General features: G+C 63.0%; 193 protein-coding genes. 86 read left to right on the plus strand and 107 right to left on the minus strand.

Annotated elements, in window-relative coordinates:
- Positions 1-495: 495 nt before the first annotated feature.
- A complete protein-coding gene (locus tag PVW48_RS14645; protein ID WP_274581873.1) occupies positions 496-1890 on the minus strand; it encodes an ABC transporter substrate-binding protein in 1395 nt (464 codons plus the stop codon).
- Positions 1891-1954: 64 nt separating this feature from the next.
- Positions 1955-2941, minus strand: coding sequence for a prolyl aminopeptidase (gene pip, locus PVW48_RS14650; RefSeq protein WP_274581874.1), 987 nt, complete (start codon positions 2939-2941; stop codon positions 1955-1957).
- 64 nt (positions 2942-3005) lie between these two features.
- Between pip and ubiG (PVW48_RS14655) the strand changes: the two genes are divergently transcribed.
- Positions 3006-3752, plus strand: a complete 747-nt coding sequence (ubiG, locus tag PVW48_RS14655; RefSeq protein WP_274581875.1) for a bifunctional 2-polyprenyl-6-hydroxyphenol methylase/3-demethylubiquinol 3-O-methyltransferase UbiG — start codon at positions 3006-3008, stop codon at positions 3750-3752.
- A gap of 166 nt (positions 3753-3918) precedes the next feature.
- Here the strand turns inward: ubiG (PVW48_RS14655) and PVW48_RS14660 are convergent, their stop codons facing one another.
- The 17 genes from PVW48_RS14660 to bchF all read right to left on the minus strand — a co-directional run bounded on the left by PVW48_RS14660 (position 3919) and on the right by bchF (position 23359).
- On the minus strand, positions 3919-5133 hold the full coding sequence (locus PVW48_RS14660) for a glycerophosphodiester phosphodiesterase family protein (RefSeq protein WP_274581876.1): 1215 nt from the start codon (positions 5131-5133) through the stop codon (positions 3919-3921).
- 92 nt (positions 5134-5225) lie between these two features.
- Positions 5226-7031, minus strand: a complete 1806-nt coding sequence (locus PVW48_RS14665) for an ABC transporter ATP-binding protein (RefSeq protein WP_012180204.1) — start codon at positions 7029-7031, stop codon at positions 5226-5228.
- 141 nt (positions 7032-7172) lie between these two features.
- Positions 7173-7613, minus strand: coding sequence for a c-type cytochrome (locus PVW48_RS14670; RefSeq protein ID WP_274581877.1), 441 nt, complete (start codon positions 7611-7613; stop codon positions 7173-7175).
- Between the two features lie 95 nt (positions 7614-7708).
- Positions 7709-8923 (minus strand): 5-aminolevulinate synthase, encoded by a 1215-nt coding sequence (gene hemA / locus PVW48_RS14675; protein ID WP_274581878.1) that lies wholly within the window; start codon positions 8921-8923, stop codon positions 7709-7711.
- A 202-nt stretch (positions 8924-9125) separates the two neighbouring features.
- The gene (puhE, locus tag PVW48_RS14680; RefSeq protein ID WP_012180201.1) at positions 9126-9923 is read right to left on the minus strand and encodes a putative photosynthetic complex assembly protein PuhE; all 798 of its coding nucleotides are present in this window, start codon (positions 9921-9923) and stop codon (positions 9126-9128) included.
- The gene (gene acsF / locus PVW48_RS14685) at positions 9923-10969 is read right to left on the minus strand and encodes a magnesium-protoporphyrin IX monomethyl ester (oxidative) cyclase (RefSeq protein ID WP_274581988.1); all 1047 of its coding nucleotides are present in this window, start codon (positions 10967-10969) and stop codon (positions 9923-9925) included. The genes puhE and acsF overlap by 1 nt, the downstream gene beginning before the upstream one ends.
- A gap of 71 nt (positions 10970-11040) precedes the next feature.
- Positions 11041-11337, minus strand: coding sequence for a hypothetical protein (locus tag PVW48_RS14690; protein WP_274581879.1), 297 nt, complete (start codon positions 11335-11337; stop codon positions 11041-11043).
- Positions 11338-11340: 3 nt separating this feature from the next.
- On the minus strand, positions 11341-11820 hold the full coding sequence (gene puhC / locus PVW48_RS14695) for a photosynthetic complex assembly protein PuhC (RefSeq protein ID WP_012180198.1): 480 nt from the start codon (positions 11818-11820) through the stop codon (positions 11341-11343).
- A 13-nt stretch (positions 11821-11833) separates the two neighbouring features.
- Entirely contained in the window at positions 11834-12511 is a 678-nt protein-coding gene (gene puhB / locus PVW48_RS14700) for a photosynthetic complex putative assembly protein PuhB (protein WP_012180197.1), read from the minus strand.
- Between the two features lie 24 nt (positions 12512-12535).
- Positions 12536-13306 carry a photosynthetic reaction center subunit H gene (gene puhA, locus PVW48_RS14705; RefSeq protein ID WP_012180196.1) on the minus strand — a complete coding sequence of 257 codons (771 nt, stop codon included), beginning with the start codon at positions 13304-13306 and terminating at the stop codon, positions 12536-12538.
- 24 nt (positions 13307-13330) lie between these two features.
- Entirely contained in the window at positions 13331-14776 is a 1446-nt protein-coding gene (locus tag PVW48_RS14710; RefSeq protein ID WP_012180195.1) for a PucC family protein, read from the minus strand.
- Positions 14773-15456, minus strand: coding sequence for a magnesium protoporphyrin IX methyltransferase (gene bchM / locus PVW48_RS14715; RefSeq protein ID WP_274581880.1), 684 nt, complete (start codon positions 15454-15456; stop codon positions 14773-14775). Before bchM ends, PVW48_RS14710 begins: the two co-directional genes overlap by 4 nt.
- A gap of 46 nt (positions 15457-15502) precedes the next feature.
- Positions 15503-16402 (minus strand): ferredoxin:protochlorophyllide reductase (ATP-dependent) iron-sulfur ATP-binding protein, encoded by a 900-nt coding sequence (gene bchL, locus PVW48_RS14720; protein ID WP_012180193.1) that lies wholly within the window; start codon positions 16400-16402, stop codon positions 15503-15505.
- 31 nt (positions 16403-16433) lie between these two features.
- Positions 16434-20018 carry a magnesium chelatase subunit H gene (locus PVW48_RS14725; RefSeq protein WP_274581881.1) on the minus strand — a complete coding sequence of 1195 codons (3585 nt, stop codon included), beginning with the start codon at positions 20016-20018 and terminating at the stop codon, positions 16434-16436.
- A complete protein-coding gene (bchB, locus tag PVW48_RS14730; RefSeq protein WP_274581882.1) occupies positions 20008-21594 on the minus strand; it encodes a ferredoxin:protochlorophyllide reductase (ATP-dependent) subunit B in 1587 nt (528 codons plus the stop codon). The genes PVW48_RS14725 and bchB overlap by 11 nt, the downstream gene beginning before the upstream one ends.
- Positions 21591-22874, minus strand: a complete 1284-nt coding sequence (locus PVW48_RS14735) for a ferredoxin:protochlorophyllide reductase (ATP-dependent) subunit N (protein WP_274581883.1) — start codon at positions 22872-22874, stop codon at positions 21591-21593. The genes bchB and PVW48_RS14735 overlap by 4 nt, the downstream gene beginning before the upstream one ends.
- Positions 22871-23359: a 2-vinyl bacteriochlorophyllide hydratase gene (gene bchF / locus PVW48_RS14740; protein WP_012180189.1), complete on the minus strand. Its 489-nt coding sequence runs from the start codon at positions 23357-23359 to the stop codon at positions 22871-22873. The genes PVW48_RS14735 and bchF overlap by 4 nt, the downstream gene beginning before the upstream one ends.
- Before the next feature lie 125 nt (positions 23360-23484).
- Here bchF and PVW48_RS14745 point away from each other — a divergent pair, with 125 nt between their 5' ends.
- The 6 genes from PVW48_RS14745 to idi all read left to right on the plus strand — a co-directional run bounded on the left by PVW48_RS14745 (position 23485) and on the right by idi (position 29981).
- On the plus strand, positions 23485-24477 hold the full coding sequence (locus PVW48_RS14745; RefSeq protein WP_274581884.1) for a cobalamin B12-binding domain-containing protein: 993 nt from the start codon (positions 23485-23487) through the stop codon (positions 24475-24477).
- A 42-nt stretch (positions 24478-24519) separates the two neighbouring features.
- Positions 24520-25950 (plus strand): transcriptional regulator PpsR, encoded by a 1431-nt coding sequence (gene ppsR, locus PVW48_RS14750; RefSeq protein WP_274581885.1) that lies wholly within the window; start codon positions 24520-24522, stop codon positions 25948-25950.
- A 97-nt stretch (positions 25951-26047) separates the two neighbouring features.
- Positions 26048-26953, plus strand: a complete 906-nt coding sequence (gene chlG / locus PVW48_RS14755; RefSeq protein WP_274581886.1) for a chlorophyll synthase ChlG — start codon at positions 26048-26050, stop codon at positions 26951-26953.
- A gap of 1 nt (position 26954) precedes the next feature.
- Positions 26955-28256 (plus strand): BCD family MFS transporter, encoded by a 1302-nt coding sequence (locus PVW48_RS14760; protein ID WP_274581887.1) that lies wholly within the window; start codon positions 26955-26957, stop codon positions 28254-28256.
- A gap of 13 nt (positions 28257-28269) precedes the next feature.
- A complete protein-coding gene (locus PVW48_RS14765) occupies positions 28270-29454 on the plus strand; it encodes a geranylgeranyl diphosphate reductase (RefSeq protein ID WP_274581888.1) in 1185 nt (394 codons plus the stop codon).
- The gene (idi, locus tag PVW48_RS14770) at positions 29451-29981 is read left to right on the plus strand and encodes an isopentenyl-diphosphate Delta-isomerase (protein WP_012180183.1); all 531 of its coding nucleotides are present in this window, start codon (positions 29451-29453) and stop codon (positions 29979-29981) included. The genes PVW48_RS14765 and idi overlap by 4 nt, the downstream gene beginning before the upstream one ends.
- Positions 29982-30094: 113 nt before the next feature.
- On the opposite strand, the gene dxs is transcribed toward idi, so the two are convergent.
- From dxs to PVW48_RS14835, 13 genes are all read right to left on the minus strand, one after another.
- Positions 30095-32023 carry a 1-deoxy-D-xylulose-5-phosphate synthase gene (gene dxs, locus PVW48_RS14775; RefSeq protein WP_274581889.1) on the minus strand — a complete coding sequence of 643 codons (1929 nt, stop codon included), beginning with the start codon at positions 32021-32023 and terminating at the stop codon, positions 30095-30097.
- A 180-nt stretch (positions 32024-32203) separates the two neighbouring features.
- Positions 32204-33286, minus strand: a complete 1083-nt coding sequence (pufC, locus tag PVW48_RS14780; RefSeq protein WP_012180181.1) for a photosynthetic reaction center cytochrome PufC — start codon at positions 33284-33286, stop codon at positions 32204-32206.
- The gene (gene pufM / locus PVW48_RS14785; protein WP_012180180.1) at positions 33286-34278 is read right to left on the minus strand and encodes a photosynthetic reaction center subunit M; all 993 of its coding nucleotides are present in this window, start codon (positions 34276-34278) and stop codon (positions 33286-33288) included. The genes pufC and pufM overlap by 1 nt, the downstream gene beginning before the upstream one ends.
- Positions 34279-34281: 3 nt before the next feature.
- The gene (pufL, locus tag PVW48_RS14790) at positions 34282-35121 is read right to left on the minus strand and encodes a photosynthetic reaction center subunit L (RefSeq protein WP_012180179.1); all 840 of its coding nucleotides are present in this window, start codon (positions 35119-35121) and stop codon (positions 34282-34284) included.
- A gap of 148 nt (positions 35122-35269) precedes the next feature.
- Complete coding sequence (gene pufA / locus PVW48_RS14795; protein WP_012180178.1) at positions 35270-35431, minus strand: light-harvesting antenna LH1, alpha subunit; 162 nt, start codon at positions 35429-35431, stop codon at positions 35270-35272.
- A gap of 13 nt (positions 35432-35444) precedes the next feature.
- Positions 35445-35594, minus strand: a complete 150-nt coding sequence (gene pufB / locus PVW48_RS14800) for a light-harvesting antenna LH1, beta subunit (protein ID WP_012180177.1) — start codon at positions 35592-35594, stop codon at positions 35445-35447.
- 123 nt (positions 35595-35717) lie between these two features.
- On the minus strand, positions 35718-35942 hold the full coding sequence (gene pufQ, locus PVW48_RS14805; RefSeq protein ID WP_012180176.1) for a cytochrome PufQ: 225 nt from the start codon (positions 35940-35942) through the stop codon (positions 35718-35720).
- Between the two features lie 17 nt (positions 35943-35959).
- Positions 35960-37426, minus strand: coding sequence for a chlorophyllide a reductase subunit Z (bchZ, locus tag PVW48_RS14810; RefSeq protein ID WP_012180175.1), 1467 nt, complete (start codon positions 37424-37426; stop codon positions 35960-35962).
- 217 nt (positions 37427-37643) lie between these two features.
- Entirely contained in the window at positions 37644-39143 is a 1500-nt protein-coding gene (bchY, locus tag PVW48_RS14815) for a chlorophyllide a reductase subunit Y (RefSeq protein ID WP_044029148.1), read from the minus strand.
- 140 nt (positions 39144-39283) lie between these two features.
- On the minus strand, positions 39284-40291 hold the full coding sequence (locus PVW48_RS14820) for a chlorophyllide a reductase iron protein subunit X (RefSeq protein ID WP_012180173.1): 1008 nt from the start codon (positions 40289-40291) through the stop codon (positions 39284-39286).
- The gene (gene bchC, locus PVW48_RS14825) at positions 40288-41226 is read right to left on the minus strand and encodes a chlorophyll synthesis pathway protein BchC (RefSeq protein WP_274581890.1); all 939 of its coding nucleotides are present in this window, start codon (positions 41224-41226) and stop codon (positions 40288-40290) included. Before bchC ends, PVW48_RS14820 begins: the two co-directional genes overlap by 4 nt.
- Positions 41227-41349: 123 nt before the next feature.
- Complete coding sequence (locus PVW48_RS14830; protein ID WP_443112682.1) at positions 41350-42474, minus strand: methyltransferase; 1125 nt, start codon at positions 42472-42474, stop codon at positions 41350-41352.
- 9 nt (positions 42475-42483) lie between these two features.
- The gene (locus PVW48_RS14835) at positions 42484-43362 is read right to left on the minus strand and encodes a polyprenyl synthetase family protein (protein ID WP_012180170.1); all 879 of its coding nucleotides are present in this window, start codon (positions 43360-43362) and stop codon (positions 42484-42486) included.
- A gap of 113 nt (positions 43363-43475) precedes the next feature.
- Here PVW48_RS14835 and crtD point away from each other — a divergent pair, with 113 nt between their 5' ends.
- Genes crtD through PVW48_RS14850 form a run of 3 tightly spaced genes read left to right on the plus strand, consistent with a single transcriptional unit; the run spans position 43476 to position 46084 of the window.
- Positions 43476-45059, plus strand: coding sequence for a 1-hydroxycarotenoid 3,4-desaturase CrtD (gene crtD, locus PVW48_RS14840; RefSeq protein ID WP_274581892.1), 1584 nt, complete (start codon positions 43476-43478; stop codon positions 45057-45059).
- On the plus strand, positions 45014-45886 hold the full coding sequence (gene crtC / locus PVW48_RS14845) for a carotenoid 1,2-hydratase (protein ID WP_274581989.1): 873 nt from the start codon (positions 45014-45016) through the stop codon (positions 45884-45886). The genes crtD and crtC overlap by 46 nt, the downstream gene beginning before the upstream one ends.
- A 12-nt stretch (positions 45887-45898) precedes the next feature.
- A complete protein-coding gene (locus PVW48_RS14850) occupies positions 45899-46084 on the plus strand; it encodes a PLD nuclease N-terminal domain-containing protein (protein WP_274581893.1) in 186 nt (61 codons plus the stop codon).
- Here PVW48_RS14850 and tspO read toward each other — a convergent pair.
- The 3 genes from tspO to PVW48_RS14865 are packed head-to-tail and all read right to left on the minus strand — an operon-like array spanning position 46081 to position 49226.
- The gene (tspO, locus tag PVW48_RS14855) at positions 46081-46563 is read right to left on the minus strand and encodes a tryptophan-rich sensory protein TspO (RefSeq protein WP_274581894.1); all 483 of its coding nucleotides are present in this window, start codon (positions 46561-46563) and stop codon (positions 46081-46083) included. The genes PVW48_RS14850 and tspO overlap by 4 nt on opposite strands.
- Positions 46564-46569: 6 nt before the next feature.
- Positions 46570-47655 carry a 15-cis-phytoene synthase gene (gene crtB, locus PVW48_RS14860; protein WP_274581895.1) on the minus strand — a complete coding sequence of 362 codons (1086 nt, stop codon included), beginning with the start codon at positions 47653-47655 and terminating at the stop codon, positions 46570-46572.
- Positions 47652-49226 (minus strand): phytoene desaturase, encoded by a 1575-nt coding sequence (locus PVW48_RS14865; protein ID WP_012180164.1) that lies wholly within the window; start codon positions 49224-49226, stop codon positions 47652-47654. The genes crtB and PVW48_RS14865 overlap by 4 nt, the downstream gene beginning before the upstream one ends.
- 115 nt (positions 49227-49341) lie before the next feature.
- On the opposite strand from PVW48_RS14865, the gene grxC reads away from it, so the two are divergent.
- From grxC to PVW48_RS14880, 3 genes are read left to right on the plus strand one after another with little or no spacing between them, the layout of a single operon-like run.
- The gene (grxC, locus tag PVW48_RS14870) at positions 49342-49599 is read left to right on the plus strand and encodes a glutaredoxin 3 (RefSeq protein WP_012180163.1); all 258 of its coding nucleotides are present in this window, start codon (positions 49342-49344) and stop codon (positions 49597-49599) included.
- Entirely contained in the window at positions 49599-50432 is an 834-nt protein-coding gene (locus PVW48_RS14875; RefSeq protein WP_274581896.1) for a carbon-nitrogen hydrolase family protein, read from the plus strand. The genes grxC and PVW48_RS14875 overlap by 1 nt, the downstream gene beginning before the upstream one ends.
- Positions 50429-50881, plus strand: a complete 453-nt coding sequence (locus PVW48_RS14880) for a MarR family winged helix-turn-helix transcriptional regulator (RefSeq protein ID WP_012180161.1) — start codon at positions 50429-50431, stop codon at positions 50879-50881. Before PVW48_RS14875 ends, PVW48_RS14880 begins: the two co-directional genes overlap by 4 nt.
- On the opposite strand, the gene bchO is transcribed toward PVW48_RS14880, so the two are convergent.
- From bchO to PVW48_RS14905, 5 genes are read right to left on the minus strand one after another with little or no spacing between them, the layout of a single operon-like run.
- Positions 50878-51786, minus strand: coding sequence for an alpha/beta fold hydrolase BchO (bchO, locus tag PVW48_RS14885; protein ID WP_274581897.1), 909 nt, complete (start codon positions 51784-51786; stop codon positions 50878-50880). The two genes, PVW48_RS14880 and bchO, sit on opposite strands and share 4 nt — an antisense overlap.
- The gene (locus tag PVW48_RS14890; protein WP_274581990.1) at positions 51783-53486 is read right to left on the minus strand and encodes a magnesium chelatase subunit D; all 1704 of its coding nucleotides are present in this window, start codon (positions 53484-53486) and stop codon (positions 51783-51785) included. Before PVW48_RS14890 ends, bchO begins: the two co-directional genes overlap by 4 nt.
- Positions 53487-53512: 26 nt before the next feature.
- Positions 53513-54517, minus strand: coding sequence for a magnesium chelatase ATPase subunit I (gene bchI / locus PVW48_RS14895; RefSeq protein WP_274581898.1), 1005 nt, complete (start codon positions 54515-54517; stop codon positions 53513-53515).
- Complete coding sequence (crtA, locus tag PVW48_RS14900; RefSeq protein WP_274581899.1) at positions 54514-55260, minus strand: spheroidene monooxygenase; 747 nt, start codon at positions 55258-55260, stop codon at positions 54514-54516. Before crtA ends, bchI begins: the two co-directional genes overlap by 4 nt.
- 53 nt (positions 55261-55313) lie before the next feature.
- Complete coding sequence (locus tag PVW48_RS14905; protein WP_274581900.1) at positions 55314-56090, minus strand: double zinc ribbon domain-containing protein; 777 nt, start codon at positions 56088-56090, stop codon at positions 55314-55316.
- A 30-nt stretch (positions 56091-56120) separates the two neighbouring features.
- On the opposite strand from PVW48_RS14905, the gene PVW48_RS14910 reads away from it, so the two are divergent.
- The gene (locus tag PVW48_RS14910; RefSeq protein ID WP_274581901.1) at positions 56121-56990 is read left to right on the plus strand and encodes a methyltransferase domain-containing protein; all 870 of its coding nucleotides are present in this window, start codon (positions 56121-56123) and stop codon (positions 56988-56990) included.
- The gene (hemH, locus tag PVW48_RS14915) at positions 56983-58071 is read left to right on the plus strand and encodes a ferrochelatase (RefSeq protein ID WP_012180154.1); all 1089 of its coding nucleotides are present in this window, start codon (positions 56983-56985) and stop codon (positions 58069-58071) included. The genes PVW48_RS14910 and hemH overlap by 8 nt, the downstream gene beginning before the upstream one ends.
- Positions 58072-58184: 113 nt before the next feature.
- Here the strand turns inward: hemH and PVW48_RS14920 are convergent, their stop codons facing one another.
- Together PVW48_RS14920 and PVW48_RS14925 are read right to left on the minus strand one after the other, a co-directional pair.
- Positions 58185-58361: a hypothetical protein gene (locus PVW48_RS14920; RefSeq protein ID WP_044028134.1), complete on the minus strand. Its 177-nt coding sequence runs from the start codon at positions 58359-58361 to the stop codon at positions 58185-58187.
- Between the two features lie 379 nt (positions 58362-58740).
- Positions 58741-59343, minus strand: coding sequence for a L,D-transpeptidase (locus tag PVW48_RS14925; protein WP_012180153.1), 603 nt, complete (start codon positions 59341-59343; stop codon positions 58741-58743).
- A 168-nt stretch (positions 59344-59511) separates the two neighbouring features.
- Between PVW48_RS14925 and PVW48_RS14930 the strand changes: the two genes are divergently transcribed.
- Positions 59512-60042 (plus strand): CAP domain-containing protein, encoded by a 531-nt coding sequence (locus PVW48_RS14930; protein WP_274581902.1) that lies wholly within the window; start codon positions 59512-59514, stop codon positions 60040-60042.
- A 4-nt stretch (positions 60043-60046) separates the two neighbouring features.
- Here PVW48_RS14930 and PVW48_RS14935 read toward each other — a convergent pair whose 3' ends face one another.
- The 8 genes from PVW48_RS14935 to hslO all read right to left on the minus strand — a co-directional run bounded on the left by PVW48_RS14935 (position 60047) and on the right by hslO (position 69201).
- Positions 60047-60547, minus strand: a complete 501-nt coding sequence (locus tag PVW48_RS14935; protein WP_274581903.1) for a L,D-transpeptidase family protein — start codon at positions 60545-60547, stop codon at positions 60047-60049.
- 76 nt (positions 60548-60623) lie between these two features.
- Positions 60624-61412, minus strand: a complete 789-nt coding sequence (locus PVW48_RS14940; protein ID WP_012180150.1) for an ion transporter — start codon at positions 61410-61412, stop codon at positions 60624-60626.
- A gap of 16 nt (positions 61413-61428) precedes the next feature.
- Positions 61429-62673, minus strand: a complete 1245-nt coding sequence (locus PVW48_RS14945; protein WP_274581904.1) for a class I SAM-dependent RNA methyltransferase — start codon at positions 62671-62673, stop codon at positions 61429-61431.
- Between the two features lie 52 nt (positions 62674-62725).
- The gene (locus PVW48_RS14950; RefSeq protein ID WP_274581905.1) at positions 62726-64570 is read right to left on the minus strand and encodes an ABC transporter ATP-binding protein; all 1845 of its coding nucleotides are present in this window, start codon (positions 64568-64570) and stop codon (positions 62726-62728) included.
- Positions 64567-66411 (minus strand): ABC transporter ATP-binding protein, encoded by a 1845-nt coding sequence (locus PVW48_RS14955; RefSeq protein ID WP_274581906.1) that lies wholly within the window; start codon positions 66409-66411, stop codon positions 64567-64569. Before PVW48_RS14955 ends, PVW48_RS14950 begins: the two co-directional genes overlap by 4 nt.
- 60 nt (positions 66412-66471) lie before the next feature.
- A complete protein-coding gene (locus PVW48_RS14960) occupies positions 66472-67620 on the minus strand; it encodes a CCA tRNA nucleotidyltransferase (protein WP_274581907.1) in 1149 nt (382 codons plus the stop codon).
- A complete protein-coding gene (locus PVW48_RS14965; protein ID WP_012180145.1) occupies positions 67617-68216 on the minus strand; it encodes a CoA pyrophosphatase in 600 nt (199 codons plus the stop codon). Before PVW48_RS14965 ends, PVW48_RS14960 begins: the two co-directional genes overlap by 4 nt.
- Positions 68203-69201 carry an Hsp33 family molecular chaperone HslO gene (gene hslO / locus PVW48_RS14970; protein WP_274581908.1) on the minus strand — a complete coding sequence of 333 codons (999 nt, stop codon included), beginning with the start codon at positions 69199-69201 and terminating at the stop codon, positions 68203-68205. The genes PVW48_RS14965 and hslO overlap by 14 nt, the downstream gene beginning before the upstream one ends.
- Before the next feature lie 99 nt (positions 69202-69300).
- On the opposite strand from hslO, the gene PVW48_RS14975 reads away from it, so the two are divergent.
- On the plus strand, positions 69301-69753 hold the full coding sequence (locus PVW48_RS14975; protein ID WP_012180143.1) for an NUDIX hydrolase: 453 nt from the start codon (positions 69301-69303) through the stop codon (positions 69751-69753).
- 28 nt (positions 69754-69781) lie between these two features.
- Here the strand turns inward: PVW48_RS14975 and PVW48_RS14980 are convergent, their stop codons facing one another.
- Positions 69782-71050 (minus strand): PP2C family protein-serine/threonine phosphatase, encoded by a 1269-nt coding sequence (locus PVW48_RS14980; RefSeq protein ID WP_274581909.1) that lies wholly within the window; start codon positions 71048-71050, stop codon positions 69782-69784.
- Between the two features lie 155 nt (positions 71051-71205).
- On the opposite strand from PVW48_RS14980, the gene PVW48_RS14985 reads away from it, so the two are divergent.
- Positions 71206-71538: an Hpt domain-containing protein gene (locus PVW48_RS14985; RefSeq protein WP_274581910.1), complete on the plus strand. Its 333-nt coding sequence runs from the start codon at positions 71206-71208 to the stop codon at positions 71536-71538.
- A gap of 30 nt (positions 71539-71568) precedes the next feature.
- Here the strand turns inward: PVW48_RS14985 and modC are convergent, their stop codons facing one another.
- Genes modC through PVW48_RS15005 form a run of 4 tightly spaced genes read right to left on the minus strand, consistent with a single transcriptional unit; the run spans position 71569 to position 74437 of the window.
- Positions 71569-72651, minus strand: coding sequence for a molybdenum ABC transporter ATP-binding protein (gene modC, locus PVW48_RS14990; RefSeq protein WP_274581911.1), 1083 nt, complete (start codon positions 72649-72651; stop codon positions 71569-71571).
- A complete protein-coding gene (gene modB, locus PVW48_RS14995; RefSeq protein WP_274581912.1) occupies positions 72648-73346 on the minus strand; it encodes a molybdate ABC transporter permease subunit in 699 nt (232 codons plus the stop codon). Before modB ends, modC begins: the two co-directional genes overlap by 4 nt.
- Positions 73339-74091, minus strand: a complete 753-nt coding sequence (gene modA / locus PVW48_RS15000) for a molybdate ABC transporter substrate-binding protein (protein WP_274581913.1) — start codon at positions 74089-74091, stop codon at positions 73339-73341. Before modA ends, modB begins: the two co-directional genes overlap by 8 nt.
- Positions 74084-74437, minus strand: a complete 354-nt coding sequence (locus PVW48_RS15005; RefSeq protein ID WP_012180137.1) for a winged helix-turn-helix domain-containing protein — start codon at positions 74435-74437, stop codon at positions 74084-74086. The genes modA and PVW48_RS15005 overlap by 8 nt, the downstream gene beginning before the upstream one ends.
- A 157-nt stretch (positions 74438-74594) precedes the next feature.
- Between PVW48_RS15005 and pobA the strand changes: the two genes are divergently transcribed.
- Genes pobA through PVW48_RS15030 form a run of 5 tightly spaced genes read left to right on the plus strand, consistent with a single transcriptional unit; the run spans position 74595 to position 78360 of the window.
- On the plus strand, positions 74595-75764 hold the full coding sequence (gene pobA / locus PVW48_RS15010; protein WP_274581914.1) for a 4-hydroxybenzoate 3-monooxygenase: 1170 nt from the start codon (positions 74595-74597) through the stop codon (positions 75762-75764).
- Between the two features lie 9 nt (positions 75765-75773).
- On the plus strand, positions 75774-76160 hold the full coding sequence (gene pcaC / locus PVW48_RS15015; protein WP_274581915.1) for a 4-carboxymuconolactone decarboxylase: 387 nt from the start codon (positions 75774-75776) through the stop codon (positions 76158-76160).
- Complete coding sequence (gene pcaH / locus PVW48_RS15020) at positions 76157-76894, plus strand: protocatechuate 3,4-dioxygenase subunit beta (protein ID WP_274581916.1); 738 nt, start codon at positions 76157-76159, stop codon at positions 76892-76894. The genes pcaC and pcaH overlap by 4 nt, the downstream gene beginning before the upstream one ends.
- A gap of 2 nt (positions 76895-76896) precedes the next feature.
- A complete protein-coding gene (gene pcaG / locus PVW48_RS15025; protein ID WP_274581917.1) occupies positions 76897-77511 on the plus strand; it encodes a protocatechuate 3,4-dioxygenase subunit alpha in 615 nt (204 codons plus the stop codon).
- 9 nt (positions 77512-77520) lie between these two features.
- A complete protein-coding gene (locus PVW48_RS15030; protein WP_012180132.1) occupies positions 77521-78360 on the plus strand; it encodes a 3-keto-5-aminohexanoate cleavage protein in 840 nt (279 codons plus the stop codon).
- Here the strand turns inward: PVW48_RS15030 and PVW48_RS15035 are convergent.
- Together PVW48_RS15035 and ilvA are read right to left on the minus strand one after the other, a co-directional pair.
- The gene (locus PVW48_RS15035; protein ID WP_274581918.1) at positions 78357-79403 is read right to left on the minus strand and encodes a 3-carboxy-cis,cis-muconate cycloisomerase; all 1047 of its coding nucleotides are present in this window, start codon (positions 79401-79403) and stop codon (positions 78357-78359) included. The genes PVW48_RS15030 and PVW48_RS15035 overlap by 4 nt on opposite strands.
- The gene (gene ilvA / locus PVW48_RS15040) at positions 79403-80644 is read right to left on the minus strand and encodes a threonine ammonia-lyase IlvA (protein ID WP_012180130.1); all 1242 of its coding nucleotides are present in this window, start codon (positions 80642-80644) and stop codon (positions 79403-79405) included. Before ilvA ends, PVW48_RS15035 begins: the two co-directional genes overlap by 1 nt.
- 107 nt (positions 80645-80751) lie before the next feature.
- Between ilvA and PVW48_RS15045 the strand changes: the two genes are divergently transcribed.
- The 3 genes from PVW48_RS15045 (at position 80752) to PVW48_RS15055 (ending at position 84126) form a co-directional block, all read left to right on the plus strand.
- A complete protein-coding gene (locus PVW48_RS15045) occupies positions 80752-81972 on the plus strand; it encodes an argininosuccinate synthase (protein WP_012180129.1) in 1221 nt (406 codons plus the stop codon).
- Positions 81973-82050: 78 nt separating this feature from the next.
- Positions 82051-83088 carry a YjgN family protein gene (locus PVW48_RS15050; RefSeq protein ID WP_274581919.1) on the plus strand — a complete coding sequence of 346 codons (1038 nt, stop codon included), beginning with the start codon at positions 82051-82053 and terminating at the stop codon, positions 83086-83088.
- Positions 83089-83094: 6 nt separating this feature from the next.
- Complete coding sequence (locus PVW48_RS15055) at positions 83095-84126, plus strand: M48 family metallopeptidase (protein ID WP_012180127.1); 1032 nt, start codon at positions 83095-83097, stop codon at positions 84124-84126.
- Here the strand turns inward: PVW48_RS15055 and PVW48_RS15060 are convergent.
- On the minus strand, positions 84123-84836 hold the full coding sequence (locus PVW48_RS15060) for an HAD family hydrolase (RefSeq protein ID WP_274581920.1): 714 nt from the start codon (positions 84834-84836) through the stop codon (positions 84123-84125). The genes PVW48_RS15055 and PVW48_RS15060 overlap by 4 nt on opposite strands.
- Before the next feature lie 208 nt (positions 84837-85044).
- On the opposite strand from PVW48_RS15060, the gene msrA reads away from it, so the two are divergent.
- Positions 85045-85725, plus strand: a complete 681-nt coding sequence (gene msrA, locus PVW48_RS15065; RefSeq protein ID WP_012180125.1) for a peptide-methionine (S)-S-oxide reductase MsrA — start codon at positions 85045-85047, stop codon at positions 85723-85725.
- A 120-nt stretch (positions 85726-85845) separates the two neighbouring features.
- On the opposite strand, the gene PVW48_RS15070 is transcribed toward msrA, so the two are convergent.
- The gene (locus tag PVW48_RS15070) at positions 85846-88104 is read right to left on the minus strand and encodes an NADP-dependent malic enzyme (RefSeq protein WP_274581921.1); all 2259 of its coding nucleotides are present in this window, start codon (positions 88102-88104) and stop codon (positions 85846-85848) included.
- A 158-nt stretch (positions 88105-88262) separates the two neighbouring features.
- On the opposite strand from PVW48_RS15070, the gene mutS reads away from it, so the two are divergent.
- Positions 88263-90872, plus strand: a complete 2610-nt coding sequence (mutS, locus tag PVW48_RS15075; protein ID WP_274581991.1) for a DNA mismatch repair protein MutS — start codon at positions 88263-88265, stop codon at positions 90870-90872.
- Positions 90873-90905: 33 nt separating this feature from the next.
- Here mutS and PVW48_RS15080 read toward each other — a convergent pair whose 3' ends face one another.
- Positions 90906-91499, minus strand: a complete 594-nt coding sequence (locus tag PVW48_RS15080; RefSeq protein WP_012180122.1) for a nucleotide exchange factor GrpE — start codon at positions 91497-91499, stop codon at positions 90906-90908.
- A 12-nt stretch (positions 91500-91511) separates the two neighbouring features.
- Complete coding sequence (gene hrcA, locus PVW48_RS15085; RefSeq protein ID WP_274581922.1) at positions 91512-92576, minus strand: heat-inducible transcriptional repressor HrcA; 1065 nt, start codon at positions 92574-92576, stop codon at positions 91512-91514.
- Between the two features lie 135 nt (positions 92577-92711).
- On the opposite strand from hrcA, the gene rph reads away from it, so the two are divergent.
- From rph to PVW48_RS15110, 5 genes are read left to right on the plus strand one after another with little or no spacing between them, the layout of a single operon-like run.
- The gene (gene rph / locus PVW48_RS15090) at positions 92712-93425 is read left to right on the plus strand and encodes a ribonuclease PH (protein WP_012180120.1); all 714 of its coding nucleotides are present in this window, start codon (positions 92712-92714) and stop codon (positions 93423-93425) included.
- The gene (gene rdgB / locus PVW48_RS15095; protein ID WP_012180119.1) at positions 93425-94039 is read left to right on the plus strand and encodes an RdgB/HAM1 family non-canonical purine NTP pyrophosphatase; all 615 of its coding nucleotides are present in this window, start codon (positions 93425-93427) and stop codon (positions 94037-94039) included. The genes rph and rdgB overlap by 1 nt, the downstream gene beginning before the upstream one ends.
- The gene (locus tag PVW48_RS15100; RefSeq protein ID WP_274581923.1) at positions 94039-94416 is read left to right on the plus strand and encodes a RidA family protein; all 378 of its coding nucleotides are present in this window, start codon (positions 94039-94041) and stop codon (positions 94414-94416) included. Before rdgB ends, PVW48_RS15100 begins: the two co-directional genes overlap by 1 nt.
- Positions 94417-94418: 2 nt before the next feature.
- Positions 94419-95582, plus strand: coding sequence for a radical SAM family heme chaperone HemW (gene hemW, locus PVW48_RS15105; protein ID WP_274581924.1), 1164 nt, complete (start codon positions 94419-94421; stop codon positions 95580-95582).
- Positions 95579-95932 (plus strand): YbaN family protein, encoded by a 354-nt coding sequence (locus PVW48_RS15110; protein ID WP_274581925.1) that lies wholly within the window; start codon positions 95579-95581, stop codon positions 95930-95932. The genes hemW and PVW48_RS15110 overlap by 4 nt, the downstream gene beginning before the upstream one ends.
- Here the strand turns inward: PVW48_RS15110 and PVW48_RS15115 are convergent.
- The 7 genes from PVW48_RS15115 to hemJ form a co-directional block, all read right to left on the minus strand.
- Positions 95929-96828, minus strand: a complete 900-nt coding sequence (locus PVW48_RS15115; protein WP_274581926.1) for a ParB/RepB/Spo0J family partition protein — start codon at positions 96826-96828, stop codon at positions 95929-95931. The two genes, PVW48_RS15110 and PVW48_RS15115, sit on opposite strands and share 4 nt — an antisense overlap.
- Positions 96829-96845: 17 nt before the next feature.
- On the minus strand, positions 96846-97652 hold the full coding sequence (locus PVW48_RS15120) for a ParA family protein (protein WP_274581927.1): 807 nt from the start codon (positions 97650-97652) through the stop codon (positions 96846-96848).
- Positions 97645-98232, minus strand: coding sequence for a 16S rRNA (guanine(527)-N(7))-methyltransferase RsmG (rsmG, locus tag PVW48_RS15125; protein ID WP_274581928.1), 588 nt, complete (start codon positions 98230-98232; stop codon positions 97645-97647). Before rsmG ends, PVW48_RS15120 begins: the two co-directional genes overlap by 8 nt.
- A gap of 10 nt (positions 98233-98242) precedes the next feature.
- The gene (gene mnmG, locus PVW48_RS15130; RefSeq protein ID WP_274581929.1) at positions 98243-100102 is read right to left on the minus strand and encodes a tRNA uridine-5-carboxymethylaminomethyl(34) synthesis enzyme MnmG; all 1860 of its coding nucleotides are present in this window, start codon (positions 100100-100102) and stop codon (positions 98243-98245) included.
- Positions 100103-100114: 12 nt separating this feature from the next.
- Positions 100115-101404, minus strand: a complete 1290-nt coding sequence (mnmE, locus tag PVW48_RS15135) for a tRNA uridine-5-carboxymethylaminomethyl(34) synthesis GTPase MnmE (protein ID WP_274581930.1) — start codon at positions 101402-101404, stop codon at positions 100115-100117.
- 20 nt (positions 101405-101424) lie between these two features.
- On the minus strand, positions 101425-102696 hold the full coding sequence (gene rho, locus PVW48_RS15140) for a transcription termination factor Rho (protein ID WP_012180110.1): 1272 nt from the start codon (positions 102694-102696) through the stop codon (positions 101425-101427).
- Positions 102697-102812: 116 nt separating this feature from the next.
- Entirely contained in the window at positions 102813-103250 is a 438-nt protein-coding gene (gene hemJ / locus PVW48_RS15145; protein WP_274581931.1) for a protoporphyrinogen oxidase HemJ, read from the minus strand.
- Positions 103251-103632: 382 nt separating this feature from the next.
- On the opposite strand from hemJ, the gene PVW48_RS15150 reads away from it, so the two are divergent.
- Genes PVW48_RS15150 through dnaQ form a run of 4 tightly spaced genes read left to right on the plus strand, consistent with a single transcriptional unit; the run spans position 103633 to position 106340 of the window.
- The gene (locus tag PVW48_RS15150) at positions 103633-104229 is read left to right on the plus strand and encodes a Maf family protein (protein ID WP_274581932.1); all 597 of its coding nucleotides are present in this window, start codon (positions 103633-103635) and stop codon (positions 104227-104229) included.
- Positions 104226-105062 carry a shikimate dehydrogenase gene (locus PVW48_RS15155; protein WP_274581933.1) on the plus strand — a complete coding sequence of 279 codons (837 nt, stop codon included), beginning with the start codon at positions 104226-104228 and terminating at the stop codon, positions 105060-105062. Before PVW48_RS15150 ends, PVW48_RS15155 begins: the two co-directional genes overlap by 4 nt.
- Positions 105059-105655: a dephospho-CoA kinase gene (coaE, locus tag PVW48_RS15160; protein ID WP_274581934.1), complete on the plus strand. Its 597-nt coding sequence runs from the start codon at positions 105059-105061 to the stop codon at positions 105653-105655. The genes PVW48_RS15155 and coaE overlap by 4 nt, the downstream gene beginning before the upstream one ends.
- A complete protein-coding gene (gene dnaQ / locus PVW48_RS15165; protein ID WP_274581935.1) occupies positions 105648-106340 on the plus strand; it encodes a DNA polymerase III subunit epsilon in 693 nt (230 codons plus the stop codon). The genes coaE and dnaQ overlap by 8 nt, the downstream gene beginning before the upstream one ends.
- A 4-nt stretch (positions 106341-106344) precedes the next feature.
- Here dnaQ and secB read toward each other — a convergent pair whose 3' ends face one another.
- Positions 106345-106863 (minus strand): protein-export chaperone SecB, encoded by a 519-nt coding sequence (gene secB, locus PVW48_RS15170; protein ID WP_274581936.1) that lies wholly within the window; start codon positions 106861-106863, stop codon positions 106345-106347.
- A 57-nt stretch (positions 106864-106920) separates the two neighbouring features.
- Positions 106921-107412 (minus strand): FxsA family protein, encoded by a 492-nt coding sequence (locus tag PVW48_RS15175; protein ID WP_012180103.1) that lies wholly within the window; start codon positions 107410-107412, stop codon positions 106921-106923.
- A gap of 106 nt (positions 107413-107518) precedes the next feature.
- Here PVW48_RS15175 and PVW48_RS15180 point away from each other — a divergent pair, with 106 nt between their 5' ends.
- The 3 genes from PVW48_RS15180 to PVW48_RS15190 are packed head-to-tail and all read left to right on the plus strand — an operon-like array spanning position 107519 to position 109804.
- Positions 107519-108184, plus strand: coding sequence for a Tim44/TimA family putative adaptor protein (locus PVW48_RS15180; protein ID WP_012180102.1), 666 nt, complete (start codon positions 107519-107521; stop codon positions 108182-108184).
- Positions 108181-109209, plus strand: a complete 1029-nt coding sequence (gene mltA, locus PVW48_RS15185) for a murein transglycosylase A (RefSeq protein ID WP_274581937.1) — start codon at positions 108181-108183, stop codon at positions 109207-109209. The genes PVW48_RS15180 and mltA overlap by 4 nt, the downstream gene beginning before the upstream one ends.
- 1 nt (position 109210) lies before the next feature.
- Positions 109211-109804 carry a Smr/MutS family protein gene (locus PVW48_RS15190; RefSeq protein WP_012180100.1) on the plus strand — a complete coding sequence of 198 codons (594 nt, stop codon included), beginning with the start codon at positions 109211-109213 and terminating at the stop codon, positions 109802-109804.
- Here the strand turns inward: PVW48_RS15190 and PVW48_RS15195 are convergent.
- From PVW48_RS15195 to regB, 11 genes are all read right to left on the minus strand, one after another.
- Entirely contained in the window at positions 109801-111006 is a 1206-nt protein-coding gene (locus PVW48_RS15195) for an MFS transporter (RefSeq protein ID WP_274581938.1), read from the minus strand. The genes PVW48_RS15190 and PVW48_RS15195 overlap by 4 nt on opposite strands.
- A 37-nt stretch (positions 111007-111043) precedes the next feature.
- A complete protein-coding gene (gene hslU, locus PVW48_RS15200; RefSeq protein WP_274581939.1) occupies positions 111044-112357 on the minus strand; it encodes an ATP-dependent protease ATPase subunit HslU in 1314 nt (437 codons plus the stop codon).
- A gap of 68 nt (positions 112358-112425) precedes the next feature.
- A complete protein-coding gene (gene hslV / locus PVW48_RS15205; RefSeq protein WP_274581940.1) occupies positions 112426-112983 on the minus strand; it encodes an ATP-dependent protease subunit HslV in 558 nt (185 codons plus the stop codon).
- Between the two features lie 106 nt (positions 112984-113089).
- Positions 113090-113410, minus strand: coding sequence for a thioredoxin (trxA, locus tag PVW48_RS15210; protein WP_274581941.1), 321 nt, complete (start codon positions 113408-113410; stop codon positions 113090-113092).
- 65 nt (positions 113411-113475) lie between these two features.
- Entirely contained in the window at positions 113476-116853 is a 3378-nt protein-coding gene (addA, locus tag PVW48_RS15215; protein ID WP_274581942.1) for a double-strand break repair helicase AddA, read from the minus strand.
- Entirely contained in the window at positions 116850-119816 is a 2967-nt protein-coding gene (gene addB, locus PVW48_RS15220) for a double-strand break repair protein AddB (RefSeq protein WP_274581943.1), read from the minus strand. Before addB ends, addA begins: the two co-directional genes overlap by 4 nt.
- Entirely contained in the window at positions 119813-120496 is a 684-nt protein-coding gene (locus PVW48_RS15225; protein ID WP_274581944.1) for a nucleotidyltransferase family protein, read from the minus strand. The genes addB and PVW48_RS15225 overlap by 4 nt, the downstream gene beginning before the upstream one ends.
- The gene (locus tag PVW48_RS15230) at positions 120481-121479 is read right to left on the minus strand and encodes an aminoglycoside phosphotransferase family protein (protein ID WP_274581945.1); all 999 of its coding nucleotides are present in this window, start codon (positions 121477-121479) and stop codon (positions 120481-120483) included. Before PVW48_RS15230 ends, PVW48_RS15225 begins: the two co-directional genes overlap by 16 nt.
- On the minus strand, positions 121476-121973 hold the full coding sequence (tsaE, locus tag PVW48_RS15235; RefSeq protein WP_274581946.1) for a tRNA (adenosine(37)-N6)-threonylcarbamoyltransferase complex ATPase subunit type 1 TsaE: 498 nt from the start codon (positions 121971-121973) through the stop codon (positions 121476-121478). The genes PVW48_RS15230 and tsaE overlap by 4 nt, the downstream gene beginning before the upstream one ends.
- 59 nt (positions 121974-122032) lie before the next feature.
- Complete coding sequence (locus tag PVW48_RS15240; protein ID WP_274581947.1) at positions 122033-123328, minus strand: PAS-domain containing protein; 1296 nt, start codon at positions 123326-123328, stop codon at positions 122033-122035.
- A gap of 63 nt (positions 123329-123391) precedes the next feature.
- The gene (gene regB, locus PVW48_RS15245) at positions 123392-124783 is read right to left on the minus strand and encodes a sensor histidine kinase RegB (protein ID WP_012180089.1); all 1392 of its coding nucleotides are present in this window, start codon (positions 124781-124783) and stop codon (positions 123392-123394) included.
- 102 nt (positions 124784-124885) lie between these two features.
- Here regB and PVW48_RS15250 point away from each other — a divergent pair, with 102 nt between their 5' ends.
- Both PVW48_RS15250 and PVW48_RS15255 read left to right on the plus strand, forming a co-directional pair.
- Positions 124886-125506 (plus strand): SCO family protein, encoded by a 621-nt coding sequence (locus PVW48_RS15250; protein WP_274581948.1) that lies wholly within the window; start codon positions 124886-124888, stop codon positions 125504-125506.
- A gap of 83 nt (positions 125507-125589) precedes the next feature.
- Complete coding sequence (locus tag PVW48_RS15255) at positions 125590-126144, plus strand: ActR/PrrA/RegA family redox response regulator transcription factor (RefSeq protein WP_012180087.1); 555 nt, start codon at positions 125590-125592, stop codon at positions 126142-126144.
- 116 nt (positions 126145-126260) lie between these two features.
- On the opposite strand, the gene PVW48_RS15260 is transcribed toward PVW48_RS15255, so the two are convergent.
- Positions 126261-126869: an HD domain-containing protein gene (locus tag PVW48_RS15260; protein WP_012180086.1), complete on the minus strand. Its 609-nt coding sequence runs from the start codon at positions 126867-126869 to the stop codon at positions 126261-126263.
- A 308-nt stretch (positions 126870-127177) separates the two neighbouring features.
- Here PVW48_RS15260 and PVW48_RS15265 point away from each other — a divergent pair, with 308 nt between their 5' ends.
- On the plus strand, positions 127178-127399 hold the full coding sequence (locus PVW48_RS15265; protein WP_274581949.1) for an S-adenosyl-L-homocysteine hydrolase: 222 nt from the start codon (positions 127178-127180) through the stop codon (positions 127397-127399).
- A gap of 12 nt (positions 127400-127411) precedes the next feature.
- Here PVW48_RS15265 and PVW48_RS15270 read toward each other — a convergent pair whose 3' ends face one another.
- Positions 127412-128392, minus strand: a complete 981-nt coding sequence (locus tag PVW48_RS15270) for a glycosyltransferase family 8 protein (RefSeq protein ID WP_274581950.1) — start codon at positions 128390-128392, stop codon at positions 127412-127414.
- A 171-nt stretch (positions 128393-128563) separates the two neighbouring features.
- On the opposite strand from PVW48_RS15270, the gene ahcY reads away from it, so the two are divergent.
- The 6 genes from ahcY to PVW48_RS15300 all read left to right on the plus strand — a co-directional run bounded on the left by ahcY (position 128564) and on the right by PVW48_RS15300 (position 135495).
- Positions 128564-129952, plus strand: coding sequence for an adenosylhomocysteinase (ahcY, locus tag PVW48_RS15275; RefSeq protein ID WP_012180083.1), 1389 nt, complete (start codon positions 128564-128566; stop codon positions 129950-129952).
- A 212-nt stretch (positions 129953-130164) separates the two neighbouring features.
- Positions 130165-130506 carry a DUF2853 family protein gene (locus PVW48_RS15280; RefSeq protein ID WP_274581951.1) on the plus strand — a complete coding sequence of 114 codons (342 nt, stop codon included), beginning with the start codon at positions 130165-130167 and terminating at the stop codon, positions 130504-130506.
- 441 nt (positions 130507-130947) lie between these two features.
- Complete coding sequence (locus PVW48_RS15285) at positions 130948-132837, plus strand: hypothetical protein (RefSeq protein ID WP_274581952.1); 1890 nt, start codon at positions 130948-130950, stop codon at positions 132835-132837.
- Complete coding sequence (locus tag PVW48_RS15290; protein WP_012180080.1) at positions 132837-133412, plus strand: RNA polymerase sigma factor; 576 nt, start codon at positions 132837-132839, stop codon at positions 133410-133412. Before PVW48_RS15285 ends, PVW48_RS15290 begins: the two co-directional genes overlap by 1 nt.
- Positions 133412-134008, plus strand: a complete 597-nt coding sequence (locus PVW48_RS15295) for a hypothetical protein (RefSeq protein ID WP_012180079.1) — start codon at positions 133412-133414, stop codon at positions 134006-134008. The genes PVW48_RS15290 and PVW48_RS15295 overlap by 1 nt, the downstream gene beginning before the upstream one ends.
- Positions 134005-135495 (plus strand): S8 family serine peptidase, encoded by a 1491-nt coding sequence (locus PVW48_RS15300; protein ID WP_012180078.1) that lies wholly within the window; start codon positions 134005-134007, stop codon positions 135493-135495. The genes PVW48_RS15295 and PVW48_RS15300 overlap by 4 nt, the downstream gene beginning before the upstream one ends.
- A 588-nt stretch (positions 135496-136083) precedes the next feature.
- On the opposite strand, the gene glpK is transcribed toward PVW48_RS15300, so the two are convergent.
- Positions 136084-137574: a glycerol kinase GlpK gene (glpK, locus tag PVW48_RS15305; RefSeq protein ID WP_044028119.1), complete on the minus strand. Its 1491-nt coding sequence runs from the start codon at positions 137572-137574 to the stop codon at positions 136084-136086.
- Between the two features lie 126 nt (positions 137575-137700).
- Between glpK and PVW48_RS15310 the strand changes: the two genes are divergently transcribed.
- Positions 137701-139026: an amidase gene (locus PVW48_RS15310; protein WP_012180076.1), complete on the plus strand. Its 1326-nt coding sequence runs from the start codon at positions 137701-137703 to the stop codon at positions 139024-139026.
- 74 nt (positions 139027-139100) lie between these two features.
- Here PVW48_RS15310 and PVW48_RS15315 read toward each other — a convergent pair whose 3' ends face one another.
- The 3 genes from PVW48_RS15315 to PVW48_RS15325 form a co-directional block, all read right to left on the minus strand.
- On the minus strand, positions 139101-140609 hold the full coding sequence (locus PVW48_RS15315) for a heme biosynthesis protein HemY (protein WP_274581953.1): 1509 nt from the start codon (positions 140607-140609) through the stop codon (positions 139101-139103).
- A 10-nt stretch (positions 140610-140619) separates the two neighbouring features.
- Positions 140620-142047, minus strand: coding sequence for a hypothetical protein (locus PVW48_RS15320; protein WP_274581954.1), 1428 nt, complete (start codon positions 142045-142047; stop codon positions 140620-140622).
- 73 nt (positions 142048-142120) lie between these two features.
- Positions 142121-142837, minus strand: a complete 717-nt coding sequence (locus PVW48_RS15325) for a uroporphyrinogen-III synthase (RefSeq protein WP_274581955.1) — start codon at positions 142835-142837, stop codon at positions 142121-142123.
- A 51-nt stretch (positions 142838-142888) separates the two neighbouring features.
- Between PVW48_RS15325 and tsaD the strand changes: the two genes are divergently transcribed.
- The 8 genes from tsaD (at position 142889) to ccmI (ending at position 150047) form a co-directional block, all read left to right on the plus strand.
- Positions 142889-143959 carry a tRNA (adenosine(37)-N6)-threonylcarbamoyltransferase complex transferase subunit TsaD gene (tsaD, locus tag PVW48_RS15330; protein ID WP_274581956.1) on the plus strand — a complete coding sequence of 357 codons (1071 nt, stop codon included), beginning with the start codon at positions 142889-142891 and terminating at the stop codon, positions 143957-143959.
- A complete protein-coding gene (locus tag PVW48_RS15335) occupies positions 143956-144918 on the plus strand; it encodes an NAD(P)H-dependent glycerol-3-phosphate dehydrogenase (RefSeq protein WP_012180071.1) in 963 nt (320 codons plus the stop codon). The genes tsaD and PVW48_RS15335 overlap by 4 nt, the downstream gene beginning before the upstream one ends.
- A 1-nt stretch (position 144919) precedes the next feature.
- Positions 144920-145192 carry a YciI family protein gene (locus tag PVW48_RS15340; protein ID WP_012180070.1) on the plus strand — a complete coding sequence of 91 codons (273 nt, stop codon included), beginning with the start codon at positions 144920-144922 and terminating at the stop codon, positions 145190-145192.
- Entirely contained in the window at positions 145192-145611 is a 420-nt protein-coding gene (locus PVW48_RS15345) for an EVE domain-containing protein (RefSeq protein WP_274581957.1), read from the plus strand. The genes PVW48_RS15340 and PVW48_RS15345 overlap by 1 nt, the downstream gene beginning before the upstream one ends.
- 207 nt (positions 145612-145818) lie before the next feature.
- Positions 145819-147813: a heme lyase CcmF/NrfE family subunit gene (locus PVW48_RS15350; RefSeq protein ID WP_012180068.1), complete on the plus strand. Its 1995-nt coding sequence runs from the start codon at positions 145819-145821 to the stop codon at positions 147811-147813.
- 4 nt (positions 147814-147817) lie between these two features.
- The gene (locus PVW48_RS15355) at positions 147818-148387 is read left to right on the plus strand and encodes a DsbE family thiol:disulfide interchange protein (RefSeq protein WP_274581958.1); all 570 of its coding nucleotides are present in this window, start codon (positions 147818-147820) and stop codon (positions 148385-148387) included.
- Positions 148384-148869 carry a cytochrome c-type biogenesis protein gene (locus PVW48_RS15360; protein ID WP_274581959.1) on the plus strand — a complete coding sequence of 162 codons (486 nt, stop codon included), beginning with the start codon at positions 148384-148386 and terminating at the stop codon, positions 148867-148869. The genes PVW48_RS15355 and PVW48_RS15360 overlap by 4 nt, the downstream gene beginning before the upstream one ends.
- A complete protein-coding gene (gene ccmI / locus PVW48_RS15365; RefSeq protein ID WP_274581960.1) occupies positions 148866-150047 on the plus strand; it encodes a c-type cytochrome biogenesis protein CcmI in 1182 nt (393 codons plus the stop codon). Before PVW48_RS15360 ends, ccmI begins: the two co-directional genes overlap by 4 nt.
- 2 nt (positions 150048-150049) lie before the next feature.
- Here ccmI and PVW48_RS15370 read toward each other — a convergent pair whose 3' ends face one another.
- Positions 150050-152035 (minus strand): protein-disulfide reductase DsbD family protein, encoded by a 1986-nt coding sequence (locus PVW48_RS15370; RefSeq protein WP_274581961.1) that lies wholly within the window; start codon positions 152033-152035, stop codon positions 150050-150052.
- A 280-nt stretch (positions 152036-152315) separates the two neighbouring features.
- On the minus strand, positions 152316-152864 hold the full coding sequence (locus tag PVW48_RS15375; RefSeq protein WP_012180063.1) for a L,D-transpeptidase: 549 nt from the start codon (positions 152862-152864) through the stop codon (positions 152316-152318).
- 259 nt (positions 152865-153123) lie between these two features.
- On the opposite strand from PVW48_RS15375, the gene PVW48_RS15380 reads away from it, so the two are divergent.
- Positions 153124-153846, plus strand: a complete 723-nt coding sequence (locus PVW48_RS15380; protein WP_274581962.1) for a DsbA family protein — start codon at positions 153124-153126, stop codon at positions 153844-153846.
- Between the two features lie 4 nt (positions 153847-153850).
- Here PVW48_RS15380 and PVW48_RS15385 read toward each other — a convergent pair whose 3' ends face one another.
- A complete protein-coding gene (locus PVW48_RS15385) occupies positions 153851-154063 on the minus strand; it encodes a heavy-metal-associated domain-containing protein (RefSeq protein WP_044028117.1) in 213 nt (70 codons plus the stop codon).
- A 220-nt stretch (positions 154064-154283) separates the two neighbouring features.
- Here PVW48_RS15385 and PVW48_RS15390 point away from each other — a divergent pair, with 220 nt between their 5' ends.
- The 7 genes from PVW48_RS15390 (at position 154284) to PVW48_RS15420 (ending at position 162867) form a co-directional block, all read left to right on the plus strand.
- Positions 154284-156023, plus strand: a complete 1740-nt coding sequence (locus PVW48_RS15390) for an AMP-binding protein (RefSeq protein WP_274581963.1) — start codon at positions 154284-154286, stop codon at positions 156021-156023.
- A 158-nt stretch (positions 156024-156181) separates the two neighbouring features.
- Positions 156182-157636: a M10 family metallopeptidase gene (locus PVW48_RS15395; RefSeq protein WP_274581964.1), complete on the plus strand. Its 1455-nt coding sequence runs from the start codon at positions 156182-156184 to the stop codon at positions 157634-157636.
- Between the two features lie 94 nt (positions 157637-157730).
- The gene (locus PVW48_RS15400) at positions 157731-158498 is read left to right on the plus strand and encodes a methyltransferase family protein (protein ID WP_274581965.1); all 768 of its coding nucleotides are present in this window, start codon (positions 157731-157733) and stop codon (positions 158496-158498) included.
- Positions 158499-158511: 13 nt separating this feature from the next.
- On the plus strand, positions 158512-159210 hold the full coding sequence (gene ubiG / locus PVW48_RS15405) for a bifunctional 2-polyprenyl-6-hydroxyphenol methylase/3-demethylubiquinol 3-O-methyltransferase UbiG (RefSeq protein WP_274581992.1): 699 nt from the start codon (positions 158512-158514) through the stop codon (positions 159208-159210).
- A 266-nt stretch (positions 159211-159476) separates the two neighbouring features.
- Positions 159477-160523: a TRAP transporter substrate-binding protein gene (locus tag PVW48_RS15410; protein ID WP_012180056.1), complete on the plus strand. Its 1047-nt coding sequence runs from the start codon at positions 159477-159479 to the stop codon at positions 160521-160523.
- An 88-nt stretch (positions 160524-160611) separates the two neighbouring features.
- Positions 160612-161415 carry a TRAP transporter small permease subunit gene (locus tag PVW48_RS15415; RefSeq protein WP_274581966.1) on the plus strand — a complete coding sequence of 268 codons (804 nt, stop codon included), beginning with the start codon at positions 160612-160614 and terminating at the stop codon, positions 161413-161415.
- Between the two features lie 3 nt (positions 161416-161418).
- Positions 161419-162867 (plus strand): TRAP transporter large permease, encoded by a 1449-nt coding sequence (locus tag PVW48_RS15420; RefSeq protein WP_012180054.1) that lies wholly within the window; start codon positions 161419-161421, stop codon positions 162865-162867.
- Positions 162868-162919: 52 nt separating this feature from the next.
- On the opposite strand, the gene PVW48_RS15425 is transcribed toward PVW48_RS15420, so the two are convergent.
- Both PVW48_RS15425 and PVW48_RS15430 read right to left on the minus strand, forming a co-directional pair.
- Positions 162920-163930, minus strand: coding sequence for a Gfo/Idh/MocA family protein (locus PVW48_RS15425; RefSeq protein WP_274581967.1), 1011 nt, complete (start codon positions 163928-163930; stop codon positions 162920-162922).
- Positions 163927-165000 (minus strand): isocitrate/isopropylmalate dehydrogenase family protein, encoded by a 1074-nt coding sequence (locus PVW48_RS15430; RefSeq protein WP_274581968.1) that lies wholly within the window; start codon positions 164998-165000, stop codon positions 163927-163929. The genes PVW48_RS15425 and PVW48_RS15430 overlap by 4 nt, the downstream gene beginning before the upstream one ends.
- Before the next feature lie 114 nt (positions 165001-165114).
- On the opposite strand from PVW48_RS15430, the gene PVW48_RS15435 reads away from it, so the two are divergent.
- The 3 genes from PVW48_RS15435 to PVW48_RS15445 are packed head-to-tail and all read left to right on the plus strand — an operon-like array spanning position 165115 to position 166967.
- Positions 165115-165405, plus strand: a complete 291-nt coding sequence (locus PVW48_RS15435) for a putative quinol monooxygenase (protein ID WP_012180051.1) — start codon at positions 165115-165117, stop codon at positions 165403-165405.
- Positions 165402-166202, plus strand: a complete 801-nt coding sequence (locus PVW48_RS15440; protein ID WP_012180050.1) for an N-acyl homoserine lactonase family protein — start codon at positions 165402-165404, stop codon at positions 166200-166202. Before PVW48_RS15435 ends, PVW48_RS15440 begins: the two co-directional genes overlap by 4 nt.
- 57 nt (positions 166203-166259) lie before the next feature.
- Positions 166260-166967, plus strand: coding sequence for a metallophosphoesterase family protein (locus PVW48_RS15445; RefSeq protein WP_250019954.1), 708 nt, complete (start codon positions 166260-166262; stop codon positions 166965-166967).
- Here PVW48_RS15445 and PVW48_RS15450 read toward each other — a convergent pair.
- Genes PVW48_RS15450 through PVW48_RS15460 form a run of 3 tightly spaced genes read right to left on the minus strand, consistent with a single transcriptional unit; the run spans position 166964 to position 170216 of the window.
- Positions 166964-167794: a tyrosine-protein kinase family protein gene (locus PVW48_RS15450; protein ID WP_012180048.1), complete on the minus strand. Its 831-nt coding sequence runs from the start codon at positions 167792-167794 to the stop codon at positions 166964-166966. The genes PVW48_RS15445 and PVW48_RS15450 overlap by 4 nt on opposite strands.
- A 47-nt stretch (positions 167795-167841) precedes the next feature.
- Entirely contained in the window at positions 167842-169368 is a 1527-nt protein-coding gene (locus PVW48_RS15455; protein WP_012180047.1) for a GumC family protein, read from the minus strand.
- The gene (locus PVW48_RS15460; RefSeq protein ID WP_245533025.1) at positions 169368-170216 is read right to left on the minus strand and encodes an ExeA family protein; all 849 of its coding nucleotides are present in this window, start codon (positions 170214-170216) and stop codon (positions 169368-169370) included. The genes PVW48_RS15455 and PVW48_RS15460 overlap by 1 nt, the downstream gene beginning before the upstream one ends.
- 561 nt (positions 170217-170777) lie before the next feature.
- Between PVW48_RS15460 and PVW48_RS15465 the strand changes: the two genes are divergently transcribed.
- The 4 genes from PVW48_RS15465 (at position 170778) to PVW48_RS15480 (ending at position 176510) form a co-directional block, all read left to right on the plus strand.
- Entirely contained in the window at positions 170778-171464 is a 687-nt protein-coding gene (locus tag PVW48_RS15465; RefSeq protein ID WP_274581969.1) for a sugar transferase, read from the plus strand.
- A gap of 133 nt (positions 171465-171597) precedes the next feature.
- Entirely contained in the window at positions 171598-174033 is a 2436-nt protein-coding gene (locus tag PVW48_RS15470) for a tetratricopeptide repeat protein (protein ID WP_012180044.1), read from the plus strand.
- Positions 174034-174142: 109 nt separating this feature from the next.
- Positions 174143-175744: a VPLPA-CTERM-specific exosortase XrtD gene (gene xrtD, locus PVW48_RS15475; RefSeq protein ID WP_274581970.1), complete on the plus strand. Its 1602-nt coding sequence runs from the start codon at positions 174143-174145 to the stop codon at positions 175742-175744.
- Positions 175745-175805: 61 nt separating this feature from the next.
- On the plus strand, positions 175806-176510 hold the full coding sequence (locus PVW48_RS15480) for a rhomboid family intramembrane serine protease (protein ID WP_274581971.1): 705 nt from the start codon (positions 175806-175808) through the stop codon (positions 176508-176510).
- On the opposite strand, the gene PVW48_RS15485 is transcribed toward PVW48_RS15480, so the two are convergent.
- Both PVW48_RS15485 and PVW48_RS15490 read right to left on the minus strand, forming a co-directional pair.
- A complete protein-coding gene (locus tag PVW48_RS15485) occupies positions 176504-179758 on the minus strand; it encodes a translocation/assembly module TamB domain-containing protein (RefSeq protein WP_274581972.1) in 3255 nt (1084 codons plus the stop codon). The two genes, PVW48_RS15480 and PVW48_RS15485, sit on opposite strands and share 7 nt — an antisense overlap.
- Positions 179755-181539 (minus strand): autotransporter assembly complex protein TamA, encoded by a 1785-nt coding sequence (locus PVW48_RS15490; protein ID WP_274581973.1) that lies wholly within the window; start codon positions 181537-181539, stop codon positions 179755-179757. The genes PVW48_RS15485 and PVW48_RS15490 overlap by 4 nt, the downstream gene beginning before the upstream one ends.
- 185 nt (positions 181540-181724) lie before the next feature.
- Here PVW48_RS15490 and PVW48_RS15495 point away from each other — a divergent pair, with 185 nt between their 5' ends.
- From PVW48_RS15495 to PVW48_RS15515, 5 genes are all read left to right on the plus strand, one after another.
- Positions 181725-182543, plus strand: a complete 819-nt coding sequence (locus tag PVW48_RS15495) for an OmpA/MotB family protein (protein WP_274581974.1) — start codon at positions 181725-181727, stop codon at positions 182541-182543.
- Between the two features lie 84 nt (positions 182544-182627).
- A complete protein-coding gene (locus tag PVW48_RS15500; protein WP_012180038.1) occupies positions 182628-183932 on the plus strand; it encodes a flagellar hook protein FlgE in 1305 nt (434 codons plus the stop codon).
- 15 nt (positions 183933-183947) lie between these two features.
- Complete coding sequence (gene flgK / locus PVW48_RS15505; protein WP_274581975.1) at positions 183948-185405, plus strand: flagellar hook-associated protein FlgK; 1458 nt, start codon at positions 183948-183950, stop codon at positions 185403-185405.
- Between the two features lie 2 nt (positions 185406-185407).
- Complete coding sequence (locus PVW48_RS15510) at positions 185408-186418, plus strand: flagellin (RefSeq protein WP_274581976.1); 1011 nt, start codon at positions 185408-185410, stop codon at positions 186416-186418.
- Positions 186415-187518, plus strand: coding sequence for a flagellar basal body P-ring protein FlgI (locus PVW48_RS15515; protein ID WP_012180035.1), 1104 nt, complete (start codon positions 186415-186417; stop codon positions 187516-187518). The genes PVW48_RS15510 and PVW48_RS15515 overlap by 4 nt, the downstream gene beginning before the upstream one ends.
- Here the strand turns inward: PVW48_RS15515 and recF are convergent.
- The 7 genes from recF to mutM form a co-directional block, all read right to left on the minus strand.
- Positions 187515-188600 (minus strand): DNA replication/repair protein RecF, encoded by a 1086-nt coding sequence (recF, locus tag PVW48_RS15520; protein ID WP_274581977.1) that lies wholly within the window; start codon positions 188598-188600, stop codon positions 187515-187517. The two genes, PVW48_RS15515 and recF, sit on opposite strands and share 4 nt — an antisense overlap.
- 6 nt (positions 188601-188606) lie before the next feature.
- Positions 188607-189725 carry a DNA polymerase III subunit beta gene (gene dnaN / locus PVW48_RS15525; protein ID WP_274581978.1) on the minus strand — a complete coding sequence of 373 codons (1119 nt, stop codon included), beginning with the start codon at positions 189723-189725 and terminating at the stop codon, positions 188607-188609.
- A 136-nt stretch (positions 189726-189861) separates the two neighbouring features.
- Positions 189862-191244, minus strand: coding sequence for a chromosomal replication initiator protein DnaA (dnaA, locus tag PVW48_RS15530; protein WP_274581979.1), 1383 nt, complete (start codon positions 191242-191244; stop codon positions 189862-189864).
- A 21-nt stretch (positions 191245-191265) separates the two neighbouring features.
- Positions 191266-191715, minus strand: a complete 450-nt coding sequence (locus PVW48_RS15535) for a sulfurtransferase (RefSeq protein ID WP_012180031.1) — start codon at positions 191713-191715, stop codon at positions 191266-191268.
- Between the two features lie 227 nt (positions 191716-191942).
- A complete protein-coding gene (gene rpsT / locus PVW48_RS15540; RefSeq protein ID WP_012180030.1) occupies positions 191943-192209 on the minus strand; it encodes a 30S ribosomal protein S20 in 267 nt (88 codons plus the stop codon).
- A 92-nt stretch (positions 192210-192301) separates the two neighbouring features.
- Positions 192302-193078 (minus strand): enoyl-CoA hydratase, encoded by a 777-nt coding sequence (locus PVW48_RS15545; protein ID WP_012180029.1) that lies wholly within the window; start codon positions 193076-193078, stop codon positions 192302-192304.
- A 64-nt stretch (positions 193079-193142) separates the two neighbouring features.
- Positions 193143-193997: a bifunctional DNA-formamidopyrimidine glycosylase/DNA-(apurinic or apyrimidinic site) lyase gene (gene mutM, locus PVW48_RS15550; protein ID WP_274581980.1), complete on the minus strand. Its 855-nt coding sequence runs from the start codon at positions 193995-193997 to the stop codon at positions 193143-193145.
- An 84-nt stretch (positions 193998-194081) separates the two neighbouring features.
- Here mutM and ubiE point away from each other — a divergent pair, with 84 nt between their 5' ends.
- Both ubiE and ubiB read left to right on the plus strand, forming a co-directional pair.
- A complete protein-coding gene (ubiE, locus tag PVW48_RS15555) occupies positions 194082-194834 on the plus strand; it encodes a bifunctional demethylmenaquinone methyltransferase/2-methoxy-6-polyprenyl-1,4-benzoquinol methylase UbiE (protein WP_012180027.1) in 753 nt (250 codons plus the stop codon).
- Positions 194835-194836: 2 nt separating this feature from the next.
- Positions 194837-196366, plus strand: a complete 1530-nt coding sequence (gene ubiB, locus PVW48_RS15560; protein WP_012180026.1) for a 2-polyprenylphenol 6-hydroxylase — start codon at positions 194837-194839, stop codon at positions 196364-196366.
- On the opposite strand, the gene PVW48_RS15565 is transcribed toward ubiB, so the two are convergent.
- The 3 genes from PVW48_RS15565 to fliK are packed head-to-tail and all read right to left on the minus strand — an operon-like array spanning position 196334 to position 200344.
- Complete coding sequence (locus PVW48_RS15565; RefSeq protein ID WP_274581981.1) at positions 196334-197233, minus strand: phosphotransferase family protein; 900 nt, start codon at positions 197231-197233, stop codon at positions 196334-196336. The two genes, ubiB and PVW48_RS15565, sit on opposite strands and share 33 nt — an antisense overlap.
- Positions 197234-197273: 40 nt before the next feature.
- On the minus strand, positions 197274-197936 hold the full coding sequence (locus PVW48_RS15570) for a flagellar hook assembly protein FlgD (RefSeq protein WP_012180024.1): 663 nt from the start codon (positions 197934-197936) through the stop codon (positions 197274-197276).
- Positions 197937-197944: 8 nt separating this feature from the next.
- Positions 197945-200344, minus strand: coding sequence for a flagellar hook-length control protein FliK (gene fliK / locus PVW48_RS15575; RefSeq protein WP_274581982.1), 2400 nt, complete (start codon positions 200342-200344; stop codon positions 197945-197947).
- A 59-nt stretch (positions 200345-200403) separates the two neighbouring features.
- On the opposite strand from fliK, the gene PVW48_RS15580 reads away from it, so the two are divergent.
- The 6 genes from PVW48_RS15580 (at position 200404) to PVW48_RS15605 (ending at position 204401) form a co-directional block, all read left to right on the plus strand.
- Complete coding sequence (locus PVW48_RS15580) at positions 200404-200706, plus strand: rod-binding protein (RefSeq protein WP_274581983.1); 303 nt, start codon at positions 200404-200406, stop codon at positions 200704-200706.
- Positions 200690-201037: a hypothetical protein gene (locus tag PVW48_RS15585; RefSeq protein ID WP_274581984.1), complete on the plus strand. Its 348-nt coding sequence runs from the start codon at positions 200690-200692 to the stop codon at positions 201035-201037. The genes PVW48_RS15580 and PVW48_RS15585 overlap by 17 nt, the downstream gene beginning before the upstream one ends.
- 190 nt (positions 201038-201227) lie before the next feature.
- Positions 201228-202778 (plus strand): flagellin, encoded by a 1551-nt coding sequence (locus PVW48_RS15590; protein WP_274581985.1) that lies wholly within the window; start codon positions 201228-201230, stop codon positions 202776-202778.
- Positions 202779-202840: 62 nt separating this feature from the next.
- Complete coding sequence (flaF, locus tag PVW48_RS15595) at positions 202841-203212, plus strand: flagellar biosynthesis regulator FlaF (RefSeq protein ID WP_274581986.1); 372 nt, start codon at positions 202841-202843, stop codon at positions 203210-203212.
- Positions 203209-203610: a flagellar biosynthesis repressor FlbT gene (gene flbT / locus PVW48_RS15600; protein WP_012180018.1), complete on the plus strand. Its 402-nt coding sequence runs from the start codon at positions 203209-203211 to the stop codon at positions 203608-203610. The genes flaF and flbT overlap by 4 nt, the downstream gene beginning before the upstream one ends.
- A complete protein-coding gene (locus tag PVW48_RS15605) occupies positions 203610-204401 on the plus strand; it encodes a DUF1217 domain-containing protein (protein ID WP_274581987.1) in 792 nt (263 codons plus the stop codon). The genes flbT and PVW48_RS15605 overlap by 1 nt, the downstream gene beginning before the upstream one ends.
- Positions 204402-204735 lie beyond the last annotated feature (334 nt).

Genomic DNA, 204735 nt, shown 5'->3' on the forward strand with positions numbered 1-204735 from the left:
CGCATACATCTCAGAATACTTCGATGAATCGATATGGGCGTTCGCGGCGAACTCTTCCGATACCGCCTTGATGATCTCGCCCGATGCGATGGGTTTCTGTTCGGTCATCTGGATTTCCCCTCCTGAGACGTGACGTCAGACTTGCGCGGAAGGGGTAGCATGCTTTGTGAAGCTCACAACAACTTACTGTTTTCGGGGGATTTTTCTGTAAACAAATTCCTATTTTGCAAATAATGCTGTAAACTTATTAACCTCATGGTAATTTTTCCCGTAATTCAAGGGGTTTGGGCGAAATTGCGCTGGGGACCGGGATTTGCCGTCGGATTTCCAAATACGGCGCGTTGCCGCAGTTAGGGCTAACGCATCGGGCGCTTAAGTCGCACGTAACCATTACTGGGTAGTGGTCCGCGGGTCCGGCCACGCTGGTTCTCGATCAATTTGCCCTGCGACCAAAGTCTCAAGACCCGCGAATCTGTCAGCCTTGCGGACCTGTTTTCAGCTCCGCCACCAGCGGCGCGCAAGGCGCGCATGGGCGAGATCCCAGCCCTCCCCGGTGCGGTCCGGACGTCCGACGCGGTCGGAGACCACCAGGTTCGCATCCCCCACCGCAAGGATCAGCGCAGGCCCCGCCTCCACCGCCCGCGCCAGCAGCTCGGGCCGCTCGGCAGGCAGCGCCCAGCGCCCGGCGACGGGGGTCGTGCCCCCGGGACCGCGCAGGGCGATGCGGAGCGTCCAGTCCAGGGTGGCGCGCATCGGCCCGCGCCGCACCCGCAGATGGGCGGGCGTACCCGGACCCGCCAAAGCCGGGGCCAGGCCCAGACCGCGCAGCTGCCCGGCCAGGGCACCGACCACGCGCGCCCCTTCGGCGCCCAGATCCGGGTCCATGGCAAGATGCAGGGGGCGGCCCGCAAACCGGGCCAGCTCGGCCCGGGCGGCCTCGGGATCGCCCGTATGGGCCAGCGCCGGGCGCAGCCCCTCCGCACGGGCCAGCGCGCCGCGGTCGAGCCCGGCGCGCAGCCCGCGCAGCAGGGCGGTTTGCGCCATGGGGGATCCGGCCGGACCCGCGGTCAGCTCGATATACTCCGTCGCCGGCAGGGCCAGCACCTCCAGCCCCCTTGCCCGGGCGAGCCGCGCCAGCTGCGCCTGGGGCACCCGGTCGATCACGTCCACCCGCCCCTCCAGCAGCGCGCACGTACGGTGATCCGCGTCGGGCAGGGCCAGCACCTCCACCGTGTCGAACCAATTGCCCGCCCCCTCGCCGGACGGCGCGCCCACGCGCTCCGCCAGAAGGCGGTCGCCATCGAAGCTGACCAGCCGGTAAGGACCGGTGCCGACCCCCTGGGCGAAGGCGTCGGCCAGCCCCGCGGCAGGGCCGATCAGCAGCACGGGATCGCTCAGCAGGTAAGGGAAATCCGCGTTCGGCGCATGCAGCGCGAAGCGGATCCGATGGGGCGAGAGCGCCTCCATCCGCGCCACCAGCGCCCGCAGGCCGAAGCCCGGCGCGCCCGGCGCCAGATGCAGGTCGAGCGAGGCGATCACGTCCTCGGCCACCAGCCCCGGGCCGTGATGGAACCGCGCCTCCGGGTCCAGATCGACGGTCCAGACCGCCCCGCCGCGGCTGGGAACCCAGGCGGTGGCGAGACTGCCCTGCAGCAGGCCGTCCGGCGCGATCTCGGTCAGCGTATCGAAGAGCAGGCCCGCCCCGGTCAGGCTCTGGAACAGGCCGAAGCCCGCCTGCGGGGTCCACCGGTGCCCGCCCGGCCGCCCGCTCAGCCCCACGCGCAACCGCCCGCCGCTGCGCGCCCCCGCGGCCACCGGCATCCCGCCGGCGGCAAAAAGCGCCGCGGCAAGACCGGTTTTCAGCAGTTTGCGTCGGGTTGCGGTGTCCATAAGGGCTCGCGGCTCTGGCTGTGTCACTCCAAGGATATAGGGCATTTCTGCCCGGCGCGACAGGTCAGTTGGACGGGCGCCGTCCATAGCGCAGCCGGTCCATCACCCGCACCAGCTCTGCGCTGATCCCAGATTCCGACAAGGCGTGCCCGGCAAGCGGGATCATCCGCAGGTCGGTCTGCGGCAGCGCCTCGGCGATCTGCCAGGCGCCCGCGGGCGGGCAGATCATGTCGAAGCGCCCCTGCACGATGGTAATCGGCACATCCGCAAGCCGGGGCAGGTCGCGCAGGATCTGGCCATCCTCGTCGAGGAACCCCTTGTTGAGGAAATAATGGTTCTCCAGCCGGGCGAAGGCGCGGGCGTATTCCGCCGGGCTCTCGCCGGTCAGCCCCTCGGAATGGATCGAGGCCAGCGCGTTTTCCCAGGCCGACCAGGCGCGGGCATAGCGGGTCTCTTCCATCATGTTGCCGCTGAAAAGCCGTTTGTTATAGGCCGCGATCAGGTCGCCGCGCTCTTCCTCGGGGATCAGGTTGACGAAACGTTTCCACACATCGGGCCAGAACTGCGCCGCGCCGCCGCCGTAGAACCAGTCGAGCTCGGCGTCGGTCATCAGGAAAACGCCCCGCAAAATCAAGTGGGTAACGCGGTCGGGATGGGTCTGTCCGTAGATCAGCGCGAGGGTCGCGCCCCAGCTGCCGCCGAACACGTCCCAGGCGTCGATCTCCAGGGTGGTGCGGATCGCCTCGATGTCGTCCACAAGGTCCCAGGTGGTGTTGTGCTCCACCGAGGCATGGGGGCGGGAGCGGCCGCAGCCGCGCTGGTCGAAGAGCACGATCCGGTAGGTGTCGGGGTCGAAATAGCGCCGCATGGCCGGGCTGCAGCCGCCGCCGGGGCCGCCATGCAGGACCACCACGGGGATGCCTTGCGGATTGCCGCATTGCTCCACATAGATCCGGTGCCCGCCGGAGACCGGCAGCACGCGCTGGTCGTAGGGATCGAGCGGCGGGTAGAGATACTCCGCTGCGTGTTTTTGGCTCGCCGCTCGTGTCATCGCTGCTCTATATAGTGCTGAGATCCACCCGCCCCATCCTTCGCAAGTTGCATCAGAGAAGTCCATGACAACCAACACGCAGACCGTCGATACTTCGGAACTGGCCAAGTTCGAGGCCATGGCCGCCGAATGGTGGGACCCGATGGGCAAGTTTCGCCCACTGCACCTGATGAACCCGGTACGGCTGGACTACATCACCCGGCAGATCGCGGCGGAGTATGGGCGCGACCTGAAATCACCCAATCCTTTCAAGGGGTTGCGCATTCTCGACATCGGCTGCGGCGGGGGGCTTCTGGCCGAGCCCATGGCGCGGCTGGGGGCCACGGTGGTGGGCGCGGATGCGGCCGAGGGCAACCTGCCCGTCGCGCGGCTGCATGCGGAGAAATCCGGGCTGGAGATCGATTACCGCCACACCACGGCGGAGGCGCTGGTCGCCTCCGGGGAGCAGTTCGATTCGGTGCTGAACATGGAGGTGGTGGAGCATGTGGCCGACCCGCTGGCCTACCTGACCGCGTGCAAGGACCTGCTGAAGCCCGGCGGGATCATGCTGTGCTCGACCCTGAACCGGAACCCCAAGAGTTTCGCCATGGCGATCGTGGGGGCGGAATACGTGCTGAAATGGCTGCCCAAGGGGACCCATGACTGGCGCAAGTTCCTGACCCCCGACGAGCTGACGAAGCTCTTGGAACAGGCGGGGCTGGAGCCGGTGGACAAGAAGGGCATGGTGTTCAACCCGCTGTCGCAGCAATGGTCCCTGTCGGACCGGGACCTGAGCGTGAACTACGTCACCGCCTCGATCCGGCCCGCGTAACCCGCCGCAATTTCAGCGTAAATCCCGCGTCGGATCGGCGTCGGCCCCCTGTCGGACATGTGTCGGGCAAGTGTATGGCACCTCCGCACGGTGGTGCGGCGCCCGGCGCAACGGCAAGGGCAGCGACCCCGCCCGTGCGGGCGGGCGGGGTCTCGCGCGCCGGGGCTCAGTCGAGGCCCATGCAGGACGCGTAGAAGGTCGTGGTCGCGGGCCAGTCGGAGAAGATGCCCTTGACGCCCACATCCTGCGCCAGCACGTCGATCAGCTCGTAGACCACGCCGTCGCTGTCGGTCACGTCGGCGATGGACTGGTAGTACCAGCCGCCCCCGGTGGCCAGCGGGCCGGAGCGTTCAACCGTCCAGGTGATGATGTTCAGCCCCGCCGCCTGCGCCTGCACCGCCAGTTCGGAGGGCACGATGGCCCCGTCGCGGGTGGTCACCAGCATCCAGGTGGGCGGCGCGATGTAGTTCACGCCCATCGCCTTCAGCTCTGCCATGGTGTTGGGCCAGGTGGCCGGGTCCATGGGCGAGTAGCCATCGATATTGTACTCGTCCATCAGGTAGACGGCCTGCGCGCCGAACTCCGGCTCCGCCGAGATCCAGTAGAGCACGTCGTCGAGGTTGAAGCTCTGCAGCCAGACATCCGACGCCGGGATGCCGGCGGCCTTGTACTCGTCCACCAGCTTCTGGGCGTAGTCCTCTTGGGTGAAGCCGTTGAAGGGCATCTCGACCGAGGGGCTTTTCAGCTCGGGCGTGAATTTCGCGCCGAGGGATTTGAAGAGCGCAATCGACTCCGCATGGGTCATGATGCCCGTGGGCTCGCCCGCATAGAGATCCGTGCGCCAGCCCGCCGTGCCGTCGAGATAGTCCTCGACGCTGGTGGCGGCGCGGTTGGCGGCGTCCATTTTCGGCACCAGCGTACGGTACTCGGCCAGCGTGATCTCGGAGGTGCGGCATTCGGCAGTGGCGTTCTGGTCGCCGGAGGCGGGGGTGAACGGGGTCACGCAGGTCTCGGCCAGGGGTGTGGCGAGGATGTTGGTGGTGGTGTGCAGGTCGTTCTGGGCGTGGCGGCAGACCAGTTCCAGATCCTTTGTGAAGGTCACGTCGCATTCCAGGATGCCCGCCCCCATGCGCGCGGCGGCGAGGTTCGACGCCACCGTGTGTTCGGGGAATTGCAGGGGCGCGCCCCGATGGCCGATGGAAAAAAGCGTGCGCTTGGGTTCCTGCCCCATGCAGGACATGAGTTTTTCCTTGAGCGGGCCGTCCTCCATCCGGTCGACGAGGTAGAAGGGGCGCGGGCCCAGCTCGATCACGTCGGCGGTCTGGGCCAGGGCCGGTGCGGCGGCCAGGCCGGTGGCAAGCAGTGGCAGGATATGTCGCATGGTCTCCCCCATTTATGCGTCTCAGGCCCCCGTGTGCCCGGGGTTCCTTGACGACAGTATGAAGGTTTGTTGAACCTTAGGCGACAGTCGCGTTAGTTGCCGTAGCTTTGCTTCTGGCTGTCGAACAGCTGCGCATAGAGCCCGTTTTTGGCGAGCAGTTCCGCATGGGTGCCCTGTTCGACCAGCGCGCCGGTTTCCAGCACGTAGATCCGGTCGGCGTCGATCACCGACGACAGCCGATGCGCGACCATGATGGTGGTCTTGCCCCGGGCGAGCCGTCCGAGGGCGCGCTTGACCTTGTCCTCGGTTTTCTGGTCGAGGGCGGAGGTCGCCTCGTCCAGCAGGATGATCGGGGCGTCGCGCAGGAAGGCGCGGGCGATGGCGATGCGCTGCTTCTGGCCGCCGGAGAGCTGCGCGCCCTTGGGGCCGACCGGCAGGTCGCCGCGCTCGGCGATGACATCGGCAAGTTCGGCGGCCTCGGCGGCGGCGCGGACCTCGGCATCGGTGGCGTCGGGGTTCACGTAGCGGATGTTGTCGAGGATCGAGCTGTTGAAGATCACGATGTCCTGGGCGACCACGGAGAACGCCTGCCGCAGGTCGGAGATGCGGATCTTGTTCACGGGGATGTCGCCGATGCGAACCGTGCCGCCGATCGGGTCGTAGAGGCGGCCCAGCAGGCTGAGGATCGTGGTCTTGCCCGAGCCGGTGGGCCCGACGATGGCGGTGACCTGCCCGCCGCCGAAGGTGAGCGACAGGTCGCGGAAGAGCGGGCGGTCGGGCTCGTAGCCGAAGGTCACGTTGTCGAGGGTCAGGTCCGCGCCGGTGTCGAATTCGGACACCGCGTCGGGGGCATCCACGATGCCCGCGCGTTCGTCATAGAGCCCGCGCACGAGGCGCAGTTGCACCAATGCCCCCTGGAGCGAGACGACGAATTGCGCGATGCGGCGGCCCGGGTCGAAAATCAGCACCAGCCCGATCAGGAAGGCGATGATCGCGGCCCCGTCCACGTCGAAGGCGGGGCTGATCACCATGTAGCCGCCGCCGCCGATCACCAGCATGTAGACAAAGGCCGCGGCGAAGTCGATGCAGGGCAGGATCACCGCCTGGGCGGCGTTGCGGCGGATGGTCAGGCGGCGCAGGCGGCTGGTGGATTTGACCAGCCGGTCCTCTTCAACCTCTTCCTGGCCCGCGATCTTGACCGTGCGCATGCCGGACATGGTCTCGTCGATGGTCGAGATGTAGTCGCGCATGGCGTTCTCGGTCTGGGCCTGGACCAGTTTCACCTTTCGCGACACCAGCTGCATGGTCAGGATGATCACCGGGAAGACGATGGCCGCGCTCGCGAAGAGCAGGGGCTGCTGGTAGGCGAGATAGATCGACACGATCACCACGGTGGCGATGTCGCGCCCGGCCTTCACCGTGGTCTGGCCGACGAAATTGCCCAGACCTTCGACCTGGCCCACGAGTTTCTGGATCATGGCGGCGGGGGGCGTGTGTTCGAAAAAGGCGAGATCCAGTTCCATCAGGTGGTGGATCAGCTCCCGGCGGAGCTTGGCCACCGCATCGGCGGCGATCCAGACGCTGACCCGGGGGATCAGGTAGCTCATCACGCCGCGAAACGCGAAGACGCCGAACACCGCGGCACAGATCACCACCAGATCGCGCAGGGTGCCGCTGTCGAAGATGACGCGCAGGCCGCTTTCGGTCAGGCGGAGGAACTGCTGGTAGACGAAGCCCTGGGCGATGACCATCCCGAAGACCACGATCAGCCAGGGCAGCTTCTCGCGCAGGTAGCCGCGCCAGAACCAGGCGATGTTGGCCTTGTCCTCGGGGGTGAACATCGGCTCGCGCCGGGGCTTGTCCGCGGGGGCAGGAGACTGGGTGTCGGGCGCTGTCATGGCCTGTCGGCTATCGCGAAGGGGGGCGGGTCTGTCAAGGCGGCGGGGATCGGGGGCCGGGGGTCACCGGCTGCCGCGCGGGTCGCTGAAACGAGAACGCCCGGCAGTGCCGGGCGTTCGGTGATCAAGATATCGTGCCGATCACTCGGAGAGCGACTTGATATAGGCATACAGGTTCACGGCATCCTCTTCCTTGCGGACGCGGAAGCTCATCTTGCCGCGCTCACCAGTGCCGGTGACTTCCTGCATGTAGCCGGTCGGGTCCTGCAGATAGGCGACGAAGGTGGCCTCGTCATAGACCACGCCCTGCTCGTTCGCTGCGAGCAGCAGATCGCTGTAGCGGAAGTCTTCGACCGAGCCGGCGGTGCGGCCGGAAATGCCGTAAAGGTTCGGGCCGGTCTTGGCCGCGCGCCCGGCAAGGGTGTTACCGTCGGCATCCTGCACGACATGGCAGGACTGGCACTGGCGGAAAGCCTTCTCGCCCTCGGCGGCATCGCCAGTGGCCGCGAGGTCATCGGCGAGCACCGGTGCGGACATCGACGTCAGCATCAACGTGGCGGCGGCTACGATAGTCAGTTTCATGTTTCCCTCCCAGGGGGCTGGTTAAACCGTGTTGGGGTAATACGCCCGAAACGGGAGGAAAGTTCAACCGGACTTTGGACCTATAGGCGGCGGCGTTACGCCACCGCCTGGGAGATCGCGCATTGCTTCCACAAAACCTCCAGCGCGGAGACCAGGTGGCGCAGGTCGTCCACCGAATGATTCGGCGACGGCGTGAACCGCAGACGCTCGGTCCCCTTGGGCACGGTGGGGTAATTGATCGGCTGCACGTAGATGCCGAACTCGTCCATCAGGTAATCCGACAGCATCCGGCATTTCACCGGGTCCTTGATCATCACCGGGATGATGTGGCTCGGGTTGTCGATATGCGGGATGCCGGCGCGGTCGAGCATCTGGCGCAGCTGGGCGACGCGGACCTTTTGCAGGTCGCGCTCGGCGCTGCTTTCCTTCAGGTGCCGGATCGAGGTTTGCGCCGCGGCCGCGACCGCCGGGGGCAGGGCGGTGGTGAAGATGAAGCCCGACGCGAAGGAGCGGATGAAGTCGCAGAGTGTCTTGCTGCCGGTGATGTAGCCACCGACCACGCCGAAAGCCTTGCCCAGCGTGCCCTCGATCAGGGTGACGCGGTCCATCACGCCGTCCCGTTCGGCGATGCCCGCCCCGCGGGGGCCGTACATGCCCACGGCGTGCACCTCGTCGAGATAGGTCATGGCGCCGTATTTCTCGGCCACGTCGCAGATCTCGGCGATGGGCGCGATGTCGCCATCCATGGAATAGACGCTCTCGAACGCGACGATCTTGGGGCAGTTGGCGGGCAGGGCCGCGAGCTTGGCCTCCAGATCGGCGGGGTCGTTGTGTTTCCAGATGACGACCTTGGCGCGGGAGTGGCGCATGCCTTCGATCATCGAGGCGTGGTTGAGTTCATCGGAGAGAATCACGCAGTCGCGCAGCCGGGCGCCGAGGGTGCTGAGCGCGGCCCAGTTCGACACGTAGCCGGAGGTGAACAGCAGCGCGTCTTCCTTGCCGTGCAGATCCGCCAACTCGTCTTCGAGGAGCCGGTGATGGTGGTTCGTGCCGGAGATGTTGCGGGTGCCGCCCGCGCCCGCGCCGCACTGGCCGATCACCTCTTGCATGCGTTTCACCACCTTGGGGTGCTGGCCCATGCCGAGATAGTCGTTCGAGCACCAAACGGTGATCTGTCGCTTGCCGTCTTCGCCATGGCACTGCGCCTTGGGGTGTTGGCCGCATTCGCGCTCGAGCTCTGCGAAAATGCGATAATTGCCTTCCTCTTTCAGCTGGTTCAGCTGGGTGGCAAAAAGGGCGTCAAAGTCCATGGGCGTCCTCACTCCGTCTTATCCGAAAATCTTACAAGTTAGACAGTTTGAGTGTCAATTAAAACTTACACCTTCCTGAGCCCCATGGCGCACAGAAGGGGGGTGGGCAGCGCCGACGCGCCGCCCTGCCATATGCTGGCAGGAGGAGAGATCGGGATTCAGAGGGATCGATTCGAAAGGCAGGCCGCGGGGGCCCGCGGTGTCAGCCCTGCTTTTCCTTGGCGGGCATGTCCTTGGCGGGCATCAGCCAGCGCCAGAGCTTTTCATCCGGCAGGGGCACGACCATCAGCCAGTGTTCCAGGAGCGCCAGCGCGGTGAACACGGCCAGCAAGGTGAACCCGACGGTCGCGGCCGCGGTTTCGGCGGCATAGAGCCGCTCGAACCAGCAGGTCATGGCGAAGGTCAGCGCCGTGACGGAATAGGGAAAGAGCCAGTTGATCGGCCGGATGCGAAAATGGCTCGGCAGATGCGACAGGGGGGTGGGCAGAAACTCGGTATTGATCTTCCTGACGCCGAGGAAAAGGTTCAGCTTGGCGCTGATCCGGGCGATGAAGAGGACCGAGAAGGTCCAGAAGCCGAACTTGTTGTCGGCCCCCCAGGCCGTGATTCCCATCACGATGAGCACGGTCAGCAGCAGCATCTCGTGATAGGCGATGGTGCCCCAGGCGCGGAAGAAACGCTCGAACTCGGAACAGCCCTCGGGGCAGTCGTAGGAATTCGGACCGGTGATGATGCCGGCGAGGAAGGCATGCTCGATCCAGCCCCAGACCAGCAGCGCCGAGGCGAAGGCGATCCAGACGCCGGGCACGGTGGCCTCGGTCAGCGAGGCCGAGAAGCCGTAGACCCCGAGCAGGCCGAAAGGCGCGGTCAGGATCACCGACCGCAGGTGGGCGCGGGGCCCCCGGCGGTCGGCGTGTTTCACGATGCACAGGATCGCCCCGGTGGCGAACCACCAGATGAACATGGCGCAAAGCGCGATGATCCAGGGCGAGCTGAACATCAGTAGGCCGGCTCCAGCCGGGTGTCGGTCGGCACGTCATGCTTGTGCGCCGGGATCGTGTAGAGCGCGACGAAGGCCATCGCGGCCCGCGCCCCCGCGGAGGCCTTGCCGATCAGGCCGCCGAGGCCGCCCTTGGCCTTGGCCGCCGCCATGTCGCGGGAGGCTTTCTCCATCCGCTTGAGGTTCGGCATCCAGCGCGGATGGTCGATATCCAGCGTGATCGGGTAGATCTGCTTGGAGATCTCGGAGGTCTTCTTGAACACCTCCTGGCCGTACCAGTCGGTATCCACGCCCAGCGCCTTGTGGAAGGCGGGCCGCTGGTGGTCGCGCACATACATGGTCGAGTAGACCGCCGTGAGGAAGAACTTGATCCAGAGCACGTTGCGCCCGGTGGTCAGTTTCGGGTCGCTTTTCATCAGCAGGGCGAAGGCCTCGCCATGGCGGAACTCATCATTGCACCACTCTTCGAACCACTTGAAGATCGGGTGGAAGCGGTGCTCCGGATGCGCCTGGAGGTGGCGGAAGATCGTGATGTAGCGTGCATAGCCGATCTTCTCGCTGAGGTAGGTCGCATAGTAGATGAACTTCGGGCGGAAGTAGGTGTATTTCTTCTGCTGGGTCAGAAAGCCGAGGTTCACCGCGATGCCCGCCTCGCGCAGGGCGTCGTTGATGAAGCCCGCATGCCGCGCCTCGTCCCGGGCCATGAGCTGGAACAGCTGGGTGATGTCCTTGTTGGAGCCGCGGCGCTTCATTTCCTTGTAGAGCACGCAGCCCGAGAACTCGGCGGTGCAGGAGGAAATCAGGAAGTCGATGAATTCCTTGCGCAATTCCGGATCCATCCCGTCCCAATCGACATGGTCCCAGTCCTCGTTTTTCTTGAAATGGCCCTTGTTGGGGTCGGACTCCATCTCGGCGATGAGCGGATCCCACTCGTCGCGGATGCTCTCGACCGAGATGGCGTCCATCTCGTCGAAATCGGTGGTGTAGAAGCGCGGGGTCAGGAGCGTGTCCTGCATCGCCACTTCGGTCGCCTTCTCGGAGGTCATCCCCTCTTCGGCGACACCGTGATTGGAAACGGAAGACGTGGTGCCGTTCAGGGTTGCTGGGGTCTGGACGTTCATAGCGTGACCTCCTCGGAGAATGAAAATTCGCAAAGTTCGATGAATTCGAGATCGCCGGTCATCCGGGTCCAGAGACGCTCCAGGCCACTGGCGCGGGTGATGACGGCGACGCGGTCCTCGGAGACCACTTCACCGTAGGGGGCCATGATTTCGGCCCCTTGCACCAGCACCTCGTCGCCGGGATAGACAACGGCGCCGTTATTGAACTTCACGTGGGCGGACAGCTCTTCGAACCGGTGGCTGATGCTCACGGTGCACGGAGCGGTTTCGCGTGTCTTGGTGAAAAATCCCATGTCTCAGCCCTCCTGGATCGGGGTGTAGAGCAGCCGCTCGAACGCGGCGGTGTTGTCCATGCCGAAGCCGATCAGCTTGGCTTCCCAGCCGGTGGCCGGGTCGATCAGTGCGAGATGGCCGTCCTCGTAGCGCACGAGGCGCACGGGCGCGCTGTCGACGACGCCGACTTTCATGCGCTCGCGGGACAGGGCCCGGGTCATGCCGGCGATGAAGCCGCCTTCCTCGGGCGACAGGTCCGCCACCAGGCGGCCTTCGCCGTCCAGAACGCGGGCCGCGCCGTTCATCTCGCCGAAGATCTGGATCATGCGCTCTTCCACGATCGGCTGATCGGGGAACTTTGCCTCCAGGGGTCGGTCGGTGATGCGTGCATAGGCCACGAGGACCAGGCAGGCGACCACCAGAAAGAGCATGGCGCGCAGCAGGAGGGTCGGAATCATCTCCTTGTCGCGGCGCGCGAGCTCATGGGTTGCGGGGTCGTTCATCGGACAGGGATCCTTATTCTGCGGGCATGGGCACCGCGCCGGATGCGGTCTGCGCATCCACGGTGGCCTTGCCGGTTTCGGGCTGGGCTTGGGTCTTGGCGCGGAACACCGCGCTTTCGGCGGCCTCTGCGATGATCTCGGCCACCTTGGCCGCATCGGGGATGCAGCGCAGGGCAGGCTCGGGGTCGCGGATGTGCCAGGGGCGGATATGGGGCCAGCAGTTGAGGTAACTCATGCGCGTGTCGCCCGTGAGCTTGAGCGCGATGGTCCCCGTGCCGGACTTGCGCAGGTCGAGGTCGGCCGACCCGATCCAGCGGTAGGGGAAGTTGTAGGTGATCGTGAGCGCCGCCCCGATCCGCATGGCGATGCGGCGGTTGGTGACCGTGTAGATCGTGGTCACCGCCTGGGTCCAGGCGATCGCGGTCAGGATACCGCAGACGATCAGGCCGAGGATCAGGAAGGGGATCATCCCCTTCAGGCTGGTCAGGGTATCGTGCTGCGCCATCAGCGCCACCGAGCGCCAGGCCCCGAGGAACACGAAGTACCCCATGACCCATTTCAGCGCCAGGCTCTCCTTGGCGAGGGCCCACCAGTTCGGTTTGCCCTGCCACAGGATGGTTTCGCCCTCGGGGGGCAGTTCAGGGAGCCCTTCGACAGGCTCGAAATGGAAATCGTCGTGATGGTCTGACATCGCGAAAGGCTCCCGTGTTTGTCGTTACAATTGCGGCTCGAGGCGGGACTCGTCGGCATAGAGGGTGCCGCCCGCGTAGTAGGCCATGATCTTGTCTTCCTCGAGCAGGGTGACCTGGTTCGGGGACTTGGTTTTCGGCACGTTCTTGAAGTGCTTGCCGTAGATCGAGCGGACCTTCACCCGGTCGGACTTGATCCGCACCATTTCACGCTGCACGAGCCGCTTGCCGTCGCCCCATTCCGGGTCGAGCTCGATCTCGAGGTAGCGGACGAGCTGCTCGGCTTCGTCGATCCACATGTCGGAGACCAGGCCGACGATCTCGCCGTCCCCCGCCATGACCGGCAGGCCGCGCGGGTCGGTCCCGGCGGACACGCCGAAGCCTTCGGCGGCCGACATGGGCACGATCTTGGGATGGCCGTGGGCGTCCAGTTCCGGCACGTCGCGCCGCTTGGACCAGCTGGCCGGGCCCACCCCGTCGAGCATGGGATCGCCCGTGGGTTCCATCGGGAAGCCGTTGCCATGGGCCGTCTTGCGCAGGGCGAGATTGTCGCGCCGCTGCACGTCTTCGCCCGGCAGCGTCAGCTCGCCACGGCCATGTTGCAGCTTGAAGGTTTTCTCCTTCGGGAGCGGGAACGGCCCCTGGTTGGCGGCGGTGTTGCCGTCGTCATCCTCGAGGGGGTAGCCCTCGCGCATGTTTTCGGTCTGCAGATAGTAGATCAGCAGCGCGAAGAAGCCGTAGAACAGCCAGAGCGAGAGGCTGGCGAGGTCGAAATTGCCGAAGAATGTCTCTTCCATGGAGGTATCCTTTCGTATCCGGCGTCAGGTCGGGAAATCGGCGAGCCCGATCTTGCCGGTCTCCCCTGTTGCATGGTCGTTACGGGTCAGCGCATGGGCCCGCACGAGCGGCCCCAGGGCGATGAGGGTGATGAAGATCAGGGCGATCTCCAGGTGGTAGACCACGGAGTAGCCCGTGGAGGGATCGTTGAGCGCTTCGCCCCAGGCGCCGGTGGACACGGCGGCATTCACCACGTCGCGGATCGTGCCGCCCAGGGCCACGCCCACACCGACCGCGGTGGCCTGTGCAGCGCCCCAGGCGCCCAGCGCCAGGCCGCGCCCGGCCAGCCCATCCGCCGGCATGGTCATGGCCGCGGTCAGGGTCGCGACGGAGAAGAGCCCGCCGCCGAGGCCGATCAGGCCCGCCCCGACGAAGAACAGCTCGTTGGAGCCCATGGGGGCCGCGAAGATCACCGCCGAGAAGGCCGCCAGCCCGATCAGCAGCCCGCGCCCGCACATCCGGAACGGGTTGATGTCGTCCTTGAGCCAGCGCGCGGCCATGGCAAAGCCGATCAGCGCGCCCGCCGCCCACATCGCGGTCAGGAAGGTGGTGGCCGAGACCGACAGGCCGAGGATCTCGCCGCCGTACGGTTCCAGCAGGACGTCCTGCATGTTGAAGCCGAGCGTGCCGAGGAACACCACGACCAGCAAACGGCCCGCCTGCCCGCCCGCGGCGAAGTCGTCCCAGGCCGCGCGGAAGGAGGGGCGCGGTGCGGCGCGTTCCTCGGCGGTCGTCGGGAAGACGATCTCCTGTTTCCAGAGCGCGATCAGGTTCAGGATCAGGGTCGCGCCCGCGGTGGCCTGCACCACCTGGATCAGGCGAATGCCGCTGAAATCGCGCAGCAGCCAGCCGATGATCACGGCCGAGACGCCCATGCCCAGAAGGAACATCACGTAGAGCAGCGCCACCACCCGCGGCCGGGTTTCGTCCGTGGCCCGGTCCGAGGCGAGCGCGAGCCCCGCGGTCTGTGTCATGTGCAGCCCCAGCCCCGTCATCAGGAAGGCCAGCGCCGCCAGCACCTCGCCGGCGAAGGGGATGTCGATATAGACGTCCCCGCCCAGCACCAGCAAGCAGGACGGCATGATCGCCAGCCCGCCGAACTGCCACAGGGTGCCGAACCACATGTAGGGCACACGCTTCCACCCGATGGCGGATTTGTGGGTGTCGGAGCGGAACCCGAGGAGCGCCCGGAAGGGGGCGACGAGGACCGGGATGGCGATCATCAGCGCCACCAGCATGGCCGGCACGCTGAGTTCCACGATCATCACCCGGTTCAGGGTGCCCAGCAGCATGACCGTGGCCATGCCGACCGAGACCTGGAACAGGCTCAGGCGCAACAGCTGGCCCAGGGGCAGCTGGTCGCTGGCCGCGTCTGCAAAGGGCAGAAACTGGCTGGCGAGACGCTTGGTCTGGGCCTTGGTGAAGATCATGCCCGGTACTCCAGACAGGTGGAAATGTAGAAGCCGGAGGTCACACGCTCGACTTCGCGGATGGCCCCGCGGGCGCCCGTCTCGGCGGCGGCCTTCGACAGCCGCGCGGGCGCATGGGGGATCATGGTCGGGGACCGGTCGCCGCGCGGGAAGAGCTTGCCCACCCCCCAGAAGGTCATCAGGAACGGGGTGCGGGGGGCGACGGTGAAGATCACCGAGCCGCGCACCCGGGGGCAGAACTTCGCCAGCGAGGCACCGATATCCGGTGCTTCGTAGTAGATCAGACTGTCCATCGCCACGACATGATCGAAATCACCCAAGGAGGGATTGTGCATGTCGCCGGAGGTAAAGGTGACCTGGCCGCGATGGGCATCCGGCAGGCGCTTTTCGGCGATCTCCACCAGGCTCGGCGAGATGTCGATGGCGACGACTTCCGCCCCGCGGGCGGCCAGTTCGGCGGTCATCTGCCCCGCGCCGCAGCCCGCATCCAGCACGCGCTTGCCCGACAGGTCCGCGGGCATCTGCGCCAGCATGATGTCGCGCATCCGGTCGCGGCCCGCGCGCACGGTGGCGCGCACCTTCGACACGGGCGCGTCCGATGTCAGACGCTCCCATGTCTTGGTCGCGGTCCGGTCGAAATAGTCTTCGACGCGGGTCAGGGTCTGGTCGTAGGCGGGCATTACCGGGCTCTCCAAAGGGGGGGCCGAGGGGTCACGAGGGTGGTCATCAGTCGAATCCGAGCAGCTCGAAGATTTCACGGTCGGGCAGCGGCGCGGGCGCCAGGGGCTCCGTGCCGTTCCACAGGGTCTCGGCCAGGCGGATGTATTCCTTGCGGACCTGCACCACGTCCTCGGCATCTTCCATTTCGAACAGGGTCTTCTTCTTGAGCCGCGAGCGGCGGATCGCATCCAGGTCGGGCATGTGCGCGATCCGGTTGAAGCCCACGGTCTTGCAATACCGGTCGACCTCGTCGGTCTCGCGGGAGCGGTTGGCGACGCAGCCCGCCAGCCGCACGGAGTAGTTCTTGGACTTGGCCTGCACCGCGGCAATGATGCGGTTCATCGCATAGATGCTGTCGAAATCATTCGCAGTGACGATCAGTGCCCGGTCCGCATGTTGCAGGGGCGCCGCGAACCCGCCGCAGACCACGTCACCAAGCACGTCGAAGATCACCACATCGGTGTCTTCCAGCAGGTGGTGCTGCTTCAGCAGCTTCACCGTTTGCCCCACCACGTACCCGCCGCAGCCGGTGCCGGCGGGCGGCCCGCCGGCCTCGACGCATTTCACGCCGTTGAACCCTTCGAAGACGAAGTCTTCGGGGCGCAGTTCCTCTGCGTGGAAATCCACCTCCTTGAGGATGTCGATCACCGTGGGAACCAGGCTCCCTGTCAGGGTGAAGGTGCTGTCATGCTTGGGGTCGCAGCCGATCTGCAACACGCGCTTGCCCAGCTTGGAGAAGGCGGCCGACAGGTTCGAGCTGGTCGTGGACTTGCCGATCCCGCCCTTGCCGTAGACCGAGAACACTTTCGCGCCTTCGATCTTCATCGAGTCGTCCTGATGCACTTGCACCGATCCTTCGCCGTCCTCGCCCTTGAGAACCGGGGGGGCTGTATCCAGTGGGCTCATGTCATCATCCCTTTCAGTTGCGGCCTCATGGTCATTCCGCCGCGATTGTGATGCCTTCGAGGGCATCCTCGATTTCGTCTGCTGCGTCTTGAAGGGCGGCCAGCGTGTCTGCGTCCGGCTGCCAGTAGTCCCGTTCGAACGCCTCGATCAGGCGGTTCGCCATGCGCGCGCTGGCCTGGGGGTTCAGGTCCGCCAGCCGCTTGCGCATCTCGTCGTCCAGAACGAAGGTCTCGCTCAGGCGCTGGTAGACCCAGGGCTCGACCTGCCCGGTGGTGGCCGACCAGCCCATGGTGTTGGTCACCTGGGCCTCGATCTGGCGCACGCCTTCGTGGCCGTGCTTCAGCATGCTTTCGAACCATTTGGGGTTCAGGGACCGCGACCGGGTTTCCAGCGCGACCTGTTCCTTGAGGGTGCGCACCTTGGCGGAGCCGCGGGTCTGGTCGCCGATATAGACGGCCGCCTCCTGCCCGCCCTTGGCGCGCTTGACCGCGCGGGCGATGCCGCCGAGCGTGTCGAAATAGTGATCCACCGTGGTCACGCCCAGCTCGACCGACTCGAGGTTCTGGTAGGCGATGTCCACGTCGCGCAGGGTCTTTTGCAGCAGTTCGGGATTGGCCGAGGCCTTGCCCGAGCGGCCATAGGCGAAGCTCTTGCGCGCCTCGTAGGCATCCGCCAGCTCGTCCTCTTCGCCGAAGGAGGAGCTGTCCACCAGAGCGTTGACGTTGGAGCCATAGGCCCCTTCGGCGTTGGAAAAGACCCGCAGGGCGGCGGTTTCCATGTCGCAGCCCATCTCGGTGGCATAGGCGAGCGCATGGGCGCGGATGAAGTTCCGCTCCACCGGTTCGTCGGCCACGGCACAGAGATAGGCGGCTTCGGCCAGCATCTTGGTCTGCAGCGGCAGCAGATCGCGGAAGATGCCCGAGAGGGTCATGATCACGTCGATGCGCGGGCGGCCAAGTTCGGCCAGCGGGATCAGTTCGGCCCCGCAGAGCCGGCCGTAGCCGTCGAACCGGGGCCGCGCGCCCATGAGCGCCAGCGCCTGGGCGATCGGGCCGCCATCGGACTTGATGTTGTCCGAGCCCCAGAGCACCAGCGCGATGGAACGCGGCAGTGTGTCGTGGGTGTCCAGCAACACCTCGGCCTGGCGCGCGCCGTCCTGCATGGCAAAAGCGGTGGGCATGCGGAACGGGTCGAACGCGTGGATATTGCGGCCCGCGGGCAGCACCTCGGGGGAGCGGATCAGGTCGCCGCCGGGCACCGGCGAGACATAGCGCCCCGACAGTGCCTTCATCAGGCCCTGCAACTCGCCATCCTGCTTGAGCAGATCGGCGACCCGTGCCCGGGTCTCGGGCGACTGATCGGGCATCACGTCGAGATGGGCCTCGATTTCGGCCTCGGTGGGCGCGCGGCCCACGATATGCAGCCCGTCGGGGATCAGGGCATCCTCGGTCTCCAGCAGCTTGAGCCAGAGGCCATCGGGATTGCTGCCGTCCATATCCACCGCCTCGGCCTGCTGGGCGATCAGGGCGGCCAGCTCGGCGCGCTCGTCGGCATCGGGGGCGAGGCCCCGGTAGCGCGCCATGCTGTCCTTCAGCTCGGCCAGCCCCTTGTAGAGACCCGATGTGGCCAGCGGCGGGGTCACGTGGGTTACGGTCACGGCGTTGGACCGGCGCTTGGCCAGGGTCGCCTCAGACGGGTTGTTGGAAGCATAGAGATAGACATTCGGCATCTCGCCGATCAGCCGGTCGGGCCAGTCGCGCGCACCGAGGCCCGCCTGCTTGCCCGGCATGAATTCCAGCGCTCCGTGCATGCCGAAATGCAGCACCACGTCGGCGGCATAGGTGTTGCGCAGCCACATGTAGAACTGGGTGAAGGCGTGGGTGGGCGCGAAGCCGCGCTCGAACAGCAGGCGCATCGGGTCGCCCTCGTAGCCGAAGGTCGGCTGGACGCCCACGAAGACATTGCCGAAATGCTGGCCGAGGATGAACACGCCGCGCCCGTCGGACTGGATCTTGCCGGGGGCGGGGCCCCAGACGTCTTCGATCACCGCGAGCGGCGGGGTGTTGGCGACGATATGATCGGCGCTGACATGGGCGGCAACATTGGCCTCCTGCCCGTATTGCTTGGCGTTGCCTTGCAGCACGGCGGCGCGCAGGGCGTCGACGCTCTCGGGCACCTCGACCTCGTAGCCTTCGGCCTTCATCCGGGCGAGGGTGTTGTAGAGGCTCTCGAACACGCTGAGATAGGCCGCCGTTCCGACAGCGCCCGCATTGGGCGGGAAGCCGAACAGGACCACGGCGACCTTCTTGGCGGCGTTTTCCTTGCGGCGCAGGGAGGCGAGGCGCACGGCCTTCTCCGCCAGCACGTCGATCCGTTCGAGGCAGGGGGACATCGCCTTGGTATTGCCCGGGGACTGGCAGCGGTACTGGCAGCCGGTGCAGCGGTCCTCGCCGTGGCGGCCCGCGAAGACCGTGGGGTTGGTGGCCCCGTCGATCTCGGGCAGGGCGATGAGCATGGTGGTCTCGACCGGGCCGAGCCCGCCCGCGGCGGCGGCCCACTGGCCGAGCGTCTGGAATTCCAGCGGATGGGCAGCGATATAAGGGATGTCGAGATCTTCGAGCACCTCGACCGCGGCGGCGCTGTCGTTATAGGCCGGGCCGCCCACGAGGGAGAAGCCGGTGAGCGAGACCATGGCGTCCACGGTGGCCCCGCGCGCGTCGCGGAAATACCGCTCGATCGCCGGGCGACCGTCGAGCCCGCCCGCGAAGGCCGGGATGACACGCACGCCGCGGGCCTCGAAGGCGTCGATCACCGCCTCGTAATGGGCGCTGTCGCGGCTGAGGATGTAGCTGCGCATCATCAGCAGGCCGATGGTGGCGACCGGCTTGGCGGTGCCGGGCAGTTCCGCGAGGTCGGTGAAGACGCGGGCCGGATGCGACGGGTGGAAGAGCCCCACCTCGGGATATTCGATCGGCGGTTTGGCGGTGACCTCGGACCAGCCCGGGCGGCGGGCATAGGCCGAGATCAGCATACGCAGCATTTCCTCGGTGTTCTCATCCGAGCCGTCCAGCCAGTATTGCATGGTCAGGAAGTAGTTGCGCAGGTCCTGGGCCTTGCCCGGCAGGAACCGCAGGATCTTGGGCAGGCGGCGCAGGATCTTCATCTGCCCTTCGGAGGAGGAGGTCTTCTTGGTCTTGGGCTTGAGTTTCTTGAGGATCGCCATGGCGCCCGAAGCGGGCTTGGACAGGTCCACATCGCCCATCTTCGTGAGGTTGACGAGCATCTGGTCGGCGATGACGCAGACCATGGCATCGCAGGCCGCGCGGCGGGCGCGCAGGGCGGGCAGGATCGCCTGGATCTGGTCGTCGAGGAAGATCAGGTTGACGACGACGATATCGGCCTCGGCGATGGCGGCCTTGGTGGCCTCGAGCGCGGCGGGGTTTTCCGTCCATTCGCCTGTGGCGTGGACCGAGACCTGCAGGCCCGGGAAGTCCTTTTGCAGGGCCGCATTCACCCGCGCGGCGGGGCCGAGCACGTGACTGTCCAACGTGATAATCACGAACCGGTAGGGGGTCGGCGCGAGGCCGGTCCCGGGGAGGGTCGAGTTATCGAGCATAATGGGCCTTCGCCTCGTAAAGCGTGTCGACGCTGATCTCGGTGACGCCCTGTTCGAGGGCGTATTTCTCGGTGTTGCGCTTGGCCTTGCCGCGCACGAAGAAGGGGATCTTCTTCAATTCCTTTTCCGCATCGGCGAGCCAGACGGTCACGTCGCCGCCGGTGGCGGCTGGGGCATCCTGCGACGGGGCGGCGGTTTCCTCGGCCATCGAGGCCTCGGCCCCCGCGGCGGCGGATGCCGCTGGCGCGTCGTGCATGGGTTTGGGTGCATGGCCGCCGTGGTGGGACGGCCCGGCGGCATCGTGGAACTCGAAATCCTCGCGGAACATGGCGAGCAGGTGTTCCTCCAGCCCCATGACCAGCGGGTGGATCCAGGTGTCGAAGATCACGTTCGCGCCCTCGAACCCCACCTGGGGGGAGTAGCGCGCGGGGAAGTCCTGCACATGGACGGGCGCGGAGATCACGGCGCAGGGGATGCCCAGGCGCTTGCCGATATGGCGTTCCATCTGGGTGCCCAGGATCATCTCGGGCGCGGCCTCTTCGATGGCCTTCTCGACCTCGAGATAGTCGTCGGTGATCAGCGCCTCGAGCCCGAACTCCTTGGCGAGCTTGCGGATGTCGCGTGCGAACTCGCGGTTGTAGCAGCCGAGCCCCACCACCTCGAAGCCCATCTCGTCGCGGGCGATGCGGGCGGAGGCTTTCACATGGGTGGCGTCACCGAAGAGGAACACGCGCTTGCCGGTCAGATAGGTGCTGTCGACGGATGCGCTCCACCACGGCAGGCGGAGGCGGCTCTCATCCGGGGCGCCGGTCACGCCGGTCAGCCCCTGCACCTCGGCGATGAAGTCGCGGGTGGCGCCGACGCCGATGGGCACGGTTTTGGTATAGGGCTGCTGGAAGGCGCGCTCCAGGTGGCGGCAGGCGGCCTCGCAGGTCTCGGGATAGAGCATGACGTTGAAATGGGCGGCCCCGAGCCGGGCGATATCCGACGGGCTGGATCTCATGGGCGCGACCACGTTCACATCCACGCCCATCTCGGACAGAAGGCCCGTGAGCTCCTCGACATCGTCGCGGTGACGGAAGCCGAGGCCCGTGGGGCCGAGGATGTTGCACGACACGCGGGCGGTCTTCTCGACCGGCTTGGCCAGCGCGCGGACGATCTGGAAGAAGGTCTCGTCGCAGCCGAAGTTTTCCTTGCGCTGGTAGCTGGGCAGTTCCAGCGCGATCACCGGGATCGGGAGACCCATGGTTTCGGCCAGGCCGCCCGGGTCGTCCTGGATCAGTTCGGCGGTGCAGGACGCGCCGACGATGATCGCCTCGGGCTTGAACCGCTCATAGGCGTCGCGGCAGGAATCCTTGAACAGATGCGCCGTGTCGGAGCCGAGATCGCGGGCCTGGAAGGTCGTGTAGCTGACCGGCGGGCGGTGGTCGCGCCGCTCGATCATGGTGAAGAGCAGGTCCGCATAGGTGTCGCCCTGGGGCGCGTGGAGCACGTAATGCAGGCCGGTCATGCCGGTGGCGACGCGCATGGCCCCCACATGGGGCGGGCCTTCGTAAGTCCAGACGGTGAGTTTCATTCCGCCACCTCCAGCCGCAGCTTTTCACGACGCCGGATCGGGCGGGCGAAGAGCCCGGCGAGATCGCCTGCCTGTTCGTAGAAATGGACCGGGGTGAAGACGAGCTCGATCGCCCATTTGGTGGTCAGCCCCTCGGCCTCCAGCGGGTTGGCGAGGCCCAGCCCACAGACCGTCAGGTCGGGCCGGGCGGCGCGACAGCGATCGAGCTGCATGTCCACGTCCTGGCCTTCGGACAGGGTCGGGCCGGCGGCGAGGAGGTCCAGATCGGGACCGACGAGCCCCTTGTGAATGTAAGGCGCGCCCACCTCGATCGCGGCCATGCCGCATTCGCGGGTCAGGAAACGCGCGAGGGGAATTTCCAGCTGGCTGTCGGGGAAGAAGAAGATCGACTTGTCCCGCAGGGTCTCGGCCGCGGCGGCGATGGCCTTGCGGGCGCGGGCGCGGGGGGCGGCGGTCACCGCCTCGAAGGTCTCGTCCGAGACGCCGAACTCGCGCGCGATGGCCCGGAGCCACAGGGTGGTGCCCTCTTCGCCGAAGGGGAAGGGCGCGTCGATGCGGCGGGCACCGCGGCGGTCCAGCGCCGAGCAGGTCTCCCCGAGGAAGGGTTGCAGGACCGCGTAGACCGTGTTGGGGCCGACGCCGGGGGTGCCGTCGGCACGGGGCGCGGGCAATACGCGGACCGGGCCGATACCCATCTTGTCGAGCAGGCCGAGCGCCTGGTCCTCGACCACGTCCGGCAGCGCGCCGACCAGAAGCAGCTCGCGCGCCTCGGTTTCGGGCAGCACGGGCACCATGGATTCGAGACAAGCATCCTCGCCCTGGGTGAAGGTCGTCTCGATGCCGGAGCCGGAATAGTTCAGCACCCGCACATGGGGCGCGAATTTCCTGGTCAGCCGTTCGGCGGCACGGCCCAGATCGAGCTTGATCACCTCCGACGGGCAGGAGCCGACGAGGAAGAGCTGCTTGATGTCAGGGCGACGGGACAGGAGGCGCTCGACCTCCCGGTCGATCTCGTCCTGGGCGTCGGCGAGCCCGGCGAGGTCCTTCTCTTCGAGGATGGCGGTGCCAAAGCGCGGCTCCGCAAAGATCATCACGCCCGCCGCCGATTGCAGCAGGTGCGCGCAGGTGCGCGAGCCCACCACGAGGAAGAAGGCATCCTGCATCTTGCGGTGCAGCCAGATGATTCCGGTCAGGCCGCAGAACACTTCGCGCTGACCGCGCTGCTTGAGGATGGGCGTGTCGCGGCAACCCGGGGATATGGTCGTGACGGGCTTGTTCATGCCATCGCCTCCGCTTGCAGGCGCGCCATGCGGAGCTTCCAGAGGAACTGCCCGGCATTCACGACATAGACAAGGTAGGCCGCCAGCGCGATCAGCATCTGGCCCTGGGGCGGGATGGTGCCGCTGAGAAAGGCCCAGACATAGAGGGTGTGGAGGGCGATCACGAAGAAGCTGACCACGTCCTCCCAGAAGAAAGCGGGCGCCAGAAGGTACTGGCCGAACACGACTTTCTCCCAGATCGCGCCGGTGATCATGATCGCGTAGAGGAACCCGGTCTTGATCAGGATCGAGATCGAGGCGAGCACGTAGCCCTCGCCGGTCATCATGTAGCGCACCACGAGCACGAGCGAGATCGCGAAAACGAGAAACTGCAGCGGCGCGAGAATCCCCTGAATCAGCGTCCAGACAGACTCGTCGCGGCGCTTCTTCTGTTCGGGCGTATAGAGTCCGACCCTGTTTTCTTGGGTGTTCAGACCGGTTGACATCCGGCGACTCCCCCTCCGGTAAATGACTGTTTTGTCGAATTTACATATGAGCAGTTGAAAGTGTCAACTAAAACTTACACAATGCTGGGGAATACTGGAGAAGAGACAGCACGGGTGATTCGGCCATGAAAGACCTAATAAACAAAGAGAATATGCGCGCCGAATCCTCGCCGGACGCCGAGGTGGCCGCCTTCCGGGCGCTGGTGTCCAATAACTTTGACAATAGTGGTCCGGTGCGCGATACTGACACAGGAAAAGTGTCCACCCCGGACAACCTGCAAGATCCCATAGACACCCCGGGGCGGACCGGGGCTGGCGTGGAAGATCTGCATCACTCACATGGATCCGGCCTGCCCGGCTCGAACATTCACCTCTCGCCCGGTGAGGTCGAGCGACTCGCCGCGAAGGCATTGCAGGTTCTTGCCGAGACGCCCGAAGGTGCCCGACAGGACGCGCCGCTGGCGCAGCTCTTTGCGCTGACCGAGGCCTATATCGCCTTCGACGAGGTGGCCCGGCATGAGATCCTGGCCCGTATCATGAAACGCGGCGTGACCGCGAATGATGTGATCGAGGCTGTCGTTCCCGCCACCGCGCGCTATATGGGTGAGTTGTGGTCGACGGATAAGCTGAGCTTCGCGGATGTCACAATCGGCACCGCCCGGCTGCAGGAAACGGTCCGCAACATCGGCACCCGCCGCATCGAAACGCGGGACACCGAGGCAGAAGGCCCGGCGATCATGCTGATCGTGCCGCGCATCGAACAACATACTCTGGGTGTGTTCGTGGTAGCCGAGCAGTTTCGGCGGCTCGGCGTTCGGGTCCACATGACGCTTGGAAACAATCAGGCCGAGATCCTGCGCCTGGTGCATATGAACAACTTTGCTCTGGTCGGTGTCACCGCCTCGTGCCGCAGGACTCTTGCATCGGTACGCGATTTGGTGAAAACAATCCGCACTGGCGTGCCGCGTATCACACCCATCGTGGTAGGTGGCCCGGTTACAGATCTAGGCCTCGACATCATCGGAATGACCGGCGCCGACTTTGTAGCGGACAGCGCCGAGGAGGCACTAAGGCTTTGCAAGATCGAAACGACGCAACGACCAAGACTTGAATCGTAACCGTGCTTGAGCCCGGATGCCCCGGGCCGACAGGAGTCAGTAATGAACACGCGGGAAAGAGATTTCTGGGACGACCGCTCTGCACCGCGTATTGCGCCGGAGCACTTCAACGAAATTGTCGCGACGGCCGCGGATCTGGCCATCGTCCTCGATCTCAAGGGGACGGTCCAGTCCCTTGTCGTCAACCCGCTCAACCCGACGATCGGGCGCCTCGACCACTGGCAGAAGCGCGACATACGCGAGTTCCTGGCTGAGGATTCCCTCGCCAAGCTGGAAAAGCAACTGTCCGCCTATCAGCAAGGCGAGGTTCCGCCGACCGATGCGATCGAGGTGAACCATTTCGACAATGCGAACTGGGAATTCCCGATCCGCTACACCCTCCATCGGACCGGGGACGAGAACCTCATCCTGATGCTCGGGCGCGACCTGCGCCCGGTGGCGGAGTTGCAGCACCGGCTGGTGAAGGCGCAATTGGCGCTGGAGAAGGACTACGAATCCCACCGGGATTACGAGACCCGCTACCGCGTGGTGATGGAATCGACCCGCGACCCGCTGGTGCTGGTGGATGCCTCAAGCGGTCGGATCACCGACATGAACAGCGCCGCGGCCCAGGTTCTGGGCGCCGAGGCGGATGCCCTGGTGGGCAGCCTGTTTGGCCATGAGTTCAACGGGCTCAAGCGGGGCGAGTTGCTCGACCAGCTGATGGGCGCGGCGACCTCGGACACCAACTCCTCGGTCACCGCCCACACCAAGCGCACGGCCAAGGAGTTGAAGATCCAGGCACGGCTGTTCCGCGCCTCGGGCGACAAGACGCTGCTGTGTCGGCTCGAAGGGGCCGGGGCGCAGGAGGTCATCGCCGAGGAGCTGAGCGAGGTTCTGACCCTGCTGTTCCGCGAAGGGGCCGATGCGGTGGTCTTCACCGACACGACCGGCATGATCCGGAACGTGAACGAAGCCTTCCTGAACCTGACCGATGTCGGGCAGCTGGGCGACATCAAGGGCAAGTCCCTGAGCGATTTCCTCGCCCGCGGTTCCGTCGACCTGAAGGTGATGATGGACAACGCGTCCCGTCACGGGTCGATGCCGGTCTATTCCACCCGGTTGGAGAGCGCTTATGGCTCGCAACTGTCGGTGGAGATCTCGGCCACCCACCTGGAGGCGCGCCAGAACGGCGGATTTGCCTTCGTGTTCCGCGATGCCTCGCGGCTCGAAGTGGTGCGCGATGCCGCGCCGGTGAACGGCGCCGTGTCCGGCGAAGCGATGCAGAACGTGATGGAACTGGTGGGCTCTGCCCCGCTCAAGGACATTGTGTCGGCCACCACCGACGTGGTCGAGAAGATGTGCATCGAAACCGCCGTCGGATTGACCCGGAACAACCGGGTGGCGGCGGCCGAAATGCTCGGCCTGTCGCGCCAGAGCCTCTATGTGAAGCTGCGGAAATACGGGCTTCTGAACAAGGGCGGCGACGAATAGGCGTTTGCCGGCCCTCTCGGGCGCCTGCGACAAAATAAAAGTGTAAATCCAGCTAGACAGGCTTGCTGCGACTCACGTTGTAGTGTTTGATTTACACATGAGTGTCAGCCTTGATTTACAGCCCCGAAAACTGCCCGAGCCGTCCGCGGCCCTGGAGCTGATCAAACCCATCACCTGGTTCCCGCCGATGTGGGCCTATGCCTGTGGCGTGGTCTCCAGCGGGGCCTCGATCACCGAACATTGGGGGCCGCTGGTCCTCGGCGTTCTGCTGGCCGGGCCCATCGTCTGCGGCATGAGCCAGGCGGCGAATGACTGGTGCGACCGCCATGTGGACGCGATCAACGAGCCGAACCGCCCAATCCCCTCGGGCCGGGTGCCCGGACGCTGGGGTCTGTGGATCGCGCTGATGATGTCGGCGCTCGCGCTGGTGGTGGGTCTCGCGCTCGGGCCCTGGGGGTTCGGGGCGACGGTGCTGGCCGTGATGGCCGCCTGGGCCTATTCGGTCGAGCCGATCCGCATGAAACGATCCGGCTGGTGGGGGCCGGGGCTGGTTGGCCTCAGCTATGAAAGCCTGCCCTGGTTCACCGGCGCTGCGGTGATGGTCACCGGCGCGCCCAGCTGGGAGATCGTCATCGTCGCGGTCCTCTATGGCCTGGGCGCACATGGCATCATGACCCTCAACGATTTCAAGGCCCTGGAAGGCGACCGGCAGATGGGCGTGAACTCCCTGCCCGTGACGCTGGGGCCGGAACGGGCCGCGAAGATCGCCTGCATCGTCATGCTGATCCCGCAACTGGCGGTGATCGGGCTGCTCTTTGCCTGGGGTCTGAGCGACCGGGCGCTGGTGGTGCTGGCGCTGGTGGTGCTGCAACTCTGGGCGATGCGCGAGATGATGGAAGACCCCAAGGGCCGCGCGCCCTGGTATAACGGGACCGGCGTTCTGTTCTATGTCTCGGGGATGATGGTCACCGCCTTCGCCCTGCGCGGGCTCGGGGGCGTCTGAGATGCTGGGCTGGCTGTCGATCTTCCGGATGGGGCTGGTGCAGCTCTGTCTCGGGGCGGTGGTGGTCCTGACGACATCGACCCTGAACCGGCTGATGGTGGTCGAACTGGCCCTGCCCGCGGTCCTGCCCGGCCTGCTCGTGGGCCTGCATTACGCGATCCAGTTGAGCCGACCCCATTGGGGCTACAAGTCTGACACGGGCGGCAAGCGCACGCGCTGGATCATCGGCGGGATGGCGGTGCTGTCCTCCGGCGCGATGCTGGCGGCTTACGGCGTGGTGCTGATGGAGGCCGCGTTCCTGCCCGGATTGCTGGCCTCGATCCTGGCCTACACGCTGATCGGCGTGGGCGTGGGCGCGTCGGGCACATCGCTGCTGGCCCTGCTCGCAACCGCGACCCATCCGCGCCGGCGCGCGGCGGCGGCCACGATCACCTGGCTGATGATGATCGCGGGCATTGCGGTGACCGCGGGCACGGTGGGCAGCTTCCTCGACCCCTATTCCCCGGCGCTGTTGCTGAAAATCGTGGCCATCGTCACCCTGGGCGCGGTCGTTCTGACCACTGTCGCGGTCTGGGGGATCGAACGGCGGATCACCGTCACCGCCCCGCGTGAGACCGCCCTGCCCTTCCTCGACGGGCTGCGGGAGGTGTGGGCCGAGCGCAAGGCGCGCAATTTCACCATCTTCATCTTCCTGTCCATGACCGCCTATTTCATGCAGGAGCTGATCCTCGAACCTTACGCTGGCCTCGTCTTCGCCTTCACGCCGGGGCAGTCCACGTCCCTCAGCGGGGCGCAGAATGGCGGCGTGTTCCTGGGCATGGTGCTGGTGGGCGTCTGCGCCACGGGCCTGCGCTGGGGATCGCTGAAATTCTGGGTGATCGCGGGCTGCATCGGCTCGGCCGCGGCGCTGGCGCTGATCACCGCGCTGGGACAGGTGGGGCCAACCGCCCCGCTGGTGCCCGCGGTCGTGTTCCTGGGCTTTGCCAACGGCACCTTCGCCGTGGCCGCCATCGGCGCGATGATGCAGCTGGCCGGCGAGGGCCGCGAGGCGCGCGAGGGGACCCGCATGGGTCTCTGGGGTGCGGCGCAGGCCATTGCCGCGGGGTTCGGCGGGCTTATGGGGGCGGCCAGTGCCGACCTGCTGCGCGCCGTGACCGCCACGGATGCCGACGCGTTCGGCGCCGTCTTTGTTTTCGAAGCCGCCCTCTTCCTCGTTGCGGGCCTGATGGCCTGGCACGTGGTGGATGGCGTGCGACAGTCGCGCACCGCTCGGACCGACGGTGCCTTGGTTCCCGGAGAATGAGGGGGAAATTGGAATGACCTATGATGTTGTTGTGGTCGGAGGCGGCCCGTCCGGTGCCACCGCTGCCGAGGACCTGGCCCGCGCGGGCAAGAAGGTCGCCCTGATCGACCGCGCCGGGCGGATCAAGCCCTGCGGCGGCGCGATCCCGCCCCGACTGATCGCGGATTTCGACATCCCCGAGAGCCAGATCGTCGCCAAGATCAACACCGCCCGCATGGTCTCGCCCACGGCGCGGCACGTGGACATCCCCATCGAGAACGGCTTTGTCGGCATGGTCGACCGGGAGTTCTTCGACGAGTTCCTGCGCGACCGCGCCGCCAAGGCGGGCGCGGATCGGCACACCGGCACCTTCCTGCGGATCGACCGGTCGGAAAAGGGCACCTGGGTCGTCTATCGCGACAAGACCAGCCGCGAAGAGGTCGCGATCCGCACCAAGCTGATCATCGGCGCGGATGGCGCGCGGTCGGACGTGGCCCGGGCCGAAGTGCCCGGCGGCAGCACCATCCCCTATGTCATCGCCTATCACGAGATCATCAAGGCGCCCGAGGGCGTGTCGGACACCTACGACCCCACACGCTGCGACGTGATCTATGACGGCGTGGTTTCGCCGGATTTCTACGGCTGGGTTTTCCCGCACGGCAAATCCGCCAGCGTGGGCATGGGCACGGGCGTGGACGGCACGGACCTGAAGGCGGCAACCAAGCTCCTGCGCGACAGCGCGGGCCTGAGCGAATGCGAGACCATCCGCAAGGAGGGCGCGCCGATCCCCCTGAAACCGCTGGACAAATGGGACAATGGCCGCGACCTGGTTCTGGCCGGGGACGCCGCGGGCGTGGTCGCACCCTCCTCCGGGGAAGGGATCTATTACGCCATGGCCGGGGGTCGGGTCGCGGGCGAAGCCGCGCTCGAATGCCTGCGCACCGGGCAGGTCAAGGCGCTGGCCAAGGCCCGCAAACGCTTCCTCAAGGAGCATGGGACAGTTTTTCGCGTTCTGGGCGCGATGCAGGACGCCTATTATCGGTCGGATGAGCGACGGGAGCGGTTCGTGTCGCTCTGCCATGACGTCGATGTGCAGCGGCTGACCTTCGAGGCCTACATGAACAAGAAACTGGTGCGGGCGCGCCCGATGGCGCACCTGAAGATCGGGGTGAAGAACCTCGCCCATCTCAGCGGGCTGATCTCGCCGGTGCGGGTATGAAGGATCTCGTCCCTGCCTGGATCGACGGTGCCCTCAGGCCCGTCGGCAAACTGGAGGCCCATCAAAGGGGCCTGCGGCACAAGGCCGTGTCGGTCTTCGTCATGCGAGGGCCGGAGACCCTGATCCAGAGGCGCGCGCTGGACAAGTACCACACGCCCGGGCTCTGGGCGAACACCTGCTGCACCCATCCCCTCTGGGACGAGAGCCCGGCCGATTGCGCCGTGCGCCGCCTGCGCGAAGAGTTGGGCATCACCGGGCTCTACCCTGCCCATCGCGACCGGATCGAGTACCGGGCCGATGTGGGCAACGGGCTGATCGAGCACGAGGTGGTGGACCTGTTCATCGCCGAGGCGCCCGCAAACCTGAAAGTCGCGCCCAACCCCGAGGAAGTGGCCGAGGTGAAATGGGTCGACCTTTACGAGTTGAATGCCCAGGTCAAGCGTCGGCCGGAGCGGTACACGCCCTGGCTGCGCATCTATCTCGCGGAACATTCGGAGCGGATTTTCGGCACGGTCGCCACGAGCTGACCTGGTCGCCCCCCGGCTGAGACCGAAAGCCCGGTGCGTCTTGCGACACACCGGGCTGATTTTTGCCTTCGGCGAGGATATTTGGAGACTTGAGCTTGAGGGGGGCGCGCCCCTCAGGCCGTCGTCGCCTCCAGCAGCGCGGTCTCCGCCCCCATCAGGTGCAGCACCTGCCCCGCGATGTGACGCGCGGTGAGCCCCGCATCGTGGTACATATCCGCCGGGCTTGCCTGGTCGATGAAACGGTCCGGCAGGGTCATGGTGCGGATCTTGAGGGTCCCGTCGAGCCGCCCGGTCCGGGCCAGCCAGTGCAGGACCATGGCCCCGAAGCCGCCCTCGGCCCCCTGTTCGACGGTGATGAGCGCCTCGTGACTGGCGGTCAGCTGCGCGATCAGGTCGGTATCCAGCGGCTTGGCGAACCGCGCATCGGCGATGGTGACACCGATGCCGCGCGCCTCCAGATCCTCGGCGGCCTTGAGGCATTCCGACAGATGCGCGCCGAGCGACAGGATCGCGACCGACCCGCCCTCGCGGATGATGCGGCCCTTGCCGATCTCCAGCAGGCTGCCGCGCTCCGGCATCTCGATGCCCACGCCTTCGCCCCGCGGGTAGCGGAAGGCGATCGGCCCGTCGTCATAGGCCGCCGCGGTGGCGACCATATGCACAAGCTCCGCCTCGTCGGCGGCGGCCATGACGGTCATGTTGGGCAGGTTGGACAGATACGCGATGTCATAGGCGCCCGCATGGGTCGGCCCATCGGCCCCCACCAGCCCGGCGCGGTCGATGGCGAAGCGCACCGGCAGTTTCTGCAGCGCCACGTCATGGACCACCTGGTCATAGCCGCGCTGCAGGAAGCTGGAATAGATCGCGCAGAAGGGCTTCATGCCTCCCGCCGCAAGCCCGGCGGCAAAGGTCACCGCGTGCTGTTCGGCGATGCCCACATCGAAGACCCGGCCCGGAAACCGCTTGCCCATGATGTTGACGCCCGTGCCCCCGGGCATGGCGGCGGTCACCGCGCAGATGCGCGAGTCGCGCTCGGCCTCCGCCGTCAGGGTCGCGCCGAACACCTTGGTATAGGCGGGCGCGTTGGGGGCGGATTTCTGCTGCTTGCCCGTAGCCACGTCGAACTTGGCGACCCCGTGGTAGCAATCGTCGGACAGCTCGGCGGGCGAGTAGCCCTTGCCCTTGACGGTGCAGGCATGGATGAGGACCGGGCCGCTGGCCTTGGCCCGTGCGGCGCGCAGGACCTGCAACAGCTGCGGGATGTCATGCCCGTCGATCGGGCCGATATAGTCGAAGCCCAGCTCCTCGAACAGGGTCGCGGAGGAGCCATGCTCCCCGGTCACCAGGTTGCGCGCACGCTGCGCCCCTTCGCGCAAGGGGCCGGGCAGGCTGCGTTCCACGCCCTCGGCCAGTTCCTTCAAGGCATAGAGCGGGCCAGACGAGGCCAGATCGCTGAGATAGGTGGACATCGCGCCCGTGGGCGGGGCGATGGACATCTCGTTGTCGTTCAGGATCACGAAGAGGCGGCGCTTCTCGGAGCCCGCGTTGTTCATCGCCTCGTAGGCCATGCCGGCGCTGATCGAGCCGTCGCCGATCACCGCGATGGCGTCGCCGGTGGGCCCGCCCAGGTCGCGCGCCGTGGCAAAGCCCAGCGCGGCGGAAATCGACGTCGACGAATGGGCCGCGCCGAACGGGTCATAGATGCTCTCGCTGCGCTTGGTGAAGCCCGACAGGCCCCCCTTCTGGCGCAGGGTGCGGATGCGGTCGCGGCGCTCGGTCAGCACCTTGTGGGGATAGCATTGGTGGCCCACGTCCCAGACGAGCTTGTCGAAGGGCGTGTTGAACACTGCGTGGATCGCCACGGTCAGCTCGACCACGCCGAGCGAGGAGCCGAGATGCCCGCCCGTCTCGGACACGGCGGAGATCACTTCGGCGCGCAGTTCGGTGGCCAGGGTGGCAAGCTCCCGGTCGGTCAGCGCCTTGAGATCGGCGGGACAGGCGACGCGGTCGAGTGTCGGGGTTTTCGGGCGGGGGTTGGTCATGGTGGTCTCCTCCATCGCGGTCTGGTGCGAAATGCGGGCCCGGGGCACGCGCCGATCCCATGTCGCGCTCATGCCGGTCGAGCTGCGCGAGGGGGTCGGGATGGACCGGCGGCAAGCCTGCGGGTCCGGAGCCCGGGCCCCCGCGGCAAGGCGGGGACCCGGAAGGGGAAGGCCAGTGGCCTAGTCGTAGAAGGGCCCTTCGGTCGTGGCCAGTTCCGGCCAGTCCGCGACCACGTTGAGCCCCTGCAGCGGCTGCTGGTAGCCCTTGTGGCAGGTCTTGCAGGCCAGCTTCGGCACGTCGTTATAGACCGGGCCGAGCCGTTCGGGTGGCAGATGCGCCTCGCCGATGGGCACGATCCACTCGTTGTTCAACTCCTGCACCATCGAGATCCCGAGCATCGCGGTCGCCCATTGGGGCGTGTGCTGCGCGGGGTCGTAGAAGGCCCGGCTGTTGTGACAGAACACGCAGTTCCGACCCAGCGAGTTGGAGAAGTAGTTCATCAGGCTGTAGGTCCGTTCGGTGTTCTGCCAGGTGGGATCCCCCGGCAGGGTCTCGACCCGGGATTCCAGGTCGTGGACCGCAATCTGCTCGTAGTTGAGCAGGTACTGGTAGAGCGCGTCCGAAGGCAGCGAGGTGAACTGCGACAGCGAGGTCGCCCGGTTCTGCACCGAGGCCCAGCCGGAGGTGTTCTCCGTCACGGGATCGATACGGTACCAGACCTCGGACGGAACAGCCTGCCCGCGATGGCAGGTGAAGCATGTCACGCCGACCTCCGCATTGGCATAGACGTGGCCCGCCCATTCCTCGTTGATGGTCTGGTTCATCTGGATCATGTTGATCGCCACCTTGGACTGGTAGTGATCGGGATCCTCCAGCAGATCGGGAATACCGGTCCAGCTGCGCATCGCCGCGAGAAGACGGTCGTAGTTCTCGACCGTCAGATCGGCGAGCACCGGATCGACATTCTCATAGGCCTCGCCCGCCGTCTGCGCTCCCTCTTCCGGGATCACCGGGTCGGACGTGCTGGCGAGGAAGACCTCGATCGTGGGATCGGGCGTGTCCAGGTCGCTGACGAACTCGGGCACACTCATGCCCGTGCCCCGCGGCCCGGTCTGCATGCTGTCGGTGGCCAGGGGTTGTCCCCAGCTCACCAGCAGCGCGGCTGCGAAGACGGCGCCACCCGCCACACCGACAACGATCGCCGGCTTGTAGATGTCCGTGGGATTCTTCGAATTCCACTCATCGAACCATTTGGGTAGCATCAGTTGCCCTCCTCTCGGCCAAGGAAGCCATCGTAGGTGGTGTAGGCTTCATACCCGTAGTCCTGGGTGTAATCGGGCGCGAAGTTGTGCTCGACGGCCCAGAGGAACCAGTTGTCCACCACGGTGCCGGTCAGCAGGATCCCGATCCCGCCGGTGATCGGCGTGAGCACGGCGAACCACCAGGCCCAGCGGTGAATACCCTCCATCGTGGCGTTGAAACCCATGGTCCAGCGCCAGAAGAGACCCGCACGTTCCGAGGCGGTGCCGCGGTCGTAGATCTGCTCCAGCTCCCGGTCGCCGCCGAAGCGGGTCACGGCGAGGATCGTGGCCCCGTGCATCGCGAACAACAGAACCGAACCGTAGAGGAACACGATCGAAAGCGCGTGGAACGGGTTGTAGTAGAGGTTGCCGTAGCGGATCGAGAAGGCCGTGGTCCAATCGAGGTGCGGGAAGATGCCGTAAGGCACAGCCTCGGACCAGGAGCCCATCAGGATGGGACGGAAGAGACCCAGCACGAGGAAGAGCCAGATGGCGGCGGCAAAGGCCCAGGCCACGTGCTTGCCCATCTTGTGCATCTCGGCCAGCTGATAGGACCGCAACCACCAGGAGATCACCGACACGAGCAGGAAGAAGCTCGCGATGATGAACCAGCCGCCGTCATCGAGCGGCGGCATGCGCAGCCCGTATTCCGGCGAGGGCGGCTCGAGCGCCAGCCAGAACAGCTGCCGGATGAACTCCGGAATGCTGTAGCCGACCTGGCTGAGCATGTTGAAGCCCACGATATTGAACCAGAGCGTGCCGGTCACGAGGCTGATGATGCCGAACCACCCCAGGTAGATCGGGCCCAGCTGGGCGTTGCCGATCCAACCGATGAGCTGGGAGAAACCGGTCCCCGTCGTGCGCTCCTCGGTGAGGTTGTTCTCGTTGTCCACGCCGAGCTCTGCCGGGCCCTGAACTTGGACTTGTGTGAATATGTTCTGATACTCAGGCATGGCTTACAATCCCACTTGGCTTGGCCAGATCGGCATTTCGAGCCACCAGTTCCACCATTCGGGCCATCCCTTGGTCCAGACCGGACCGGAGATGATGATGCAGACGGCGGACCAGAAGCCGGCGTTCAGCGCCAGGAGCAGACCCACGCGGTGGATGCCCAGGGTACCGATCGAGTAGCCGATGAAATCCCGGAAGAAGGTGTCTTCGTTGTCCGGACCCTTCACTTCCTCTCCCTTGGGCGGGTTTGCGGCGGACAGAACCAGCGCCCCGTGGAGAGCCAGCGCCAGGGTCGTGGTGAAGAAGAACGTCACCGCGATCATGTGGGCCGGGTTGTAGTGGAAGTGCAGATAGGCGTATCCGGTGTTCGACACCCAGTCGAGGTGGCTCCAGATCCCGTAGGGGAATCCGTGCCCCCAGGCGCCCATCAGCAGCGGCCGGAAAACCACCAGCGTCACATAGGCGAAGATCGCCACGCTGAAAGCGAAGGGCACATGGTACCCCATGCCCAGCTTGCGGCAGATCTCGACCTCGCGCAGCGCCCAGCTGACGAAGGCGCCGATGGCGCAAATGGTGATGATCTGCCAAAGCCCGCCCTCCATGAGCGGTGCCATCCCGAGCCCGTAGCTCAGGTCCGGGGGCGCGATGTTGATGAGCCAGGGATTGAATGTCCCCTGCTGGGATGCGCCCCAGAAGATCAATATGGTGCCTAACAAGGCAAAGAAGGCGGTCGTAACCCCGAAGAAGCCCACGTAGAAAGGGCCCACCCAGAAGTCGAACAGATCGCCGCCGATCAGCGTCCCTCCACGGACGCGATACTTTCTCTCGAAGCTGAGCAAAGCCATCGTCTGTCTCCGCAAGTGGCGGCGGTACGTTTGTCGAGACCAGCCGTCAGTTGTCATGTTTGTGTTGGTACGCTGCGGCCGATCCGGGTGTCCGCCCGCAGCAGGGGTCGTAGGCCTGGTCCGGTCCCCGCATCACGCGGGGGACCGATCACATGGCAGCGTTTGCAGCCGCCAGTTCAAACCAGTTGAAGTGCTCGGTGCTGAGCAGGACGAGGTGAATCATCGCCGCCAGCAAGAAGAGGAACACGCCCTGGGCCACGAACACGCGGCGAGGGTCGAAGATCAGCCAGATCTTGTAGAATTTAGACATGTTTCAGTGCTCCTCAGAACCAAGGACGCCAGATGAACGTGGCGAGGTGAGCGACGACGGCGACGGCCGAAAACAGCCAGAGCCCGCTCATGTAAACCGAATGCAGCTCTTGAGCCTGCTCATCGGTAAGACCTGTGAAGGACAGGTCGGATTTATCAGCCATGTGCATTCCTCCGGAAAGTTATGCTGATACCGCGAACCCCGCGGCCGGGCCCCGACAAGGGCTCATCCCCTGCCGGCAATCCAACTCCCCACACGGGGGAGCCGAAATTCGGGATCTTTCCGCTCAGGCGGCGAAGATCATGGGCGTGATGATCCGGGCCTGGGACCAGGCGCGGGCGATCGGCCCTTTTTTCTGGAAGCTGCCGCTCTTGACCGTGGCCAGAAGCCAGCTCAGCGCCGCGACCGGCACGGCCGCGATGAAGATGATCGCGAAATACGTGTAGAACTCGGCCTTCGGCATCTTGTGGGCCCTGTGGGTCACGGGGCCGTTCGTTGTCTGATCTGCCATGATCATCGCTCCCTTTTTTAATGCGTTTCTTCGAAACCTGCGGGTTGCAGGGTCCGGACTGTTTCGATCACGACCCGCTCGTCACCCTGTTCCAGCGCGGCCTTTTCGGCGGCGTCGCGCAGGGTCTTGGCGGCGGAAATGCGGGTCAGAATGGGGTGTTCGGCGACGATCCGGTCGAGCAGCCGCTGGGCGTCGTCGTCCCAGGGGAAATCGCGCCGGAGCGTGGTGGGGGTCGCCGCCGCACTGTCCATCTCGCTGCCCAGGGGCAGGATATGGAAAAGCGCGTCGAAGAGGGCGTTGCAGACCTCCTGGACCAGGTAGGTCGCGCCCGCATAACCCATCATCGGCGTGCCCGTGGCGCGCCGGATGGCGGCACCGGGGAAGCTGGCCGGGATGAAGGCCGGTTTCGGGCCGAACCCGCTGGCCATCTCCGCCAGGTACATCTTCTCGTTGATCGACCCCATCAGCACCAGCGGGCGCTTGGTGTGGATCATCTGGCGAACCTCGTCATTATCGGTCTTCTTGCCGGCCACCCGACCCACCGCGAAGGCGCAGGGCAGGCCCATGTCGACCTCGAGGAAGTTGCGGATGCCCCTTGCATAGGTCTCGTTCGCGACGATCCCGAAGGACGCGGTGGCGAAGAAATCCTGGGTGACCGAGCGCCACAGATCCCAGACCGGCTTGATCGTGGAATGCTTCTCCGTGGCGATGAACGGCTCCGGGTCGAGACCCAGCAACTCCCCGAGTTTGCGCAGGAATTTCGTGGTGCTCTCGATGCCGATGGGGGCTTGCAGATAGGGCTTGTTCAGCACTTCGCAGAGCCCGCGACCGAATTCGCGATACATGCAGATGTTCACATCCGCATTCACCAGGTTGCGCATCTCGGCCAAGTGCGCGCCCAGCGGGTGCACCATGTTGACCTCGGCGCCGATGCCTTCGACCAGGCGCCGGATCTCGGCGAGGTCGGAGGGCATGTTGAACGTGCCGTACATCGGCCCGAGGATGTTCACGCGGGGTTTTGCCCCCTCTTCGCGCTTCTTCTCCGGGGGCATCCGGCCCTTGGTCATGCCGAACTCGGTGAAGATCCAGGTCATCGCCCGGTCGGCGGCTTCCCATTGATCCTCGTCGATGGTGCGCGGCAAGAACCGTTGAATATTCGTGCCTTGCGGGGTCACGCCGCCGCCGATCATCTCGGCGATGGAGCCGGTGACAACCACCGCCGGCAGGGCCGGGTCGAGGGTCTTCCAGGCGCGCTTCATGGCGCCTTCGGTCCCGTCGCGGCCGAGCTCTTCTTCGGCGAGCCCGGTCGTGACGATGGGCAACTCATGGGGCGGCAAAGCGTCGGTATAGTGCAAAACGCTCGTCACCGGCAGGTTCTCGCAGCCCACCGGGCCGTCGATCACCACCTGCAATCCCTTGACGGCGGTGAAGGCGTAAACCGCGCCCCAATACCCGCCCGCGCGGTCATGATCCTGGATCAGCATGGAACACCTCCAATCCGGGGAAGACAGGCGTCGGCAAAGCGTCGGACATCTGTCGGGCAGATGTCGGACAAGTGTCGGGCACCTCCGCGCGCTGCGGTAACGCCCTGTTCACCAAGCTGCGACTTCTTTTGTGCAAAAATACTCCGGGGGAGGCCGAAGGCCGGGGGCAGAGCCCCCGCCGAGTCGTGCCGAAGGCGCGAAACACCAGGATGTGCGCTCAACATTTCACACCCCCGTTCGCCGCGACGCGGGCCTTCTCGGCGCGCTCCAGCTTCTTGAGGTTCGTGGCGCGGAAGTCTTCGCGCACGTTCGGGTCGCCTTCCCACACGCCGGCGGTGTCGCCGTGGCCGACGCCTTCGAAGAATTCGCGCATATGGGTCATGCGATCCTTGTTCGCCATGGCCGCGTTCACGACCTGCGCCAGGGAGCCCGCGCCCATCACGCCCATCAGGGGACGCGCGGAGATCAGGTTGGTGAAATAGAGGCTGGGAATGCCCAGCTCCTTGCCCTTCTGCACCACCGGGGTGGTGCCGATGGCGAGGTCCGGCTTGATCGCCTCCATGGCGGCGCAGTCGTCCTCCAGCGAGGCACGGAACTTCACCTTGACGCCGCGGGCCTCCAGCCACTCGCGGTCCGGGTCGGACCACTTGGTGCGCGGGCAGGCCGAGCCGACATAGGGCACGTTCGCCCCGGATTCGATCAAGAGACGCGCCACCAGGAGCTCGGAGCCTTCATACCCCGAGAGCGTGATGGTGCCGTCGATGGGTGCGGCGGAAAGCGCGCCCTTGATCGCCGGGAGGAATGTGTTTTGCGCCTCGGCGATCTTGTCGGCGGAGATGCCGAAACTGTCGCCGATGGCAGCCAGCCAGGCGGCCGTGCCGTCATGGCCCACGGGGGCCGAGCCGACGATGGACCGTCCGGCGGCTTCGAACTCACGGACAGCGGCCGTGTAGAACGGGTGGATCGCGGCGGCCGTGCCGCAATCCAGTGCAGCATATAGCTCGCGCCACTCACGACAGGGAACGACCGGACCTGCCGCCAGACCGAGTGGCGCGAGCATTTGGCCAATCCCGATGGGATCAGCCGGGAACATCTCACCAAGCAGAGCTACGGTAGGACGATCCGTCTTGCCCGACGCAGGCGCCTGGACGGGGCCTGCCTCGATCTCTGCGCGGGCGTAATTGAGCATTGCGCCCGCGAGTATGTCTTTGGCTTCGGCATGGGTCGGCACCCCGAAACCGGGCACGTCGATGCCCACGATGCGCACGCCGTTGATCTCCGAAGGCAGCAGCCGCAGCGGCACCCCCGAAGCCGTCGGAACACAGAGGTTCGTGACGACGATGGCATCATATTGCTCCGGGTCGGCCATCTTGTGGACGGCCTCCCGGATGTCCTCGAACAACTTGCCGGTCACAAGCGTCTCGGAATTGAAGGGAACGTAGCCGACCGAGCGGCGCGCGCCGTAGAAATGGGACACGAAGGTCAGGCCGTAGACGCAGCAGGCCGAGCCCGAGAGCATCGTGCCGACCCGGCGCATCCGCAGGCCCACGCGCAGCGACCCGAAGGCCGGGCACATGCTCTGCGGTTTGTCATGGGGGCCTTGCGGGTAGTCGGCGGCGTACTGGTCGAGGATCTCGCCCATGCCCGACGCGCGCGCGGCGGCCTCCATCTGCTCGCCCGGGGCGTGGCATCCCATGCCGTCGGGCTTGACGTTCATGCCGGCGGGGACCGGGTCGCGGTCCGCGCCTTCGTTGATTTCGACCTGGTCGGCGTCGTCGTAACGGGTCTCGCCGGTGGTGATCATGCTGCGGGGGTCATCCATGGGAACCTCCCCGCGCAGGTGTGGTGATTGCGCGCTCAGACATCGTCATAGACCACTTCGAGGGACTCGATGGGCTTGGCGTTCTTGCCGCGCATGTCTTCCATGGTGGCCGGTTCCAGCACCACGTCGCCGCCGGTATCCTTGCTGTCGAAGAGCGCGAGCAGCTGGTCCTGGTTGAGGGCCGCCGGGCGCATGGGCGGGGCTTCGGCGACGTTGTCGCCCAGCGCGGCGAAGAGCTCGCCCCATTCGCTCTGGGCGGTGCCGACGATCTGGTAATTCGCGGATTTCTTGCGCAGGTCGTCATTCTGCGGGATCGCCGCGAGGATCGGGATGTCGACGGATTTGGCGAAGGCCGCGGCCTCCCCGGTGCCGTCATCCTTGTTGATCACGAGGCCCGCGACGCCGACATTGCCGCCGAGCTTGCGGAAGTATTCCACCGCCGAGCAGACGTTGTTGGCGACATAGAGCGACTGCAGGTCGTTGGAGGCTACGAGTATAACTTTCTGGGCCATATCCCGAGCGATAGGCAGGCCGAAACCGCCGCAGACCACATCGCCGAGGAAATCCAGGAGCACATAGTCAAAGTCCCAATCGTGGAACCCGAGTTTTTCCAGCAGTTCAAAGCCATGGATGATCCCCCGTCCGCCGCAGCCGCGACCCACCTCGGGCCCGCCGAGTTCCATTGCGAAGACGCCGCCGCGCTTGAAGCAGACATCGCCGATGGCGACTTCCTCGCCGGCGAGTTTCTTCTGGGTCGAGGTCTCGATGATTGTCGGGCACGCCTTGCCGCCGAACAGCAGCGAGGTCGTGTCGGATTTCGGGTCGCAGCCGATGAGCAGCACGCGCTTGCCCTGTTCGGCCATCATGTGGCTGAGATTGGCGAGCGTGAAGCTCTTGCCGATGCCGCCCTTGCCGTAGATCGCGATGATCTGGGTCTTCTTGGTCGGCTCGCCCTGGGGGACTTCCAGTGTGGGTTCTTCGGCGGCCTCGTCACGAAGGCGCTGGTCATAGTCGGATTTCAGGTTCGGGACATCGAGTGTCATGCGGTCGCGCTCCAATCCAGGATCATTTTCAGGCAGGACGGATCCTCGAACGCGGTCTGATATGCGTTCGCGCAGTCGGCGGCCCGAGTGGTGTGGGTGATGAGTCCCTCTAGCGAGAGCGCCCCGGAATCGATCAGGGCGCGGGTTGCGATGAGATCATCGCGGTCCCACTCTGCGGCGATGCGCAGGCGGGCTTCTTTCATGAAGGCGGGGGGGAAGGGGAAGGTGATCTGGTCGTAGAACCCGGCGAGCACGATCTCGCCACCCTTCTGGATCCGCATGATGAGGCTGGAGATGAGTTCGGCATTGCCGGACGCATCGTAGATCGAGCGGTAGTCGCGCTTCTCGTCGGCATCCGGGTGGATGACCTGGTAGCCGGTCGCGCCCTTGGCGCGGTCCTCGGAGATTTCCCAGACCGTGGGCGCGGGGGCCCCGGCGGCGATGGTCAGGCGCGCCAGAAGGCGGCCGAGCACGCCGTGACCCACGATCAGGTCCGGCACGGATTTGTTCAGGCCCGCCATGGCGTGGCGCGCGGTGGCCGCCAGCGCCAGCAGGGCGCCTTCGGCCTTCAGGCTCTCGTCGATTCGCACGACGCGGTCGGCCTTGCTCACCAGCAGGTTCGACGCCCCGCCGAACAGGCCGCGCACGTCGCCGTAGCAGTTGGCCCCGGGCACGAAGACCCGGTCGCCGGGCTTGTAGGAGGTGTCGGCGCCGGCCTCGACCACTTCGCCCGCGGCCTCGTAGCCGGGCACGAGCGGGAAGGAGAAGCCGGGAAACGGAGGCATGTTGCCGGACCAGAAGAGCTTCTCGGTGCCGGTGGAGATGCCGGAGTGATCGATTCGCACCACGATGTCGGTGGCGGTGGGGTCCGAGACCGCCACGTCCTGGAGCCCCAAAGCCTTCGGACCGGTCAGAACAACGGCTGTCGCGTGCATGGATGTTCCCCTCAAAACTCTGGCCTGACATTCGTGACTCGATGTCGCGGCTGGTTGTTATCTGTAAGATTACTCTTACAGCATAATATGTCAACTAAATTAGACAGTCTGAAATGCGAGAAGTTACGCGGGCTTGCGCCCGGAAACCACGCCGGTGACGAAGGGGCGGTAGGTGGTGTGGCAAACCACGTCCACGAAGCCTGCCCGGGTCAGGTGATCGGCGATCTCCTGGGCCGAACGCGCGCGCCCGGTCTGCATCGCCATGGTGTAGAAGGCGAAATAGGCGTCGCCCGTGCGAGTGGGCTGGTCGCCCCCGGCCATGGGTTCGGAGACCACCACGCGCCCGTCCGCGGGCAGGGCCACGAAGACCTTGCGCAGAAGGTCCGCGACCGTGGCGTCCGCGTGATCGTAAAGCACCCGCACCAGGGAGATCGCGTCCGCGCCCTTGGGCAGGGCGGGTGCGTCCCGGAAGGAGCCGCCGGTCTTGTCGGCGCCGGGGGGCAGCGCCGCCCCCTCGATCACCGCGGGCAGGTCGTAGAGGCGCAGGCGCAGATCCGGGTGTTTTTCGCGCACGGCGCGCAGGAACGCCCCGGTGCCGCCGCCCACATCCATCAGCCGGTGCGCCCCGTCGAAATCGATGGTGCGCAGGGTTTCCTCGGCCACGAGGCCCTGGCTGTCGGCCATCAGGCGGGAATACCGCTCGGCGATCTCGGGGTCGTTGGTTCCGGCCTGCCCGAAGACATAGGGCCAGAATCGGGCCAGCTCGGTCTCCTGGGTGCCGCTGAGGAACTTCATCGGGTCCTGCAGGTCGCGGTAGAGCACGTCGTGATGGCGAATCATCTCGGCGAGGCCGGGCACACCGGGCAGGGCCGCGCCGAGGCGGCCCAACTGGTAGCTGCCATCGCGGCGGCGCTTGAGCAGTTTCAGGGAGGCGGCGGCCTGGCAGAGCACTTCCATCTGCCGCGGCTCCATCCGGGTGCGAGCAGCCAGACGCCAGGCCGGGAGCGGCTCCCTCGCCAGAAGGGCGGGCATGTCGAGGGTGACGAAGGCCTGGAGGACCTGGCTGTACACGAAGCCCGACACCAGGTCGAACAGCGCCTCGCCATCCTTGCGCGCCAGCCGCCGGGTGCCCGGCATGGCACTGGCCCAGGACTGGAACGCCGAAGAGCCCGCGAGGCGGACCCACCAGCGATAGAAGGCGTTTTTCTCGGGCAGAAAGGAGAACCGAAGGTAGGTGCCGGGCGACATGGACATGGCTCAGGCCGTCCGCACGCTCGCCAGGTTCGGTATCACCGGCGTCAGCCGCTCGGCGGTCTTGCGCACCATCTCGCAGAGCGCGGCCTCGCCAGGGCAGGAGGGGATCGAGGAAATCGCGCCCGACAGGATGTCGTCGAGCCGCTTGATCGCGCCCTGCACGCCCAGTTCGGAGACCGCGTTGGGACGGGCGTTGACCACGTCCTGCCCGGCGGGTTTGCCCAGGGTTTCCTCGTCATAAAGCGCGTCGCGCAGATCGTCGGCCACCTGGAACGCCTCGCCGATGCGGGCGCCCAGTTCGGTCCAGGCCTCGGGGTCGGCCCCGGCGGCGGCGGCCCCCATCCGGGTCGCGGCGGTAAAGAGCGCGCCGGTCTTGGCCCGGTGATAGGCCGAAAGGTCGACCTGCGCCTCGCTCTCCCATGCCTGGCCGGCGCAGATGCCGTGGGGCATGCCGGAGTAGCGGGCCAGTTCCAGCGTCAGGGTCGCGGCGCGCAGGGCGTCGGACCGGGCGGCGAGCGCGATCTGCTCGAACGCCATGATGATCAGGGTGTCGCCGGTCAGCACCGCGAGCGGTTCGGACCAGGCCTTGTGGACGGTCGGCTTGCCGCGCCGGACATCGGCATTGTCGAAGGCGGGCAGGTCGTCATGCACCAGGCTGCCGCAATGGATCAGCTCGATCGCGGCGCAGGCGGCGTCGGTCAGGCCGGGTGCATCGTCGCCACAGGCGCGGGCCACGTTGAGACAGATGGTCGGGCGGATTCGCGCGCCCCCGGGCTTGACCGCGTATTCGAGGGCCGAGGCCAGCTTCGGCGGGCAGGAGCCTGCGCGACTGCGGATCAGGGCGATGTCGAGGGCGGTTTCAATGCGCGTCTGGGGGGTCATGGGCCGCTCCGAAAGTGAGTGTGTCACGGTTTAATGACACGGTACTGTAAATTAGACTGGACAGTTTGCCCGCGCCTGTCAACAATCAAGGTCATGTTTTGGATCGGAATGTGATGACTCGCGCGCAAGACAAGGTCGTCGTGATCGGCGCGGGGATGGGCGGATTGGCGTCGGCCATCCGTCTGGCCCATGCCGGGTGCGATGTGACGGTGCTGGAGGCGCTGTCGGGGCCGGGGGGCAAGATGCGCACCCTGCCGAGCGCGGCGGGGCCCGTGGATGCGGGCCCGACGGTGATGACCCTGCGCCCGATTTTCGAATCGCTGTTCGACGATGTGGAGGCGGGTTTGTCGGACTACGTGACCCTGCACCGAGAGACGGTGCTGGCGCGGCACTGGTGGTCCGATGGCAGCACGCTGGACCTGTTTTCCGACGCGAAGGCGTCCGAGGCGGCGGTGCGCGCCTTCGCCGGCCCGCGGGAGGCGGCGGCCTTCGCCGCGTTCTCGGCTCAGGCGGCGAAGCTGTTCGCGGCCTTCGACGGGCCGATGATGCAGAACCCGGCGCCGGATCTGGCGGGGCTGACGCGGCACGTGTTGGCGCAGCCTTCGGTGATCCCGGCCATGGGGCCGCTGACCACGCTGGCGCGCAGCCTGGCCAAGCGGTTTCGCGACCCGCGGTTGCAGCAGCTTTTCGGGCGCTACGCCACCTATGTTGGCGGCTCGCCCTATGCCGCGCCCGCGGTGCTGGCCCTGATCTGGCAGGCCGAAGCGCAGGGCGTCTGGCGCGTGGAGGGAGGGATGCATGCGCTGGCGCAGGGGCTCGCCCGTCTGGCGGCTGAAAAGGGCGCGGATCTGCGCTATGATACCTGCGTTGCCCGGATCGAGACGCAAGGCGGGCGTGTGGCGGGCGTGCATCTGACCGATGGCGCCCGGATCGCGGCGGACACGGTGGTGTTCAACGGGGATCCGCGCGCGCTGCATCTCGGATTGCTGGGCCCGGCGGCCAAGCCCGCCGTGGCGGCCCCTGGGATCGCGGAGCGCTCGCTCTCGGCCTATGTGTGGTCTTTCGCGGGCCAACCCGAGGGGCGCGACCTGGTCCATCACAACGTGTTTTTCGCGGATGATCCGGCGCGGGAGTTCGACGATCTCGCGGCCGGGCGGATGCCCCGGGACGCGACGCTTTACCTTTGTGCCGAGGATCGGGGCGCGGGGCTGACCCCCGCCGGGCCCGAGCGATTCGAGGTCATCATGAACGGCCCCCCGGTCGCCGGTGCAGCCGGTTTGCGGGACGACCACGAGGAGTTTCACGCATGTCAGACGCAAGTCTTCACTCGCTTCGCAGCCATGGGGCTGCGATTCCCGGAACGCCCCGGACGGGAGGCGTTGACCATGCCGCGGGACTTCGCGCGCCTGTTTCCCGGGTCGGCCGGATCCCTCTACGGGCGGAGCCCGCACGGGTTGATGGCGGCGTTCCAGCGGCCCCAGGCGCGCACGAAGCTGCCGGGGCTGTACCTAGCGGGGGGCGGGGCGCATCCGGGGGCGGGCATTCCGATGGCGACCCTTTCCGGCAAGCACGCGGCCGCGGCGATCTTGAGCGACCGAACTTCAACCTCGACGTTCCGGCGGACGGCTACGCATGGTGGTATATCGACGGGATCAGCGACTGCGGCACCCGCGCGATCTCGATCATCGCTTTCATAGGGTCGGTTTTCTCGCCCTGGTACCGCTGGTCCGGACGCAAGTCGCCGGACAACCATGTCTGCATCAACGTGGCGACCTATGGCCCCGGCGGGCGCTGGACCATGACCGACCGGGGCCGCAGCGCCCTGCGCCAGAGCCCGGAGCGTTTCGAGGTCGGGCCTTCGGCACTGCATTGGGACGGCGACCGGCTGGTGGTGGAGATCAACGAGATCTCGACGCCGCATGGGCAGAGGGTGCAGGGGACGGTCACGATCCATCCCAGCGCGCTGACCTCGGTGGAGGTGCCGCTGACCGCCGATGGCGCGCATGTCTGGCGGCCCTTCGCGCCGACGGCGGAGATCGAGGTGGATCTGGGCGAGGACGGCTGGAGCTGGCGCGGGCACGGGTATTTCGATGCGAATTTCGGCACGCGGGCGCTGGAGGCGGATTTCGGCTACTGGACCTGGGGGCGGTATCCGACACGGGCGGGCACGGCGTCGTTCTATGACGTGGCGCGGCGGGACGGGAGCGACCTGGCCGTGGCGCTGAGCTTTGGCCGCGACGGGTCGGTGGAAACGCTCGAAGCCCCGCCGAAGACCCGGTTTTCGCGGTCCCTCTGGGCGATCAAGCGCGAGACGCGGGCCGATCCGGGGACAAAGCCCAGGCAGGTCAAGCACATGCTGGATGCGCCGTTCTACAACCGCTGCGGGGTGGAGACGACGCTGCACGGCGAGCGGGTGACGGGTGTGTTCGAGGCGCTGGATCTTGACCGGTTCCGGGGGCCATGGTTGATGCCGATGCTGGCAGTGCGGGTGCCGCGCCGGTCGAAATGGGCCTTCAAGGACTGAAAGGGACGCAAGATGGGGATCGAGGTTGTCGGGATTGGCAGTTTCCTGCTGCTGGTGGCGATGCTGTGGGCGATCATTTCGACCATCGGCTCGACCGCGAGCACGGGCGCCAAGGTGATCTGGTGCCTGTTCATCCTGTTCTTGCCCCTGCTGGGCTTCATCATCTGGCTGTTCTTCGGGCCCCGTGCGAAGCGTTAGGCGGTGGCGGGGCCGCCCGCCTTGTCGGGGTTGAGCCGCCAGACCGCCGCGTTCAGGGCCGCCGCGATCGACACCCAGACGAGATAGGGGGCCAGCAACAGGCCCGCGACCATGTCGATCTGCCAGGCGCTGACCATCGCGCCGCACACGGCGAGCCAGAGCGCGACGATGATGAACATCCCCGCCTTGATCCGGTTCAGACCGAAAAAGACCGGCGACCAGAGCGTATTGAGCGCGATTTGCACGCCCCAGAAGGCCATGGCGAGCGCGTTACCATCGAGCACGGCGACCCGCGTGGCGGCCACGGCGATCACGATGTAGAGGATGGACCACACCACCGGGAACACCCAGTTGGGCGGGTTCCAGGACGGTTTGCGCAAGGCGTCGTACCACTTGTCGGGCGGAAACATGGAACCCGTTGCCGCCGCGGCGCAACAGGCACTGATGAAGACACCGAAGACGATCCAATCAAATTCCATGACAGGTTAAGTAGGGCGGCCTCCGTAAGGTTCCATACCGCGGGTCTCGCGGTCGCGGGCTTCGAGCTGCGCGAAGAGGCCAAGCAGGTTGCCGGAGCGCCCCGCGCCCCAGGCGGAGCGGTCCGCGATACGGGCGCCGGCCTCGACCAGGAAGGCGGTTTCGGGCAGCGGGTCGGCGTGAAGCACGGCGGAGCGCGGCATGACCATGCTGACCCCCGTGCGCAGGACCGACAGGCCGATCCAGCCGAGTTTCTGCCCGGCGCTGGTATGGGCGCGGCGGGTGATGTTGTCGAACGCGGCGCGGGTCACTTCATTGCCGATCCCGGCATAGATATGGCGCGCGGCGAAGATGCCGGGACGGGCGGCGCGCGGCAGGGCCGCGATCCCCGCCTCGGAACGGTAATAGAGCCGGGTCGCTTCGGCCAGCAGGCGGCGGGTGACGGTGGTCAGCGCCTCGGACGGGCGCGGGTCGGCGAGAAAGGCCTCCGGGTCGAGCCCTTCCTCGGCCATCATGGCGCGGGGCAGATACAGGCGGCCTTCGGCGGCGTCCTCGCCCACGTCGCGGCAGATATTGGTCAGCTGCATCGCCACGCCCAGATCGCAGGCGCGGGCCAGCGCATCGGCATCGCGCACCCCCATGAGCACGGTCATCATCGCGCCGACGGCGGCGGCGACACGGGCGGAATAGGCGCGCACATCCGACAGGGTATCGTATTGCCGTTCGATCGCGTCCCAGGCGAAGCCCTCGATCAGGGCCTCGGGCAGGGCGCGGGGCATGTCATGGGCCTCGATCATCGCGGTGAAGGCCCGGTCGGCGGGCGCGTTGCGGGGCTGGCCGCGATAGGCCAGGTCCAGCCGGTCGCGCAGATCGAGCACGGCGGCGGGCTTTTCATGGTGCAGATCCACCGCGTCGTCGGCCAGGCGGCAGAAGGCATAGAGCGCCAGCGCCGGGTCGCGCACCCGGTTCGGCAGAAGCCGGGAGGCCGCGTGGAACGACAGGGAGCCGTGGCGGATCGCCTCCTTGCAGTGGTCGAGATCGGCCTGGGTATAGGCGAGCGCGGTCGGGGCGAAAGGCGCGGTGTCGAGGCTCATTCCGCGGCCTGCGCGAGGGGGGCCGGGGTGGCGACGGGGGCGGCGTCGGGGACCATCTTGGCCAGCACCTCGGCCGAGCTGATCACGCCGGGCACGCCTGCGCCCGGATGGGTGCCCGCGCCGGCGAGGAACAGGCCCTCGGCCTCTTCGGAGACATTATGGGGTCGGAACCAGGCCGATTGCAGGATGCGCGGTTCGATGGAAAAGCCGGAGCCGTTGGGCGAGAGATACCTGTCGCGGAAGGTTTCCGGCGTGAACACCGTTTCGGTGGTGATGCGCCGCCCGATGCCGGGCATGGTCTTTTCCAGCTCGGCCAGCACCTTGGCCTTGTAGATCGGTTCCTCGGTCGCCCAGTCGACGCCATTGTCATGGCCCAGATGGGGGACCGGCGACAGGACGTAGAAGGTGTCGTCGCCCTTGGGTGCCACGCTGGGATCGGTGAGCGAGGGGCGGTGGACATAAAGGCTCATGTCGTCGGAGAGCCGCCCGTTGATGAAGATGTCGCGCAGCAGGCCCTCGTAGCGCGGGCCGCTGAGGATGGTGTGGTGGCCCACATCCTGCCACATGCCGGCCGTGCCCTTGGTGCCGAAATACCACACGAAAAGACCCATGGACCAGCGGCGGCTGTCGAGCTTGGCGTTGGTCCAGCGTTTCTTGGGGGCCTGACGCATGAGGTGTTTGTAGGTGTGGCCCGCATCGGCGTTGGAGACGACCACATCCGCGTGCAGCACCTCGCCACTGGCGAGGCGGACGCCGCGGGTTTTGCGTTCGGTCACGAGGATTTCGTCGACAGTCTCGCCAAGGCGGACCCAGCCACCCTGGTCGGCCACGATCCGGGCCATGGCGTCGGCGATCGCCTGCACCCCGCCCATGGCGTAATGGACGCCGAATTCCTTTTCCAGGTGGCTGACGAGGGCATACATGGAGGTGACGTTCATCGGGTCGCCGCCGATGAAGAGCGGATGGAACGACAGCGCCATGCGCAGGCGGGCGTCCTTAACCCGTTTCTTGGCCAGTTTCAGGATCGACTGGTCGGCGCGCAGGAGGGCGAATTCGGGCAGGACCTTGATCGTGTCCCAGGCCTTGTGCATCGGCTCGGCCACCATGCCTTCGAACCCCACGACATAGCGGCGCTGGGAATCCTTGAGGAACTGGCGATAGCCTTTCAGGTCGCCGGGGGAGAGGCGGGTGATCTCGGCCTCCATCGCCTCGGTCGATTGGCGGGCGAAGAAGTTGGAGCCGTCAGGCCAGCGGATCTCGTAGAACGGGTCGAGCGGCTTGAGCGTCACGTCGTCGTGGAAGTTGCGGCCGCAGGCCTCCCACAGGGCCTCGTAGACTTGGGGGACGGTGATGATCGTGGGGCCCAGGTCGAAGCGGTGCCCGTCCTGGGAGATCGAGGAGCCGCGCCCGCCGGTCCGGTCGAGCTTGTCCAGAACGGTGACGGCGTAGCCCTTGGCGCCGAGGCGCATGGCGGCGGCCAACCCCCCGAGACCGGCGCCGATCACGATGGCGCGTTGACGGGGGCCGGTGACGGCTTCGGCGGCGGAGATGGGGTCGACTCGTGTCATCATACTGAGACGATATAGGTGTCTAGTTTACTTGACAACATTTCTGTCACGGTTGCGCTGTCTTTTCCGCGCTGCCGGGGTTGCCTATATACCGGACAGATCCATCCCGGAGGCCAGAATGCAGCCCGTTGAAATCTATACCTCGCCGCTGTGCGGTTATTGCCATGCCGCCAAGAAGCTGCTGTCCCAGAAAGGCGTGAGCTTTGCCGAGACCGATGTCTGGCGTGCGCCGCAGAAGAAGCCCGAGATGATCGAACGGGCGGGCGGGCGCACCAGCGTGCCGCAGATCTTCATCGGCGCGACCCATGTGGGCGGCTGTGACGAGCTTTATGCGCTGGAGCGGGCGGGCAAGCTGGACGCGCTGCTGGCGGGCTGATGCGCGCCGCTTTGGTGCAGATGACTTCCGGCGACGATCCGGAGGCGAACCTGGCGCAACTGCAGGGGTTGGCGGCGCAGGCGGTGGCGGAGGGCGCGGGATTTGTCCTGAGCCCGGAGGTGAGCAATTGCCTGTCCACCAGCCGGACCCGGCAGCGTGCGGTGCTGCGGCGCGAAGCGGACGATCCGATGCTGGCGGCGATGCGGGAGTTCGCGGCGCGGCGGGGGGTCTGGGTGCTGCTCGGCTCGCTGGCGGTGACCACGGAGGATGCGGAGGGGCGGTTCGCCAACCGGTCGATCCTGATCGATGCCGGGGGCGGGATCGCGGCGCGGTATGACAAGATCCACATGTTCGACGTGGCCGTGTCGGAGGCCGAGACCTATCGCGAGAGCGACGGATACCGGCCCGGGGATCGTGCGGTGCTGGCCGACACGCCGTTTGGCAAGATCGGGATGACCGTGTGCTATGACCTGCGATTTCCGCATCTTTTCAGGGGTCTGGCCCGGGCGGGGGCAGAGATCCTGACGGTGCCCTCGGCCTTCTCGCCGGTCACCGGGGCGGCCCATTGGGAGCCGCTGCTGCGGGCACGCGCGATCGAATGCGGGGCCTGGGTGCTGGCGCCGGCCCAGACCGGCACGCACCCGGCGACCCGGGGCAAGGCGCGCAGCACCCATGGGCACAGCCTGGCTGTGGACCCCTGGGGGCGGGTGCTGGCCGATGGGGGGACCGCGCCGGGGGTGTGTTTCGTCGATCTGGACCGGACGGAAATTGCCGCAGCGCGGCGAAAAATACCTTCCCTCACGGCGGATGCCCCCTATGCTGGCCCGGTATGAACACGGTCAATGACGCCCTTGCGATTTCCCTTCTGTCGGAACTGATCACCACCGATCAGCTGGCCCGCGCGCGGCTGTCCAAGGCCCTGCCGAAGGGGATGGAGCTGAGCCATTTCTCGGTGCTGAACCATCTGGCGAACACCTCGGCCGAGCGGACCCCGGCACAGCTGGCGCGGAGTTTCCACGTCACCAAGGGGGCGATGACCAACACGCTGGGCAAGCTGGAGGCGGCGGGGCATGTGCATATCCGGCCCGACTGGGACGATGCGCGGCGCAAGCTGGTGGCGGTCAGCCCGGCGGGGCGGGCGGCGCGGGATGCGGCCTTGCAGGTGATCACGCCGATCATCGCCGAGATGACCTCCAGCCTGGGGGCGGAGAAGGTGCGCGCGGTCTTGCCGATCCTGCGGGAGTTGCGGGTGCGGCTGGAGCAGGACGACACCAAGCCCTAGGCGGAGCGGGACGTCTGCGATCGTGCCGGATGCAGGTCGAGACCGGCCAGGAACCCTTCGATTTCCGCCGCGATCAGGTCGGGGCGTTCTTCGTGCATCAGGTGGCCGAGGGCCGGCAGGGTGCGGGTCGTGGCGTTGGGCAGCTTGCGCGCGGCGTCGATCGAGACCTGGGGGGCCACGGCTTTGTCGCGCGCGCCGGTCAGCAACAGCGCGGGGGTGTCGATATTCGGCATCTTGCGGTTGAGGGGGCGCAGGTCCCAGCGGGACATCATCGCCAGCGCGCCGGAGACATGGGCGCGGTCCCGCACCAGCCGGAAGTAGAGGCCGAGTTGCGCCTCGGTCAGCTCGGAGCCGGTCGCCTCGATCAGTTGGCGAACGCTGCGCGGGGTGGTGGTGTTGGCGAAGACCAGCGCGGTGAACGGGTTCAGCGCCAGCATCTTGGCCAGCATCGGAAAGAGCCAGCCCGCGACCCCGTCGAATTCCGCGAAGGCGCCGTTCAGGGCGACGAGGCCCCGGGGCGGGGTCGGCAGGCGCGTCGTCAGCTCCAGCCCAACGGCGGCCCCGGCGGAATGGCCGATGATCGCGTCGGGCAGAAGGTCCTGTTTCACGAGCAGCTTGGTCAGATCCTCCGCCACTGCGTCGAGGCTGGATCGCATGGAGCTGCCCTTGGTGGTGAAGCCGTGTCCGGGCAGGTCGACGGCCACCAGCCGGAAGCGCGGCGCGAGCCGGTCCATCAGGTCGGCGAAGGAGTGCAGCGAGGCCCCCGCCCCGTGCAGCAGCAACAGCGTCGGCGCCTGCCCCTTGTCCGGCCCCATCACCTGCACATGCCATTGGTGCGGGCTGACACGCAGGAAGCGACTGGCCCCGGCATGAGGCCAGTGGGCCTTCTCCAGGTTCCAGTTCATGAGTCGAGCGCCGCCGTCACCGCGGTGGAGAGACGCTGGCTGTCGGCGCGGGGCATGGGGATGTAGGGGGCGGCCAGATCGCCCGCGAGATCGCGCAGCTGCGCCTGGGGCCGGTTGCCCATGTCGATGACGATGGAGGGTGTCGCCTGGGCGCGCAGGGCGCGGGCCATGGCGCGGGCGTCCTCGGCGGCGGCGGGCCGGTTGGCGGTGCCGTCGAGCGCGATATTGGCCCGCCCGTCGGTCAGGAGCGCGATGGTGGGGCTGAGGCCGCGGCCCTTGCTGAGTGCGGCGAGGTCCAGCGAGGCGCGCAGCCCGGCGGCCAGCGGCGTGCCGCCCCCGCCCGGCAGGGCGGCGAGACGGCGCTTGGTCTGGACCAGCGACCGGGTCGGCGGCAGCAGAAGGTCCGCGCCGGTGCCCCGGAAGGCGATGAGGGCGACGTGGTCGCGGCGGGCATAAGCCTCGGCCAGCATCAGCTCGACCGCGCCCTTGGCCTCGGCCAGGCGCGCAAGGGCAGCGGAGCCGGAGGCGTCCACGGCAAAGATCAGCAGGCGGTCGGATTTTTCCTCGAACCGGCGCAGGCGGATGTCCTCGGACCGGACCAGCACCTTTTGCGGGGCGTCGGGGGTCAGCTTGCGGCGGATGGTCTGCCAGGGTGCTGCGGCGCGCAGGGTGGCCACGAGGTCGATGCGGGACTGCCCGTCGATCCGGCCCGGGCGGGACGGCAGGGGGCGGCCCCGGCGGTTGCCTTTCTTCGCGGCCCCGGCCCCGGCGCCGGACTTGGCGGTCTTGGGGGCCTTGGCGGCGGCAAGCCTGGCCAGCAGGTCCGGCGGCAGGACAGCCTTGGCGGCCTGCAGCAGGATCTCTTCGGGCAGGCGCTGCGGCGGGTCGGTCTCGTCCAGTTCGTCCTCGGGCGCGGTGTCGGTTTCGGGCGGGGGTTCGGGGGCGTCCTGGGGCGGCTCGGCCTCGTCGGTGTCCTCCTCGGGGAAACGGGTCGCGCGGGGGGCGAGCACCAGTTCCGTGGCGGTCACGAGGTCGTCCTCGTCCGCGGTGTCGCGGCCATCGAGCGCGGCAAGCGCCCGGGCGGCGCGGGCCGCGAGCAGGGGGGCGCGCAGGCTGTCGATGCCGAGGTGCAGGGCGGCGACGGTGAGGGCGGCATGGGCGTCGGGGCCGAGGCGCACATGGGGCAGGTAGGTGCGCGCGCGGGCGATCTCCTCCGCGTCGAAGGCGGGGGGCGGGCAGTCGGCCAGCGCCAGCCCGTCGAGGTCGATATGCAGCGCCAGCCTGTCGGCGAGGGAGGCGGCGAGGCGTTCGTCGGGCTCGGCCCCTTCGTCCAGGGCGATGAGGCAATGGCCCTGGGATGCGTCCAGGGTTTGGGCGAGGCGGGCGGCAAGGCCCGGCGTCATCCGTTCCGCCATGGGGGCGATCAGGGCGACTGGGCCGCTGCCGAGCAGGCCGGGGGCGCGCACGAGTTGCCCCGCAGACAGGGTCGCGGCGAGGTCCACGCCGCCGAAAAGCTGCGCGTCGGCGATGCCGGGGGGCATGCGGCGCGGGGCGGTGAGCAGCCCGCGCAGGCCCGCGAGCAGCCGGTCGCGCGCCGGGCCGGAGCGCGCCCGGAGCCACAGCCCGCCGAGCCCCTCGGGGTCGATGGCCAGCAGGGCGGCGGCGGTGGCCGCCTGGGCCCAGCGTTCGACCGGGTCCATATGGGTGGGCGGGATCACGCGGCCCCTCAGGCCAGGACGCTGTCGACCACGCGGGCGACGCGGGTGGTGGACCCGGCCTCGTCCAGCGGGTCGCGGCGCAGGCGGTGGCGCAGGGCCGAGGCGGCGATGGTGCGCAGGTGCGCGCGCCCCACGGTTTCGGCCCCGGAATAGGCGGCCACGGCGCGGGCGGCCTTCAGCAGCGTCAACTCCCCGCGCAGACCGTCGGCACCGAGGGCGACGCAGAGCTCGGCGCAGTCGCGCAGGGTGGCGTCGGGGGTTTCGATGGCGCGGAGGATCTTGCGCGCCTCGAGGATGCGCTTGCGGAGCGAGGCATCCTCCCCCTGCCAATGGGCCATGAAGGCGTCGTAATCCATCTCGTAGGCGTCGCGCCGGCGGATCACCTCGATCCGGTCATCGATGTTGTTGGGGGAGGCGACCTCGACACTGAGCCCGAACCGGTCGAGCAACTGCGGGCGCAGCTCGCCTTCCTCGGGGTTGCCGGAGCCGACGAGGACGAAGCGCGCGGGGTGGCGGATCGACAGGCCCTCGCGTTCGATCACGTTCTCGCCGGAGACCGCGACGTCGAGCAGCAGGTCGACGATGTGATCCTCCAGCAGGTTGACCTCGTCGATATAGAGGTAGCCGCGATTGGCGCGGGCCAGCAGGCCGGGCTCGAACGCCTTCTCGCCCCGGGTCAGCGCCCGTTCGATGTCGAGCGCGCCGACGACGCGGTCCTCGGTGGCGCCGAGGGGCAGGTCGATCACGGGGGTGGGTTTCGAGACGATCTCGGTGCCGACGCCTTCGGCCCAGTCCGGCACGGCCGCAGGCGTGGCGGAGTTGCAGGGGCAGCCCGCGACCACGTCGATCTCGGGCAGAAGGGCGGCGAGCGCGCGGACGGAGGTGGATTTGCCGGTGCCGCGATCCCCGAAAACCAGCACCCCGCCGATGGAGGGGTCGATGGCCGTGAGCACCATCGCCTGTTTCATTTCGGACTGGCCCACGATGGCGGAGAACGGGAAGGGATGGGTCATGCGTATTCCTCGGCGGGCGTATCGGTGGGCGTGGGGGCGGTCAGGCTGGCGAGAGGGCGGCGCCCCTCCCACGTGCCGTGATCGCCCAGGACGGTGAAGCGGGCATAGAGCTCTTCGGCGAAGAGGCCGCCGTCGCGGACGGCGCGGATCGCCTCGGCATGGGGGCCGCCCTTGCGGGCGAAGGCGCACATGCTGGTGGCATCGGGCCAGATCGAGAAGGTGACCTGCTGCATCAGGGGGACCTCGCCGATGCCGATCTTGAAGATGACGTTGGGGTCGCGCCCGATCATGTCGCTGATCGCGGGCTCGTGTTTCCAGAATTTCAGCGCCCGGCTGGGCTTCACCGTGGCGCGTGTGAGCGCGGCCAGGGGGCCCGGGGTCGCGGGGGCGGTCACCTCGAACGGGGTCTGGCCCGACCACGCGCCGCGCACGGAGGTGGGGGCAAGGAATATCGTCCAGTCCTCGGCCGCGCGGGCGCGGTAGCGCGCCCAGACCGGGGCCTCGCGGGTGCGGGCCCGGGCGGTGGCCGCGTCGGGCCAGGTCGCGAGGATGGCGTAGACGGAGGTGTTGGGAACGGGTGTGAAGCCTTCGCCCGAGCCGGAGCCGCAGAGCTTCCAGAACCCGATATCCGGTGTCCTGGGCAAGCTGAACCGGGCCGCGCCCATCTGGGCGAGCGCCCAGAGGCGGTCAAGTGCGCTGTCGAAGCGAAAGAGGCTGAGACTGACGGTCTGAATCGGACTCACTCCAATGTGTAAACTTAGTCTGACACATTATGTGTAAATCCGAAAGTCTTATTTCAGGACGCAGGATCCGGGGAGGCGCGCGGGCGACCGACGAATTCCTCGCGGTGGACGCGGGCCAGAACGGCGATGTCCACCTCCTCCGCGCCGGCCTCGAGACAGGCGGCTGCACAGGCCGCCAGGGTCGCGCCACTGGTCATCACGTCGTCGATCAGCAGCACGTGCCGCCCGGCGATCCCGGCACTGCGCGCGCGGGCGCCGCAGACCGACACCGCCCCGTCGAGATTGGCAAAGCGTTCCTCGAAGCTGCGCTGGTCCTGCATCGGCGTGCGCCGGGTCCGGGTCAGAAGGTCTGGCACCATCTGCCGTTCGAGATGCCGGGCCGCGACCCGCGCCAGCAGCACCGCCTGGTTATAGGTGCGCCGCAGAAGTCGCGTGCGATGCATCGGCACCGGCAGCACCAGCGTGTTTCCCTGCACGAGCGGCCGCGCCGCCCTGGCCAGCCAGGCCCCGGCGGGCCGTGCGAGATCGGTGCGGTCGCTATGCTTGAGCTGCAGCACGAGCGTGCGGCCCATATCCTGGTAGGTCATCACCGCGCGGCCCCGGGACCAGGGGCGCGGGATGGTCAGACAGTCTTCGCAGATGTCGGTTTCAGTCTCGGACAGCCCCGCAACGGGCACCCCGCAGGTGTTGCAAATCCCCCCGGCGATGAAGGGTGTCTGGCGCAGGCATTCGCCGCAAAGGCCGAAATCGCTGGCGACCGGCGCGCGGCACGTGATGCAACTTGGCGGATAGACCGTCCGCAAGGCGGTTTGCAATTGCCCGTGAAACACTTAAATACGCCTCTCAATTGAAGGTTCATCATGAGCGTACCGCCCCGACTTGCAGATCGTGCCGCCCTGGAGGCGCACCGTGCCCGGGCCCGCAAGGGGACGGGGCCCGAGTCGTTTCTGCATGTCGAAGCTCTCCATGAGGTTCAGGAAAGACTGGACGAGGTTAACAGGAGCTTTACCAAGCCCGCGATCGTGACCGGTTTTCCCGAATTCTGGGCAGATGCCGTGCCGGAAGCCGTGGTCGTGCCCGACACGGAAGTTCTGGACCTGCGCGAAGGCGCCCATGACCTGGTGATCCATGCGCTGGCGCTGCATTGGGCCGACGATCCGGTCGGCCAGCTGGTGCAGGCGCGCCGGGCGCTGAAACCTGACGGGCTGTTCCTGGCCGTGGCCTTTGCGGGCGAGACATTGCGCGAGCTGCGCGTGGCGCTGGCCGAAGCCGAGACCCGACAACGCGGCGGGCTCAGCCCGCGGGTGGCGCCGATGGGCGACCTGAGGGACATGGGCGGGCTTCTGCAGCGGGCGGGCTTTGCCCTGCCGGTGGCCGATCTGTCCCCGCGCGCGGTGGAATATGCCACGCCGCTGCACCTGATGCGGGAGCTGCGCGCCATGGGCGAGACCAATGCCCTGGCCCAGCGCGAGCGCCGGTTTCTGCGCCGCGACGTGCTGGCCCGGGCGGTGGAAATCTATGCCCGTGAATTTCCGGGGGACAACGGGCGCGTGCGCGCTACGTTCCAGTTTGCTTTTTTGACCGGATGGGCGCCTGCGGCGTCGCAACCGCAACCGCTGAAACCGGGCTCCGCGTCCCACAGGCTTGCCGAAGCCCTTGGTTCCGTGGAATTCGACCGAGATATGAACCCAGTGACCGACCCGACCCCACGCAGGGACGGCGATGGCTGACAGAGGCACAGAACCGATGAACATGATGTCCAAGACGACCTCGTCCCACCTGCCCGGTGATCACCCGCCGGTCAATTTCGGCAAGGTCGGCGTGCTGCTGGCCAATCTCGGGACGCCGGACAATTATGACTACTGGTCGATGCGGCGGTATCTGAATGAATTCCTGTCCGACAAGCGGGTGATCGATTACAGCCCCTGGATCTGGCAACCGCTGTTGCAGTTGGTGATCCTGACCAAGCGGCCCTTCAGCTCGGGCGCGGCCTACAAGTCGATCTGGAACGAAGAGGCGGGGGAGAGCCCGCTGATGACCATCACCAAAGATCAGACCGCCAAGATGAAGGCGGCGATGCAGGCCCGGTTCGGCGATGACGTGGTGGTGGATTTCTGCATGCGCTACGGCAATCCGTCCACCAAGTCGAAGGTGGAGGAATTGCAGAAGCAGGGCTGCCAGAAGATCCTGTTCTTCCCGCTCTATCCGCAATATGCGGGCGCGACCTCGGCCACGGCCTGCGACCAGTTCTTCCGGTCGCTGGAGCATATCAAGTGGCAGCCGATCGTGCGCACGGTGGAGCCGTATTTCGAGCATCCGATGTATATCGAGGCGCTGGCCCAGTCCGTGGAGCGCGCCTATGCGGACATGGAGACCCGGCCCGACGTGCTGGTCGCGTCCTATCACGGAGTGCCGAAGCGGTACCTGATGGAGGGTGACCCGTACCACTGCCAGTGTCAGAAGACGTCGCGCCTGCTCAAGGAACGGCTGGGCTGGCCGGAGGGCGAGATCGTGACCACCTTCCAGAGCCGGTTCGGCCCGGAGGAATGGCTCAAGCCCTACACGGTCGAAGAGGTCGCGCGCCTGGCCGAGACCGGCAAGAAGAAGATCGCGGTGATCGCGCCGGCATTTTCCGCCGACTGCATCGAAACGCTCGAAGAGATCAACGAAGAGATCAAGGAGAGCTTCGAGGAGGCGGGCGGCGAAGAGTTCACCTATATCCCCTGCCTGAATGACGACGACGCCCATATCGCGGCGCTGGCCAAGGTCGTGGAAGAAAACCTTGCGGGCTGGATCGCGCCGAAGGGCTGATCCACGGACCTGCGGGCCGCGGCGCGGCCCTCAGGTGGTCACAGCCGGATGATCACACGAAAAGAGGCGGCCCAAGGGCCGCCTCGATCCATAACTAGGTCGGTGCGAAGCGATTAGCTTGCGACAGCCGCCAGAACCGCGACCAGCAGGAGCGGAACAACCCAACCGGTTGCACTGGTGTTGGTTTCTTCGACGATCACCGGCATTTCCATCATGGGCTCTTCCATGGAGCCTGCGGTTGCGGTGGTTGCTGCTGCGGCCAGAGCGGCGGCAAGGACGAGCTTTTTCATGGTTCCCTCCAAAGAGATGCTCACAATTACGACTTGGACACGCCAGAAGACGCTGGTGAGCGTTCTAGACTGTACCTCGTACACTTTTTTTAAGCAGGAGAACCTGCAGAATGCAATCGGGCCAATATCAAGGGCCTTTCGGACAGGTAAATGTCGTCAAAATAGCAACACTCTTGCGCAGTCTCGGGCCATCGGCGGGCGGAATTGATCGGTCTGGCGCATGCTCGCCCGGTTCTCTCAGAAAATTCCGGGGATTGTGACAGGTTCTTGAAGCGCTTTCCGGTGCCTTCCGGCGGCGGCACGTCGAGGCGGCCTGCGCTGAAAACGAACGCGGCGCCACAGGGCGCCGCGGGGAGAGTCGGGGACCGGATCCTCCGGGTCAGATCAACAGGACCTGAGTGCCGACCTTGCACTTGGAATACAGCTCCGCGATATCCTCGTTGAACAAACCGATGCAGCCATTCGACGAGCGGCGCCCGATCTTGCGCGTGTCGTGGGTGCCGTGGATCCGGTAATAGGTCCAGGTCAGGTGCATGGCATGGGTGCCCATCGGATTGTCGGGCCCGGGCGGGATGAATTCGGGCCATTCCGGATTACGCTGCCGCATTGCAGGGGTCGGACGCCAGCTGGGGCCTTCGACCTTCTTGGTGATGCTCGTGCGCCCGGTGCGGGTCAGGTCCTCGGTCAGGGGCACGGAGGTCGGGTAGAGCTTGTACTCGGTCTGATCCTCGGACCAGAAATGCAGCGCCCGGGACGAGATATCGACCAGAACCGCGCCGTTGCGGGTGTTCGAGAAATAGGGCCGCCAGTCCAGCGCGCGGAAGCTGGAGACGTTGCGGCGCACGGTCTGGGTGACGTCCTGCTCAAGCTCGGTGGTGCCGGTCATCTGCGCAAGCGCCGGGCTTGCCAGCAGGGTCGACGCAGCACCGCTTGCCGCCAAGAACCGGCGGCGGGACAAGGGAGAACGATGGTCCTTGGACATGGTCTGACTGCTCCTCAGATGTCACATTGTTGTGCGGAAGATACGAATATCACCGGAAAAGTGCAATTCACACGGCTGTCATGGCCAAAGGGCGGCGAGCCCCCTTGGATCGGGTAGCCAATTTCGCATAGGACAGGGGGAACGACGTAAAAAACCGGGATTGGGGCCATGTTTCGCGTTCTTTTGAGCCTTGCGCTGCTTGCGCTGGCCGCTTGTTCACCGCCGCCGCCAACTTTGGGCGCAGACGGCAAACCCCTGCCGCAGGTCTACAACATCCGCGCCGCAGACACCGGGCGCATCCAGTTCGCCATGCTTGATTCGGTCAACGTGCTGCGCCAGGCGGCGGGTTTGCCGCAGCTGGCCCTGAACGCGGAGCTGACCGCCGCCGCGGCGACCCATGCGCGCGACATGGCCGTGCAGAACCGGCCTTGGCATTTCGGTTCGGACGGATCCTCGCCCCTGGAGCGGGCCGCCCGTGCCGGCTATCCGGGCCAGTTTCGCGGGGAGTTGATCTCGGAAACCTTCGAGACCGAGCTGGAAACCCTGGCCGCGTGGATGGCAGAGCCCGCCACCCGCGACGTGATCCTGGACCCGGCCGCCCGCGACATGGGGTTTGCCTGGTACCAGGAACCCAGCGGCAAACTGTGGTGGACGCTGGTTCTGGGTGGCGCCGGGCCACGGATCGTCCCCAACGCCTGATCCGTCAGGGGTAGATGTCGATCACCGTGCCGTCCTCGACCATGGCATAGATCTCTTCCATCTCGGCGTTGGTGACGGCGATGCAGCCGGCCGTCCAGTTTTCCTCGGTCTGGGGGCCCAGCAGGTTCGGCTGGCCATGGATGAAGATATTGCCTCCGGGGCTTTGACCCATGGCCCGCGCCCGCGCCACGTCCGCCGTGTTGGGGTACGAGATGCCGAGCGACAGATGGAAACTGCTGTTGGGGTTGCGCCGATCGATGCGGTAGCGCCCCTCGGGCGTCTTGCCGTCACCTTCGACCTGTTTATGGCCTTGGGGCGCGAAACCCAGATCGATGTCGAAGCCGCGCAGGACCCTGTCCTCGTTCATCAGGTACATGCGGCGCTCGCCCTTGAAGACGACGATGCGCGTCACCTCCGGGCCTTCATAGTCCAGGAATTTCGAGGATCCGCAGCCGGACAGCCCCAAGGCGAGGCCCAGCAGCAGGACGCGGCGGGAAAGGGTCATTATGGAAGCCTGCTCGAGAGAGATTACAATTTTATTATTGTCATGCAGGATGCCAGATTTTCCGCCGCCGGGCCAATCACGAATTTGGCGGGGGACGTTTCGCGAGGGCCTCTTCGATGGCCTTGAGGCGGGCCATCACCTCGTCGCGGTAGGCATCGGTGGCGGCGACCTCTTCGGCGGAATGGGCCTCCTGCATGGAGTTCACGATCAGACCGACCAGCAGGTTCACCACGGCGAAGGTGGTGACCATGATGAACGGGACAAAGAACATCCAGGCATAGGGGTAGACCTCCATCACCGGGCGGACGATGCCCATGGACCACGACTCCAGCGTCATGATCTGGAACAGCGAATAGCCCGAGCGGCCGAGATCGCCGAACCACTGGGGGAAGCTGGCCGAGAAGAGCTTGGTCGCCATGACCGCGCCGATATAGAAGATGATCGCCATCAAGAGGAACACCGACCCCATCCCCGGCAGGGCGGTCACGAAGCCCTCGACCACCCGGCGCAGGCGCGGAGCGACCGAGATCACGCGCAGCACCCGCAGGATGCGGAGCGCCCGGAGGACCGAGAAGCCCTGCGCGCCGGGCACGATGGCGACCCCGACGATCAGGAAGTCGAAGATGTTCCAGCCGGAGCGGAAGAAGCGCCCGCCCAGCGCGAAGAGCTTGATCGCCAGTTCCACCACGAAGATGCCGAGGCAGATCTTGTCCAGCGTGACGATCAGCCCGCCCGCCGCCGCCATGAGCGCAGGCGAGGTTTCCATGCCCAGGAGCACTGCGTTCACGATGATCACGGTGATGATGAAGTTTCGGATGCGGGGGGACTCGATCCAGTCCGCCAGCCGCGCACGCAGGTCCGTCATGGGGATTTCCTCTTGGTCAGGGCTGGATATGGGGCGCGGTGAAGGCGGCCGCAAGCTCCACATGCGGGGACCAGCGGAACTGGTCCACCACTTGCACCCAGCGCAGGGCGTAGCCCGCGTCGCAGAGCATTTTGGCGTCACGGGCGAAGGTGACCGGATTGCAGGACACGGCAGCGATGCGGTCGGGTTGGGCGGAGGCCAGGGCCGCGGTCTGCGCCTCGGCCCCGGCGCGGGGCGGGTCGATGACCACGGCGCCGAAGCGCGCGAGGTCGTCGGGCAAGAGCGGGCGGCGGAAGAGGTCGCGCGCCTCGGTGGTGACCTTGGACAGACCCGGGGTCTTGCGCCAGCCCGCGTCGAGCGCCGCGAGCATATCGGCATCGCCCTCGACCGCGTGAACCTCGGCGCGGGTTGCCAGCGGCAGGGCGAAGGTCCCGCAGCCTGCGAAGAGGTCGGCGATGCGCCTGGCGGGGCCGACGGCCTCGGCCACCGCGGCCAGCAGGGCGGCCTCGCCCGGGGCGGTGGCCTGCAGGAAGGCGCCCGGCGGCGGTGTGACACTGGCGGGGCCGAAGCGTTGGGCGGGCGGGCGAAGGGTGAGGAACACCTCGCCATCCAGGCTGAGCCGGGCGAGGTCGAGCTTCTGGGTGAGCGCGGTGAGGCTGAGGCGCAGAGCGGGGTCAAGCGGTTTGCCGCCGCGGATGTCCACGTCCAGCCCGGCCTCGGAGACGGTGACGGCGAGGGCCAGTTCCCCTTTGCGAGAGCCTAGGACCGGCAGGAATTCGGCGAGGCTTGGGAGGGCTTCGGTGATCGTGGGGGCGAGCACCTCGCAGCCGGGGATGTCCACGATCGTGTCGCTGGCGCGGGTGTGGAAGCCCAGGAGCGTGCCCTTTTTCAGCCGTCGCCCCGATAGGGTCGCACGGCGGCGGGTGCGCGGCGGCGAGGTCCGGATCGGGCGCATCGGCGCGCTGAGACCGTGGGCGGAGAGCGCGTCGATCACCACCTGCCGCTTCCAGCCGGCCACGAACGGGTCGGCGGCGTGTTGCAAGGCACAACCGCCACAGCGGGCGTAGAGCGGGCACGGCGGCTTTACCCGGTTCGGGGAGGGCGTGACGATCTTGGGCGCGGCGATACGGTCGCCGGTGATCTCGCCCCGGATCTCTTCGCCCGGCAGGGTGCGGGCGGCGTAGACCGGGCCGGGGGCGATTCCGTCGCCGTGCAGGCCCAGTCGGGTGATGGTCAGCGTGTCATGGTCGGTTTCGGGCATGCCTGCGCTTTAGCGGGCGCGCGGGCGTCGGGCAACGGGGTTATTCGGCGGACTACTCAGCGGCCTCGGTCAACCCGATGAAGCCACCCGATTGCCGGTTCCAGTAGCGCGCATAGAGACCGCCCTTGGCCAGAAGCTCCGTATGGGTGCCGTCCTCGACGATCCGGCCCTGATCCAGCACCACGATCCGGTCCATCTGCGCGATGGTCGAGAGGCGGTGGGCGATGGCGATGACGGTCTTGCCCTCCATCACCTGGTTGAGCGCGTCCTGGATGGAGGCCTCCACCTCGCTGTCGAGCGCGGAGGTCGCCTCGTCCAGAACGAGGATCGGCGCGTCCTTGAGAAAGGCGCGGGCCAGGGCGATCCGCTGCCGCTGCCCGCCCGAGAGCTTCACGCCGCGCTCGCCGAGATGGGCATCGTAGCCCGCGCGGCCCGCGTGATCCTGCATCTCCAGGATGAAGTCGTGGGCCTCGGCGCGCTTGGCGGCGGCGATCATCTCGGCCTCGGTGGCCTCGGGACGCCCGTAGAGGATGTTGTCCCGCGCGGAGCGGTTGAACATGGCGGTTTCCTGGGTGACCATGGCGATCTGCTGGCGCAGGCTGTCCTGGGTCACATCGCGCACATCCACCCCGTCGATGGTCACGCGGCCCTCTTCGGTATCGTAGAGCCGGAGCAGAAGGCCTGTGAGCGTCGATTTCCCGGCCCCAGAGGCCCCCACGAGGCCCAGTTTCTGCCCAGGTGCCACGGTCAGGGAGATCCCGTCGATCCCGCCCACATCGCGGCCATACATGAAGGTCACGTCCTCGAAGGCGATGCGTCCGCGACGCGCCTCCATCGCGCTGGCGTCGTCGGCGTCGGTCAGGGCGTGGGGCACGGTCAGGGTGCGCATCCCGTCCTCCACCTCGCCCACATTCGCGTAGATTGCCATGAGCGTGAAGCTGACCCAGCCGGTCATCTGGGCGATGCGGATGGCGATGGCCCCGGCGGCGGCGATGTCGCCTGGCGTGGCAGTGCCTTGTGTCCACAGGATCAGCGTCCCGCCGATCAGCAGCACCGGCAGCACCCCGGCGATGGCCATGAGCCAGAACCGGAAGCTCGACGAGATATAGCCGAAATCGAGCGCCTTGCGCCGGTAGCTGCCCATGGCGTCGAGGGCGGCCTGATCTTCATGTTCGGAATGGCCGAACAGCTTGACCGTCTTGATGTTGGTGACTGTGTCGACCACCTGGCCCGTCACGTTGGCGCGGGCCCCGGCGCGGGCGGCGGAGCGTTTGCGCACGAGCGGCAGGAACGCCCGGATCAGCGCCATGTAGGCCACGAACCAGACGCCGAGCGCCAGCGCGACCCAGGGGTCGATGGTCAGCAGCAAGATCACCGAGCCGAGGATCGAGGCCAGCGCGAAGGCGACCACGTTGATCACCTCGGCGGTGATGTCGGTGACGGCGCGGGCGGTCTGCATCTGCTTCTGCGCGATGCGACCGGCGAAGTCGTTATCGAAGAAGCTGACCGACTGGCCCATGGTCCAGCGGTGCAGGCGCGACAGCACCAGCGGGTTGAGATTGGGTTGTACCACGATCGCATTGGCCGCCGAGGACAGTCCGAAAATCACCGGGCGGATCAGGATGAAGAAGGCCGCGAACAGAAGAACCGTGGGCCATTCACTTGCAAAGAAGCCCTCCGGGCCGGCGGTGAGCGCGGTGTCGATCACGAGGCCCAGAAGGGTGGCGGACAACACCTCCAGCGTGCCGGCGAAGGCCGAGAGCGCGGCGGCGATCCAGAGCACCGGCATCGATCCGCTCAGGCACCATCGCAGGAACGCCCACAGGGTCTGGGGCGGCGGCCCTTCGGCGGGTTGGAAACCGTCGATCAGGTTCTCGATCCGGGACAGGAGCGTCATTCCGCGGCCTCCGCCGTGTTGATGAACCCGCCGGATTGGCGGGCCCAGAAGCTTGCATATAGCCCGCCCGCCGCGAGCAGCCCGGCATGGGTGCCGTCCTCAATGACGCGGCCCTCGTCAAGCACGAGAATGCGGTCCATCTGCGCGATGGTGGACAGGCGGTGGGCGATGGCGATGACGGTCTTGCCCTCCATCACGCCGTAGAGCGTGTTCTGGATGGCGGCTTCCACCTCGCTGTCGAGTGCGGAGGTGGCTTCGTCCAGGATCAGGATCGGCGCGTCCTTGAGGATGACGCGGGCGAGCGTGATCCGCTGCCGCTGCCCGCCGGACAGCTTCACGCCCCGTTCGCCCACATGGGCGTCGTAACCGGTGCGGCTCTGGGGGTCGCGCAGGGTCTGGATGAAGTCATGGGCCTCGGCGCGCTTGGCGGCGGCGATCATCTCGGCCTCGGTCGCCTCGGGGCGACCATAGAGGATGTTGTCCCGCACGGACCGGTGCAGGAGCGCGCTGTCCTGCTGCACCATGCCGATCCGGGCGCGCAGGCTGTCCTGGGTGACGGTGGCGATGTCCTGCCCGTCGATCAGAACGCGGCCCCCATCGGGGTCATAGAACCGCAAGAGCAGCTTGACGAGGGTCGATTTTCCGGCGCCGGAGCGGCCCACGAGGCCGACCTTTTCCCCGGGTTTCAGGGTCAGGGAAATGGCATCGAGCCCGCCTGCGCCCTGCCCGTAATGGTGGCTGAGCCGGTCGAGGGTGATCTCGCCCTTTGTCAGGGACAGGGGCCCGGCGTTCGGTGCATCCACGAGGGTGATGGGTTGGGCGATGGTTTCCATCCCTTCGGCGATCACGCCGAGGTTCTGGAAGAAGGTCGAGACCGCCCACATGATCCAGCCGGTCATGGCATTCAGCCGCAGGGTCAGGGCGGTCGCGGCGGCCACCACGCCGACCGAGGCCGTGCCTTGCACCCACATCAGGATCGCCCAGCCGACCACGCCGACGATAAGCAGGCCGTTCAGGATCACCAGAACAATGTCCATGGTGGTGAAGATCCGCATCTCGCGGGCGAAGGTGGTGCGGGTCTTCTCGATCGCGTCCTTGGCGTAGGCGAGCTCCCGGTCGTGATGGGCGAAAAGCTTGACCGCGTGAATGTTGGTATAGGCATCGACCACCCGGCCCGTGGTCTCGGACCGGGCGTCGGAGCTGGCCTTGGAGGCGGGGCCCACGTTGATGATGGTCCAGCGCACCAGCGCGCCGTAGAGCACGAACCATACGATCAGCGGGATCGCGAGGCGCGGATCGGCTCCGGCGAGCAGGATCGCCGCCCCGATCAGGTAAGCCAGCGCGAAGCTGATCGCGTCGAAGACCTGGAACACCGCCTCGCCCGCGGCGGGCGGGGTCTGCATGATCCGGTTGGCGATGCGGCCGGCGAAGTCGTTCTCGAACCAGCCGACCGACTGGCGGAGCACCTGGCGATGGGCGCGCCACCGGAAGAGCGTGCCGTAATTCGGCAGGATCGCGTTGTTCAGGAGCAACACGTCGAGCGCCTGCAGCGCGGGCCGGAAGAGCAGGATGAACAGGGCCACGAAGATCAGCTCGGTGCCGTGGTCGGCCCAGACGGTTGCCGGGCTGCTGGTCGAGAGCAGGTCGACCACCCGGCCCATGTAGTAGATCAGCGCGATCTCCACCGCCGCCACCAGCAGCGACATGACCCCGGCCACGACAAAGAGGCCGCGAAACGGGCGCGACCAGGAAAGCATGAAGGGCCAGAGGCGCGTGGGTGGGCGATCCGTCTCGGGGTACGCCACATAGGGGTCCACGAGACGTTCGAAAAAGCGGAACATGGGGGCAGTCCTTGGGCTGTCCCTGCAATATAGGGGCCGCGCGTGCAAAAGCCACCGGTGTCACAAGCGCGCGAGCAGGGCCTCCCGGTCGAGGCGGAAGTCCGACGCGCGCCAGGCCGCTTCGAGTATGCCCAGGGCCGCGCCGATGGCCGGGCCTTCGAGATCGGCGGGAAGATCGGCCGCCCGCACCGGGAAGGTCGCCGCGGCCCCCCGGGCGATGTCGGAGCGGGCATTCGGCGGGATCGGCTGGCCAAGGGATGCGGCGCGCAAGGCCAGCACCTCCGCCGCGGTCTCGGGCCCGAGCCGCTGGCCAAGGTGCAGCGCGGTATCATTGCCGCCGCTCTCGGACCGGAGCGTGGCGAGATGTCGGGCCTGTACCTTGGAGAGGCGCAGACCGCCCGCATCCCCGCCCAGCGCGGCAAGGCGGCGGAGGCCGTCGGGCGCAAGATCGAGCGTTGGTTCAAGATGAACGAGCGGTGCCAGCGCGGTATCGGCGGCCCCCGGCAACACCCGGGAGAGGATGCCGCTCTGGCCCATGGAGGCCACGGCCGGGGCCGGATCGGGGGCGGCCAGCAGCTTCAACAGTTCGGCGGTCACCCGCTCCGTCGACAGGGTTTGCAGGCCGTCGGCAAGGGCCGCGCAGGCCGTCAGCCCCTCGGCGTCGATCCCCTTGGCCGGGTCGCCATACCAGGCGGTGAAGCGGAAGAAGCGCAGGATCCGCAGGTAATCCTCGCGGATCCGGGCCTCGGGATCGTCGATGAACCGAACCTTCCGCGCCTCGAGATCCGGCAGCCCGCCCAAGGGGTCGATCACCTCCCCCGCCGCCGTGGCATAGAGCGCGTTCATGGTGAAATCGCGGCGTCGCGCATCCTCGGCCACGTCCTTGGCAAAGGCCACGGTGGCGCGGCGGCCATCGGTGGCGACATCGCGGCGGAAGGTGGTGACCTCGAACGGGGTCTTGTCGAGCACGAGGGTCAGGGTGCCATGGTCGATCCCGGTGGCCACGACCTTGATCCCTGCATCCTCGGCCAGGGTTTGCACCTGCTGCGGCAGGGCGGCGGTGGCGATGTCGAAATCGGTGACCGGCGCCCCGATCAGGGCGTTGCGCACGGTGCCGCCCACGAAATAGGCCGCGTGGCCCGCCCCGGTCAGCACGCCCAGCACGTGCTGCGCGCCCGGATGGGACAGGCGGCTGGCGAGAACGCTCATTGCAGCGCGTCGGCAAACCCCCGCAGGATCCGCGCGGTCGCCCCCCAGATGTAATAGGGACCGTAAGGCACCGTGTAGAAATGCCGCCACTTGCCCTGCCAGAGCCGACGTTCGACCCGGAACCGGGCCGGATCGGTGACATGGGAGAGAGGGACGCGGAACACCTCGGCCACCTCCCCGGCTTCGGGCACCAGCTCTACCGGGTCGGTCACAAGGCCCACATAGGGGTGCATGTTGAAGCTGGTCACGGTCTCATGGCAGGGCAACGCGCCGAGGATGCGCACGGCCTCCGGCGGCAGGGCGATCTCTTCCCAGGCTTCGCGCAGGGCCGCGGCGGTGGGGGAGGCATCGCTTTTCTCGACCTTGCCACCGGGAAAGGCGATCTGGCCCGGATGATGCTTCAGCCGCGACGACCGTTTGGTCAGTACCAGCTCCACGCCGTTCGGCCCCTCGATCAGCGGGACCAGCACCGCGGCCGGACGAAGCTTGCGCTCCTGGGTGAGCCGGAAATCCGGGTTCAGGTCGAAATCGGAGGAGCCGCCGCGCGGGGTGCGCAGGGCCAGATCGACCCGCCGGACAAGATCATCCAGAGGCATCTGGTCCCTCCACCGCCTCGAACCCGAGAGTTTCCGGACGGAATTCGTAATGGGCGCCGCAGAATTGGCAATCGGCGGTGACGATACCCTCGTCCGTGGTCATGTGGCCGATATCCTTGGCGGAATAGATCGACAGGCTTTGCCGCACCCGCGCCTCGGAACAGGTGCAGCCGAACTGCACCGGCAGGGCATCGTAGACCCGCGGCCCTTCCTCGTGAAAGAGCCGCACGAGCAGCTCGGCGGGGGAGACATGGGGGCCGATCAGCTCCATCTCCTCGACCGTGTCGAGCAGGACATTGGCCCGGGTCCAGTCCTCGTTCTCCGCCCCGTCGAGCAGATCGCCATGGTGCAGCAGGCCTTCTTCCCCGCTGCCTTCGCGCGCGGCCTCGGCGGCGGATTTGGGCATGTGTTGTAACATCACGCCCCCGGCGCGCCAATGCTCGGCCTCGCCCGGCGCGGCACTGCGCCCGAAGGAGATCGAGAACCGGGTGGGCAGTTGCTCCGACTGGGCGAAATAGGTCTCGGCACAGGCCGAGAGGCTGCCCCCGGCGATCGGCGTGATGCCCTGGTACGGCTCCATATCCTTGCCCTGGTCGATCAGGATCGCGAAATAGCCCTTGCCGATGGCGGCAAAGCCGTCGGTTTCGCGGGCGAGCCGGTCGGCGTCATAGCTTGCATAGGCGCGAATGCGGGCCGGCGCGCCGGGCTCGGCCGGAGCGTAGAAGTCGGTCGCGATCAGGCGCGCCGGGCCGTCGCCGCGGATCTGCAAAGAGAGCTTCCAGCGCAGCTTGATGGATTGGCCGATCAGGGCCGTCAGCACCGCGGCCTCGGCCACCATGGCCTCGATCATCGGGGGATAGTCATGCTGCGCCAGAACGGCGTCGAGCGTGCCATCGAGCCGTGCCACCCGACCCCGGATATCGGGACGGTCGAGCTGGAACGGCAGGACGGTATCATCCCAGGCGAGTTTTGACGCAAGTGTCATGGAGGGGCCTTCCTTGGGCAGTGCGCGGCTGGCATAGGGGTCAATATAGAGAGGGCCGGTGTGAGGTCCAAGTGCAGGGACACGAGGCTGGAGGCGGGTATGATCAGGCGGTATGGCGAAGCGGTGCGCGCGGGGCAAGCCTACAGGCGGCGGCCGGGGGCCTATGCGCTGCTGGTGCGGGGCGACCAGGTGCTGACCACGGTGCAGTTCGGGCAGGAGACGGAAATCCAGCTGCCCGGCGGCGGGATAGACCCGGGCGAGGCGCCGCTGCCAGCGTTGCATCGCGAGGTTCTGGAAGAGACCGGCTGGACCATGCGACTGGAACGGAAGCTGGGGGTGTTCCGGCGGTTCACCTTCATGCCCGAATACCGGATCTGGGCAGAGAAGCTGTGCCATATCTATCTTGGGCGGCCCGGCTTGCGGGTGGGCCCGCCACTGGAGGAAAACCACCTGCCGCTCTGGCTGCCGATCTCTGAGGCGGCGCAGGAACTGGCAAGCGCGGGCGACCGGGCGACCGTCGCGGCCTATGGCCGAAGCGTCGGGCGGATCTGAAGCGGTATGCCGGGGTCGGATGCTCGGCTCAGCCCCTGCCGAAATCGAGCACCAAGGCGGAGATGTCGTCTCCGAAATCAGTGCTCTGCGCGAACCGCTCCAGGTCGCGCGGCAGGATGTCCATCAAGGCCGGGCCGTCGAGATCCCGGTGCTGCGCGAACCAGGCGGCCAGGCCGTCATCATCAAGCATGTTTCCCGCCGGATCGGTGCATTCGGTGAACCCGTCGGAGACAAGCAGCACCCGGTCGCCCGGCGCGAGCGTCGCGGTGAAGCTGGTATAGTCGGCGCCATCCAGCAGACCGATCGGCAGGCCCCCTTCACCCAGAAGATCGGACCCCGCCCCGTTGCGCAGCAAGTGCCCGTGGGGATGACCGGCCTGAACCATGCGCAACACACCGGTATCGATGTTCAGGATGCCCAGCATGATCGTGAAGTAATGCTCGGTCTCCATCTCTTCGAGGAGCAAACGGTTGAGGTCAGCGGCCACGGCACCGGGGTCGCGCCCCACCGGTTGGCCCGCCCCGTCAGCCTCGATCGCGATGTTCTTGCCGGGCATGGACCCCGAGAGCACCCCGGCAAGGCGCGCGGTCATCAGTGCCGAACTGACCCCGTGGCCGGAGACATCGAGCGAATAGAGGCCCACCTCAAGATCGTTGATCGGGAAGAACCCCACGAGGTCACCCCCCACGTGACCGCTGGACTTAAGCATCAGCGCAAGATCGGCCCGTCCGAACGTGCCCGTCTTGTCCCGCACCAGTGACTGCTGCAGCTTCTTGGCCTCGATCAAATCACTGTCGAGCGCATGATAGAGCGTTTTCAGCTCTGCCAGGGTTTCGGAGATCAGGTGGTTCTTCGTGGTCAGTTCCCGTTCCATCCGCATGACCCGCTCACCAGCCGTGATTCGCGCCATGAGTTCGACCGCATGAACCGGTTTGGACAGGAAATCGTCGGCCCCGGCATCGAAGCCCTGCGCGATCTCATCCTTCTCCGACTTGGTGGTGAGCAAGATGATGTAGACGTAGTGCTCCGACTCGACAGCGCGGAGTTTGCGACACAGGTCCGGACCGGACAGGCCGGGCATCATCCAGTCGCTTATCACGATATCGATATGATTCTGGCTGAATATCTCGAAACCGTGATTGCCATCCTCGGCCTCGAAGACATCGTAGCCTTTCTTCTTCAAGGCCATCGACAGGATGCGCCGCTGCAATCGGCTGTCATCCACCACGAGAACCTGCAACCGGCGCCCTGCGCTGGTCTCCGGCGGGTGGGTTGGGCTTTGCACGTTGGGAATCATACAGTCTCGCTCACTACGCTTGGCCAAGCTCTAAAGCCTCGCGCTTAACAGAGCGTGAAATCTAAAATGCCCCTCAAAATCCCCCTCCCGGTCAGGAAACCTTAACGGGATAGGCCTAACCAGAAGATGTATTTGGCGGTGCATGAGGTGATGACATGATCGACTGGGCAAGAGTGCGCGAGTTGCAGGACGAAATCGGCGCCGAGGACTTCGGCGAGATCGTCGAAGTTTTCATGGAAGAGGTGGAGGCCGCGATCGGGGCGCTGCCGGATGCGGACAAGGGGTCGGAACTGGAAGAGTTGATGCATCTGATCAAGGGCTGTGCCTGGAACCTTGGCTTTCGCGAACTCGGCAAGCTCTGCGCGGCGGGCGAGGCGGCCGCCGAAGCCGGAAATGGCGGGTCCGTGGATATCGATGCCGTCATGCAAGCCTTCGAAGCAGCGCAGAAGGTCTTCACCGAAGGCTTGCAGGAGCAGCGCGTGGCCTGATCCGGGGGCGCAGCAGGCTCGTGCCCTTGCCTAGCCGATATCCTGCTTGGCCACGGATACCGTTTTGAGAACCGCATAGCAGCTCTGCCCAACCGCGAGCCCCATGCGGTTTGCCGACCGACGGGTCACGCGACTGAGGACGAGGTCGGTCCCGATCCGCAGTTGCACCAGAACCCCCGGGCCGTCGCCCTGACGCAGCTTTTCAATCCGGGCGGGAAAGATGTTCAGGGCCGACAGGCCCGTGGGCGCCTCGGTGGCCAGCAACACGTCCTTTGCCTCGATCCGCACGCGCAGGTCGGCCCCAACCGGATCCCTTTGCAGCGGCAGGTACAGGGTGCCGCCGCTGAAGGCCAAGGCGGTGACACCATCTTCCGCGTGTTCGCGGACAATACCCGAAAGCAAGGCGCCGGCCTCCCGGATGCCCAGCGCGGGTGCCACATCCGGATCGGCCAGAACCGCTTGCGCGGGACCGCTGCGCAGCACCCGGCCCGCCTCCAGCGCGACCACGGTGGTGGCGATGCGGGCGACCTCCGGCACGGAATGGCTGACATAGAGGATGGGCGTGTCGGTCTCGTCGCGCAGCCGCTGGATATAGGGCAGGATCTCGGCCTTGCGGGCGCTGTCCAGCGCAGCAAGAGGTTCGTCCATCAACAGCAGCTCCGGCTCGGACAGGAGCGCCCGCCCGATCGCCACCCTCTGCTTTTCCCCGCCCGAAAGCGCGCCCGGCTGCCGGTCCAGCAGGGGACCGATGCCCAGCAATTCGACAATCCGGTCGATCGGATCTGACCCTGCCCGACCCTTGGCGAACCACCGCCCGTAGCACAGGTTCTGCCGCACCGTCAGGTGGGGAAAAAGGCGCCCTTCCTGGAAAACATAGCCAAGCCGCCGCCGATGCGTCGGCACGCAGATGCGCCGCTCCGCATCGAAGAGGAGCCTGTCCGCGACCCGGATCGTGCCGGCATCGGGGCGCAACAAGCCGGCGACTGCGTTCACCACGGATGTCTTGCCCGAGCCCGATTTTCCGAACAGGGCGGTGATTCCGGGCGGCGCGTCGAAGGCCACGTCGAGCGCGAAGCCCGGGAAGCCGTGATTGATGCGCACCGAGAGCATCATTGACCCGCGATCCGTCTCGCCACCGCCCGCGAGACGACCTCGGACAACAAGAGCGCAGCCATGGCAATGGCGACCGAAACGAGGACGAGGCGCAGCGCGATGCTTTCCTCGCCCGGCACCTGCAGGAAGGCATAGATGGCGGACGGCACGGTCTGGGTCTGGCCGGGGATGTTCGAGACGAAGGTGATCGTGGCGCCGAACTCCCCCATCGCCTTGGCGAAGGCAAGGATCGCACCCACGAGAATCCCCGGCAGGATCAGCGGCAAGGTGATCGTGGCGAACACCCAGGCGCGGGGGGCGCCCAGGGTGGCAGCGGCCTGTTCGAGCTTGGGGTCCACTGCGTCGATGGCGAGCCGGATAGCGCGGACCATGAGCGGGAAAGCCATGACCGCCGCGGCCAGCGCCGCCCCGGTCCAGCGAAAGGCGAGAACGAGGCCGAAAGTGTCTTCGAGAAAGCTGCCCACCGGCCCGCGCCGTCCGAAGGTGAGCAGCAGAAGATACCCCGTGACCACCGGCGGAAGGATCAGCGGCAGGTGGACAAGCCCGTTGAGCAACTGTCGCCCCGGAAAATTCCAGCGGGACAGCGCGTAGGCGACGAAAACGCCCAGCGGAAGGCTGAGCAGCGTCGCCCAGAACGACACTTGCAGGGACAGGGCCACGGCGGCCCAGGCCTCCGGGCCGAGCCAGTCAGTCATGGACGACAAACCCGTGGGACCGGAATACCGAAGCGGCCTCGGGCGATTGCAGGAAAGACAGGAAGGCGGCGGCCTCGGGCCGCGCCTCGACGGTGAGCGCGGCGGGATAGGTGATGGTCGGATGGCTCTCGGCGGGAAACCGGCCGATCACATGCACGCGCGGCTCGGCCTGTGCATCGCTGGCGTACACGATGCCGAGGGGCGCTTCGCCGCTGGCGACCAGGGCGAGCGCGGTGCGGGCATTGTCGGTCTGCGCAACATGGTCGGCGACCGTGTCCCAGACACCGAGGTTCGTCAGCGCCGCCTTGCCGTAAATCCCCACGGGCACCGCAGAGACCAGCGCCATGGCGAGAAAGTCATCGCCCAGACGCTCGGCCAGGGGAAAACCGGGCGCCGGGTCCAGTGGCGGGGCCGCTTGGGATCCGATCAGGACCAGCGTGTTTCCCAGGAGCGCCACGCGGCTTCCCGCCCGCAGAAGGTCGCGCGCGGCGAGCCAGTCCATCCAGTCGGCGCTGGCAAGCAGGACCAGATCCGCCGGTGCGCCCTGATCCACTTGCCGGGCGATGGTGGAACTGGCCGCGAAGGTCAGGGTCGCGGCATGCCCGGTCTCGTCGCGCCAGTCGGCGGCGATTTCTTCCAGGGCGGTTTTCAGGCTGGCGGCGGCGAAGACCGACACGTCGCGTGCACTGACGGGCTGGGCCCAGAGCAAGGCGGCCGCACAGAGCCCCTGCCAGAGCCTAGTCATCGTGGGCCCCCTTGCGCAGCGCCTCGATCGCGGCGATCTGCGGCGCGCCGGCCGTCGCGGCGGCGGCTTCGAGTTGCCGGTAATGGGTCAGCACGGCTGTCCCCGCCTCGGTCAGCTGCGCCCCCCCGCCCTTGGCGCCCCCGCGAGCACTGCTGACAAGGGGTTCGGCAAAAGTGTCATTCATCTGCTCGACCAGGGCCCAGGCGCGGGTATAGCTCATCTTCATGGCGCGGCCCGCGGCGGAGATGGACCCGGTGGCCCCGATATGCTCCAGCAGATCGGCCTTGCCCGGACCGAGCCGGGCGCCTTCTTCGAATTGCAGCCGCAAGCGCAGGCGGGGTGACATGGGGGCGGTCCATCCTGATCCGATTGCCGGATACTAGGGGCGATATAGTCCGCGGGCAATAACGAAACCACGCGCCCAGAGCGCGGAATTCTCCGTTTTACTTGACGGGGGCCTGCGCCTACGGTTCCGGCCGAGGCGACTTATCGGGAGGAGGCGCATGCGGACCCAGGTTGCGATCATCGGCGGCGGGCCTTCGGGGCTGTTGCTGTCGCAGCTTTTGCACGGACGCGGGATCGACACGGTCGTGCTGGAGCGGCAGAGCCGCGCCCATGTGCTCGGCCGCATCCGCGCTGGCGTGCTGGAACGCGGACTCGTGGACCTGATGATCGAGGCCGGGGTCGGGGATCGGGTGCAACGCGAGGGCATCCCCCATGACGGCACGGTGATCTCCCATGGCGACGAGATGTTCCGCATCGACTTCACCGCGCTGACCGGGCAGCCGGTGACGGTCTATGGTCAGACCGAGGTGACCCGTGACCTCTATGCCGCGAGGGAGGCGGCGGGCGGAACGCTCATGCACGGGGTCGAGAGCGTGGAGATCCAAGGGGCAGATACCGATACACCATCCGTCAGCTACACCCTGGACGGGCAGCGGCAGCACCTTTCCTGCGATTTCGTGGCAGGCTGTGACGGGTTCCACGGTATCAGCCGCAAGACCATCCCCGAAACCGCACGGCGGGAGTTCGAGAAGGTCTATCCTTTCGGTTGGCTCGGGGTTCTGTCCGAAACCCCGCCCGTCCATGAAGAGCTGATTTACGCCAATTCCGAGCGTGGTTTTGCGCTCTGTTCGATGCGGAACGCCAATCTCAGCCGGTACTACATCCAGTGTCGCCTCGACGACCGGCCCGAGGATTGGAGCGACAGCGCCTTCTGGGACGAATTGCGCCGCCGCATCCCGAAACCCCAGGCGGAGAGCCTGATCACCGGGCCTTCCATCGAGAAATCCATCGCACCGCTGCGCAGTTTCGTGACCGAGCCGATGCGTTGGGGTCGCCTGTTCCTGTGTGGCGACGCCGCCCATATCGTACCGCCAACCGGGGCGAAGGGGCTCAACACCGCCGCCTCGGACGTGCATTACCTTTATAACGGCCTGCGCCAGTTCTACGAGGACGGGGATAGCGAGGGGATCAACAGGTATTCCGAGAAGGCGCTGGCACGGGTCTGGAAAACCGAGCGGTTCAGCTGGTGGTTCAGCAAGCTGATGCATCGCTTCCCCGACCAGTCGGAGTTCGAGCACAAGATCCAGCTTGCAGAGATCGACTTCTTGCGCAGCAATACGGCCGCCCAGACCGCCATGGCGCAGAACTATGTCGGATTGCCTTATTGAGAGACGGATATGAGCGACAAGTCACGCTACGAGATCGGGATGGAAGTGCGCCGCGCAGTGCTGGGTGATGCCCATGTGGACCGGGCCGAGGCGGCGAAGGATCCGTTGGATGCGCCTTTCCAGTCGCTGATCACCGAAGCCGCCTGGGGCACCGTCTGGGCCTCCGACGCGATCAGCCGGCGCGAACGCTCCATGCTGACGCTTGCGCTGCTGGCCGCCACCGGGAATTTCGACGAGATTCCGATGCATGTCCGGGCCTGCGCCAATACCGGGGCCAGCAAGACCGACGTGATGGAGGTGTTTCAGCACGTGGCGATCTATGCCGGCGTGCCGCGGGCCAATCACGCGATCAAGCTTGCCAAGGCCACCTTTGCCGAGATGGAGGCAAGGTCATGACAGATGCACCGGAACCCGGCGGGTACTTCCCGCGCGACCGGGGCTGGCATCCGCCCGCGCTCAGCCCCGCGTACAAGACCACGGTGAAACGGGCGCCCAGCTTCGCGCCCCTGTCTTTCCCAACCAGCCTCGGCGAAGAGACCGGTCCGGTGTTCGGGCATGAGACGCTCGGCCCGCTCGACGGCGATCTGATCCACAACTTCGCGGGTCTTGAGAATCCCGCCATCGGGCCGCGCATCGTGGTTCATGGCCGGGTGCTGGACGAGAGCGCGCGCCCGGTGCCAGGGGCGCTGATCGAGATCTGGCAGGCCAATGCAGGCGGACGCTACCGCCACCGGAACGAAAGCTACCTCGCCCCTTTGGACCCGCATTTCGGCGGATGTGGGCGCGTGGTTTCGCGCGAGGATGGGTCCTACGAGTTTCGTACGGTGATGCCCGGACCCTACCCCTGGCCCAATGGCATGAACGACTGGCGTCCGGCCCATATCCATCTGTCGATCTTCGGGCCCGCATTCGCCCAGCGGCTGGTGACGCAGATGTATTTCGAGGGCGATCCGCTGATCTGGCTGTGCCCGATCGTGGGCGCCATTCCCTCGCGGGCAGCGATCGAGAGCCTGATCGCGCCGGTCGACAGCGCCCGGAACATCCCCATGGACGCGCGCGCCTACAAGTTCGACATCGTGCTGCGCGGGCGACGCCAGACCATGTTCGAAAACCGGAAGGAGGGGATGTGACCATGGTGCAAGCCCTCTCATATCTGAAGGAAACCCCGTCCCAGACCGCAGGCCCATATGTGCATATCGGCTGCACCCCGAACCATGCCGGGCTGACCGGGGTTTATGATACCGATCCCGGCGCAATGCTGAAAACAGGCTCTGTCAAAGGGCAGGAGATCAGTTTGCGGGGCACGATCTTCGATGGGGCGGGCGCGCCGTTGCGTGATGCGATGGTCGAGATCTGGCAGGCGGACGCTGCAGGTCGCTTCGCCTCTGGCGACCCGCGCGGCGGGGCCGATCCGCATTTCACCGGCTGGGGGCGTTGCGCGAGCGATGCCGATACCGGAGAGTTTGGCTTCGAGACCGTCAAACCGGGGCGCGTGCCCTTCATCGACGGGCGGTTGCAGGCACCCCATATCAGCCTGTGGATCGTGGCCCGAGGGATCAACCTCGGGCTGCAGACCCGAGCCTATTTCGCCGATGAGGTGACTGCCAATACCGAAGACCCGATCCTGAGCCGGATCGAGCATCGCCACCGCATCCCCACCCTGCTGGCCCTGCCCGAAGCTTCGGGCGTTTACCGGTTCGACATCCACCTGCAAGGGGATCGCGAGACGATCTTCTTCGACTTCTGAGAGGCTGCCATGACCGGCAAACCCTGCATCATCTGCGTCGCCATCACTGGCTCCGTCGCCACGAAATCCGCCAACCCCGCGGTGCCGATTACCGTGGCCGAACAGGTCGAGAGCACGCACGAAGCCTTCGAGGCGGGCGCCAGCATCTGCCACGCCCATGTGCGCAACGACGATGAAACGCCGTCCAGTGACCCGGAGAAATTCGCGCGTCTGCAGGAAGGGCTGCAGAAGCACTGCCCGGGCATGATCATTCAGTTCTCCACCGGCGGTCGGTCCGGCGCTGGGCGGGAACGGGGCGGGATGCTGCCCCTGCGCCCGGACATGGCGTCGCTGACGGTGGGGTCGAACAACTTCCCCACGCGGGTCTACGAGAACCCGCCCGACCTGGTGGACTGGCTGGCGTCGGAAATGCGGGCCCATGAGGTGATCCCAGAAATCGAAGCCTTCGATCTGAGCCATATTCACCATGCGGCCCTGATGCATCGGGACGGGCGGTTGGCGACCCGTCCCTATATCCAGTTCGTGATGGGGGTGAAGAACGCGATGCCGGTGGATCGCGAGACATTCGATTTCTATCGCGCGACAGTGGAGCGGCTCTTGCCCGGGGCGGAGTGGTGCGGGGCGGCAATCGGGGCGAGCCAGATCGTCATGAACGAATGGTGCGTGGCCGAAGGTGGGCATGCGCGTACGGGTCTCGAAGACAACGTGCGGCTGGACCGCGAGACCCTGGCGCCGTCCAATGCGGCGCTGGTGCGGCGGGTGGTCGAGTTGTGTAATCAGTACGAGCGCCCGGTGGCCGACCCGGCCCAAGCGCGCGAGATCCTGGGGCTGCGACCCGTGGCGGCTTAAACAGGCTTTTTCCCAAGGGTTTCGATACTGTCAAGCAGGGCCGCCGCATGGCGCAAGGCCGCGCCGGTGGCCTCGCATATCTGCGGCAGGATCATCCATTCCAGCGCCCACGCTGCGCCGGAGCGTTCCTGTTCATGCACCATCGCCTGATGCAAGCCGCCGATCTGCACCGCGTTGAACCGCGCAAGGGTGACAAGGGTTTCCGCGGCAATCGGGTTCTGCTTGTGTGGCATGGCAGAACTGGTCCCACCGCCGGAGAGCCGCGCATCGTCCACCCCCTGCTGGGACATGAGCGCGATATCCTGCCCCATCTTGCCGAGGCTTCCGGTCACCAGCGCGAGCCAGGTGCCGTAGCCCACAACGCCGTCCCTTGTGCTGTGCCAGACCGGGCCCGGCGGCGGCAGATCGAGTGCCTTGGCCAGCCTTTCGGCAATGGCTGCCATCTGGGGGGAACGTTGCCCCACCGGGCCGCCGAACTGCAACTGTTCGACCCCGGCGCGCGCCTCCGGAAATCGGTCCCGGGCACGTAGGAGCGGTGTCTGCCAAGCCTCCAGCCGTGTTGCGACCGGGATCGGCAGGGCGGCCTGCATCCGGGTGCGGCCCATCAGGGTCCGCGCACCTTGGGCCGCTTGCAGTCCGTCCAGCGCGACGATCACCCGATCAAGCCGCGCTGCCAGCACCTCGCTCAGCCTGCGCAAGCTCAGCGCGAGGCTCGTGTCCATCAGGTCCTGCGACGTGGCGTCGAGATGCACCGCCGCAGCATCCACGCCCAGCGCCGCTTCCAACGCCGCGACATAGGCCGGCACGGGCACACCGTCTTGCGTTACGCGATCCGAGATAGCGTCGGGCGCGATCTCGAACTTCGCAATTCGGGCTGCGATGCGGGCGGCATCTTTCACCCGCCCCACCGCACCTTGGGCCTCGGTCAGAGCCATTTCGTAGTGCCGAAAATGCGCGAACATCGTCTCTGCCGAGAACAGCGCCGCGATCTCTGGGTCGGCAAAAAGCCCGTCAAAGAGCCTGTTTTGGCCCCCAGCCGCCATCAGATGAGGAACTCCGCCAAGAGCGCATCTTCGGTGATATCGCGGAACGGAAAGCCCGCTGCATCGAGCCGGGCGAAGAGTTGCTCGAAAGCGCCGGCATCCTTGGTTTCGATCCCGATCAGGACCGATCCGAAGTTGCGTGCGGATTTCTTCAGGTACTCGAACCGGGCGATGTCATCGTCGGGTCCGAGAAAACCCAGGAATTCCTTCAGCGCGCCGGGACGCTGGGGCAGGCGCAAGATGAAGTATTTCTTCAGCCCCGCATAGCGCAGGCTGCGCTCCTTCACCTCGGGCAGGCGCTCGAAATCGAAATTTCCACCGGAGGTGACGCAGACCACGCGCTTGCCCGTGATGCTGTCGCGCAGAGTGTCGAGGACATCGACCGCCAGCGCCCCGGCAGGTTCCAGAACGATGCCTTCCACGTTCAGCATTTCGAGCATAGTGTGGCAGATCCGGTCCTCGGGCGCACCGAGCACGTGATCGGGCGGCACGTCGCGCAAGATCTCGAACGGGCGGGCGCCGATCCGCGCGACCGCAGCCCCGTCCACGAAGTTGTCGACCTTGGACAGGGTCTGCGGCGCGCCGGTTTCAAGGGCCTTTGCAAGGCTGCGCGCCCCGCAAGGTTCCACCAGGCGCAGATCGACCTGCACGCCGCATACCTCGAAATAACGCTTCATGCCCGAGGATAGCCCCCCGCCCCCAACGGGCAGGATCACCATGTCCGGGGGGCCCTCCAGCTGCTCCAGCAGCTCGACCGCGACGGTCGATTGGCCCTCAATCACATCTGCATCATCGAAGGGCGACAGGAAGGTCGCGCTCGCCTCGGTACAGTAACGTTGCGCCGCCGCCAGCGTGTCGTCGAAATAGTCGCCCACCAGTTCGATATCGATGGCCGTCCCACCGAAGATACGTGTCTTGTCGATCTTCTGGCGCGGAGTCGTCACGGGCATGAAGATCACCCCATGCACCCCGAAATGCTGGCAGGCATAGGCCACGCCCTGGGCGTGATTGCCGGCACTGGCGCAGGCGAATTGCGTCTGACCCTCCGCCACCCGTTTCGAGATCGCGTTGAACGCACCACGGATCTTGTAGGACCGCACGGGCGACAGATCCTCGCGCTTGAGCCAGATCTCCGCCCCGTACCGCTCGGACAGGTGGATGTTCATCTGCAACGGGGTTGCGGGGAACAGGGGGCGCATCGCGCTGGCCGCCCGGTGGGCATTATCGGCAAATTCGGTCATGGGCCGACAGTTTCAGCATCCGACACCGCGCGCAAGCCGGGGTCCGCTTGCCCTGCCCCGCAAAAGCCGCTATCCGCCCGGGCGAACCAGCCCAAGGAGCCCCGCCAATGTCCGCGCCCAAGAAAGTCGTTCTCGCCTATTCCGGTGGTCTGGATACGTCGATCATCCTCAAGTGGCTGCAGACGGAATATGACTGCGAGGTGGTGACCTTCACCGCCGATCTGGGCCAGGGCGAAGAGCTCGAGCCCGCACGCGCCAAGGCCGAAATGATGGGCGCATCGGCGATCTATATCGAAGACCTGCGCGAGGAGTTCGTGCGCGATTTTGTCTTTCCGATGTTCCGGGCGAACGCAGTCTACGAGGGGCTTTACCTTCTGGGCACGTCCATCGCGCGGCCGCTGATCTCAAAGCGGCTGGTGGAGATTGCCGAGGCGGAAGGTGCCGATGCCGTGGCCCATGGCGCGACCGGCAAGGGCAACGACCAGGTCCGGTTCGAGCTGGCCGCCTATGCCCTGAACCCCGACATCAAGGTGATCGCGCCCTGGCGGGAATGGGACCTGTCGAGCCGCACCAAGCTGATAGACTTCGCCGAGAAGCACCAGATCCCGATCGCGAAAGACAAGCGGGGAGAAGCGCCGTTTTCGGTGGATGCGAACCTGTTGCACACCTCTTCGGAGGGCAAGGTTCTGGAGGATCCGGCGGAGGACGCGCCCGACTACGTCTATCAGCGCACGGTGAATCCCGAGGATGCACCGAATACGCCGGAATACATCGAGGTCGGGTTCGAGCGCGGCGACGCGGTGTCGATCAACGGCGAAGCGATGTCCCCGGCAACAGTTCTGACCAAGCTGAACGAGCTGGGTGGGGCGCATGGGATCGGGCGTCTCGACCTTGTAGAGGGTCGGTTTGTCGGCATGAAATCCCGGGGCATCTACGAGACGCCGGGGGGCACGATCCTACTGGAGGCCCATCGCGGGATCGAGCAGATCACGCTCGACCGGGGGGCTGCGCACCTCAAGGACGAGCTGATGCCGCGCTACGCAGAGCTGATCTATAACGGCTTCTGGTTCTCGCCGGAGCGGGAGATGCTGCAGGCCGCCATCGATGCGAGCCAAGCGCATGTGACCGGCACCGTGCGGCTGAAGCTCTACAAGGGATCCGTGCGCACCGTGGGTCGCTGGTCGGATCACAGCCTCTATTCCGAGGCCCACGTTACCTTCGAGGACGACGCAGGGGCCTACGACCAGAAAGACGCGGCGGGTTTCATCCAGCTCAACGCCCTGCGCCTGAAACTGCTGGCCGCGCGCAACAAGCGTCTCGGGAAATAACGTCGCGGTCCGCCTGCGCGCCTTGGTATCGCCGCTTTCACCAGACTAGGCTCGTCTCGGACGTTCGAGAGGCATGAGATGAGCGAACAGGTTGAGTTCAAGGGCGATACCGGCGAGTGGTTCGGAATCTGGATCGTCAACATCGTCCTGACGATCCTGACCATCGGGATCTACTCGGCCTGGGCCAAGGTCCGGACCAAGCAATATTTTTATCGCAACACGATCATCGGCGGGCGCAGCTTCGACTATCACGCCACAGGCCTGCAGATCCTGATCGGGCGAATCATCGTGATCGTCGGGCTGATCGCCTATTCGTTGCTTGCCGCGATCCCGGTGCTCGCGATCCTGCTGCCCCTCGGATTTCTGGCGCTCTTTCCGTTCCTGATGTACCGCTCCTTGCGGTTCAACGCGCGGGTCAGCAGCTGGTCCGGCGTGCGGTTCAACTTCGCGGGCACCTATGGCGGGGCGTTCAAGGCCTATTTGCTGGCGCCGTTCCTGACGGCGCTCACCGCCTATCTCGCCTGGCCTTTCGCTGAACGTGCCCAGCGGCGCTATGTCGTCAACGGGCATCGGCTAGGGCGGACGCCGTTTACCTTCGACGCGCCCATCGGGCCCTTTTACAGAGCCTTTTTCGCCGCCATCGGCTGGTTCTTCGCGGTGCTGATCTGCGGCGCGCTGCTCAGCAGCATGATCCCGGACGCCCTGCCGACACCGCAGAACATGACCGCGCAGGACATGCGGATCCTGGCCCTGGTTCTGTCCATCCTACCCTTCGCGGTCTTCGGCTTTTTCACCGCCTTGGTGCTGTTCCGGGCCATGGTGCGCAACATCGTCTACAACGCGGCCCTGCTGGACGGGAAGCACCGTTTCGTGTCCACCGTGTCACCCTTGCAAGTGCTGTGGATCGCGGTAACCAATGGCGTGGCGGTGATATTGACGCTCGGGCTAGCCCTGCCCTGGGCGCAGATCCGGCTGGCGCGCTATTTCGCGGCGGAAACCCGGTTCATTCCCGACGGCTCCCTCGACAACTTCATCGCCCATTTCGAGCAGGAGAAGGGTGCCTTCGGCGATGCCTTCACCGATATCGAAGGGCTCGATTTCGGGATCAACCTCTAGGAGCCTATGGCGCATCCGGAACAGGTCATCCTCGGTACCGCGGTCAGCGGTGGCACTTCCCTCCAGGTCGCGGCGCGTCTTCTGGTGCGCGGGGATATGGCCAAGTTGATCGCGGTGGAGACCGGTGGAACCATGGCCGAGGCGCGGCTGGACGCGGTGAGATTCGATCCGCCGCTGGGGTCGCTGCCACGCAAGCTGCGCTTCCCGGACGGAGCCGAGTTCGAAACGGGGGACCGCGAGGCGATTGCCGCGTTGGAGCCGCGCGGATTCTGGACCCGGCTGCACGGATGGGAACGGCTGCATCCGCGCCTGATCCTGTTCGTGGTTGGCGGATTCGCGGGCGGCTGGCTGGTCTATTCCGTGGCCCTCACCGCACTGGTGGCCATGGCTGTCGCCCTGACGCCGGAGCCCCTCGTGCGGGCGATGGATCGCAGTACCCTCTCCGCCCTCGACCGCGTCATTGCCTCCGAAACAGCGCTGAGTACAGCAGATCAGGCCGAGGCTCGCGCGATTTTCGAGGACCTGCGCGCGGTTCTGCCGGACCGCGACCTCGCGGAAGCCGTGAGCCTGGAATTCCGGGCGCTCCGGGGTTTGGGACCGAATGCGCTGGCCCTGCCCGGGGGCACCGTGGTGTTGTCGGATGCCTTGGTTAAGCAGTTCGATGCTGATGTCGTCGCCTCGGTGCTCGGCCATGAGATCGCCCATGTGATGGAGGAACACTCCCTCAAGCGGCTCTATCGGTCGCTGGGCATCTACGTGATGGTCGCCCTGATCGCCGGGGAAACCGGGCCTTTGCTCGAGGATCTTCTGCTGGAGGGGAATGTGCTGCTGTCGCTGTCCTACTCCCGCGGGCAGGAGGCGGAGGCGGATCAGATCGGCCTGCGGCTCGCCGACGCCGCAGGGTATGATCCGACCGGGTTGAAGGTATTTTTTGAAACGCTCGCGGCCGAGGTCGGAGACGGCGGTGGCTGGCTGTCCACCCATCCGGGCAATGACGACCGCATCGAGGCAATCGATGCCTATCTGGAGGCGCGCTAGGCCTTGGGCAGAACCAGCTTGCGGGCCTGCATCTCGGAATAGGTCTCCATCGCGGCCTTATAGAGGGACTGATATCCGTCCGGGACATCCGGCAAGGGGCCTTCGGGGCCAGCGAACCCGGTGGAGCGATGCACAGCCCCGTACCAATGCCGGGCCCAGACCCCGTCTTCCGGCCGACCGCCCGCCGACCATCGCAGCATGCCGGGATCGAAAGGCAACGCGATCTCCGCACAGAGCAGTCCCAGCATTCCGGCAGGGTCGGCCCGAATATCCGCACTGTCCACGACCAGCCCGCCGAGCCGGTCGAACAACGCGGCCTGCTGCGGAAAACCGATATCGGCGAGCGTCATTTCCTCTCGCTTCGCACCGTAACTGGCGATCACACGGGCGGGATGGCGGATCAGGTGGATATTCATGCAAGGCTCCGCCCAATCCAGAGGAAAATCCGGCAACATGTGGTGCGGCATGTGTTTCATGTAGAAATGCGCCTTGCCCCCGGGGATCGGCCCGCAGCACCTGGCCGCGACCCTTTCCGGATCGGCTTCGTGCGCCGCAACGATCTCGGCCGCCATCGGATGGTCCGCACCGGTGCGGTCAAGATAAGCGGCATAAAACGGCTCGTCCCAGACCGCACAATCACCCCGCGCGCCGAAGCTGTACATCATGGCCGTCGACAGGTTGCGCGGCCCACTCCACATGGCGATCCGCATCAAGACGCCTCGAATTTCCCGAGGATCACCACCTCGTCACATGCCTGCATTGAAACAACTCCCCTCTCGTTTCGGAGTTTTCGTGTCCTGGTCAGCGCTATCCTGAAACAATCGCGCGCGCCCTGTCACCAAGCCGTGACCTCACGGGCCGGTGATTTGAGTGTGGCGAAAGATGCGGGGCAGTCTGGGTACGTTACAGGAGGATATCATGACCCGCTCCCCATCTTTCTTTCCCGGTCTGGCCCGGATGAAACCGGTACTTCTCGCGGTGACCATTCTGCTCGGAATTGCGGTGGAATGCCAGCAGGCCAAGGCTGCTGGAACGGAAAAAGTCGTCGTCGCCGGCGGCTGCTTCTGGTGCGTCGAGAGCGATTTCGAAGGCGTGCCGGGCGTGATCGAGGCGGTATCGGGCTTTGCGGGTGGCACCACGCCCAACCCCGAATACAAAGAGGTCACCAAGGGCGGGACAGGTCACCTGGAGGTGGTTGAGATCGAGTTCGACCCGCGCAAGATTTCCACGCGGGAAATCTATGACCTGTTTCTGCGGTCGATCGATCCGCTCGATGCAGGAGGTCAGTTCTGCGATCGCGGCGAGAGCTATACCACCGCGATCTTCGCCACCGACGCCCAGCGCGCAGATGCTTTGGCCGCCGTTGCCCAAGCCGAGGCGGATCTGGGGCGCAGCATCGTGACACCGGTGCGGAAGTCTGCACCGTTTTATGAAGCGGACGCTTATCATCAGGATTTCTACAAGTCGACGACCCGGGTGCTGACCCGGTTCGGACCCAAGACCAAGGCTGAGGCTTACAAGCGGTATCGCACGAGCTGCGGGCGCGATGCGCGGGTCAAAGCGGTCTGGGGTGCCGCCGCACCCTTCGCCGGGAGCTGAGCGCAGCCAAGGCGCTTCGAAGCGCCTTGCCACGGAAGGCGCCCGGACGACACGAACAGGGTTGCCGCACGAGACGGGGTTGTTCGAAGGTCCCGGTCGAGGCCGTTCAAGGCCCTTGGCTCAGCCCACACGGCAGGCCGCAAGCACCGCCATGTTGAGAATATCGTTGGCCGTGGATGTCGCGGAGCACAGCTGTATCGGTTTGCCGACACCCGACAGGATCGGGCCGATCACCGTGGCATCACCCAGCTGCTGCATCAGCTTGACCGAGATCGAGGCCGAGTGCCGGGCCGGAACGACGAGCACATTCGCCGGGCCCGACAAGCGACAGAACGGGTATTGCGCCATGATCTCCGGGTCGAGCGCCACATCCACGGTCATCTCGCCATCATACTCGAAATCGACCCCGCGCGCATCGAGCACCCGGGGCGCCCTGTGCATCTTGGTCGCCCGTTCCGACACCGGATAGCCGAAGGTCGAGAAGCTCACGAAGGCGACGCGCGGCTCCAGCCCCAGGGACCGCGCGGTCCCCGCCGCCCGGGTCGCGATATCCGCGAGGTCCTCTTCATCGGGCCATTCATGGACCAGCGTATCCGCAATCAGAACGATCCGGCCCTTCACCAGCAGAGCTGTCACCCCGACCGCGCCATCCTCCGCACCGGCATCGAACACCGTATTGATCAGCCCCAGCACATGGGCCGACTTTCGCGTCGCCCCGGTCACGAGGCCATCGCCGTGACCATGGGCCAGCATCAGGGCCGAGAACGCGTGCCGGTCGCGCGCCGCAAGCCGATGGATGTCGGAGGTATCGTACCCTTTGCGCTGCAACCGCCCGTAGAGGAACTCCTTGTAGGTCTCCAGGTGCCGTGTGTTCCCGGCATTGACGATCTCCAGCTCGCGGAAGGCGTCGCCGATCCCCGCCGCTTCCAACCGTGTCTTCACATCGTCCTGACGCCCCACCACCAGTGCCTTTCCCAACCCGGACCGCTGATAGGTCACGGCGGCCCGCAGCACGCGAATGTCGTCTCCTTCGGCGAAGATCATGCGCGCCTGGGTGCCCTTGGCCCGGGCGAACATGCCCTGCAGCATCGAGGCGGTCGGATCCATGCGCGCCCGCAGGGATTGCTCGTAGCCGTCCATGTCCACGATGGGTCGCCGCGCCACGCCCGTATCCATCCCCGCCTTGGCCACCGCGAGCGGGACCGTATGGATCAGACGCGGATCGAAGGGCGTGGGAATGATGTAATCGCGGCCAAAGCTCAGCTTGCGGCCATAGGCCAGCGCCACCTCGTCCGGAACATCCTCGCGCGCGAGATCGGCCAGCGCCTCGGCGCAGGCGATCTTCATCTCGTCATTGATCGCACGGGCCCGGATATCCAGCGCCCCGCGAAAGAGATAGGGAAAACCCAGCACGTTGTTGACCTGGTTGGGGTAGTCGGACCGCCCGGTGGCGACGATCGCATCGGGCCGGATCGCGTGCGCCTCTTCCGGCGTGATCTCTGGGTCGGGATTGGCCATGGCGAAGATAACCGGATCTTCCGCCATCGATTCCAGCATCGCTTGCGTCACCGCACCCTTGACAGAGACACCGAGGAACACGTCCGCGCCTTTCATGGCGTCGTCGAGTGTCCGCATATCGGTCTTGACTGCATGGGCCGATTTCCACTGGTTCATGCCCTCGGTCCGGCCCTGGAAGATCACCCCCTTGGTATCGCAGACGATGCAGTTCTGCGGCTTGGCCCCCATGGCCTTGATCAACTCGATGCAGGCGATGCCCGCCGCACCGGCCCCGTTCAACACGATCTTGCAGTCCTCGATCGCCTTGCCGGTCAGCCGCAGCGCATTCAAAAGCCCCGCCGCCGTGATTACCGCGGTCCCGTGCTGGTCATCGTGAAACACCGGGATGTCGAGCTGCTCCTTCAGCGTCTGTTCGATGATGAAACATTCGGGCGCCTTGATGTCTTCGAGATTGATACCCCCGAAGGTCGGCGCCATCAGCTTCACCGCCTGGATGATCGCATCCGGGTCCTCGGTATCGAGCTCGATGTCGATGGAATTGACGTCGGCGAACCGTTTGAAGAGAACCGATTTGCCTTCCATCACGGGCTTGGAGGCAAGTGCGCCGAGGTTTCCCAGGCCCAGAACCGCCGATCCGTTGGTGATCACCGCCACCAGGTTCCCCTTGGTCGTGTAATCATATGCCGTCTCGGGGTTTTCCGCGATGGCCTCGCAGGGCACCGCGACACCGGGCGAATAAGCAAGGCTGAGATCCCGCTGGGTGCTCATGGGCGTCGAGGCCGACACCTCGAGCTTGCCCGGCGTTGGTTCCAGATGATAGGCCAGCGCCTCTTCGCGGGTGATCTTGTTATTGCCGGACATGCGTACTCCTCCCAAACGGTTTTGAGGTTGTAGCGGGGTTGAGAAAGCGCCTCAACAGGTGCCGCGCGGGATCAATTGCGACTTTCGCCCGGGGTCGCACGTGCTTAACCTGCGCGCGGCAAGGGGGGCACCAGGTGAGCAGCAAGACCGTGACGCCGATGATGGCGCAGTACCTGGAGATCAAGCAGGATCATGCGGATGCCCTGCTTTTCTACCGGATGGGCGACTTCTACGAGATGTTCTTCGACGACGCAGTGGAGGCCGCGGCGGCACTGGACATCGCGCTTACCAAGCGTGGCAAGCATGACGATGCGGACATTCCCATGTGCGGCGTGCCCGTGCATGCGGCGGAGGGTTATTTGCTCACACTGATCCGCAAGGGGTTTCGCGTCGCCGTCTGCGAACAGATGGAGGATCCGGCCGAAGCGAAAAAGCGCGGCTCCAAGTCCGTCGTGCGGCGGGAGGTCGTTCGGCTTGTGACCCCGGGCACCCTGACCGAGGCGAGCCTGCTGGAGGCGCGGCGGCACAATTATCTGGCTGCCTTTGCCAAGGTGAGAGACGACTCCGCGCTGGCTTGGGTCGATATCTCCACTGGCGAGTTCCGGGTCATGGCCTGCCCCGCGGCCCGGCTGTCGGTGGACCTTGCGCGCCTCGCGCCGCGCGAGGTCTTGCTGGCCGAGGGCAACGACCTGCGGTCGCTCGTCGAAGAACACGAGGCGGCGGCGACGGAGCTTGGGCGCGCCAGTTTCGACAGTACGGCCGCGGTGGACCGGCTGTGCCGGCTTTACGGCGTTGCCGACCTCGAGGCTTTTGGGAGTTTCGAACGCGCGGACCTATCCGCGATGGGTGCAATCGTCGGCTATCTGGAGTTGACCCAAAAGGGCAAGCTGCCGCTACTGCGCAAACCGGTGAAGGAACGGGCGCAGCATGGTTTGCAGATCGACGCGGCGACTCGGCGAAATCTGGAGTTGACGCAATCCCTGTCTGGGGGGCGGGAAGGTGCGCTGTTGACTGTGATCGACCGCACCGTCACGGCACAAGGCGCAAGGCTCCTGGCGCGGCGACTGGCGAGCCCCTCTGCCGATCTGTCGATCATCCGGACACGGCACGACGGTGTCCGCTATGCGCTAGAGGCGCCCGATATCCTCGACACCGTGCGCACCGCGCTGCGGCAGGTGCCGGATATGGATCGGGCGCTGTCACGGCTAGCGCTCGACCGCGGCGGGCCACGGGACCTGGCGGCGATCCGAAACGGTCTCGCCCAGGCCGCAACACTCGCCGAGGCTCTGCCGGACGACGCCTTGCCCCCCCTCTGGGCCCAATCGAAGAGCCGCTTTTTCGGACATGACACCCTGCGCGACCTGTTGGAGGAAGCTCTGATTGCCGAACCTCCGCTGCTTACAAGAGATGGCGGGTTCGTTGCCTCTGGCTACAATGTCGACCTGGACGAAGCCCGGCAGCTGCGCGACGAGGGGCGCGGAGTGATTGCCGGAATGCAGGCGGAATATGCCGAGGCAACCGGGATCGCCTCCCTCAAGGTGAAGCACAACAACGTGCTGGGCTATTTCATTGAAACGACCGCCACCCATGCGGACAAGATGCTGTCCCCGCCCCTGACGGACCGGTTCATCCACCGCCAGACCACCGCCAATGCCGTGCGCTTCACCACCGTGGAGTTGTCCGAGATGGAGACCCGCATTCTCAATGCCGGTGGCCGGGCGCTGGCGCTGGAAAAGTCGATCTTCGAAGAGTTGCGTCAGGCCGTGATCGTTGCGGCCGCCGAGCTGTCGGATTGCGCGCGGGCATTGGCGGAACTGGATGTGGTGACGGCCCTTGCGGTGCTGGCCCGCGACGAGGACTGGTGCGCGCCCAAGGTCGATGACAGCCGTGCCTTCGAAATCAGCGGCGGACGGCACCCGGTGGTCGAGGCCGCGCTGCGCGCCGGTGGTACGCCCTTCATCCGCAACGATTGCGACTTGAGCGAAGGTGCTGCGCCGATCTGGTTGCTCACCGGGCCGAACATGGCGGGCAAATCGACCTTCCTGCGCCAGAACGCCCTGATCGCGATCCTAGCGCAGATGGGCAGCTACGTGCCCGCAACCGCGGCACGCATCGGGTTGGTCGCGCAGGTCTTCTCGCGGGTTGGCGCGTCGGATGATTTGGCGCGGGGGCGCTCGACCTTCATGGTGGAAATGGTGGAAACCGCCGCGATTCTGAACCAGGCCGGGGACCGGGCATTGGTCATCCTTGACGAGATCGGGCGCGGAACGGCCACCTATGACGGGCTGTCGATTGCCTGGGCGACGCTCGAACACCTGCACGGGGTGAACCGGTGTCGCGCCCTGTTCGCCACCCATTACCACGAAATGACCGGCCTTGCTGCGCAACTGTCCGGCGTGGAAAACGCCACCGTGGCGGTCAAGGAGCATGATGGCGACGTGATCTTTCTGCACGAGGTGCGGCGCGGTGCGGCGGATCGATCCTACGGTGTGCAGGTCGCCAAGCTCGCGGGCCTGCCGCCTTCGGTCGTGGCCCGTGCGCGCGAAGTGCTGAAGACGCTCGAATCCGGTGAACGCAGCGGCGGAAACCCGGCAAAGGCGCTGTTGGAGGATCTGCCGCTATTCGCCAACGCTGCCCCTCCGCCACCGCCAGCGGCCCCGACATCGGCATTGGAGGCGCGTCTTGCCGACATATCCCCGGATGCGCTGAGCCCGCGCGAGGCATTGGACTTGGTCTATGAGTTGAAAAGCCTCGCGGATCGCGACTGATCCCCGAGGCTTTGACCTTGTAGAGAACCAGTCTCAGCTCGCCGGGGTCGAAGACACCCCGACATGGGCCGGACGCAGCAGACGGTCATGGAGCAGGAAGCCCTCGGACATGACCTGAATGATCCCACCCGCGGGCACATTCGGGACCGGCGCCTCGAACATGGCCTGGTGGAGCTGCGGATCGAACGGGTCGCCGACCTCCGGCGCGATCGGCGTGATTCCATGCTTGCCGAACACATTCAAGATCTCGCGCAGGGTCAATTCGACCCCTTCGATCAGGCCGCCTGCGATCTCGCGCTGATTGTCATCGACCACGTCGAGCGCACGCCGCAGGTTGTCGAACACCGGCAGCATGTCACGCGCCAGTTTCGATCCGCCGAATTGCTCCGCCTCGCGGCGATCCCGTTCACCGCGTTTGCGGATGTTTTCCGCCTCCGCCAGGGCGCGGATCAGGCGGTCCTTCAACTCGTCCCGTTCCGCGATGATCGCCTCGACGGCGGCACCCGGGGCTTCGGGGCCTTCCTCGCCCAGGGCCTCTTCCATCTCGGCCGCGGCCGCTTCTTCTTCCGCGGCGATCTCTGCATCTACCTCTGCGAAGATGTCTTCTTCGGTTTTGGGGTCTGCCATCTCTCGTTTCCTCTATGCCCGGTCGCCCAAGATCTTGCCGACCAGTTGCGCCGTGTATTCGACCACCGGCACAACCCGCCCGTAGTTGAGGCGAGTCGGCCCGATCACACCCACGGCTCCGATGATCTTCCGGTCCGCGTTCATATAAGGACTGACAACCAGAGAGGAACCCGAAAGTGAGAAAAGCTTGTTCTCCGAACCGATAAAAATGCGCACACCTTCCCCGGCCTCGGCCAGATCCAGAAAGGCCGCGATGTCGCGTTTCCGTTCCAGATCGTCGAAAAGCTTGCGCACCCGTTCCAGGTCCTCCGATGGCGGTCCATCGCCCAACAGATTGGCACGTCCCCGCACGATCAGTCGTTCGTTCGATTCGCCCGGGTCCTGCCAGACTGCCGTGCCAGCCTCCACCATGTCCGCGGCCAGCCGGTCCAGTTCGGACCGCCGCGACGCGATCTCTCGACGAATAACATCTGCCAGTTCCGACAGACTGCGCCCCTCCGCCACTGCGTTGAGGAAATTCGCCGCCTCCCGCATGGAGGACGGGGTTTGCCCCGCGGGCGGTGTAAACACCCTGTTTTCAACCTGCCCATCGGCAAATACCAGCACGGCCAGGGCCCGGCCCGGCGCAAGGCTGACGAATTCGATATGTTTGATAGGGGCGCTTTCGTTCTTGGGCGCAAGCACCAGGCTGGCCCCTTGCGTGATCCCCGACAGGGCCGATCCGACCCGGTCCAGCAGTCCGCCAACGCTGTCATTCTCGCCCGCGGAGGATTCGATAACCTCCCGGTCTTCGCTGGACAGGTTCCCGATTTCGAGAAGGCCATCCACGAACATCCGCAGGCCCATCTGGGTCGGGATACGGCCGCTGGAGACGTGGGGCGAATCGAGCAGGCCCAGAAACTCCAGGTCCTGCATCACGTTACGGATCGTCGCTGCCGAAACCTTCTCGCTCATGGACCGGGTCAAGGTTCGGCTGCCGACTGGGTCACCGGTCTGCAAATACCCCTCCACCACCCGGCGAAACACCTCGCGGGAGCGGTCGCTCATCTCCGATATGACCTTGCTTGCCTCGTCCATGATCTCTCGGGCTCCTGCCGCGCCGCGCCAATCCGAGAACGGCGCACTCTTTTATTTCACGCTGCGCGATTGCGTCAACGGCTTGCCATTTAGATAAGGGCGCGCCTATCTGGCGCAAATAGCGAAAGGATCGTCATGCGACCGTCAGGACGTCAAACCCATGAGATGCGCGGCGTCTCGATCGAAACTGGCTTCACCAGGCACGCCGAAGGATCCTGCCTGATCTCAATGGGTGAAACACGCGTGTTGTGCACCGCCTCCGTCGAGGAGCGCGTGCCGCCGTTTCTGCGTAACACCGGTCTTGGCTGGGTGACGGCGGAATATGGAATGTTGCCCCGCGCAACCCATACCCGCGGGCGCCGGGAAGCTGCCGCTGGGAAGCAATCGGGGCGCACCCAGGAGATCCAGCGCCTGATCGGACGGAGCCTCCGCGCGGGGGTCGACCGCGTGGCGTTGGGAGAGCGGCAGATCACCATCGATTGCGATGTGATCCAGGCCGATGGCGGCACACGCTGCGCGTCGATCACCGGGGCCTGGGTCGCGCTGAGGCTTGCCGTCAACAAGCTGATGAAGGCAGGCGATATCATTACGGACCCGCTGACAGATCACGTAGCCGCGGTGTCCTGTGGTCTCTACGCCGGGCAACCCGTACTGGATCTGGATTATGCGGAGGATTCCGAGGCCGGGACCGACGCGAATTTCGTGATGACCGGCTCCGGCGGTCTGATCGAGGTGCAAGGTTCGGCCGAGGGTGCGCCGTTCTCGCGCAATGCCCTCAACACGCTGATGGACCTTGCCGAGGTCGGTGTTGCCGAGCTGGTCGCCGCACAGAAGGCCGCCACCAGCTGATGTCCCGGTTCAAGGACAAAACCCTGCTCGTCGCAAGTCACAACAAGGGCAAAATCGAAGAGATCGCGCATCTGTTGGAGCCTTACGGCGTGCGGGTTACCTCCGCCGCCGCGCACGGTTTGTCCGAGCCGGAAGAGACGGAAACCACTTTCGTCGGCAATGCTCGCATCAAGGCGCATTATGCCGCAAAAGAGACTGGGTTGCCTGCACTGGCCGATGACAGCGGCCTGGAGGTTCTCGCACTCGATGGTGCACCCGGTGTCTACACGGCGGACTGGGCCGAGACACCGACCGGGCGGGATTTCGAGATGGCCATGGTCAAGGTCCATGACGCCCTGATTGCGAAAGGTGCGGAACGGCCGTGGCGTGCGCGGTTCTGCTGCACTCTGGTGCTGGCATGGCCCGACGGCACCGACATGGTTTTTCCCGGGACGATGAAGGGACAACTGGTTTGGCCCATGCGTGGCTCGCAAGGCCATGGGTATGACCCGATGTTCCAACCGGATGGCTACGCGCAGACCTTCGGGGAAATGGACCGTTGGGAAAAGAACAAGGTCAGCCACCGGGCAGATGCGTTCCGGAAACTGACCGTAGCCTGTTTCTCAGAAGACTGATGAGACGCCTGATTTCCACGGGTTCCCCCTTCGAGGCCACCATGGGATATTCCCGAGCCGTGGTTCAGGGCGATTGGTGTTTCCTGTCGGGCGTCACCGGGTACGATTATGCGGCAATGACTCTGCCGAACGTTTTCGAAGACCAGGTAAATAATTGTTTTAAAACAATTTTTGAAGTATTGAGGGAAGCGGATTTCCCAAAAGACAGCATCTGCAAGGTCCAGTATATCCTTGCGGATCGCGGTCTCGTCCAAACAGTTGCGCCCCTGCTCGGTCGGCATCTCGGTGATATCCGTCCCGCGGCCACCATGATCATTGCCGGTTTAATCGAACCCGAGATGTTGATCGAAATCGACGTGACCGCGTTCAAGGGCTGAGTATGGAGGATTGGCAACACGGGGGCTTCGGGCTGTACCTTCATTGGCCTTTCTGCGCTGCCAAGTGCCCCTATTGCGACTTCAACAGCCATGTCAGGGCACGCGTGGATCAAGCAGCGTGGGAAAACGCCTTCTTGTCGGAAATCGGCCGTGCCGGAGTAGAAACGGAAGGTCGCCGCCTCGATACGGTTTTTTTCGGCGGAGGCACCCCTTCATTGATGGAACCGGACCTCGTGGCTGCCATCATCGACAGGATCCGGCGAACTTGGCCCACCTCCAACAGTCTTGAAATCACACTGGAGGCAAACCCCACATCCGTCGAGGCCGGGCGGTTTTGCGCCTATCGGGATGCAGGGGTGAACCGGGTTTCGATGGGTATCCAGGCCCTGAACGACGCGGACCTGAAGGCTTTGGGACGATTGCACTCGGTCAGAGAGGCCCAGAGCGCATTTGAGGTCGCGCGAGCGCATTTCGAGCGCGTGAGCTTCGATCTGATCTACGCACGACAAGGTCAAACGCTGGAAGCCTGGATTGCGGAGCTTAGGACAGCCCTCTCCATGGCGGTTGACCATCTTTCTCTCTATCAATTGACCGTGGAGCCAGGCACCGCGTTTGGAGATCGCGCTGCTCGGGGCATGTTGCGCGGATTGCCGGATGATGACTTGGGCGCCGACATGTTCGAAGCAACTCAAGACCTGTGTGCCGATGCGGGAATGCCGGCCTACGAAGTGTCAAATCACGCAGCTGAGGGCAGTGAGTCCCGTCATAACCTGATCTATTGGCGGTACGGAGATTATGTGGGAATCGGCCCTGGCGCACATGGGCGCCTCACCCTATCCGGACAGAAATGGGCCACCGCCACCCCTTTGCACCCCGAGGCGTGGCTAGCGCAAGTTCAAGAAGCCGGGCATGGTGAGACCGCAAGACAGCTCGTAACACCAAGAGAAATCGCTGAGGAACTCCTTCTCATGGGCTTACGGCTTTCAGAGGGTGTGTCCCTGAACCGGATCACCGCTATTTCCAGATCGCCTCTGCCGGAACGAAAACTCTCCGAACTCCAGGAAGCGCAACTCATACGGGTGGACGGCGACCGGTTGCGCACCACTTTACAAGGGCGCATGGTGCTGAACGCCATTCTGCGGGAACTTCTGAGCGAGGACAGATGAGAGCTATTTGGGTGATCTCCGGCAGCACAGCGCTTGGCATGGGCGTGATCGGCATTGCCTTGCCACTTCTGCCGACTGTACCCTTCCTGCTCCTTGCTGCCTTCTGTTATGCACGAGGATCTGATCGCCTTCACGCCTGGCTTCTGGATCATCCAAGATTTGGTGCCCCCATTCTGGACTGGCAGGAACGGGGCTCTATCAGCTTGCGTGCCAAAGCTTTGGCCTCACTTTCGATCCTTGGGGCCTTCTCACTCTCACTTGTACTTGGCGTCTCAACCACAGTTCTGACCATCCAGGCGGTCGTACTCAGCATCGTCGCCGTATTTATCTGGACGCGCCCGAGCAGCTAGGAGCTGAGGCGGCGGCAAAGATCGTCCAACTGGTCGAGAGACGTATAGCGGATCGTCAATGCGCCCTTCTCCCCCCCCGGGGTGTGGTCTATCGAAATCTGCATTCCAAGCGTCGCCGACAAATCAAGTTCTAACGCGCGTGTGTCTGCATCCTTCTCGGATTTCTTTGGCGACTTCTTTGTACCCCCTGGCGAGGTATCGGCCTTCTTTGCCAACCTCTCGGTTTCCCGTACAGACAATCCCTTGGCGATGACCTTCTTGGCAAGAGCGACCGGATCATCTGCTGTAATCAAGGCGCGCGCATGTCCAACGGCCAGTGTACCGTCCTGTAAATACGTAAGAACTTCCGCCGGTAACGACATGAGCCGAAGCATGTTGGCAATGTGGCTCCGGCTTTTGCCCAAGGCCTGTGCGAGCCGCTCCTGAGTATGGCCGAAGCGGTCCATGAGTTGGCGGTAGCCCTGCGCCTCTTCTACCGGATTGAGGTCGGCACGCTGAATATTCTCGATAATCGCAATTTCGAGCGACTCGGTGTCCGAAAGTTCGCGTACGAGAACAGGTATCTCATGCAACTGCGCCATCTGCGCGGCACGCCAGCGACGTTCCCCCGCAACGATCTGATAGAGATTCTCGTCAGAGGGGTCGGGACGAACGATCAGTGGCTGCAGGACACCCTTTTCGCGAATGGACTCCGAAAGGCTGTCAAGATCTTCCTGTTGAAACGTGCGCCGAGGCTGGTCTGGATTTGGGCGCACGGATTCAATCGGGACCAGTCGATCCGGGTTGGCCTGGCTGGCCTCGTTCCCAACGCTCGCAGTCTCGGACCCAATATTGACATCAGCCATGAGAGCTGACAGCCCTCGCCCCAGGCCTCGGCGTTCAGGTTTCTTTTCCATGAAAAATTAGATCCCTTTCATGCCACCAACTCGTGACGTTCGAGAATTTCATCGGCTAGGCCAAGATAGGCCTGAGACCCTTGAGAGCTTGGATCATACCGTAAGACAGGCATCGCAAAGGACGGAGCCTCACTGACCCTGACGTTCCTGGGTATGATCGTCTTGAAAACCAGTTCCCCGAGGTTCTCCCGCGCGTCCTCCTCAACCTGACGCGACAGATTGTTCCTCCGATCATACATCGTCAGGACAATCCCCTCGATCCTGAGTTTTGGATTGGCGGTTTCGCGCACTTCCCGGACCGACAACAAGAGCTGGGAAAGGCCTTCCAACGCAAAAAACTCGCTTTGGAGCGGAACGAGCACGGAATCTGCGGCCACCATCGCGTTAACTGTCAGCAAATTCAGGCTTGGCGGGCAATCGACCAAGACATAATCAACCCTCTTGGGCAGCGCGTTGAGCTGAGTGAGCGCAGCCCGCAGTCGGAAAACACGTCGACTATTCGACATCAACTCGATGTCCGCAGAGCTTAGATCCGTGGTTGCAGGCGCAAGAAACAGGTTTTCTACGGATGTTTCACGTGAAACATCTGCAATCGCCGCATTTTCGACGAGCAGATCATAGGTGGTAAGGCTTCGTGTTTCGGGCGCCATCCCTAGACCAGTAGACGCATTCCCTTGCGGGTCCAGGTCGATGATCAGGACGGTTTTTCCCCGCATCGTCAATGCCGTCCCGAGATTAATTGTCGTTGTCGTTTTACCCACGCCGCCCTTTTGGTTCGCAATCGCGATGACACGCGGTTTGGAAGTTGGCGTAAACTCAGGCACGATAAAACTCTCCAATCTCCAAGATAGCGCTCTTTTCGGATGTCACGCTTGGATAGTACTTCGCCTCAAATTGCCATGAGTTCTTCGCTTCGGACACCTCATTCTGCACGTTTTCGCCTTTTAAAAAGAGGCAAGTCCCTCCCGCAACACGCAAAGGTTCGGCAAACTCCAGAAGCTTGGACACAGGCGCCAGGGCGCGCGCAGTTATGACATTCCCAGGCTCCACATTTGCAGCTTCGATACGACTCGTGATGACACTCAAATTTATCTGTAACTCACGAGCTGCGGTTCGGAGAAAGGCACACTTGCGCGCGTCAGATTCGATAGCTGTAAACTTGATACGGCAGCCCCGGTGCTTCGCAAGAACTCCAAGCACAACCACAGGAAGCCCTCCGCCACTTCCGAGATCTATTACCTTGTCCGCCGTCGAGGGCAGAAAATCGTAAAGCTGCGCGGAATCAAGGATATGCCGCTCCCACGTTTGATCATATGTGGAGGGCGCCACCAGATTAATCCGAGGTGACCATTTGCGAATAAGGCCCTCGAAAACCTTTAGATCACAACGGGATGCGGCGTCCATTCGATTGATCCTACGCGCTACGCCGTTTTTCTGCCTTCCGCAAAGATGCCAGCAAGAGTGTCAGAGCAGCCGGAGTCATGCCTTCTATTCTTGCGGCCTGACCCAAAGTCGAAGGGCGCACCGCTGTCAGCTTGGATTTCAACTCGTTCGACAGGCCTGAAAGACCGGAAAAGTCAAACCGGGATGGAAACTCGATCTCTTCATCCTTCTTCAAAGCCATGACATCGCGTTGCTGTCGCTCAATGTAATTCGCATAAGTGGCTTCAATTTTTGCTTGCTTGGCGATCTCTTTCGATGCCTGTAGCTCTGGCCAGGTCGCAGCCAGGGAATCGTAGCTGACATCGGAGAGCGACAGCAGATCGAGGCCATTTCGACGGCGACCGTCCTCGTTTACACGTATGCCAGCCTCGTTCGCTTGCTTGGGCGTCACTTCAAAAGACTTCAGTTTCTCCAGGGTTTCGTTCAAGAGGCCCATCTTCGTCTCGAACTTTATCCTGCGTTCTTCGCCCACGCACCCAAGGACAAGACCCTCTGGCGTCAAGCGCTGATCGGCATTATCGCAGCGTAAAGACAGCCTGTACTCTGCACGCGATGTGAACATACGATAAGGCTCAGCGACCCCTTGCGTAATCAAATCGTCTATCATCACCCCAATGTAAGACGTCATTCGGCTGGGCAGAAACTTACCCCTACCCTCAAGGGCAGCGTTCAAACCTGCGACCAAGCCTTGTGCGGCCGCTTCCTCGTATCCTGTTGTACCGTTGATTTGCCCCGCAAGATATAGGCCGTCAAATCCCTTGACCCGCAAGGCCGCATCAAGGGCGCGTGGATCCACATAGTCGTATTCTATCGCATAACCGGGCTGAGTGATCTTCGCGTTTTCCAATCCGGATATGCTGCGGACATACGCCTCTTGTACATCTTCCGGCAACGAGGTCGAAATTCCGTTGGGATAGATCGTGGTACTGTCGAGACCCTCCGGCTCTAGAAAGATCTGATGTGAGGTTTTGTCGGAGAACCGAACCACTTTATCCTCGATGGACGGGCAGTACCGCGGCCCAACACCTTCAATGGATCCGCCATACATCGCAGATCGCGAGAGGTTTTTCCGGATTATTTCGTGGGTGCGTTCGTTGGTGTGAGTGACAGCGCAGTGTACTTGCCGCAGGTATGGGCCAGCCGACAGGAAAGAGAAAAGCGTCGGATCCTCGTCGCCGGGCTGAGGTTCCAGTTTATCCCAGGCGATGCTGCGTTTATCCAGCCGCGGCGGAGTACCTGTCTTCAATCGCCCAAGGGGCAAACCGAAACTGTCAAACCTTTCAGCAAGACGAACGGAAGGAGCGGCCCCCATTCTGCCACCCTGAAAGCTTCGATTCCCTATGTGAATGATACCGCGGAGAAACGTTCCGGTTGTAACAACGACCGCTCGAGCGGTGACCTCGCTCCCATCGGCCAAATACACACCCTCGATCCTGGTCCCCGACGTAATCAGGTCAGCGACTTCAGCCTCCAAGATACGCAAGTTGGGCAGCGCTTCCATCTCGGCAAGCATCTCGGAACGGTAAACATCGCGATCTGATTGAGACCGCGGCCCTTGCACGGCCGGCCCTTTCCGACGATTGAGAAGCCTGAACTGGATGCCGGCCTTGTCCGCGACCCGTCCCATGACTCCGTCCATCGCATCAATTTCTCGAACCAGGTGTCCTTTGCCAAGCCCTCCGATCGCCGGATTGCAAGACATCACACCGACACCCGATCTTTCGAGTGTGATCAGGGCAACCTGCACACCAAGGCGGGCAGCTGCGGCTGCGGCCTCGGTACCTGCATGGCCCCCTCCAATGACGATGACATCAAAAGCCTGTTGTTTCACGTGAAACACTCCTCACTTGCCGAGGCAAAAGCTCGCAAAGATTTCATCCAGGACTTGCTCAACGCCTACGCGACCAATCAACGATTCGAGATCGACCAAGGCTTGTCGAAGGTCTTCTATCACCAATTCGACCGGGAAGCCTTCGGAAATCTTTGTTTTGGCGAGATCGAGCGACTCAACGGCGGATGAAATCGCTAGACGGTGTCGAACATGGGTGGCCGTGCCTGCACTAGCAGCACGAAGTGACAGCCTATGTGAAACTGCTTTCACCAATCTGTCTATCCCCCGCCCCGTGACGGATGAAATTGCAAACTCGCTACTACTCGGAAGAATATCCGACTTTGCCTGCACCAGGATATCATCGTCAGCCACCCCAAGACCCGAGGGCAAACGGCCATCTTCAATGAGGATGATACGCAGATCGGCAGACTCGGCCCGCGCCATAGCACGGCTAATACCAATCTGTTCAATCTCATCCTGGGTTTCCCGCAAACCGGCTGTATCCAGCACCGTGACCGGCAGCCCATCAAGGTCCAAGCGCACCTCGACCACATCACGCGTTGTGCCTGCGATACTCGATGTAATTGCTGCTTCGCGACCAGCTAATCTATTGAGAAGGCTTGATTTTCCAACGTTCGGCGCACCCAGGATTGCAACCTCGAACCCATGTCTTATGCGTTCCGCAGCATGGGTACCGGCACTCTCTGCGGCCAGGTTTTGAGACACGCGCCCAAGCAATTCCTGAACCTCGGGATACACATCTTCCGGCACTTCTTCGTCAGCAAAATCAATGGTCACCTCGAGCAACGCCATCGCACGCACCAGATCCTTGCGCCAGAGTTCTACTTTCTGGCCGAGTTCGCCGGAAAAAGTTCGCAATGCCTGTTTGCGCTGCGCCTCGGTCTCTGCCTCGATCAAATCGGCCAAACCTTCAACCTGGGCCAGATCCATCCGATTGTTTTCGAGGGCACGACGCGTGAACTCCCCCGGTTGCGCCAAGCGGAGGCCAGGCAGCGCCGACAATTCATTCATCAATGCTGCAATGATCGCCGGCGAGCCATGGGTCTGAAACTCAACACAATCTTCACCCGTGAAACTGTTGGGGCTTTCAAACGCGAGGACGAGCGCCTCATCGATCACACTTCCATCGGAGTCACGCAGTTTTCGCAAGCTGGTCCGCTGGGCATCAGGTAGCCCACCGGCCAGCACCCTACCCGCATGAAATGCCCTCGATCCGCTAATACGCAGCACGGCAACACCGGATTTCCCCGGTGCGGAAGCAAGCGCAAATATGGTGTCCATGACCGGTACCGTATCGCCGGTCAGGTGTTCATCGAATCGAAGAACTCGGAATTGGTCTTCGTCTGCTTCAGCTTCGAGATCAGGAACTCGATGGCATCCGTGGTCCCCATGGGATTCAGAATGCGACGCAGCACAAAGGTCTTCTGAAGATCCTTGGCATCGACAAGGAGATCCTCTTTGCGCGTGCCGGATTTGAGGATGTCCATCGCCGGGAAGACCCGCTTGTCGGCCACCTTGCGGTCAAGCACGATCTCGGAGTTGCCCGTACCCTTGAACTCTTCAAAGATCACTTCGTCCATACGGGAGCCTGTATCGATCAATGCGGTTGCGATGATTGTCAGCGACCCGCCTTCTTCGATGTTTCGGGCCGCACCGAAGAACCGCTTCGGCCGCTGCAACGCATTGGCATCCACACCCCCGGTCAGCACCTTGCCCGAAGACGGAACGACCGTGTTGAAAGCCCGACCAAGACGAGTGATCGAATCCAGCAAGATAACCACGTCCCGCTTGTGCTCCACCAGGCGCTTGGCCTTCTCGATCACCATCTCGGACACTGCCACGTGGCGCGAGGCCGGCTCATCGAAAGTGGAGGAAATCACCTCCCCTTTCACCGAACGCTGCATGTCCGTGACTTCTTCTGGACGTTCATCGATCAGCAGCACCATCAGATAGCATTCAGGATGATTGGCTGCGATGCTCTTGGCGATATTCTGCAACAGGACCGTCTTGCCCGTCCGCGGCGGAGCCACGATCAGCGACCGCTGCCCCTTCCCGATCGGTGCCACCAGGTCGATGATCCGGGCAGACCGATCCTTGATCGTCGGATCCTCGATCTCCATCTTCAGCCGCTCGTCCGGATAAAGAGGCGTCAAGTTATCAAAGCTCACCTTGTGACGTGCCATCTCCGGGTCTTCGAAGTTTACCAGGCTGACGGAGGTGATCGCGAAATAGCGTTCGTTCTCCCGCGGGGCCTGGATCACCCCTTCGACGGTATCGCCAGTGCGCAGGGAGTGCTGCCGAATTTTCTCGGGAGAAACATAGATGTCGTCCGGGCCCGGCAGATAGTTCGCCTCGGGGGAGCGGAGAAACCCGAACCCGTCCTGCATGACTTCCAGAACGCCATCGCCAGAGATTTCCCAGCCGTCCTCTGCACGCTCCTTGAGGATGGCGAACATCATGTCGCCTTTCCGCATGGTGGATGCGTTTTCAACCTCCAGCTCCTCGGCCAGGGGCAGAAGATCAGCAGGGCTCATAGCTTTGAGATCGGCAAGGGCGAGACGCTCTTGGGTCATCGAAAAATCCCGTTTGGGCGCCGTCGCGGGCGCGAAACTGTCATACGTGAGAGAGCGATTCCGGACGGAACGCTGACAGAGCCTTAGATAATCATGCTGCGCGAGTCAATCGAGCCTCAGAATGGGCGTGCAATCACTGAGAACACGATGACCAGGAGCAGAAGTGTGGGCACCTCGTTCATCATGCGGTACCTTCGACCGGTGGTCGTCGATGTCCCAGCAAGCAATTCCTTGCGTTGTCCGGCGCACCACATGTGAAACCATGTCATGCCAAGGATCGCCGCGAGTTTCGTATAGGGCCAGACCGCCGACCAATCGACAATCCCGGGGGTCATCACGAGCCAAAGCCCGAAGATCCAGCTTGAGATCATTGCCGGGTTCATGATCGCGCGGAGCAAACGCCTCTCCATCGTCTGGAACAGCGCCTCGGTTTCACCCGACACGGCGTTCGACTCGACATGGTATACGAACAGTCGAGGTAGATAGAACAACCCGGCCATCCATGCGATCACGGAAATCACATGCAAGGATTTGATCCAAACGTACAGGTCCATGCTTTGTCCTTCTCTGTCTTCCTTCTATTCATAAAATAGAAAGAAAAGAAAAGATGGTGTTGTTGTAGGTCTTGGGGATATGTCGAACTCTTGCGTTGTTCGAGCGGTTATTCTTGTCCACATACTGCGATCCAGGATTTACCAGAACCTTTTTTAATACTTATTTAACAGTCACTTGGTGTCTAAGAACACAGTGAATAAACTGTGCAAAAGAGTATGTCGCCCGAGATACCCACAGTCTTGTGAAACACAAGCGCACATGGGATGAAACAGGAGCGACTTGGCAGTTGTTCACCGGAACCTCTTGTGTCGCCGCTTCGTGGGCCTCGTGCCCAAAACGGCCAAAATTGTGCACAGGCATATCCACACAGGTACCCTCAGGATGACCCACATCATTCTCGCCTCTGGATCGGAGATCCGTCGACAGCTGTTGGAAAACGCAGGGGTATCCGTACGCGTGATCAAGGCCATGATCGATGAGGAAACGATAACCCAATCTCTGCGTGCCGAGGGCGCAAAAGCGCGGGACGTGGCCGATGCACTTGCGGAGTTCAAAGCGGAGAAAGTGGCAAGGCTCGAACCAGAGGCGCTGGTCATCGGGTCTGACCAGGTGCTGGATCTGCAGGGGGAGCTTTTGGCCAAGCCCGAGACGCCGGAGCATGCCATCGCGCAAATCACGGCGATGTCTGGCAAGACCCACCAATTGCTGTCGGCAGCGGTGATCTATCGCGAAGGCAAGCCGCTTTGGCGTCATGTCGGCGCCGTGCGAATGACCGTCAGATCGCTGAGTCCTTCCTACATCGAGAGCTATGTTGCGCGAAACTGGGACAGCATTCGACACTCGGTGGGGGGCTATAAGCTCGAGGAAGAGGGCGTCCGGCTCTTCAGCCAGGTCCAAGGTGACTATTTCACGGTTTTGGGGCTCCCGCTGCTGGAATTGCTGAGCTATCTCACCCTGAGGGGAGAGATCGACGGATGACAGAAATAAAAGTGCCCATAGCCGGGGTCATCGGAAACCCCATCGCGCATTCCCGGTCGCCACATCTGCATCGACATTGGTTGCACGTCTATGGGATCGAGGGATATTACGTGCCGCTCCATGTGCAGGGTCAGGACCTTGCCGAGGTGTTCCACGCTCTGCCGAAGTTGGGGTTCAAGGGTGTCAATGTCACCCTACCCTTCAAGGAACGCGCCATCGAGCTTGCGGACCGAGTGTCCGACAGGGCTGCGTTGATCGGGGCGGCGAACACGATCACCTTTCAACCTGATGGGACGATTCATGCGGACAATACGGATGGCTATGGGTTCATAGAAAATCTGAAGCATGGGGCGCCCGGCTGGTCGCCGCGCGCAGCAGCCATCGTGGTACTGGGGGCTGGCGGAGCAGCGCGAGGGGTTTTGTCAGCACTCCTCGAAGCGGGCGCGCCGGAAGTGCGTTTGGCCAATCGGACCCGCGCCAAGGCGGAGGCTTTGCGCAGTGATTTTGGGCCAAGGGTGACCGTTGTCGACTGGCACGGCGTATCTGACGCCATGGAAGACGCAGAGACCCTGGTCAATACCACATCATTGGGAATGACCGGCCAGCCTGATCTCGAGCTGAACCTCGATGCCCTGCCCCGTTCTGCGGTGGTGACGGATATTGTGTATCGTCCCCTGATGACACCTTTGCTGGAACAGGCGGTTGCCCGCGGAAACCCTGTAGTCGATGGCCTGGGCATGTTGCTCTTTCAGGCAGCGCCGGGTTTTGAGCGGTGGTTTGGCATGCGGCCAGAGATCACCCCTGAACTGCGGGCGGCCGCACTGGCAGAATGATCATTATTGGACTGACAGGCTCCATCGGCATGGGCAAATCAACCACCGCCGAGATGTTCGCCGCGCGTGGTCTCCCGGTCTGGGATGCGGATGCGGCCGTGCACAGGCTGTATGGTCCTAAGGGTGCGGCGATCGCACCGATACGCGCTCTTTTTTCTGAAGCGGTCAGCGAAGCTGGTGTCGACCGGACCGTTTTGAAGAGACTGATTTCCGAAGATCCCGATGTTTTGCGCGTGATCGAACAAGTGGTGCATCCCCTCGTGGCAGCAGACCGCACGGCTTTTGTAGACCAGGCACGCCTGGAGGGTCGGAAGGCCGTGCTTCTGGACATTCCGCTTCTTTTTGAGACTGGCGCAGCAAAAGACATGGATCTGGTGGTTGTCGTCTCGACCGATCCTGACACCCAACGTGCACGCGTTCTCGAAAGACCAGGCATGACCGAGGCGCAGTTTCAAGCCATCCTTGCCAAACAGCTGGCCGATGCAGAGAAGCGTACACGGGCAGATTTGATGATCGATACGACAACTCTGGACACCGCCCGGCAAGGCGTCGAAACTGTCCTGCAACGGGCAGAGGAGATGGGACATGCGTGAGATCGTGCTCGACACGGAGACGACCGGATTCGAGCCTTCGGAAGGCGATCGGTTGGTTGAAATCGGCGGAGTGGAGCTTTTCAACCATGTGCCTACGGGCCGGGTCTATCACCAGTACATAAACCCCCAACGGAGCATGCCCCAATCCGCCTTTGAAGTGCATGGGCTTGGTGACGACTTTCTTGCGGACAAGCCGCTCTTTGCCGAGGTTGCCGAGGCCTTCCTGGATTTCATCGGGGATGCGAAACTGGTCATTCACAACGCTGCGTTCGACATGAAGTTTCTGAACGCAGAGTTGGGTTGGCTGGGCAAACCGCTTCTGCCGATGGAACAAGCGATTGATACATTGGCTATCGCAAGGCGAAAGTTTCCGGGATCGCCTGCATCTCTCGACGCATTGTGCCGTCGGTTTGGTGTCGACAACTCGGCACGTGAGAAACACGGGGCGCTGCTGGATTCCGAGATCCTGGCCGAAGTGTACCTGGAGCTCATCGGCGGGCAGCAGCCGGGGCTGGAGCTGTCGAGTGTGCAGACCCCGTCCACACAAAGTATCGATAATGGGCGGCTCCGTGCCCGGCCTCGGCCTGCACCCTTGCCGTCCCGGGTGTCGGAAAAGGAAAAGGCGGCACATGCCGCCTTTGTCGAATCCCTTGGGCAGTCCGCGCTTTGGCGCACGGTGACCTGAGGTCTCAGACCTCGGCGCTCGGTGCTGCCTGCTGCGCGGCGGCGCGCCGCGCGATTTCCTGACGATACAGAGCCACAAAATCGATCTGATCCAGGTTGAGCGGCGGGAAGCCGCCATCGCGGGTCACATCGGAAACAATTCGGCGCACGAACGGGAAAAGCATGCGCGGACACTCGATCAGCAGGAAAGGATGCATCTGCTCGTCCGGCACATTGTCGATGAAAAAGATGCCGGCATAGTCCAGCTCCAGACCAAAGATCATATCGCCAGATTCTTTGGTTTTGGCATTGATGTTCAGCTTGATGGCAACTTCAAACTGCTTTTCAACCGTGCGCTTCTTGGCGTCCAGGTTCACCTGAACCTGAATGTCCGGTTGTCCTTCGCCCTGCACACCCTTCTGGGCAGCAATGTTTTCGAAAGACATGTCGCGGATGAACTGCGCCATGATCTTCAAGGTGGGCATTACCGGCTGTTGCTGCTGGTCCGCTGGAGCGGCAGCGCCGTTGGTTGTTTCGTCGGCCATGAAATCCTCGTCCAAAAACTGGTCTGGGCTCGCTCCTATCAGGATGCGCTGCGCCCCTCAATCCCGGGTGGGATCTTTCGTCCAGCCGGAAGGCCCGTTTGACCGGGGTGGTGTCTCATCGAGGTCAGCATATTCCGTCTCGATGATATCTGCGGTGGAAGTGCGTCGGTTTTGCGGCGCCCGCCCCATCTCGAACTGCTGCACCTTGATCCGGGCGCGCACGTAACGAATGATCGCAAGTCGAACCGGCGGCATCAGTAGCGAAAAGCCCACCGCATCGGTGAAAAACCCAGGCGTCAGTAAAAGTGCGCCTGAAAAGAGGATCATCGCGCCATGGGCCAATGCCTCGGTCGGATCGCGCAGATCCGCGAAGGATCCGCGTAAATCCGCCATCGCCCGCAGACCTTGCGAGCGGACCAGCGCCGTTCCCAGTAGGGCGGTCACGACAACGATTGCCAGTGTTGGCCATAGCCCTATCCAACCGCCGACCTGTATGAACAGGGCGATCTCGATCAGGGGCACAGCCACGAACAGGGCAAACAACCACATTTTCCGCTCCTTCAAATACAGGGGGATGGTGGACTTGCCCCCCTGTCGACCTTACATATGCAACCTGACCGGAGATACCATACATGCAGCGCTGCGCGAGGATCCTATGAATTCCAACATGCTCCAAATTCTTGTACTGCTTGGGGTCGCCGTTTTCCTGATCCTGCGCCTGCGCAGCGTCCTTGGCACGCGCGAGGGCTTCGAAAAGAAACCTGTGCCGCTGGACGGGCCGGAACGTGACGTCACGCCGCGTCGTGATTTCGAAGTGATCGAAGGCGGCCCGGATACGGACATCACTGATCACGTTCCCGATGGCAGCGACAGCGCTAAGGCTCTCGCCGCCATGAAGATGGCGGAGCCGGGCTTCAACGTGACCGAGTTCCTCGGCGGAGCAAAAGGCGCCTACGAGTGGATCCTAATGTCCTTCGAAAACGGCGATATGGACGACGTCCAGGGCTTCCTGTCCGAAGAGCTGTCCGAAGCGTTTTCGGAGGTGATCGAGCAGCGTAATGAACAGGGCCTTACTGTCGAGGCCGAGTTCGTCGGTGTGCGCGAGACCACGCTCGTGGAAGCCGCGTTCGACCGCGATACCCGAGAGGGTGAGGTGACCGTGCGGTTCGTGGGCGAGCTGACCTTTGTTGTGCGGAACGCCGAAGGCGAGATCGTCGAAGGCGATCCGACGGAGATCAAGCGTCAGAAGGACGTTTGGACCTTCGCGCGGGTCATGGGGTCGGATGATCCCAATTGGCGGCTCGTCGCAACCGGGGAATGATCCCGCTCCGCGCGGCGGTGCTGGGCGTTGGACTGATGGCTGGCGCCCCTCCCGCAGATGCATCTGTTGAACTTCTTGGTTTCGGTGACCTCAAAGGCTGGGCTGAGGATTCTCATACCGAGGCGCTGGAAGTCTTCCGGACAACTTGCATCGATCTGAAGGATCCAGCCTGGGGTCCCATCTGCGCAATTGCCCGTGCGACGGAGGATGCGCGCGGCTTTTTCGAAACCCTGTTTCTCCCGATCCTGATCAAGGGCGATGACGAGGCTCTCTTCACCGGCTACTACGAGCCTGAACTGCGCGCATCGCGCACGCGCGGCGGCGCGTATCAATACCCGATTTACCAAGTGCCACCCGAATTGCCCCGCGATCGGCCCTGGTATACCCGAGGCGAGCTGGAAGACCGCGGGATCCTGAACGGGCGCGGACTGGAGCTGGCTTACGCCACCGATCCGGTGGAGGTTTTTTTCCTTCAGGTTCAGGGCTCCGGCCGTCTGCGCTTGACCGACGGGACAGTGATGCGCGTGGGGTTCGCGGCGAAAAACGGCCATGACTATAGCTCTGTCGGGCGCGAAATGGTCCGGCGTGGGCTGTACCAGCCGCACCAGGTTTCCGCCGATCGGATCAAGGCCTGGGTGCGGGCCAATGGCGCCGCCGGCAAGCGGCTGCTGCACCACAACAAATCCTTTGTGTTCTTTCGTGAAGTATCCACCGTACCTGCCCATCTGGGGCCTTTGGGGGCGATGAACCGGTCAATCACGCCGATGCGGACCATCGCGGTGGATCCGACCTATACCCCCCTAGGGGCGCCGGTCTGGATCGAGAAGGGCGGGGCAGACCCCTTGCGCCGCTTGATGGTGGCGCAGGATACCGGCTCTGCGATCAAGGGGGCCCAGCGCGCGGACGTGTTCTACGGCTCAGGCGAGGCGGCGGGTGACAAGGCCGGGCGTATCCGCGATCCGGGGCGCATGGTTGTACTGCTACCGGTGGAGTTGGCGTTGTCCTACGTGGAAAGTGGGATGTGAAATGTCCAAGCGACCCCCGAGACGCCTGCGCCCCGACGAGGAGGAGATCTGGAAGCGTGTTGCCGAAACCGCCACGCCCTTGAGCAAGCCGCGGTTTCCGATGCCGCAGGATGTGACCCCAAGCCCGCGCAAGGCTCGATCCCCTGAAAAAGAGCCTATCTCGCCGTTCAGCATCGGGAGTGGCGCGGGTTTGTCCGAGACGCACGATCTGGCGCCTGGACTCGGTGAGCGGATCGCCGCCGCGCCGGTGACCATGGATCGCAAGGCCTTCGGCAAGCTCAAACGGGGCAAGTTGAAGCCCGAGGGGCGGCTGGATCTGCATGGCATGACGCTGTCTCAGGCGCATCCTGCGCTCAATCGGTTCATCCTCGGGGCGCATTCTCAGGGCAAGCGCCTGGTTCTGGTGATCACCGGAAAGGGCAAGGACCGCGATCAGGGCGGTCCGATCCCCGAACGTCTCGGCGTTCTGCGCCACCAGGTGCCCCATTGGCTGTCGATTCCACCGCTGTCCAGCGTCGTGTTGCAAGTTACAACGGCCCATTTGCGCCACGGTGGTGGTGGGGCATATTACGTGTATCTCAAGAGGCCGCGTTAGGCTCTCGTACGCCACAGGGCGGCGGCGAGGAGCCCGGTTGAGAGGGCTATATAGAGACTGATCAAGGGCATCTGCGCAGGGAAGGATGCCCCTGCATCGATGGCGAGACTGGTAATCAGCGGCCCTATCGCGGAACTCAGGACCATAAGGGCCATGGCGACCGACTTGATCGCGCCGAGGTGACGGGTCCCGAACATGTCCGCCCAAAAGGCCGCTGGCAGTGTGTTATTCGCGCCCACCGTAACCGCCAGAAGGCTTAGCCCGACCGCGAGGCCCAAGAGGGTTTCGGTGCCTGATATGACGATGAAGCTCAGCGCCAAGGGTAGGGTGAACAGGCACATCAAGAGGCGTGTGCCGAACCGGTCCACGAGAAATCCCGTGCCCAGCATCGCGAGAACCGAGACCACCGAATAGAGCGGAAAAAGCGCGACAAGATCGAGATGGGCGATATCCTTTTCCGCCGCCAGATGGACTTGTTGAAAGAAGAATGCGGTCACGAAGGCGGGCGTCGACAGAAGTGCCGGTACAATCGCCCAGAAGAAAGGTGCTCGCACGACCTCTGCCCGGGTCCAGTGGCGGCCGCCCGAACCAGTACTCTGACTGTCTTCGGCATAGCTTTGCGGTTGGCGTTCGCGGTGCAAAAGGGCCAGAAGCACCGGGATGGCCGCGAGGCTCAGCAAGGCCGCAAGACCCCAGAGCGCGCGCCACTCGACGACGGTCAAAAGCGCCACGAACAGGATCGGAAGCAACGCTTCGCCCACCGAATACCCAAGCGAAGACACGGATATCGCCTTTCCGCGATTGGCTGAGAACCAGCGCGCCATAGCCACGCGGCCCACATGGGTCACCATGCCCTGACCGCCGAGACGCAAGCCAAACACCACCAGTGGAAGGGCCCAGACCCAAGGGTTGACCGCCATGGCCAAGCAGGCCGCAGCAAGGCCTGCAAGCGCCCAGGGCCCAAGGCGGCGGACGCGATAATGGTCGGTCAGGGTGCCGAGCCAGACCATGACCGCAGCAGACCCCAGTGTGCCCAGTGCATAGATGGCGCCCCACGCGCCGTGGCTCAGCCCGAAACTGTCCTGGATGTCGCCGGCGAAGATGGCGATGAAAAAGGTCTGCCCATAGCTGCCGGAGAACGCCAGCAGCCCCCCGGCGCCTAGCCAACGGGCGTTTTGACGAAGGAATCCCGGAGTGGTCATTCCACGCTTCTATGCGCGACGCAGGGCGCGTGGCAGATCAGAGGACGTAGCGGCTGAGATCGGTATCGCGAGTCAGCGCGCCGAGATTGGCCTCGACAAACTCCGCATCCACGGTGATCTCGTCGCCGGAGCGGTCCGGAGCGGCGAAGCTGAGTTCCTCGAACACCCGTTCCATCACTGTATAGAGCCGCCGCGCGCCGATGTTCTCCACCGATTGGTTCACCTCCGCTGCGATGCGCGCAAGCGCTGCGATGCCATCCTCGGCGAAGGTGACAGTGACGGATTCCGTGCCCATCAGCGCGGTGTATTGCAGTGTCAGAGCATTGTCGGTCTCGGTCAGGATACGGACGAAATCCTGTTCGGTCAGGGGACGCAACTCGACCCGGATGGGCAGGCGCCCCTGAAGTTCCGGCAGCAGGTCCGAAGGTTTGGCGATGTGGAACGCACCCGAGGCGATGAAGAGCACATGATCGGTTTTCACAGGACCGTACTTGGTGCTGACGGTCGTGCCCTCGATCAGGGGCAACAGGTCACGCTGTACGCCTTCGCGGCTTACATCAGCGCCACGGGCGTCGGAGCGAGCGCAGACCTTGTCGATCTCGTCGAGGAAGACAATGCCGTTCTGTTCCACCGCTGTGACGGCACTGCGATTGACCGCTTCATCGTCCAGCAGTTTGTCTGCCTCTTCGCTGATCAAGACCTCGTAGCTCTGTGCCACAGTCAGCTTCTTGCGCACGGTGCGCCCACCAAACGCCTTGCCGAACAGCTCACCCAGATCCATGCCGCCGCCCATGGGGTTCATGCCGGGCTGGCCGGGAATTTCGAACATGCTCATCGGGTTGGAAGTATCTGCCACCTCCAGCTCGATCACCGTATCGTCCAGTTCCCCGGCCTTCAGCTTCTTGCGGAACATCTCGCGGGTGGCTTCGCGGGCGTCTGAACCCGCGATGGCTTCGATCACACGCTCTTCAGCGGCCTGATGGGCGTTCGCCTTCACCTCTTCGCGCATGTGATCGCGAGTCATGGTGATGGCGTTCTCGACGAGGTCGCGGATGATCTGTTCCACGTCACGGCCGACATAGCCGACTTCGGTGAACTTGGTGGCTTCGACCTTGATGAACGGCGCGCGTGCCAGTTTCGCCAAGCGGCGGCTGATCTCGGTCTTGCCGACGCCGGTCGGGCCGATCATCAGAATATTTTTGGGATAAACCTCTTCGCGCAGGTCATCCGACAGCTGTTTGCGGCGCCAGCGGTTGCGCAGGGCAACGGCCACAGCCCGTTTGGCATCCTTCTGCCCGATGATGAACCGATCAAGTTCGGACACGATTTCGCGGGGGGTCAGGTCGGTCACGAGCGGTCTCCTGCGCTTGTCTTGGGGGCTAGGTAAAGGCGCGGCGTGAAAACAAGCCGCGTTGCGGGTCAGGCGTCGATCGCTTCGACAGTCAGGTTTCCGTTGGTGTAGACACAGATATCGGCCGCGATCTGCATTGCCTTGCGGGCAATCGTTTCGGCGTCGAAATCCGCCTCCATCAGGCCACGGGCGGCCGCAAGGGCGAAATTTCCGCCAGAGCCGATGGCGGCGATGTCATGCTCCGGCTCCAGGACATCGCCCGCCCCTGTAATCACCAGAAGAAGGTTTCCATCGGTCACGATCAGCATCGCTTCGAGCTTTTGCAGGTACTTGTCGGTGCGCCAGTCCTTGGCCAGCTCCACCGCCGCGCGCTGCAACTGCCCGGGGGTCGCTTCGAGCTTGGCTTCCAGCCGTTCCAGCAGGGTGAAGGCATCGGCGGTCGAGCCTGCGAAACCCGCAACGACCTCGTGCCCGCCTGGGGTCAGGCGGCGCACCTTGCGGGCGGTTCCCTTGATGACGGTCTGGCCAAGGCTGACCTGCCCGTCGCCGGCGACCACAACCTTGCCGTTCTTCTTGACGCCGATGATGGTGGTGCCGTGCCAGCCGGGGAAGGATGTCTCAGTCATGGGGCCTCCGTAATCTGGGCCATATATGCGGGTCCGGGCGCGGTTTCGCAACGGGCCAAGCAAAAGGGCGCCCGAAGGCGCCCGTTCCGGTGCGTGTGAGGCAGAATCAGAGTGACTCTTCGATCCAGCTTTGCAGGGCGGCTTTCGGGGCGGCGCCGACCTTGTTCGACACGACCTCGCCGTTCTTGAACAGGAACAGCGCAGGAATACCGCGCACCCCCATCTGTGCGGGTGCGTTCGGGTTCTCGTCCACGTTGAGCTTGGCGATCTTCACCTTGCCGTCGAACGTCACGCTCAGTTCTTCGAGCGCCGGGCCGATCTGCTTGCAGGGGCCGCACCATTCCGCCCAGAAATCCACCACCACGGGGATGTCGGATTTCGTGACTTCGGTGTCGAAGGTTTCGTCGGTTACGGCAACGGTTGCCATGGCTATGGCCCTCCTTGGGGGATGCATGTGTCAGCCCCGGAACCTATGAACCGGGCCAGGAAAGGTCAAGCTGGCGGCGTCCTTTGTAACGCCGCAATCACCAAACCGTGGGGCAAGGGCATGAGAGTCGCGGTTCGGGTCCAGAGGATCGCTGTCTCGATGGACATATCCGGATAGATCGCGGCGAGAGCTTCGGCATAAGCGCCCATCTGGCGCAGCAGGCCTTCGGGGGTGTCTTCTGGGTGCGCAGGGACGGCCTGGTTGCTTTTGAAGTCGACGGCGACGATACGCTCCGGTCCAATGATGAGACGATCGACTGTCCCAAGGATCTGTGCGCCATTCAGGCCGGGCAGGGGCGCGGTCAGGCTGACCTCGGCAAGCGTGTCCGGAGCGAAAAGCGGCTCTAAAGCGGGGTTTTCGAGGACGCCGCGCGCTTCCGCCAGAAGGTCTGCGACAGTCTCGGGGTTGTCCTCCGCTCCCAGAAGGCGCGGCGCGAGGCTTGCCCAACTTTCCGGTGGATGATCCGGCAGATGCTCCAGAAGCAGGTGAATCTGCTTACCACGTCTTTGGGCCGCATCCTTGTCGAGGCCATCGATTGCATTCTCGATCACTTTCGCCCCACCGAGATCGGAGGGTGCACGGGTGGTGCGCCGTTCAGGCATCGGAGGCATTGGTGCGAAGGCGGGCTGTTGTGGACTATGGGCCGTATGGAGGGGCATGGGGGAAGGGGCATCGGGGGGCCAGACCCCTTGCTCAAGCCGCAAGCCGGTCCCGGTCGGAAACTCCACCTCGTGGGGCGTCTGTGCCTCGATACCCTCGGTCACCATGGCGTGCCAGCTGTCCGTGCCGGTCCCGGTCTCCCCCGCGGCGGCCACGATCAGCCAGCTCTCGGCGCGGGTCATGGCGACATAAAGCAGGCGCATCCGCTCTTCGGTGTCGCGCAGTGCAATCTCCTCGGCGCGAGGCTTTATAACTTCGGGGCGCGTTTCCTTGTTTCCGGCCCACACCAAGGGGCCATCTTCAAGCGGGAGCAGCTTGCTGCGAGTGTTGGTATTGGACGGTTTTGCACAATCGGGCATGATGACGATAGGGGCTTCCAGTCCCTTGGCACCGTGGACTGTCATCACCCGGATCTCGTCCCGACGGGCGTCTATCTGACGTTTAATGCTCATGTCGTCCTGCCGGAACCATGCCACGAAGCCGCTCAGGCTGGGTATTTCGGTCTGCTCGTATTGCAGGGCTTGGTCGAGCAGGACGTCGATGCCTTCCTCGGCTTCCTCGCCCAGCCGCGCAATTAGCCGTTCGCGCCCGCCATGGCGGGTAAGCACCCGTTCAAGCAGGTCGTATGGGCGCAGGAAATCAGCCTGATCCCTGACATCCTGCAGGAAAGCGCGGGTTTCACCGTGCGCGTCGCTGTCGCGCAAAGCCGCCCAGAGGAAGCGGTTTCGGTTCGGCTGTGCGAGGACGTGCAGCTCGCGCTGGGTCCAGCCGCAGAGTGGGGAACGCAGCACGCAGGCCAACGCCATGCTATCCTCCGGCGTCGCGGCAAAGGCCAGCAGTGCCATCAAATCCTGCACCGCCAGTTCCGCCCCCACACGCAGCCGGTCCGAACCCGCGATTGGCAAGCGTTCGGTCTTGCAGGCGCGGATCAACTCGTGGAAGATCTCGGACCGTTTTTGCACCAGAACCAGAAAATCGCCGGGCGTGATCGGGCGAGTCTCGCCCTTGGCGGAGGTGATCTGCGTGCCGCTCTCAAGCAGGCGTCTGATCTCTGCCGCAATCTTGCGGGCCAGTACGTGACGCGGATCGTCCGCGGCGATCTTGTCCACCGGGTCGGTCCAGTTTTGGGGCGTCTGTTTTTCGGCCTTCGCCAACGCAGGCCACAGGTCGACCCGCCCCGGCAGGGCTTCGTGAAACGCGATGTGTTCCGACCCGCCGCCGAGGCCCTGGTGCTGGAACCGAGAGAAGGTCTCGTCCACATGACGCAGTACGGCCCTCGACGATCGGAACGAAAACAGCAGCAGCCGTTCCTGCAACGGCGTGCCGACCTGGGCCAGCTCGGTGCCGAAATGCTGGCGCATCCGGTCAAACCCGGCGGGATCGGCGCCTTGGAATGAATAGATCGATTGTTTCTGGTCCCCGACCACGAAAATGGTGCGCAAGACATTGGTGCGCGCGCCCTGACCGGCGGTGAATTCGCGCGTCAGCAGGCGAATGACATCCCATTGCACGGGCGAGGTGTCCTGCGCTTCGTCCACCAGCATATGGTCGATCCCGCCATCAAGTCGGAAGAGAACCCATTGCGCCACCCCCGGATCGGTCAGAAGCGTCTTGGCGCGCAGGATCAGATCGTCGAAATCCAACCAACCACGCGCGTCCTTGCCCGCCTGGTAGGCCTTCAGGAACACGTTGGCGAAGTTGTGGACGATCCGGGTCTGCGCCGCGATTTCCAACGCCAGACGAGGCTGTCGCGCTTCGGCGACACGACACATCAGGTCGTTCAGCGCGCCCATGTCGGCGCCGAGCGCGGTCCGCGTGGCTTTCGTCGGGAAGGCGTCGGTCTTGGGCGCGAAAGGGCCGGCCTTGGCCGTCGCACCATAGAGTAGCAAGCCCTCCAGAACCTCGAACCACGTTGTATCCGGCGCACGGTCTGCAAGTTCTTGCAGCTTTGCCGCGGCTTTGGCATCGGTTGAACTGCCGGTGGCGCAGGCTTTCGCGACACGCCCGATCAAGTCGCGATCCTTGGCTTGAAAGGTGCGGTCCGCGAGCGCTGTGATGCTATCCCCTGGAGCCAATCCAAGGGTCTTTTCGATAATGCCTTGGGCGGGCTGGCTTGTGAGCGCCTCGCGGTGGCTCAGAAGTTCTTTCATGAGCTCCGGCAAGTTCGTCTCGTCCACGCTCTGCGCGAGGGCAAAGAGGCTGTCGCGACCCGGTCCCTCGGCCATCTGGCGCAGCACAGCCCGTTGCAACTCGGCCTCGGCGCGACTGTCCATTTCGGTGAATTGCGGCGACACGCCAGCTTCCATCGGAAAACGGCGCAAAAGGCTGGCGCAGAAGGAGTGGATCGTCTGGATCTTCAGTCCGCCCGGGGTCTCGATCGCTCGGGCAAAGAGCGTGCGGGCGCTGCGGCAACGCGCTGCCGTGATCTCGACCTGCAGCAGGCCCAGCTCGGCCAGTCGCCGCCGCAGGTCGCCATCATCCAGCATCGACCAACCTCCGAGCGTGCGGAAGAGCCGGTTCTGCATCTCGCTCGCGGCGGCTTTCGTATAGGTCAGGCAGAGAATGCGTTCCGGAGGTACGTCTTCGAGCAGCAGTCGCGCCACCCGGTCGGTGAGAACCTTGGTCTTGCCCGAGCCCGCATTGGCCGACAGCCAAACCGACGAAGTCGGGTCCGCAGCGGCGATTTGCGCGCGCGTTGCGTCGTTCGGGGCCGGGGCAGTCATGGCATTTCCTCCGAAACGGGCGTGTCGCTTTGATCCCATTCGCCGAACCGGCTCAGGTGGTCGTAATCCGAGACGTATTTCATGTCGCGAGGCATCCGGCGCGCCGTGAAGCCGCGTTCTCCGGACAGAAAATCGTCCATGATTTTGGCGAACTCATCCCTTGCGCGCCCGACATCCCCGGGCTCGAAGGTAAGGGCGCGGATCTTGAGGTCCTTGTTGATCTGCAGATAGGCGATTTCGGAAACGGTCAGGGGCGGCAGGTCTTCGAACCTGCCTGCCTCGGCGATCACCGCTTCGAGGTGGAGCTGTTTGGTAAACGCCTCCACTTCTTTCTCACCAGGGACAGTTCCGGTCTTGTAGTCGTAGATGATGGCGGTCCCATCCGGGGCGATGTCGATCCGGTCCGCCTCGCAGGTGAGGCGTACACCGGAGGCCAGCGTCAACTCTCCGCGCCGTTCCAGGGCGGCGGGGGTCGCTCGCCTAAGGCGGGCGACTTCTGCCTCTGCCAGTTGGGTGGCATAGCTTTCGAACCGGGCGCGCCATTGGGTTCTGACCTCGGGCCAAGGGACGTGTTCATCCAGCACACGGGCCGCGATCTGCCGCAGCAGGGTCGCGGTCATCTCGGTGCCCGCCATCACCTGTGACAGAGCCGTTTCCAGTACTTTGTGCAGGACCGTGCCGCGTAGGGCCGCGTCGGCAGGGCGGTCCAGCGGATCGAGAGGGCGCAGGCCCAGAACCGTGCCACAATAGATCTCGAACGGGTCGCGGATGAGAGTTTCGACACGAGAGGCCGAAATGCGCGGCGGGAACTGCCCCGGCGCCGGGATCGGTGAAGGTCGCTTCGCAAGAGGCATCACGGCGGCGGGTCGGTCGAGGCCACGCGCCCGGGTGACGATGGCAGCACCCCGTGTGCGCATTCCCGCAAGGGCTGCGCGGCTCTCATCGCTCAACCCGTCGAGCAGATTGGTGATCCGGTTCAACCAGCGGGATGGCACGGTTTCCGCTTCGCTGTCGCGGGTGGCGCGCGTCAGAATCACTTCCCGTGCGCCCATCGCTTGCTGAAAGTCATGGGCCGACAAGCCGACCTGACGCTCAGGCACCAAGAGCCCCGCCTCGTGACGCATCTTGCGGTTCATCCAGGGGTCAGGATCGGGCCGCTTGGGCCAAATCCCGTCGTTGAGACCGGCGAGGATAACGACATCCGCGCCTTGAACGCGCGCCTCTAGCGTGCCCCATATCATGATCCGGGGGTCGGGCCGGACCGGATCGCGCACTTCTTCCTGCGCCAGCATGCGGGCCAGCAGGGCTGCGAAATCACCGGACGCGAACGAGCCCCCATGGGCCGCTTCGAGTGCCAGGGCATCCAGAACGGCTTTGGCTTTCTCCCCTGCGGTTTTGTCCCACAGGCCCCCGGCGCCTTCGGCGCCAGGTCCTGCCGCAAGCCGTTCTGATGCATTGCGATGAACCGTGGCCAGCGTGTCGAGCGGGGCGTCTTCGAGTGTGGTGAGGGGTCCCACCGTGGCGAGCACCCAGTCCATCCAGGCCGCGCGCGCGGGATCGGCGGGACTGTCCGTGCGAGACGGGGAGGATGCCGCCCAGGCCCGCAGGCGGGCCTCGGACAGTTCCACGAAGGGGGCTTTTCGCAGATGAAGCTCCAAATCGCGGCTGTGGCGCAGGTGGTCACCGCGGTCCGGGCGTTCGGAATGGGTCAGTGGATGCTTGAGCAGGATCAGAAGCGCGCTGGCAGACAGCTCCGCACCCATCATTGCCGCCACATGAGACAGGAAGCGCCCCGGCGCCGACAGGACCAGCGGGCGACCGGCGCTGTCATCTGGTTCGATCCGCCATCGGTCCAGTGCCGCGGTGACCTGGCGTGTCAGACCTCGGTCCGGTGTGATAAGGGCCGCGCGTTTGCCCGCAGCGGCCGAGTCGCGCAGAGCGACGGCGATGCTCAGTGCTTCCTCACGCTGAGAGGCGGCTTCGATCAATGTGGTATTTGCAAGCGCTTCGGGCAGGTCGCGCAAATCCGGCCCCTCGGCGCGCCATTGGTCCGTAACGGGTGCAGGCCGCAGCGCGAGGGAGACGAGGCGATTGCGTCCGGGTGCGGGGGACGCGGTATCGGTCCAAAGGGGCAGACTTGCGGGGTCAAGATCGAGCGCCTGCAAAAGGCGGGCGAAGCGAAACTGCGGATGATCTTCGCCGATCAGCGCATCGCTCATCTCTGCCCAGACCTTTGGGGGCTGATCCGTGTCGAACCCGGGCAAAAGCAGCGCGCCTTGGGGCAGACGGGCCACCGCTGTCATCAACAGGGCCGTGGTGCCCCGCGATCCGGTGGATCCGGCGATCAGGATCGGATGCCGGGGCGGGGTATCCTGCCATTGAGCGATCTTGCGCAGGACCGCTGCCCGTTGCCGTCCCTCCGGTCCGACGGCGCCGCTGCTATCCTTGAGGAAGGGCCCGATGATGGAGATGAACGCAAGCGCCCGCTGCCAATGAGCCGAAAGGTCCTCGACATCAAGCGCGGCCAATTGCTGGAGGGATACTCCCTCGCCCTCGCACTCTTCCAGAAGGCTGACGAGACTGATGGTCAGGTCGAGTGCCGCGCTCCGGGGGGCCAGGTCCGGTGTCGTTTCCAGTAGGCCGAGCACCAGCCTGCGCAGATCGAGCATACGCCGCAGCGGCGAAAGGGTTGCCGGGGCCCTGTCGGTCCCGGCTTCGGCCCCCAGGTCGGTGATCAGCCGGATCTTCGGCAAGAAGCCCGCGCGCCCGCGATCGCTCAGCACCTCTTGCAGCCGTCGCTGCATTCGTCCCGTGTTGACCAGGATTTCCACCTGACCAAGTGCATGGGGTGGCTGCGACCCGAGCCGTTCGAGCAGTCCGGCCACAGTCTCTGCCGGGAAATCGAGTCCGATGGGTACACCGAATACACGGGGGCTGTCCTGGGCGGGGAAAAGTTGGATCATGTGTGTGTCTTCAACAGGATTTCGGCGGTCTCGATGCCCATGGGCGTGCCGACATCGGCCCAGTGACCGGAAAAAACCGCACCGTACAAGCGGCCCTCCACGGCGTACTTGTCCCAGAGCAGGTTGAGGGAGAATGCCTTTTGCTTGATGTCAGACAGACCTGCGGGATCGATGATTTGCGCGCCGGAATAAACCCAAGGTCCTCCACGGCTCAGGCGCCCTTCGGGGCCGAGGGCAAAATTGCCTGGCCCGGTATAGCCCAGGGCGCGGGCGCGTGGCAGCAGCAGCAGAAGCGCGGCCATATCTTGCGGGCGCCAGGCGGCACTGAGCTGCCTTAGCGCACTGTGGTCGGTCCAGACCGCGTCGGAATTCAGGGTGAAGACCGGGCCTTCGCCGAGGAGGGGCAATGCCTTGCGCAGTCCGCCGCCGGTTTCAAGTAGCGCGGCACGCTCGTCACTGATGCGGATACCCGGGCGGTCGGCGAGATGGGCTGCGATCTGGTCGCCCAGATGGTGAATGTTCACTACCTTGCGGGGGATTTCTGCCGCCTCGGCGAGCGCGAGGGCGTGGTCGAGCAAGGGCTTTCCTGAGACTTCGATCAGTGGTTTGGGCCGCTTATCGGTCAGGGGCGCCATTCGGGTGCCGCGCCCGGCGGCGAACACCATCACAGCGCTGGGCATGAACCCGCCCGTGCCTTGAGATCGTCCAAATGGGCTGTGGATGGCTCGGGCAAAATCGCGTGGGTCGTATCCGCGAGCCTGCGCAGGGCCGGGTGGTCGAGGTTACCCTGCAACTGCCCCCAGACGCGGGGGATCAGGTCCACGTATCGCGGCTTGTCGAAATGCAGCGACAGCCGCGCGAACACGCCGAGGATGCGCAAGGCGCGCTGGGCGCCCAGGACCGCGAAGGCCTGTGTGAACGCGGCGCGATCCGCGGCGAACCAGGACCAGCAATCCGCGCTCAGCCGGGCCACCAGATCGGGATCGAGGTCACGGCGTGCGTCTTGGAGAAGGGAGGCCGCGTCATAGACAGGGTGGCCGAGGCCCGCGTCCTGGAAATCCAGAAGCCCCACGCGACGCAGGCCGGTCTCTTCCGGGTACCAGATCAGGTTTTCGGCATGATAGTCGCGCAGCACAGGCACGTGGCGTGACCAGTCCAGCGTCGCGAGCGCCTCTTCCATTACCTTACGAAGCCTGACTGCGGCGTCAGGATCGCCCGCATACCAGGTTGCAGCGAGGCCCGCCGCCTGCGCCATCTCGGCCCGCCCATAGCCCGGAAGCTCGGGGGCGGGGTGGTCGTGGAGTGTTTTCAGGGCTCGTAATGCCTCGGTATAATAGAGGTGTTGCAGGTCTGGATCGCGCTCGAATTCCCTTGCAAAGAGCCTGTCCCCGAGATCCTCCAGCAAGAGAAATCCCCTGGTGCGATCTTCGCCGAGGATAGCGGGCGGGTGCAGGCCGATAACCGACAGGTGCCGGGCGATCCGCAGGAACGGATCTGTGCTTTCACCGTGGTCCGGTGGCGCATTCATCAGAACCGCGCGTTTGCCGTGTGTCTCCACTCGGTCATAACTGCGCAGAGACGCATCGCCCGCCAGTGGCGTCACCTTTGCCTGCGCCCAGCCGATCTGCGCTAGGAAGCGGTCCTTTTCCGCCTGCCGCCTCATGCGGCCAGATCCAGACAGGGGTTGATGCGACGTGACCATTCTGCTCCGAAGGCGGTGAGGGTCATGTCGCGTTGCAACGGGGTCGCGTCCGGGATGCGCAGGTCAATCACCAGCGCATTCGGCGGTATCTGGTTGCCCAATCGATCCGGCCACTCAATGAGGGTGATTGCATCACGGAAAGCTTCTTCCAGCCCGAGCGCTAGGACCTCCTCGGGGTCCGTGAGGCGGTAGAGGTCACAATGCCACAGGTCCACGTTCCCAAGGGCATAGGTCTGCACAAGCGTGAACGTGGGAGAGGGTACGTCCTCCATAACACCGATAGCGGCAAGGCGTGTCTGGATGATGGCGCGGCTGAGCACAGTTTTGCCGGCGCCGATCTCCCCGACAAGCAGAAGTGCATCGCCCGGTTGCAAGACCGGCGCGAGACAAGCTCCGAAGGCGCGCAGACTGTCTTCGCTGGTCAGGGTCAGTCGGGCGAGGGCTTCGGGTTCCATGGCTCCGTTGTACCGGATGATGCAAGGCTCGCAAGCCTTTGCGCCGCAGGGCCCGGGGGTCACGCGGTTTGGGCGATCTCGGTCTTGGCGGGCTGGAACTCCGGCACGGCTTCGAGGGTCTTGAACCCTACCAGGGTCATGCCTTGGGCGAGCGGCGCCACCCGGCAGCGCAGGATCGTGCCGCCATCTTGAAGACGGGCGTAATCTTCCCAATCGGCGCGGCCCTGGCTTGTGGTGGCGAAGTCGCGAATGTCACCCCAGATCGGGTTGGGTTGGCACGATTGCTGCCAATGGCGCGTGGCATCCACGATACTTACCGGCATCAGTCCGTCATTCTCGGAGACATCCCAAAGCTCGGAATAGGCCTTGTTTGACAGCACCAGCGTGCCGTTTTCCGAGAACACCGCGATTGCCTCTTCCAGCGTGTCGAGCGCGGTCTGCCCCAGCTCGATCTCGGAACGGAATCGCCGTGTGAGGGAGACTTCCGAGGAAATATCCTCGAAGGTCAGGGCGATTCCGCCGTCGTGATGGGGGCGGCCGAGAATGCGGTAGTTCTGGCCCGTGGGCAACGCCCAGGTTTCCTCGAACGTACCGGAAGAGGCGGCCTTTTCCAGCCCGGTAAGCCGGTTGCGCCATTCCTTGTAGTCCTTCGGTTCGGGCAGCATGTTCTTGTCGCGCAGCCGGTCGAGCACTTCGGACAGTCCCGGCCGCGCGCTGAGCCATTCGGGCTCAAGGGTGGTCAGGTCGGTGAGTGCCGGGTTGAACAGCACCAGCTGGCGCCGTTTGTCGAAGATCGCGAGCCCCACCTGCAGATGGGCAAAGGTGCTGGTCAGGGTCTGGACGAAGTTGCGGAGGGAAACCTCGGCCTTCACGGTCATGTCGATCGGCGTGGCGGAATAGAGAATTTCGTCCTGAACGCGGAAGCCCTGCACCTCGAACCAGCGCTTCTCGCAATCCTCCATGTCGATCGAGATACGGCGGTGTCCAGGGGTGTCCGGATGGGCGAGGGATTTCTGTTTGAACAGGTGGGGCATGGGCCAGCGCCCCGCGCGGTCCGGATGGAGCTTCTCGGTCAGGTCGATATAGGGTTTGTTGGCCCAGGTCAGGGCGCCATCCTTGTCCTGCCGCCAAAGGATCAGGGGAATGTGTTCGACCGTGGCGCGCAGCTGCGCGAGTTCTCGGCGCTGGGCGGTGATCTGGTCTGCGCTCGGCCCGTCGAGATCGGTCCGGACGGGCAGTGTAGGACCGGGCCCTTGGGCAAAGTCCCGGTTTGAAAGTGTGTTGAGCGCATACAGCGCCAGTGCCGCGGTCAGAAACGCAACCGCGAGAAGCGTCGCCAAGAGCGTGAAGTCCATGCCAGCCATTGCACAATCTGCTTATGTTTTTTCTCAAATTGGCCGGGAAAGGTTAATACCCGCTTAAACCTGAATCGGTTGGTTCAATCCGAGTGGCTGGCTTTCTTCGAGATCGGGCAGGGCGATCTGCTCCCGTGGCCAGATGGCCTCGACAATCGCGCCCCCGCGGACCGGACGTTCTTCGCGGGGCAGGAACGGGTCGGAGCCATTGGCGAAGCTGAGCTCGGCCCCGGTGCGTTCCAGCAGCGTCTTGGCGATGAACAGGCCCAGGCCCATGCCCTCGTATCCCGGACGTCGGCTATCGGTTTGGGTTTTGCGCTTGCGCACGAACGGGTCACCTATTCGACCCAGCAAATGGGTGGGATAGCCTTCGCCATCGTCGATAATCCGTACAAGGATCACGTCGTCGGTCCAGTGAAGATCGATCCAGACATTGGCCTCGGCGAAATCCACGGCGTTCTGAACCAGGTTGCGGATACCGTGGATGATCTCAGGCTGGCGCTGGATGATGGGTTGCTGGTTGCTGCCGCCGGGGGCAGGGGAGATGTCGAAATGCAGGGTCTTGCCGCGTTGGGCGTGGGGGTCGGCGGCCTCCCGTACGACGGCGGCCAGCGGTGCGGTTTTAAGATGCAGGTCATCCTTTCCCGCCCGTCCCATGGACCGCAGGATGTCACGGCATCGATCTGCCTGATCGCGGATCAGCTCTGCGTCTTCGCGCAGGATCGGGTCTTCGAGTTCTTCGGCAAGCTCCTGGCTGACGAGTTTGATCGTGGCCAGTGGGGTTCCGAGCTCATGGGCGGCGGCGGCCACCACACCGCCGAGATCGGTCAGCTTCTGTTCCCGCGCCAGTGCCATCTGGGTAGCGAGCAGCGCTTCCGACATGGAATTCGTCTCGCCGGTGACGCGGTAGGCATAAGCGCCGAGAAACATCACACCGATCACGATGGCGCACCAGAACCCGAAGACGAGCACATCGGGCATCCGCAGGATGAAGCCCTGCTCGGTGCGCAGGGGCACATGGAGGAAGGCAACCAGCGTGATCAGGACGATCGCGACTGCGCCCAGCAACATGGTAGAACGCAGGCGAAGGGTAGCCGCCGAAATGGTGACCGGGGCGAGGATCAGAAGCGCGAAGGGGTTGTTCAGCCCCCCAGTGAGGTAAAGCAGGAATGCCAGCTGCGAGACATCGAAGAGCAGGGTGAGCATCGCCTCGTTTTCGGATAGCCGCTTGTTCTCCGGATACACGAACATGGCGATCGTGTTGGCGATGAACGACGCACCGATCGCCAGATAAAGAAGGCCGTAGTTCAGTGTGAGATTCAAAATTTGGGAGGCCACGGCGATCGTCACGATCTGCCCGGTAATGGCCAGCCAACGCAACAGGATCAGCGTCCGCAAGCGCACCCATGTGCTGCGGTCCTTTGGAACTACGGGCGGCGCAGCGCTGTCTGTCATGCTCTCGGTCGAAATGTCACAGGCATCTGGACTTCGACCATAGTGTGTCCCCACCTACAAATACAACCAGAGTCGATTGGATGGCATACAGGGAGAAGAGCCATGAAGCTGTACGGTGCCACGGCGATTGCGCTGGTCACGGCCATGATCGGCGGGACCGTCTACATGGCGTTTTTCAACTCGCCTGACGACCCGTTGGCGCAATGCCGCGGCGGTGTTGTCGCGACGGGCAGCGCGTCTATTGGGGGGCCGTTCGAGCTGGTCTCTGAAACCGGCGAGACCGTTACCGAAGCCGAGGTTCTGACGCGCCCATCCCTGGTCTATTTCGGCTACACCTTTTGTCCAGATGTGTGCCCGATGGACGTGGCGCGCAACGCTGAGGCCGTCGACTTGCTGCAGGAGCGGGGCTATGATGTGCAACCGGTCTTCATCTCAGTCGACCCGGACCGGGATACACCGGAGGTTGTGGAGTGGTTCACCGACGCCATGCATCCCGATATGCTGGGGCTGACCGGATCGCCGGAGCAGGTAGCGGCGGCGTCACGCGCCTACAAGACCTATTACCGCAAGCAGGAAGGCGACGAAGAGTATTATCTCGTCGACCACTCTACTTTCACGTATCTGATGCTTCCGGGCAGTGGATTTGCCGATTTTTTCAGACGCGAAGACTCCCCCACGCAGATAGCAGAACGGGTCGCCTGCTTTCTGGAGCACTCAACCTGAGGTCGACATTTGACCACGGGACAAAATGCCACTACAGAAATATTAATTGACGCGATTGGTACGTTTGACGGTCAGGGGGACAGATGACTGAGCAACCCGCACGCGATATCGGCCCGGATGCATCACTGCTCCTTGTGGATGACGATGAACCGTTTCTGCGCCGCCTTGCGCGCGCCATGGAAAAGCGCGGCTTCGAGCCGGAAATGGCGGGATCCGTGGCGGCTGGGAAGGCCATCGCAACCGCCCGCCCGCCCGCCTACGCCGTGGTTGACCTGCGATTGGATGATGGAAATGGTCTCGATGTGGTCGAGGTACTTCGCGAAAGGCGCCCCGATGCGCGAATTGTTGTTCTGACCGGTTATGGGGCGATTGCGACTGCAGTGGCGGCCGTGAAGATCGGAGCGACGGACTACCTGTCCAAGCCCGCCGACGCCAATGACATCACGGCGGCCTTGCTCGCCCGTCCCGACGAGTTGCCGCCGCCGCCGGAGAACCCCATGAGTGCCGACCGGGTGCGGTGGGAGCATATTCAGCGGGTCTATGAATTGTGCGACCGAAACGTTTCCGAAACGGCGCGTCGGCTCAACATGCATCGCCGGACACTGCAACGTATCCTGGCAAAGCGATCCCCGCGCTGAAATTTTCTTGTTAAGACGGACAGGGCCCGCTGCAGCGGGCCTTTTTCGTTCTTGGTGCCGTCATGTGTCTTGGTCCGCTGATCTCATGACAAGAGGAAGGCATATTCAGGCGCGGGTTATCCGGTCTGCGCGAGAAGCGTCTCATGACGCTGCGTATACGCACGCCGTACTTCAACTGGTGGCCGGAGATGCAAGGCGAGGCCGTCCAGCACACCTTCTTTCGGTTTGCCGAAGAACTTCGTGGCTTCACTCTCCGAAAACCCCGCGATCTTGACCGCTTCCAGCCAGGCGCTGACTCGATCCGCCCGCTTGATCGCGGCCTTCACCGTTTTCGGCAAGAGCGCGGGCAGGCCGAAGCGCAGATGGATCGCTGCGGTCAAACGCTCGTCCAGCGCGCCGTAGCCCGGGCCGACAGCCGCCTTCACCGGTGAGATCATGTCGCCAATGACGTATTCCGGTGCGTCGTGCAGCAGCGCAGCCAAGCGCCACTTTGCCGGCGCATCAGGCACCAGTCGCCCGTAGAGCGTTTCTACCAGAAGCGAATGCTCCGCTACCGAATAGGGGTACTCGCCCCAGGTCTGCCCGTTCCAGCGGGCTACGAAGGCAAGCCCATGGGCGATATCGTCGATCTCGATATCCATCGGTGTGGGGTCGAGCAGGTCGAGCCTGCGTCCCGAAAGCATCCGCTGCCAAGCGCGTGGAGGTTTTGCCATTTTGATCGCCATTCCAGTGGCCGTTTCGCGCCCGTCCTACGGTGCAAATCGGCCAAGCTCAATCGTAGGTTCGGGCAAAGAGTGCCGCTCTCGTGGATACAATCACATCTCAGAGTTCTGCATTGTTCCTATCGATACAGGGAAATTAATTAGTTTTTGATATAAATTTCAATGATCTGTGCATCCCTTGCGCGCTCCCTGCAATCTGGAACCGGTGTTTGGGCGCATGCATTAACGGCCCGGAGGGTGTGATGGTTCGATCTTGTATCTTGTTCCTTTTTCTTTCGGTGTCGGCGGCTGCTCAAACACCGCCGTCCTGCATGTTTGCCGAGGAACTCGATGCCAGCCTGATCGACTGGTATGGCGAACGAGCCGTCTCGGAGTCCGGGGATGGGACTTGGGTTCTCTGGCGCAATTTCGTCAGCGAGACCTGGACGCTCGTGAAATACCTCGACAACAGTCTGGCTTGCGTTGCAGCCCATGGGACGTCGTCGCGCGATCTGGGCGCAGCGCCCGAGGCGCTCGCGCTCGATCTGCGTTGAGCGGTGCCGGGATCAGCTTGGGTCGATCAGGGTAAAGTCATCTGCGAAGCGTGCGAGATATGCGCTCATCTTCTTGCGGGACAAGCCATGCTTGATCAGCGATTTGATAAGCCTGCGCGGATCATTGATGGGCGAGTTTGCAGGTCGTTCAACGGTCCTTTCCGGAAACTGTTCTGCGAGAAAATCCCCGTAGGCCCGGGTGATGGACTTCGAAAACCGTCCGGAAGTGTCTGACCAAGGCTTGTTAGGACCAATGAAGTGCAGGATGCGCGCGTCTTCGGACAGTGCGAAAATCCATGACGCCCAAGTGAATTGCCAGTTCCAGCGCGGGGACATTTCGGCCCAATTGCCGCTCGTCACCGCGTTCAGAAGGGTTTGGTCGTGGCGTGCCAGCCGCCCCGCTTGGCTAGTGCCCAGATCCAGCGCCTTCGCAAGTATGTCCTGTTCGTTCAAGCGGGCAGTATCCATCAGCAGAACACCGGCATTAAAATACGGCCCCGCAGGTAAATTCAGGGTGACGAGATCTTCGGGCTTGCGTCCGGATGTGCGCCATTGAGAGTTGTCACGCACTGCAGCAAGGGGCTTGCCCCGCATATCCGTAGAGAGAAGGACATGCAGGCCATCGCGCAAGGCAAATACATCTGAGTCCATGTAGAGGATGCGCTCGTAATCGTGGCCCAAAGCCCCGGGCAGGGCCAGCCGAAGATATGTGCTGCCGGTTCGGCGCGCGTCGAGCGCCAATCTCTCGAAGCATCCCCCCGTGTCGATCTCAACATACCGAATTCCGATCGCTGGAAAACCGTGTGGCAAGGACAAGGGACCTGTGTGTGCAATCACCAGATCGAAGCATCGGTCTGGATGCAGCCGGTGTATCTGGAGCGCAGCGAAGAGCGCGAAAGGCAGATAGCCTTCATCGCTGCAAAAGCAGACAGCATGTTCATGCCGGGCGCATTGGCTTGATGCGGTTACTCGCGGGCCGGGTATCGCGTTCATGCCTCGTAACGGTTTTGCCAATGACCTCTCAGCCCCATAGCCTGTCACCCAAAGCACCTGCAATATCACTCGGTCGTAGTCAATCTGCGCTATCTGCGGCGTGCTTGCCCGTTGTTTGAGGTCTGCGAACCTGATACGCGCTCGTCCAACATGTGAAAGGAACGATTACCGATGGCAAAAGACTATATCGTCAAGGACATCGCGCTCGCGGATTATGGGCGCAAGGAACTGGATATCGCGGAAACCGAGATGCCAGGCCTCATGGCGCTGCGCGAGCAGTATGGCGAAAGCAAGCCACTGTCCGGGGCCCGGATCGTCGGCTCGCTGCATATGACAATCCAGACTGCGGTTCTGATCGAGACTCTTACGGCGCTGGGCGCGGATGTGCGCTGGGCATCTTGCAACATCTATTCTACGCAAGATCACGCCGCAGCCGCGATCGCCGCGGGCGGCACACCGGTCTTCGCGATCAAGGGACAGACCCTCGAAGAGCATTGGGATTACCTCGACAAGTCCTTCATGTTCCCGGATGGCCCGAACATGATCCTCGACGATGGTGGGGATGCGACGCTCTATGTCTTGCTTGGTGCACGGGCGGAGGCCGGGGAAGACATCATCCCCGTGCCGAGTTCGGAAGAGGAGGAAGTGATCAAGGCGCAGATCGCCAAGCGCATGTCCGCGAGCCCCGGCTGGTTCACCAAGACCCGAGACCAGATCAAGGGCGTGTCCGAAGAGACCACGACCGGTGTGCATCGCCTTTATGAACTCATGCGCGACGGGCAACTGCCTTTCCCCGCGATCAATGTCAACGACAGCGTGACCAAGTCGAAGTTTGACAACAAGTACGGTTGCAAGGAATCGCTCGTCGACGGCATCCGCCGTGCCACGGACACGATGATGGCCGGCAAGGTCGCCGTCGTCTGTGGCTATGGCGACGTGGGTAAGGGATCCGCCGCGTCCCTCCGCGGGGCGGGGGCGCGGGTGAAAGTGACCGAGATCGATCCGATCTGCGCGCTCCAGGCGGCAATGGATGGGTTCGAGGTTGTTACGCTCGAAGATACCGTGAAGGATGCGGATATCTTCATTACCACCACGGGCAACAAGGACGTGATCCGCATCGAGCATATGCGCGAGATGAAGGACATGGCGATCGTCGGGAATATCGGTCACTTCGACAACGAGATTCAGGTCGCCGCGCTCAAGAACCACAAATGGACCAACATCAAGGACCAGGTGGACATGATCGAGATGCCTTCGGGCAATCGCATGATCCTGCTTTCCCAAGGCCGATTGCTGAACCTCGGGAACGCAACCGGGCATCCGTCCTTCGTGATGTCAGCGTCTTTCACCAACCAGGTGCTGGCGCAGATCGAGTTGTGGACCAAGGGCGACCAATACGGCAACGAGGTCTATGTCCTGCCCAAGCACCTAGATGAGATGGTCGCCAAGCTGCACCTGGCCAAGGTCGGTGCGAAGCTGACCGAGCTTGCCAAGGAACAGGCGGATTATATCGGCGTGTCGCAGGACGGCCCCTACAAGCCTGAGCATTACCGCTACTGACACTCCTTGTCGGGGCTTCTGATGACTAGGTCGCGCGGGTATGTGCCTGCGCGGCCTTTGATGTGTCGACAAGACCGAAGGGCCAGCAGGCTTGCGGCGGTTCCCCGCGGTTTTGGGCCCGCGCGTCGTTTGGGGCTTTATTTATGCCTCTTCAAAAGTCACGGTTCCAAACGGCGGTAGCATCGCGCCGTCGGATGGATTTGGAGAAGAGTATGGGTAAGCGAGACGACCTGATTGCGCAGTATGCGGACGACTTGAAGAACAAATGTGGCATGACGCCGGACATGGATCTGCTGACAAAGGTTACGATCGGTTGCGGGCCGTCGATCTACGATGCAGACGCGTCCACGGTGGCAAGTTCTCAGCCGGGTGAGCTGGAGACGGTCAAGCAGAATTTCCTGATAAAGAAGCTCGGTCTGGCGGATGGCCCGGAACTGGATGAAGGCATTGCAAAGGTGATCGAGACCTATGGCAAGTCCGAGCGCAACAAGCACCGCGCGGTGGTCTACTACATGCTGACCAAACACTTCGGCAAGGAATCCTGCTACGCCTGAGCGAGTGCATTTGAGTCAAAGCTGGCTCAAATGCAGTCTACTAAGCATTAGGCGAAATGCGAAACTTCGCGTATCACAACGAAGTCCCGCCAGGAGGCAGGACCCGAAAATCAGATACACGTGTGGTGCGCTCGTCAGAGACACATGTGGGTAAGATGGGGGGTCCTGAGGGGTTGGGGCCCCCCATTTTTTGTTGGGATAACCGTCAAACTGCCCGCGCCAAACGGGATAAGCAACGTCGTGATCAACCGGGGTTCGCATCCGACGGACCTCAGGTGATGCGGTTGTGTATCTTTTGCGCTGCTTCGTGCCGATCGTTCCGTATTATGGACGCTCGTGGGCACGGCGGACTTGTGTTTCAAAACCAAAACGCGGCAACTTGGACCCGATCTGGATATCGTCGGCTTTGGGGCTGATCCGAACACGTGATCAGGGGTGCAGGTGAGCGGTTCTTCCCGCATACGCGAGAATATTGCGGTCGCAGCGCTTGCTTTGGTCCTTTCTCAGCCAGTGACTGCGCAGGAGCGTGCGGCCGCAACACCGCTCGGCACCCTGGAACGTGGCGGGTTCGCGGTTCTAGAATTGGACCAGGTCTTCCCGCTCTCGCGCCTTCTGGTGGAGATCGATGGCGACGAGGTTCTGGAACCCTTGTCGCTCGACCGGGAGTTCCTGATCGTCCCTATACCGGAGAACCTTCGAGGGACACGCCATGAGCTCGTACTGTTTCGCACTGTCCCGGGGACTCAGGTCGAGATCGAACGGTGGAGCTTTCAGACCTTCGCGCAAGGCCAGGTCGATTTCGGATCGACGGTAGATCTCGATGCGGGGGTTCGCAGAACCGAAGACGGAGAGACGGATCAGTTCGCCACCCTGAACGGCGCCCTGGACTTCGACCTCGGGCTTGGGGCCTTCACCGGTGAGTTGAATTTCCTGTGGGACCGAAACGCCTTTGGTGACGATGAGACCGAGCTTTTCGTCGACAGTTATTTCCTGCAATTCCGCCAACAGCTCGATTTTGCCGATCTGTTCTTCAAGGTGGGCACACATTTCATAGAGAATGACACACTGGTGATGGACGAGTCGCCGCGCCGGGGGGTGTCGGTAACACTGGGTGATCCAACGGAAACTCAGCGCGCCCGGGTCTTCGCCTTGCAGGCCAGTTCGTCTGTCGATGATCAGAACATCAGTGGTCTGGAGGATCCGGATGATCTGGTCTTCGGCGCCGAAGCCGCGTTCTTTCCGGTGCCGGGCAGCATCTTCAAGCTTTCGCTGGCCGCACAAGAGGGCAAGGCACTGCTCGGCCCTTCGGCGTTCCCCGGTGAGGGATCGGCCGCTGGCGTCGCGGTCAGTGGAGGGATCGGGCCCAGCCCGTTGACCTACGAAATCCTGGCACGCACATCGGAATGGACAGATGTGTTCGGCCGGATCACCGGCACATCTTATCAGGCCGAGCTGAGCTATACGCTTCTGCCCGTGGATGATCCCCGGGCCCTCGAGGTCTCGATCCGGCACTTTCGAACCAGCGCGGACTATTTTTCGGCACTCGATCCGGAGTTCATACCCGGTTTGCAGGGCAATGGCGTGACGGTGAGCTGGTTTGGCCCGGCTGTGCAATGGTCCCTGGAGGCCAGCCGGGCCAAGACCAACACCGACGGCCTGCGCACCCGGGAGCGGGACAAGATCACCGCAGTGAGTTTCGATGCCGTCTACGATCCTGGCGTCTTCACCGGCGGCTTCCTGCTGGGCACCACGTTCGGGTTTTCGGCCGCTTATTCCCAGCAAGAGCGTATACGCTCCCCTTTCTCGGGAGCAGCCCCACAGGACAACCAGCAGGTCTCCCTGCAATTCAACATTGATCAGCAGCGCGCGCGCACCGCTTGGGGCGTTGCCTACAGCTATGAGATTTATGACGATGAAACGCCGACGGATTTCGACGAGGAATTACAGCGTATCGATGCCATCTACGCCTATACGCCTAGTGAAGAGGTCACCGCGATTGCTGCTGCGGGCTACCAGTATATTGACGCCTTCGGCGATATATCCGAGTCCGCCGAGCTTGTGCTCTCGCTGGACTACGAGTTTGTCCCGAACCAGTGGAGCGTGGTCCTGGAAGCCGGACTGACCGAGAGCGATGGGCCGATCGGTGCGGATGGCCAATTCGGCCGTGCGGAAGTGGCCTATGAATTCGCTCCTGAGAATGAGATCTATCTCGGAATGCTGTATGGCGCGGGTACGACCGTGTTGCCCTTTGCGGAAAACGATGGGTGGGCAGTCGTGGCGGGCATTCGGCTCGAGTTTGACCTTTTCTCGAGATACCGGGATCAGTTCTGATGACACATGGGCAAAGTGCCGAGAATACGCGGCTCGCAGACTTGCTTGTGCGGATCGCGAACGAGGACCGCGCCGCTTTCGATGCGCTGTACCGCGCGCTGGAAACTCCGGTCTACCGATTTATTCGGTCAAAATTGAACGATCCCTTCGAGTCAGCCGACATACTCCATGACGTCTTTCTGGAAGTGTGGCGCAGTGCAGGCCGCTTTGAGGGGCGAAGTTCAGTGAAATCCTGGGTGTTCGGGATTGCCTACCGGAAAGTGATTGATGTGTTCAGAAAGTCAGCGCGTACCGACTTGACCGACAGCTTTGAGGAGGAGGCCGATACCGACCCGAACCCCGAGCAGTGTCTGGCCACGGCCGAGAACAGTGCCCATCTGCTCTTTTGCATGGAAACGTTGAAGCTCGACCAGCGCGCCGCGATCCAACTCGCATTCTTCGAAGATCAGGGATACCGCGAGATTGCGGCGGCCCTGGACGTTCCCGAAGGCACGGTGAAAACCCGCATTTTCCACGCCAAGAAGCTCTTGATGCGGTGCCTCGAGGGGCGGCGTGTAACGATGGGGGACGTCTGATGTCGGACGCGACGAATACCGAACTACAGGAACTTCTCCCGTTCTGGGTCAACGGCTCCCTCGATGAGGCCGACAGCGCTCGGGTGGCAGAGGCCGTCGCGCGCGATCCCGCGTTGCAGCAGGAGGCTGCGCTTTTGCGTGCCATGAGGGCGAGCCTGAAGCAAACCCACGAGGCTCATACCGGGCCAGGGGAATTCGGGCTGGCGCGACTGCATCGGTCGCTGGATGCAGATGCATCCGTACCCCAGAAAGCCAATCCGCCCCAGCGCGCGCTCGCCTGGGGGGTAGGGTCCGCGCTTGCCGCCAGTCTCGCGACCGTCTTGGTTCTGGGACTGCAAGGCGGCTCCGGGCCCGAGCCCTTGTATGAACAGGCGTCTGGCGAGCCAGCCGCCATGGTTGTCACGTTCTCACCGGAGGCGTCCGTGGCCGAGATTTCGGCGCTTGTCCGCGACAGTGGGCTGACGATCATTGACGGGCCGTCCTCCTTGGGGCTTTTTCGTATGATCCTCCTGCCGGGGGAGGATGTCTCGCTCGCCGGATTGGCGGCAGAATTGGAAGAGGATGAGCGCGTCCTGCGCGTTGATATAGAGGAATGAAGCCATTCAAGGCGCTTCTGGCGCTGGTTCTTGTCGGGCTCTTATGGTCGTCGCCGTCACAGGTGGCGGCCCAAACTGCGCCTGCATTGCCTGAATGCGTCAATCCCGGCGACCTGATCACGATACCGCGGGTGCGCAACCCCCCGCCGATCCGGGCGACCTTGTTCCTCGATTTCGGCGATTTCCGGGTGCGCGTGCTGATCCGGAACGTGACCGCGTCCAGTTTCAGTTTCCGCATGCCCCGCCTGCAGCGCACTCCCCGAAACGGAGAGTTCGAACTGGTCGTTCGGCTGCTGCTGGGGGTGGAACGGACGCTGCGCACGGGCCGCATTTGTCAGGGCAGGCTCTTGGAAGAGGCCTTGGACCGTATTCCGGATGTTCCAATTCGCCCCGCCACCGGCAACGAGGTGGCCGCTCCCAGTGGGGGTCCGGAATATGTCCTCGCGGGTACGGACCAGGAGATCGCCCGGGCGCGTGTCGTGCTGCGTGGGGCGCGGGCGCAGATCTTGCGCTCCCAGCGGCTGGGCTCTCTTGGTCAGAGCCTTCTCTTTGTGGATCTCGCCGGGGCACTCACCGAAGCGCAGGCTCGCGCGCTGCTTGCTCGCGAAGGCATACGTTCGGCCATCGGGACGCATACGGTCTACAGTTTGTCTCAGTCCAGTGGCGGGCGCGCCGGACTACGCCTGTTCGCGACAGCCCTGGTGCGGCCCGATCCGGGGCGCAACTGTACCCTGACCCGCCCCGTGCGGGTCGGTCTGATTGACGGACCCCTCGATCTGCGCACGCCGTCCCTGACCAATGTACGGGTGACCAGCCTGTCGGTTCTCAGACCGCGGGAGCGGCCCGGTTCTACCGCCCATGGCACGGGGATTGCCGCCCTGATCGCGGGCCAGGCCACCACGCAAGGTCCGGCGGGTCTCGCACCTGGGGCGGAGTTACTCTCGGTGGTGGCGTTTGCACGGGCGGGGGGGCGCGACCTCGCCCGGCTCGAAAATATCGCACTCGGTCTCGATTGGCTGGTCGAGCGGGGTGCAGACGTGGTCAACATGTCGCTTGCTGGCCCCCCGAACGAGGCGTTGGCTGCCCTGGTGGAGATCGCCGATCAGCAGGGACTGATCATGGTGGCCGCCGCCGGCAACCGGGGCGAGCCGTCCCTGGGATATCCTGCCGCCGATCCGCGCGTTCTTGCGATTACGGCGATCGATGCGGACAAACGGATCTACCGCCGGGCCAGTTTCGGGGCGGGTATGGATTTCTCGGCGCCGGGCGTCGATATCGCGGTGCCGGATCGGCGTGGCTGGTCCTATCGCTCGGGCACGTCCTACGCCGCGGCAGTCGCCACCGGGCTTGTGGCGCAGAAGCTGGCGCAGCAGCGGCTGACTACGGATCAGTTGCGTGCAAGCTTTCGGCGCAGTGCCGAGGACCTCGGGCCTTCGGGATATGACCCCCGATTTGGTTGGGGTCTCATGCGCGGCGACCCCTGCTAAAAAAAGATCAAAAAATTTGAGTCATGTTTGAACCATTCATGGGGCTGGCACGACTTACGAATGTCCCGGTTGCAACGGGACATCTTTCGGAGGGCCGGAGGCGCAGATCGTTTGTTTAGATTTCTGTAAATCGCCCTTTCCCCAACTGGCGACGCGATTTCTGCCCCGCCCTCCGAAAGATCTTGGTGTGTGTTTTTGATGTGTGTGTGTCTTGAGTACGAGATTGTGTGTGTGTGTAACGAGTGATCACGATGTTCGTGGACCAGAGGAACAGATGGCCCTTTCAAGCCGATAGCGCGTTTGAAAGGGCCTCGTTCCAGAGAATTTTCGGCGGCTTCGGCGGCTGACAGAGATCCCGGGTGCATGTGTGCACGGGTAAGACATGGGCGCCGATCCTGCATTGCCTTGGGACGCCACTCCCCCAAGCGGCGGGATCGCATCACGGCCCAAACGTTGGTCCGACGCGTGACAGTGCGTAGGTGACGAGTGAGTGAAGAGTGTTTGGGTGCGAGTAATGTCGGACCAGTTTGGCGACCGGCGCCAGGGTGAAAGCCTTGGTCGTCCGGTCGCCATTCTTGTTTTCAGGGTTCAGGCTTGTTGCACGGCGGCGACGGCGCGTTTCCAGGCTGCGTATTTCGTATCGCGTGTGGTGGCGTCCATCTTGGGCTCGAACCGCTGATCCAGAGCCCAGTTGGCTGCAAAGCCCGCGCGATCCGGGTACAGCCCGGCCTTCTGCCCGGCGAGCCAGGCGACACCCAGCGCGGTGGTTTCCGTGATCTTCGGACGGTCGACTGGCGCGTCGATGATGTCGGCGAGGAATTGCATGGTCCAGTCGCTTGCGGTCATGCCACCATCCACCCGCAGGGTCGGTTGCCCTTCGCGGGCATCGGACCAGTCCTTATGCATGGCTTCCAGCAGGTCGCGGGTCTGATAACCGACGCTTTCTAGGGCGGCGCGGGCGAACTCTTCCGGACCCGACCCGCGCGAGAGGCCAAAGACCGCCCCGCGACACTCCGCATTCCAGTAGGGCGCCCCGAGGCCGGTGAAGGCTGGCACGAGGATCACGGGATCATGGGGATCGGCGGCCTCGGCCAGCGGCTGCGTCTCGGACGCGTTGGCGATCAATTTCAGCCCGTCGCGGAGCCATTGCACCACCGCACCGGCCACGAAAATCGAGCCTTCGAGCGCATAGGTTGGTTTTCCGTCGAGCTGGTAGGCGATTGTCGTGAGAAGCCGGTTGGTCGAGGTGACCGGTGCTTCGCCCGTGTTCAAAAGCGCAAAGCACCCCGTTCCATAAGTCGACTTCAGCATCCCCGGCTCAAAGCAGGCCTGCCCTATGGTGGCGGCTTGTTGGTCCCCGGCCACGCCGAGGATCGGAACCGCGCCGCCCAGATGCTCGGGTGTGCAGGTCCCGAACTCTGCATCGCAGTCATGCACCTGCGGCAGCATCCCGAGGGGGATATCGAACAGCGTGCAGATCTCTGCGCTCCAAGCGCCCTTGTGGATGTCGTAGAGCATGGTGCGCGCCGCGTTGGTTGCGTCGGTGACATGGGCGGCCCCATTCGTCAGCCGCCAGATGAGGAAACTGTCGACGGTCCCGAACAAAAGCTCCCCTGCCTTGGCACGGTCGCGCGCGCCCTCCACGGTATCGAGAATGTATTTCAGCTTGGTGCCTGAGAAATACGGGTCTGCCAGAAGGCCGGTCTGCGCCGTGATCAGTGCATCATGCCCAGCCTTGCGCAATTCGGCGCAGAAGGGGGCAGTGCGCCTGTCTTGCCAGACGATCGCGTTGTGGATGGGTTTGCCGGTGGACTTGTCCCAAACCACGGTCGTCTCGCGCTGGTTGGTGATCCCGATCCCGGCGAGGTCCGTAGCAGCCAGCCCGGTCCTTTCGAGCACATTCCGACAGGTCCGCAATACCGTATCCCACAAGTCCTCGGGATCGTGTTCCACCCAGCCGCTATCGGGATAATGCTGCGCAAATTCTTCCTGCGCGATCGAGACGATGTTCATATCCGCGTCAAAGACGATGGCGCGGCTCGAAGTTGTGCCTTGGTCAATGGCGAGCACGTGGCGCACGGTTCCCTCCCCCGGTCGTGGCTTCAGCGCCCTCAGGTTTAGGAGGAACTGCCCGCGCTGTCGATCCAATGCGCAGGCTAAACCCGCCTCTTTTCAATCCGCGTCAAATCGCATCAACTGCAGCGTATGAGTGACCGATCCGACCTCCCCGACCTGAGCCTGCAACAGATGTCCGCCGCCCTCCGCACCGGGGAGGTCACGGCCCTGGCCCTTCTCGATGCGCATCTCGACAGGATCGCAGCGCGGGATCCGTCGGTGAAGGCCTGGGCGTGGCTCGATCCGGACCAGGCGCGGGCACAGGCAATCGCGCTGGATGCCGCGCAGGCAGAGGGCAAGGCGCTGGGACCCTTGCATGGCATTCCGGTAGGGTTGAAGGACGTGATCGACACGGCCGACATGCCGACCGAGAACGGCACCCCTCCGGATGCGGGCCGCCAACCTGATCAGGATGCCTGGATCACGGCACGGTTGCGGGCGGTGGGGGCCGTGATCGTGGGAAAGACTACGACCACCGAGCTTGCCTTCCTCAACCCGACGGAGACCCTGAATCCGCATAATCCGAACCATACTCCGGGTGGTTCGTCCGCGGGGTCCGCGGCCAGTGTCGCCGCGGGAATGGTGCCTCTTGCTGTTGGTACGCAGACCGGAGGCTCGGTAATACGGCCCGCGGCCTTCTGTGGGGTGGTGGGTGTGAAACCGACTTTTGGCGCGATCCCTCGGCAGGGGGTGACGATGCAGTCTCATACTCTGGACACCTTGGGCGTTTTCACGCGGGATGCCGAGGATGCCGCCTTTGCTCTGACCTGCATGATGGATACGGAGGATTCCGATCCGGCCACGCTCCCCCCACAGGATGCGCATCCGGCGATTGCCGGGGCTACGCGCCCGCCGGTCTTCGGCTTCGTGCGCCCCCCGGAATGGGACCGGGCCTCGGCAGAAACCAAGGCTGCGCTGGAGAAACTGGCACAGGCGCTTGGCGCGATCCCGCTATCTCTGCCCGAGAGTTTCGAGCAGGTCGCGGACCTGCGCGCACGGATCAATTTCGCCGAGATGGCATGGCATTATAGTCGGTATCGCACGGCTGGTTGGGATGCACTCAGCGCTGCGACACGGGACGCGATGGAGGCCGGAGCAGCATGCGCGGCCGTGGACTATCTCGCGGCGCTGATGCAGCGAGAGCCGCTCTACGCCTCGCTCGATCCGCTTTTCTCGCAGGTTGACTGCCTGCTGTGCCCCTCGGCGCTGGGCGCGGCGCCGGAAGGCTTGTCGAGCACCGGGGACGCAATTTTCAACGGGCTGTGGACCTTCATGGGCACGCCTTGCGTGACGCTGCCCCTGCCCGAGACAGAGAAGGGCTTGCCTATTGGCGTACAGCTGGTCGGAAGGCGTGGAGAAGACCGCGCGCTCTTGTCCAAGGCGATCTGGTTGCAGGGCCATATGGGTAAAAACTGACGTCTTCGGCGACGAGGCATCAGTCTGGACCGGGTACCGGACCCATTGCGCTCAAGACAGAAGCAGTATGGAGATCAGGCGCTTTTCTGCGCGGGCGCTTCGTCCTCTTTTGACACGTTATCATCCCCGGTCTCGGTCGGTGTGATGTCCACGACATCGGGCACAATCACCTCTTCCTCCGGGTCTTTCTTGGCGCTCTGATCTGCGATGGCTCCGACGATCAGTGGCAGCATCTCAGCTGAGTTGGTCAGCGCGATTTCGGATTCCGGTGGTTCCACCCAAGACAGGGAGTCGAACGCACCACAATTGCCGCAGACCGGCGTCCAGGAGGCATGGATGTTGTTGCAGTTCTCGCAGGTCCATTGCGGCCCGCGTGAGGCGGTGACTGCCTTTGCCAGCCACGCACGCACGATCGCGTCGTCCGAACCTTCGCCGCGCTCTACTGCCGCCATTATTGTGAGCGACCGGGCGTTTGGCTTGGTCTCGTAGAGATCACCCATGGCTTTTCGGGCGGCGGGGAAATCCTCCGCGGCGATGAAAAGCTCCGCCATCAGCAGTCGCGACTCGTCATGGTTCGGGTTCGGTTTCACCAAGGCCTCAAACCGCTTGATCCGTGCCGCGGCGGTCTCGTCCGGGACAATCTCGGCATATGCTGCGGCCAGTTCGGGATGTGGGTTCAGCTCCCACGCTTTCCTCAGCAGCTTGGTTGCCTGCCGTTGCTTGCCCGCACGGATGGCCATCCGTGCGGCCAGCGCGGCAGACGGCACGAGACCGGGTGCCAGCCGGTTCGCCTCGTTGGCATGGGCTTCTGCCTTGTCCATCTTCCCTGCTTCCACCGCGTCGGCGGCCTCGCTATAGGCCAGAACGGCATCGCGGCGCTTGTGCACGTCGCGCGGCAGGTCCCCGGATTTGAGTTTCGCCGCCAATGTCTTGCGCGCGCCCGCCCAGTTCTCGTCCCCCGCCTGCAGGCGCAGCAGTGTATCCTGGACCTCGCCATTGCGCGGTTTCAGGGCAAAGGCTTTCTCCGCCAAGGCCATGGCGGTTTCCGTATCGCCCTCGCTCAGCTTCTGATGGAGCAATCCGCGCACACCCACGAACTTGGTGCGCTCGTCCGTCAGCATTTTCTTGTAGGTCTCGGTCGCCTTGGCGCGGTCCCCGGACAGCTCGGCGGCTTGCGCGGTCAGCAATTGTGTCAGGTCCGGTCGTCCGAGATAGCGTTCGGCCCGCGCGGCCTTGGCCATTGCAACCCGGCCTTCACATGAGGCCAGCGCCATCATGCCCTGCGCCAATGCTTCGAATCCTTTGCGCTCGCGGTTCCGCATGAAGTAGCGAGAGATGGCTGTCTCGTCGCCATTGAGGAACTTTAAAGTCGCCAAAAGCAGACCCGCCAACTTGAAGAGCAGATAGGCCGCCCCAAGCAGGACCAGCGACAGAACAACCGCCGCCACCGGCGACAGCGTGAACTCCGTCGACGCGAGGGAGATCCGCACCTGTTCTCCCGTTTCCATGAGTAAGGTGGCACCAAAGGTAAGCGCCGCGACCAGCGTGACGAAAATCAGGATCTTGAGAAGTGACCAAAGCATCGGGGCGCCCTCAGTTGGAGTTCAGTTCAGCGGCCAGCGTGTCGAACGCGGCGAGCGCGGCGACACGGGCCTCGGCGGCCCCGATCCAAGGCGCCATTGCGGCCTGACCGGCGTCGGGAAGTGTGGAGATCTCGGCAAGCGCGGCTTCGAGCTGCCCGGCGCTGACGGCTTCTTGTGCCCGTGACAGGACGGCATCCGGGTCATCGCCCTCCCGCGGCTCAAGCGACCGAGCACCGACCTGTGCCCGAAGGAACGCTACGGCACGGTCAACCGGATCGTCACTGACCGTGGCTTTCAGCGACTCCGCCAAGCCAGCCCGCGCCGCTGCCGGGAATTGCCGTTGCAGGTCCAGAAGCGTTTCGACCCCGGAAGCTGATACTGCCGAGAGCGCCTCGGGCGCTTCCACCGTGAGGTTGTCCAGCGAAGCGGCAAGGGGTGCACCGTTTTCCAGTGCGGCGGCGATATTCGCCAGCGCCGCGCGGTTGGTGGCTGCATCGACTGCCGCTTGCGTTTCGTTTTGCAGGGCACCCGCTTGGGCGCGGACCTGCTCCATTTCCGCCTCTGCGGCGGCGGCCATCTCGGCCAGCTGGGCCTGCATTGCCTCGTTCTCGGCTTGCTGTTGCGCCAAAGTCGCCTGCAACGCCGCCATGGCAGCGGTGTCGGCAGAGCCGGTGCCTTCGGGCAGGGCAGCGATCGCCTCCATTTGCGATTCGAGATTTGCGAGAATGTCCGACTGCGCCGAAATCTCGGACTGAACCGCGCCGACTTCGCCCTGAATCTCCGCCAGGGCTGTTTCGACGGATTCAACCGACCCGACCACTGCGTCTATCCGGGGATCCTCGCTGCCAGCCTCTATTGCCGCTGCGATCTCGCTCTGCATCGCCGCGATCTGGTTTTCGAGGTTGCTGATTTGCGCGCGTTCCGCTGCGAAGGGGTCCGGGTCACCGGACGCGAGAATGCCCTGATCCACGAGGTAATAGCACAGACCGAACCCTATGCCTGCCGCGACGACCCCGCCAAGGAATGGGCCCATGAAGCCCCCCTTCTTTTCGACGACTCGCTCCACCGGTTCGGCTGCTTGCGGCTCGGAGGCGGGTTCGGGGTCTGAGGACGGGGTCTCATGGCTCCGATCTATCTCGTCGGCTCGTGTCTCTTCCATGGTTGCCGCGGTGTCCGCGTCCGTGTCATTGCGCGCAGCCTCGGACGTGGTCTCGTCGCTGGCGCTGGTCTCGTCGACAGGCTCGACCGGGTCCTGCGCAGTCTCGCCATTCCTGTCTTTGGCGGTGTCCACTTCGCCGGGCTGTTCGTACAGGATTTCGGCGTCTTCAATCCGGTCTGTCTCGGGGGTGTCCGTGTCGGGCTTCGGGCTCTCCTGAGGTTGATCTGTGTCCGAAACCTGATTTTCCGGGGTGTCTTTTGGGGTCTTCGGATCTGACACGGACTAAATCCTTCCAAGAATTTTTATGGAGCCATGCGCCCGAATCCTCTTCCCGACCGCACCGCGTGTCAGACTAGCCAGAGGTCCTGCCCGCCTCAAGATGATTGCCCCCTGCATATGCCAAAAGAGCGTCCCGCATTGCCGCAGCATTGGGCTTTTCGAGGATACTTATCCCGCTATAGGCGTGTTCGGGGAGTTGTTCTGCAACCGCTGGGCTCATTGCGATGATCTGCGCCGTGCGGGCCGTCGGGCAGGCGTTAGTGAACAAGCAGGCCGTTCGGGGCGAGAAAAGTGGCACGGCGCAAGGTCCTTCGAGGGTTGCGCGCGCCGTTTCGCTCAGCTCAACGGGCGTCTGATCATAGGCGATGATTTCTGCAACCTCCTTGCCCAGATCACGCAACGCGCCCGCAATATCGCCGGTCGTATGCCTGCCACGGACATGGACGAAGGGCCCGGAGTATGCAGCGGCGAGGTCCAGAATGGCACGGGCGTCCCCCTCCGCCGAGATGGCGTCGAACCCCAGATCGCGTGCGATCGCAGTCGTCTTTGTCCCGACGCAGAGCGCGGGCTGCCCAATGCCCGGGTGCTGCGTCGCATAGGCCGTGACACCATTGCCGGAGGTAAAGATGAGCGTCGCTGTCTCGGGGGCTGGAGGCAAATCGTCGAGATGAAGGATCCGCAGCAGCGGGGAGATGACAGGCCGAAGGACAGGCGGCAACGTCGCAGCAAACTGTTCCGATTGCGCCCGTGGGCGCGTGAGCAGAACAGGCAGCGGCGGTTGTGTGACCATGCCCCCGGTGTTAGCTGCGAGAAGAGTTTGGCGCAACTAAGGCGAGCGGCAATGACCCCCTCTCTGACCGTTTTGGGTATCGAAAGCAGCTGCGATGACACCGCGGCGGCGGTCTTGCGCGGACCCGAGGTGCTGTCTTCGGTCGTTTATGGCCAGACGGCGCTGCATGCGGCTTTCGGTGGCGTCGTGCCCGAGTTGGCCGCACGCGCACATGTGGAGAAGCTGGATATCGCCGTCGCGGCGGCCCTGTCGGAGGCGGTTCTGGCGCTCGATCAGATCGATGTGATCGCGGTGACCGCGGGGCCGGGGCTGATCGGTGGGGTGCTGTCGGGCGTCATGTTGGCCAAGGGACTTTCGGCGGCGTCGGGCGTGCCGCTCATCGGGGTGAACCACCTCGCGGGTCATGCGCTGACGCCGCGATTCACCGATGGGCTGGCGTTTCCCTACCTGATGCTGCTGGTCTCGGGGGGTCATTGCCAGTTTCTGCGCGTGGAAGGGCCAGAGGCATTCCATCGCTTGGGCGGCACCATTGATGACGCGCCGGGGGAGGCTTTCGACAAGACTGCCAAGCTCCTCGGCCTGCCACAACCGGGGGGGCCTGCCGTCGAGTTGGAGGCCCGGGCGGGCGATCCCGCGCGTTTTGTCTTCCCACGGCCACTGCTGGACCGGGCTGGGTGCGACATGTCCTTTTCCGGGTTGAAGACGGCCCTCCTGCGGGCTCGGGACGGTCTGGTGTCGGCGGGCGGCGGCCTGACAGCGCAGAATCGGGCCGATCTCTGCGCCGGGTTCCAGGCGGCGATCTGTGACGTACTGGTGGAAAAATCGCGACGCGCCCTGACCCAGTCCGAAGGCGTGACCGGCTTCGCGGTGGCTGGCGGCGTGGCGGCAAATGAGCAGGTTCGGTCCGGCTTGGCTCGGTTGGCTGCGGAACTGGATGTTCCGTTTGTCGCACCGCCGCTGCGATATTGCACCGATAATGCGGCGATGATCGCCTGGGCTGGGCAGGAGGCGTTCTCGGCTGGTGCGTGCTCTGGTCTGGATCTGTCGGCGCGCCCGCGTTGGCCGCTGGATAACAGCCAGCCTGCGCTCCTGGGTTCAGGCAAGAAGGGCGCCAAGGCATGACGCAGGCGATCGATGTCATGGGGGCGGGGGCATTTGGATCGGCGCTGGCCATTGCGCTGAGCCGTGATGGCAGTGACGTCACCCTCTGGGCCCGGTCGTCGGAGCAGGTCGCGGCCCTGCGAGAGACTAGAGAGGTCGCACGCCTGCCGGGGGTGATTCTGCCGAAAGAGTTGCGGATTACGTCCGATGCCGGGGCATTGGGCGCGCCGATCCGCCTGCTGGCCATTCCGATGCAGGCTCTGGCACAACATCTGCAATTGTTGCCGGCGCGCGGTGGCACGGCCTTGGTCGCGTGCTGCAAGGGTATCGACCTGTCCACGGGCCTCGGTCCAACGGGGCTGATCGCGCGCGATGCGCCGGGCTGCGTGGCCGCGGTCCTGACGGGGCCGAGCTTCGCCGCGGATATCGCGCGCGGCTTGCCGACGGCGCTGACCCTGGCGTGTGCTGATGCGCAGGCGGGCGCGAAGCTCCAGTCCGCGCTGTCGACCGAGACATTGCGGCTTTACCGCAGCACGGACCCAACCGGGGCGGAATTGGGCGGCGCGCTCAAGAACGTCATCGCGATAGCGGCAGGTATGGTGATCGGGGCGGGCCTCGGCGAGAGCGCGCGTGCGGCCCTGCTGACGCGGGGCTACGTGGAAATGCAGCGCCTCGCTCTCCACATGGGGGCGCGGCCAGAAACCCTGGCGGGCCTGTCGGGGTTTGGGGACATGGTTCTGACGGCCACCTCGGGCCTGTCGCGCAACTTCACTTTCGGCCGCGCCCTTGGAGCCGGTAGCGCCCCATCGCAAGGGGCGACCGTCGAAGGGCGCGCGACGGCCCGCGCTGTGGCCCGAATTGCGGCAGATCAAGGAATCGACATGCCGATTTGCACAATGGTATCCGCGGTATTGGAAAACACACTGACCATAGAGCAGGCAACCGCGGCGCTTCTGGCCCGGGATCTGCGAGAGGAATGACATGCTGATTGCGCTGATTGCCATCGACAAGCCGGGTGCCCTCGAGGTGCGCAAGGCCAATCGCGAGGCCCATGTGGCCTACCTGCAAGACAGTGGCGTGGTGCAACAGGCCGGGCCCTTCCTGTCGAACGAGGGCGAGATGTGCGGCTCGCTCATCATCCTCGATGTCGCCGACATGGAAGCGGCGCAGGCCTTCGCCGCCGGGGACCCGTACGGCAAGGCCGGTCTATTTCAAAGTGTCGAGTTGCGCGCCTGGAACCGGGTGATCGGCTGATGCGCTATTGGTTGTTCAAATCCGAACCTTCGGTTTGGTCCTGGGACATGCAGGTGGCCAAGGGCGATGCGGGCGAGGAATGGGATGGCGTGCGCAACTACCAGGCCCGCAATTTCATGCGCGAGATGGCGCTGGGCGATCGCGGCTTTTTCTATCACAGCCAGAAGGACAAGGCGATTGTCGGTACTGTGGAGGTCTGCGCCGAAGCGCACCCCGACAGCACCACCGAGGACGACCGCTGGGATTGCGTCGACATCCGCGCGCTGATGCCCTTGGTGCGGCACGTTACGCTTGACGAGATCAAGTCGGATCCGGCGCTGGGCGAGATGGTTCTGGTGCGCAATGCGCGACTTTCGGTGCAGCCGGTCACCGAGACGGAGTGGCGCCGCATATGTGAAATGGGCGGAGTGGACCCCTGATCTACGACAAAAGAATGATTTTGGGTGCAGGTTTGTCGCAGCCATGCGGGAATCCATGGCGGGACGGGCGAAGCGTGCTTATTCTGACAGAAGCGCGGCGACGCGCGGCCTCGCTAAACTGTGACGACCTGTGGCGTTATTCGAGCGCCGCTGGACTTGACGAGAGCGCTCGGAAGGCTTCGGCTGACCCAGCAGGAGGACCGTGACATGATCCCTGAGATTGGCAATTTCGCCCTGATGCTCGCGCTGGCCGCGGCACTGGTGCAAAGCGTGCTTCCCATGGTGGGGGCCGCGCAACGCAATGTTCTGTGGATGCAGTCGGCGGTGACAACCGCACTGATCCAGTGCGGACTTTTGGCGGTCGCGTTCGCGGCGCTGATGCGGTCGTTCATCGTAAGCGACTTCACGGTCGTGAACGTTGTTGCAAACTCCCATTCCCTGAAACCGATGATCTACAAGGTTGCGGCCACCTGGGGGTCCCATGAAGGCTCACTTCTTCTGTGGGTGCTGATTCTGGCGATCTTCGGGGCCGGTGTCGCAGTGCTGGGCAAGAACATCCCTGCCGAGTTGCGCGCACGCACCTTGTCTGTGCAGGCCTGGATCAGCGTCGGCTTCCTGTCCTTCATGATCTTTACATCAAACCCGTTCGATCGCATGTTCCCGGCGCCTTTGAATGGCAATGACCTGAACCCGCTGCTGCAGGATATCGGTCTCGCCCTGCACCCGCCGCTTCTATATCTCGGCTATGTGGGCTTCTCGATCGTGTTCTCCTTCGCGGTCGCGGCGCTGATCGAGGGTCGTGTCGATCCGGCTTGGGCGCGTTGGGTCCGTCCGTGGACACTGGCGGCCTGGGTCAGCCTGACGGGCGGAATCGCGCTTGGCTCCTGGTGGGCGTACTACGAGCTCGGCTGGGGCGGCTGGTGGTTCTGGGACCCGGTGGAAAACGTGTCCTTCATGCCGTGGCTTCTGGGAACTGCCCTGCTGCACTCGGCCATCGTGACCGAGAAACGCGATACATTCAAAAGCTGGACGATCCTGCTGGCGATCCTGACCTTCTCGCTCTCCCTCTTGGGCACGTTCATCGTGCGCTCGGGGCTGCTGACCTCGGTTCATGCCTTCGCGGTCGATCCGGAGCGGGGGGTCTATATCCTCGGGCTGCTCTTCGTCTCCATCGGCGGGTCGCTGGCGCTATATGCTTGGCGGGCACCGCAACTCGAAGGGGGCGGTCTGTTCACCCCGATCTCCCGCGAGGCGGGTCTGCTGATCAACAACCTGCTCTTGGCCACGGCCACGGCGGCGGTTTTGTTCGGTACTCTTTATCCGCTTTTCCTGGAGGCGGTCACCGGCGACAAGATCTCTGTCGGACCGCCCTTCTTCAACGCGAGCTTCATTCCGATCATGCTGCCTCTGGTGTTCATGATGGGAATCGGGCCGTTCCTAAGCTGGAAACGCGCGGACCTGCCCGGGGTTATGTCCCGTCTGAAATTCGCAATCGGGCTAGGCCTGATCGCTGCTCTCTGGGCCTGGTGGATGGATACTGACGGTCCGGTCCTGGCGATCATCGCCATGGGCGTGGCCGGATGGCTCCTGGTGGCGTCGGCACGCGAATGGTTGTCCCGCATAAAGGCTGGGGAAGTTCCGTTGGCAGAAAGCTTGCGCCGGGCGAAGAACCTGCCCCGCGCGGCCCATGGCATGACCATCGCCCATATGGGGGTCGCGGTTTTGATCCTCGGCATGGTCGGATCGTCCGCCTGGAAAACGGAACAGATCCTGTTTGCCAGTCCGGGTACCGTGGTCGAGATTGCGGGCTACGAGGTCCGGTTCGACAGGGTTGAGCGTGTGCGCGGTCCGAATTATGTGTCCGACATGGGGACCCTGACTGCGTTTCGCGACGGGGAGCAGGTCGCGGTTCTGCAACCAGAGCGGCGCTGGTACCCGGTGGCCGAAATGCAGACCACCGAGTCCGCGATCAGGTCCACCCTGGCCGGAGACCTCTACGTGACCATTGGCGAGCCGGCGGCGGATCGTGCATCCAACGAATGGACTTTGCGTATCCTTTTCGAACCTTTCGTCAACTTCATCTGGATCGGCACGGTGTTTCTCGTGATCGGCGGCACGTTCTCTCTGACGGATCGCAGGCTGCGGGTCGGGGCACCCAAGAGCGCGGCACGGCCTCCGATCCAGGCCACCCCTGCGGAGTGACTACATGAAACGTGCCCTTTTCGCCTTGCCGGTGGTTCTGGTTCTGATCCTCGGAGGGTTCTTCCTCTGGGGGTTGAACCCCGATCGGGATCCAAACGCGATCCCCTCGGTTCTGATCGATGCCCAGGCACCCGAGTTTACTTTGGACGGTATTCCGGGTCTGGATACGCCGGGCCTTGCCAAAGCGGATCTTTCGGGCGCCGACAACCCGCTGGTGGTGAATGTCTTTGCGTCCTGGTGTGTGCCCTGTAGGGCAGAGCATGCGGTACTGACCCGCATGGCGCGAGAGGAGAATATCCACCTGCTCGGCATCAACTACAAGGACAAGCCCGAGGATGCGGTGCGCTGGCTCGATGAGCTTGGTAATCCATATGAACGCATCGGTGCGGACCTGACTGGCCGCGTCGGCATCGAATGGGGCATCTCGGGCGTGCCGGAAACCTTTGTGATCGATGCCAACGGGATCGTGGTCTACCGGTTCGTCGGACCGATCCTGAGCGCCGAGGATGTGCGGGATATGCAGGAGGCCATCGCGCTTGCCCGGTCGCGCAGCGGGGCCGGAGGAACATCATGATCCGCATTCTGACCGTTCTGGCAGCCTGTTTTCTGATGGCGATGCCGGTGCTTGCCGTGCAGCCGGATGAGATCCTGAATGACCCCGTACTGGAAGAACGTGCCCGCGACCTGTCGAAGGATCTGCGCTGCGTGGTGTGTCAGAACGAGAATATCGACAGTTCGCATGCGGGCATGGCGAGAGACCTGCGCATTCTTGTGCGCGAACGGCTGGTCGCGGGCGACAGCGACGAAGAGGTGCTCGATTTCGTGGTGGCGCGCTATGGCGACTACGTCTTGTTCAATCCGCCGTTCAAGCCGTCCACCTATGCCTTGTGGATCGGCCCGTTCGCAGTCATGGCACTGGGGCTGCTGGGAGTTGTTCTGATGCTGACCCGTCGCCCGAAGAAGATCGATGCAAAAGCGCTCGCCCTGAGTGAAGAAGAAGAACGTGCCGTTGCGGCGATGTTGGCCGAGGACGGCAAGGAAGGACCCAAGGGATGATCTGGGTAATCGGCGGCGTTCTTGCCGCGATTTCTGTGTTGGTGCTTGTCTTGCCGGCGTGGCGCAAGCGTGGCGAAGCTCTCGGTCGCGACGAAAGCGCGATGGAGATTTTCAAGGACCAGTTGTCGGAAGTGGATCGGGACGAGGCACGTAACCTCATTTCCGGCGATGAGGCTACCGCGGCGCGGTCCGAGATCAAGCGCCGGATGCTTGCAATCACGAAACGGCAGGGAAACACTACCAAGGCAAAATCTGCCTCCGGCGGCGTCACGGTTCTGGTGGTTTCAGCCCTGGCGATTCCGGTTCTGGGCTTTGTGCTGTACGGCATGCGCGGAGCACCCGAAATCCCGAGCCAGCCCTTTGCCGAACGTGCCGAGGAACAGAACGAAGCATCCGAGATCGCGCAGTTGGCCGAGACCTTGCGGACCCGGCTGCTGGAGGATCGTACTGGTGGTCCCTCCGATGGCTGGATGCTGCTTGGCCAGACCTATATGCGAATGAACCGCTTCGAGGCGGCGGCAGAAGCCTTTGGCAGGGTTGCGGAACGTCCAGATGCCGATAGCGGCGTTCATTCCCAATACGCCGAAGCGCTTATCTCTGCCGAGAACGGGGTTGTGACGCAGACAGCGAGCCGCGCGATCGCGCAGGCCATGCAGCTCGACCCGATGAACCCGGCCGCTGTATATTACCGTGCGCGTGAGCTGGCTCAGGACGGGCTACTGCGCGATGCACGGGCGTCGCTCTTGCTGCGGATTCAGGAAGCCCCGGGATTCGAACCTTGGATGGAGATCTTTCTCGAAACGGCGAACCAGTATGGTGAAGAAATCGGGATCGAAGAGCCCGTGCAGTTGCAGGATTTCGCGCCAGTGTTCGCCGCGCGTTCACAAGCAGCAACGCCGGGACCCTCGCCCGAAGATGTCGAGGCGGCAGAAGAGATGTCCGGAGAGGATCGAGCGGCTTTCATCCGGTCCATGGTCGAGGGGCTGGCCGCACGGCTCGCAGAAGAGCCCGGCGATCTGGAAGGATGGCTGCGGCTCGCGCGGGCTTACACGGTTCTTGGGAATACCGAGGGTGCAACGGACGCCGCGGACAAGGCGCGCGCTTTGGCAGAAATCCTGCCCTCTGACGACCCTGGCAGATTGGCGACGCAGGCCGAGTTGAACGCACTCGGTCTCTGAGCTCAGTCCGCTTGCGCGATCTGGTTCATGCCAGCGTGAAGAAGCGCGTCTTGCACGATGTCTGCCGTCAAAAGTTCAGGCAGCGGCAGGCCCTCTGGAGCAGCGGGCCCGTAGACGACGTTGAAGGGAATGCCGAAGCGTCCAAAGCTTTCGAGATAGGCTGAGATACTCTCGTCCGGTCTGGTCCAGTCGGCACGCATGGCCGTCACAGCCTCTGACGCGAGCAAACCGGCAACCGGCTCCCGGTCCAGTACCAACGCCTTGTTCGCCTTGCAGGTCAGGCACCAGTCCGCGGTGACATCGACAAAGACAATCTCACCAGCCGCGACGCGTCTGGGGATATCGCTGCGCTCGAATGCGATCCACTCGGCGTCGAGCTTTGCATTCATCGCCGTATCTGGTGTGCTCGTGGACATGGGCAGGAAGAACGCTGCAATGACGGTGGCGACCACAAGCCCCGCGCGTGTTCTTCCCACTCCGCGCGCCACGGGTGACAGAAGTAGAACCAAAACGGCAAGCAGGGCAGCGACCCACAGGAGGGCTGCGGACCCGGCCACACCGCCGAGCACCCAGAGTAGCCATGCCGCGGTCAGGATCAAAAGGCCTGCGAGCACCGCCTTCACGAGTAGCATCCAGCGCCCCGGCTTCGGAAGATATCTGACTAACCCGGGTGCGGCGGCGACAAGGAGATAGGGCAGGGCCAGGCCGATCCCGAGGGCGGTGAAGATCACGACGATATCGATAGGGCGTCCGGCCATCGCGAATGCGATGGCAGTCCCGAGGAACGGTGCAGAGCAAGGCGTCGCCAGCACTGCCGCGAACGCCCCGGTGGCGAAATCGCCAGTGTATCCGGAGCCCTTGTCCGAGGACATCCGTGTCATCCAGCTTTGTGGCAGGGATATTTCGAACAAACCGGCCAGGTTCGCGGCAAAGACCGTCAGAATCAGCAGCATGGCCGTCAGGAAATAGGGGTTCTGAAATTGCAGGCCCCATCCCACCGAAAGCCCCATCGCACGTGCGCCAAGGGTGCCGGCCGCCAGAAGCCACATAAAGGCCAGTACGCCCGCCGCAGACATCAGAAAGCCCCCGCGCACCCTGGCGGCGGATTGGTCCGCGGCCTTCAGCGCTGAGGCGAACTTGATCGACAGGACAGGCAGCACGCATGGCATCACGTTCAGGATCAGCCCGCCGATCACGGCGATGAGCGCAATCCATAGCAGTTCGGAAACTGCCGTCATTTCGGCCTGTGGCTCGAAAGGCGGAGCGGGCACCTGGGATACGAGGGGAACCTCTGGAAGGTCCACGGCCATGCCGTCATCGGTCAATGTCAGGCGCAGTGGCATGTCGCTGCTGACAGGGTCGGACAAAACAGGCAGCCGGGCCCACATGGTATCGCCCTCGGGATCGATCCGAACATCCGGAGCCCCAAAGGCAGTATACTCGCCCATCTCGGGGAAAATGTCAGGTGACTGCCAGCCACCCCGCCGGGAAAACGCAACGACGAGGGCCGCGCCATCATCGGCCAGTGCTGCGGCTTCGAGCGTGACACCATAGAGATCTGCCGGCTCCGGAACGAGCGCGGCGGCCGAGGCGATCAGGTTTGCGGAGGCCGCATCCACTCCCGTGCCGGTCCCGAGGTCCAGATCGAGTGCGAACTCCTCTGGTACACAGATTTCCGCACAAACGAGAATACTGACGTTGGCCGACAGTTTTGCCGGTGCGCCCGGGTCTTCGAGCGTCACTTTGAGCGGAAAATTGACCTCATCGGCATAACCGAAATTCTCGATGCCGAAGGCGCGAAACCGTGTTGGCGCTGGATAGAGAAGTTCGACCGATGCTATATTTTCCGAGCCTTCCCATGAGATTTCCGGAGGCAGGCCTACTTCGCCTGGCGACCTCCAATAGGTCTTCCAGGAGTCCTCCAGCGTGATTGCGAGGGCTGCTGAAATTGACTGGGCATTCGGCGCGACCGCGTCTTCGGCTGTCACGAGGCGTGCGGTCGATATTGCCGAAACATGCGGCTCGGACTCAGCCGCCTGCCCTGGCAGCGCATATGCGAGCCAGAGACATGTGAGCGCGAGCGCGTGAAGCGCGCACCTTGCCAAAGTTGTCATGAGACCGTTGTCTCCCGTCACCAAGCAATCCTGAACGCTGGATCAGTCTTTACATAGTATGCCCCCGTACGCTGCGCGAGAGGGCACACTGACCCGGTGTGCGGGCGCGCAGGCACAACCGCAAGAAAACTCTGGTCACGTCAGCGCGAGATGCTCAGAGAACGGTAACGAGCGTGCCGCGTGGAACCCGGTCATAGAGGTCTATGACATGCTCGTTGACCATGCGGATACAGCCGTTTGAGACCGATCGCCCGATCGACCAAGGCTCTGTCGTCCCGTGGATGCGGAAGTAGGTGTCCACGTTGCCTTGATAAAGATACAGCGCTCGTGCGCCCAGCGGGTTGTTCGGCCCTCCCGGGACCCCATCAGCGAACCGTTCGTACTTGTGCGGTTCCCGTTCGATCATCTCGTCGGTGGGTCGCCAGTTGGGCCAGACCGCCTTGCGCTTGATCGTGGCATTGCCCTTGAACTCGAGCCCTGCCTTGCCCACGCCGACGCCATAGCGCAGGGCCTTCTGTTCGGGTTGCACCCAATAGAGATAATGCGCCTGTGGTACGACGATGATTTGCCCAGCCTGAAAAGGGTAACGAAGTGGGACGACGGTGGGTTCAAAGCGCGGATCGAGTTGGAACTTACGTTGCGCAATGGCCGGTGTGGCCAGGGTCGCAAGACCCATGGTGAGAAACTGTCTTTTCGAAATCATACTCGTGCTCCATCCTTGGCCGATCCATCACCGCATCGCTGGTCGGGCGTTTTCACCTTATCAACTTTGATACCAATGTTTCGTTAGCAACCGGATATTGATTCTCCGTTCACAAAAGCGCGAGTTGCGGGCTTGCTCGCCCGGAATGTGGCCTTCTGGTCGCGGCGGCTTGCTCGGGCGCTTTGACGGCGGGCGGCAGTTCGGACATGGTGAGCGGGATATGAAGGGGCCGGCTACATGGTCCGAATTGGAGACAGAGATGAAGCATTGGGTCTACGTCGCGGCCATTGGCGCCAGCCTGGCATCCCCGGTTGCCGCGCAGGAGCTGAGCGAAGAACGGATCAAGGAGTTGGCGCTGGAAGCCATTCTTGAAAACCCGCAAATCGTCATGGATGCGGTGGCGATCCTGCGAGAGCGCGAAGCTGAAGCGCAGGCTGCCAGTGCGGCGGAAACTCTTGCCAATCAACGCGATTTGCTGGAGCGCGATGGAAACGCGCCTGTTCTGGGTAATCCCGATGGCGACGTGACCGTGATTGAGTTCTTCGACTACAATTGTCCATACTGCCGTCGCGCGAAGCCGACGATCGAGGGGCTGATCGCTGCGGACCCGAATGTCCGGGTGGTTTTCCGTGAATTCCCGATTCTCGGTGACGACTCCGTTCTGGCGGCACGCGCGGCCCTCGCAGCCCGTGCCCAAGGCATGTACGAGGAATTTCACTGGGCGCTCATGGCATTGTCGGGGCGCATAAACGAAGCGCAGATCATGCAGACAGCAGATGATCTTGGCCTCGATGTCGCCCAGCTTGAGGCGGACATGCAGTCAGATGCCGTGACAATGCATATCGAGACGTCACTGAGCCTCGCGCAGTCGCTTGGAATTTCGGGAACACCGTCTTTCGTGGTTGGCGAGACAATCTTGCCCGGGCTCGTCGACCAGGCGCGGCTCGAAGAGTTGGTGGCGCAGGAGCGCTCCGACGGTTGACGGATCAGGCGGAGGTTTGCTGCGCCACGTTCGCGGCAAACCCTGCTTGGCTGAGGACCGACAGCACCATCGCGGTGGAGGCTGCCGTTTCCACGCATATGGTGCGGGCATCAAGGTCTGTCTGGATCTCCGCATCCGGGTCCAGCTTGGTCAGCGCCTGCTCGATTGACTGGCGGCAATGCGGACAACTCATTTCAGGAACTGCGAATTTTATCATCAAGGTCTCCTTGCAGATCAACTCTGAAGCGCGTCTGACAACTCTTCAAGGTGCGCATCGCCGCAGTGCAGTATCAGCCATGTCGAAAGAATAGGCCTGCTGTTTTATCCCGCAAGGGTATCCGCGATGCGCCGTTTCACCAGGCGCTTGCCTTCCCCAAGTCGACAAGAGGCCCTAAGTTTCGGAGACGAGGCATCGCACGGTTGCGGGGGAGGACTGGATGGCACTCGAAGATGAGGGGCATAGTGGCACGCAACTGGGTGTCGCCCCAACCAACGGGTCATCACATGTGCTGGGTGCGCAAGAGCCGCCCCTTCTGGAGCTTACCATTCCTGAGCTTCTGGCGCAGACCGCGGCCCGTTTCCCTGACCATGTTGCCGCGATTTTCGACGCGCAAGGGATCCGACGGACCTACCGCGACCTGATACGGGAGGTCGATGCGCTGGCCGGTGGGCTTTTGCAGCTCGGGCTCAAGCCCGGTGACCGGGTCGGGGTCTGGGCACCCAACTGTGCCGAGTGGTTGCTGGCGCAGTTCGCCACGGCACGGCTGGGCATCATCCTGGTCAATGTGAACCCGGCCTACCGGCCCTTCGAGTTGTCCTATGCCCTGAAGAAGACAGGATGCACCGCGCTGATCCTCGCAGCACAGTTCAAGAATTCGGATTACGTCGCCATGCTGTCGGAAGTGGTCCCGGAGATTGCGGCCTCCGATCCTGGTGCGCTGAACGCGGCCGAATTGCCGGACCTGCGCGCCGTGATCATTACCGAGTCTGATGCGCCGGACGGCATGATTGGTTTTCCCGATCTGATCGCCAAGGGTCGCGCCGTTGTCGCGAAGGATCTGGATGCAATCACGCGCAAGCTGGATTGCCACGATCCGATCAATATTCAGTTCACGTCCGGGACGACAGGGTTGCCCAAGGGTGCAACGCTCACCCATCGGAATATTGTCAACAACGCTGCTTCGGTCACGTCCGCCATAAAGCTGACAGAGCAAGACAGGCTCTGCATTCCGGTGCCGTTCTATCATTGCTTCGGGATGGTCATGGGGACGCTCGGCTGCGTCACCAAGGGGGCTGCGATCGTAGTCCCCGGGCCCGGGTTCGATCCAATCACTACATTGGACACGGTGTCGAAGCATCGCTGTACGGCTCTCTACGGTGTGCCGACCATGTTTGTGGGTATGCTGGAGCATCCGCGATTTGCGGAGTACGACCTGTCATCGCTGCGCACGGGTATAATGGCAGGCGCGCCCTGTCCGATCGAGATCATGCGCCAGGTTCAATCCCGCATGCACATGAGCGAAGTGACCATAGCCTATGGAATGACGGAGACATCGCCCGTGTCCTTTCAGTCCGCCACAGACGATCCGGTACAGAAACGGGTGTCATCCGTCGGCCGCATTCAGCCGCATGTGGAAGTGAAGATCGTCGATGAGGATGGCGTCGTTGTTCCGGTGGGTGCACAAGGTGAGCTTCTCACCCGCGGTTACAGTGTCATGCAAGGATATTGGGACGAGCCGGACAAGACTGCCGAGGCGATAGATGCCGACGGGTGGATGCATACGGGCGATCTGGCGACGTTGGATGTGGACGGGTTCTGCAAGATCACCGGACGAGTCAAGGACATGATCGTTCGCGGTGGGGAAAACGTCTATCCGCGTGAAATCGAAGAATTCCTCTACACTCACCCGGCGATCAGTCAGGTTCAGGTGTTCGGCATCCCGGACCAGAAGTTCGGCGAGATCGTGGTGGCCTGGCTGGTGGCCAAGCCGGGGGCAGACCCGACCGAAGCCGAGATCCTCGACTTCTGTCGCGACAGCATCGCGCATTTCAAGGTTCCGGCCATGGTGCGCTTCAAGAACAGCTTGCCAATGACCGTAACGGGCAAGCCACAGAAGTTCATCATGCGCGCGCAGATGGTCGAGGAACTTGGCCTCGAGGAAATCGAAACGGCGTGACTCCGACGTTCGCCCATCGGCGGAACCGTTAAGCGGCCGGAAACCTCTTCAAGTCATTTTTAATCGCACGAACGGTGTCGGGCTCATTAGAGCCGCAGCCAAGCCACATTCTCGGATCACCGTAACTCGGGAGACCATTCTCCTGAGGCTGGCGACCCATGAACGCGGCCCACGCGGGGCGTGGCTCTTACGCGACACCACTGGAAAACCCCCGCGCCTCTTTGAGGGTGCGCGAGCAGAACGACCCGGAGCAGCCAATGTGCACGATTTGCCAATCCATGAACCCCAACAGGGATCGGTTCGATTACCACGAAGCTCCTTTTCCTTCTTTGTTTTCAGGCGACCGGATCGCAGCCAACCTTCCCACATTCACCGTTGATCAGGTCGCCGACCAGCTCAAGAGCGGGTTTTTCAAATCACGGGAAGCCTCCTGGGACGTGGAGCCCGGTGGGGAGGCTATCGACGTGGACATCTCGCGCCTGACGGAAAAGGGTCAGTTTTACGCAGAACTTGCACTCGATGCATGGACGATGACCACGGGCATCGAATTCAACATCACCGAGCTAGAAATCTTCGCCTTTGGCTTCACCAGATCAGGGATCATTTTTGATGATACCGACTCCGGAGCCTACGCTCAACCGATCGTGAATTCCGAGAACGAGATCTACACTGCGCGGATCAATATCTCGCAGGACTGGATCCGGAACGATGGGGAAACGATAGACAACTACTCGTTCCAGACATTCATCCACGAAATTGGTCATGCCCTCGGGCTGGAACATGCGGGCAATTACAACGGTAACGCAAAATACAGCACCGACGCGCTCTATACCAATGACAGCTGGCAGATGTCGATCATGTCGTATTTCAGCCAGACCGATAATGCGTCGATCGACGCGAGTTTCGCCTACGTGGTCACGCCAATGATCGCGGATATCACGGCGGTTCAGCAGTTGTATGGCGTCGCGGGTGATTTGCGACCCGGCAATACGATCTATGGCCAGCCGACGACACAAGGTGGCAGCCTGATGTCCATGGCCGACGGCTACTATGAAAACTTCGGTGATACCAGCAGACCGATCACCTATACCATCATCGACGACGGCGGATTTGACGCAATCAATTTCAGTGATGTCACTGCGGATCAGAATATCAATCTCAATGGGGGCGCGGTCAGCGATGTCAACGGCCTCAAGGGTAACCTGGTGATTTTCTCCACGACCGTTATCGAATACGTGGTTTCCGGCTCTGGCAACGACACTCTGACCGGCAACAGTGCCAACAATCATTTCTTTGCAGGCGATGGCAGGGATACGATCTTCGGTGGTGACGGAGACGACATTCTGGAAGGGCAGGGTGGCATCGACATCCTCACGGGCGGGGCGGGGCGCGATGGATTCGTCTTGTCCGGGACGGGTTTCGACGGTCTTGATATCGTCACCGACTTTACCGATGGAGAAGATCTTCTGTTCTTCGCGGCGGCGGACAGCTTTTCCGATATTTCGGTCAGTGAGCGCGCAACTGGCACGGTCGTGGGGTTCAACGGCGAATTTGCCATCCTCCTCGGTGTATCGTCCAATCAGATCTCCGCGGACGATTTCGTCTTCGGATAACCAACGCCGCATTCTCATCTCGAGGGCCTGCTGAGGTGGGCCTTTTTTGTCGCATCGGGTCGACAGGCTTCGCCCATGTTCTAGCTCGCGGCCTATGAATGCAGACACCGATCATTCCTTGCGACGCCGCGGAACTGCCCTGCTCTATGGTGCTGCATGCCATGGCATTTTCGCGCTTGCAGGTCTTGCAATGCTTGTTGGCCTGTTCACTGGTATGCAGTCCGGGTTGGGTGCAGTGCCGCAGCCGTGGGCCTGGGGGGCAAACCTTTTGCTTCTTGTGCAGTTTCCGCTGGCGCACTCCTTTCTGCTGAGCGCCCGAGGGCAGTCGCTTCTTGCGCGGCTTGCGCCTTGGGGTTACGGCAAGCCGCTGGCGACAACCACCTACGCCACCATCGCATCGTTGCAGCTCCTTGCGCTGTTTACGCTCTGGACGCCGTCCGAGACAATTCTTTGGCAAGCCGAGGGAATGGTGTTCTGGCTGGTGTGCCTCGCTTATGCGGCCAGTTGGTTGTTGCTGACAAAGGCCTCCTTCGATGCCGGACCCTCAGTTCAATCGGGCGCCTTGGGCTGGATGGCGCTGCTGCGCGGGCGCAAGCCGGTGTTTCCGGACATGCCGGAGACCGGTCTCTTCCGGGTGGTGCGTCAGCCGATCTACGTCTCTTTCGCGCTCACACTTTGGTGCGTGCCGGTCTGGACCCCGGATCAGATCCTCGTGGCGACCCTGTACACCGCCTATTGCGTTATTGCTCCGCGTTTCAAGGAGGAGCGCTTTAGCCGCTTATATGGCGATCGTTTCCGGGCTTATCGGGCCCGTGTGCCCTACTGGGTCCCGCACCTGAGCCGGAGAAAAGGAGATGCCTGATGGGGGCGGCCATATGCGCAACGATCTGACGATCTATGACAGTGAGGCCGATCGGTGGTGGTCCGACGATGTCCGCTGGGTCCGAACCTTGAAGAACATGGTGCCTGGACGCTTGGACTATTTTGATCGGTTCATAGATTGGCAGGGGAAGCAGGTGCTCGATCTTGGCTGTGCCGGAGGGTTCATGGCCGAGGCTCTGGATGAGCGGGGCGCCCGGGTAACCGGGATCGATCCTGCCGCCAAGGCCATCGCCGCGGCACGGTCTCATGCTGCAGCTACCGGCCGTGATATCCGCTATGATATTGGTGCGGGAGAAGACCTGCCCTATGGGACGGGCTGTTTCGATGCCGTGGTTTGTGTCGATGTGCTGGAGCATGTGCGCGACCTGGACCAGGTTGTGGCCGAGGTTGCGCGGGTGCTGAAGCCCGGCGGGTTGTTCCTGTTCGATACGATCAACCGCAACCCACTGTCTCGGCTTGCGGTGATTACCTTGGCCGAGGATGTGCTTGGGCTTTTGCCCAAGGGGACCCACGACCCTGACATGTTCATCAAACCGGCAGAATTGCGCGCAGCCCTCGAAGCGCAGGGTTTCGCCGTTGGCAAGTTCACCGGCCTGGGCCCCAGGGGATTGACCCGTCGCGGGGACTTCACCTTCGGGCGACTACACGGTACGGCGATCATCTACATGGGAACGGCCCACCTCCCGGCCTGACCAGCGCGCTGGAGAGGCTACTGAGAATCGAGATTTGTGGCATTCCGCCTCCACGGCTACCTGCGTAGTATTGGGTAGATATGGCAATCTGGTGTGATCAAACCGTAATTTTCTTTCTGTTTTCAGTGGGGTAATTTTTGTTAATTGCGGGTTGCTTTGCTCAGCGATTTTTTAAATGCTCTGCGCACGCTTGCGACGGTTTGGTGTTGCAAAAAGTGGTAAAAAAGTCTTACCAAAGTACGTGGGATACCTAGGGAGGGAAATCCATGAAAATTAAAACAATGGCAGCGGTAAGCTGCCTGAGCCTTGCCGCGTCGGGTGCATCGGCACAAGAAGTGTTCGAAATGACGTCGGCGTTCGGGAAGAACCTGCCGGTGCTTGGCACCGCGGCAGTCAACTTCGTCGAAAAGATCAACGGCATTTCGGAAGGCGTGGAGTTCGAGCATTTCGATCCAGGCGAGCTTGTGCCGGTTCTCGAAGCGCTTGACGCCGTGTCCAGCGGTTCGGTCGATGCTGCCTACACGACCTCTGGTTATTGGCAGGGCAAGATGGCCGCTGCTGGCCTCTTCGCGGCCGTGCCGTTCGGCCCCGAGCCCGGCGAGATGCTGGCCTGGATGCTCTATGACGACGGCCTGACTTTGATGCGCGAGATGTACGAGACCAACGGGTACAACGTGCATGTAATGCCCTGCGGGATCTACGCGCCCGAAACCTCCGGCTGGTTCAAGGAAGAGATCAACTCGATCGAGGACCTTCAGGGCCTCAACATGCGCTTCTTCGGTCTCGGCGCCGAGGTCATGCAGAAACTGGGTGTGTCCACCTCGCTGTTGGCCGGCGGTGATATCTTCCCGGCGTTGGAGCGCGGCGCAATCGACGCGACCGAATTCTCCATGCCCATCGTGGACGCGCGGCTCGGCTTCTACAACATCGCCAAGTTCAACTACTTCCCCGGCTGGCACCAGCCGTCGACCGTGTTCGAGCTTCTTGTGAACAAGGACCGTTGGGAAGAGTTGGATGAGCGGTCCCAGAAACAGATCGAGATCGCCTGCATGGCGAACGTCACCGACAACTTTGCCGAAGGTGAAGCTGTGAACTTCCCTGCCATGATCGACAACGTCGAGAATCGCGGCGTAACCATCAAGCAGTGGACCCCTGAACAGTTGCGTGCATTCGAAGCCGCATGGCTCGAAGTGGCGGCGGAACTGGCGGAAAGCGACGAGATGTTCGCCAAAGCCTGGGCGGATCTGCAGGAATTCCGCGAGGGCTATGCCCTGTGGGGTAACAACATCAACCTGCCGCGTCCCTGGAACTGAGGCAGATCACATGATCTGAGCCGGAGCGGCGTAGGCCGTCGCTCCGGCTTTGTCACGCCTGTGTAGTCTGGGCGGTATCGGAGGACCCATGGAACCCGTCGAAGAAATCATCAAGCTCTCTGATCCGGGGGAGGTCGGTCGCGAAGAACATAATCGCGGCGACCGGGTCATCGTGCAAATCTCGAATGTGATGGCGTGGCTGTTCCCGATCCTGATGGTCGCCATCGTTGCACAGGTCTTCCTGCGCGGTTCGGGTATGAACCAGGCATGGCTCGACGATCTCCAATGGTGGCTTTACGGCTCGGCGGTTTTGGTGGGGATCGGATATGCGGTGACGAACAACGCCCATGTTCGGGTCGACATCCTCTTCGACAATTTCGGACCGGACAAGAAGCACCGGATCGAAATCTTCGGCCTGGTCTGGTTGTTCCTGCCGTTCATCATCCTGTGTTGGGATGTCACCCTGCCCTACGCCATCGCGTCGGTCAGCGCGAATGAAGGATCCGACAGTCCGAACGGGCTCCATAACCTTTGGATCCTCAAGGTCTTCATGAACGTCTCGTTCGCGTTCATCGGAATAGCGATCTGGTCGGCCTATGTGCGCTTTCTCAACAAGATGACGGAACCCGTGCTGTGGAAACAGCTTCTATTCGCGTTTCCATCCACGATGTTCCTGATCAACCTGGTGGTCTACTATTCGATCTGGTGGGCCCTGCGGCTGACGACGCCTGCGGATGTGACCAACCGCGAGATCGGCCGTCACCCGATTTTCGATGAATTGCAGGTCGGGGTCGAAGAGATCCCCTACACGATCATCATCACCGTCATTGTGACGTTCATCGTGATCGGTCTCGCCTATGCGCGCGATCGTGCTCGCGAAGCGAGGTACTAATCGATGTTTCTTCTGGAAGCACTGGGTCAGTTCATGACCCTGAACGAGTTTGCCGTTTTGGCAATGTTCCTCGTGTTCATCTACCTGCTCTTTCGCGGCATACCGGTGGCTTACGCCCTCGTAGGGGTCAGCCTGATCTTTGCGCTGGTGGCCGAGATCTTCCTGGACCCCAACCGGGCCGCGTTCCGGGACATCATCGAGTTCGACCGCACCGGTATCGACTATCAACGCTTGCAGGTGCTCTCCGGGCGGCTCTTTGGCAACATCGTCAAGAACCCGGTCCTTGTGGCTCTGCCGATGTTCATCTTCATGGGGCTCATGCTGGACCAGTCCGGCGTGGCACAGCGGATGATGCACTCCATGCAGAAGCTGTTCGGTGGCCTGCGGGGCGGTCTGTCCCTGACGGTGATGCTGATCGGTATCATCCTTGCAGCGTCGACCGGGGTGATCGGCGCGTCCGTGACCCTGCTTGGCGTCATGGCGCTGCCTGCGATGATGCAGCAGAACTACTCCAAGCCGATCGCGACGGGGACCATCGCCTCAGCAGGTACACTTGGCATTCTGATTCCGCCATCGATCATGCTGGTGATCATGTCGGACCAGTTGGCGATCAGCCTCGGTGATCTGTTCATGGGCGCTCTGTTCCCGGGGCTGATCCTCGGAGCGCTGTATATCATCTTCATCATCGCCTACGGCCTGATCAATCCCAAGGCGATGCCTGCCCCACCCCAGACCGACGAGGTCGGCTGGGACGTGGTCAAGGACGTGCTGTTGGCGGTCGTGCCGCCGATGTTCCTTATCCTTCTGGTCCTCGGGTCGATCTTCGCGGGCTTCGCCACACCGACCGAAGCCTCGGGCCTCGGAGCGCTGGGCGCGACTTTGCTGGCGCTGGCCAATGGTCGACTGAACTTCAAGGTTCTGAAGGAGGTGAGCCGCTCCACCCTCAATACGTCGGGTTACATCGTCGGAATCTTCCTTGCGGCCAACTTCTTCGCGCTCGTACTGCGTCGCTACGGCGGGGACGAGATCATTCAGGGCTATGTGCTGTCGACCTTCAGCGACCCGTACATGATCGTTCTGTTCATCCTGTTCATCATCTTTCTGCTTGGCTTCCTGCTGGACTGGATCGAGATCACGATCATCATCATGCCGTTGATGTTGCCGATCATCGTGGGCCTGGACCTGGCGGTGCCGGGCTTCGACCAGGTGCGGGATCCGGCGGTTGTGTGGTTTGCGATCCTCGTGGCGGTCACCTTGCAGACGAGCTTCCTGACGCCACCTGTGGGCTTCGCGCTCTTCTACCTGAAGGGGGTCTGTCCGCCGGGTGTGAGCCTTGGGCACATCTACAAGGGGATCATCCCCTTCGTGATGCTGCAGCTCCTGGGCTTGTTCATCGTCTTCCAGTTCCCTGCGCTGACCACCTGGCTACCGGCCATTGCCTACGCGGATTAGGGACCTCAACATGTGATGTGACAGGGGCGGGCCATGGGTCCGCCCCTTGTCGTCAGAGCGCGATGCGGCGTCCCTCGGCCGCGGATGCGTACACGGCTTCTTCGATTTCGTGTACGCGCAGGTAGTCGCGCGCGCGGTTCTCGAAAGACCCTTTATCGCGCAGGGCCGCGACCACATGCTGGTTCAAGGCATGGACGCAATCGCCCGCAAATCCCTTGTACTGTCGCGCGGGCAGGAGTGTTGTCTCTTCGGTCGCGCCAAAGGCACGAAGTTTGACAGACCCGTCCCCATGGAGGCTCAGCGTAGCATCCGTGCCCTCCAGCAGCGCCTCGCCGAAGGTCAGCCGACCGTTCGGGGTCTTGTGGTCCAGCAGGCGGTTGCCATCGAAGAGGGCCCGAGCGCCCGATGGGTAGTCGAAAAGGATGAGTCCGGCATCCTCGCCGGCAATCACCGGGTTCTCCCGGCGCAGATCGCCATAAACCCCGCTGGGTTCCCCTAGCAGATAGCGAAACGTGTCGATCCAGTGGACCGCCGTTTCCCGAACGAGAAGGCGCGGAGCCGTCTGGAAATAAGGCTGCCGCGCGAGGTAGGCGTCAGGCCCCCGGCCGTCGCCGGTCCGGAAGCGGAAGGTCAACTGCCGCGGTTCGCCGATCGTCCCCGCATCAATCGCGGCGCGAATCGCCCGATACCAGGGCTGGAAGCGGAAATTGTCATGGATCAGCAAGGTCGCCCCGGCAGCTTCGGCTTCCGCCGTGAGGGCGCGTCCGGTCTCGAGGCTCTTGGCAAAGGGCTTCTGGCAGATGATTGTCCGGACGCCATGGGCGAGTGCTGTACGCACGGCGGCGGCGTGGGTTTCGGGCGGGGTGATGATGTCGAGCACATCGGGCACCGTCTTGGTGAGCATTTCTCGAAGGTCGGAAAAGGCGGCCAGCCCTGTGGCCGTCGCGCGCGTTAGGTCGACATCTGCGGCGCCGACCAGCTGCGCGCCCAGCACGCGGGCCCAGGCGTCGTAGTGGAATTGCGCGAAATACCCGGCCCCAAGGCAGGCAACACGCACTGTCATAGCTTGGCCGCCACAGCTGCGGCAGCCTCCTCGGTGCTGGCGTTGCCGCCGAGATCCCGGGTCAGCACACGACCCTCCGTCAGGACAGCTTCGACCGCTTCGCGCAGGCGCTGCCCATCTGCGGCAAGTTCCGCATTATTACCGCGCACGGCCAGCCAGTCCAACATCATCGCCGCCGAAAGGATCATGGCCAAGGGGTTGGCGATCCCGCGCCCGGCGATATCGGGTGCAGTCCCGTGGCAGGGCTGAAACACCGCGTTGTGGTCCCCGATATCCCCAGAGGGGGCCAGGCCAAGTCCCCCCATCAGCCCCGCGCCGAGGTCACTGAGGATATCGCCGAACATGTTTTCGGTGACCATCACGTCGAATGTCTGGGGGCGGGTCACCATCCATAGCGCCATCGCATCCACATAGGCGTGATCTGCGATCAGATCCGGGTGTCGCGCAGCCTCTGCATCGAAGATCTCGCGAAAGAACGCGAAGGCCCGGAACACGTTGGCCTTGTCCACGCAGGTGACGCGCCCTTCCCCTCGCCCGGAAGCCTTGCGTTGTGCAGCAAGCGCGAAGGCGAAGCGAAAGAGTTTTTCAGATGTATCGCGCGTGATCTGCAAGGTCTCGGTGGCATGGTCTTTGGTCACGGTGCCCTTGCCCTTGGTATGAAACAGGCCCTCTGTGCTTTCCCGGATCAACACGAAGTCCACGGGCCCCGGTGCATGCAGCGGCGTCGGATGCCCCGGCACGATCCGTACCGGACGCACACCGGCATAAAGATCCAGGGCGATCCGAATATCGATCTGCGGTGTGATTTCTGTGCCGTCCGGATAGCGGATGTCAGGCAACCCCATCGCGGACAGCAGGATCGCATCTGAGGCGCGCGCAGCGTCTAGAGACGCCCGTGGCAGTGCCTGGCCTGTTTGCGCATAGTGACCCGCGCCCATAGGATGGCTGTCGAAGTTCAGATCATAGGTCGCTGCAGTCCCGGCCAGCTTGCGCAAAAGCCCTAGCGTCGGCGCCATGATCTCGGGGCCGATACCGTCCCCGTCGAAAACCGTAATCGAAAAACTTTGCATGTTACGCCTCCCGAAGAAAGTTGTGCCGCGTGCCTGTGCCTACCGCAAGTGGAACGCAGGATGGACCTTGCACCGCACGAGATGGCATCGTTCACTACGCATCGAGGAGGTCTTATGTTCGCTGTCACTGTCACCTTCACGCTCATCCCCGGTGGTGCAGAGGCTTTCATGCCCCTGATGCTCGCCAACGCACGCAAGACGTTGGCCGATGAGCCCGGCTGCTTGCGTTTCGACGTCTGTACCGATCCGGCTCATCCCGACGAGGTCTTTCTCTATGAGATCTACTACAACCGGGAGGCATTCGATCGACATCTGGACGCGGCGCATTTTCAATCCTTTGACGCGGCAACCGCACATCTTGTCTGGGCCAAGGACGTCCGGACCTATGCACAGGTGCAGACATGAGCGGTGTTTGGGAGGTCTATGCGATCAAGTATGCAGAGCGAAACGCCCGTGTACGTGGCGATAGCTTTCTGTTCGATCCCCGCCACGACGTTCCCCATGCGATGGATTACTTCATGTGGCTTCTGCGCCGAGGGCCTGAGACGATCCTTGTCGATACGGGGTACGACATGGACGAAGGCGAACGGCGCGCGCGCCCCATACGCACCGATCCGGCCGAGGCGCTGGCACCTCTCGGCGTGAGCCCTGACAGCATCGAGCAGGTCATTGTCACACATCTGCATTACGATCATGCTGGGGGCCTCCACCTGTTCCCGAATGCAACGCTGCATATGCAGGCTGCGGAAATGGCCTACGCTACGGGCCCCTGCATGTGCCACGACGTGATCCGCATGCCCTATACCGCTGATCACATCTGCACTGCGATCAAAAGGCTTTATGCCGGGAAGGTGGTTTTTCATGATGGCGATGCGGAGATTGCGGAGGGTGTGACCGTCCACAAGATCGGGGGACACTCACGCGGGCTGCAGGCGGTGCGGGTGCGCACCGAGGCGGGTTGGCTGTGCCTTGCATCGGATGCGGCGCACTACTACGAAAATGCGTTCGCGCGCAAAGCGTTTCCCTTGGTCGTGGACCTCGAAGACATGATGAATGGATTCGCGCGGCTCGAAGCGCTTGCAAGTCGGCGGGAGCTCATCGTGCCCGGGCATGATCCGCTTGTGTTCTCGCATTACCCGGATATCGGGTGCGAAACGATTTTGCGTCTCGACCATGGCCCTTCGCGATCCCTGAAGGTCTGATCCGTGTGGTCTCTCTTCCGACGCAAATCAGCTGCACCTGAAGTACTGCCCCCTCCGGTGCCCGAAGGTCTGACCTATGTTGTGGGTGATATCCATGGTCGCCTTGATCTGCTCGAACATGCGCTCGAGCTGATCCAAGCCGACCGCGGATCGGCAGCAGCTTCGCTGGTTTTTCTAGGGGACTACGTCGACCGCGGTCCGGATAGTGCGGGTGTTCTCAACCGGCTCTTCAAGCTGCGGATCGCCGATGTGGAGGTTATCTGTCTGATGGGTAACCATGAGCGGATGATGTTGGATTTTCTAGATGACCCGGATCGCAGGGGGGATCGCTGGCTCAGGAATGGTGGGACTGAGACACTAGCAAGTTTTGCGCCCGCAAGGGCGGACCCGCGGAAGGGCCAGTCGCGGCTTGAGGCACTGCGCGACAGTTTCCTCGACACGATCGAGCCGGAGCTTCTCTATTGGATGCGGTCGTTGCCCCTGTCGTGGCGCTCGGGGTCGTTGGGCTGTGTGCATGCCATTACCGATCCTGCGCAAGCCTGGGAGGCACAAGACGAGGACATACTGCTCTGGGGGCGCCCCTCTCCCGCTCTCATACCCCGGTCCGATGGGATTTGGGTAGCACATGGTCATACGATCGTTGACCAAAGCGAGGCTGTCTGCGGTCATATTGCACTGGATACCGGTGCTTATCGAACGGGTCGTCTATCTGTCCTGCGATGCGATGATCGCGGGATTAAGTTTTTCAGCGCGACTGCGCCCTAGCTCTTTTTCCCGTAGCCGTAACCATAGCCATAACCGGCTTCTGGAAAGCGGCATTTGTTGAGCACCATGCCCAGTACATTGGCGTGATCCGCAACTTCCTTTTCGCAGCGGTCCAGATCCGGTATCGTGCTGCGTTCCGCATCGACCACGATCAACACGCAGTCGACATGAGAAAAAATCGCCGTCGCATCGTCACTGACAAAAATCGGGGGCACGTCGAATACCATGAGGTTCGGTTGATATTCCTGCTCGAGCCGTCGCAGGAAGTTGCCTGTTGCGTCGTCGAGGAACACATCAGACGGATCCTTCACGGGGCGTGCATTCATGGCGAGTGCAACATTCGGCCCAAGCCGACTTGCATGCTCTTCAAAGCTGATGCTCCCGGTCATCATATCTGCAACAGTGCCATCAGTCTCGACGCCGAGTTTCTTGGCCATGGACGGGTTTCTCATGTCGAGATCCATGAAGATGGCTCGAATGGATTGCTGGCGAGCGATGGAACTTGCAAGATTGCAGCAGACCGTGCTTTTGCCTGCGCGGCTACCTGCGGAGGTTACAGCCATGCGAGTCCAGCCGTTCTTCTCCATCTGAAGGAGAACCTTGGTCCTGAGAACGTCGAAACTCGCGGCCTCGCTGTTTTGGGAATCCTTGAAGAAAACCCTGTTTTTTCTCAGAATTTTGGGATCCGTGTGGATCGGTTTCAACGCCTTCCACCGATCCTCGAGCGGCGCGCGTTGTGACGGGCGTTGTGAGGACAGTCCTGACGGCGGAACGGAACCTTCGCGACGTTCACGTGCCTTATCCAGGGCGGCTTGTAGCTTTTCCATTCCAGGACATTCCTTGGTCAAGAGCATATCGGCTCAATGCGGTTTGATCAGACACCAATGCGCGTCAGGATCCTGTCGGCGAGCAGATCCAAAGGCAGATAAAGCATATGGACCGCGTAGAGCATCGCCGGAATGCCGGTGACGATCACGAGAATAATTGCAACTTTGGCCACCCGTTCAAAAACGATCTCACGGCTCGTCTTGACGTAAGGGAGTGTCGCCAGCGGCACAATGCCAAGACCTTTGGTCAGGTCGCTAGGTCGGCGGATCGTCTTGCTCATGACCTCCAGGAGGATTGCCAACCCCAGAGCCAGAAAGAAACCGCCGATGGTACCTCCGGCAGCGACAAGAAGTGGTGGCATGCTCGACGGGTCAGTCGGTGTCGCAGCCTGTTCGAGAACGATGATGCGCTGGCCGCGTGATGCCAATTCTATACGCTCACTGGTTTGCGCAATCGCCAGTCGCTCTACCGCGGAGTTGTACTGTTCCTGAACGTTTTGGTAGTCCCGTTGCAAGGACTCCAAAGACACCGAGATGCCAGGTGTCAGATCGAGCGTGGCTTCCACGTCTTCAATTTGGGATTGGGTGGTGCCAAGCTGCTCCTCCAAGAACCCGATCTGCGCGTTGATCTGTTCAATCTGCGCCTGAAGAGTCTGGGTCGGGTTCTCGATCGCCGTGATGCCGCCGAGCGACTGAATGACCCGCTCGACCTGGGCGATCCGGGATTGCAGAATTCGAACCCGCGGTGCGGTTTCGCCCGCAGTTTCCATTGCCTCCACAAGCTCTCGTCTGAGATCCACGAGCTTTTCTTCTTCTTGAGAAAGCTCTTCCGTGGCGTCTTCGGGCAACCCGGTCCGCAAACCGTCCAAAGCTTCTTTGAGTTGCTGACGCTGTTCTTTTAGGATGAGTAGGTCCCTGGTGAAGGCTGTGGATCGCTCCTGCAAACCCGCTAACCGTTCAAGCCGAAACTCAAACGTTTCGGGGAGAGCATCGGAGTTTTCGGAGCGGAACTGTCGAATCGCGGCACTTTTCTCGTCAAGTTGAACGGCGAGCCGATCGACTTCCTGTTTGAAGAACTGCTCGGTCTCCGACGCGCGGCTGGTTCTGAGGCGGCTATCTTCACGCTGGATCAGAGTGATGTACTCATTCACAACGTCCGACGTCGTCACAGGACGATCATCGGTGAAGGAGATCGTCATGAGTGTCGCGCGATCACGACCGGATGTCAGGTTTATGCGCGTGTTGCTCCGCATGCTACGGACGACTTCATCCGGGCTCATCGACCTAATGTCGGGAAACACTTCGAACCGGTTTGCTATATCGAGCAGATTGGCCCGCGTCAGCAGCCTTTGCTGGATGATTTCCAGCTGCTCCTGCGCGCCGGTAGTTGCTGTCGACATCGCCAGCTGATCCGGGATCTGGGCCGATTCGACCAACAGTCTTGCCGAGGCTTCGTATTTTGCGGGTAACTCACGAGCGACTAGTACAGATAACACTGCGCAGACGCCGGTGACCACGATCAGTAACGGCGAGCGGCGCAACAAGACGGATGTGTAGTACCGCATATCGAACATTATTCCGCTGCCTCGCCAAGTTGGTCGAAATTCCCGACGAAGATGCCGTCTGACAAGACTTCATCCACCGCACTGGCTGTCACTACGTCCCGGTTCTCGGTTGCCGTATAGAGCAAAGCAAAATCGCACAGCTTGTTCACGAGGCGAGGAACGCCCTCGCTTGCTTGGTATATTCGGTCGAGGGCCTGGTCGGTGAACTCATGCCCGGATCCCCCGGCATGCTTCATGCGGTGCTGTACATACTCGCCCATAGTGTCCCGGTCCATCGGAGGAATGTGATAGAAGGCCGACACACGCTGCGCGAACTGCTGCAGGTCGGGATGCATGATCATCTTGCGAAGTTGCGGCTGTCCGACAAGGACGAGTTGAAGGATTTCATCCTTGTTCGAGTTGATGTTTGTCAGCATCCGCAGTTCTTCCAGACCCTCCGGCGACAGGTTTTGCGCTTCATCAATGATCAGTATGACCTTGCGGCCTTCACTGTACTCGTGGATCAGAAAGTCCTGAAGCCGTTGAAACAGGCACACATAATCTCCGTTGCCGTCGCTGGTAACCGACAAGGCGTTAAGAACCCATTGAAGCAGCTCGCCACGACCGCCTTGTGCATTTGAAATCAGGCCGACAGTCACCGTATCGTCGATGGAACGCAGAAGGCGCTGCAGCAGAGTGGTCTTGCCGGCCCCGACTTCGCCGGTCAGGACCGTGATCGGGGCGCCGCTCAAGATACCGTACTCAAGCACCGCATAAGCCCGTTTGTGGATCTTGCTCCAGAACAGAAAGTCAGGATCGGGCAGCAGTTTGAAGGGCCTCTCCGTCAGCCCGAAATAGTCCGAATACAATCCGCTCATGGACATTTATACATACTCACAACCGTTCAAAACCATAGCTGACATCCCGCGGCACCTTGAGCATATAGGCACGGCGCGTCGTCTGTGCAGCCATCTGCCTGCTGCCGGCCACTCAGACCAGTAAAATGCGCCGCAAAGATGTCTTTTGCACGAGTTTGTTTCACGAACGCCTCTGGATGGCACAGTGTTGCCCGTCTGTCTGCCCAACACAGGCCCGGCTGGCACAATCGAGGCCAGCCAAGAATGATTCGCAATCTGCAGTTCTGCCGCTGAACCTACCATGCCAAATCCTTTAAATTCGCTCAAAACTCGCAACAAATGCAGCATTCCTTCTGGTTTGATGGCGGTTCGCGACAAATTCCATAACGGATAAAGAGGTCGTTTTCTTATTTAGATCAAGGCTTTAACTCGAGATAGGTAGTTTCGCCGATGATCTGGAGGCTTGGCAGTTTGCCCGGTAAATGCTTAGTTAGTGTTGTGTTAACGGTTCGCGCAGTTCTGCGATCTGTGTGTGGAGCGTCGAGCATTTCGAAGACGCATATATGGTGAGTGAAGAGTAGCATGACGATAAGAGCGAGTGATATTTCCGGAAGCGAACCTGTAGCAGCGCTTGGTCTTCAGGTACCCGCGGCAAAATCATCCCAACTCTACCGCGAGCATGGAAAACGTTTGTTTGACTTGGTCCTGGTAGTTCTTTCATCTGTATTTGTGGTACCTCTGGTGTTGATACTGGCGTTGTGCGTGGCGCTGGATGGTCACAACCCCTTCTATTGGCAGTATCGTGTGGGCCGGAACGGCCGCACCTTCCGCCTCTGGAAGTTGCGGACCATGGTCCCGAATGCAGACGAAAAACTGGAAGCCTACCTGGAGGCTGACCCTGAGGCGCGGCATGAGTGGGACACGCGCCAGAAACTCAAGCGCGACCCTCGCATTACCAGAGTGGGTCGCCTGCTGCGGAAAAGCTCCGCTGATGAACTTCCCCAACTCCTGAATGTACTCAAGGGTGAGATGTCCCTCGTAGGCCCGCGGCCAATGATGGAGGCCCAGCGCGAGATGTATCCCGGAAAGGCATATTATCGCCTGCGCCCCGGAATCACCGGCACTTGGCAGATTTCTGACCGGAACGATTGCAGTTTCCGCTGTCGTGCGCAGTACGACGATCTTTACGAAGGCAACATGTCCCTTCGCGGCGATATCCGGATTTTGCGGGGTACGGTCACAGTTGTTTTGCGCTGCACCGGTTACTAATCTAAAGCTGGTTTCACCGCACTTTATTGTGCGCTTGTCGCCGTAGCGATACCATAGTTGCATTGCTAAGTTACACACACAGGCGCTTTGGCGCCTTGTGTTGTTGAGGTCAGCGTCTTTGGGAGCGCAGGATATGAGATTTTTTGGAACGGCCCGCTTGATGTTCGGCGTGCTTGGTGTGGTTGCACTCGCTGCGTGCGACACGGCTGAGGAGCGCGCGGAAGGCCACTACCAAAAAGGCATCGAACTCCTTGAGGCTGGAGATGTCGATCGCGCGCTTGTGGAACTGCGCAATGTTTTCCAACTCAACGGTCTGCACCGCGACGCCCGGGCGCTCTATGCGGCGACTGTTCTTGACCAGGGCAGGATCAGTGAGGCTTTCGGGCAATACCTGAGACTGGTGGAGCAATACCCGGACGATCTGCAAGCGCGCATCGTTCTCGCCAACCTATCTATCGACGGACGTCAGTGGGAAGAAGCAACGCGTCATGTCAACCGCGCCAGGCAAATTGCAGCGGACGATTTCGAGGTTCAGGTCCTCGATCTTGTCATGCGGTATCGCGAAGCGGGCTTGAACGGCGACGATGACACGCGCAGGACCCTGCTCACCGAGGCGGAGGCCAAGTTGGCGCAGGCGCCAGAGAAACTCACGTTGCACAACATTCTGATCGACGGTGCCATCTGGCAACAGGATTTCGATCTTGCGCTACGGCGTGTCGATGCCGCGCTGGAATACAACAAGGAAGCGGAGCAGCTCTACATGTTTCGCCTCGCGGCGCTCGAACAGCTCGGGCGCACCGTCGAAATCGAAGAACAGCTTCTCGAACTTGTTGCTCAGTATCCAGATGTGGATCGCTACAGGCGTCTCGTCTTGCAGTTCTATCGCCAGCAGAACGAGCCTGAAAAGGCCGAGTCGTTCATCCGTTCCGTGGTTTCCCCGAGCGACGAAGATCCGACGGAGTACGTGGCCTTCGTGCGTTACCTGCGGGACACTCGTGGCATTGAAGCGGCCCTTTCCGAGCTCGAGTTGGCGAATGAGACAGTGCCGGATCGTCCCGTTCTTCAGGCGCTCGAAGCCTCGCTGATCTTCGATCTCGGGCGGCGGGATGAGGGGATCTCCAAGATGCAGGCCATCGTGGATGCTGCGAACGAGTCCTCCGATACGAATCGTTTCAAGGTTGCCTTGGCTCAGATGCTTCTCGCGACTGGAAACGAGGTTGGCGCGCGTCAGCTCGTCGAGGAAACTCTGGTGGAAGACCCGACCAACGTGGATGCGATTAAGATGCAGGCGAGCTGGCTCATCGACAGGGATGAGACCGAGCGCGCCATCAGCTTGCTGCGGACCGCGTTGGACCAGACCCCTGACGATCCTCAACTGATGACTCTGATCGCCAACGCGCATATGCGCAACGGGGACCGGGAACTCGCGCGGGATCTGCTGAGTCTGGCGGTGGAGACCTCCAGCTATGCGCCGGAAGAGAGCTTGCGCTACGCCCGTTTGCTGGTGAGCACCGAAGAGTTTCTGACCGCCGAAGATGTGCTCGTAAATGCCCTGCGCCGCGCGCCGTCGAATACGCAACTTCTTTTGGCCTTGGCCGAGGTCTACTTGCAGTTGGAAGATTGGGCGCGCGCTGAGCATGTCGAAACAACGTTGCGTGGCCTCGATCAACCGGGGGTGCGTGAAGCAGCCGACAGCATTCGTGTCGCGATCCTGAACGGTCAGCAGCGTCAGGGCGAAGCGCTCGACTTGCTGTCGAACCTGGCGACGCAGGATGGCGGAAACTTCACAGCCCTGACAGCCACGGTTCAGTCCTTGTTGAATGCGGGCGAAGCGGAGCGCGCGCGCGCCATGGTCGATGAGGCCTTGGCGCAAGACCCGGACAGTTTCCAGGTTCTCGTTCTCGATGCGGCGCTTAAAAATTCCGTGGGCGACTTCGAGGGTGCTGCGAAGTCTTATCGCGCTCTGTCTGCGCGCCAAGAGGCCGGAGAGAGGATCTGGTTGGAACTCGTGCGTACCTTGAACCGTTTGCAACGCCCTGGCGAGGCTCGCGCCGCGCTCGCCGAAGGCTTGGAGCGTTTTCCGCAGGGCGCAAACCTGCTCTGGGCTCAAGCCTCGACGCTTGAACAGGCGGGCGATATAGACGGCGCGATCGAGATCTACGAGCGTCTTTACGAGCAGTCCAGCGGATCCATCGTCGTCTCTAACAACCTCGCGAGTCTGCTGTCGACACACCGGACGGACGAGGCGAGCATCGAGCGCGCTTACCGGATTGCCCGTCGTCTGCGCGGCACCGAGAACCCGGCGTTCCAGGATACTTATGGCTGGCTGGCATACTTGCGCGGTGATTACGCAGAGGCTGTCGAGTATCTCGAACCTGCGGCCGCGGCCCTGTCGTCGGATGCGCTTGTACAGTATCATCTCGCCATGGCTTATCTCGCGGCAGAGCGGACAGAGGATGCCGCAGAGCAATTCCGCAAGTCACTGGCGCTTGTGGGGCCAGACGAGACCCGGCCTCAGTTCGCCACCGCTCGAGAAGAGTTGAACAAACTCGAGACGGTTAACCAGTGAGCAAGAGTGTGTGTTGTGGAATGATCATCGTGCGCGACCCATGGGGCTGCACACGACCGAGTGACTATGCAATCCATCGACCCCCAAACCGTAAATTCAGGTGATTTGAATGTCGACGTCTACGGATTTTCTAGGTCGTGGCCCATCTGGCCTGAAAGTAAATTTTATCGGGCTGACGTCCTTTGTGCTGCTTCTGGTGGTATCGCTGCCTTTGTTCTGGTCGGGGTTCGTGTCCCTCGCACGGGCGTGGTCGACACCCGAGTATAGCCATGGTCCGCTGATCCCTCTGATTTCGCTCTATCTGTTCTTGCGCGAGCTGCGGGACAAGCCTGCGGCCACACCGGGCGAGGCTGTGAACCGCTGGCCCGGAGTCCTTGTCATCGGACTGGGTCTTCTGATTGCGCTTGCTGGAAACCTCTCCCGGATTCCGGACATCATCACTTACGGGTTCATCATATGGACCGGCGGGGTCGTGCTGACGGTGTTCGGTTGGAAACAGGGTATCAGGCACCAGCTGCCTGTGTTCCACCTAATCTTCATGCTGCCGTTGCCGCAGTTCATGTACTGGCACATGACCATATTTCTGCAGGGTATATCTTCGGTGGTTGGGGTCTGGTTCGTGCAGTTGGCGGGCGTGCCCGTGTTCCTCGAAGGCAACATTATCGACCTCGGGGTCTACAAGCTGCAGGTTGCCGAGGCGTGTTCCGGTTTGCGGTATCTCTTCCCCATCTTGTCCTTCTCCTACCTGTTCGCGATCCTGTACCGCGGTCCTTTCTGGCACAAGATCGTGCTGCTGGTCATGGCGGCACCGCTCGCCGTGTTCATGAACTCCGTTCGGATCGGGATCATCGGCATCATGGTCAACTCCTATGGCATCCAGCACGCCGAGGGCTTCATGCACTTCTTCGAGGGCTGGGTGATCTTTGGATCCTGCATCGCGATCCTCTTCCTGACTGCAATTGCCCTGCAGCGTCTGACACCGAACCCCCTGCCGCTGAGCGAAGCGATCGACCTTGACTTCAACGGGCTTGGAGGGATCTCCGCCCAGATCACGCAGATCAGCAATTCGACCCAGATGATGGTGGCGACCGGCATCACCGTGGTGTGCTCGGCCCTGCTTCTGGCGCTCAACCCAGGCGCAGGCGCACCCGTTGAACGCGATCCATTCGCGATCTTCCCGCGCACGATAGAAGACTGGCGGGGGGTGCAGGTGCCGCTTGACACTCAAGTCGAGCAAGTCTTGGGCGCCGACGATTATATAAATGCCACTTACCAGAACAGGGTCACGGACACCGCGATCAACTTCTTCGTCGCGTTCTATAACAACCAAACCGAAGGGAGCGGTATTCACTCGCCGGAGGTTTGTTTGCCCGCGGGTGGCTGGGAGGTGTTTTCCTTGGAGCCATATGAAGTCTCGTTCCCGGATACGGAATATGGCACGTTCGAACTGAACCGCGCCGTCATCCAGAAGGGCCTCGTGAAGCAGCTTGTCTACTACTGGTTTGAGCAGCGCGGGAAGCGTCTGACGAACGATTATGTGGCGAAGGCCTACGTGGTCTACGATGGGCTGATGCACGGTCGGACCGAAGGGGCGATGGTCCGTTTCGTCACCCCGATTTACGGAGATGAAGACGAGGCTCTGGCGGATCAGCGTTTGCAAGAGTTCATGGAAGAGGCACTGGTCAAGCTGCCGCGCTTCGTTCCCCTTTGAACACCTTGAGATTATGACTACGGTGCCTGTCAGGAATGCTTCCTGACGGGCCCTATTTTTCATGAAAGATCTCAATCCGATTTCCCGCGCTCCGGGCCCTGAAGAAAACGCCAACAGCCCCGCGCAGGTCTCGATGATCGCGCCGCTTGTCATCATCGGCTTCTGCATTCTCGTCGAAGGTATCCTGCAGCTGGCCAATCTCGGCATGATTGATCATCCACGCCTCCGCGCGGAAGTGGTGGAATACCTTGGGTTCTGGCCCGGGCTTTTGGGCACGTGGCGCCCAAACTACGCGGGGCAGCCATATGCCATGTTCTTTACCTACGGGTTTCTGCACGGTGGGCTGCTGCATCTCGTGCTGAACATGGTGACGCTCTATTCGCTCTCGCGGGCAGTGATCGATCGTGTCGGTAGCGGCAAGTACCTGCTGCTTTACGCGGCAACGATCATAGGAGGGGCGATCGGCTACTGGCTGCTGACCTCGAGTCTCCGACCCATGGTGGGAGCGTCTGGCGCCTTGTTCGGGCTCGCAGGGGCCATTGTGGCGTGGGACTATCTCGACCGCTTCCTGTTGTCAGAAGGGCTATGGCCGGTCCTTCGAACGGTTCTTTTCCTGGTCGGGCTGAACATTGCGCTCTGGTGGGCAATGGGGGGGCAGTTGGCCTGGGAAACCCACCTTGGGGGCTTTGTCACGGGTTGGGTGATGGCCATGCTGCTCGATCCTCGGGGACGCCCCATGGACGACCCGCCGCCTACAGATCAGTAATCTCGTTCGAAAAACAGGCCGATTGCGCTGTCATCGGTGCCCGCCGTTCCCCGCGCTGTCAGGCTATCAGTCAGGTCGATGTTCAGAATGATTTCGGTTTCTCCGTCCGCGTTCACATCCACATTGGTGTAGACATCGTCAGAGATATACTTGCCGAGCCGAAGACTGGTTTGCCCATCCTCGTCGGTGACAAGGTCAAGGTCGTCGAGCCCAGCTTCCTCCCGCAGAGAATTGAAAAGACCCAGCCCCGTACCATTCTGCACGGCGATAAGGGCGTTCGCCAGCCTCAGCGCCTGAATCGGGCTCAGGCTGTTTATATCCGCATTGAACAGCAGGCGCGCCAGCGCTTCGTCCTCGGGCAGGGGCGGGTTGGACTCGAAGCTCACCTCTGGATCATCTGCAGGCCCTTCGACGATGGCCGACACCTCGACATCGTCGCTGGTGACGGTCGCCAGGAAGCGAATATCGGGGATGAGATCTGCGCTCAGACGGATGTTGCCTTCCGTCAGTTCCAGGCGCTGGCCGAGAATGTTCAGTCGTCCGCGCACAAGGTCGAATTCGCCGACCGGGCGGGGGTCGGCGGTGGTGCCCGTCACCCGGATATCCCCACCTAGTTCCGCATCCAGTCCGAACCCACGGACGAAAATCTGAGACGGTGCATTTACTGTCAAATCCAGTCCGATCGCGGGGCCGCCGCCCCCCGAAGGTGGTTTCGGCACTGTGACAAGCCCCGCGCGTGTCAAGGTTCTGCGCACCGGCTCGGGCGCACGTACATGTCGCAAGCCGTCGATTTCGCCGCTGGCCCCGGCCCCGTCGGGTACGCGTATCTCGGTCTGATCGACATTGATTACACCGGTCAGTGCCGCGCCTCCGGTCAGTGGGCCTGCGAAGGCGATCTCACCGTCCAGTTCAGTTGCGAGGAAACCCTGTATTGCCAGTCTCAGATCATCTAGAACAACGCTGAGGTCCGCCACTTGCGATCCGGTTAGCCCTAGACTGCCGCCGAGGTCGATCCTGCCACCGCGATTCCCGCGTCCAGAAAAGTCGAGGCCCAGAGTGCCGGCATCAAGCTGCGCTGAGCCGCCTAGGTTCTCCAGGGCAAAGCCGATGGAAGGGTCGGCCACGCGCGCGTCCTGGAGGGATACGGTGCCTGAAACCGCCTCCAGTCCCAGGGGTCCTGCAACCGCCAGGTCGAAATCCAGTCTGCCGGTGGCGGTTCTTGGTGCGATGAATGGGCTTGCGATCACCAGAGAGGTGCCCCCACCCACGGTCAGATCAGCGGTTGTGAAATTCGCGGCCACATCTCCGTCGATCGACAGGTCCAGACCCGCGGGCCCCGAGCCTTGGCCTGACACCCGCAGTGTTTCTCCGCTCTGGGTGACCGTGCCGGTGAATGAGGTCGGACCTGGCAGGTCCGGCACAAGTCGCGCCAGATTGTCGAGTTCAGCGGTCAGCGAAATCTCTCCAGCTGCATTGCCCAGCGTGCCCTCAGCCTCAACGCCGATTGCCGTAGTCTGAAGGGAAGCTTGGCGGATGGAGATACCGTTTTCGTCCCGTGCGCCATCGAACGCCAGGCTGGCCGTGCCACCCAGCAGGTCGTCCGCTTGCGCAATGCCGGTCCGCAGCTCATCTGCGTTTCCACGAATCGCAATGTCGAACATGCCCGACAGAAGTGTAGCCGTCCCCTCGATATCCAGCGACACAGCCCCGTTCAGATCTTGTCCGGCGAGCTGTGCGAAGCGCGACAGGTCGGGTGCATCAAGACTGATCGCCCCGTCGAAATCCACGCCGGCCGCGAGGTTCGCGAAAAGTCCGGTGAGGCTAAGCTCGACATCGCCCAAGGCAATTTCGGCGCCACCAATGTCCAGAGGCTCCCCCTTGCGCCAGGCAAAAGAGGTCGCGAACGCGACTTCGTCCCGCACAGCGCCCTGCAAGGTCGGGTCGCCCAGATTGAGCCCACCCACGCCCCCGCTGAGCTGACCGGATACGGCACCGACTTCGGTGTTGCTTGGCAGGGCCAGTTGGCCTGCACCGCGCAGGTCGATGGTATCCAAGGAAATATCTCCTTGCGAAAGGTCCGAGGCGGTTATGACAGCGGACCATACCGATGCGGCTGCCTCATCATAGGAAAAACTGATATACGCACGCGACAGTTCGGTGGGACTTCCGGGCAACGGCAGTGCAATCGGTTCTCCGTCTTGGCCGTGGAGGCGCGCGAAGAGTGCGATCTTTTCCGGCCAAAGTGCTTCGGTCAGCGAAACGGTCGAGCGCAGATTGAGTTGATTCGTCGTCAAGTGCAGTCGGGGCACTGCGATGGCGCCGGACCCAGCCAAGACGGTTTCGATATCGATTTTCGTTTCTTCGCCGAAGAAGCTTTGCAGGTCCGCTATTACCAAGGGACGTACATCCCCGGAAAGGGATGCGATGATGCGCCTGTCCACACCGTCGGTTGGGTCCTCGGCTGCGGCGGCAAGCAATTGAACGACACCGCCCAACCGGGTGCTGTCCGCAGTGGCGAAATTCACGTCAGCCGTGAAATCCGACAAAAGGCCGCGGCCTGCCACGTTCAAGTCGAGCGCCGGTGCGTTCGGAATGCCCGACTTTCGCGCGATCAGACCGCCTTCGCGCGCCTGTGCGTCCAACTCCACCACCAGTTCTTCGGTCTCGTTCTCGAAACTGGCGTCGAGTTTGAGCGCCGTTCCTGTGACATCCGTGCGCAGCAAGTCCAGATTCACCGATCCTTCGCCATCCACCAGCCGCAAACCACCCTCGAGGGTCGCGACGACTTCTTCTCCGATGACCGGGGCGGCGACAAAGATCTCGCCAGCCGAGAAGCGCTCTACCTCTATGGAAACCGGCAGTTCTGGCAAGTTGAAGCTAAAGGGCTCGGCGGCGGCGGACGGCAACTCGGGGTCTTCTTCTGGGCCTGCGGGTAGGCGCAGGACGCGAATGCGCTCGGCCGCCAATTCCGCGACCTGCACACGCCCGCGCAGAAGAGCCGTCCGGGTCCAGTTCAGTGCCGCGTTCTCAATCTCGAGCCATGGCCCGCTCGGATCGGAAAAGGTCAGTTTCTCGATGGAGGCAGTCGAGGACAGCGCACCCGACAGCCCGTCCACAGTGACCTGAAAAGTCTCACTGGAGAGGCTACGCTCGAGCAGACCCTCAAGCCCACCTTTTTCTTCGTCCTGTGCCAGTGCTCCGAGGGGCAGCCACAGCAGGCAAAGCAGATATGTCAGAAACCGTTTCAAAAGGATTGTCCCAACCCGAAATAGAACTGCACACCGTCATCGGTATCGCCACCCACAGGTGCGGCGATGTCCAGCCGGATCGGCCCGACCGGCGTATCATAGCGCAATCCGAGCCCCGCACCGCTATGGCTTTTGCCCGATCCTGTGAAGACATCGCCCTCGGTGATGAAGCCGTAGTCGAAGAAACCAACGGCGCCGATCGTGTCAGTAAGCCTGTAACGGGCTTCCAGCGACAGGCCGGCAAAGCCTTCGCCGCTGCCGACGGTTCCGTTGCGGTCCACCCCGAGAGACTCGAACGGTTGTCCGCGGACTGTTCCACCCCCCCCGGAGAGGAACAGGAACGATTCCGGCACCGCACCAGAGCGCGCGTTGAACACGCTGCCGAGTTGCCCGCGTGCAGCAAGGGTTAGAGATTCCTCGGCGAAACTGCGATAGTATCGCGCGTCCACTGTCAGGCGGGCTCCGTCATCCGCATCTCTTTGCCCCAGGAAGGGGAACAGTTCTGCTTTGGCGTAGATACCCTCACGAGCATCCGTGGTGATCTCTCGGTTGTCATAGACCAGGCCAAAAGGAGCGCCAACGATCAGGAAATCGCGTTTCTCCGGGCGGAGATCGGTCCGCGTGGTTGTCAGCCGCAACCCACCATAGGTGAACAGGTCTTCGGTCAACCGATAGTCGAAGCCGATATTGAACTCGAAAATATCTTCGCGGAAGCTCTCGCTCGCCTCACGCGAGATGCTGATGGAGGTCCTGAAATCGCCCTCCGGTGCAAAAACCGAAGGTTTCACGAATGACGTTCCGACCAGGTATTCCAGCTCTGCATTGTCTTCGATTTCCCGTGACAGGGCGACATCGAAGCGCAGGCGTTCCGCCCCGCCAAGCAAGTTTCGGTGAAACCAGAATGCCGTCAGAGATACACCATCGCTGCTGCCGATTTCCCCGCCGAAGCCAAGGCGGCGCTTCTGCTCTTCTTGTACCTCCACAAGGATGTCGATCGTGTCGTCCGGGTTTGCCACCTCCGCTTCTTTCACGAGGGCGAAACGGAAAGCACCGGTTCTCTGGACGCGGCGTTGGATCGTGTCGAGGTTATCATCGGAAAACTGCATGCCGGGCTCGAAGCCGATCATGGCCTCGACTCTCTCGGTGCGGACATCTTCGTTCCCCGTGATTTCGAGGTTGCCAAAAGTCAGCCGAGGTCCGGTATCGAGGGTGACGGTCACGTCCAGTTCGGCGTCGGCATGATTTGCGGTCACGGATTGCCCGGCAACGGCCACCTTCGCGTGCCCTTGGTCGCGCCACCCCTGTACCGCGGCCCGGGCGGCCTGACTGATAAGCCCGCTGAGTGCTGGCTCCCCCGATTGGAACTCATCTGGAAGCTCGGTGTCCGGGGCTAGAGGGGTCACCTCTGCACGTCCGAACCGAAACAGAGGGCCGGGATCCACGGCGACGGCAATCGTGGCGACCTGAGCGGGCGTCTCGAACGGGGAAAGCGAAGAAACCTCGCGTCCATCGATCTCGATCGATACCGTCGCGGAGTAGTACCCCTTGGCATAAAGCGCGGAAACAAATCGCCGGTAGTCCGCTTTTGCCGCGGCAACGATATCCTGGCTTGTCGCGGTCTCCTCTGCGAGAGCAACACGGGTCAAGGACGAGGCACGCAAGGCGTCCTCGATCTCCTCCGGGGCCGATATCACCAGTTCCTGGGCCGTTGCGGGCGTCAGGAACAGCGCGGTCATTATGGGAAAGATCACCTTGTATGGTCTGAAATCCGCTCCCAGCATGTCCGCCGCCCTGTCAACCTTGCCCTTTGCCCGATCTTTACCTGATCTGCGTGGGCTCGCAAACCGATCCTCGCTGTGCTGCGCAGAAAGTGGTGCTGGCCAAGTTGCAGCGCATTTTACCTGTTAGCAGGCCCTTAAGACGACTGCGCTAAACCCTGTGTTGGGTGAAGTATAGAGGTGATGTGATGGGTGGGGATACTCCCGCACCGGTCATCATCAAGCGAAAAAAAGTTGTTGCCGGCGGCGGTCACCATGGTGGTGCATGGAAAGTCGCCTACGCGGACTTCGTGACCGCGATGATGGCTTTTTTCATGCTGATGTGGCTGTTGAATGCGACGACCGAAAAGCAACGCAAGGGGATTGCGGACTATTTCAATCCGACAATCCCGGTCAACCGCATTTCCGGTGGTGGCGAAGGTATGTTCGGAGGTGACAACATCTTCTCCGACGTCTCCTTGGCCCGCAGCGGAACCGGCGGGTCCGAAAACTCGTCCAGATCCAGCCAGCTCGAAGCCCTCAGGGCCGCAGAAGAAGCGCGGATGCAGGCGCTGTCCGAAGATCTGCTGGGGTTGTCGGGTGAAAGCGATGTGGCCGAGCAGCTGCGCCGGCATGTCAGCACGCGTGTGACGGATCGTGGCCTTGTGGTAGATCTTTTCGATCAGGGCGAGGCGACGGTCTTCGTACCCGGATCAACCGAACTGACCCTCTTGGGCAAAGCCCTTCTGAAGGTGATCCATGAGGTGTTTTCCGTTGTCGACAACCCTCTGTCCATCACCGGGCATGTGCCGAGTCAGCCGGTCGTTCTGCGCGAACGGGATGCATGGGAGGTCTCGACATCTCGGGCCCATGTGGCGCGCAGCACCCTCGAGTCCTATGGGTTTGCCGAAAGCCGGATCATGAAAGTGGCCGGGCAGGCGGATCGCAAGCCAGCTGCTTATCCAGATATATCAAGCAAAAACAACAGATTGGAAATTGTTCTCCTGCGAAATGGGATGTCCGGATAAAAAAATATGGCGTGATTAGGGCAGCCTTAACTGCTTGGGCTCCAAGGTCCCGCCAATGGAGTCGATGCAGCAGAAAGGCGCAATATGACTATTTCCTCCTCTCTGAATGCGGGAGTCTCGGGGTTGAATGCCAACGCGACCAGGCTGGCCACGATTTCCGACAATATCGCGAACTCTTCTACCTACGGGTACAAGCGGGCCGAAGCGGACTTTCAATCTCTCGTCATCAATGGGAACAGCAGTGGAACCTATTCTGCTGGAGGTGTGCGGGTCACGACGACCCGGGTCATCGATGAACAGGGACCCCTTGTGACAACCAGCAACCCCACAGATCTTGCTGTCGGCGGGAGCGGGATGTTGCCTGTGACAACGCTGTCCGCTCTGGATGAGAATACCGGCGGTTATCCCTTGAGCCTGATGACGACCGGGTCGTTCTCGCCCAATGCGGACGGAGTTCTGACCACGGAAACAGGTATGGTTTTGATGGGATGGCCGGCAGCGCCCGATGGGACCGTGCCGGAGTTTCCGCGTGATACCGTCGACGGTTTGGAACCGATCACCGTCAATCTCAACCAGTTTGCCGGAGACCCGACCACGCGGATCGACCTCGGCGTGAACCTGCCGGCAAGCGAAACCGAGGCAGGATCGTCCGGTGACTCGATCGACCTTTCGATCGAGTACTTCGGAAATCTCGGAACCTCTGAAACGCTGGGCGTGACCTATACGCCCCAGGTGCCTGCGTCCGGTGCGTCCAACACCTGGACCATGACGATTACGGACTCTGCTTCGGGTGGCGCCGTTGTTGGCGAGTACGAACTCACTTTCGATGATAGTCGCGGCGCGGGTGGCACTCTGGCGTCCGTGACGGCTGTTTCCGGCGGTCCTTTCGATCCGGTGCAGGGGACGGTCGAGATTACCGCTGACGGTGGACCGGTTACGGTGAAGATCGGTAGCGTCGGGGACGAAAACGGCATGACACAGCTGTCTGATACGTTTGCACCGGTGTCGATCTCGAAAAATGGGTCGCCTGTTGGAAATCTCTCTACCGTCGAGGTGGACCCCAACGGATTTGTTGTCGCAGTCTATGATACCGGCTTCACGCGCACCATCTACCAGGTTCCCTTGGCGGATGTGCCCAATCCCAACGGACTCCTGAGCCGGGACAACCAGTCCTACATGATATCGCCCGAAAGTGGCCCGTTTTTCTTATGGAATGCGGGCGAAGGACCGACAGGGGATGTGATCGGCTTTGCACTTGAAGAATCGGCGGCGGATGTGGCCGGAGAGCTGACCCGGCTGATCACGACGCAGCGGGCGTACTCGTCCAATGCCAAGATCATCCAGACCGTCGACGAGATGTTGCAAGAAACCACTAACATCAAACGTTGATCCTAGGATTGGATCATGTCTGTCACTTCAACCCTCGGAAACGCCCTGTCCGGTCTTACGGCCGCGAGCAAGGCGGCCTCTGTCGTCTCTTCGAACATCGCGAATGCGACGACAGAGGGTTATGGGGTTCGACAAGTCCAGACCACGTCAGTCTCCCTGAATGGCCAAGGCTCGGGTGTGCAGGTCGTCAGCGTGTCCCGCAATGTCAATGAAGGCGTTCTGGCGGATCGACGCGCGGCAGACGCAGCCTATGCGCAAGCAGCGACCCTAGCCAGCTTCTATGGCAGTGTCGAAGGCGCAATCGGCCTGCCTGGGGATGAGGGCTCCTTGAGCTCGGAGTTTTCCCAGTTCGAAGCCGCCCTGGTTGAGGCGGGCAGTCGCCCGGACTCCGATGCTCGGCTCGCAAATGTGGTGAGAGCAGCTGAAAGCCTCGCCGGAACCCTCAATGATCTGAGCGCTGACATACAGTCGGAGCGGCTCGAAGCGGAAAAGGAGATTGCGCGCCAAGTTGATAATTTGAATACATCGCTCGCGCAAATCCAAGATCTGAATGGAGATATCCGGTTGCAGATCGCTGCCGGGAACGATCCCCTTGGCCTGATGGATCAACGGCAGGTTCTCATAGATCAGATCGCCACCATCGTGCCGGTCTCCGTTGTGGACCGTGACTTCGGGCAAGTCGCTCTGATCACCGAGAGTGGTGGGGTACTTCTGGACGGTACGGCAGCTGAGATCTCCTTTCGGGATGTCGGACTGATTACGCCTGAAATGACGGTCGCATCAGGCGGCCTTTACCAGGTCGAAATCAACGGATCGCCCGTGGACTCAACGTCGCCCAACAATCCGCTTAAGGGGGGATCTCTGGATGCCCTGTTCGAGATCCGTGACGAACTGGCTGTCAGCGCCCAAGGGGATGTCGACGCGGTAGCGCGAGATCTTATCGAACGGTTCCAGAATTCCGCGATTGATCCAACATTGAGTGCAGGAGAACCCGGATTGTTCACGGATGCCGGAGCCCTTGTCGATCCGGCCAACGAGGTCGGTCTTGCCGGCCGCATCGAGTTGAATGCGCGGGTCGACCCCGCAAAGGGCGGCGAAGTCTGGCGCGTTCGCACCGGTCTCGGGGCAACGTCACCAGGGGACCCAGGCGCGGGTGGGATCATACTCGCGCTTTCGGATGCCTTGTCTGAGCCAAAGGTCGTCGCATCCGGATCTTTTTCTTCAATTCCGCGCACCGCGGCTGTTCTCGCAAGTGACTTGCTCTCCACGATTGGTGCCGCGCGACAGGCCTCGGAGAACGAGGTTTCCTATACTGCGGCGAAATGGGAAACGCTCAGGTCGCTTGAGCTAGAAGGCGGCGTCGACACGGATGCCGAGTTGCAAAAGCTTCTAATGATCGAAACAGCCTATGCGGCTAACGCGCGGGTTATTCAAACGGTTGACGAAATGCTCGACCTGTTGCTGAGGATCTGACCATGACCAGCACTTCCATCGGTGATCTGGCGCAAAGCATGGCGACGCGCATGCAGATGACCCGCCTCAAATCGAACCTGAACATGCTCACCACTGAACTGTCCACCGGTCGCAAGGAGGATGTGGCAAAGCAGATGCGCGGCGAATTTAGCGCGGTGGCGGCCCTTGAGGGTGAGATGCGCGCCCTGTCTTCTTATGATGTTGCTGTTCGCGAAGGCAGCTTGCTTCTGGATGCAGCGCAGGTGGCCCTGACCAATATCTACGATCAAGTGGTCGATGCAGGCCCGGATTTCCTCCTGACCAGCGAAGTATCGGATTCGGCGATGCTCAAGGCAGCCGGGCAAGACGCCGAACAGAAACTGGCAACTTTGATCTCTTCGTTGAACCTCTCGGTTGCTGGTCGCGCAATTTTCGGCGGCGTGGCAACGGACAACCCGCCTCTGCTCTCCGCAGAAGCGCTTCTCGATGAACTCAGCACGGTCGTGATGGGTGCAGCCACGCCTCAGGACACGGCAACCCTCATAGACAGCTGGTTCAACGATGCGGGCGGAGGATTCGAAACGGTCGCCTATCAGGGTTCTCCGACCGCTGGCCTCACGATACCGGTGGGCCCGGGGGAAACCGTTAGCTATTCCATCACGGCCGGGGATCAGGCGGTGCGAGATGTGCTCGCGTCCTTTGCAACCGCCGCCCTCGTGGCGCGCGGCAGTTTCGATGGCGATCCGACAGCGCAGGCGGAGATGCTCGAGATCGCAGGGCAGTCAATGTTGAATGCGGAGGCCAGCTTCTCAGTTCTGCAAGCTGAAGTCGGTACGCAACAATCCTTTCTGGAGGATGCGCGAGAACGGATCGATGCGTCCCTCAATGCGCATCAGATGGCTCTGAACGAACTCTATTCAGCTGATCCGTACGAGGTCGCCACGCAACTCGAGGCAATCTCACTGCAACTTGAAACGCTTTACGCGGTCACCTCACGTCTGAGCGGCCTGAGCATGACGGAGTATCTCAGATGACCCGGCTTTTCCTCGCAATCTTCATGAGCCTGAACCTGGCCGCTACTGCGATGGCGACCCCGATCCGGCTCAAGGATCTGGTGGAGTTCGATGGCGTTCGCGGGAACGACCTGGTGGGCTACGGGCTCGTGGTGGGTCTCAACGGCACCGGCGACGGGATCCGCAACGCGCCCTTCACCGAAGAAATCCTCGGAAATATCCTCGAACGGCTTGGTGTCAACGTGTCGGGTGAGCAGTTTCGTCCCAAGAATGTCGCCGCGGTTATCGTGACCGCTGAACTCCCGCCCTTCGCGCGTGTCGGCAGCCAGATCGACGTCACCGTGTCCGCGATCGGTGACGCCAAGAGCTTGCTTGGGGGGACATTGATCATGACCCCCATGAACGCGGCAGATGGTGAGATTTATGCAGTGGCCCAAGGGACCATCATCGCGGGTGGCGAGGCGGTTGCCGGTGGCAACGAGGAAATCGTGACCGGCGTTCCGACCGCCGGGGTGATCCCCGCAGGCGCGCGTGTAGAGCAGGAAGTGGACTTTGTCTTTGGTGATCTGACCTCACTGCGGCTTGCTTTGCGGGCCCCTGATTTCACGACAGCCGGACGTATCGAAAGTGCGATCAATGAATTCTTCGACAGGCAGGTGGCCTTGATGCTGGATTCCGGAACGGTGGAAATCGACATCTCCAGGACGCGGTTGCGCTCGGCAGCCCACGCTATTGGGCGGATCGAGAACCTGCTGATAGAGCCTGAGCTGCGCGCGCGGGTCGTTGTCGACCAGCGTTCGGGCACCATCGTGATGGGAGAAAATGTGCGGGTCTCGCGTGTCGCGGTATCCCAAGGAAATCTGACGCTGCGGATCGAGGACCAGCCTGTCATTGCGGTACCCAACCCATTCTCAAGAGGGGACACGATTGTGGTCCCCCGGCAAGTTGTGACGATGGAAGAAGAACCGGGGATCGGGCTCGCGGAGGTAAAGGAAGGCACAAACCTGTCCGAAGTGATTTCGGGGTTGAACGCCTTGGGCGTCTCGCCGCGGGACATGATCGACATCCTCAAGAGTATAAAGGCCGCCGGTGCGCTGCACGCGGAGTTTGTGGTCCGCTAAGTCCCGTCGAGTGGCAGAGCGATGAACTGCGCCCGCTCTCCCAGGGGCTGAAACAGCTCCGCGCCCGTCCCGGTCATCCAGGCTTGCGCGCCCAAAGCGCAGATCTCATCATATAGCGCACGCTGACGCTCCTGATCCAGGTGCGCGGCGACCTCGTCCAGTAAAACGAGGGGCGCTTGCCCAACAAGGCTTTTCACGGCGCGCGACATGGACAGGATAAGCGAAATCAGAAGGGCTTTCTGCTCTCCCGTCGAGCAGTCCCGCGCAGGCGTACCCTTGGAAACGTAGACCGCGGCAAGATCGTCGCGATGGGGACCGTCCAGAGTACGCCCGGCCGTCTGGTCCATGTACCGGTTACATCGAAGCGTATTTTCGATCTCGCCTTCGGTTCTGAGCGGTGCGCGCCCGTCATGCGCCTCGATTTGCAACCCTGCGAATGGGAACGCGGTCGTTGCGTCGGCCTGGGCCGCTTCGATTTCGGAAAGACATCTTTGCCGGTTCTGTGTAATGCGCGCGCCCGCTTCGGCCATCTGCGCCTCGAGCGCATGGTACCAGTGAGGATCTCGCACTCCATCCTTCAAGAGCCGGTTCCTGTCCCGCATGGCCCTTTCATATGCCAGAACATCGCGCCCATGAGTTGTCACGAAATTCAGGGTCATGCGGTCGAGAAATTTCCGACGGCCTTCGGCAGCTTCGATCCACAACCTGTCCATGGCAGGTACCAACCAGACCATTGGAACGAGTTCCGCGAGCGCCATTTGAGGAACCGGTTTGCCATCCAACTGAACCGTTCTGGAGGCGCCCGCATCGCTGCGAGTCATAACCTCCCTTTCGCGACCGCCGGATTTCACAAGAGCCGAGACCCGCCATCCGAGACCGGCCTCCGACTGGCCAACTGCCTCTGTCTTCGCTCGCCGCAGGCCGCGCCCAGGGGACAAAAAGCTCAGTGCCTCCAAGACGTTTGTCTTACCGATCCCGTTCGGACCATGCAGGACAACCGGCCTCTCATCCAGAGACAAGGTCAGATGTGTATGGGATCGAAAATGCGATAGGGACAGGGATGTGACAGCGACCCCGGTCACCCCGGATCACACCCGCATCGGCATGACCACGTAGATGGCCGAGGAATCGCTGCCTTCGCGCATCATGGTCGGGTCGGCAGCCGAGTTGAACAGGAAGACCGCGTTTTCGCGGTCGACCTGGCTTGCAATCTCGAGCAGATACTTGGCGTTGAAGCCGATCTCCAAGCGTTCATCTCCGTAAGCGACTGCGAGTTCTTCTTCCGCGGCGCCGCTGTCGGGCGCATTGACCGAAAGGATCAGACGATCCTCGTCTAGGGCGAGCTTCACGGCGCGTGACCTTTCCGAACTGACGGTCGCCACCCGGTCAACGGCCTTGGCGAATTCGGACGCATCAACTTCGAGCTTGCGGGAGTTCGACACAGGGATCACACGCGTGTAATCTGGGAACGTGCCGTCAATCACCTTGGACGTCAGGGTGATCTCAGGGGTGGCAAAGCGGATCTTCGTCTCCGAAACCGAGACCGCGATCTGGGCTTCGTCATCCTCGAGAAGCTTGCGCAACTCGCCCACGGTCTTTCGGGGTACGATGACACCCGGCATCCCCTCGGCAGCGTAGGGCAGATCCGCATCGATCCGCGCCAGCCGGTGGCCATCGGTTGCAACACAACGCAGGCTGCGTCCGTTTTCGCCGTCCGCGACATGCATGTATACACCGTTAAGGTAATACCGTGTCTCTTCGGTGGAGATCGCGAATTTCGACTTGTCGAACAAGCGACGCAGGACGGGGGCAGGGGCCGCGAAGTTGCAGGTATATTCCGTCGTGGTCATCACGGGAAAGTCTTCGCGCGGCAAAGTCGCCAGCGAGAAGTTCGACCGCCCCGCTGACACTTCCAGCCTCCCTTTGGCCGTATCATGGGTCAGGGCGACCAAGGCGCCATCGGGCAGCTTGCGTACGATTTCGTGCAGGGTTACCGCGGGTACAGTGGTCGCGCCGGCGCGCTCCACCTGTGCCGTGACGCGATCCACGACTTCGATGTCGAGGTCGGTCGCGCGAAAGCTCACGGAGTCGCCCTCGGCCTCGATCAGAACATTGGCCAGGATGGGGATCGTGTTCCGCCGCTCCACAACCGACTGTGCCTGACTTACAGCCCGCAGCAGCGTGGCCCGTTCGATGCTAATTTTCATGGCGATGTCCTATGCCCCCCGGAGCGCCCGAGCGTAAGCATTCTTGCCTGCTGCTCAAGCATTATCTCGGAATTTCCAATGGTTCGCAGGGAGCGTCAAGGCCCGCAGGTCACTGCGGGCCTTGAAAGGTCCTGGTTCAGCTTTCCAACGTGCGCAAAAGCGACCGGACATCTTCGGAAATCTGGGGGTCACTGTCGCACAGGGCTTCGATGCGCTTGACCGCATGAATGACCGTGGTGTGGTCGCGCCCTCCGAACCGTCGCCCGATCTCGGGCAGGGACCGGGTTGTCAGCGTCTTGGCCAGATACATCGCCAGTTGCCGCGGGCGGGCAATCGTGCGGGTCCGGCGGGGGCCCAGAAGATCGGTCATGCGTAGATTGTAGTACTTCGCTACCGCCTGCATGATCTCGTCCACCGTTACCTTCTTGTCGTGGGCTCTGATCAGGTCCGACAGGGCTTCATGCGCAAGATCGAGCGTGATCCGGCGGCCAACAAGGTCCGAAAACGCGATCAACCTGTTGAGCGCACCCTCAAGCACCCGGACGTTGGTTGAAATGCGCTGGGCGAGGCATTCCAGAACGCCATCCTCCACTGCGATGGTCTCGCCAGCCGCAATCTGGTCCTGCAGACGTTGCTGGAGAACGCCCAGTCGCAATTCGTAGTCTGTTGGATGGATGTCGACCACCAGACCGCAAGACAGCCGCGACTTGATCCGATCTTCGAGACCATCGATCTCTCCGGGCGCGCGATCCGCCGAGATGATGATCTGCTTGTTCTGGTCGACCAAAGCATTGAACGTGTGGAAGAACTCGTCCTGAGTGCTGTCCTTGCCGGCGATGAACTGCACGTCATCCACCATCAACAGATCCACGGACCGGAACAGTTCCTTGAACTCCATGGTGTTACGATCCCGCAGGGCACGCACGAACCGGTACATGAACTGCTCGGCCGACAAATACAGGACTTTCAACCCTGGGTTGCGCGCTTGCGCTTCCCAGGCAATCGCATGCATCAGGTGCGTCTTGCCCAGACCGACCCCGCCATAGAGGAACAGCGGGTTGAACGAGACCGGCCCGCCCTCGGCAACACGACGGGCCGAGGCGTGCGCGAGCTCGTTCGGTTTTCCGACCACAAAGTTGCTGAAGGTCAAACGCGGATCCAGTGGCGCGCTCTGTAGTGAAGCCGACGGTACGGGCTTGTCCATGGCCACGTCCCCTGGCGATGGGGTCATGGTGCGCTCGGTGCCCTTGGGCCGCACCTGACGTGCGGCCTGTGCAAGCTTCGCCACATCGAATTCGATCCGCTTCACCTCGACTCCCGCAGAGACGAGATGATGCAAAATGTCCTCACGATAGTTGCGCGCCACCCAGTTCCCAACAAAGCTGCTGGGTGCTTCAAATCGTACAACGCCACCTCTGCAATCCGCAAACTTCAGAGGCTCGATCCAAGTAAGATAGTTGTTTTGCCCGACGGTTTTAAGCAGATCATTTTGAACACTCCCCCAAGTGTCTTCTGTCATTTTTTGCCCTTTTTCAGTTGTTTATGACTGCTTCCACGGCAGTCCACGCGCCTTCCAACCGGATTTGCCTCCCCGGTGCTTTTGTGCGTCCAGGTCTCCCTCGAAACCCTCTTGCACATTGATGCAAGCCACCTGCTCACCGCGCGCGGTGAAGACTTGCGACATCGCCCGGGCCGCATTCAGCGACCGGACGCCTGACCTGCACATGAAGAAGAGATGGGAAGGAGCAGCACCTTCCAAGGCCTTCGACAGGTCGTCTGTGAAACTCGGATTTGGGGTCATGCCGGGAAAGCTGGCCCATTCGACGAACAGGACACCTTTCCCCAACTGGTCGAGATCGGGCTTGCCCACGAAAGTCCATTCGGCCGATGATCTGACATCGACCAGTACCGCGTCTTTCGTGTGCTGTAGTATATCCCAAGCGTCACGAGGCAATACCTCTCCGACGCCGGCCGAGACGCCCGCGCTCATCCCTTTCCTCACATCCGTGTGAATCACTGGGATATGGGTATCAAGCGGGCAGCGGGTCTCGCAACATATCTTCGTAGTTGACTCGGCCGATATCGTTCATCGAATCTTTACACAACCTAAGGTTGCATCTTGGTCGTGCCGGTAAGTCTCAAAAATGAAAGACAAATCCATCTTTAAACAAAAACGCCCCCGCAAGCGGAGGCGTTTCAACTTTTTTTGTCCGGCGATCAGGCGCTCAGGGCCTTCACGCGCTTGGACAAACGCGACATCTTACGGGACGCAGTATTCTTGTGCAGAATACCCTTGGTCACGCCGCGCATCAGCTCAGGCTGCGCACTGCGGAGAGCGTCTGCAGCAGCGGAAGAGTCACCACTTGCGATCGCTTCCTCGACCTTGCGCAGGAATGTACGGATGCGCGACCGGCGCGCTTTGTTGACTTCAGCGCGGCGCTCGTTCTGGCGCGCTCGCTTTTTTGCCTGAGGCGAGTTGGCCATGAGGCCTCCAACTTGTATCACATGATTGAATTCTGAACCGCGTCTTTAGGCCCGAGTCGGCCCCAAGTCAACACGCGAAACGCCCCTAAGGGTTACTTGTCGCGGAACTGCGGTTCGCGCTTCTCAAGGAAGGCGCCCATCCCTTCGGTTTGGTCTTCCGTGGCGAACATCGCATGAAAGAGCCGGCGCTCGAACAGAAGCCCTTCGCGCAGGGTCGTCTCATAGGATCGGTTGACGGCTTCCTTTACGGCCATGGAGGTGAGCACGGATTTCTCCGCGATTTTCTGCGCGGCGCCCATGGCTTCTTCCATGAGCTTTTTGGTTGGGACCACGCGGCTGACGAGACCGGATCGCTCCGCTTCCTCTGCGTCCATGAACCGCCCTGTCAGGTGCATGTCCATCGCCTTGGATTTCCCGACAAAGCGGGTCAGCCGCTGAGTGCCGCCGATCCCGGCCACCACGCCAAGGTTGATTTCCGGCTGTCCGAACTTAGCGGTCTCGGATGCGATGATGAAGTCGCACATCATCGCGATCTCGCAGCCACCGCCCAGCGCATATCCCGAAACGGCTGCGATAATCGGTTTGCGACAGTTGAGCAGGCGCTCCACTTCCGGGCCGAACAGATCGCTGCTGAACACCTCGACAAAGGTTTTCTCGGACATCTCCTTGATATCCGCCCCCGCGGCAAAGGCCTTCTCCGAGCCTGTCAGGATGATGCAGCGGACTTTTTCATTTTCCTCCGCGCTCCGCAGCGCCTTGGCGAGTTCTCCCAATAGCTCGGTATTCAGAGCATTCAGCGCATCCGGCCGGTTCAGACGGATCAAGGCGACGTGATCTTCAATTTCGACGATCAGCGTGTTGTAGGCCATAAAGGCGCTCCCGGTTGTTCCCCAAACTCGGGCAGGGTTACCAACTGCAGCGCGGGGCGCAAGGCTATCTTTGGCAGCTCGGACAGTAGAACGACGATCTGCCAGACTGCACCACGCGGCGCACAACATCTGGGCAACCCGCCGTGACGCAGGGGGCGTTTTCACGGTCGTAAACCCGGAACCGGTGCTGAAAATAGCCCAGATCACCGTCCGTTTGCCGGTAATCGCGTAAAGAGGATCCCCCTGCCTCGATCGCGTCGCCCAGAACCGTGCGGATGATCGGCACGAGAGATGCGATGCGGGTTTCCGAAACCCGTGCCGCCTTTCTCAGGGGCGAGATACCGGCTTGGAACAACGCTTCGCACACATAGATGTTGCCGAGGCCTGCGACGACCTTCTGGTCGAGAAGCGCGGACTTGATCGGTGTCATCCGACCCTTCAGTCGCGTGGTCAGGTAGGCTTCGTGGAACGCGTTTCCCAAGGGCTCGGGGCCAAGTGTTGCCAGCATCGGGTGTTGGTCGATCTCGGTGGTTTCGCACAAGTCCATGGCTCCGAAGCGGCGCGCGTCGTTGAAGACCACCCGTGCGCCCGTGTCGAAATCCAGCACTACGTGATCGTGTTTTTCCAGCGCGGGCAACGCGTGATGAAATGCTCCCGGAGCCTGCCCGCCATGGATCAGGATCCGCCCCGACATGCCAAGATGGATGATGAGGGTCTCGCCACTGTCGAGTTCGGCCAGAATATACTTCGATCGTCGCGCCAGCCGCAGAATACGCTTGCCTTCGAGACGTGTCTGCATGTTCGCGGGCAGAGGCCAGCGCAAGTCCGGGCGGCGAATATCGGCTGCGATGATCCGCTGCCCGGTCATCACGGGCTCCAGCCCGCGGCGCACGGTTTCGACCTCTGGAAGTTCGGGCATCTGCTGTCCTGCGTTTGCGTCGCGTTGTAACCGCGAAAGTGAGGCCTATAAGAAAGGTGGCATAGATCGAGGCGACAAGAGCGAATGACCGAAAGTACCGACAAAACCACGCATTTCGGCTACCAGACCGTGCGCGAAGACGACAAGGCCGGCTTGGTCCAAGGCGTTTTCACCAATGTGGCTTCGAAATACGACATCATGAACGACCTGATGTCCGGAGGGCTGCACCGGGTCTGGAAGGATGCGATGATGGACTGGCTCGCCCCGCGGGCCGCTCAGCGGCTGCTCGACGTGGCGGGCGGGACCGGGGACATCGCGTTTCGCTTCCTGAAGCGCGCACCCGAGGCCGAGGCGGTGGTGCTCGACCTGACCGAGAGCATGTTGATTGCCGGACGCCAGCGGGCGGAGGCCGAAGCGCTGGACGCCCGGCTGAATTGGCTGGTCGGCGATGCCATGGCCTTGCCTTTCGCGGATAACAGCTTTGATGTCTACACGATCAGTTTCGGTATCCGGAACGTGACCCGCATCCCGGATGCCCTGGCCGAAGCCTACCGCGTGCTCCGCCCCGGTGGGCGCCTGATGGTCCTCGAATTCAGCCAGTTGCCCAACCCCGGGTTGCAGAAGGCCTACGATCTCTATTCCTTCAACGTGATCCCGCCCATGGGCAAGGTCGTCACCAATGATCGCGACAGCTACCAGTACCTCGTGGAATCGATCCGCCGGTTCCCCGACCAGGAGAGCTTCGCGTCCATGATCCGCACCGCCGGATTCGATCAGGTCAAGTATCGCAATCTGACCTTCGGGGTGGCTGCGCTCCATTCCGGCTGGAAGCTCTAGAAATGCGAGGACCCCACAATATCTGGCGCCTCATCCGGACCGGCGCCACGTTCGAACGCACGGGTGCCATGCGCGTTGCGCTGGAGGCGATGGATGCCCCGCCGACATTGCGCCTTGCGGCGCGGGTTCTGGGTTGGCCGTTCCAGTGGCTTGGGCTCAAGGGCGACGAATCCGTGCCGCCCGTTACCCGCGCCCTGACGGCGCTCGGCCCGGCGTATATCAAGTTCGGGCAGATTCTGTCGACGCGGCCGGATGTGGTCGGCTCGGAGCTGGCCGACCAGTTGAAGGTCCTTCAAGACAAGCTGCCGCCCTTCTCGGTCGAAGAAGCCAAGCGCGAGGTCGCGAAGGAGCTAGAACGCCCCGTTGAAGAGTTGTTTTCCGAATTCAGCGAACCCGTCGCCGCCGCCTCCATCGCGCAGGTTCACAAGGCCGTTCTGGCCGACACGGGTGAGGCCGTGGCGGTCAAGGTTCTCCGTCCCGGCATCGAGCGTGCCTTTCGCAAGGATATCGACGCCTTTTACCTGATCGCGCAAACCGTGTCGCTGTTTGCTCCCGGGGCGCGCCGTCTGCGGCCGATCGATGTCATTGAGCATTTCGAGGGCGTGGTCATGGGAGAGCTCGATTTGCGGCTCGAAGCCTCCGCGGCCAATGAGTTCGCCGACAGCACGGCCAAGGACGAAGGCTTTGGGGTGCCTTCGGTGCATTGGGACCTTTCGGCCCGCCGCGTGATGACCCTGTCCTGGGCCGAAGGGCTGCCCATGCATGATGTCGCTGCGATCAAGGCCGCGGGCTTCGACACAAATCTGCTTGGCACCCGGGTTTTGCAGCTCTTTCTCAACCAGGCGCTGCGCGATGGCTATTTCCATGCGGACATGCACCAGGGCAACCTGAAGGTGAACGCTGCTGGCGAGATCATTGCGCTGGATTTCGGGATCATGGGGCGGATCGACGAGTATACCCGTCGGGTCTATGCCGAGATCCTTATGGGGTTCATCCGCAAGGATTACCGCCGCGTGGCAGAAGTACATTTCGAGGCAGGCTACGTGCCTGCGGATCGGGATATCGATCTCTTTGCGCAGGCCCTGCGCTCAGTTGGGGAACCGATTTTTGGCATGGATGCCTCGCGCATCTCCATGGCCCGGCTCCTTGCCTATCTGTTCGAAGTGACGGAACGGTTCGGAATGGAAACCCGGACCGAGCTGATCCTGCTGCAGCGGACCATGGTGGTGGTCGAAGGGGTCGCACGGTCCCTGAACCCGCATATCAACATCTGGGAAGTGGCTCAGCCGATCGTCGGGGACTACATCGCGCAAAACGTGGGGCCAAAGGCGCTGTTGCGGGATCTCAATGCCACCGTGCGTGTGCTTGCCAAATTCGGACCCAAGTTGCCGCAACTGGCCGAAGATGCACTTATCCGTCAAACTGCACTCGGCACCCCGCCGCCCAAGGTGGCCCGGTTCCCGGGCTGGGCGTGGTTCGCGCTTGGCGCTGCGACAGCCTCAGCGGTGGGCTTGGCGGCAAGCCTGCTCTAAGGCCTCACACTCCAGTGTTACAGCTTGTTCGTAGGCCGCCGCCCCGCGGCTTGCCTGCAGGTGGCAATAGCAGGCCATCCGCCACCGATAGAGGGGCTCCATTTGTCGGAAGCGGGCACGGACATCGCGGTCGGGGTAAGCGGCGACAAGGTCCCGGGCGGCAATGCGCGGTACCCCCTTCGCCAACGACTGCATGGCCGGAGAACTGGCATGGGCCAGGTCTTCGGCCGGGTCGCCAATCGAAGGGCATTGCCAGTCAATGGCGACATGTCGACCATCCACGACGGCCGTATTGGCAGGTACAAGGTCTCTGTGAATTAACCTTGCATCAAGCGTTATTGGCAACAGGGGAGGTTTGGGGCGCATCCCTGACAGCCATGCCGTTGCCCCCGCCTGTCTGAGCATGGCGTTCCCATCTTGCAAGATGGCATCGGGTGTCATCGGGAGCCTGGGAAGATCGTCCCATGGCTCTATCCGGTGGATCCGCAGAAGCAGCCTTGCGAGATTGCTTGCATCCGGAGCGGCATCCCGGTCGGCGGCATGCAACAGAAGGACAGAACCCACTGCACCGTTACTTGCAAAAGCAACGGGTGCGGGCGCAACACCATTGGCGCACAGCTTGATCAGAGCGCGCCATTCCTGATCCGGGGCGTTGGGAAACATTTCCGTGCTGTCGATCTGGCGCGACAGCTTTGCGATCAGAGGGGTCCTGGCAGCAGATACTACTTTCCAGACCCGGCTGGTTCGGCCCCCGTGCAAGGCGTGCAAAGCTTCCAGACCCGGCAGCCCCTGTCGGCTGAGAAATTCCCGAAGGAACTTGGCTTCCTTCGGTGACAAGTCTGGATTTCGGTTAAACTGCGATACCATGGGCCTGCTATACGCGGCGTCCCATGGTATCGCCAGAGTTTCAGGATTGCGGCTGTCGCAGGCTGACGACCGCATTCGCGGCAACATCGATCCCGCCTGCAGTCACGAGCGTGGTCTTCCCGTTCACGGCCTTCACCTCCACCACTTCGCGATAGGCTTGAACGGGCTTGGTGGGGAGAGATTCGTTGTTGGCAAATGCCTCGACCTGCAGATTGTAAACGCCACTTGGCAAGGGATTGCCATTGGCGCCAACACCTGCCCAGAGAACTGTCTCGGTGCCGGGTTCAAGCGTGTTGCGCTGTACCTCGGTGCCATCTCGGCGGTAGACGACCAGCTCCGCTTTCTCGGCCAAGGCCGGGATGTTCGGTTTGATCTCCACCGGGGAGCCGTCGAAGTGCACATTGCCTTCGGCCAGCGCATCCATTCCCACCCAACTCGCCAGCTGAGACAGACTCATCAAACCCATTTGCGACCCGAGATCCTCCAGAAGGGAATTCGTCTGTGTTTGCTGTTCGACGCCCGAGAAAGTGGCCAACTGCACGGCGAGATCCTGGCTTGCGACTGGCTCCAAGGGGTCCTGGTTTTCGAGTTGTGTGGTCAGCATGCGCAGAAACGTCTCGAAATCCGAGGCGATCGCTGTCGCGGTCTGTGCGGAACCGCTGGGCTGCGGAGTTGCCGTGCGTGTTGTGGTAACGGGATCCATGTTCTCTCCTACAACCTGATGTCCAGCCCGTTGAGGCCGGCTTTGAGTGCCGCTGTCCGTTGCTCAATTGCCGAGAGCCGTTCGGGTGCAGCCGATACTGTTGCCTCCTGAGGTGTCCAACCCGAAGGATCGCTTTCAGCTTCTTTGTGCTGGTCCGGACTATTCTCCTGGCCGAAGCTGAACTCAACATTTTCCCAGCCAGCCTCGACCAGCTCGGCGCGCATCTGTTCGATGTTCCGCCGCATCAATTCCAGCGTTTCCGGTCGCTCGACCTGCAACATGACGATGCCACCGTTCTCGGCGCCACTCAGGGTCATTCTCACGCGCCCAAGCTCTTCCGGATCGAGAAGGATCTCCGTCGTTTCACCGGTAACCTTAGGCATGTTGGCCTGAAGGTTTGCTCCGATCGATGCCGCGATCGCAGCCGTTCGGGCATTGGTCTGTCCGGGGATCACACGCTCGCTTGCGCGTTCGCCCCTGTCGAAGCGGCTTTCGCCATCGGTCTCACCCAACAAGCTCAGTTCGCCGGATAGGGCCTCAGAAGAAGTCTGCCCCGCGGGTGGCGCGATCGCCATTGCAACCTGCGATGTTGGCGCTTCCGGCAACTTGGCTGCATGGCTCCCGTTCTTTGCGCGTTTGGGCGGCTCGGGTGCTTCACTGCTGGTAGACTTTCGATCGTGCTCCACGACCTGTTGCGGTGCAGGGGGCTGTGCAGCCTGAATGCCAGGGCCGATATTGAGGTTGGAAGTCTGCGGGGTGGTCTTTGGCTCCGACGACGGGACACCTCCTGCGCCCGTTCCGGGTATCGCGGGCGCGGGGAGCGCAGCTACGGCGGGAGGCGCTACATTCACCGGAAGTGTCATGGAAGGCGAATTCCCTGGCGGTCGCGCGTCGGTCGCCGTCGTTCTTGGCGCGACGTCGGGGTCTGTTGGCCCGCTCGACCAATGGCGCACTTGCAACTTCAAATCCGGGCTCATGTCTGCGGCCGGATCGGTTGCTTCAGGGCGCATCGCACCAGCCGCAGCGGCAGGCCCTGCTCGAGCAATCCCATCGGTGTCCGGCTGCGTGGTCCTCGAAAGGTCGACACTATCCCGTTTTGGATCCAAAATCTGGGCCATCTTCGGCGGGTTGTCGAGAACAAGGCTCGCCGCCTGGCTGATTTGAGAGGTCGATTGAAGGGAAGCCTGCACAGGCACCGAAGTGATTTCCGGCTTCGCTATTGCTGATGGCCTCTCGCTCGGACTGCCCTGTTCGATCACGGTTCCAGAGTTCTGAACTAGCCGCTCAGATTCGCTCGAACCGTCTTTGGCTGTTGGGGAAAGACCTGTGATGAGTTCAGAAAGAGGCAGTGATGAACGCTCAGCCCCGGAGCTGGCCTCGCTCGGGGACAATGGGGTGTCTGGTGCCTTCGGCGACGAAATCGCACCGATCTTAAACTCAGTCTGAACAGGCGTATTCGTGCCCTCACTTGCTGTCGAAGCGCCCATAGCGACCTGTTTTTTATCCGTACTTGCTACATCAACAGGTTCGCTTCTTAAGGTGTCGTCGCCCTTTACTGACTGCTGCGCTGGTGCCTGTGTCGCGATGGGACCAAAGGTGGACGGGCTGTCCATGGCGATCATGCCGCCCATTTTCGGAACGAAGGGCCCCAAAAAGGTCTCTCCCATAATCCGAAAAGTGCTGGACTGGTCCCCGGCTTTGGGTGCTATCTGACCAATCTCTTGTTGAGTCTTGGCCTGTTGCGGCGGCGGTGTCGCTGTGTCTTGCGGATCTGCACTGATACCCGCGGGCGTCTGTGCGGAAGTGTTGAGTGCTGTCAAAGCGTTGCGTGAACTTGTGGCCGATAAGACGGCCTCGGTCCGAAAAGGCTGTTCAGGTACCATGGGAGACGCTTCGAGAGAAGTCGCAACCTTGATCGGTACTTCCAAATTCTTCTGGAGAATGAGAGGTGATAGACCATCCGACCGCTCCCGTGTATCGGCAACTCTGCCGTCTTGTTTGATCGGGCCCAGCGTTTCGGAGGAGCTTTGTACGGTTGGAATTTCCGCGCCCTTCAAACGTAATGGCTGATCCGACTGCACGAGGTCAGTCTCGCTAACGACTGATTGCGCGTCGCGCAACGTGTTGCTTGACCCCTCGCAGACGGTTTCCCGTGTTCTCTGCGGTGCCACAGCTTCTGTTTCTCCGCGTTGGGTTACCGACGTCGGTGGCGACCACGCCTCTTTGGCACCAGCCCGGTCTCCAGTGCGCATGGTCTCCAGAAAGCTTGGCTGGCGATCTTGCGTAGGCCCCTCTTCTGGTCCCCGGACACCCTTCGCGCCAATCACCCGATCCGCTTCTGGCATCTGAGTGGCGCTCCGCTGAGAAAGAGAAAAAGGAATCATGAGACCCGACATTTGTTTGTTCATGGTCTGTCCTAAACAAGACACCTTACCAGTTCTTTACTCTCATCATTCAGAAACAGGGTATGGAACGAATCGCACATTTTTCTCCCGCCCTCTCGACTACCCGCGCCCAAGACGCCCAGAGTGGCAATTCTGCCTTGGAACAGGCCGCAAAGGATCTGGAGGCGGCCTTCCTCTCGGTCATGCTCAAGGAAGCGCGCTTCGGGGTGACGCCGGAAACCATGGGAGGCGGTGTCGGAGAAGATCAGTTCGCTTCGTTCTTGAGGGATGAACACGCCAAGGCCCTCGTGAAAAATGGAGGCATCGGTTTGGCCGAAGCGCTTTTCAACGCCTTGAAGGGAGATGTCGATGTGGAGAGCACGTGACGGTTTGAGTCAGGTTCAGGACCTGCTTGACGCGCAATACGATCTGCTGCTTTCCGGAAAGGTGACCGATCTGGAAAGCACGGCTCAAGCCTTGTCGTCCCTCATCGAAAGGATTGGCCATGGCAACGTCGAAGCGGCGGCGTTGCAACGCGCGAAAGACAGTGCGCAACGCAATCAGCGTCTCATTTCAAACGCGGTCCGCGCCATCAAGGACGTGGGTGCGCGCCTGCAGAGCGCGCGAACAGCACAGCGCGGGTTCGAATCCTACACGCCATACGGCATGGCTCGAACCGTTGGCGGAGCTCGGGCAAAACTGATTAAAAAAATATAGAAATTGGAGAGACTTGGCCTCTCCAGCCCGTGCGGAATTTAACATCTCTTTGAGGGTTCTGTCACAGGATCAGCAGGCACCTCGCGGTGACACGGGATACGACCCGTAGCGTCAGAAAGGCGTTTCCATCGGCCAATAGGCTCTGAATGAAGACTAGGCGCAAAATGCGCCGCCCATCTAAGGAACGCAAATGTCCAGCATTTTGACAAACAACAGCGCCATGGTTGCGCTGCAAACGCTCAAGTCGATCAACTCGAACCTGAGCAAGACGCAGGATGAAATCTCGACGGGTAAATCCGTGGCAACCGCCAAGGACAACGCCGCTATCTGGTCGATCTCCAAGGTCATGGAAGCCGACGTCAAGGGTTTCAAGGCGATCTCCGAGAGCCTGTCTCTGGGCGAGTCCACCGTGGCCGTTGCCCGGAACGCGTCCGAGACGGTGACGGACCTTCTGACCGAGATCAAAGGCAAGATCGTCGCGTCCCAAGAAGAGAACGTCGATCGCGCCAAGATCCAGACAGACATCGACGCCCTGAAAGAGCAGATCGGCTCGGTGATCAGTGCCGCCCAGTTCAACGGCAAGAACCTGGTCAACAGCTATGATCAGAGCTCGATCCTGTCGTCGCTCGACCGGGACTCCTCCGGCACGGTGACCGCAAACTCGATCTCCTTCACCGGTCAGAACCTGACCTCGGCCAGCGGTACCCTTGAAACGGCAAGCGCGCTTGATCGGATCGGGACCATCGATGACGCTGGCACCTACACCGTGGGCAATGGCGCTTCACTGACCAACACGGCAAACACCACCGACTTGGTTCTGGCCAACGATCTTGCGGACAGCGCCACTCTGAACATTTCCTTCGGGGATCAACAGTTCAGCTACACCAACACGACCGGCAGCGCGATCGCCGTCGCGGACCTCTCCAATATCGTCGCCGCGGGTTTGTCGAACCTTGGTGTCGAGGGGGTCACGACCACGTCTGATGGCGTTGACACGGTCACGATCGCTTCGACCAACAAGTTCGAAGCAATCGCGATCCAGGGCAGCTCGTCCGGTGCCACGACCGTTGACGTCAATGGCGCCGGCGCAGGTGTCGAGGAAACACTCGTGGCCCGCGCTGAAACCGTTTCCCTTGGTGGCGCCGGTAACACCGGCGGTGTCGTGAATGAAGGCGACGGCTTCCAGATCGCTCTGGGCGGTCAGGCATTCAACTACGTCGCCAAGGATGGTGACACCTTGAACGACGTTGCCACCGGCCTGAAGCGGGTTCTGGATGCTGGCGGCCTCGAAGGTATCGAGGTCAAGGTGAACATCTCGGATGACCCAACGATCGATCCCCCGACCATCCAGATCGACAATGATGGAGCCACGGCCGTCGCCCTGACGGTGGATGACGGCGCCGATGGTGTGGCGTCCGGTGGCCTTGTCGGTCTCGACGGTATCGACGTGACCACTCAGGAGGGTGCGGAAAATGCGCTCGCGAACATCGAAAGCCTGATCGAGACGTCTATCGATGCCGCCGCCCAATTCGGTTCTGTTCAAAGCCGGATCGAGACCCAGTCGGATTTCATCGGCAAACTGACCGACGCCCTGAAGTCCGGGATCGGATCGCTCGTGGATGCAGATATGGAAGAGGCATCCGCGCGCTTGCAGGCCCTGCAGGTTCAGCAGCAGCTGGGCACTCAGTCGTTGTCGATCGCGAACCAGGCACCGCAGAACATTCTGGCTCTATTCAGATAACCGAGCGCGTCCCCGGGGAACCGGGGACGCCTTTTCCTCTTCCTATCTAGCCGGGTGATCACATGAACGCGTATGCGCGCAGCCAAATGGCCTATTCCAACCACACCGCCGCCACACGAACCGAGCAGAGCATCGAGTATGAGCTGTTCGCCAAGATGACCAGTGCTCTGGTTCAAAGCTCCAAGAGTGGAAAATTCGAAGCCATTGCCAAGGCGGTACATGATAATCGCAGACTCTGGTTGGCGCTGGCCGCAGATGTAAGTGACAACGCCAACAATCTGCCGGTCGAACTGCGTGCGCAGATCTTCTATCTGGCCGAATTCACACAGCATCACTCTTCCAAGGTTCTGACCGAAAAGGTCCCTGTCGATCCTCTGGTCGAGATCAATCGCAGCATCATGAGCGGGCTCTTTGCCCAGAGAGGTGCTGCATGACCGGTCTTGTACTGAAGTTGGCTCCGAAGGAGCGCGTTCTCGTCAACGGTGCCGTCGTGGAGAACGGCGATCGCAGAAGTCGGCTGAGTATCATCACGCCGAATGCGAACATCCTGCGTCTGCGCGACGCGATCCATCCAGACGAGGTAACCACCCCGGTGCGTCGGGTCTGCTATATCGTCCAACTCATTCTCTCCGGAGACATGTGCCCCGACGAAAGCTCCATGCAGGTGCTGCGTGGGCTCGAACAACTCAGCCAGGTTTTCCGGGATGATGACAGTCGGGCGCGGCTTGCGGATGCGACAAACGCGGTCTTGGCAAAGAACCATTACCAGGCCCTCAAATCTCTTCGGTGTCTTTTGCCCCGAGAAGAGCGCCTTATGGCGACGCCCCACTGATGAGTTTCCAGCCAATCATACCCACCGGTGGTCTGGCGGGCTGGACCTTTCTCAACCGAACTCTCGAGGCACAGAAGGAGGCGTTCGGCCAATCGGCGCAGTATCGTCGGGAGGAGGATTACTTCCGCGCAAACATCGGCAACATCGAAACTGCAGAACAACTCGTGGCAGATCGGCGACTTCTGGCATTTTCTCTTTCGGCGTTCGGTCTGGATGCTGATCTTCCCAACAAGTTCTTCATCCAGAAGATTCTGTCGGACGGGACATCCGACAATGCCGCCTTATCCAATCGTTTGTCGGACAAGACCTATCGCGAGTTTTCGGATGCCTTCGGGCTCGGTCAGGGGCAGGTGCGCAAGACGCAGCAGACCAGCTTTGCCGATGAGATCATCCAGAAGTACGAGACTCAGAAATTCGAAGAATCCGTGGGCAATGTGAACGATGACCTCCGCCTTGCCCTGAACTTGAAACGCGAAGTTTCTGACCTTGCGTCGAGCGATATGTCAGAGCGGGCAAAGCTTTTCACGGTGTTGGGAAGCCCGCCCCTGCGGACAACCTTCGAAACGGCTTTTAGGCTGCCAAGCGCCTTCGCTGGCCTCGATATCGATCGTCAGGTTACTGTTCTCGAAGAGAAGCTGGAATCTGCCTTCGGGGATGCGTCAATTTCTCAGTTCAAGGATCCCGACCTGTCGGAGCGGTTGATCCAGAAATTCCTGCTTCAATCAGAACTGAGCAGTTTCGAGGCAACCTCTTCCCCCGCCGCGACCGCACTTTTCTTGCTGCGGTCTTGACGAGAGGAGTTCAGGCCCTGGAACGCCAAGGCATTGGCAGTCTGCGCCTGAGTTTTTGAACAGCTTGGGCAGCAACCATGCGCGCCACGATCAGTTGTACAGCCCAAGCTGTTCTTTGCGGCTTTTTCACTTTTCTGCTCTCTCATTTCTGAGCGGGTACACCAACCACCCAAGAAGTGCCTTTTAGGGGCGAGGATAATTTTTCGTCAGACATGCACAAAAAGTAGACAGTTAGCCACAGAAGCGAGATCACATTTTTTCGCGTCGCGCGCGCCTATTTTTTCGCCGTATGCTGACCTGAGACCCGACTCTCCTCCGGATTTTCGGAGAGTCC

The organism is Dinoroseobacter sp. PD6 (assembly GCF_028807315.1).
Lineage (GTDB): Bacteria > Pseudomonadota > Alphaproteobacteria > Rhodobacterales > Rhodobacteraceae > Dinoroseobacter > Dinoroseobacter shibae.

Excerpts from the sequence above, each read along its gene's own strand:
- PVW48_RS14645 (WP_274581873.1), bottom strand. The coding sequence starts at position 1,890 with ATGGACACCGCAACCCGACGCAAACTGCTGAAAACCGGTCTTGCCGCG.
- pip (WP_274581874.1), bottom strand. The coding sequence starts at position 2,941 with ATGACACGAGCGGCGAGCCAAAAACACGCAGCGGAGTATCTCTACCCG.
- ubiG (WP_274581875.1), top strand. The coding sequence starts at position 3,006 with ATGACAACCAACACGCAGACCGTCGATACTTCGGAACTGGCCAAGTTC.
- PVW48_RS14660 (WP_274581876.1), bottom strand. The coding sequence starts at position 5,133 with ATGCGACATATCCTGCCACTGCTTGCCACCGGCCTGGCCGCCGCACCG.
- PVW48_RS14665 (WP_012180204.1), bottom strand. The coding sequence starts at position 7,031 with ATGACAGCGCCCGACACCCAGTCTCCTGCCCCCGCGGACAAGCCCCGG.
- PVW48_RS14670 (WP_274581877.1), bottom strand. The coding sequence starts at position 7,613 with ATGAAACTGACTATCGTAGCCGCCGCCACGTTGATGCTGACGTCGATG.
- hemA (WP_274581878.1), bottom strand. The coding sequence starts at position 8,923 with ATGGACTTTGACGCCCTTTTTGCCACCCAGCTGAACCAGCTGAAAGAG.
- puhE (WP_012180201.1), bottom strand. The coding sequence starts at position 9,923 with ATGTTCAGCTCGCCCTGGATCATCGCGCTTTGCGCCATGTTCATCTGG.
- acsF (WP_274581988.1), bottom strand. The coding sequence starts at position 10,969 with ATGACCTCCGAGAAGGCGACCGAAGTGGCGATGCAGGACACGCTCCTG.
- PVW48_RS14690 (WP_274581879.1), bottom strand. The coding sequence starts at position 11,337 with ATGGGATTTTTCACCAAGACACGCGAAACCGCTCCGTGCACCGTGAGC.
- puhC (WP_012180198.1), bottom strand. The coding sequence starts at position 11,820 with ATGAACGACCCCGCAACCCATGAGCTCGCGCGCCGCGACAAGGAGATG.
- puhB (WP_012180197.1), bottom strand. The coding sequence starts at position 12,511 with ATGTCAGACCATCACGACGATTTCCATTTCGAGCCTGTCGAAGGGCTC.
- puhA (WP_012180196.1), bottom strand. The coding sequence starts at position 13,306 with ATGGAAGAGACATTCTTCGGCAATTTCGACCTCGCCAGCCTCTCGCTC.
- PVW48_RS14710 (WP_012180195.1), bottom strand. The coding sequence starts at position 14,776 with ATGATCTTCACCAAGGCCCAGACCAAGCGTCTCGCCAGCCAGTTTCTG.
- bchM (WP_274581880.1), bottom strand. The coding sequence starts at position 15,456 with ATGCCCGCCTACGACCAGACCCTGACCCGCGTCGAAGACTATTTCGAC.
- bchL (WP_012180193.1), bottom strand. The coding sequence starts at position 16,402 with ATGAGCCCACTGGATACAGCCCCCCCGGTTCTCAAGGGCGAGGACGGC.
- PVW48_RS14725 (WP_274581881.1), bottom strand. The coding sequence starts at position 20,018 with ATGCTCGATAACTCGACCCTCCCCGGGACCGGCCTCGCGCCGACCCCC.
- bchB (WP_274581882.1), bottom strand. The coding sequence starts at position 21,594 with ATGAAACTCACCGTCTGGACTTACGAAGGCCCGCCCCATGTGGGGGCC.
- PVW48_RS14735 (WP_274581883.1), bottom strand. The coding sequence starts at position 22,874 with ATGAACAAGCCCGTCACGACCATATCCCCGGGTTGCCGCGACACGCCC.
- bchF (WP_012180189.1), bottom strand. The coding sequence starts at position 23,359 with ATGTCAACCGGTCTGAACACCCAAGAAAACAGGGTCGGACTCTATACG.
- PVW48_RS14745 (WP_274581884.1), top strand. The coding sequence starts at position 23,485 with ATGAAAGACCTAATAAACAAAGAGAATATGCGCGCCGAATCCTCGCCG.
- ppsR (WP_274581885.1), top strand. The coding sequence starts at position 24,520 with ATGAACACGCGGGAAAGAGATTTCTGGGACGACCGCTCTGCACCGCGT.
- chlG (WP_274581886.1), top strand. The coding sequence starts at position 26,048 with ATGAGTGTCAGCCTTGATTTACAGCCCCGAAAACTGCCCGAGCCGTCC.
- PVW48_RS14760 (WP_274581887.1), top strand. The coding sequence starts at position 26,955 with ATGCTGGGCTGGCTGTCGATCTTCCGGATGGGGCTGGTGCAGCTCTGT.
- PVW48_RS14765 (WP_274581888.1), top strand. The coding sequence starts at position 28,270 with ATGACCTATGATGTTGTTGTGGTCGGAGGCGGCCCGTCCGGTGCCACC.
- idi (WP_012180183.1), top strand. The coding sequence starts at position 29,451 with ATGAAGGATCTCGTCCCTGCCTGGATCGACGGTGCCCTCAGGCCCGTC.
- dxs (WP_274581889.1), bottom strand. The coding sequence starts at position 32,023 with ATGACCAACCCCCGCCCGAAAACCCCGACACTCGACCGCGTCGCCTGT.
- pufC (WP_012180181.1), bottom strand. The coding sequence starts at position 33,286 with ATGCTACCCAAATGGTTCGATGAGTGGAATTCGAAGAATCCCACGGAC.
- pufM (WP_012180180.1), bottom strand. The coding sequence starts at position 34,278 with ATGCCTGAGTATCAGAACATATTCACACAAGTCCAAGTTCAGGGCCCG.
- pufL (WP_012180179.1), bottom strand. The coding sequence starts at position 35,121 with ATGGCTTTGCTCAGCTTCGAGAGAAAGTATCGCGTCCGTGGAGGGACG.
- pufA (WP_012180178.1), bottom strand. The coding sequence starts at position 35,431 with ATGTCTAAATTCTACAAGATCTGGCTGATCTTCGACCCTCGCCGCGTG.
- pufB (WP_012180177.1), bottom strand. The coding sequence starts at position 35,594 with ATGGCTGATAAATCCGACCTGTCCTTCACAGGTCTTACCGATGAGCAG.
- pufQ (WP_012180176.1), bottom strand. The coding sequence starts at position 35,942 with ATGGCAGATCAGACAACGAACGGCCCCGTGACCCACAGGGCCCACAAG.
- bchZ (WP_012180175.1), bottom strand. The coding sequence starts at position 37,426 with ATGCTGATCCAGGATCATGACCGCGCGGGCGGGTATTGGGGCGCGGTT.
- bchY (WP_044029148.1), bottom strand. The coding sequence starts at position 39,143 with ATGAACGTCAAGCCCGACGGCATGGGATGCCACGCCCCGGGCGAGCAG.
- PVW48_RS14820 (WP_012180173.1), bottom strand. The coding sequence starts at position 40,291 with ATGACACTCGATGTCCCGAACCTGAAATCCGACTATGACCAGCGCCTT.
- bchC (WP_274581890.1), bottom strand. The coding sequence starts at position 41,226 with ATGCACGCGACAGCCGTTGTTCTGACCGGTCCGAAGGCTTTGGGGCTC.
- PVW48_RS14830 (WP_443112682.1), bottom strand. The coding sequence starts at position 42,474 with ATGTCGCCCGGCACCTACCTTCGGTTCTCCTTTCTGCCCGAGAAAAAC.
- PVW48_RS14835 (WP_012180170.1), bottom strand. The coding sequence starts at position 43,362 with ATGACCCCCCAGACGCGCATTGAAACCGCCCTCGACATCGCCCTGATC.
- crtD (WP_274581892.1), top strand. The coding sequence starts at position 43,476 with ATGACTCGCGCGCAAGACAAGGTCGTCGTGATCGGCGCGGGGATGGGC.
- PVW48_RS14850 (WP_274581893.1), top strand. The coding sequence starts at position 45,899 with ATGGGGATCGAGGTTGTCGGGATTGGCAGTTTCCTGCTGCTGGTGGCG.
- tspO (WP_274581894.1), bottom strand. The coding sequence starts at position 46,563 with ATGGAATTTGATTGGATCGTCTTCGGTGTCTTCATCAGTGCCTGTTGC.
- crtB (WP_274581895.1), bottom strand. The coding sequence starts at position 47,655 with ATGAGCCTCGACACCGCGCCTTTCGCCCCGACCGCGCTCGCCTATACC.
- PVW48_RS14865 (WP_012180164.1), bottom strand. The coding sequence starts at position 49,226 with ATGATGACACGAGTCGACCCCATCTCCGCCGCCGAAGCCGTCACCGGC.
- grxC (WP_012180163.1), top strand. The coding sequence starts at position 49,342 with ATGCAGCCCGTTGAAATCTATACCTCGCCGCTGTGCGGTTATTGCCAT.
- PVW48_RS14875 (WP_274581896.1), top strand. The coding sequence starts at position 49,599 with ATGCGCGCCGCTTTGGTGCAGATGACTTCCGGCGACGATCCGGAGGCG.
- PVW48_RS14880 (WP_012180161.1), top strand. The coding sequence starts at position 50,429 with ATGAACACGGTCAATGACGCCCTTGCGATTTCCCTTCTGTCGGAACTG.
- bchO (WP_274581897.1), bottom strand. The coding sequence starts at position 51,786 with ATGAACTGGAACCTGGAGAAGGCCCACTGGCCTCATGCCGGGGCCAGT.
- PVW48_RS14890 (WP_274581990.1), bottom strand. The coding sequence starts at position 53,486 with ATGGACCCGGTCGAACGCTGGGCCCAGGCGGCCACCGCCGCCGCCCTG.
- bchI (WP_274581898.1), bottom strand. The coding sequence starts at position 54,517 with ATGACCCATCCCTTCCCGTTCTCCGCCATCGTGGGCCAGTCCGAAATG.
- PVW48_RS14910 (WP_274581901.1), top strand. The coding sequence starts at position 56,121 with ATGAGCGTACCGCCCCGACTTGCAGATCGTGCCGCCCTGGAGGCGCAC.
- hemH (WP_012180154.1), top strand. The coding sequence starts at position 56,983 with ATGGCTGACAGAGGCACAGAACCGATGAACATGATGTCCAAGACGACC.
- PVW48_RS14920 (WP_044028134.1), bottom strand. The coding sequence starts at position 58,361 with ATGAAAAAGCTCGTCCTTGCCGCCGCTCTGGCCGCAGCAGCAACCACC.
- PVW48_RS14925 (WP_012180153.1), bottom strand. The coding sequence starts at position 59,343 with ATGTCCAAGGACCATCGTTCTCCCTTGTCCCGCCGCCGGTTCTTGGCG.
- PVW48_RS14930 (WP_274581902.1), top strand. The coding sequence starts at position 59,512 with ATGTTTCGCGTTCTTTTGAGCCTTGCGCTGCTTGCGCTGGCCGCTTGT.
- PVW48_RS14935 (WP_274581903.1), bottom strand. The coding sequence starts at position 60,547 with ATGACCCTTTCCCGCCGCGTCCTGCTGCTGGGCCTCGCCTTGGGGCTG.
- PVW48_RS14940 (WP_012180150.1), bottom strand. The coding sequence starts at position 61,412 with ATGACGGACCTGCGTGCGCGGCTGGCGGACTGGATCGAGTCCCCCCGC.
- PVW48_RS14945 (WP_274581904.1), bottom strand. The coding sequence starts at position 62,673 with ATGCCCGAAACCGACCATGACACGCTGACCATCACCCGACTGGGCCTG.
- PVW48_RS14950 (WP_274581905.1), bottom strand. The coding sequence starts at position 64,570 with ATGACGCTCCTGTCCCGGATCGAGAACCTGATCGACGGTTTCCAACCC.
- PVW48_RS14955 (WP_274581906.1), bottom strand. The coding sequence starts at position 66,411 with ATGTTCCGCTTTTTCGAACGTCTCGTGGACCCCTATGTGGCGTACCCC.
- PVW48_RS14960 (WP_274581907.1), bottom strand. The coding sequence starts at position 67,620 with ATGAGCGTTCTCGCCAGCCGCCTGTCCCATCCGGGCGCGCAGCACGTG.
- PVW48_RS14965 (WP_012180145.1), bottom strand. The coding sequence starts at position 68,216 with ATGCCTCTGGATGATCTTGTCCGGCGGGTCGATCTGGCCCTGCGCACC.
- hslO (WP_274581908.1), bottom strand. The coding sequence starts at position 69,201 with ATGACACTTGCGTCAAAACTCGCCTGGGATGATACCGTCCTGCCGTTC.
- PVW48_RS14975 (WP_012180143.1), top strand. The coding sequence starts at position 69,301 with ATGATCAGGCGGTATGGCGAAGCGGTGCGCGCGGGGCAAGCCTACAGG.
- PVW48_RS14980 (WP_274581909.1), bottom strand. The coding sequence starts at position 71,050 with ATGATTCCCAACGTGCAAAGCCCAACCCACCCGCCGGAGACCAGCGCA.
- PVW48_RS14985 (WP_274581910.1), top strand. The coding sequence starts at position 71,206 with ATGATCGACTGGGCAAGAGTGCGCGAGTTGCAGGACGAAATCGGCGCC.
- modC (WP_274581911.1), bottom strand. The coding sequence starts at position 72,651 with ATGATGCTCTCGGTGCGCATCAATCACGGCTTCCCGGGCTTCGCGCTC.
- modB (WP_274581912.1), bottom strand. The coding sequence starts at position 73,346 with ATGACTGACTGGCTCGGCCCGGAGGCCTGGGCCGCCGTGGCCCTGTCC.
- modA (WP_274581913.1), bottom strand. The coding sequence starts at position 74,091 with ATGACTAGGCTCTGGCAGGGGCTCTGTGCGGCCGCCTTGCTCTGGGCC.
- PVW48_RS15005 (WP_012180137.1), bottom strand. The coding sequence starts at position 74,437 with ATGTCACCCCGCCTGCGCTTGCGGCTGCAATTCGAAGAAGGCGCCCGG.
- pobA (WP_274581914.1), top strand. The coding sequence starts at position 74,595 with ATGCGGACCCAGGTTGCGATCATCGGCGGCGGGCCTTCGGGGCTGTTG.
- pcaC (WP_274581915.1), top strand. The coding sequence starts at position 75,774 with ATGAGCGACAAGTCACGCTACGAGATCGGGATGGAAGTGCGCCGCGCA.
- pcaH (WP_274581916.1), top strand. The coding sequence starts at position 76,157 with ATGACAGATGCACCGGAACCCGGCGGGTACTTCCCGCGCGACCGGGGC.
- pcaG (WP_274581917.1), top strand. The coding sequence starts at position 76,897 with ATGGTGCAAGCCCTCTCATATCTGAAGGAAACCCCGTCCCAGACCGCA.
- PVW48_RS15030 (WP_012180132.1), top strand. The coding sequence starts at position 77,521 with ATGACCGGCAAACCCTGCATCATCTGCGTCGCCATCACTGGCTCCGTC.
- PVW48_RS15035 (WP_274581918.1), bottom strand. The coding sequence starts at position 79,403 with ATGGCGGCTGGGGGCCAAAACAGGCTCTTTGACGGGCTTTTTGCCGAC.
- ilvA (WP_012180130.1), bottom strand. The coding sequence starts at position 80,644 with ATGACCGAATTTGCCGATAATGCCCACCGGGCGGCCAGCGCGATGCGC.
- PVW48_RS15045 (WP_012180129.1), top strand. The coding sequence starts at position 80,752 with ATGTCCGCGCCCAAGAAAGTCGTTCTCGCCTATTCCGGTGGTCTGGAT.
- PVW48_RS15050 (WP_274581919.1), top strand. The coding sequence starts at position 82,051 with ATGAGCGAACAGGTTGAGTTCAAGGGCGATACCGGCGAGTGGTTCGGA.
- PVW48_RS15055 (WP_012180127.1), top strand. The coding sequence starts at position 83,095 with ATGGCGCATCCGGAACAGGTCATCCTCGGTACCGCGGTCAGCGGTGGC.
- PVW48_RS15060 (WP_274581920.1), bottom strand. The coding sequence starts at position 84,836 with ATGCGGATCGCCATGTGGAGTGGGCCGCGCAACCTGTCGACGGCCATG.
- msrA (WP_012180125.1), top strand. The coding sequence starts at position 85,045 with ATGACCCGCTCCCCATCTTTCTTTCCCGGTCTGGCCCGGATGAAACCG.
- PVW48_RS15070 (WP_274581921.1), bottom strand. The coding sequence starts at position 88,104 with ATGTCCGGCAATAACAAGATCACCCGCGAAGAGGCGCTGGCCTATCAT.
- mutS (WP_274581991.1), top strand. The coding sequence starts at position 88,263 with ATGATGGCGCAGTACCTGGAGATCAAGCAGGATCATGCGGATGCCCTG.
- PVW48_RS15080 (WP_012180122.1), bottom strand. The coding sequence starts at position 91,499 with ATGGCAGACCCCAAAACCGAAGAAGACATCTTCGCAGAGGTAGATGCA.
- hrcA (WP_274581922.1), bottom strand. The coding sequence starts at position 92,576 with ATGGACGAGGCAAGCAAGGTCATATCGGAGATGAGCGACCGCTCCCGC.
- rph (WP_012180120.1), top strand. The coding sequence starts at position 92,712 with ATGCGACCGTCAGGACGTCAAACCCATGAGATGCGCGGCGTCTCGATC.
- rdgB (WP_012180119.1), top strand. The coding sequence starts at position 93,425 with ATGTCCCGGTTCAAGGACAAAACCCTGCTCGTCGCAAGTCACAACAAG.
- PVW48_RS15100 (WP_274581923.1), top strand. The coding sequence starts at position 94,039 with ATGAGACGCCTGATTTCCACGGGTTCCCCCTTCGAGGCCACCATGGGA.
- hemW (WP_274581924.1), top strand. The coding sequence starts at position 94,419 with ATGGAGGATTGGCAACACGGGGGCTTCGGGCTGTACCTTCATTGGCCT.
- PVW48_RS15110 (WP_274581925.1), top strand. The coding sequence starts at position 95,579 with ATGAGAGCTATTTGGGTGATCTCCGGCAGCACAGCGCTTGGCATGGGC.
- PVW48_RS15115 (WP_274581926.1), bottom strand. The coding sequence starts at position 96,828 with ATGGAAAAGAAACCTGAACGCCGAGGCCTGGGGCGAGGGCTGTCAGCT.
- rsmG (WP_274581928.1), bottom strand. The coding sequence starts at position 98,232 with ATGGACGCCGCATCCCGTTGTGATCTAAAGGTTTTCGAGGGCCTTATT.
- mnmE (WP_274581930.1), bottom strand. The coding sequence starts at position 101,404 with ATGGACACCATATTTGCGCTTGCTTCCGCACCGGGGAAATCCGGTGTT.
- rho (WP_012180110.1), bottom strand. The coding sequence starts at position 102,696 with ATGACCCAAGAGCGTCTCGCCCTTGCCGATCTCAAAGCTATGAGCCCT.
- hemJ (WP_274581931.1), bottom strand. The coding sequence starts at position 103,250 with ATGGACCTGTACGTTTGGATCAAATCCTTGCATGTGATTTCCGTGATC.
- PVW48_RS15150 (WP_274581932.1), top strand. The coding sequence starts at position 103,633 with ATGACCCACATCATTCTCGCCTCTGGATCGGAGATCCGTCGACAGCTG.
- PVW48_RS15155 (WP_274581933.1), top strand. The coding sequence starts at position 104,226 with ATGACAGAAATAAAAGTGCCCATAGCCGGGGTCATCGGAAACCCCATC.
- coaE (WP_274581934.1), top strand. The coding sequence starts at position 105,059 with ATGATCATTATTGGACTGACAGGCTCCATCGGCATGGGCAAATCAACC.
- dnaQ (WP_274581935.1), top strand. The coding sequence starts at position 105,648 with ATGCGTGAGATCGTGCTCGACACGGAGACGACCGGATTCGAGCCTTCG.
- secB (WP_274581936.1), bottom strand. The coding sequence starts at position 106,863 with ATGGCCGACGAAACAACCAACGGCGCTGCCGCTCCAGCGGACCAGCAG.
- PVW48_RS15175 (WP_012180103.1), bottom strand. The coding sequence starts at position 107,412 with ATGTGGTTGTTTGCCCTGTTCGTGGCTGTGCCCCTGATCGAGATCGCC.
- PVW48_RS15180 (WP_012180102.1), top strand. The coding sequence starts at position 107,519 with ATGAATTCCAACATGCTCCAAATTCTTGTACTGCTTGGGGTCGCCGTT.
- mltA (WP_274581937.1), top strand. The coding sequence starts at position 108,181 with ATGATCCCGCTCCGCGCGGCGGTGCTGGGCGTTGGACTGATGGCTGGC.
- PVW48_RS15190 (WP_012180100.1), top strand. The coding sequence starts at position 109,211 with ATGTCCAAGCGACCCCCGAGACGCCTGCGCCCCGACGAGGAGGAGATC.
- PVW48_RS15195 (WP_274581938.1), bottom strand. The coding sequence starts at position 111,006 with ATGACCACTCCGGGATTCCTTCGTCAAAACGCCCGTTGGCTAGGCGCC.
- hslV (WP_274581940.1), bottom strand. The coding sequence starts at position 112,983 with ATGACTGAGACATCCTTCCCCGGCTGGCACGGCACCACCATCATCGGC.
- trxA (WP_274581941.1), bottom strand. The coding sequence starts at position 113,410 with ATGGCAACCGTTGCCGTAACCGACGAAACCTTCGACACCGAAGTCACG.
- addA (WP_274581942.1), bottom strand. The coding sequence starts at position 116,853 with ATGACTGCCCCGGCCCCGAACGACGCAACGCGCGCGCAAATCGCCGCT.
- addB (WP_274581943.1), bottom strand. The coding sequence starts at position 119,816 with ATGATCCAACTTTTCCCCGCCCAGGACAGCCCCCGTGTATTCGGTGTA.
- PVW48_RS15225 (WP_274581944.1), bottom strand. The coding sequence starts at position 120,496 with ATGCCCAGCGCTGTGATGGTGTTCGCCGCCGGGCGCGGCACCCGAATG.
- PVW48_RS15230 (WP_274581945.1), bottom strand. The coding sequence starts at position 121,479 with ATGAGGCGGCAGGCGGAAAAGGACCGCTTCCTAGCGCAGATCGGCTGG.
- tsaE (WP_274581946.1), bottom strand. The coding sequence starts at position 121,973 with ATGGAACCCGAAGCCCTCGCCCGACTGACCCTGACCAGCGAAGACAGT.
- PVW48_RS15240 (WP_274581947.1), bottom strand. The coding sequence starts at position 123,328 with ATGGACTTCACGCTCTTGGCGACGCTTCTCGCGGTTGCGTTTCTGACC.
- regB (WP_012180089.1), bottom strand. The coding sequence starts at position 124,783 with ATGACAGACAGCGCTGCGCCGCCCGTAGTTCCAAAGGACCGCAGCACA.
- PVW48_RS15250 (WP_274581948.1), top strand. The coding sequence starts at position 124,886 with ATGAAGCTGTACGGTGCCACGGCGATTGCGCTGGTCACGGCCATGATC.
- PVW48_RS15255 (WP_012180087.1), top strand. The coding sequence starts at position 125,590 with ATGACTGAGCAACCCGCACGCGATATCGGCCCGGATGCATCACTGCTC.
- PVW48_RS15260 (WP_012180086.1), bottom strand. The coding sequence starts at position 126,869 with ATGGCGATCAAAATGGCAAAACCTCCACGCGCTTGGCAGCGGATGCTT.
- PVW48_RS15265 (WP_274581949.1), top strand. The coding sequence starts at position 127,178 with ATGTTTGCCGAGGAACTCGATGCCAGCCTGATCGACTGGTATGGCGAA.
- PVW48_RS15270 (WP_274581950.1), bottom strand. The coding sequence starts at position 128,392 with ATGAACGCGATACCCGGCCCGCGAGTAACCGCATCAAGCCAATGCGCC.
- ahcY (WP_012180083.1), top strand. The coding sequence starts at position 128,564 with ATGGCAAAAGACTATATCGTCAAGGACATCGCGCTCGCGGATTATGGG.
- PVW48_RS15280 (WP_274581951.1), top strand. The coding sequence starts at position 130,165 with ATGGGTAAGCGAGACGACCTGATTGCGCAGTATGCGGACGACTTGAAG.
- PVW48_RS15290 (WP_012180080.1), top strand. The coding sequence starts at position 132,837 with ATGACACATGGGCAAAGTGCCGAGAATACGCGGCTCGCAGACTTGCTT.
- PVW48_RS15295 (WP_012180079.1), top strand. The coding sequence starts at position 133,412 with ATGTCGGACGCGACGAATACCGAACTACAGGAACTTCTCCCGTTCTGG.
- PVW48_RS15300 (WP_012180078.1), top strand. The coding sequence starts at position 134,005 with ATGAAGCCATTCAAGGCGCTTCTGGCGCTGGTTCTTGTCGGGCTCTTA.
- PVW48_RS15310 (WP_012180076.1), top strand. The coding sequence starts at position 137,701 with ATGAGTGACCGATCCGACCTCCCCGACCTGAGCCTGCAACAGATGTCC.
- PVW48_RS15315 (WP_274581953.1), bottom strand. The coding sequence starts at position 140,609 with ATGCTTTGGTCACTTCTCAAGATCCTGATTTTCGTCACGCTGGTCGCG.
- PVW48_RS15325 (WP_274581955.1), bottom strand. The coding sequence starts at position 142,837 with ATGGTCACACAACCGCCGCTGCCTGTTCTGCTCACGCGCCCACGGGCG.
- tsaD (WP_274581956.1), top strand. The coding sequence starts at position 142,889 with ATGACCCCCTCTCTGACCGTTTTGGGTATCGAAAGCAGCTGCGATGAC.
- PVW48_RS15335 (WP_012180071.1), top strand. The coding sequence starts at position 143,956 with ATGACGCAGGCGATCGATGTCATGGGGGCGGGGGCATTTGGATCGGCG.
- PVW48_RS15340 (WP_012180070.1), top strand. The coding sequence starts at position 144,920 with ATGCTGATTGCGCTGATTGCCATCGACAAGCCGGGTGCCCTCGAGGTG.
- PVW48_RS15345 (WP_274581957.1), top strand. The coding sequence starts at position 145,192 with ATGCGCTATTGGTTGTTCAAATCCGAACCTTCGGTTTGGTCCTGGGAC.
- PVW48_RS15350 (WP_012180068.1), top strand. The coding sequence starts at position 145,819 with ATGATCCCTGAGATTGGCAATTTCGCCCTGATGCTCGCGCTGGCCGCG.
- PVW48_RS15355 (WP_274581958.1), top strand. The coding sequence starts at position 147,818 with ATGAAACGTGCCCTTTTCGCCTTGCCGGTGGTTCTGGTTCTGATCCTC.
- PVW48_RS15360 (WP_274581959.1), top strand. The coding sequence starts at position 148,384 with ATGATCCGCATTCTGACCGTTCTGGCAGCCTGTTTTCTGATGGCGATG.
- ccmI (WP_274581960.1), top strand. The coding sequence starts at position 148,866 with ATGATCTGGGTAATCGGCGGCGTTCTTGCCGCGATTTCTGTGTTGGTG.
- PVW48_RS15375 (WP_012180063.1), bottom strand. The coding sequence starts at position 152,864 with ATGATTTCGAAAAGACAGTTTCTCACCATGGGTCTTGCGACCCTGGCC.
- PVW48_RS15380 (WP_274581962.1), top strand. The coding sequence starts at position 153,124 with ATGAAGCATTGGGTCTACGTCGCGGCCATTGGCGCCAGCCTGGCATCC.
- PVW48_RS15385 (WP_044028117.1), bottom strand. The coding sequence starts at position 154,063 with ATGATAAAATTCGCAGTTCCTGAAATGAGTTGTCCGCATTGCCGCCAG.
- PVW48_RS15390 (WP_274581963.1), top strand. The coding sequence starts at position 154,284 with ATGGCACTCGAAGATGAGGGGCATAGTGGCACGCAACTGGGTGTCGCC.
- PVW48_RS15395 (WP_274581964.1), top strand. The coding sequence starts at position 156,182 with ATGAACGCGGCCCACGCGGGGCGTGGCTCTTACGCGACACCACTGGAA.
- PVW48_RS15400 (WP_274581965.1), top strand. The coding sequence starts at position 157,731 with ATGAATGCAGACACCGATCATTCCTTGCGACGCCGCGGAACTGCCCTG.
- ubiG (WP_274581992.1), top strand. The coding sequence starts at position 158,512 with ATGCGCAACGATCTGACGATCTATGACAGTGAGGCCGATCGGTGGTGG.
- PVW48_RS15410 (WP_012180056.1), top strand. The coding sequence starts at position 159,477 with ATGAAAATTAAAACAATGGCAGCGGTAAGCTGCCTGAGCCTTGCCGCG.
- PVW48_RS15415 (WP_274581966.1), top strand. The coding sequence starts at position 160,612 with ATGGAACCCGTCGAAGAAATCATCAAGCTCTCTGATCCGGGGGAGGTC.
- PVW48_RS15420 (WP_012180054.1), top strand. The coding sequence starts at position 161,419 with ATGTTTCTTCTGGAAGCACTGGGTCAGTTCATGACCCTGAACGAGTTT.
- PVW48_RS15425 (WP_274581967.1), bottom strand. The coding sequence starts at position 163,930 with ATGACAGTGCGTGTTGCCTGCCTTGGGGCCGGGTATTTCGCGCAATTC.
- PVW48_RS15430 (WP_274581968.1), bottom strand. The coding sequence starts at position 165,000 with ATGCAAAGTTTTTCGATTACGGTTTTCGACGGGGACGGTATCGGCCCC.
- PVW48_RS15435 (WP_012180051.1), top strand. The coding sequence starts at position 165,115 with ATGTTCGCTGTCACTGTCACCTTCACGCTCATCCCCGGTGGTGCAGAG.
- PVW48_RS15440 (WP_012180050.1), top strand. The coding sequence starts at position 165,402 with ATGAGCGGTGTTTGGGAGGTCTATGCGATCAAGTATGCAGAGCGAAAC.
- PVW48_RS15450 (WP_012180048.1), bottom strand. The coding sequence starts at position 167,794 with ATGGAAAAGCTACAAGCCGCCCTGGATAAGGCACGTGAACGTCGCGAA.
- PVW48_RS15455 (WP_012180047.1), bottom strand. The coding sequence starts at position 169,368 with ATGTTCGATATGCGGTACTACACATCCGTCTTGTTGCGCCGCTCGCCG.
- PVW48_RS15460 (WP_245533025.1), bottom strand. The coding sequence starts at position 170,216 with ATGAGCGGATTGTATTCGGACTATTTCGGGCTGACGGAGAGGCCCTTC.
- PVW48_RS15465 (WP_274581969.1), top strand. The coding sequence starts at position 170,778 with ATGACGATAAGAGCGAGTGATATTTCCGGAAGCGAACCTGTAGCAGCG.
- PVW48_RS15470 (WP_012180044.1), top strand. The coding sequence starts at position 171,598 with ATGAGATTTTTTGGAACGGCCCGCTTGATGTTCGGCGTGCTTGGTGTG.
- xrtD (WP_274581970.1), top strand. The coding sequence starts at position 174,143 with ATGTCGACGTCTACGGATTTTCTAGGTCGTGGCCCATCTGGCCTGAAA.
- PVW48_RS15480 (WP_274581971.1), top strand. The coding sequence starts at position 175,806 with ATGAAAGATCTCAATCCGATTTCCCGCGCTCCGGGCCCTGAAGAAAAC.
- PVW48_RS15490 (WP_274581973.1), bottom strand. The coding sequence starts at position 181,539 with ATGCTGGGAGCGGATTTCAGACCATACAAGGTGATCTTTCCCATAATG.
- PVW48_RS15495 (WP_274581974.1), top strand. The coding sequence starts at position 181,725 with ATGGGTGGGGATACTCCCGCACCGGTCATCATCAAGCGAAAAAAAGTT.
- PVW48_RS15500 (WP_012180038.1), top strand. The coding sequence starts at position 182,628 with ATGACTATTTCCTCCTCTCTGAATGCGGGAGTCTCGGGGTTGAATGCC.
- flgK (WP_274581975.1), top strand. The coding sequence starts at position 183,948 with ATGTCTGTCACTTCAACCCTCGGAAACGCCCTGTCCGGTCTTACGGCC.
- PVW48_RS15510 (WP_274581976.1), top strand. The coding sequence starts at position 185,408 with ATGACCAGCACTTCCATCGGTGATCTGGCGCAAAGCATGGCGACGCGC.
- PVW48_RS15515 (WP_012180035.1), top strand. The coding sequence starts at position 186,415 with ATGACCCGGCTTTTCCTCGCAATCTTCATGAGCCTGAACCTGGCCGCT.
- dnaN (WP_274581978.1), bottom strand. The coding sequence starts at position 189,725 with ATGAAAATTAGCATCGAACGGGCCACGCTGCTGCGGGCTGTAAGTCAG.
- dnaA (WP_274581979.1), bottom strand. The coding sequence starts at position 191,244 with ATGACAGAAGACACTTGGGGGAGTGTTCAAAATGATCTGCTTAAAACC.
- PVW48_RS15535 (WP_012180031.1), bottom strand. The coding sequence starts at position 191,715 with ATGAGCGCGGGCGTCTCGGCCGGCGTCGGAGAGGTATTGCCTCGTGAC.
- rpsT (WP_012180030.1), bottom strand. The coding sequence starts at position 192,209 with ATGGCCAACTCGCCTCAGGCAAAAAAGCGAGCGCGCCAGAACGAGCGC.
- PVW48_RS15545 (WP_012180029.1), bottom strand. The coding sequence starts at position 193,078 with ATGGCCTACAACACGCTGATCGTCGAAATTGAAGATCACGTCGCCTTG.
- mutM (WP_274581980.1), bottom strand. The coding sequence starts at position 193,997 with ATGCCCGAACTTCCAGAGGTCGAAACCGTGCGCCGCGGGCTGGAGCCC.
- ubiE (WP_012180027.1), top strand. The coding sequence starts at position 194,082 with ATGACCGAAAGTACCGACAAAACCACGCATTTCGGCTACCAGACCGTG.
- ubiB (WP_012180026.1), top strand. The coding sequence starts at position 194,837 with ATGCGAGGACCCCACAATATCTGGCGCCTCATCCGGACCGGCGCCACG.
- PVW48_RS15565 (WP_274581981.1), bottom strand. The coding sequence starts at position 197,233 with ATGGTATCGCAGTTTAACCGAAATCCAGACTTGTCACCGAAGGAAGCC.
- PVW48_RS15570 (WP_012180024.1), bottom strand. The coding sequence starts at position 197,936 with ATGGATCCCGTTACCACAACACGCACGGCAACTCCGCAGCCCAGCGGT.
- fliK (WP_274581982.1), bottom strand. The coding sequence starts at position 200,344 with ATGAACAAACAAATGTCGGGTCTCATGATTCCTTTTTCTCTTTCTCAG.
- PVW48_RS15580 (WP_274581983.1), top strand. The coding sequence starts at position 200,404 with ATGGAACGAATCGCACATTTTTCTCCCGCCCTCTCGACTACCCGCGCC.
- PVW48_RS15585 (WP_274581984.1), top strand. The coding sequence starts at position 200,690 with ATGTGGAGAGCACGTGACGGTTTGAGTCAGGTTCAGGACCTGCTTGAC.
- PVW48_RS15590 (WP_274581985.1), top strand. The coding sequence starts at position 201,228 with ATGTCCAGCATTTTGACAAACAACAGCGCCATGGTTGCGCTGCAAACG.
- flaF (WP_274581986.1), top strand. The coding sequence starts at position 202,841 with ATGAACGCGTATGCGCGCAGCCAAATGGCCTATTCCAACCACACCGCC.
- flbT (WP_012180018.1), top strand. The coding sequence starts at position 203,209 with ATGACCGGTCTTGTACTGAAGTTGGCTCCGAAGGAGCGCGTTCTCGTC.
- PVW48_RS15605 (WP_274581987.1), top strand. The coding sequence starts at position 203,610 with ATGAGTTTCCAGCCAATCATACCCACCGGTGGTCTGGCGGGCTGGACC.